Source organism: uncultured Cloacibacillus sp., assembly GCF_963926575.1.
GTDB classification, from domain to species: Bacteria; Synergistota; Synergistia; order Synergistales; family Synergistaceae; genus Caccocola; species Caccocola faecigallinarum.
On record NZ_CAWUXW010000002.1, the window covers coordinates 281,503 to 462,229 of the forward strand.

163 protein-coding genes, 2 tRNA genes and 3 rRNA genes (1 of these 168 cut by a window edge) are annotated in these 180,727 nt (G+C 58.9%); 38 read left to right on the forward strand and 130 right to left on the reverse strand.

Going from position 1 to position 180,727, the window contains the following annotated elements:
• The 11 genes in view from ABGT66_RS04180 to tssF are tightly spaced (at most 57 nt apart) and all read right to left on the reverse strand, a layout consistent with a single transcriptional unit that may run on beyond the window.
• Positions 1-474, reverse strand: the 5' portion of a protein-coding gene (locus ABGT66_RS04180; protein WP_346689064.1) for a hypothetical protein. Its footprint begins 105 nt before the window's first position; 474 of the gene's 579 nt are visible here — the first part of the coding sequence; its start codon is at positions 472-474; the stop codon falls past the left edge of the window.
• A gap of 29 nt (positions 475-503) precedes the next feature.
• Entirely contained in the window at positions 504-3,869 is a 3,366-nt protein-coding gene (locus tag ABGT66_RS04185) for a type VI secretion protein IcmF/TssM N-terminal domain-containing protein (RefSeq protein WP_346689066.1), read from the reverse strand.
• A 26-nt stretch (positions 3,870-3,895) separates the two neighbouring features.
• A complete protein-coding gene (locus ABGT66_RS04190; RefSeq protein ID WP_346689067.1) occupies positions 3,896-4,699 on the reverse strand; it encodes a DotU family type IV/VI secretion system protein in 804 nt (267 codons plus the stop codon).
• Positions 4,700-4,703: 4 nt separating this feature from the next.
• A complete protein-coding gene (gene tssK / locus ABGT66_RS04195) occupies positions 4,704-6,083 on the reverse strand; it encodes a type VI secretion system baseplate subunit TssK (RefSeq protein ID WP_346689068.1) in 1,380 nt (459 codons plus the stop codon).
• Entirely contained in the window at positions 6,073-6,693 is a 621-nt protein-coding gene (gene tssJ / locus ABGT66_RS04200) for a type VI secretion system lipoprotein TssJ (protein WP_346689070.1), read from the reverse strand. The genes tssK and tssJ overlap by 11 nt, the downstream gene beginning before the upstream one ends.
• Positions 6,683-7,084: a PAAR-like domain-containing protein gene (locus ABGT66_RS04205; RefSeq protein WP_346689072.1), complete on the reverse strand. Its 402-nt coding sequence runs from the start codon at positions 7,082-7,084 to the stop codon at positions 6,683-6,685. Before ABGT66_RS04205 ends, tssJ begins: the two co-directional genes overlap by 11 nt.
• A complete protein-coding gene (locus ABGT66_RS04210) occupies positions 7,085-7,687 on the reverse strand; it encodes a DUF3540 domain-containing protein (protein ID WP_294193382.1) in 603 nt (200 codons plus the stop codon).
• A gap of 57 nt (positions 7,688-7,744) precedes the next feature.
• On the reverse strand, positions 7,745-8,740 hold the full coding sequence (locus tag ABGT66_RS04215) for a pentapeptide repeat-containing protein (RefSeq protein ID WP_346689074.1): 996 nt from the start codon (positions 8,738-8,740) through the stop codon (positions 7,745-7,747).
• Positions 8,741-8,743: 3 nt separating this feature from the next.
• Positions 8,744-11,566, reverse strand: a complete 2,823-nt coding sequence (locus tag ABGT66_RS04220; protein WP_346689075.1) for a pentapeptide repeat-containing protein — start codon at positions 11,564-11,566, stop codon at positions 8,744-8,746.
• Positions 11,567-11,598: 32 nt separating this feature from the next.
• On the reverse strand, positions 11,599-12,588 hold the full coding sequence (tssG, locus tag ABGT66_RS04225) for a type VI secretion system baseplate subunit TssG (RefSeq protein WP_346689076.1): 990 nt from the start codon (positions 12,586-12,588) through the stop codon (positions 11,599-11,601).
• Entirely contained in the window at positions 12,546-14,261 is a 1,716-nt protein-coding gene (gene tssF, locus ABGT66_RS04230; protein WP_346689078.1) for a type VI secretion system baseplate subunit TssF, read from the reverse strand. The genes tssG and tssF overlap by 43 nt, the downstream gene beginning before the upstream one ends.
• Positions 14,262-14,555: 294 nt before the next feature.
• On the opposite strand from tssF, the gene tssA reads away from it, so the two are divergent.
• Positions 14,556-16,130, forward strand: a complete 1,575-nt coding sequence (tssA, locus tag ABGT66_RS04235; protein WP_346689079.1) for a type VI secretion system protein TssA — start codon at positions 14,556-14,558, stop codon at positions 16,128-16,130.
• 250 nt (positions 16,131-16,380) lie between these two features.
• Here the strand turns inward: tssA and tssH are convergent, their stop codons facing one another.
• The 6 genes from tssH to ABGT66_RS04265 form a co-directional block, all read right to left on the reverse strand.
• Positions 16,381-19,158 carry a type VI secretion system ATPase TssH gene (gene tssH, locus ABGT66_RS04240; RefSeq protein ID WP_346689081.1) on the reverse strand — a complete coding sequence of 926 codons (2,778 nt, stop codon included), beginning with the start codon at positions 19,156-19,158 and terminating at the stop codon, positions 16,381-16,383.
• A 126-nt stretch (positions 19,159-19,284) separates the two neighbouring features.
• Complete coding sequence (locus tag ABGT66_RS04245; protein ID WP_294193366.1) at positions 19,285-19,764, reverse strand: Hcp family type VI secretion system effector; 480 nt, start codon at positions 19,762-19,764, stop codon at positions 19,285-19,287.
• Positions 19,765-19,819: 55 nt separating this feature from the next.
• Positions 19,820-21,271, reverse strand: a complete 1,452-nt coding sequence (gene tssC / locus ABGT66_RS04250) for a type VI secretion system contractile sheath large subunit (protein ID WP_346689255.1) — start codon at positions 21,269-21,271, stop codon at positions 19,820-19,822.
• A gap of 26 nt (positions 21,272-21,297) precedes the next feature.
• Complete coding sequence (tssB, locus tag ABGT66_RS04255; protein WP_294193361.1) at positions 21,298-21,795, reverse strand: type VI secretion system contractile sheath small subunit; 498 nt, start codon at positions 21,793-21,795, stop codon at positions 21,298-21,300.
• A 463-nt stretch (positions 21,796-22,258) separates the two neighbouring features.
• Positions 22,259-22,335: transfer RNA gene (locus ABGT66_RS04260), tRNA-Arg, on the reverse strand.
• A 13-nt stretch (positions 22,336-22,348) separates the two neighbouring features.
• Positions 22,349-22,444: transfer RNA gene (locus tag ABGT66_RS04265), tRNA-Ser, on the reverse strand.
• Between the two features lie 207 nt (positions 22,445-22,651).
• Between ABGT66_RS04265 and ABGT66_RS04270 the strand changes: the two genes are divergently transcribed.
• Positions 22,652-24,298 (forward strand): Ig-like domain-containing protein, encoded by a 1,647-nt coding sequence (locus ABGT66_RS04270; protein WP_346689084.1) that lies wholly within the window; start codon positions 22,652-22,654, stop codon positions 24,296-24,298.
• A 108-nt stretch (positions 24,299-24,406) separates the two neighbouring features.
• Here ABGT66_RS04270 and ABGT66_RS04275 read toward each other — a convergent pair whose 3' ends face one another.
• The 3 genes from ABGT66_RS04275 to ABGT66_RS04285 form a co-directional block, all read right to left on the reverse strand.
• Positions 24,407-24,886, reverse strand: coding sequence for an Lrp/AsnC family transcriptional regulator (locus ABGT66_RS04275; RefSeq protein ID WP_294193357.1), 480 nt, complete (start codon positions 24,884-24,886; stop codon positions 24,407-24,409).
• A 233-nt stretch (positions 24,887-25,119) separates the two neighbouring features.
• Entirely contained in the window at positions 25,120-28,257 is a 3,138-nt protein-coding gene (gene carB, locus ABGT66_RS04280) for a carbamoyl-phosphate synthase large subunit (protein ID WP_346689086.1), read from the reverse strand.
• Between the two features lies 1 nt (position 28,258).
• Positions 28,259-29,317: a carbamoyl phosphate synthase small subunit gene (locus ABGT66_RS04285; protein ID WP_346689087.1), complete on the reverse strand. Its 1,059-nt coding sequence runs from the start codon at positions 29,315-29,317 to the stop codon at positions 28,259-28,261.
• Between the two features lie 769 nt (positions 29,318-30,086).
• Here ABGT66_RS04285 and ABGT66_RS04290 point away from each other — a divergent pair.
• Positions 30,087-30,560 carry a DNA-deoxyinosine glycosylase gene (locus tag ABGT66_RS04290; protein ID WP_346689088.1) on the forward strand — a complete coding sequence of 158 codons (474 nt, stop codon included), beginning with the start codon at positions 30,087-30,089 and terminating at the stop codon, positions 30,558-30,560.
• Positions 30,561-30,633: 73 nt separating this feature from the next.
• Here ABGT66_RS04290 and ABGT66_RS04295 read toward each other — a convergent pair whose 3' ends face one another.
• The 5 genes from ABGT66_RS04295 to ABGT66_RS04315 form a co-directional block, all read right to left on the reverse strand.
• Positions 30,634-31,920: a hypothetical protein gene (locus ABGT66_RS04295; protein WP_346689090.1), complete on the reverse strand. Its 1,287-nt coding sequence runs from the start codon at positions 31,918-31,920 to the stop codon at positions 30,634-30,636.
• A 98-nt stretch (positions 31,921-32,018) separates the two neighbouring features.
• Entirely contained in the window at positions 32,019-33,383 is a 1,365-nt protein-coding gene (locus tag ABGT66_RS04300) for a sodium/glutamate symporter (RefSeq protein ID WP_346689092.1), read from the reverse strand.
• Positions 33,384-33,554: 171 nt separating this feature from the next.
• On the reverse strand, positions 33,555-35,243 hold the full coding sequence (locus ABGT66_RS04305; protein ID WP_346689094.1) for a hydantoinase B/oxoprolinase family protein: 1,689 nt from the start codon (positions 35,241-35,243) through the stop codon (positions 33,555-33,557).
• A 26-nt stretch (positions 35,244-35,269) separates the two neighbouring features.
• Complete coding sequence (locus tag ABGT66_RS04310; RefSeq protein ID WP_346689095.1) at positions 35,270-37,318, reverse strand: hydantoinase/oxoprolinase family protein; 2,049 nt, start codon at positions 37,316-37,318, stop codon at positions 35,270-35,272.
• Between the two features lie 45 nt (positions 37,319-37,363).
• Positions 37,364-38,485: a tyramine oxidase subunit B gene (locus tag ABGT66_RS04315; RefSeq protein ID WP_346689096.1), complete on the reverse strand. Its 1,122-nt coding sequence runs from the start codon at positions 38,483-38,485 to the stop codon at positions 37,364-37,366.
• Between the two features lie 282 nt (positions 38,486-38,767).
• Here ABGT66_RS04315 and ABGT66_RS04320 point away from each other — a divergent pair, with 282 nt between their 5' ends.
• From ABGT66_RS04320 to ABGT66_RS04330, 3 genes are all read left to right on the forward strand, one after another.
• Positions 38,768-39,712, forward strand: coding sequence for an AraC family transcriptional regulator (locus ABGT66_RS04320; protein WP_346689098.1), 945 nt, complete (start codon positions 38,768-38,770; stop codon positions 39,710-39,712).
• 121 nt (positions 39,713-39,833) lie between these two features.
• A complete protein-coding gene (locus ABGT66_RS04325) occupies positions 39,834-41,237 on the forward strand; it encodes a DUF4147 domain-containing protein (RefSeq protein ID WP_346689100.1) in 1,404 nt (467 codons plus the stop codon).
• Positions 41,238-41,249: 12 nt separating this feature from the next.
• Positions 41,250-42,521: an enolase gene (locus ABGT66_RS04330; protein ID WP_346689102.1), complete on the forward strand. Its 1,272-nt coding sequence runs from the start codon at positions 41,250-41,252 to the stop codon at positions 42,519-42,521.
• A 78-nt stretch (positions 42,522-42,599) separates the two neighbouring features.
• On the opposite strand, the gene ABGT66_RS04335 is transcribed toward ABGT66_RS04330, so the two are convergent.
• The 47 genes from ABGT66_RS04335 to rpoB form a co-directional block, all read right to left on the reverse strand.
• Positions 42,600-43,973 carry a C69 family dipeptidase gene (locus ABGT66_RS04335; RefSeq protein ID WP_346689104.1) on the reverse strand — a complete coding sequence of 458 codons (1,374 nt, stop codon included), beginning with the start codon at positions 43,971-43,973 and terminating at the stop codon, positions 42,600-42,602.
• A 463-nt stretch (positions 43,974-44,436) separates the two neighbouring features.
• Positions 44,437-45,804 (reverse strand): L-lysine 6-transaminase, encoded by a 1,368-nt coding sequence (gene lat, locus ABGT66_RS04340; RefSeq protein WP_346689106.1) that lies wholly within the window; start codon positions 45,802-45,804, stop codon positions 44,437-44,439.
• Positions 45,805-46,062: 258 nt separating this feature from the next.
• On the reverse strand, positions 46,063-46,485 hold the full coding sequence (locus tag ABGT66_RS04345; protein WP_294193891.1) for a YkgJ family cysteine cluster protein: 423 nt from the start codon (positions 46,483-46,485) through the stop codon (positions 46,063-46,065).
• Complete coding sequence (locus ABGT66_RS04350) at positions 46,485-47,528, reverse strand: rod shape-determining protein (RefSeq protein ID WP_294193890.1); 1,044 nt, start codon at positions 47,526-47,528, stop codon at positions 46,485-46,487. The genes ABGT66_RS04345 and ABGT66_RS04350 overlap by 1 nt, the downstream gene beginning before the upstream one ends.
• Before the next feature lie 68 nt (positions 47,529-47,596).
• Positions 47,597-48,352, reverse strand: coding sequence for a tRNA pseudouridine(38-40) synthase TruA (gene truA, locus ABGT66_RS04355; protein ID WP_346689108.1), 756 nt, complete (start codon positions 48,350-48,352; stop codon positions 47,597-47,599).
• Positions 48,349-49,167, reverse strand: a complete 819-nt coding sequence (locus tag ABGT66_RS04360; RefSeq protein ID WP_346689109.1) for an energy-coupling factor transporter transmembrane component T — start codon at positions 49,165-49,167, stop codon at positions 48,349-48,351. The genes truA and ABGT66_RS04360 overlap by 4 nt, the downstream gene beginning before the upstream one ends.
• Positions 49,154-50,002 (reverse strand): ATP-binding cassette domain-containing protein, encoded by an 849-nt coding sequence (locus tag ABGT66_RS04365; protein WP_346689111.1) that lies wholly within the window; start codon positions 50,000-50,002, stop codon positions 49,154-49,156. Before ABGT66_RS04365 ends, ABGT66_RS04360 begins: the two co-directional genes overlap by 14 nt.
• Complete coding sequence (locus tag ABGT66_RS04370) at positions 49,987-50,820, reverse strand: ATP-binding cassette domain-containing protein (RefSeq protein WP_346689113.1); 834 nt, start codon at positions 50,818-50,820, stop codon at positions 49,987-49,989. The genes ABGT66_RS04365 and ABGT66_RS04370 overlap by 16 nt, the downstream gene beginning before the upstream one ends.
• Positions 50,821-50,828: 8 nt before the next feature.
• The gene (gene rplQ, locus ABGT66_RS04375) at positions 50,829-51,182 is read right to left on the reverse strand and encodes a 50S ribosomal protein L17 (protein ID WP_087368527.1); all 354 of its coding nucleotides are present in this window, start codon (positions 51,180-51,182) and stop codon (positions 50,829-50,831) included.
• A gap of 3 nt (positions 51,183-51,185) precedes the next feature.
• The gene (locus ABGT66_RS04380; RefSeq protein ID WP_294193885.1) at positions 51,186-52,250 is read right to left on the reverse strand and encodes a DNA-directed RNA polymerase subunit alpha; all 1,065 of its coding nucleotides are present in this window, start codon (positions 52,248-52,250) and stop codon (positions 51,186-51,188) included.
• A gap of 23 nt (positions 52,251-52,273) precedes the next feature.
• On the reverse strand, positions 52,274-52,900 hold the full coding sequence (gene rpsD / locus ABGT66_RS04385; RefSeq protein ID WP_294193884.1) for a 30S ribosomal protein S4: 627 nt from the start codon (positions 52,898-52,900) through the stop codon (positions 52,274-52,276).
• Between the two features lie 24 nt (positions 52,901-52,924).
• Positions 52,925-53,317 carry a 30S ribosomal protein S11 gene (rpsK, locus tag ABGT66_RS04390; protein WP_087368533.1) on the reverse strand — a complete coding sequence of 131 codons (393 nt, stop codon included), beginning with the start codon at positions 53,315-53,317 and terminating at the stop codon, positions 52,925-52,927.
• A 21-nt stretch (positions 53,318-53,338) separates the two neighbouring features.
• The gene (rpsM, locus tag ABGT66_RS04395) at positions 53,339-53,716 is read right to left on the reverse strand and encodes a 30S ribosomal protein S13 (RefSeq protein WP_294193883.1); all 378 of its coding nucleotides are present in this window, start codon (positions 53,714-53,716) and stop codon (positions 53,339-53,341) included.
• A gap of 6 nt (positions 53,717-53,722) precedes the next feature.
• Positions 53,723-53,848 (reverse strand): 50S ribosomal protein L36, encoded by a 126-nt coding sequence (gene rpmJ, locus ABGT66_RS04400; protein WP_087368536.1) that lies wholly within the window; start codon positions 53,846-53,848, stop codon positions 53,723-53,725.
• Positions 53,849-53,900: 52 nt separating this feature from the next.
• Complete coding sequence (gene infA, locus ABGT66_RS04405) at positions 53,901-54,119, reverse strand: translation initiation factor IF-1 (RefSeq protein ID WP_008711020.1); 219 nt, start codon at positions 54,117-54,119, stop codon at positions 53,901-53,903.
• Positions 54,101-54,445 (reverse strand): KOW domain-containing RNA-binding protein, encoded by a 345-nt coding sequence (locus ABGT66_RS04410; protein WP_294193882.1) that lies wholly within the window; start codon positions 54,443-54,445, stop codon positions 54,101-54,103. The genes infA and ABGT66_RS04410 overlap by 19 nt, the downstream gene beginning before the upstream one ends.
• Positions 54,436-55,206, reverse strand: coding sequence for a type I methionyl aminopeptidase (gene map, locus ABGT66_RS04415; RefSeq protein WP_300263813.1), 771 nt, complete (start codon positions 55,204-55,206; stop codon positions 54,436-54,438). Before map ends, ABGT66_RS04410 begins: the two co-directional genes overlap by 10 nt.
• Complete coding sequence (locus ABGT66_RS04420; RefSeq protein ID WP_294193880.1) at positions 55,206-55,853, reverse strand: adenylate kinase; 648 nt, start codon at positions 55,851-55,853, stop codon at positions 55,206-55,208. Before ABGT66_RS04420 ends, map begins: the two co-directional genes overlap by 1 nt.
• Positions 55,854-55,873: 20 nt before the next feature.
• The gene (gene secY, locus ABGT66_RS04425) at positions 55,874-57,169 is read right to left on the reverse strand and encodes a preprotein translocase subunit SecY (protein ID WP_294193879.1); all 1,296 of its coding nucleotides are present in this window, start codon (positions 57,167-57,169) and stop codon (positions 55,874-55,876) included.
• A gap of 1 nt (position 57,170) precedes the next feature.
• Positions 57,171-57,617, reverse strand: coding sequence for a 50S ribosomal protein L15 (gene rplO / locus ABGT66_RS04430; RefSeq protein WP_294193878.1), 447 nt, complete (start codon positions 57,615-57,617; stop codon positions 57,171-57,173).
• Positions 57,618-57,629: 12 nt separating this feature from the next.
• A complete protein-coding gene (gene rpmD, locus ABGT66_RS04435; RefSeq protein ID WP_294193877.1) occupies positions 57,630-57,812 on the reverse strand; it encodes a 50S ribosomal protein L30 in 183 nt (60 codons plus the stop codon).
• A 13-nt stretch (positions 57,813-57,825) separates the two neighbouring features.
• Positions 57,826-58,347 carry a 30S ribosomal protein S5 gene (gene rpsE / locus ABGT66_RS04440; protein WP_087368551.1) on the reverse strand — a complete coding sequence of 174 codons (522 nt, stop codon included), beginning with the start codon at positions 58,345-58,347 and terminating at the stop codon, positions 57,826-57,828.
• A 15-nt stretch (positions 58,348-58,362) separates the two neighbouring features.
• Positions 58,363-58,701 (reverse strand): 50S ribosomal protein L18, encoded by a 339-nt coding sequence (rplR, locus tag ABGT66_RS04445; RefSeq protein ID WP_294193876.1) that lies wholly within the window; start codon positions 58,699-58,701, stop codon positions 58,363-58,365.
• 43 nt (positions 58,702-58,744) lie between these two features.
• The gene (gene rplF / locus ABGT66_RS04450) at positions 58,745-59,287 is read right to left on the reverse strand and encodes a 50S ribosomal protein L6 (RefSeq protein ID WP_294193875.1); all 543 of its coding nucleotides are present in this window, start codon (positions 59,285-59,287) and stop codon (positions 58,745-58,747) included.
• 13 nt (positions 59,288-59,300) lie between these two features.
• Complete coding sequence (gene rpsH, locus ABGT66_RS04455; protein WP_294193874.1) at positions 59,301-59,705, reverse strand: 30S ribosomal protein S8; 405 nt, start codon at positions 59,703-59,705, stop codon at positions 59,301-59,303.
• Between the two features lie 31 nt (positions 59,706-59,736).
• On the reverse strand, positions 59,737-59,922 hold the full coding sequence (locus ABGT66_RS04460; protein WP_294193873.1) for a type Z 30S ribosomal protein S14: 186 nt from the start codon (positions 59,920-59,922) through the stop codon (positions 59,737-59,739).
• A gap of 13 nt (positions 59,923-59,935) precedes the next feature.
• Positions 59,936-60,478 (reverse strand): 50S ribosomal protein L5, encoded by a 543-nt coding sequence (gene rplE / locus ABGT66_RS04465; RefSeq protein ID WP_294193872.1) that lies wholly within the window; start codon positions 60,476-60,478, stop codon positions 59,936-59,938.
• A 14-nt stretch (positions 60,479-60,492) separates the two neighbouring features.
• Positions 60,493-60,819: a 50S ribosomal protein L24 gene (gene rplX / locus ABGT66_RS04470; RefSeq protein ID WP_087368563.1), complete on the reverse strand. Its 327-nt coding sequence runs from the start codon at positions 60,817-60,819 to the stop codon at positions 60,493-60,495.
• Between the two features lie 13 nt (positions 60,820-60,832).
• Positions 60,833-61,201, reverse strand: coding sequence for a 50S ribosomal protein L14 (gene rplN / locus ABGT66_RS04475; RefSeq protein WP_294193871.1), 369 nt, complete (start codon positions 61,199-61,201; stop codon positions 60,833-60,835).
• 2 nt (positions 61,202-61,203) lie between these two features.
• Complete coding sequence (gene rpsQ / locus ABGT66_RS04480) at positions 61,204-61,497, reverse strand: 30S ribosomal protein S17 (RefSeq protein ID WP_294193870.1); 294 nt, start codon at positions 61,495-61,497, stop codon at positions 61,204-61,206.
• Between the two features lie 6 nt (positions 61,498-61,503).
• Entirely contained in the window at positions 61,504-61,719 is a 216-nt protein-coding gene (gene rpmC / locus ABGT66_RS04485) for a 50S ribosomal protein L29 (protein ID WP_294193869.1), read from the reverse strand.
• 2 nt (positions 61,720-61,721) lie between these two features.
• Positions 61,722-62,141 (reverse strand): 50S ribosomal protein L16, encoded by a 420-nt coding sequence (gene rplP, locus ABGT66_RS04490; RefSeq protein ID WP_294193868.1) that lies wholly within the window; start codon positions 62,139-62,141, stop codon positions 61,722-61,724.
• 6 nt (positions 62,142-62,147) lie between these two features.
• On the reverse strand, positions 62,148-62,822 hold the full coding sequence (gene rpsC / locus ABGT66_RS04495; protein ID WP_346689121.1) for a 30S ribosomal protein S3: 675 nt from the start codon (positions 62,820-62,822) through the stop codon (positions 62,148-62,150).
• 14 nt (positions 62,823-62,836) lie between these two features.
• A complete protein-coding gene (gene rplV / locus ABGT66_RS04500; protein ID WP_294193866.1) occupies positions 62,837-63,169 on the reverse strand; it encodes a 50S ribosomal protein L22 in 333 nt (110 codons plus the stop codon).
• A gap of 13 nt (positions 63,170-63,182) precedes the next feature.
• Complete coding sequence (rpsS, locus tag ABGT66_RS04505) at positions 63,183-63,467, reverse strand: 30S ribosomal protein S19 (protein ID WP_294193865.1); 285 nt, start codon at positions 63,465-63,467, stop codon at positions 63,183-63,185.
• Positions 63,468-63,494: 27 nt separating this feature from the next.
• Positions 63,495-64,319 carry a 50S ribosomal protein L2 gene (rplB, locus tag ABGT66_RS04510; protein ID WP_346689124.1) on the reverse strand — a complete coding sequence of 275 codons (825 nt, stop codon included), beginning with the start codon at positions 64,317-64,319 and terminating at the stop codon, positions 63,495-63,497.
• Between the two features lie 20 nt (positions 64,320-64,339).
• On the reverse strand, positions 64,340-64,636 hold the full coding sequence (gene rplW, locus ABGT66_RS04515) for a 50S ribosomal protein L23 (protein ID WP_294193863.1): 297 nt from the start codon (positions 64,634-64,636) through the stop codon (positions 64,340-64,342).
• Positions 64,636-65,259 (reverse strand): 50S ribosomal protein L4, encoded by a 624-nt coding sequence (gene rplD / locus ABGT66_RS04520; protein WP_303149821.1) that lies wholly within the window; start codon positions 65,257-65,259, stop codon positions 64,636-64,638. The genes rplW and rplD overlap by 1 nt, the downstream gene beginning before the upstream one ends.
• A gap of 17 nt (positions 65,260-65,276) precedes the next feature.
• Positions 65,277-65,903, reverse strand: a complete 627-nt coding sequence (rplC, locus tag ABGT66_RS04525; protein ID WP_294193861.1) for a 50S ribosomal protein L3 — start codon at positions 65,901-65,903, stop codon at positions 65,277-65,279.
• 33 nt (positions 65,904-65,936) lie between these two features.
• Positions 65,937-66,245, reverse strand: coding sequence for a 30S ribosomal protein S10 (rpsJ, locus tag ABGT66_RS04530; RefSeq protein WP_294193903.1), 309 nt, complete (start codon positions 66,243-66,245; stop codon positions 65,937-65,939).
• A gap of 17 nt (positions 66,246-66,262) precedes the next feature.
• Positions 66,263-67,453, reverse strand: coding sequence for an elongation factor Tu (gene tuf / locus ABGT66_RS04535; RefSeq protein WP_346689127.1), 1,191 nt, complete (start codon positions 67,451-67,453; stop codon positions 66,263-66,265).
• A 31-nt stretch (positions 67,454-67,484) separates the two neighbouring features.
• Positions 67,485-69,551 (reverse strand): elongation factor G, encoded by a 2,067-nt coding sequence (gene fusA / locus ABGT66_RS04540; RefSeq protein ID WP_294194963.1) that lies wholly within the window; start codon positions 69,549-69,551, stop codon positions 67,485-67,487.
• A 40-nt stretch (positions 69,552-69,591) separates the two neighbouring features.
• Positions 69,592-70,062, reverse strand: a complete 471-nt coding sequence (gene rpsG, locus ABGT66_RS04545) for a 30S ribosomal protein S7 (protein WP_294194961.1) — start codon at positions 70,060-70,062, stop codon at positions 69,592-69,594.
• A gap of 29 nt (positions 70,063-70,091) precedes the next feature.
• A complete protein-coding gene (gene rpsL / locus ABGT66_RS04550) occupies positions 70,092-70,463 on the reverse strand; it encodes a 30S ribosomal protein S12 (RefSeq protein WP_294194959.1) in 372 nt (123 codons plus the stop codon).
• Positions 70,464-70,492: 29 nt separating this feature from the next.
• The gene (locus ABGT66_RS04555; protein WP_346689128.1) at positions 70,493-70,741 is read right to left on the reverse strand and encodes a ribosomal L7Ae/L30e/S12e/Gadd45 family protein; all 249 of its coding nucleotides are present in this window, start codon (positions 70,739-70,741) and stop codon (positions 70,493-70,495) included.
• A 108-nt stretch (positions 70,742-70,849) separates the two neighbouring features.
• Positions 70,850-75,865, reverse strand: coding sequence for a DNA-directed RNA polymerase subunit beta' (rpoC, locus tag ABGT66_RS04560; RefSeq protein ID WP_346689129.1), 5,016 nt, complete (start codon positions 75,863-75,865; stop codon positions 70,850-70,852).
• On the reverse strand, positions 75,865-79,551 hold the full coding sequence (rpoB, locus tag ABGT66_RS04565) for a DNA-directed RNA polymerase subunit beta (protein ID WP_294194953.1): 3,687 nt from the start codon (positions 79,549-79,551) through the stop codon (positions 75,865-75,867). Before rpoB ends, rpoC begins: the two co-directional genes overlap by 1 nt.
• Positions 79,552-79,892: 341 nt before the next feature.
• Between rpoB and ABGT66_RS04570 the strand changes: the two genes are divergently transcribed.
• The gene (locus ABGT66_RS04570) at positions 79,893-80,438 is read left to right on the forward strand and encodes a DUF6125 family protein (RefSeq protein WP_346689131.1); all 546 of its coding nucleotides are present in this window, start codon (positions 79,893-79,895) and stop codon (positions 80,436-80,438) included.
• Positions 80,439-80,627: 189 nt separating this feature from the next.
• On the opposite strand, the gene ABGT66_RS04575 is transcribed toward ABGT66_RS04570, so the two are convergent.
• From ABGT66_RS04575 to ABGT66_RS04585, 3 genes are read right to left on the reverse strand one after another with little or no spacing between them, the layout of a single operon-like run.
• The gene (locus tag ABGT66_RS04575; RefSeq protein ID WP_346689133.1) at positions 80,628-81,230 is read right to left on the reverse strand and encodes a DUF1847 domain-containing protein; all 603 of its coding nucleotides are present in this window, start codon (positions 81,228-81,230) and stop codon (positions 80,628-80,630) included.
• Entirely contained in the window at positions 81,227-82,129 is a 903-nt protein-coding gene (locus ABGT66_RS04580) for an RluA family pseudouridine synthase (protein WP_346689135.1), read from the reverse strand. The genes ABGT66_RS04575 and ABGT66_RS04580 overlap by 4 nt, the downstream gene beginning before the upstream one ends.
• A 1-nt stretch (position 82,130) precedes the next feature.
• Entirely contained in the window at positions 82,131-83,144 is a 1,014-nt protein-coding gene (locus ABGT66_RS04585; protein ID WP_346689137.1) for an HD domain-containing protein, read from the reverse strand.
• 166 nt (positions 83,145-83,310) lie between these two features.
• Between ABGT66_RS04585 and mnmE the strand changes: the two genes are divergently transcribed.
• Genes mnmE through ABGT66_RS04600 form a run of 3 tightly spaced genes read left to right on the forward strand, consistent with a single transcriptional unit; the run spans position 83,311 to position 86,969 of the window.
• The gene (gene mnmE, locus ABGT66_RS04590) at positions 83,311-84,678 is read left to right on the forward strand and encodes a tRNA uridine-5-carboxymethylaminomethyl(34) synthesis GTPase MnmE (RefSeq protein WP_346689138.1); all 1,368 of its coding nucleotides are present in this window, start codon (positions 83,311-83,313) and stop codon (positions 84,676-84,678) included.
• A gap of 4 nt (positions 84,679-84,682) precedes the next feature.
• Positions 84,683-85,924: an acyltransferase domain-containing protein gene (locus tag ABGT66_RS04595; protein WP_346689140.1), complete on the forward strand. Its 1,242-nt coding sequence runs from the start codon at positions 84,683-84,685 to the stop codon at positions 85,922-85,924.
• Positions 85,925-85,937: 13 nt separating this feature from the next.
• Positions 85,938-86,969 (forward strand): SMI1/KNR4 family protein, encoded by a 1,032-nt coding sequence (locus tag ABGT66_RS04600; RefSeq protein WP_346689141.1) that lies wholly within the window; start codon positions 85,938-85,940, stop codon positions 86,967-86,969.
• A gap of 89 nt (positions 86,970-87,058) precedes the next feature.
• Here the strand turns inward: ABGT66_RS04600 and proS are convergent, their stop codons facing one another.
• Positions 87,059-88,501, reverse strand: coding sequence for a proline--tRNA ligase (gene proS, locus ABGT66_RS04605; RefSeq protein ID WP_346689143.1), 1,443 nt, complete (start codon positions 88,499-88,501; stop codon positions 87,059-87,061).
• A gap of 241 nt (positions 88,502-88,742) precedes the next feature.
• On the opposite strand from proS, the gene ABGT66_RS04610 reads away from it, so the two are divergent.
• The gene (locus tag ABGT66_RS04610; protein WP_294194427.1) at positions 88,743-89,075 is read left to right on the forward strand and encodes a YerC/YecD family TrpR-related protein; all 333 of its coding nucleotides are present in this window, start codon (positions 88,743-88,745) and stop codon (positions 89,073-89,075) included.
• The gene (locus ABGT66_RS04615) at positions 89,075-89,599 is read left to right on the forward strand and encodes a hypothetical protein (RefSeq protein ID WP_346689144.1); all 525 of its coding nucleotides are present in this window, start codon (positions 89,075-89,077) and stop codon (positions 89,597-89,599) included. The genes ABGT66_RS04610 and ABGT66_RS04615 overlap by 1 nt, the downstream gene beginning before the upstream one ends.
• Here ABGT66_RS04615 and ABGT66_RS04620 read toward each other — a convergent pair.
• The 14 genes from ABGT66_RS04620 to ABGT66_RS04685 form a co-directional block, all read right to left on the reverse strand.
• Entirely contained in the window at positions 89,596-90,045 is a 450-nt protein-coding gene (locus ABGT66_RS04620) for an endonuclease (protein ID WP_346689146.1), read from the reverse strand. The genes ABGT66_RS04615 and ABGT66_RS04620 overlap by 4 nt on opposite strands.
• Entirely contained in the window at positions 90,029-90,934 is a 906-nt protein-coding gene (locus tag ABGT66_RS04625) for a lysophospholipid acyltransferase family protein (RefSeq protein ID WP_303149467.1), read from the reverse strand. Before ABGT66_RS04625 ends, ABGT66_RS04620 begins: the two co-directional genes overlap by 17 nt.
• A gap of 136 nt (positions 90,935-91,070) precedes the next feature.
• Positions 91,071-93,044 (reverse strand): TRAP transporter permease, encoded by a 1,974-nt coding sequence (locus ABGT66_RS04630; RefSeq protein WP_346689147.1) that lies wholly within the window; start codon positions 93,042-93,044, stop codon positions 91,071-91,073.
• 68 nt (positions 93,045-93,112) lie between these two features.
• Positions 93,113-94,060 (reverse strand): TAXI family TRAP transporter solute-binding subunit, encoded by a 948-nt coding sequence (locus ABGT66_RS04635; RefSeq protein ID WP_346689257.1) that lies wholly within the window; start codon positions 94,058-94,060, stop codon positions 93,113-93,115.
• A 256-nt stretch (positions 94,061-94,316) separates the two neighbouring features.
• On the reverse strand, positions 94,317-95,195 hold the full coding sequence (locus tag ABGT66_RS04640) for an HNH endonuclease signature motif containing protein (protein WP_346689148.1): 879 nt from the start codon (positions 95,193-95,195) through the stop codon (positions 94,317-94,319).
• Positions 95,196-95,321: 126 nt separating this feature from the next.
• On the reverse strand, positions 95,322-95,882 hold the full coding sequence (locus ABGT66_RS04645; RefSeq protein WP_346689149.1) for a Fe-S-containing hydro-lyase: 561 nt from the start codon (positions 95,880-95,882) through the stop codon (positions 95,322-95,324).
• Positions 95,883-95,886: 4 nt separating this feature from the next.
• Positions 95,887-96,753 carry a fumarate hydratase gene (locus ABGT66_RS04650; protein WP_346689150.1) on the reverse strand — a complete coding sequence of 289 codons (867 nt, stop codon included), beginning with the start codon at positions 96,751-96,753 and terminating at the stop codon, positions 95,887-95,889.
• 130 nt (positions 96,754-96,883) lie between these two features.
• Positions 96,884-97,531 carry a histidine phosphatase family protein gene (locus ABGT66_RS04655; RefSeq protein ID WP_300264626.1) on the reverse strand — a complete coding sequence of 216 codons (648 nt, stop codon included), beginning with the start codon at positions 97,529-97,531 and terminating at the stop codon, positions 96,884-96,886.
• 72 nt (positions 97,532-97,603) lie between these two features.
• On the reverse strand, positions 97,604-98,083 hold the full coding sequence (locus ABGT66_RS04660) for a DUF6672 family protein (RefSeq protein ID WP_346689152.1): 480 nt from the start codon (positions 98,081-98,083) through the stop codon (positions 97,604-97,606).
• A gap of 2 nt (positions 98,084-98,085) precedes the next feature.
• Positions 98,086-99,177: an ABC transporter permease gene (locus tag ABGT66_RS04665; RefSeq protein ID WP_346689153.1), complete on the reverse strand. Its 1,092-nt coding sequence runs from the start codon at positions 99,175-99,177 to the stop codon at positions 98,086-98,088.
• Positions 99,177-100,223, reverse strand: coding sequence for an ABC transporter permease (locus tag ABGT66_RS04670; RefSeq protein WP_346689155.1), 1,047 nt, complete (start codon positions 100,221-100,223; stop codon positions 99,177-99,179). Before ABGT66_RS04670 ends, ABGT66_RS04665 begins: the two co-directional genes overlap by 1 nt.
• A gap of 19 nt (positions 100,224-100,242) precedes the next feature.
• A complete protein-coding gene (locus ABGT66_RS04675) occupies positions 100,243-101,865 on the reverse strand; it encodes a sugar ABC transporter ATP-binding protein (protein WP_346689156.1) in 1,623 nt (540 codons plus the stop codon).
• A gap of 203 nt (positions 101,866-102,068) precedes the next feature.
• Positions 102,069-103,259 carry a DUF3798 domain-containing protein gene (locus ABGT66_RS04680; RefSeq protein WP_346689158.1) on the reverse strand — a complete coding sequence of 397 codons (1,191 nt, stop codon included), beginning with the start codon at positions 103,257-103,259 and terminating at the stop codon, positions 102,069-102,071.
• A gap of 73 nt (positions 103,260-103,332) precedes the next feature.
• Positions 103,333-104,439 carry a Xaa-Pro peptidase family protein gene (locus tag ABGT66_RS04685; RefSeq protein WP_346689159.1) on the reverse strand — a complete coding sequence of 369 codons (1,107 nt, stop codon included), beginning with the start codon at positions 104,437-104,439 and terminating at the stop codon, positions 103,333-103,335.
• A 344-nt stretch (positions 104,440-104,783) separates the two neighbouring features.
• Between ABGT66_RS04685 and ABGT66_RS04690 the strand changes: the two genes are divergently transcribed.
• The 7 genes from ABGT66_RS04690 to ABGT66_RS04720 all read left to right on the forward strand — a co-directional run bounded on the left by ABGT66_RS04690 (position 104,784) and on the right by ABGT66_RS04720 (position 112,301).
• Entirely contained in the window at positions 104,784-105,986 is a 1,203-nt protein-coding gene (locus ABGT66_RS04690; RefSeq protein WP_346689161.1) for a DUF3798 domain-containing protein, read from the forward strand.
• Between the two features lie 367 nt (positions 105,987-106,353).
• Positions 106,354-107,172 carry an adenosylmethionine decarboxylase gene (gene speD / locus ABGT66_RS04695; protein WP_346689258.1) on the forward strand — a complete coding sequence of 273 codons (819 nt, stop codon included), beginning with the start codon at positions 106,354-106,356 and terminating at the stop codon, positions 107,170-107,172.
• Positions 107,173-107,187: 15 nt separating this feature from the next.
• Positions 107,188-108,651 carry an aminotransferase class I/II-fold pyridoxal phosphate-dependent enzyme gene (locus ABGT66_RS04700; RefSeq protein ID WP_346689162.1) on the forward strand — a complete coding sequence of 488 codons (1,464 nt, stop codon included), beginning with the start codon at positions 107,188-107,190 and terminating at the stop codon, positions 108,649-108,651.
• 13 nt (positions 108,652-108,664) lie between these two features.
• Positions 108,665-109,516: a polyamine aminopropyltransferase gene (gene speE, locus ABGT66_RS04705; RefSeq protein WP_346689164.1), complete on the forward strand. Its 852-nt coding sequence runs from the start codon at positions 108,665-108,667 to the stop codon at positions 109,514-109,516.
• Positions 109,517-109,522: 6 nt separating this feature from the next.
• On the forward strand, positions 109,523-110,371 hold the full coding sequence (gene speB / locus ABGT66_RS04710) for an agmatinase (protein WP_346689165.1): 849 nt from the start codon (positions 109,523-109,525) through the stop codon (positions 110,369-110,371).
• Positions 110,372-110,609: 238 nt separating this feature from the next.
• Positions 110,610-111,116 (forward strand): GNAT family protein, encoded by a 507-nt coding sequence (locus ABGT66_RS04715; protein WP_346689166.1) that lies wholly within the window; start codon positions 110,610-110,612, stop codon positions 111,114-111,116.
• 6 nt (positions 111,117-111,122) lie between these two features.
• The gene (locus ABGT66_RS04720; RefSeq protein ID WP_346689168.1) at positions 111,123-112,301 is read left to right on the forward strand and encodes an MFS transporter; all 1,179 of its coding nucleotides are present in this window, start codon (positions 111,123-111,125) and stop codon (positions 112,299-112,301) included.
• 151 nt (positions 112,302-112,452) lie between these two features.
• Here the strand turns inward: ABGT66_RS04720 and ABGT66_RS04725 are convergent, their stop codons facing one another.
• The 8 genes from ABGT66_RS04725 to ABGT66_RS04760 form a co-directional block, all read right to left on the reverse strand.
• Positions 112,453-112,827, reverse strand: a complete 375-nt coding sequence (locus ABGT66_RS04725; RefSeq protein ID WP_303149517.1) for a hypothetical protein — start codon at positions 112,825-112,827, stop codon at positions 112,453-112,455.
• Between the two features lie 166 nt (positions 112,828-112,993).
• A complete protein-coding gene (locus ABGT66_RS04730; RefSeq protein WP_346689170.1) occupies positions 112,994-114,118 on the reverse strand; it encodes a sodium ion-translocating decarboxylase subunit beta in 1,125 nt (374 codons plus the stop codon).
• 71 nt (positions 114,119-114,189) lie between these two features.
• Positions 114,190-114,606: a biotin/lipoyl-containing protein gene (locus ABGT66_RS04735; protein WP_346689172.1), complete on the reverse strand. Its 417-nt coding sequence runs from the start codon at positions 114,604-114,606 to the stop codon at positions 114,190-114,192.
• Positions 114,607-114,649: 43 nt separating this feature from the next.
• Positions 114,650-115,060 (reverse strand): OadG family protein, encoded by a 411-nt coding sequence (locus ABGT66_RS04740; protein ID WP_294194802.1) that lies wholly within the window; start codon positions 115,058-115,060, stop codon positions 114,650-114,652.
• 19 nt (positions 115,061-115,079) lie between these two features.
• Complete coding sequence (locus tag ABGT66_RS04745) at positions 115,080-116,639, reverse strand: acyl-CoA carboxylase subunit beta (RefSeq protein WP_294194799.1); 1,560 nt, start codon at positions 116,637-116,639, stop codon at positions 115,080-115,082.
• 150 nt (positions 116,640-116,789) lie between these two features.
• Positions 116,790-117,194: a methylmalonyl-CoA epimerase gene (mce, locus tag ABGT66_RS04750; RefSeq protein WP_294194797.1), complete on the reverse strand. Its 405-nt coding sequence runs from the start codon at positions 117,192-117,194 to the stop codon at positions 116,790-116,792.
• 4 nt (positions 117,195-117,198) lie between these two features.
• Entirely contained in the window at positions 117,199-117,612 is a 414-nt protein-coding gene (locus tag ABGT66_RS04755) for a cobalamin B12-binding domain-containing protein (protein WP_294194795.1), read from the reverse strand.
• A 30-nt stretch (positions 117,613-117,642) separates the two neighbouring features.
• Positions 117,643-119,322, reverse strand: a complete 1,680-nt coding sequence (locus ABGT66_RS04760) for a methylmalonyl-CoA mutase family protein (RefSeq protein ID WP_294194793.1) — start codon at positions 119,320-119,322, stop codon at positions 117,643-117,645.
• Positions 119,323-119,605: 283 nt separating this feature from the next.
• Here ABGT66_RS04760 and ABGT66_RS04765 point away from each other — a divergent pair, with 283 nt between their 5' ends.
• On the forward strand, positions 119,606-120,805 hold the full coding sequence (locus ABGT66_RS04765) for an FprA family A-type flavoprotein (RefSeq protein ID WP_346689259.1): 1,200 nt from the start codon (positions 119,606-119,608) through the stop codon (positions 120,803-120,805).
• Position 120,806: 1 nt separating this feature from the next.
• Positions 120,807-121,544 (forward strand): RsiV family protein, encoded by a 738-nt coding sequence (locus tag ABGT66_RS04770; RefSeq protein WP_346689174.1) that lies wholly within the window; start codon positions 120,807-120,809, stop codon positions 121,542-121,544.
• 59 nt (positions 121,545-121,603) lie between these two features.
• On the opposite strand, the gene ABGT66_RS04775 is transcribed toward ABGT66_RS04770, so the two are convergent.
• Both ABGT66_RS04775 and nhaC read right to left on the reverse strand, forming a co-directional pair.
• A complete protein-coding gene (locus tag ABGT66_RS04775) occupies positions 121,604-122,068 on the reverse strand; it encodes a hypothetical protein (protein ID WP_294194790.1) in 465 nt (154 codons plus the stop codon).
• A 53-nt stretch (positions 122,069-122,121) separates the two neighbouring features.
• Positions 122,122-123,663: a Na+/H+ antiporter NhaC gene (gene nhaC, locus ABGT66_RS04780; RefSeq protein ID WP_294194788.1), complete on the reverse strand. Its 1,542-nt coding sequence runs from the start codon at positions 123,661-123,663 to the stop codon at positions 122,122-122,124.
• Positions 123,664-124,002: 339 nt separating this feature from the next.
• Here nhaC and ABGT66_RS04785 point away from each other — a divergent pair, with 339 nt between their 5' ends.
• Complete coding sequence (locus ABGT66_RS04785; RefSeq protein ID WP_294194787.1) at positions 124,003-124,176, forward strand: 4Fe-4S binding protein; 174 nt, start codon at positions 124,003-124,005, stop codon at positions 124,174-124,176.
• Between the two features lie 129 nt (positions 124,177-124,305).
• Here ABGT66_RS04785 and ABGT66_RS04790 read toward each other — a convergent pair whose 3' ends face one another.
• Positions 124,306-125,610 (reverse strand): ATP-binding protein, encoded by a 1,305-nt coding sequence (locus ABGT66_RS04790; RefSeq protein WP_346689176.1) that lies wholly within the window; start codon positions 125,608-125,610, stop codon positions 124,306-124,308.
• Positions 125,611-125,851: 241 nt separating this feature from the next.
• Between ABGT66_RS04790 and ABGT66_RS04795 the strand changes: the two genes are divergently transcribed.
• Complete coding sequence (locus tag ABGT66_RS04795; RefSeq protein ID WP_300263669.1) at positions 125,852-126,226, forward strand: hypothetical protein; 375 nt, start codon at positions 125,852-125,854, stop codon at positions 126,224-126,226.
• A gap of 229 nt (positions 126,227-126,455) precedes the next feature.
• Here the strand turns inward: ABGT66_RS04795 and ABGT66_RS04800 are convergent, their stop codons facing one another.
• The 3 genes from ABGT66_RS04800 to ABGT66_RS04810 form a co-directional block, all read right to left on the reverse strand.
• The gene (locus tag ABGT66_RS04800) at positions 126,456-128,024 is read right to left on the reverse strand and encodes a DEAD/DEAH box helicase (RefSeq protein WP_346689179.1); all 1,569 of its coding nucleotides are present in this window, start codon (positions 128,022-128,024) and stop codon (positions 126,456-126,458) included.
• Between the two features lies 1 nt (position 128,025).
• Positions 128,026-128,496, reverse strand: coding sequence for a GNAT family N-acetyltransferase (locus ABGT66_RS04805; protein WP_303149956.1), 471 nt, complete (start codon positions 128,494-128,496; stop codon positions 128,026-128,028).
• Between the two features lie 142 nt (positions 128,497-128,638).
• The gene (locus ABGT66_RS04810; protein ID WP_346689181.1) at positions 128,639-130,243 is read right to left on the reverse strand and encodes a M20/M25/M40 family metallo-hydrolase; all 1,605 of its coding nucleotides are present in this window, start codon (positions 130,241-130,243) and stop codon (positions 128,639-128,641) included.
• A 119-nt stretch (positions 130,244-130,362) separates the two neighbouring features.
• Here ABGT66_RS04810 and ABGT66_RS04815 point away from each other — a divergent pair, with 119 nt between their 5' ends.
• Positions 130,363-131,070, forward strand: coding sequence for a 3-oxoacid CoA-transferase subunit A (locus tag ABGT66_RS04815; protein WP_346689183.1), 708 nt, complete (start codon positions 130,363-130,365; stop codon positions 131,068-131,070).
• Positions 131,054-131,722: a 3-oxoacid CoA-transferase subunit B gene (locus ABGT66_RS04820; protein WP_346689185.1), complete on the forward strand. Its 669-nt coding sequence runs from the start codon at positions 131,054-131,056 to the stop codon at positions 131,720-131,722. The genes ABGT66_RS04815 and ABGT66_RS04820 overlap by 17 nt, the downstream gene beginning before the upstream one ends.
• Positions 131,723-132,541: 819 nt before the next feature.
• On the opposite strand, the gene ABGT66_RS04825 is transcribed toward ABGT66_RS04820, so the two are convergent.
• Both ABGT66_RS04825 and ABGT66_RS04830 read right to left on the reverse strand, forming a co-directional pair.
• Positions 132,542-133,477: a 2-dehydropantoate 2-reductase gene (locus ABGT66_RS04825; RefSeq protein ID WP_346689186.1), complete on the reverse strand. Its 936-nt coding sequence runs from the start codon at positions 133,475-133,477 to the stop codon at positions 132,542-132,544.
• Between the two features lie 105 nt (positions 133,478-133,582).
• Positions 133,583-134,530, reverse strand: coding sequence for a ketopantoate reductase family protein (locus ABGT66_RS04830; RefSeq protein WP_346689188.1), 948 nt, complete (start codon positions 134,528-134,530; stop codon positions 133,583-133,585).
• Positions 134,531-134,685: 155 nt separating this feature from the next.
• Here ABGT66_RS04830 and amrA point away from each other — a divergent pair, with 155 nt between their 5' ends.
• Both amrA and amrS read left to right on the forward strand, forming a co-directional pair.
• The gene (gene amrA / locus ABGT66_RS04835; RefSeq protein WP_346689189.1) at positions 134,686-136,074 is read left to right on the forward strand and encodes an AmmeMemoRadiSam system protein A; all 1,389 of its coding nucleotides are present in this window, start codon (positions 134,686-134,688) and stop codon (positions 136,072-136,074) included.
• Positions 136,067-136,894, forward strand: a complete 828-nt coding sequence (amrS, locus tag ABGT66_RS04840) for an AmmeMemoRadiSam system radical SAM enzyme (RefSeq protein WP_346689261.1) — start codon at positions 136,067-136,069, stop codon at positions 136,892-136,894. Before amrA ends, amrS begins: the two co-directional genes overlap by 8 nt.
• A 157-nt stretch (positions 136,895-137,051) precedes the next feature.
• On the opposite strand, the gene ABGT66_RS04845 is transcribed toward amrS, so the two are convergent.
• The 3 genes from ABGT66_RS04845 to ABGT66_RS04855 form a co-directional block, all read right to left on the reverse strand.
• Positions 137,052-137,180, reverse strand: coding sequence for a hypothetical protein (locus tag ABGT66_RS04845; protein ID WP_294194258.1), 129 nt, complete (start codon positions 137,178-137,180; stop codon positions 137,052-137,054).
• 198 nt (positions 137,181-137,378) lie between these two features.
• Positions 137,379-137,528, reverse strand: coding sequence for a hypothetical protein (locus ABGT66_RS04850; protein ID WP_346689191.1), 150 nt, complete (start codon positions 137,526-137,528; stop codon positions 137,379-137,381).
• A gap of 358 nt (positions 137,529-137,886) precedes the next feature.
• Positions 137,887-140,067, reverse strand: a complete 2,181-nt coding sequence (locus ABGT66_RS04855) for a mechanosensitive ion channel domain-containing protein (RefSeq protein ID WP_346689192.1) — start codon at positions 140,065-140,067, stop codon at positions 137,887-137,889.
• 98 nt (positions 140,068-140,165) lie between these two features.
• Between ABGT66_RS04855 and ABGT66_RS04860 the strand changes: the two genes are divergently transcribed.
• A complete protein-coding gene (locus ABGT66_RS04860) occupies positions 140,166-141,074 on the forward strand; it encodes a LysR family transcriptional regulator (protein ID WP_346689193.1) in 909 nt (302 codons plus the stop codon).
• Positions 141,075-141,211: 137 nt separating this feature from the next.
• Here ABGT66_RS04860 and ABGT66_RS04865 read toward each other — a convergent pair whose 3' ends face one another.
• The 7 genes from ABGT66_RS04865 to ABGT66_RS04895 all read right to left on the reverse strand — a co-directional run bounded on the left by ABGT66_RS04865 (position 141,212) and on the right by ABGT66_RS04895 (position 150,468).
• Positions 141,212-142,702 carry an ATP-grasp domain-containing protein gene (locus ABGT66_RS04865; protein WP_346689195.1) on the reverse strand — a complete coding sequence of 497 codons (1,491 nt, stop codon included), beginning with the start codon at positions 142,700-142,702 and terminating at the stop codon, positions 141,212-141,214.
• A 99-nt stretch (positions 142,703-142,801) separates the two neighbouring features.
• Complete coding sequence (locus ABGT66_RS04870) at positions 142,802-144,094, reverse strand: ATP-binding protein (RefSeq protein ID WP_346689196.1); 1,293 nt, start codon at positions 144,092-144,094, stop codon at positions 142,802-142,804.
• Positions 144,095-144,097: 3 nt separating this feature from the next.
• Positions 144,098-145,990, reverse strand: a complete 1,893-nt coding sequence (typA, locus tag ABGT66_RS04875) for a translational GTPase TypA (protein WP_346689198.1) — start codon at positions 145,988-145,990, stop codon at positions 144,098-144,100.
• 285 nt (positions 145,991-146,275) lie between these two features.
• Positions 146,276-147,241, reverse strand: a complete 966-nt coding sequence (locus tag ABGT66_RS04880) for a D-2-hydroxyacid dehydrogenase (RefSeq protein WP_346689199.1) — start codon at positions 147,239-147,241, stop codon at positions 146,276-146,278.
• 114 nt (positions 147,242-147,355) lie between these two features.
• The gene (locus ABGT66_RS04885) at positions 147,356-148,033 is read right to left on the reverse strand and encodes an RraA family protein (RefSeq protein WP_294194275.1); all 678 of its coding nucleotides are present in this window, start codon (positions 148,031-148,033) and stop codon (positions 147,356-147,358) included.
• A gap of 19 nt (positions 148,034-148,052) precedes the next feature.
• On the reverse strand, positions 148,053-149,225 hold the full coding sequence (locus ABGT66_RS04890) for a pyridoxal phosphate-dependent aminotransferase (protein WP_346689201.1): 1,173 nt from the start codon (positions 149,223-149,225) through the stop codon (positions 148,053-148,055).
• A 22-nt stretch (positions 149,226-149,247) separates the two neighbouring features.
• On the reverse strand, positions 149,248-150,468 hold the full coding sequence (locus tag ABGT66_RS04895; RefSeq protein WP_346689202.1) for a dicarboxylate/amino acid:cation symporter: 1,221 nt from the start codon (positions 150,466-150,468) through the stop codon (positions 149,248-149,250).
• Between the two features lie 317 nt (positions 150,469-150,785).
• Between ABGT66_RS04895 and ABGT66_RS04900 the strand changes: the two genes are divergently transcribed.
• Complete coding sequence (locus ABGT66_RS04900) at positions 150,786-151,658, forward strand: MurR/RpiR family transcriptional regulator (RefSeq protein WP_346689204.1); 873 nt, start codon at positions 150,786-150,788, stop codon at positions 151,656-151,658.
• 247 nt (positions 151,659-151,905) lie between these two features.
• A complete protein-coding gene (locus tag ABGT66_RS04905; RefSeq protein ID WP_346689205.1) occupies positions 151,906-152,958 on the forward strand; it encodes a hypothetical protein in 1,053 nt (350 codons plus the stop codon).
• A 65-nt stretch (positions 152,959-153,023) separates the two neighbouring features.
• Here ABGT66_RS04905 and ABGT66_RS04910 read toward each other — a convergent pair whose 3' ends face one another.
• Positions 153,024-154,448, reverse strand: coding sequence for an SLC13 family permease (locus tag ABGT66_RS04910; protein ID WP_294195056.1), 1,425 nt, complete (start codon positions 154,446-154,448; stop codon positions 153,024-153,026).
• A 43-nt stretch (positions 154,449-154,491) separates the two neighbouring features.
• A complete protein-coding gene (iadA, locus tag ABGT66_RS04915) occupies positions 154,492-155,658 on the reverse strand; it encodes a beta-aspartyl-peptidase (protein WP_346689207.1) in 1,167 nt (388 codons plus the stop codon).
• Between the two features lie 362 nt (positions 155,659-156,020).
• Here iadA and ABGT66_RS04920 point away from each other — a divergent pair, with 362 nt between their 5' ends.
• Positions 156,021-156,467 carry a TetR/AcrR family transcriptional regulator gene (locus ABGT66_RS04920; RefSeq protein ID WP_346689209.1) on the forward strand — a complete coding sequence of 149 codons (447 nt, stop codon included), beginning with the start codon at positions 156,021-156,023 and terminating at the stop codon, positions 156,465-156,467.
• A gap of 321 nt (positions 156,468-156,788) precedes the next feature.
• On the opposite strand, the gene ABGT66_RS04925 is transcribed toward ABGT66_RS04920, so the two are convergent.
• Positions 156,789-159,437 carry a cation-translocating P-type ATPase gene (locus ABGT66_RS04925; RefSeq protein ID WP_346689210.1) on the reverse strand — a complete coding sequence of 883 codons (2,649 nt, stop codon included), beginning with the start codon at positions 159,435-159,437 and terminating at the stop codon, positions 156,789-156,791.
• Positions 159,438-159,978: 541 nt separating this feature from the next.
• Between ABGT66_RS04925 and ABGT66_RS04930 the strand changes: the two genes are divergently transcribed.
• The 3 genes from ABGT66_RS04930 to ABGT66_RS04940 are packed head-to-tail and all read left to right on the forward strand — an operon-like array spanning position 159,979 to position 161,979.
• Entirely contained in the window at positions 159,979-160,758 is a 780-nt protein-coding gene (locus ABGT66_RS04930; protein ID WP_346689211.1) for a threonine/serine exporter family protein, read from the forward strand.
• A 10-nt stretch (positions 160,759-160,768) separates the two neighbouring features.
• Entirely contained in the window at positions 160,769-161,239 is a 471-nt protein-coding gene (locus tag ABGT66_RS04935) for a threonine/serine exporter family protein (RefSeq protein ID WP_346689212.1), read from the forward strand.
• Positions 161,233-161,979, forward strand: a complete 747-nt coding sequence (locus ABGT66_RS04940; protein ID WP_346689214.1) for a DKNYY domain-containing protein — start codon at positions 161,233-161,235, stop codon at positions 161,977-161,979. Before ABGT66_RS04935 ends, ABGT66_RS04940 begins: the two co-directional genes overlap by 7 nt.
• Before the next feature lie 251 nt (positions 161,980-162,230).
• Here ABGT66_RS04940 and rrf read toward each other — a convergent pair.
• The 9 genes from rrf to ABGT66_RS04985 all read right to left on the reverse strand — a co-directional run bounded on the left by rrf (position 162,231) and on the right by ABGT66_RS04985 (position 172,669).
• A 5S ribosomal RNA gene (rrf, locus tag ABGT66_RS04945) occupies positions 162,231-162,346 on the reverse strand.
• Positions 162,347-162,438: 92 nt separating this feature from the next.
• Positions 162,439-165,408 (reverse strand): 23S ribosomal RNA (locus ABGT66_RS04950).
• A 209-nt stretch (positions 165,409-165,617) separates the two neighbouring features.
• Positions 165,618-167,134, reverse strand: a 16S ribosomal RNA gene (locus ABGT66_RS04955).
• The 16S, 23S and 5S rRNA genes sit together here, the layout of an rRNA operon.
• 458 nt (positions 167,135-167,592) lie before the next feature.
• Positions 167,593-168,729, reverse strand: coding sequence for a recombinase RecA (gene recA / locus ABGT66_RS04960; RefSeq protein ID WP_294195289.1), 1,137 nt, complete (start codon positions 168,727-168,729; stop codon positions 167,593-167,595).
• Positions 168,730-168,800: 71 nt separating this feature from the next.
• Positions 168,801-169,382 (reverse strand): RNA 2',3'-cyclic phosphodiesterase, encoded by a 582-nt coding sequence (gene thpR / locus ABGT66_RS04965; protein WP_346689262.1) that lies wholly within the window; start codon positions 169,380-169,382, stop codon positions 168,801-168,803.
• Between the two features lie 11 nt (positions 169,383-169,393).
• The gene (locus tag ABGT66_RS04970; RefSeq protein ID WP_346689216.1) at positions 169,394-169,879 is read right to left on the reverse strand and encodes a CinA family protein; all 486 of its coding nucleotides are present in this window, start codon (positions 169,877-169,879) and stop codon (positions 169,394-169,396) included.
• A 2-nt stretch (positions 169,880-169,881) separates the two neighbouring features.
• Entirely contained in the window at positions 169,882-170,370 is a 489-nt protein-coding gene (locus tag ABGT66_RS04975) for a phosphatidylglycerophosphatase A (RefSeq protein WP_346689217.1), read from the reverse strand.
• Entirely contained in the window at positions 170,367-171,659 is a 1,293-nt protein-coding gene (rimO, locus tag ABGT66_RS04980) for a 30S ribosomal protein S12 methylthiotransferase RimO (RefSeq protein WP_346689219.1), read from the reverse strand. The genes ABGT66_RS04975 and rimO overlap by 4 nt, the downstream gene beginning before the upstream one ends.
• Positions 171,656-172,669: an asparaginase domain-containing protein gene (locus ABGT66_RS04985; protein WP_346689220.1), complete on the reverse strand. Its 1,014-nt coding sequence runs from the start codon at positions 172,667-172,669 to the stop codon at positions 171,656-171,658. Before ABGT66_RS04985 ends, rimO begins: the two co-directional genes overlap by 4 nt.
• Before the next feature lie 138 nt (positions 172,670-172,807).
• Between ABGT66_RS04985 and ABGT66_RS04990 the strand changes: the two genes are divergently transcribed.
• The 4 genes from ABGT66_RS04990 to ABGT66_RS05005 all read left to right on the forward strand — a co-directional run bounded on the left by ABGT66_RS04990 (position 172,808) and on the right by ABGT66_RS05005 (position 177,518).
• A complete protein-coding gene (locus tag ABGT66_RS04990; protein ID WP_346689222.1) occupies positions 172,808-173,470 on the forward strand; it encodes a DedA family protein in 663 nt (220 codons plus the stop codon).
• Positions 173,471-173,679: 209 nt separating this feature from the next.
• Positions 173,680-174,687 (forward strand): ABC transporter substrate-binding protein, encoded by a 1,008-nt coding sequence (locus tag ABGT66_RS04995; RefSeq protein WP_346689223.1) that lies wholly within the window; start codon positions 173,680-173,682, stop codon positions 174,685-174,687.
• A gap of 69 nt (positions 174,688-174,756) precedes the next feature.
• Entirely contained in the window at positions 174,757-176,427 is a 1,671-nt protein-coding gene (locus ABGT66_RS05000) for an iron ABC transporter permease (protein ID WP_300263294.1), read from the forward strand.
• Positions 176,427-177,518, forward strand: a complete 1,092-nt coding sequence (locus ABGT66_RS05005) for an ABC transporter ATP-binding protein (RefSeq protein WP_346689224.1) — start codon at positions 176,427-176,429, stop codon at positions 177,516-177,518. Before ABGT66_RS05000 ends, ABGT66_RS05005 begins: the two co-directional genes overlap by 1 nt.
• Positions 177,519-177,618: 100 nt before the next feature.
• Here the strand turns inward: ABGT66_RS05005 and ABGT66_RS05010 are convergent, their stop codons facing one another.
• Together ABGT66_RS05010 and ABGT66_RS05015 are read right to left on the reverse strand one after the other, a co-directional pair.
• Positions 177,619-179,067 carry an MATE family efflux transporter gene (locus ABGT66_RS05010; RefSeq protein WP_346689225.1) on the reverse strand — a complete coding sequence of 483 codons (1,449 nt, stop codon included), beginning with the start codon at positions 179,065-179,067 and terminating at the stop codon, positions 177,619-177,621.
• 209 nt (positions 179,068-179,276) lie between these two features.
• Entirely contained in the window at positions 179,277-180,461 is a 1,185-nt protein-coding gene (locus ABGT66_RS05015; RefSeq protein WP_346689226.1) for a pyridoxal phosphate-dependent aminotransferase, read from the reverse strand.
• Positions 180,462-180,727: the final 266 nt, after the last annotated feature.

Genomic DNA, 180,727 nt, shown 5'->3' on the forward strand with positions numbered 1-180,727 from the left:
GACGCCTGATATGCGCAGGTAGCCTTTGTGCCCCGCGGCCTGCACCAGAGAGAGGCAGCCGTCGCTCAGTGATTTTTTCATATATGGCGGCTTGCTCCACTCGCCTATGAAGTCTACCGTTGCGCCAGTGACGTTCTTCGGGCTGTAGAACGAAACGTCGCCTATCGTCCCGGTCAGGGACATTACGACGGCGACGGAGTCTCCGTCCAGCGTCTGTATCTCCGGCGCGTCCAGCGTGCCGCTTCCGGCCGTCTTGCCTTTTGCGAGCAGCGTCCATTCCGGCGCGGGAGGCTCTGCGGGCGGCTCTTCCGCGACTGGCGGAGCGGCGCGCCGCACGGCTGGCGGGAGCTCGACTTTTTCGCGCCCCGCGGAGGAGAAAAGGAAAGCCATCGTGTTTCCGGCGTAGGTAGTGTGCGTGCTGCGCGACACGGCGAAGCCAAGCGCCGCGACAAGCACGAGCCATACTAGCAGCATCCAGCGGAATATTGTTTGCAGCGAGTTCATCAGCGCGTCACCAGCCTTGTTATTTTTGACGGAAGCTCGGGGAATTTGCGCTCCGCCTCCGCCTTCGGGTCAGTGAAGATGCCCGCCGTGTTCGAGACGGCGAGAGGCACCTTTATTGTCTTTAAGCCGGCGGCCTCCATTTTTTCAAACGCCCCCGGGAAGTCCATCTGGAAGAAGGTCTTTTCTCCGGTGCGGAATTCCGTGACGAACTCCTTGAAGCCGGCGTATTCGCGGCGCAGGTCGAAGCCGGGGAAGCTTATCACGAGAGTCACGCGGCCGGACTTGCCTGGGCTGTAGGTGAACACGGCCTCCTGCGGGAAGTTCTGGTTCACGAGCTGCTGCGGGCCGTCTTCGCCTTCGAGCGTCAAAGTCATGACGCTCGGGCGCAGCTGCGCGCCCTGGTTGACGATCAGCGGGCGCGACATGACGCTCACGCTGTATGACTCTTTGCGCTCCGGCGGTAGAGGCTGCGAAGCGGCCTCAGCGCCCTGCATGAGGGCCGCGAGGAATTCATCGTCGAACGGGAACGGCGTTCCATCCCAGAGCGACGGCACAGGGACGCCGCCGCGGTGCGACAGAAGCGTGCCAAGATTCTTCTGTACGAATACCGGAACGACGCCTGTTTCGCCGTATATCGCCTCTCCGCCGCCGCGCCCGAAGAGCACAGTCGGGCTGTTGAGAACCTCGTCCTCCCAGCGGCGCTGGAGCACCTGCGCCGTCTCTATCGTCGCCTCGGCGGCTATGAAGTCGAGTATGCCGCCGAGCACTTCCTGCGCGGGCGACCATTCGCCGCCTATGATCGAAAAGGCTTCGTCGAAAGCCTGCTGGGCTGAGTCGTAGGGCTGCCCTTCGGGCTGTTCCGCGCCCTTTTCCTCTCCGTATTTGGCGGAGCAGAGCGAGAAGGCGGACGACGGGTTCGAGACGGCGCCGAGCAGCGTCACGCAGTTTTCGAAGAAGACTCGCATGGCCGTCTCGGCCTTCACTAGATCGCTGACCTTCGCCTCGCCCTTGACGCCTGTGCGAAGACGTCCCATAAGATCTGGATTCTTCTCGACTGCGGTGAAGGCGTTCCAAAGCTTGTCGCGCTTTTTGTCCTCGCTGTTAGCGAGCGCGAGCGACACAACCGCGTCTACCACGTCCATCCTGTCGACCCACGCGGGGCGCAGCTTGCTTTCGCGCAGAGGCGCGGTCTCGGCCATTATGCAGCGGTAAGCTTTGATATGCGGGAGGTTGGTCACCTTCGTTATTTCGTCGTAGGCGGGATAGTTCTCGAAGTTCTCGTGAAGCAGAGACGGCCCCGCGGCGGTGAAGCTTTCCGCGAAGTTTTCCCACGCGCGCGCGTATTCGAGCAGATAGTCGTTTCTGAATTTATCGATGTAGACTCCGAGAATTTCTGAGCCTCCGGCGATCTCCTCAATGTCCTCCACCGTGTCGCGGACGGCCTTGCGTCCCGCCGCCGTGTAGCAGAAATCGACGCTGACGTCGGCTTCGCTCTGGATCGGGATATGCGTCCAGAATTGCGAGAGGCGTACGCTCTCGGATGCGCGCGAACTGTTGAGCTGCGCCGTAATGTCGTTCATCAGATTGCTGCCGCGCCGCGTGAAGCTCTGGACGAGCAGCGAGCGTATCTCCATCGAGAGCGCTTCAAGCTGTTCGTCGTCGTCTATCCAGCGCAGCGCGTTGACGATGAGCTGTCCAGTAACCGGAGTCCACTCGGCCTCGTTGAGGCCGGTCAACGGGTACGTCCCGGCCGCCCCGTCCATTGAAGGAGCAGGATCTCCGAGACGGTCTGAGAGCGCCGCCGTAAGCCACGTCAGCTCGGTCGCGAGCTCCATGTCGCGCTCGCGCGTCTTGCCCGTCGCCGGCATGGAGAGGATGTCGCGGAACCGGTCTATCATCGGGCGCAGAATTATCCTGTTTACGTCGCGCACATACTCGCGCTTTGCGCCGTTCAGCGCGCGGCCGAGCATGTCTTCGCCCATATTCGGCAGATACCATGCTCCGTGTGATTTTTCGAGATTCAGTATATAGTTCATTTCGGAATAGAGGCGTGAGTAGGACTCAGCCAGCGGCCCCTGCGCGGGGTCGAGCACCATGAGGCCTTCGCCGCCGGACTTCCCGGCCGCGACGTGCGGGTCTTCCGCGAGAATCCTGTACTGGTATATGGTGTTAGCCGCGAGCAGACCGCAGACGGATAGCGTAAGAAGCAGCCACCCGGCCATCAGCGCTATCCTGCCGCCGGCGCTCACCGGTATCCCGCTGAAAGGCCTTGGAAGCGGCGCGGCTGGCAGAACGCGCGAGACGAGCGCGCCTGCGAAGGCGGGGACGCGCCGCCCGCTGCGCCCGATCGGGCGCGAGGCGCAGAAGTAGACGCCCGCAATCTCGGGATTGACCTGGTGCGCGAGCTCGCGCGATAGGTTTTCCGTTATTATGTCGAGCTTCGGCGCGAGCGCTTTCAGCCGGTTCAGCGCAGATAGCACGTCGCCGTGCGGCGGCGTCCCTTCCGCGGCTCCGTCGAGCACGAGCTCCTCGAGTTTTTCGGCGGCGTTCGCCGCGGCCCACGCGCCTATCGCGGGGCCGCCGTCCCAGCCTCCGAGCGCTCCCTCGGAGCCGTCGGGCAGGTACTGCGTCAGAAGCGCGCCTATGCCCGGCATATTTTCTATTTCCTCAACGAGTATATAGACCGGGTAGAGCGCGTTCGCTGTCAGCATTATCTGCTGCACCCGCGTGCGGAGCCTCTGCCCGAGCATGTCGAGTTCGGCGTCGTTCCTGTCGAGCAGGTCTGCAAGGCGCAGCGAAAGCACGACGCCGCGCAGCGGGGCGTGGCGCCGGCGCGCCGCGAGGAGCTCTTCCAGCTCCGTCTTCCATACGCTGCCGCCGTCGCCGGAGCAGCTGAGCCGCAGCACGACGCATGACTCTGTGAAGTGCCAGTATAGCGGCGACGCGCCGTCGGGGACCTTGCGCCCGAACGAGTCGAAGGGCGAACTTTCGCTCGCCTCGTCTTCGATTACTACAAACCACGGCTGACTTGCGTTCAGCGTGCGGCTGAAGCGCGACGGAGAGCGCAGCACGCATGACATGCCATGACGCCACGCGACAGATACCGCGGAGTCGCCGGCCTCTTCGGGAGCCGCGGCCTGCTGTTCGCTCATCATTTTAGAGACGAAGGCACGCTTGCTGCGCCAGCGCCAGAGCAGCATCACGCCGCGAGCGGCGAGGAAAAGCGCCGCTATGCCGAGCAGCGCAGCCGCGCCGGTGAAAAGCGGCCATCCCTCGTACCAGGAGAGCGCCGTCAGAATTGCGAGCAGGACGAGGAGAAGTATCAGTATCAATATAAATTTCAAAGCCTTAGATAAAAACTTCATCCGTATATCACCTCTTCACGCCGTCCTCAGAATTTGCCGTGGAACGGCGCGTTTGCGAGCACGCCGCCGCAGTAGAGCGCGAACAGGATGCAGACCAGCAGCGGCAGCGCGACGTATGCGGCGCGCTCGCCCCAGATAAGCAGTTCCGACGCACGGCGGCGCGAATGCGGCATCCTGAGCTCCGGCGCACGGTCGAAGAGGCCGCGGCAGGCCCTGCGTATGCGGGCAAGCTGCGCGGCGTCGCCGTAGAGGGCTCCGCGGAATCCGAAGAGCAGGCAGAGCGCGAAGACGCCGAGCGCGCCCTCGTCGTCGCCCTCCCTGTGGCGCGACGCGGCGGCCTCGAAGCGCTCGGCGAGGTCGAGCGCGCGCCATTCCTCGCGCTCCGGCTCCGCGCACGCGCAGAGGTCAATCCCATCGTCCTCCGCGAGCGGCCCGTCAGCCGCCTCGTGCTTTTTCAGTCTGGCGCGGCGCGGCACCCCGCACGAGTCGAGGCATTTTTCAAGCTCCTGATAAAAAAGCCGCCCCGCCTCCACAGTTTCGAAATAGCGGTACTGCAGGCTCGACGCCGCCCACGCCGCGGCGTCGGCGCGCGGCGAGCCGAGCATCTGCTCGTCGGCCCACGCGGCTACCGCGAAGCGCGCCTGCTCGAGGTCGCGGCGCGGCGTCGACGATTCTCCGGAGGCGCACGACGGCAGCGCGCGCTCGCGCTCCGCAAGCTCGACCAGACGTTCGGCGGCCTCGGAGAGCGGCCTTTCAAGTCCTTCGGGCGCGCCCGCGTAGTGCAGCGTCTCCGCCATCAGCGGCGCGAATCGTTCGCAGAGGCTGTTCATGGCCTCACCGCTCCACGACGGTCACCTGAACGCGCAGATCGTCCGGCGCGCCCGGCAGCGTGTACGAAATTTCGCCGTCCCGTTCAAGCCTGCGCCAGAGCGGGTCGTTCGAGTCTATCCTGAAATACAGCGTGTCGCCGCGCCGCGGCAGCCCCATCGGCGGCTGCTCGCTGCGGCGCAGCCTGACGCCCGGAAGCGCCTGCGCGACTACGTCGGACATCTCCGCGGCGGGCGCGAGCTTTCCGAGCGCGGCGGCGGAGGCGAGCTCCTTCCCGCGCTGCGAGCGCAGCAGCAGCCAGTAGTCGTAACTGCCCGCGGAGAGCGCGCCGCGCGGCATGACGGCTGAGAATACGCCGGGTGTTCCCGCGGGCTCAAGGTCGAATATGAACTGCGGCCCCATCACGAGCGTGTCTACTAGGCGCATGATGACGCGCGCGACGGCGCTGAAGCAGCCGTATAAATCGGTGTGGTCGTAGGGCGGGATGACGCGCGCGCCCTGCCGCGTCTCTCCGAGCGGCGACATGTCGGGCGCGAATACGGAGAGCTCGCCAGCGATGCGGCAGAGGCTGCTGTAGACGTTCCACGGGTGCGCGCTCGGGGCCTGGAGCCAGCGGTTCAGCTCCGGTATGCTGCGCCCGAGCAGCCCGAGTATCGCAAGCAGCACCGCGCCGTTGCTCTGGACGCCCTGCCAGCTTCCTTCGTTCGTATCTATCTTGTATTCGTCGAGGTGGCGGTTGCGCGACAGCAGCGTGTCCGAAACGTCGTGGACGAGCCTGTGCAGCGCGGGGACGGCGGCGATGTCCACGCAGGGCGGAGCCATGCGCTCGTCGAGGCGCACGCGCTCGCCGTCGCGTATCAGCCGCGCGACAGGCATCTTCCACAGAGCGCCGCCCTCGCCTCCGAAGCAGAGGCGCATATTGTAGCGCAGCGTCGAGACGTCCATGTCCGGCCCGCCGGCGTAGTAGTCCGGCACCGCGTCGGGCTCGAGCGGCGCGGCGTAGCGGAAGTTCTCCGGCGCTTCGGCGGGAGACGCGGCCTTGACGGCGTTGCCTCCGCTCTCGCGGAACTCCGCTATTCCGGCGTAAACGGTCAGCGGCTCCTCCGGGTTCGTCCACGCCTGAGCGAAGGAGCGCGGCGGGAGCCACGCGTTGCCGGGGCATGAGACCCATTCGCCCGAGGGCAGAAGCAGTTCCATCGAGACGACCTCGAAGACTCCGTTCGCTATCGAGTTTTCGTTGACCTCAAGGCGGCGCACGCCCCACAGGTAGGGATTGAGCAGGGCCATCGCCGCCGCGGCCCTCCTGACGTTCTGGATGTATTCGAGCTGAAAATGCTGCGGCTGCAGGAACACGCCGTGTTCCCAAAAAACTGGATTATCGTTCATATCCACCTTCACCTCCAGTGACGGTTACAGCCTCGGAATTTAGGAGAACCCCGGCTGCGAGGGTTCCGGCAGTGTAATAGGTGACTTTCTTGCGTCGTTTAACCTTTATCACCGTTTCGTCTATCGGAAACGGCGCATATGCGGAGCAGCGCGTCGGGTCGCAGTGGGCGTAGCCCGCGACGACGGCGAAATATTTCGCCCCTTCCATGCGGTCGAAGCTCCGCGTTATTTTCTCTCCGGGCTGCACGTACTCGACGCGGCTCATAAGCGCCGAGCCTCCGAGCACTTCTATATCGCCGGCCAGCAGCTTGCGGACGCCGTCGAAGGTCGAGGCCAGCGCCGTGAATTTCGCCATATCAGACAGCTGATAAAGGCAAATAGTAATTCCGAGCGGCGAGCCGTAGGCGAAGTTGAGGTCGTCCGACGCAGTGACCGTCACGGAGAGCCCCTCCTTCTGCTGGCTCCACACCACCTCCGACGGTTTCAGCGCGCCGTCGGGCGGAGGAGGGACTTTCTTCGCCGCTTCGCATCCGGCGGGCGCGGACAGCAGGCCGACGGACGATATGAAAATCAGCAGGGCCGCGAAAAGCCCCGCGCTTCTACGCGACATCCACCTTAGCCTGCGCCGCGACTGAGCAGAGGCCGACGGTGTTGCCGTCGTTGTGCTTAGTCGTCGCGCCCTGCGAGACCGCCGCCTTGCCTTCGAGCGTCACCTTCGCCGACCCCTTGATGAATTCGCCCTTGCCGATGAATTTGTTCGATACGACGCCGCCTCCGGCGTTGCCGGCCTCGTCGCCGTTCGATATGGCGGTCTGCGATTTGACGTTGAGCGCCGGCGAACCGGAGATGAATACCTTCGTGCAGGCCGTGTTCGGCAGCACCATATTGCACATGAAGATGTTCGGGTACGGGACCGGAACCGGCCCTCCCGGCGACGGCGTCTTGCAGACGTCGGGCGCGTTGCTCATGCAGGTTCCGCCCTGAAGCGTGAGCGCGAACATCTAACCCACCTTGATGCGCTCGGCGTCGAGGTCGAGCATCGCTTCGGCGCGCACATCGGCGTTTTCGGCGCGCAGGCGGTAGCTCGTCTCGCTCTTCACGCGCATACGCCCGGCGCTGCGCTCGTCGAGCCCCTCAGTGCGCTCGGAGAGCTCGCCGTAGCGTCCCTCCTTGCGCGCGATCCGCTCGCCGACGCGACGCGCCGCGGTCTGCACCGCCGCGAAGCCCTGAAGCAGCAGGCCGCCGCCGAGCGACAGAATCGTGCTTTCCGTCGAAATCGTGCGCGAGACGAAACTTGTCTTTTCGCTCTCCACCGAGAGCTCGCGCGCGCGCAGCGCCGTCCTGTCTGGAAGCGCGAGCTCCGCCTCGCCGTCGGCTTCGGCGCGCGCCAGCACGCACGTGACCCACGCCTCGCCGTCCGGCAGGAAAGCCGTGAGCACCGTGTCGCCGCAGCGCGGCTTCAGCAGGCAGCCGGCGGCGCGCTCTGCGCGCACCATTCCGCGCGGAGTCCGCACGAGCATCGCGCCGTCGTCCGTCCCGACTCCCGCGACGGTTCCTTTAACGAGCGAACCCTCGGGCTCTTCTATCGGAAGCGCGTATCCCATTTTTTTCGTCCCCCTTAGCTACAATCCTCAGTCTGTTCAAAATCTATGATAAAGCCGTTAATCTTTCTTCATAAAATTTTCCGCTTTCAGCAGCCTTTCGTCAGTCGGGCGCAGCCCTTCCGTCACGGCGCCTGACATGGACGCCTCGCGGAAATTCACGGCGTGTCCGTTCGCGAGCGTCAAATCCGCGCCGTCGAAGCGCGCTCGCATTACCCTCGCGTGCGACAGGTCGGCCATCTTCAGATTTGCGCGCGACAGGTTCGCGTAGGAAAGGTCCGCTCCGGCAAAATTCGCTTTTTCGAGCGGCGCGCCTGACAAATCCGCAAGCGCGAGAACCGCGCGCGCGAAGTGCGCCGCCGTAAGGTCGGAGCCGGCGAAGGAGCATTTCGTCATATTGCTTCCTATGAAGCCGCCGAGGCAGAGCCTGCAGCGGGCGAAGCCCGACTCCGTGAAATCAGTCTCCGTTGCGACTATCTGCGTCAGGTCGCAATCCTCCGCCGTGATTTTACGGCAGGAGCATTTCTGCATCACGAGCATCGGCGCGCGCACCTTAGTCAGTTTCGCGCCGTCGAGCGCGCAGTTGACGAAGAGCGTCTTTTCCATGTTGTTTTCCGTAAAATCCGGCAGCTTCGAGGCCGTTTCCATGAAGGTCGCTTCGCTGAGATTCGCGCCGTTCCACGTACTCTCGGAAAATTCGATTTTGTGGAAGAAGGCGCGCGGCATATCCGCGCCGTCGAGCTTTACGCGCGCGAGCTTCGCGCGCACGAACTGCGCGTTTGCGAGGTTCGCGCCGGCAAGGTCGCAGTCCGTCAGCGCCGCCTCCTCGAACGCCGCGTCTGACAGGTTTGCGCCGCGGAACGAGCAGCGCTCCATGCGGCAGCCGGTGAAATCCGCGCCGGAAGCGTCAGCGCCGTCGAAGAGGCAGCCAGCGAGCGCGCGTCCCGAGAACGGCAGGCCGCCAAGCCCGCCGCACTGCGAGAAGTCGGCGTTTTCTATCTTTTCCGAGGCGAACAGCTCTTCTATGCTCACGCCGCGATTTGTCTCTTCTCCCATAGTTCAGCGCCCCTTTCTCGCCTCTATGACGGTCTGCCCGACGTCTGCTCCGCGCAGGTCAGTCGCCTCGTTAGTAAACATGCGGCAAAGGTCCGCGCCGAACAGATTGCTCTTCGAAAGGTCTGCTCCTGAGGCGCGCGCCTCGCGCATAGAGCCGCCGAAGATGTTCGCGCCCCGCATGGAAGCGCCTTCGAGGCGGCTGCGCGAGAAGTCCCCGCCAGCCGCGTCCGCGCCGTTCCAGCGCGACGACGAGAGTTCGCAGTCGGTGAACGAAGCGCCGCGCGCCGATACGCCGGTGAAGTCGGCGCCGCCCGCGTCCGCGTTCGTCCAGTTGGCGCCGTCGAGCCGCGCGCCGGTGAAATCGGCTTTGCGCGCGGAGCTGCCCCAGCAGAAGGTCGAGCCGCCGAGCACGGCCTTCGCGAATTTCGCGCCGTCGGCGCAGGACTCGTGGAAATCCATCCTCCGCAGCCGCGCGCCGGAGAAATCCGCTCCGCTCATGTCGCTGAAGCTGACGCGCGCCTCGCTCAGGTCCGCGCCCGCGGCTTTCAGCCCGTCGGCCTTGACCTTAGACAACGTCGCGCCCGCGAGCGACGCGCCGGAAATGTCAGCGCCGGTCATAACGGCCTCGGAGAAATCGGCGTCCGCGGCGGCGGCCGACGCCAGGTCCGCCCCGCTCAAATCCGCGCCCACGAACGACGCTCCGGACAAACTGGCAGCGGCGAAGGCCGCGCCCGCAAGCGACGTTCCGTCGAAGCGCGCGCCGTCTAGCTTCGCCTTTACGAACGAAGCGCCTTTCATGTCGAACCCTGAGAAATTGAAGCCCGTAAGGTCGAAGCCGTCGAGCTTCGCGCCTGCGACGCTTCCGCCCGCCGCGAGTATCTCCGGCAGGTTTTCCGGCGTCAGCGGCAAATCTTCGGGCTTCTTCGCAATTTTTTCCGCTGCTTCTTTTATTATCGTTTCGTCCGCTCTTGCAGCTGGCGGCTCCTGCGCCGCGGCTTTCGCCCGCGCCGCGCCGCCCGGCCAAATTTCGTTCGTCACGCCGAGCTCGTCCGTCTTTTTCTGTATGTTTTCGATCCGTCCGCGCACCGAGCCCTCGGGGAAGCCCGCCGCCTTTTCGATGCGGGTCGCGTAGTTCAGCAGTTCCTTCGGGTCGTCCGGCACGTCTTCGTCAAGCACCGCTACGAGGCGCGCCGCAGCGGCTGGCTCCATGCCGGCCTTTACGAGCTGCGCGGCGCAGTCCGCGGAGGAGCGCGGCGCGCTCTTTTCCGCCGTTCCGCCAGCCGGCAGTGATGTGAGGATGTTTTTCATGCTCGCGACGGTTTTATCGTCAGCGCCTATGGCGGCTCCGAACTCTGAAGCGTAGGCCTCCGCGGCCTTGTTCCACGCCGCCTGGTCGGAAAAATCCGCAAGGCTCGGCACCGGAATGTCGAGCGCCTTTTTGACGGAAGCTATCTGCGTATCGGAGGCTCCGGCGCGTTTCAGCGATTCTTCAAGAGTCGGCGGCTTCGCCGCCGCGGCCTGCGCCTGCATCTCCGCCATCTTGCCGGATAATCTGTCTATATGCGCCTTCGTCTCGGCGACCTGTTCGGACGTCATCGGCGGCAGGCCGGCCTCGGCAAGAACGGCGTTTATCTCCGGCAGAGACTCGTCAAGCTCTTTATAGGCGTTCGCGCGCACCTCCGCGGCCGACGGCGCGGAATCCTCCGCAATTTCGGCCTGGGGCGCGGACGTCTGCGGCCGAGGCGCGGCGTTTCCCTCCGCGTTTTCGGCTTGCGGCGCGCCTTTCGCCTCCGCTCCTGATTTATCCGCAGAGGCCTCCGCCGCGCCGGCGACGCCGATTCCAGCGGCTGCGGCTGCGGCCTCGGCAGCCCCGACTGTTTCGCGCGCCGCGCGCGGCGCAGACTCTGCCGCCGGAATTTCCGGAGGGGCCGCGAACGCAGCTGCGGCTTCTTCCGTCACGGTTTCGCCGTCGAGTTCGAGGCAGAGCGAAGCTTTGTCTATTCCCGCTCCGGCCTCGTCTTCACATTCTGTGACGGCGTGCCAGAGCAGAAGCCCGACGAGTTCGCCCGGGAAAAGCCAGAGCGTGTCCGGCTTCGGCCTTTTCTCGAAACTTCTGCCTCCAGCCTCAAATTTGAATACGGCTGCGGCCTTTGGAAGCTTCGTCTCTATTTTCGGAAGTTTATCGTTAAGGTTTATCAGCGTTATTTTCTCGCCGCCGTTCAGCCCTTTCGGAAGCCTTTGCTGCGGCTGCGAGAGATTGTAATATCCCCAGTCGAAGTCGTCGGGGACGCCGGGCCAGTTCTCGCGCAGCCACTTCGAATCGTATGTGGCGGCGCGCCCCATACGGCAGGGCCACGTACCGCGCGGTCCCATGCATGCCGGCGCGCCGTGCGGCATGGATTCGTCGCTTACTGGCGCTTTTTCCCCTTTTCCGGCCCGCGGGCCGTCTGGGTTCTCCGCGTCGCTTCCCCACGTGTTCTTCCACGACAGCGGCATGGAGGCGAAGGGCTCTCGCGATTCGACCAGCAGCCGCCTGCCGCTCTCGCCGACCTGCGCGCTCACGACGGCGCCTTTCGCGGGCGCGCCTTCCGAAACGAAGGCGGAGCCTGCGAGCAGCCACTCGGCCTCTTTCTTCGGCACGCCGAGGTCGAGGCAGTCGCCTGGCGCTAGCGCCCCCATCGCCGCGGCGTAGGCCGCGCCAGGTTCAAGCGGGCGGCCCGAAGCAAGATCGAAGGCGAAGCCCGCCGTAAAGCTCATGAAAAGCTTACGCTCCATGTGGAGCGGCTGGAAGGTAAGGCTCAGCAGTTCGGAGTTTTCTGTTTTCATAACCGGCACCAACTCCCGAAACGTCTAAAAGTTCATATTTGATTCCATGAGACGCGGACGGGCTGTTCGGCCTTCGCGCCCAGATAGCAACCCAGCTTCGCGCCCTCGCCGAGCGCCGCAGGCTGCGGCGCAGAGCCGTTGGGATGCAGCACAAGGTCAAACTCGTGCGGCGAATCGAGGTAACGCTCCACTCTGTCGCGGAACGAACCGTAGCCCTCTCGCCCGGGCAGAAATTCCGCCGCATCGGACGGTTTTACGCTGCACAGGTGGATGCGGAACTTTCCCGTGCTGTCCGCGACGCTCTCTCCGACGACTGCGTCATCTCCGACGCGGCAGCTTCCTACGCCGACGGAGCAGCGCTGCGCGGTCGGTACAGACGCGCGCCGTTCAACGCACTGCTCGACCTCTACGCCGTCTCGCCCGAGTACGAAAGCAAGGTAACGTTCGAGCCGTATCGCGGAGCGTGAGCGCTGAGCCAGCAGGTCGGCCGCCGCCAAAGCATGGAGCGACGGGTCTCGGAGCTCCTCTTCCGCCTGTCCGATCAGGCAGTATTGTATAAATTCCGCAGATCTGTTCGCACTCTCGACGGTGCGCCGCGCGATATCGCCGTGGCGGTTCGCGGCGTAAAGCATATGATATAGATGGTTGTTCAGTATATCGAGGAAATCGCGCGAAATGCTCTCGTCCTCGCGCGCCTCGTCGAGCAATTCCTCAGTATAGAAGGTCGGCAGAGCGCCCATCGTGCTGTACAGGCCGTAATATGGCACTGTAACGCGGTAGAAGACCCGCCCGTTCTCCTCTCGTTTCTGTACCGAGACGACCTCTGCGGGGGGAAACGCGAGCGAGAGCCACGGCACGACGCGGATGTTGCGGCGGAAGAATCTGTCTATATCCTCCGCGCTCACGGCGTTCATTATGCCGAGCAGCCGCAGCGTCTGCATCATCGTGAAACGCTGCGGTTCCGTAAGCAGCCTCCGCTCTAAATCAGCTGCCTGTTCCCTAGCCTCGGAGCCCATTCCCATTTTTCGTCAGTTCCCGAGACCGTAAGAACGAGCCTCGTGTATGTATTTATCGGCGCGAATTCTGCGAGGAACTGGTCCAGCGAGTCCGCGAACAGCCAGAGGTCGCCGTGCGAGACGAAGCCTGAGGGTTCAAGTTCGAGCGAGAGCCGCCGTCCGCGGAAGACGCGCCCGTGAAAAAGCCTCTCCTCGTCGCAGGACGAGAAGGCGCGCACCGACTGGCATTTTTTCGCGCAGGCCACGGAGAGCTCAGGCGCGTCGCCGCCGCGCGGCACGTAAAGCGAAAGCGTCTGCTGAAGAGCCTTAGCCGAGGCGAGCGGCAGCAGGTTCGCGTTCATATGGGCGAGGAAACGCCACTGAAGCCCTTCGTCCGCCGGCGGCGCGAGCATCGGCGACGGCGCGGTGATGTTTTCAAAGGTCACCTTCGACGGCGTCGCGTCCGTAGGCATACAGATGTCGCCCTGGAGCAGCCTGTTCGGCAGTCCGCGGTTGCAGCATATTAAATCCATCGATATGACGCAGCCGTCGAAGCCTCCCTCGGAATCGGGACGGCGCGGCATCGAGATATAATGCTCCGGCAGCTCGCCCTCTTCGGGCATCGTGTAGCGAATGTTGTAGATAAGCCCATCGCGCGACTCGTTATAGAGGCCGTATGGACGGCAGCGCTCGGCGCGTCCGCCGCGCCGTATCGCGGTGACGCCCGTCACGCCGAGAATGTCGACGTATTGTTTTTCCTTGACGTGGGGATAAATCCGGTACTCTTCATGGGTGAAGTCGGCCTGTATCGGCTCGGAATGAAGCTGAAAGACGTTGCAGGCTGCGACGGTATTGACGGCGAAGGCCCCGTCCGTGAAAGGCGGCGGCGTCATGCCTTTGCCGAAGCGGAACGTCAGCTTCAGCTCGCGCGCCGACTCGGTGAGCGCGAGGCGCTTCAGCCCCGACACTCCGAAAGCCGTAAGCTGCTCGGGACAGCAGAAATAGCGGACGAGCGCCGCGTAGGCGCGGTTTTTCGCCTGCCCTGACGGAAGCCTGTGATCCTCGAGCGGAGAGCGCAGTATCGACAGCGCCGCGGATGGGAGTTCGACGGACGACGCGCCCGCCGAGACGTTTATCGACTCGAGCCGCGTCAGAAGCGCAAGAAGCCGCTGCGACGCAAGCGAGTAACCTCCCGTGAGATGGAAGTCGAGCCTGTCTGGAAGGAATTTTTCAAGCGGGGCGGCGGCGCGCAGAGTCAGCGTCACGCTGCCGGACATATCGCTGCGCTTCTCGCTCTCCACCGACGAGACGGAAAGCGGCAGCACCGTGACGTCACGCATCGTGCTGTAAATACAGGAAACGCCGCCGATCGGCTTCGAGGCGAGCTGCGCGCCGCGCGCGACGAGCAGCGGCTCCGTAAAGCCCGGACTCAGCGCGAAGCGCACGACGGCCATCGACGGCACGGGCATCACCGACTCCGGGAAGACCTCGCGCAGCAGCGTCTGTATAAGCTCAGGCGCAGTCTGGTCGAGCCGCTCGTGTATCTTGGCGCACAGATAGGCCGTCCCTTCGAGTATCCGCTCGGCGTCCGGGTCGCCGCCCTGTTCGAGCAGCATAGGAGCCGCCGCGGGATATTTGCGCGCAAACTCCCGCGCCCCTTCGTGGAGCATTCTCAACTGTTCCTGAAAGTATTTGTTCACGTCCGCCTCTCTTCCCGATATATCGCTGAACTATCATGTCATAACTATCGTAAGGCCACGCAGGGACTATCTTTTTCAGTTTAAAATTATACACAAGATTTATTCCGTTGCAAATTGAAAACGGCGGCGCGCAGAGGCAAATTACGCTGCCGGCCGTGCCGTTTCCGCCGTTGCGCAAAATCCGCTGGCGGCGGCGCGCTTGCAAAAAAATTATGTTTTACGTAATATAAATCTGATTTTATCCCTCCGTCCGCGCAATGCGGCGGAGACGCCTATTCAAGAGGAAAACGTAAAATGGACATAACAGCACTGGCAGCGTCTCCGGTCAGCGAAAGCCGGCCGGCGGGCGCGGACGCAAAGTACGAACCAGAATACGAAGCTCTGACGGCGGAGATAGCGAAGCTTTCGTCTGTGAGCCAGAGCGCGCCGATTTCATGGCAGGACGTCGCCGACAACGGGGCCGCCATACTCGCGCAAAAGTCGAAGGACATCTCCGTCGCGGCCTACACGGCGGTCGCGCTCGCGCACATCGACGGCGCGCGGGGATTTCTCGACGGCGTGAACCTGCTGCGCGGAATATGCGAAAATTTCTGGGAAGACGCATTCCCGCCGAAGGCGAAAATGCGCCGCCGCCTCAACGCATACGAATGGTGGCATGAACGCGCGCTTGAACAGCTTAGGAAAGAGAACCAACAGCCCATCCCAGCGGAGCTTTCCGCTGAAATGACCGAGGCGGTGAACGGACTTGACAGCCTCGTAGGGACGCTGATGGAAGACGCCCAGCCGCTGCGCGACATAAAAGAGGCGATACGCGCGCTCCCGCTGCTGCCGGAGGAGAAGCCGAAGGAACCGGAGCCGCCCGCGGCCCCGACGCCCGAACCGCAGCCGCAACCGCAGCCCCAGACGCAGGAGCCGCCGCGCGCGCAGCCCCAGAGACCGGCACCGGAGCCGCCGCGCCAAACGGCGGCAGCGCCCGCTCCGGCCCCGCAGGCTGGAGACACGGCGGCGGCGCTCTCGGCCTTCGTCGACGCGGCGCGCAATTACGCCTTCGCGCTGCGCGCAGAGAACCCGGCGAACTACCTCGCGTGGCAGCTTCCGCGCGTCGCGCTCTGGGGGAAGATAACGGCGCTCCCTCCCGACGACGGCACGGGACAGACCATGGTGCCGCCGCCAGACATGGACAGGGTTGAAGCGGCGGAGCGGCTGCTCGCGGGGAAAAATTGGCTCAAGGCGGCGACTGCGGCCGACGACCTTTTCCAGTCCTACCCGCTCTGCATAGACCTCCAGCGCATAGCGGACGAGGCGCTCGCGAACCTCGGCCCGGCCTTCGCGGCGGCGCGCGCGCGGCTGCGCGCGGAGACGGCGGCATTCGCCGGACGGCTGCCCGGGCTGACGTCGCTCAGCTACGACGGCGGCATCCCCTTCGTATCGCCGGCGACGCGCGCGTGGCTGGACGAGCTCGCGCACGACGGTCAAAGCGGCGGCTCCGACTGCGGTCCGGGCGGCGGCAAAATCGACGCGGCCATCGCCGAGGCGCGCGAAATACTCGCGGGCGGCGACGCGGCGGGCGCGCTCAAAAAATTGGAAGATTCGCACGGGACTTCCGCCGCGGGCAACGTCCGCCTGCGCGCAGAGGAACTCCATATGCTCTGCTCGCAGCGCGAGACGAAGACAGCCGCCGCGCTCGCGCGCGCAATCGCGCGCGAGATAGAGCAAAGCGGCCTTGCGAAGCTCGAACCCGACCTCGCCGCCGAAGCTATGACTGCGGCGTGCCAAGCGCTCGACCTAGCTGGCGACGCGGAGGGCGCGGAAGCCCTGCGCGAGAAGACGGCGGGGATAAAGCCCTCCGCCGTGCTCGGCTGGAGCTGAGAGCGCCTCGCGGAACCAAACTTATAAAAAATTCACGCCGCCCGCGGACGTTTCTGCGGACGGCGTCAGTTTTTGTTCATATTTCACGATAGCGTGAGAAAAGAGCCAAGCGGTAGCGTGAGGACGTATGCCGGAAGGTTTTGGCGCGGGAAATACGATTATGAATATCGAACGCCTGCAAAACGGCCCCGCGATTTTCACGCGGGGCCGCTTTCTGCTTTTTCACTGCGCCGCTGAGTCAGCGCAACGGTTATTCTTTTTCTTCAGTTTCCGTGTCCTGCGGCGCTTCCCGCTCCTCCGGCGCTTCCGCCGCTTCTTCGGCGGGTTCGTCGGAGAAGCGCAGCGCGAAGGATTTGTCCTCGTCCACGTAAAGCTCTGCGCGCGGCGGCATTTCTCCGCCGGACATGCGTTCGAGCATCCGGTGCGCGAGCTTCGGCAGGACGGAGCCGGCCAGTATCGTCTCTATGTTGCGCGCGCCGGTCTCCGTTTCGGTGCAGCGCTCGACTATCAGCTCCGCCACCTCGGGCGCTATTTCGAGCTCGACGTTGTTGTTCGCCCTCAGCCGCTTAACGACGGAGCCGAGCTTCGCGCCCGCTATCAGCTTCATCGCCTCTTCGTTGAGGCTGCGGTAGGGCACTATCGTCATGCGCGCGAGCAGCGCGGGGCGGAAGTGGTTCGAAAGCTCGGGGCGTATCGCCTGCACGAGCTCGTCCTCGTCGATTTCAGCCGCTCCGGACGTATAGCGCTGTATCGTCTCGGAGGCGAGGTTCGAGGTGAGCATTATTATAGTGTTCTTGAAGCTGACCTCCTTGCCCTCGCCGTCGGTGAGCGTTCCCTTGTCGAAGACCTGATAGAAAAGGTTCATCACGTCGATGTGAGCCTTCTCGCATTCGTCGAGCAGGACGACGGAGTAGGGCCTGCGGCGGACGGCCTCGGTGAGCATTCCGCCCTCGCCGTAGCCGACGTAGCCCGGCGGCGAGCCGATGAGGCGCGAGACTGTGTGCTTTTCCTGGAATTCGCTCATGTTTATCGTTATTACGCTGCGGCTGTCGCCGAAGAGCAGCTCCGCGAGCGCGAGGCCGGTCTCCGTCTTTCCGACGCCGGAGGGGCCTGCGAGCAGGAAGACGCCGAGCGGGCGGTCGGGCGACATGAGCCCCGCCGTCGAGGCCTGCACGGTGCGCGCGATTGTGCGCAGCGCCGCGTCCTGCCCCTTGATGCGTTCGCCGAGAAGCTTGTCGAGCTCCTGCGCGACGGCGGCCTGGCGGCTCGCCATGCGCCCCGTCGGGATTCCGGTCCAGTCGGATACAACCTGAGCAACGACCTCGGAGGTTACTTCGACGGCGACGAGGCGGCCTTCCTCGTGCAGCGCTTCGTACCTCGCCTTCGCCTCTTCGAATTCGCGGAGCAGCGTCTCTTCGTCCTTCGCGGCCTCCGCCTCGGGCGCGGCTTCGCTCTTCTCCGCATTTGCCGGAGCTTCCGCGGCTTTATCCTCTTTCATAAGCTTCGCAGCGTCGAGCATCGCGCGGCGGCGCGCGATAAGCTCTTCGGCGGCGCTTTTTTCTTCCTGCCACTGGATTTTCAGGCGCGCCTCCTCGGCGGCGTGCTCCGCTATCTCGGCTTCGAGCTCGGCGAGCCGTTTTTCGTCTATCTCTGTTCCGTTTAGCCGGTCGCGGCGCAGCCCGTCGAGCTCGCGCTCCGCGGCCTGGCGCGCGCGTTCGGCGTCCTCGAGCGGCGCGGGCTTCGACGATAGGCTGACCTTGACGCGCGCGCAGGCGGTGTCGAGCAGGTCTATCGCCTTGTCCGGCAGGAAGCGCCCGCCGATGTAGCGCGCGGAGAGGTTCGCGGCGGCCTCTATCGCGTCGTCGCGTATCAGCACGCCGTGCGCCTTTTCGTAGCTCGCGCGTATTCCGCGCAGTATGAGCGCAGCGGTGCGCGTCGAGGGCTCGTCGAGCTTGACGAGCTGGAAGCGGCGCGCGAGGGCCGCGTCTTTTTCAAAGTATTTTTTGTATTCCTTCCACGTCGTCGCAGCGCAGGTCTTTATCTCGCCGCGCGCGAGCGCGGGCTTCATGAGGTTCGCGGCGTCGGAGCCTCCGGCCTGTCCGCCCGCGCCTACGAGCATGTGCGCCTCGTCGATGAAGAGGATGACCGGCTTTTCGCTCTCCTTTATCTCGTCGAGCACGCCCTTGAGGCGGCGTTCAAACTCGCCCTTGACGCTCGCGCCCGCTTCGAGCAGCCCCATGTCGAGCGAGAGCAGCGTGGAGCCCTTTATCGTGTCGGGCACGTCGCCCTGCACGATGCGCAGCGCGAGTCCCTCGAGGACGGCGGTCTTTCCGACGCCCGGCTCGCCGACGAGTATTGGATTGTTTTTGCGGCGGCGCGCCAGTATGTCCACCATCTGGCGGATTTCCGCGTCGCGTCCGAAAACTGGGTCTATCTTCCCCGCCTTGGCCTTCGCCGTGAAGTCCTCGCAGAATTTCGCTATGAAGCTCTCGCCGCCCTCCGCAGCGGCCCCAGCCTTCGAGGCGGGCGCGTCCGGCAGGACTATCGAGGTCTCCTTGGATTCGCGCGCTATCTTCGCGAAGTCCTTGAGCAGATTTTCGCGGTTTATCGCAGAGAACGACTGCGCGTAATCGCCCTGAGCGTAGACGGCGGGCTTGCGCAGGAACGCAAGCAGCATCGCGCCGGAGCGTATCTGGCTCAGCCCGAGGTCGACGGAGGCGACGAGCCACGACGCCTCCATCAGCTCGATGAGCAGCGGCGAGAATACCGGGCGTCCGCCGTTGCCGTTCCTGAAGCCGTCCACCGCGGAGTTGAGCGCGCGCTCGACCTTCGCGGCGTCAGCGCCGAAGGTCTCGAGCGCTATCGGGATGTCGCTCTGCGGCTCCGTCATGCAGGCAAGCATCAGGTGCTCTATCGTCACCTCGTAGTGTCCGCGCCGCACCGCGCTGCCCGCGGCGTTGTTCAGCGCCACCGTGAGAAAGTCGTTGCATTTTTCAAAAAGAGAGGCTATATCTACTCCTGTGGACATTTTTTCCTCCTTTCGCCGCGCCGGGCGGCTCTTTATCCGTTATAAAAACAAAAGGACAGAGCGAGACAGCCGTCCCGCTGCCCCTCTCTGTCCCGCGAAATTACATTTTGCCTGACGGCCGGACGCTTACGCTTTCCAGTCGTCGGTGTACTCGATGTTGCCGTCGTTGTAGGTCCACGTGATCTTAGAATAGGTGAACTGCACGTCCTCCATATCGTGATATGGCTTGCTCTCCGGCAGGAAGGTCAGCGGCGTTAGCTGGTCCATCTCGACGACGATGGCGTTCTCCATCTTGACGGTGAAGTATTTTTCTTCCGTTCCGTCGGGCTTGATGCGGTAGTAGTCGAGCGTTACCTCGAGCTGCTCGCCCGTGCAGCAGGCCTTGTAGAGCTTCGGCGAAGCCTGGCTCTTCGCCATCGTTATCTTATAGGGGTGGTGGATCCTCTGCCCCGTCGGCAGTCCGGTGTGCGTATCCTTCGGGATCTCTACCTTGTGCTCCGTCGCGTAGACGAGGATCGAATCTTTCTTGTCGCCGCCCTGCTCGCAGTCGCCTTTGATGTCGCCCTGGCTTTTTCCCTTAAGCTTCATGTACGCGGTAAGTGCCATATTTTACGTCTCCTTTGCTTTCAGATTGGAAATCTATTTTTTCATATTGCAGTTTTTACTGCTTGTCCAGCTTGCCAACGAGCGAGAGCGTGAAGTTCGCGCCCATGTATTTGAAGTGCGGACGGACTAGCAGATTGACGGAATACCAGCCTGGATCTCCAGGCACGTCGCTGACCTGGACCTTCGCCATGCGGAGCGGGCGTTTGCTGCGCGTGATTGCATCTGGGTTGTCCATCTCCGTGACGTACTGGCTTATCCATACGTTCAGCTCACGCTCGATGTCGGCGCGTTCCTTCCAGCCGCCGATGTTCTCGCGCTGTATGACCTTGATGTAGTGCGCGAGGCGGTTCATTATCATCATATATGGAAGCTGCGTCGATAGTTTGTAGTTCATCTCGGCCTCTTTGCCCTCAGGCGTATTCGGGAATACCTTCGGGCGCAGTACGGAGTTCGCAGAGAAGAACGCCGCATTGTCGGAGCCTTTGCGCATCGTCAGCGCTATGAATCCCTCTTCCGCAAGCTCGTATTCGCGACGCTCCGAGATGAGCACTTCGGTCGGTATCTTCGTCTGTATCTCGCCGCTCTGCTCGAACTGATAAAGCGGAAGGTTCTCCACCGCGCCGCCGCTCTGCGGGCCGATTATGTTGCTGCACCAGCGGTATTTGGCGAAGCTGTCCGCCATGCGCGAGGCGAGCGCGAACGACGTGTTGCCCCAGCAGAAATCTTCGTTGTCCTCTACTGTCTCAGTGAAATTGAAATTCTTCGCGGGCGTCGTATTCTCTCCGTAGGGCAGGCGCAGCAGGAAGCGCGGAAGCGTCAGCCCCAGATAGCGGCTGTCCTCGTTCTCTCGCAGCGAACGCCATTTAGCGTATTGCGGCATCTCAAATATGGAATGCAGGTCCTTGAGGTTCGGCAGCTGGTCCCACGAGTCGATGCCGAAGAACTCCTTTCCGGCGGCTCCGAGGAAAGGTACGTGCGACATAGCCGAGACGCTCGCAACATTGCGCAGCAGCTCCATATCCTGCGGGCCGGGGCCGAATGTGTAATTCGACACCACCGCGCCGACAGGCTGCCCGCCGAACTGTCCGAACTCCGCGGTGTAAATATGCTTGTAAAGGCCGGATTTAACGACTTCGGGAGAATCTTCGAAGTCGTCGATGAGATCCTGCTTCGAAACGTTGAGGATCTCAACCTTCGTATTCTGGCGGAAATCGACGTTATCGACGAGGAATTTCAGCGAACGCCACGATGACTCAAGCTCGCGGAACTGGCTGTTGTGCATAATCTCGTTGACCTGGTCGGAAAGCTTTTTGTCAAGCTCAACGATCATCGCGTCGACGAGCGCGCCGCTGACCTTCGGCGCGGTGCCGCTCGCAGCTATCTCGCGTATAAACTCCTGAAGCCCTGCGCGCGTAACGTCGTAGCCTTCGTCGGTCGGCTTGATTTTCGACGCTTCTATAATCTCGTCAAGCAGGCTCGAAACGGGAGCAGCCGCCTGCTGTTCCATAGCCTCTCTCTGTTCCTCGGCCATCCTTACTTATCCTCCTCTGCGTCTATGCCCAGCTCCTGAAGCAGGGCGTCGCGGGTTTTCTCGTCGTTGACGAGGTCCTGGAGTTTTTTGCGAAAATTCGGGACGTTGGAAAGCGGGCCCTTGAGCGCCTTGAGCGCCTCGCGCAGCTGCATCAGCTTCGCAAGCTCCGGCACCATCTGGACGAGGGCGTCGGGGCCGAAATCCTTCAGTGTCTCGAACTTCAGGTCGGCGCTGAGCGTAGCGTCCGGATCGTCGGAAAGCTTGTTCGGCACCTGGAGCTGGAGCGAAAGCCCCTGGCTCTGCATGACCTTGTCGAAATTATCCTTGTCTACGCTGATGGGCTTGCGGTCTTCCAGCATCGTATCGTCCTTGCGGAGCGTGAAATCCCCGAGGACCATCAGCTTAAGAGGCAGCTCTACATCTTCCTGCACGTCTCCGGTCGCGGGTCTGTAAACTATATTGACGCGCTCTTTCGGGGAAGTGCTTCCTTCGTTGGGCATATTCTTGTACCTCCCGTTCGTAAAATAGGAATCACAGATTGAATTCAGACGGCGGCGCGTCTCATGGGACGCAAAAATACGCCCTCGCGCCATATACTACTATATATTCTACTTTTTACCCTGTCAAACAATTTATTTGTGCCGTCTTAACCGCAAATATGCAATTCCACTTCTATAACAAACGGCATATGTACCGGCATTGCGCAACGCAAATGAGCCGAATATAAATGAGCGAAAACTCGAAGGATTACTGATACGAAACACGGCGGAGCATGCAAAAACTCACATCGTCCTTCTTCCCGTGAAACAAGAGCGCGGACAAAGCTCCGCGAAGCGCGCCGCCGAAGAGCCGCGCGCAAGCCGTCTGCGGTTTACCGTCCGCCGTTATGAAAGCAAGATAAATAGGAAAGCAAAATAAAAAGGACTTAAAGCGGAAGCTCCAAGTCCTTATTACTGTTAAAAATGGCGCGCCGGACAGGATTTGAACCCGTAACCTTTGGATCCGTAGTCCAATGCTCTATCCAGTTGAGCTACCGGCGCGTATTCGTTTTTATGGCGGTGAGGCAGGGATTTGAACCCTGGAGGGAGCTTTATGGCCCCCTACCCGCTTAGCAGGCGAGCGCCTTCAGCCTAGCTCGGCCACCTCACCAACGCGGAATATTCTATTATGGGAGCGCGGATTTGTCAACGATTTATTTTCATCGATTTTAAGATTTTTTTACGGAACGGCGGCGCGCGCCTCACGCCGCCGCGAAGGTGGACAAGGCGCGGTTTTTTCTTTATTCTTGTAGCGTTTCCGTTTTGTTTATTCCGCCCGCCGCGCTTATGCCCGGGCGTGACGTTCGGAGGGATTTGTATGTTTTCCGTTTTCGGCATGAAGTGCAGAACCTGCGCGGCGGTTTTCCGCCCGCTCGTGAATTGCCTCGCCGCGGCCTTTTTTATCGCTGCGGCCTCGGCTTTGCCCGCCTCGGCGCTGACGATGGACGGAGACGGTTTTTATCTGATTGCGTCGGGCGCTGAGCTCGCCGAGTTCCGCGACGCGGTGAACGCCGGAAGCGCGGATATCTGCGCGAGGCTGACCGCGGATATAGATTTGTCCGTCGACGGTAAGCCGTTGGACTGGGAGCCGATAGGCAGTCCGATTTACAGCGGCACGTTCGACGGCGGCGGGCATACGGTGAGCGGGTATGTGGTGACGAAGACCGCTCAAGAGGAATCCGACTACGGCACGATATATTATTCCGGTTTTTTCGCGAAGGTCGGTGACGATGGATGCACAGCACAAATAAAGAATCTTATATTGCGCGGAGACGTATCGGTCTCTGCCGACAACTACCTTCGTGTCGGCGGCCTTGCCGGATTGGTCTCTGAGAATACCGATACTGCGACGGCCTCCATATCAAACTGTGTGCATATTGGAAATGTATATGGCGAGACGGCAAACAACACTGCCAGCGTCGGCGGCATCGTCGGATATAACGACGGAGTTGTATCCGACAGTTTTCATTCCGGCGACGTATTTACATCGGTGGAGAAGATACGTTCCGCAAAGTTGGGCGGTCTTGCCGGACAAAACAGCAAAGCCCTCAATATCGTAAATTGCTGCTGGCAAAAAGGCGATGGATTCGGAGAAAATTACGCTTCGGCAGGCGTGTCCGACGGAGGGGCCGTTATTACTGAATTAAGCTCAGACATAGTCAAGCTGTCAGTTGTTACAACGATATCCGCAAGCGCCGACATTACAGACTTAAGCACAACAGGCCGCGCGATTGTTTCATTATCGCCTGTACCCGGCTCGCCGCAGCACGTCGGCGATTACATCTTAAATCCTCAGGTCGTCGAGGATTCATACAACCATGACATAATAGAAGTGACGAACAACAACGACAGGACATTTTCTGTAACTCCGCTCGAGGCCGGCGAGACGCCGGTCACTTTTACCGCGGAGCTGCGCCCGACTGATTTTTCGTCAGAGCCGCCGTATTTCGCTCCCGTTTCGAAAGCCGATGCCAAGCAGATGTCTATGACGATAGAGATAAGTGTGTCGGAGGCCACGCCTCTGCCCGATATCCGCGTCGAGCCGCCGGCGGCGGATATGACCGTAGGAGAGAGGCTGGCGCTTGCGGTCGTTGCCGCGAACGGAGAGGCATTCGATGATTTCGTGACATGGGCAAGCGGCGACGAGGCCGTCGTTACTGTGGACACGGACGGCATGGCGGCTGCCGTTTCCAAGGGCTCCGCCGCCGTAACGGCTTCGACGGAGGACGGGCGTTCCGCAGTCTGCACCATTAAAGTGTCGGAGGTTCCCGAAGTTCCCGATGCGCCGGTGGTTTCTCCGGTTTCGCCGGACGTTGAGCCGGAGCCGGATACGCCCGGGACTGAAGGGCCGGATGTGCCGCCGTCGCCCGCGCCTGCGCCCTCTTCTGGCGGCGGCTGTTCCGCCGGTTTCGGCTTTCCCGCCGCCGCTGCGCTTGCGTTTTTCTTTTTTATGAAAAGGAAATAGCGAGCGGGCCGCGGTTAAAATCAAAGCCGCGGAGGTTTTTCGTTTACCTCCGCGGCTTTTTTATCCCCCACACACAAAGCTTTGCGGCGCAGCGCCGCTTTTTGTTTTTTACTGCTGTTGGCCTCCCGCCGGCTGTTTTACCGGGTCTATAGGGCGCGAGACTACCGGGGACGACAGGACTATCGCCGTGGTCGTCATGCCGCAGCTTCCCATTTTGCTGATGACTTCCTCGAGGTGGCCAACCGAGGAGACGATGACCTTGAGGATGACGCCGTCGCTTCCCGTGAGGTGGTGGCATTCGAGGACTTCGGGTATGGATTTCGCGAGTTCGTCGGCCTGCGCCAGGAACGACACGGGTATCGAAAGGCGGACGAAGGCCATTATCGGATAGCCGACCCGCGACTGGTCGACTATCGCGCGGTAGCCGAGGATTATCCCGGCCTCCTCCATGCGGCGCACGCGCTCGGCTACGGCCGGCGACGATAGGCCGACTTTGCGTCCGAGTTCGTTGAAGGATATTCTTCCGTCCTCCTGGAGGATTCTGAGTATCTGTCTGCCAATGTCGTCAAGAAGTTTATTGCTGAGCATCTGCTGAAACCCCGCCCTTCTCATAAAAAAATAACTTTTTGAATCATCCCGCTGTTAATATTAAAGCATTTCCGCAGAAAAAGGAATAGCGGATAAAGAATTTTTATGAGAAAAAGATGTTTTTCCGCTTTTTCATGGCGTTTTGCGGCGCATGAACGGCACGCGGAGTTTCTATAAAAGAAAGGAGGGCGCGCGGCGCGTCCTCCTTTGCGTGAATTTTGCCTGTTTTCCGTTTATCTTTTGCCGAGGCCCGCGGCTACGGCCCACGCCGCGGATATCGAGTGCAGGCACGGGATGCCGGCCGAGCAGGCGTGGCGGCGTATCAGCGTGCCGTCTGCGATGTGGCGCTCGTTTCCGCCGGGGATGTTGAGCACGAGGTCCCAGCCGCCGGAGCGCAGCCGTTTGACGAGGTCTTCGCGTTCGACGCAGCCGGCCTCTATGCCCCACTTTTTGAGGTAGGCCGCCGTTCCCGCGGTCGCCTCCACCGTCCAGCCGAGCTGCTTGAAGAGCGCCGCGACCGGCATGGCTTCGGACTTTTCGCTGTCGGCTATGCTCATGAGGATGCGTCCGGCCTGCGGCGGCGTCCAGCCTGTGCCGCGCAGCCCTTCCATGATCGCGTCGGAGAGGTTGTTCGCCATTCCGAGGCTTTCGCCGGTGGACATCATTCTCGGCCCGAGCTTCGGGTCGAGGCCGGGGAGCTTGTCGTTGGAGAAGACGGGAACCTTGACGCCCCAGAGGCCGCTTTCGGGATGGAGGCCTACGCCGTAGGGCATGTCGCGCAGTTTTTCGCCGAGCGCGAGGCCGACGGCTATGTCTATGAGCGGCAGGCCGGAGATTTTGCTCGCTATCGGGACGGTGCGGCTGGCGCGCGGGTTGGCCTCGATTATCCAGAAGGCCCCGCCGCGCAGGACGAACTGTATGTTGAGCAGGCCGTGGACGTTGAGCTCGCGCGATATCGTAGAGACGAAGTTCAGCACTTCGTCCTGCTGTTCCTTCGTGAGCGAGAAGCTCGGGAATACCGCTATCGAGTCGCCGGAGTGGATTCCGGCGGGGTCTATGTGTTCGAATATGCCGGGGATGAGCACGTCGCCGCCGTCGCAGAGCGCGTCGCATTCAAACTCGCGGCCCGCGAGGAACTGGTCGACCATGACTTTCTGGCCGGGCACCGCGTCGAAGGCCTCTTTGAGCACCGCGACGAGCGCCTTTTCGTCGTAGACTGCGCGCATCGCGACGCCTCCGATGACGAAGCTCGGGCGCACCATGAGCGGGTAGCCGAGTCTGTCCGCGGCTTCGAGCGCCTCTTCGACCGATGCGACGTCGACGCCCTTCGGCTCGGGCACGCCTATGCGCGCGAGCAGGCGCGAGAACTGTCCGCGGTCCTCCGCCGCCTCTATGACCTCCGCGCCTGGGCCGAAGAGCTTTACGCCGCGCGCGGCGAGGTCGAGGCCTAGGCGCAGCGAGGTCTGCCCGCCGAAGCAGGCGAATACGCCCGCCGCCTTTTCGCGTTCGAGTATCGGCATCGCGTCGTCCACCGTCAGCGGCTCGAGGTAGAGCGCATCGGATATGTCGTGGTCGGTGCTGACCGTCTCGGGGTTGACGTTCATCATTATCGCGCGGACGCCGCGGCGGCGCAGCGCCTCTACGGCCTTGACGCAGCAGTAGTCGAATTCGACGCCCTGCGCGATGCGTATCGGGCCGGAGCCGAGGACCACGACGCCGCCCTCGTGCGAGCCGTGCGGGTCGTCGCCAGCGCCGGGCGCGCCGTAGTAGTAGCCGGAGCCGGAGGGGAACTCGCCCGCGCAGCCGTCGACCTCGCGGTAGCCCGCGGCGCAGCCCTCTTCCTTTACTATATTGCGGGCCTCTTCCTCCGTCAGCCCGGCGGCCTCAGCTATCTGCGAGGCGGTGAAGCCCTTCATCGCGGCGCTCGCTATGTTGCCGTTGACGGCGCCGTCCTCTTCGAGATATTTTTCCGCGAGCTGTATCGCGTTGAGCTGTTCTATGAAGTAGCGGCGGATGTGCGTCCTGCGCGCTATCTCGTCGACCGTCGTAGAGCTGCGGCGCAGAAGCTCCGTTATCGCGTCGAGGCGCAGGTGCGTCGGGCGGTTGACCTGCTCCCAGAGCTTGCGCGTCTCCCAGGAGCGCAGCTTTCTGTCGGGCAGGGTTTTGCCGCGAGCGACGGAGTGCCATGCCTTGGTGAGCGCCTGAGCGAAGTTCGTGCCTATGGCGAGCACTTCGCCAGTCGCCTTCATGCGCGGGCCGAGCGTGAAGTCCGCCTGCGGGAAGCTGTCGAAGGGCCACGAGGGAACCTTGACCGCCACGTAGTCGAGCGCGGGCTCGGAGAGAGCGCTGCCCGCGCCGGTGACGGGGTTCGCCATCTCGGTAAGCTCGAGGCCGAGCGCTATCTTCGCCGCCATGCGCGCGATCGGATAGCCGGTCGCCTTGCTCGCGAGGGCGCTGGAGCGGCTCGCGCGCGGGTTTACTTCTATTACATAATACTCGCTGCCGTCGGGCGCGAGCGCGAACTGCACGTTGCAGGCCCCGCGGATGTCGAGCGCGTCTACTATCTTGAGCGCCGCGGTGCGCAGCATCTGCCATTCTTTGTCAGTGAGGGTCAGCGGCGGCGAGACGACTACAGAGTCGCCCGTGTGGACGCCCATCGGGTCGATGTTCTCCATTCCGCAGACGGCGAGCGCGTTTCCGGCGCAGTCGCGGACGACCTCTATCTCCATCTCGTGCCAGCCTTCGAGGTAGCGCTCTATCAGCGCGTGGCCGACAGGCGAGGCGGCGAGGGCGTCCTCCGTCTGGACGACGAAGTTCTCTACGTCGCGCACGACGGAGTTTCCCGAGCCGCCGAGCGTGAAGTCAGGGCGCAGAATCAGCGGCAGCGGCGTATGCAGCGCGAACTCCTGTGCCTCGGCGACGGACGAAATTCCGCGGCTTGCGATGATGGGCTGCCCCGCCTCGAGCATCGTGCGGCGGAAGGGCTCGCGCGCCTCGGCGCGCTCCACGGCATCCGGCTGCGTGCCGAGTACGCGGCACTTGTGGCGCTTCCATATCCCGAGCTTTTCGCACTCCATGCAAAGGTTCAGCCCCGTCTGTCCGCCGAGCGTCGCGACGACGCCGTCGGGGTTGTGCTCCTTGAGTATTTCCTCGACCACGTCCGGCAGCAGCGGGCGGATATATACGACGTCCGCGACCGAGCTGTCCGTCTGTATCGTCGCGGGGTTGCTGTTCAGCAGGATGACGCTGCATCCTTCTTCTTTAAGCGCGCGGCAGGCCTGCGTGCCCGCGTAGTCGAACTCCGCGGCCTGGCCTATCTTTATCGGGCCGGAGCCCAGCACAAGAACTTTTCTTATAGTTGCGTCTCTCATCCTAATTTCTCCCCTGGCGCGCGGCCTTCATACGGTCGATGAAATTGTCGAAAATATAGGAGGCATCCTCCGGCCCCGGCGAAGCCTCGGGATGGAACTGCACCGACAGCGCGTCGTACCGCCTGTGGCGAAGCCCCTCGACCGTGCCGTCGCCGAGGTGCTTGTATGCGACCTCGAGCTCCGTGCCCCCGAGGCTCGCCGCGTCTACCGCGTACTGGTGGTTCTGGCTCGTCAGCAGGCCGCGCCCCGTCGCGAGGTCGAGCACCGGCTGGTTCGCGCCGCGGTGCCCGAAGGAAAGCTTCTTCGTCTTTCCGCCGCAGGCCATAGCGAGAAGCTGATTTCCGAGGCAGACGCCGAGCAGCGGTAGTTTGCCGAGAAGCTTCGCCGCCTCCGCCGCCTCGCGCTCAAGCACAGACGGGTCGCCCGGGCCGTTGCTCAGCAGCACGCCGTCCGCGCCGCTGCCCAGCACCGTATCCGCGGGCGTGTCGTGCGGGAAGCGGATGACGCGGCAGCCGCGCCGCTCCATACTGCGGATGATGTTCTCCTTCACGCCGTAGTCCATCACAGCGACGGTCAGGTCGCCCCCTCCGCTTATCACCGGCATATCGCACGAAACCTCGTGAACCAGCGTCGGCGGCAGCTCCGCAAGCTCGGGCTTCACAGGTGTCGTGTCGAGGCGGCCCATCATCGAGCCGACCTCGCGGATTTTCAGAATCAACCCGCGCGTGTCTATGTCGTGGACTATCGGGCGGCCGTTCTCCGCCATCCAGTCGTGTAAACTTTCGAAGCGCCCGCATTCCGTTTCGTCGAGGCGCGTCATCAGAGCGCCGCGCGCCCAGACGCGGCGGCTCTCGAGATTATCCTTGTCTATACCGTAAATTCCGATAGGCGGGAAAGCGAAAACAATGATCTGCCCGTTATACGACGGGTCCGTCAAAGTCTGCGGATAGCCGCACGAGGCCGTAGTGAAGACCACTTCGCCCTCCACCGGGCCATCGAGCCTGCCGCGTCCGCGCCATACGGAACCGTCGCTCAAAGTCAGATAAACGAAATCCTCCATACACTCCGTGCTCCTTCGCGCCAAGGTGAAAAAATAAACCGGAACTATGTTTTTGTTAAATTTCATATTTCACCCAGCGTTCAATTTCCAGAGTATTATACCCGCAAAGAGAAAAACGTCAAGCCCCGAAAAGATAAATTCCTTCGCCATAATGCAGATTCAACCGATTGCACAAAATTGCGTGAAACAGAAACGTGCAGCCGTGTGCCATAGGATACGCGAGACGCGCGGCGCGGTAAAACAGCGACAAAACGACGGAGACGCGCGCGAAAAATCGTCAGCAGAAAAGCGTAAAGAAGAAACCGCAGCCCCAACCCGCCGCTGACGCGCGGAACGCGGCGGGGTGACGGTAGTTTCATCTGCACATCGGTCTATGCTTGATTAAATTTATACGCGAGACGGCACAGTTCGCAGCCCCGCGCTCGACGGCGGATTTCAAAACACCGACGGCAGCAGCAATGCGCAAAGACATCACGTAAATATTCGCTAGCGCAAGATGCGCATTGCGTTGAAACGCGGAATGACGACACCTGATGTTATTTATAATTTGAAATTTAACGAACACAGCTATACGCAAGAGACGGCGCAGATACCATTGCAATGCGCTCCGACGAAACGGAGCCGGCATACCGACGGCGTTTTCAACGGCGGCCGCCGGCCCGGCGATACCGGATTCCCACGCGTGCGGACGAAGGCCGCAGACGCTTGCGCCGCACGCCGGATTAACGTCTATAATATCGCAGAACGGCACAACGACGGAGGACGCGCGATGGAATACAGCTTCGGCCCGCTGATAGACGAAAACTCAAAAATACTGATACTCGGCTCGCTGCCCGGCGTCCGCTCGCTCGCCGAAGCGCGCTACTACGCGCACCCGCAAAATAAATTCTGGAAAATAATCTACGGCGCGTGGGGCGAAACACCCGACGAAGACTTCGACGCGCGCTATCGCTTCATCCTCGCCCACGGCCTCGCGCTCTGGGACGTCGTCAAATGCGCAGAGCGCGAAGGCAGCGCCGACGGCAGCATCCGCAACGAAACCCCGAACGACATCCCCGCGCTCCTCGCCGCCCACCCCAACGTCCGCCGCATAATCTTCAACGGCGGCTTCGCCTTCGCAAAATACAAAAAATACTTCGGCGCCCCCACAATAGACTACAGAAAAGTCCTCTCCACCAGCCCCGCCTGCGCGGGAAGGGACAGGGAACGTGAGGAGATGTGGATGGAAGCGCTGGGGAGGTAACAAATATCCCATAGGCATGAAAGCAGGCTCCTTAACTACTTTATAAACTTTCGCCTTTGCATCCACAAATCAATTATAAATTAGAAATTAATTTGTTATTATTATCAAACTTCATATTCGCACTATCAAGCAGAGTAATTTTCAAATTACCACTCAACTTATGGATGTAATTAGAAGATACTTCAATTTCTCCAAGATGCAATGTATCAAGTATATGAACAACCTTTACATCAGATATAGAGTTACAAGGAACACTGCGAATGGCCATCCTAATTGCATCCTCGTCATTAGCCAAGATAATTGGAAGCTTGACAGCACTGAGCGCCCCAGATGTAAAGGCATTAACATAAGTTGACTGTGCATCTATAGACTTAATAACAGTTTGTGTAGTAATGTCTACGCCACCTATTCCAGTTGCATTGCCATGAGAAGCATCTGTCAGATTCAATGCAACAATAGTCCTAATAGGAACCTGAGGAGTTATTGGGAGCGGCGTGATGCTTCGCCCTGTAATGTTAGGATCTAGACCTGCTCCAGAAATGTCTTTTCCGAATCTATCCACAATCAACACGTCTATCTCATCGAGAAAAAAACGCGACATTTTATTCTTTGCTAATAGCAACAGTTCTTTTTCTCTAGAAACCAGCTGTGACGGAGGAATTGCCTCAACCATAAATAGACGATCATAAGCATTCTCAATCAACGCTAACCCAAACAATGTATTCACCTTGTTAAAAATAACATTGCCGACATTAGGCAATAATTCAGCGAGCTTATGATATCCTTGCTTATGGAAGTTTATAGCACCTAAATGTTTCCCCAATCCGACAACAGCCATCTTGCACAATCCGCTCTCTACTTCACCTTTAATTGAAGTGTGAGCCTTCACCCTAGACAGAACAATTATATAATCTGCTTCTACAGCTGTCTTAGCACAAAATATAGGCAAACCATTGGGATACACTCCAACTTGGACAACACTCATATCCGATATTACTGGCATGCCCGTTGTACCTTCATCGATTCCCAGTCCAGCTAACATAAAACGCTGCCCATCAGCAGTCGCCCCACCATGACTTCCCATGGCGGGTATAATGAATGGGAACGCACCTTTTCCACGCAGAAAACAATTTAATGTTTTTAATACGTCAATCAAGCCATCAATTTTACGGCTACCTACTGTTATACCAATTTTTTTACCATGTAACGGAGGTAAATCCAACAAATTCAATGTCCTTATAACAGCCGCTGAAATATCTTTAATGTACTTATCATCAAAATGCTGTCTTATTCTAGACATAACGGGAAGAGAGAAATCACATGAAACTGGCATCACAAAATCAGCGCCACTAATACGCAAAGCTATCCCTCCTTAGTAACATTACATTAACTATTAAAAAGTGCTTACACAGACATTGAGTCTGCATAAGCACCAACTAAAATTAGACGACGATAGGCTTATTCGCTATAATGGCGCTCTTGCGTTTCCCAAGACGGCCTTTTCTGCCAGCATAATACCCGTCCTAAGACAATAAAGAATACTAAAAGTGCAAAGCTGAATACGAAAAGCTTTGTAAATCCCCATGAGAATGAAATGATCGGGCCAATTGTAAAATATGGAATCATCCACAAATATCCAACCGTACTGGCGGACACAATGGCTTCACCGGCCGTGGACTCATTGTTAGGATCAACAATGCGTATAAGCATAAGCCCAGTTGCAACGACACCGCATCCTTGCCCAAACGCTCCCATATAGCGTTCAAAAGCATCTCTAGCAAATAGTTTACGCCCAAAATAGGGATAAAAAACGATATTCCCAATCAAAACTGCTAATATCGTAACAGATAGCGGAACAGCATAAGTAAATACAGTTCCTAAGTCTAACGTACATATTGCAGAACACACGAGATAATCCATGGTAAAACCTGCAATACGGCTCATGCTCGGGCGGTCAATATATTTATCTTGCCCTGTTCTGCGCAGAATAGAGCCAACTATCATGCTAAGGATTAAGCAGCACGCAAACCACGGGATATTGCTAAGAATGGGGTTAATCTTAATAAGCAAACTCCGTACAATATTTCCAAGTACACAAATTAATCCGCACCAACACAGAGCAAATCCAAATGGATCTATAACATCATTATAAGTAACTCCACTACCTATTGGTTTACGATTTTGTGGTTCAACATAACCGACTTTTATATAATCCGGAATCGCTGAAGGCTCTTCTACATAAATTGTTCTACCTTTACGTGCACCAATATTAATCATAATTATGCCAAATACTACACCGCAAACTAATCCAGCAGTCGCCATAGTATTACAAACATCAAGCCCTGCCTGCCATCCAAGTTTTTGAAAGAGTGTACCAGCGGCTAGAGCAGTACCGTGGCCTCCGTAAAATCCATAAACAGGTGTGAGTCCAAATCCCAGCGGAATATCATAGAATCGCATAAAAATCGCAGCACAAACTAAGCCAATACAAACTTGAAGTTGGTGACCTATACCAGAGTGAATAGATGCAGACAATGCTGTTTCTCCAAAATTACGCGGTTTTACTCCCAAAAATGAAACAGAGAATACTACCGCAGTGAGTACACCTGGCCATGATTTTATGGTAGGCGACAAAGGGATGCAATAATCTGTAAACTTTCCTAATACCTGAGGTCCTAACAAAAGTCCTATAAATCCAGCGACTAGAGCTGCAGGAAGATATAGGTTCTGTAATAATTTTACTCGCTTTCTGACAAAGAAACCGATTAACAGCAAAATACTTAACGTTCCAAAATCGTAGATTACAGTCTGTATTGCACTCATATATTGCCCCTCCTTTTTATTTTACCAGGCTATGCCTTTTAGAGCGCCGAACGTTGTTCTGTATACAGTTCACACAAAGATATATATTGACAGATACGCCGACATATAAATCTAAAAGGCACTTAGCCTATTGGTATTTACCTAATTTAAACTAAAGAGCGAATAATTAAATTACTGAAGCTCTAAATCTGAAATGCCATAATCACGCCTAGCGCTCTCCAATGTTACAAGCCCCTCTTCCACATCAAACTTAATTTTTTCTATAGAGCGCTCTTTAGGATCTCCGTATCCTCCAGCCCCAGGCGTCCTTACGCTTACAAGGCTACCGGGCGGCAGCAGCATACCTGACTTTTTAGGATCAAGCAGTTCTTCTCGTTCAGTATCGGGATCGAGAATAACAGCCCCCATCGTGCCGTTTTTGCCGCCGAAAAGTCCCCACGGAGCAATTCTTTGGCGATCTGCTTTAATTGAGAAAGTACATTCATGATTGAGAATTCTAATATCTCTTCTTACGCCCAGCCCGCCTCGATACTTTCCTGCGCCGCCAGAATCCGGGAGCATTTCAAATTTTTCCACCATCAGCGGGTACTCGCTTTCAAGGCTTTCTATAGGCAAATTGCCCGTATTCGTCATATGCACCTGAACCACATCGAGGCCGTCCTTATTGAAGCGAGCCCCAGAACCACCAGCAATAGTCTCTACGTATATATAATATTTATGCGTTCTAGGATCCTCGCCACCGAAATAAATTCCCGTTATGGCATCATGGCTTCCAGCTGTCACATTATGAGGCAAAAGCTGCGCCAAAGCCCCCATGATACAGCTGACGACACGTTGAGCAGTGTCTGTCCTGCCGGCGACAGCGGCAGGCGCTTTACAGCAAACAAGAGTCCCAGGAACGACTTTATATCGAATCGCCCTGTAATATCCCCCATTCGGCGGCAAGTCCGGATCTATCGCGCTCCTAACGCTATAGTAAATGCAAGCTCGCAGAGCCGTTTCCGTCAGATTAAGAGCGCCGGCGACTGCAGGCGGGTTGTCGGAGAAATCAAGTTCTATCTCATCATCTAAAATATTAATTTTCACGTTGATAGGTACTGGGCCGCTTCCGCATCCATCCGAGTCCAGATAATCTGTGAAAGAACAAGATGCATTTGGAATTTTGCTCAAAGCATGGCGTATTCTTTTTTCTGAATAATCTAGGAGTCCTTCCATTGCAGCAAGCGTCACTTCACAGCCATACCTATCAAAAGACTCTTTTATGCGCTCTACTCCTTTGCGGCAACAAGCAAATTGCGCATTTAAATCCCCCTTCCTGACATCGTTCACACGGCAATTAAGGAGAATTAACCTTAAAATATCGTCATCTACGACTCCGCGATTAAAAATTTTTACAGGGGGGATACGAATACCCTCTTCATAAATAGTCTTCGAATCAGCAGCATTTGAGCCTGGCACCCGTCCTCCTACGTCGCTATGGTGCGCAATATTCATAGCATAAGCGACGATTTTATTATCGTAAAAAACGGGAGCAGCGATACAAATATCTGGAAGGTGCGTTCCGCCGCCATTATACGGGTCATTAATAATGAACATATCACCTTCATATATTTCGTCATCGCTATAAAATCTATGTATTTCATTGACAGTTTCTAATAACGACCCTAAATGCATTGGAATGTGCTCGGCCTGTGCTATGGTACGTCCTTTTGCATCAAATAGACCGCAGCTACAGTCTTTTCTTTCCTTTATGTTTGTCGAATATGCAGATTTTACTAAGACAGCCCCCATTTCTTCTGCTATCGACATAAAGTTATTACCGATCACTTCCAGCATTACCCCGTCTATTTTAGAACTCATCTGATTTGCCTCCAATCTTTCTCACTTTATGAAACAGAAACGATAATATTACCGTATTTGTCTACCTCAAAATACGTGTCAGGAGGTATAACAGCAGTTGAATCCATCTGTTCAATAATGCAAGGCCCATTTATTCTGGATGTAATGCCAAGCTTGGATCTGTCATATACCGGGCAGTTGAGCCAACCCGTTTCTGCAAAATATACATCTCTATGCATAACAAGACACTCAGAAGGATCGACTGTAGAATGCTCAAGTTCGGACAGCTTAGGCTTTGCAACCACGCCTATAGCTTCGCAACGGAAATTAACGATCTGTATAGGTGCCGTCGGATTATAATAACCGTAATTTTTTTCATGTTCCGCGAAGAACTTTTGTCTTAATCCTTCAAAACCTTCATTAGTCAACTGTTCTTGCGGTAAATCTACCTGAAGTTCATAATTTTGGCCGATATACCTCATTTCAATTATGTTATGGAAAAAACGATTTTCATGAGGAACATGCTCTGAGTCAAGCCAAAGATTGCCTTCTGCCATCAGGAGTTCAAAAATATCATTAACCGCCTGTGCGGAAGAATCAGCATACGGCGTGATAAACGTTTTCACGTAGCTCTTGCGTATATCTGCCGTTAACAAGCCTAACGCACACAAGGTTCCCGGGCTTGGCGGAATCAAGACTTTGTGTATTCCCATTTCTTTAGCAAGGGCAACGGCATGCAAAGGGCCAGCCCCTCCGTATGCGACAAGAGTAAAATCAGATGGGTTATAACCACGCTCCACAGTTATGACTCTGATTGCGCGCGCCATATTGGCATTAACAACACTAACAATTCCGTTAGCAGCTTCCTCGCAGGAAATACCCATCGGCTCAGCAATGTTCTTTTCGATTGCCGCCACCGACTTATCTTTATGTAATTTCATGCGTCCGCCAAGTATATATCCGCTGTTAAGCCTTCCAAGAACTAAGTTCGCATCAGTAACGACAGGATTAAGCCCTCCAAGATCATAACAAGCAGGGCCTGGCATTGCGCCTGCACTTTCAGGGCCAACTTTCAGCAGCCCACCGACATCAATATGAGCAATAGAACCACCACCAGCTCCAACTGCATGCACATCTATCATGGGGATGCCAGAGGGTAAGCCGCATACCTTCCTCTTTGTCGTATATTCAGGCACTCCATTAAGGACTAGAGAAACATCCGTACTTGTGCCTCCCATATCATATGTTATTAAATCTCGATACCCTGCGGCATTACAAACATAGATTGCGCCCACAACGCCTGCACTCGGGCCAGACAGGGCGGTCTGAACAGGCGTTTGCACCGTCGAGCTAATAGACATTACGCCGCCGTTAGATTGAGTAATGTATGGTTCAACTGCGATCCCCTCGCATTTTATGCGCTCGCGCAGATTGTCTATATACTGCTTCATCTTAGGACCAAGATAAGAGTTAATAACAGTTGTGCTTAAGCGTTCAAATTCTCTGAACTCCGGCAGGATTGTAGAAGAAACTGAATAATAGACATCAGGCCATATTTCTTTTATGCATTCTTCTACTTCTTTTTCATGACAATTGTTTAGATATGAGAATAGAAAGCATACGGCAATAGATTCAACGCCTTGACGCTTGAGGTCCTTCAAAACTTCTTTTACCTCATCTTTATTAAGCGATATATGCACACTGCCGTCGGAACATATCCGTTCGCTGACTTCTTTCCGTAAAGAACGACGAATCAACGCCTCTGGTTTATCTGCTTGCGTATTATATAAACTTGGGCGTACCTGACGTGCTATTTCTAGAATATCTTTAAATCCTTTTGTGGTTATGAGAGCTGTTTTAGCCCCTTTTCTTTCTATAATCATATTAGTAGCCACAGTCGTCCCATGACCAAAATATGCAATCTCTTCGGGGGCAACGTGACATTCCTGCATTATTGATCTCGCTCCATCTGCAATAGCTACAGATTGATCATGTGGCGTAGACGAAAGTTTATAGTTGTAATATTTCCCTGTGTCTACATCAAGCAACGTCACATCAGTAAATGTTCCGCCAACGTCAATACCTATTCTGTACATATAAATCCCCCTTGTTCTTATATAATGGTATAAACCATTTTTCTATCATTTTATATACGGTTCGTCCCAAAGCAAAAGCTTCTGACCGACGCCCTGCTTCAGCGCGCGCTGGTAGAGCTCGTAGCCGCAGGCGACATCGAAGACCGCCATTCCGCAGGCGACGAAGATAATCGTCTCGTCGTCGCTCGTGCGTCCGGGCTTGTTGCCGAGGATTACATTGCCTATGTCCGTCGAGTCTTCAAGCTTCGGCAGTTTGCCTGCGTCAATGAGCGTATATATCGGGCCGCCTATGACGCCTGCATAGTAGCCGGCCACGTCGCCGGAGGCGTAGGCTTCTTCGACATAGGCTTCGTGAAGCTTAATGTTGTCATAGACGATTTTGCTCTTCGTCCAGAGGTCGTCGTCGCCCTTCGCGGGGCCGGTGAGCATGACGAGCGCGCCTTTTTTAATCCACGAGCTTTCGATGTGGAGCGGCTTGAGACGCGAGGCTGCGACAGAGACGAGGTCAGCGTCTTTGAGCGCTTCGTGGAGCTCGGTCGTAGCGACGCCTTCGAGTCCGTACTCCGCTTTAGCCCAGTCGGCGAAGGCCTGCGCCTTATCGAGGAAGAGGTCGTAGGTTATGACTTTTTTGACGTTCGGAGCCTGAGTGATTATGTGGCGGAAGCAGGACTTGTTGATGGGACCGCATCCGACGACGGCGCAGACCTCGGAATCCCTGCGTCCGAGGTGACGCGTAGCGACGGCGGGGATAGCTCCGGTGCGTACCGCGCTCAGGATGTTGGCAGACATATGGCAGAGAGGCGCTCCGGTGTCTTTATCGTTGATGAGGACTGTCAGTATAGAGCGCGGAAGCCCTTTAGATGTATTGGCCGCGTTCGAACCGTACCACTTGTTTCCGCAGACGTCAAAGCGTCCGCCGAGGTATGCCGGCATAGCGAAGAATCTGCGGTCGGGGCCGGCTACCGGCATGTTGGGGAACGGAGATTCCTTCGGGAATATTATTCCCATGCCGTGGCTGTTGTGGTTCGGGCCGCCCATGAGATAGTCGCCCTTGGCGAGAAGCCCGAAGACTTCCTCGCATACGTCGACCCATGCCGGAGCATCGGTTATGCCAAGCTTGATGGTATCCGGCTCAGAAAGGTAGATAAATTCGATTTTATGGTTCATTGTACATCTCTCCTAAAGGGTCTATTAGAATTCGATGAATACTACTCAACTCAGTAATTTCCCATCGTTAACATAACGCAACGAAAAGCATAAACTACCATTCATAATAGTTAAAGAATGTACTCACAATACTGACTGCGTGTTTAGTATATGTTTATCGTAATATATTTTCTATTAGATTATTAGCCCGTTTTATAAGAATATTAACCTCGTATCTATGGTATCATGGGTGTGATTAGTAATATTATTGCATGAACGATGTTGTGGTAAGGTGATTAGAGCATGATGAAATATCGTCCTATACTAGTTGACAGTACATTACAGGAATTAACTGAGCACGGAAATTTTGCTTTTCCTATGTCAATGGATGAGCAGCATGTGTCAGATAAATATTGCGCTTTTATAGCACATTGGCATTATGAAATACAAATTTCAATTGTCATGAAGGGTTCCGTTATTTTTAAAACTCCAGAACAAGAATTTCTTCTACAACGAGGTGAAGCGATTTTTTTTAATAGTGGTTGTATTCATGAAGCCAAACCGACTGACATAAAAGATAGCATATATACTTGTGTCAATTTTCATCCTAAAATAATTTATGGCTATTCAGAAAGTTTATTAAAACAAGACTATGTCGATCCTATACTTTTTTCAAGTCAACTTCAGGCAATTGCGTTCCAGAATGATCCTTGGCATTTAGAAATTTGTTCTATCATGAGAGAGCTTATAAAAACAAATCAAGAAGAAAAGTTTGGATATGAAATAGAAATGTGCTCTCTTATACTAAAAATTTGGAATCTTATAGTTCAAAACAACGAGCAATTAATATCATCATCGTCACACATCAGTTTCAGCGACAAACAAAGAATCAAAGCGCTTACGACATTCATACACAAAAATTACATGGAAAGCATATCTCTTACCGAAATAGCTGGATCTGACCACATAAGCAAGGGCGAATGCTGCCGTGTCTTTCAGCGCGTGCTTGGGACGACGCCGTTCGCGTACCTTATCAACTACCGCATACATCAGGGCATGAAGATGCTTGCGACAACAGACCATAACATTTCCGAAATAGCGCAGAGCGTCGGATTCGGCTCTGGAAGTTATTTCACAGAATGCTTCAAAAAAAAGATGCACTGCTCCCCCATGCAATACAGGAAACAAATGCGGGCGTCTGGAGACGTACAGCGGCAAAAACCACAAATCACAGAAGACTATTCGTGATATTGCCTGTAAGTATCGACATATTGATACTCCAGTTGACTTTGTTAAATAAAGCTTTTTATACTGGATTTGCACTCAGGAAATAATAAAGCAGTACAAAGCCAACGGGAGGTTTTTATATATGCAGTGGAAGATAAGAAACCGCGAGCAGCTGTTATCCCACGGAGATATGGATTCGAGACGCATAGTTCTCGATATAGCCGACCAAACGCTACATAAACTTGACGCAAAAGAGCGCATAAAAAGCATAATGCGCCTTGACGGGGACATCCTTCATATCGGGACAAAGAGCTGGGATCTTTCGAAAAAAAAGAACGTCTATCTGATAGGCGCTGGGAAAGCATGCAACCACATGGCTATGGCGGTCGACGAAATACTCGGCGACAGGCTGACACGCGGTATAGCAATCGTGAAAATATCCGAGCCTACGGACGTTTTTCATAAAACTGAAGTCTACGTCGGCGGCCATCCGCTTCCGAACGAAGAGGGCTACCGCGCCTGCAAAATAATCCTCGACCTTGTAGACCATGCCGGGCCGGACGACCTTTTCATCTGCGTCATCAGCGGCGGCAGCTCGGCGCTTATGAGCTGCCCGATAGACGGCATATCTCTCGAAGACGAGATAAAGGTCACCGATGTGATGACTAAGTCCGGTGCTAACATATACGAGATAAACGCAATACGCCGCCATATTTCGCAGATGAACGGCGGAATGCTGGCCAAACGCATAGAGGCGCGCGGCGCGGAGCTCATCGGCTTCGGCATAAGCGACGCCGTAGGCAATCCGGCCACCGGCGATATAGGGATTCCGTATGCAAAATACAAGAGCACGCCTATGGGACCGGACGCCACGACGCTCGACGACGCTCGCCGCGTAATCCGCGACTACGACGTCGCGGACAGGCTGCCCCAAAACGTCGTCGACTATCTCATGAACGCGGGACCCGAGTGCGAGACGCCGAAGGCTTTCCCGAACAACACCTATTACCTGCTGAATACTCTGCCTGACTCCTGCATCTACGCAAAACAGATTGCCGAAGAGATGGGAATCCCCGCGGTTATCCTGACATCGTTCCTCGAAGGCGAAAGCCGCGACGTCGGCACTATGTTAGCCTCGATAGCGCGCGAGATACAGGCTTACGGCAATCCAGTGCAGGCGCCGTGCGTTCTGCTCGCCTCGGGCGAAGCGACCACGCAGATCCTCGACAACAGCACAATAACGGGCCACGGCGGCCCGTCGCAGGAAGAGACGCTGAGCTTCGCGCTTTCCGCCGCGAAGGCGAAGGGCGTCTGCCTGCTTTCGATGGATTCCGAGGGCACGGACGGCACGACGAGTGTCGCAGGCGGCATCACGGACTCGACAAGCTACAAGACGGCTCTTGAAAAAGGCGTAGACGTACATGCGGCGCTGCGCGGACACGCGAGCTTCGAGGCGCTGGACGCGATGGGCGACGCGATTTTTACCGGAAACACGGGAACCAATCTCTGCGACTTCAACGTTATGTACGTTCCGAAAATAGATTAGGAGGACGCTAAAATGTCAAAAATCAAAGAAGTCAAGGCAAGACAGCTCATCGACTGCAAATGCCGCCCGATGGTCGAGGTAGACGTGATAACTGAAAAAGGCTCGCTCGGACGCGGAAGCGCGCCGACCGGCAGCTCCGTCGGAATGTATGAGTCCTTCGTCCTCCGCGACAACGACCCAAAGGAATACAACGGAATGAGCGTCCACAAGGCCGTAGAAAACGTCAACAAGATAATCGCACCCGCCCTCGTAGGCAAAGAGGTAAGCGATCAGGACGAAATCGACAAAATAATGATCGAGCTCGACGGAACGCCGGACAAGCACAGCCTCGGCGGCAACGCTATATACAGCGCCTCGATAGCGGCCTTCCGCGCCGCGGCCGAGGACGCCGGAAAAACTCTGTACGACTATATCGCGGGCGAGCCTGTTAAGGACGTTCCCATCCCGTCGTTCAACGTCATCAACGGCGGCAAATATCCGGGGCTGACGCAGGCCTTCAACGAGTTCATCGTCATGCCCTATAAGGCGGACTCAATATACGAAGCGGTCGAGATAGCTGTCAAGGTATTCCAGAAGCTTGGACCGGTCATCAAAAATTACACAAAGAAAGAACCCGGCGTCGGCGGCTCCTACGGCTGGATAGCTCCGTCAGAGGACCCGGACGTGCTGCTCTCGCTCATGAGCGAGGCTATAGACGCCTGCGGCTACACAGGCAAATGCGCCTTCGCGCTCGACTGCGCTTCAAGCGAAATGTACGATGCGGCGACCAAGACGTACTATCTCAACGGGAAGCGTCTGTCGTCCGACGAGCTCATCGGCTATGTCAAGGGTCTGACCGAGAGATGGAACTTTGTTTTCATAGAAGATATGCTTGACGAAAACGACTGGGAAGGCTATGAGAAGGCGCATAAGGAAATTACGCGCACGCTCATAATTGCCGACGACTTTACGGCAACGAGCAAGGAGCGTATCGCGCGCGCCTGCTCGACCAACTCAATAGACGGCTTCATTCTGAAGCCTAACCAGGTAGGGACGATAAGCGAGGCGCTCGACGCCTACCGCTTTGCAAGAGAACGCGGTTTGCTGGCTATTCCGTCTGGCCGTTCCGGCGGCGTCATCGGCGACGTAGTAATGGACCTCGCGGTCGGTCTCGACGTGAGCTTCATCAAAAACGGATGCCCGCGTTCCGGAGAGAGGATAGATAAACTCAATTTCCTGATGCGCGTAGCCGACCTCAACCCCGGCTGCGTGATGTCGGACATAACTTCCCTCATGCGCTTCTAAAACCAAAGCGTACCTTCCACACAGGAAAAGCCGGGGCTTTCGCCCCGGCTTTCTCTGTGTGTGCTATCGGACATCGGCCTACAAAATCTCCATCCCCACCCTCTCGCAGTACTCCTCGATGAACTCCTTCCGCACGCCGCTTATTCCGCCGCGTTTGCGGATTGCGTTGCGGATTTGTTCGAATTGTTTTACTGCGAAGGCGGCGGCTTGTCGGGCGGATTGGTTCATCGCTTCGTTCAGGACGGCTTTGGCTTCTTCCGGTTGTCCGGCGCGGGTTGCGCGCGCGGCGGCGCGTTCGGCTTTTGCGGCCTGCGTTTCTATTTCTTCGTCTAGGTTGGCCGCGCCTATGCGGGCGAAGGGGGCGTATCGTTCGTAGTCGGCGGATACTGCGGTCGCGAGGCGCTCGAAGAGCCACCAGAGGGAATTTTCGTCGAATTTTTCGCCGCTTGCGCTCATGAGCGGCGGCAGCGCGCCGGTGCAGTAGGCGGGGATGTAGACGGAGGTGCATGGGAGCGAGTATGCGTAGCGCATGACTGGGCCGACGTTTTCCGTCCAGCGGCATATCATTGAGGCGGCGGTCTGGCTGCCGTCCCGGGTCATCGCGTGCATGCAGATTGACGGGAAGGTCCCGAACGACGCGCCGAAGCGCGGTTCTATGAGCGTGCCTTCGAAGTGGTCGCGCAGTATCGCCTTCATCGTGACGGCGTCGAGCGGCTCGTCCTCGGCTTCGAGCAGGGCGCGCAGCCGCCTCATTCTCGGCACGGCGCTTGTCTGCCGCGCAGCGGGCGCGGTGTAGGCTTTCGCGAAATTGAATCTTTCGTCCGCGGCGAGCCAGCCTTTGTCTCGCGCGTATTTTTCGAGCGCCTCGCTGCATTCGTCGGGCTTTACTATAGTGTAGCAGTTGCTTATCGCGTACGGCTCTTCTATGCGCTTTGCGGCCCACATGCGCCCCGCGGTCTCGAGCAGCCATATTTCTTCCCTGTCGGCTATGAAGAAGGAGTTTTCGTAACGTTTGTCGTATAGCCGGCTCGCGTTGGCGTTCTGCCCGTATTCTTCGAGCAGCGCCGTTATGACCTCCATCGCCTCGCGCGCGGTCGCGCCGCGTTCTAGGCCGAGGCGCAGCAGGTCCATGCCGAGCAGCTCGTTTTCATCGCCGGTCTCAGCGGCGCGGCTGCCCTGCGCCTCGTTGCCTATCATGACGCCTTTTTCGTTGACGCCCATTTCGTATCCCCACATCCAGTAGGGCTTGGAGCCGAGTACGCCGTATGTCTCCCCCGCCTGCGGGACCGATATGTACGTGCAGCGGACGGTTTCGCCGCGCGCGTGCTTCGCGCCCGCCGTCCACGTCAGAGCCTGCGCTTCGCCGAGCGGGCGGTCGCTGTTCTTTGCCATCACTATGCTGCCGGAGAGGGTGTTTTCCGCCGGAAGCACAAATGTATCGCATGAGAGCATTTTTATCTTTCTCCCTTCGCAAATTCAGGATTTACGCAATTCCGTGATTATTATAGCCGTGCCGATATATAACGAGAACTATATCGTGCCGGCATTTTTGTGGAATGCCGCGTGCGAAAGCGATTTTGGGAACCGGCGTCTGTGCGCGGCGCCTCATGAGCGGCGGATGCGAAAGTTTGGCGAGATACCGTCATAGCTTGTTTTCCGCTCGAATAGGCGTTTATAGTGTCTAACTTCCGAGTAAAACAGCATCATCTTTTCTCACTCCGCGCACCGACGAGGAACCAGCAGTTTCCAATTCCGACGCGCTGCGGTATTCAACGCCGCTGGATGCCGGTCAAGCCCGGCATGACAAAAATGAGCGTCTCCGGTATAAAGTTGAATAACTATACGCCATAAAGCGAAAGCGCCGGAGACGAGCTCCGGCGCTTGTTTTGTGTTTGAGTATTTTGCCGTTTTCAGGCTACTTTCCGAAAACTTCCCTCGCAGCCTTGCGCGATATTTCGATTCCAAGCTTAATGTCCTCGAGAGGAACGTTGAGCGCAGGGCGGAAGCGGACGGTGTTCGCGCCGCAGCCGAGGATGAGCATGTGGTTCGCCTGGCAGGCCTTGAGGAACTTGTTGCGCAGCTCTTCGGAGCAGATGTCGTATGCGCACATGAGCCCCTTGCCGCGGACGTTGCGGATGTATTTCGGGAACTCGGCCTCGAGCTCCTTGAGGCCGTTGTAGAGCGCGGGGCCGGCGACGTTCGACACGTAGTCGAGGATCTTTTCGTCGCGGTAGATCTCAAGGTATCTCTGCGAGCGCACCATGTCGACGACTGTGCCGCCCCAGGTGGAGTTCAGGCGGCTCGAGACCTTGAAGCAGTTGTTCTCGACTTCGTCGATGCGCGGGCCCGCGATGACGCCGCATATCTGAGCTTTTTTACCGAAAGAGAAGAGGTCCGGCTTGACAGGCGCGTGGTGCTCCCATGCCCACATTTTGCCGGTGATGCCCATGCCGCACTGCACTTCGTCGAAGATGAGGAGCATTTCGTTTTCGTCGCAGATCTGGCGAAGCTGCTTGAAGAATTCCGTACGGAAGTGGTTGTCCCCGCCCTCGCCCTGTATCGTCTCGATGATGACGGCGGCTATGCCGTCGGGGTCGTTCATGAGGACGTGCTTTATCTGCTTTATCGCCTGCGCTTCAAGCCACTCTACTTCGCCGAGGTGCTCCTCGAGCGGGAAGGTTATCTTCGGGTTGATGATGCGCGGCCAGTCGGTGAACTTAGCGTAGCGCTGGTGCTTGTTCGGGTCGTTGGTGTTCGTGACGGAGAGAGTGTAGCCGCTGCGTCCGTGGAAGGCCTCGTTGAAGTGCATTATCTTCGTGCCCTTGCGCCCGTCGTAGGCTTCGCCAGGGGTTATCTTGCCCTTTTGCAGGAGCTTCTGCGTCTTCCAGTCCATCGCGACCTTGAAGGTGTTTTCGACTGCGAGCGTACCGTAGTCGATGAGGAACAGATGCTCGTACCCTTCCGGCACCGCGACCTCGCCGAACGTCTTGACGAACTCGGCCATCTCCTGCGTATAGATGTCGGAGTTGGCGACCTTGTTTATCGCGGCGCGGAAAATCTTTTCCTTGAACTCTTCGTTGTCGAGTTTCGGATGGTTCATGCCGAACGGGGCGGAGGCGAAGAAGGTGTAGAAATCGAGCCAGTCGTTTCCGGTAACTGAGTCGATGACGTGGCTTCCCTTCGAGTTTTCCATGTCGATGACGATGTCGAAGCCGTCGCGGAGCAGCAGCTTCTCTATGGTCGAGAATACGTCTTTCGGCGCTACAAGGTGTTCAGATGCCATTAAAATAACCTCCCGATGTCATATTAAGGATATGTATTTTTTGCGGATAACGGTTCATTTCGAACTTCACTGCACTTTATAGTCTACATTCATAATTCGATAAAATCAAGCGTTTATTGTTAGAATTCAATTTTATAATTTATACATATATTTTAATCAATGCACATATTATTAAATATAATTCATATTTTGACCGGCGGGGGCCGAGCATGTTCAGCGCATAAAAAATCCGGCCCGCGCGGGGCCGGATAAACCGCTTTATAAATCTTTTGCAGCCGGGAGCTCGAAGAATTTCCGGACAAGCTCGGGCGGATATAATTTTCCCTTCCCCATACCAGGGCAGAAGGCCGCGTAGTAGTCCCATACGCGCTTGTCCGAGAGCATCGAGGGCCAGAAGGGGAACATGCGGCACTGGAGCGGGCGGACCTTGTAAATTTTGCAGCGTTTCGTCCCGCCGTCGAGGAAGTAGCAGTCGTAGTTCTCCTTCTCCCTGATGCCGAGCCGTCCGTCGACGCGGCGCAGGCATTCTTTCCTGAGCGTAATCTCGTCCATGCCGAGCTCCGCAGCTATCTTCGCGCGCTCCGCGGGCGTCACCCATATTTCCCCGGGCTCGCCACCGCAGCAGCGCCCGCAGCCCCGGCACTCGAAGCGGACGCCCTCGTCCTCCCACCAGAGACGCATTATTTGTTGACTATGCCTTTTCTCGTCGCGAGGTAGACGGCGCCGGTTTCTTTCAGCTTGTCGAGCGATTCGAGCGCGATGCCGGTGCCGAGCGCGACGCATTCGCCAGCCGACTCCGCGACCATCGCGTTTATCTCGGTCTCCTCCATGATGAGCTCGGCAATGCCGCGCAGGTACGCGCCGCCGCCGGTGAGGATTATGCCGCGGTCCATGACGTCGGCGGAGAGCTCGGGCGGCGTCTTTTCAAGCACGCGCTTGATGCCCGCGACTATCGCGTTGACCGGCTCTTCTATCGCGCGCGCGATGTCTACGCTCGAGACGGTCACCTGGCGAGGAAGCCCCTGCACGAGGTCGCGCCCGCGGATGTCCATCGTCTTTTCGGGCGAGGCCGTCTTCGGGTCGCATGCGCCGATCTGCTTTTTGATGTCCTCGGCCGTCTGCTCGCCTATCGCGAGGTTGTACTGCTTGCGCATGTAGCGCACTATCGACTCGTCGAATTTGTCTCCGCCGACGCGCAGCGACTCGTAGACGACGAGGCCGCCGAGCGAGACTATCGCTATGTCCGTCGTGCCGCCGCCTATATCGACGACCATGTTGCCTACAGGCTCGCCGACGGGCATGTTGGCCCCTATCGCTGCCGCCATCGGCTCTTCTATCAGGTAGGCTTCCTTCGCGCCGACTTCGAGCGCAGCTTCGAGCACGGCGCGCCGCTCCACGTCGGTCGCCCCGGCGGGGACGCCTATCATGAGGCGGTGGCGAACAAGGCGCTCAAGCCCCTTCGTAACCTTTTTCATGAACTCGCGGAGCATGACCTCCGTCATCGTGTAGTCCGCTATGACGCCGTCGCGCAGCGGGCGTATCGCCACGACGTTGCCCGGCGTCTTGCCTATCATGACCTTCGCGTCCTCGCCGACGGAGAGTATCTTTCCCGTCGACTGGTCCATCGCGACGACGGAGGGCTCGCGCAGGACGATGCCCTTGCCCTTTACGAATACCAGGACGGTCGCCGTCCCGAGGTCTATGCCGATGTCTTTATTCCACAAAATTCTTCAGCCTCCCGTTTTTATACAGAGGTCTTATCTGCATAATCTATTCCGTTCAAATAATAATTTTACCATATCGGAGCGCCGTAGGTGACTTTCCAGAACCAGAGGCCGCAGGCCGGGAACGTCCGTCCGCCGTCTGAGCGCGTGCGGTTCTCCGTGTCGAGCAGCTTTTTTATCTCCTCCGGCCTGATTTTGCCGAGCGCGGCGAGCTCTAGGTTGCCGAGTATGATGCGCACCATGTTATGGAGGAATCCGTCGCCGCGTATCTGGAATACGACGAGTCGGCCTCTTCTGACGAGCCGCGCGCGTTCTATATGGCGCACGGTCGTGTGCTCGTAGCCTTCGAGGCGGCAGAAGTTGCGGAAGTCGTGCTCGCCTTCGAGAAATTTCGCGGCCGCCGCCGCGGCGGCCCAGTCGTAGCCGCCGTGCTTGAGCCACGCGGCGTAGGGCTTTGCGTGCGGGTATATCGAGCTAGCGTTCCATATAAAGTAGCGGTATTCGCGTTTGAGAGCGCTGAACCGCGCGTGGAAATCGTCCGCGACGCGCGCCGTGCGCATTACGCTCACGCCGGGCGGCAGGTGCGCGTTCATCGCGAGCATGAGGCTGCGCGGCTCCCATTCGCGCTTCATGTCGAAGGTGCATATCTGCGCGCGCGCGTGTACGCCGGTGTCTGTGCGCCCCGCGCCCGCGACGTTCGTGTGGCCGCCGTTCAGCGCCGAGGCGGCATCCTCAAGCGCCTGCTGCACGGTAGGCAGCTCCGGCTGTATCTGCCAGCCGAAGAAGCGCCCGCCGTCGTAGCCGACCTCCGCCGCGTATCTCACGGCAGCATCCCCGCCGCCCTGTCGAACGCGACGAGCAGCGCCGATATAAATATGAATCCAGCGAGCGCAGCGCCGTCCGCGCGCCTCCATACGAGCGGACGCATCCGCGTGCGCCCATCGCCGCCCGCGTAGCCGCGCGCCTCCATCGCTGTCGCGAGGTTCTCCGCACGCTTGAAGACGATGACGAAGAGCGGAATCAGCACGGGGACGTAGGCGCGCGCGCGGCGCATGAGGCCGCCGCTTTCAAAGTCCGCGCCGCGCGATTTCTGCGCCTTGATGATGCGCGAGGTTTCTTCAAAAAGCGTCGGAATGAAGCGCAGCGCTATGGTTATCATCATCGCTATGTCGTGCGCGGGAAGGCCGAGCCGTTTCAGCGGCGAGAGCAGCCCTTCGAGGCCGTCGGATATCTTCGCGGGCGTGGTCGTGAAGGTCAGAAGCGAGGCGAACATGACGAGGTAGATAAGCCGCAGCGCCATCGCGAGGCCCAGCAGAGCGCCCTCGGCGGTCGCCTCTATGCCGAAGAATGAAAAAAGGACCTTTCCCGGCGTGAGGAAAAGATGAAATAAAGCGGTAAATATAACGAGAATAAGGACGGGGCGCGACGAGCCGGCAACGAGGCTGAAAGGCAGCCGCGCAAGCTTCGCGAGCAGAAAGATGCCGAAGCCGCAGAGCGCGAAGGACGGCATCGTGTGCAGCATAAATATTGCGACCATAGCGGCGATAGTGACGATTATCTTCGCGCGCGGGTCTAGCGAATGTACGAAGGAGTCCGCCGGGATGTACTGCCCGAGCGGGATTTTATCAAGCGAGGCCATTTTTCCTCTTTCTTATCTGCGCCATGAGGCCCTCGGGGTTCCAGGCGAGCTTTTCGATTTTTCCGGCGTCGCGCAGCGCTGCGGAGATGCCGAGGATTTCAGGCACGGCGAGCCCCTTCACCTCGCGCGAGACGACGAGTTCCGCAGTCTCCTCCGGCGTGCCGAACGACACTGTGCGCCCCTCTTCGAGCAGCAGTATCATGTCGCTGACGGAGAGCGCGAGCTCGATGTCGTGAGTAATCAGGACGACGCCCGCGCCGGACGAGGCGAAATTTTTTATCATGGAAAGGAGCGCCTCCGCAGCGTCGCAGTCGAGCCCCGCCGCAGGCTCGTCGAGCACGAGGTACGACGGACGCGCCGCTATCACCGACGCTATCGCGACGCTGCGCTTCTGACCGCCGGAAAGGCCGTAGGGCGAAGCGTCGAGCAGCGCTTCGTCAAGTCCCGCCTCTCTCGCGGCCTCTCTGACGCGCGCCGGGATTTCCGGCTCCGACACGCCCCAGTTGCGCGGCGCGAAGGCTATCTCGTCAAAGACCTTGTCCGAAAATATCTGCTCTTCTGGATACTGGAACACGAGGCCGACCTTGCGGCGCACGCGCCGCGTCTCCGCTGCGCTTCTGCCGGTTTCGTCGCCGTCGGCGCCGACGCGCCCGCTCTGCGGCGCGATGAGGCCGTTCAGATGCTGCGCGAGCGTGGACTTTCCGCTCCCCGTGTGGCCGAGGACGGAAACTATCTGCCCTTCGCCGCATTCGAACGAAACGCCCGAAAGCGCGGCTCGCTCAGACGGCAGCCCTGCGTTGTATGTATAGCTGAGATTTTCTACAGTAAGCGGCATAGTTCTTTCGTCAGCGACGCGGCGTCCGCCGGGCAGCCGTCCGGTATAAAGCCCTCGGCGCGCAGTTTTTCGGCGAGCCGCTCGACCGGCGGCTTCATGAGGTGCATCGAGGCGAGCTCCGCGGCGCTCTTCTCAAGGAAATCGCGCGCCGACATGTCGCATAAAATTCGCCCGTTTTCGAGGACGATCACGCGGCCGGCGCAGCGTATCTCTTCAAGCCTGTGCGTCACCTCGACGATGGTGACTCCTTTCGCGTGCTCGCGTTTGATTATCTCGGTAAATTCAAGGCGAGAGCGCGGGTCGAGCATCGAGAGTGCCTCGTCGAGCAGAATAGCCTGCGGATGCATCGCGAGCGCGCCCGCGAGCGCGAGCCGCTGCTTCTGCCCTCCGGAGAGCGACGAGACTAGGTCGCCGCGCCTCTCCCAGAGCCCCGTCGCTTTCAGCGACTCCTCGACGCGGCGGCGAATCTCCGCCGTCGGGCAGCCGAGGTTCTCCGGGCCGAAGGCCGCCTCCTCTTCGACGACGGCGGCGACTATCTGGTCCTCGGGGTTCTGGAAGACGATGCTCGAAATTCCGCGAAGCTGCTCCGGCTTCGCCTCGCGCGTATCAAGTCCGCGGACAAAACAAAAGCCCTGCGTGGGTGTCAGCAGGGCGCTTAAAATCTTTAAAAGTGTGGACTTTCCTGAACCGTTAGAACCAAGAAGCGCAACCCACTCGCCGGCGCGGATTTCCAAATCGATACCGCGGAGTATCTTTTCGGCCGTATTCGCATAGGCGAACTCCGCGCCTTGGAGAATGAATTGTGTTTCTTGCTGCATCTAAGGTTTTAGTCTACGAGCTGAATTACCGCCATCGGCGAGGAGTCGCCTACGCGAGTCCCGATCTTGACTATTCTGGTATAGCCGCCGTTGCGCTCGGCATACTTCGGCCCCAGCTCGTTGAACAGCTTGTTGACCGCCTCTTTGTGAGGGATTCTGGCAATAACGAGACGACGGTCGTTGAGCGTTCCGGACTTCGCCTTCGTAATGAGCTTCTCGGCCACGCGGCGAAGCTCTTTGGCTCTCGTCTCCGTTGTAACGATGCTTCCCTCTACGAAGAGACTGGCCGCCATGTTGCCAAGCATGGCCCACCTGTGGGCGCTGCAGCGGCCCAACCGCCTTGTACTCATGCGGTGTCTCATTGCTTACTCCTCCTTCGGATTCTGTTCGTTGTTCTCCAAATCCTCGTCGTCATCGTCGATCGGCGTGCTTATGTCGCCGCTGAGATGCAGGTCGAATTTGGCAAGTTTCTCCTCGATCTCCTTCAGGGAGATTTTGCCGAGGTTGCGGATTTTTAGGAGGTCGTCCCTCGTCCGCGATACGAGCTCGCCAATCATATGCACTCCGCCGCGAAGGAGACAATTCTCGCTGCGCACAGAAAGCTCAAGATCTCTGACGGGCCGCGTATAGATGGAGTTTTCGCCCATCGGGAAGCCGGCCATTCCCGGGCCGAATCCCTTGGAGCCGCCGAGCGCCGCACGCGCGGCGTCGTCGTTTTTGATTATCTCGTCAAGTGCGCTGGTTCCGGGTCCTGCGAGCGCGTCGACTATCGACGCGTAGTATCCCTTGAGGATGCGGCTCGCCTGGATGACCGCCGACTCGGGCGAAACGACTTCGTTCGTCCATATTTCGAGCGTGAGGCTGTCGTAGTCGGTCCTCTGCCCCATGCGCTTGTCCTGTATGTCATATTTCACGCGCTGCACAGGAGAGAAGAGCGCGTCGGTCTGGAGCGCGTCGACCGGAAGGTACGAGGCCCTCGGGCGGTCGATCGGCGCGTATCCGGTGCCGGTGGCCACGTATATGTCCATCGAAATGGAGTGGCCCTCTTCGATGGTGCATATATAGGCCTCGGGATCCGGGAATTCTATCTCGCTGTCAGGGTCGATGTCGGAGACCGTAACCACCTTCGGCCCTTTGGCCTCGAGGTGGAGCGTGCGGACCGTCGCCGAGTGGCAGCGGACGGGGACGTGCTTCATGTTTACAAGAAGCTCGATGACGTCCTCCTTGACTCCCGGAATAGTGCTGAATTCATGCATTACGCCTTCGATGCGCACCGCTACCACGGCCGCGCCGCTTATAGAAGAGAGCAGGACGCGGCGCAGGGAGTTGCCAAGCGTTACGCCATAGCCTCTTTCAAGGGGCTCGATGGTGATTTTACCATACGACGGGGTGGATTCTTGTACTATGATCTCATGGCGATCATGCTCCATGTTCTCCCCCACCTTTCGTTACGTTAACGTGCATAGAATTCAACAACAAGCTGTTCGTTAACAGGTACGTCTATCTGTTCGCGAACCGGTACTGTAAGTAACGTGCCTGACATTGTTTCCTGATTAAATTCGAGCCATGCCGGGATGCTGCGCGCTGCGGAAGCCTCGGCGTTGTCCTTGAGCGTCTGGATGTCGCGGCTGCCTTCCGCGACGGCGACGACGTCGCCGGGCTTGAGCACCGCGCTGGGGATGTTGAGCTTGCGGCCGTTGACCGTGAAGTGGCCGTGGCTGACGAGCTGGCGCGCCTGGGCGCGGCTCACGCCGAAGCCGAGACGGTAGACGACGTTGTCGAGACGGCGCTCGAGGAGCTGAAGGAAGTTATGGCCCGTCTGCCCCGCCATGCCGGTCGCCTTCTCATATATCGTGCTGAACTGCGTCTCGTTGATGCCGTAGAAGCGGCGGAGCTTCTGCTTCTCGCGGAGACGGATTCCGTATTCGCTCTGCTTGCCGCGGCGCGTGCCGTGCTGGCCGGGCTTCGAGTTGCGTTTGGTGAGGCCGCACTTCTCGGTGTAGCAGCGGTCACCCTTTAAAAAGAGCTTGGCTCCCTCTGCGCGGCAAAGCCTGCATACGGGTCCTGTATATCTGCTCATGTGTACAAGTACCTCCTTCTGGGACTACACGCGGCGCCGTTTGGGAGGACGGCATCCGTTGTGCGGGATCGGCGTTGCGTCGCGGATCACATTGACCTGGAGTCCGGCCGCCTGAAGCGAGCGGATAGCCGACTCGCGTCCCGGTCCGGGGCCCTTTACGACGACGTCTATCTCGACGACGCCGTGGTCCTGCGCCACCTTGGCGGCCTGAGCGGCCGACATCTGAGCGGCGTACGGGGTCGACTTACGGGTTCCCTTGAAGCCGACGTTGCCGCCAGAGGCCCAGGAGAGCGCGTTGCCCTGCTTGTCGGTAAGCGTCACTATCGTGTTGTTGAATGTCGAATATATATGTGCTACGCCGTAGCTTACGTTCTTTCTTTCCTTGCGCTTGCGGCTGCGCTGTACGCGTTTGGCCAACTGTTATTCCCTCCCTAAACCTTACTTCGTAGCTTTCTTCTTGCCGGCGACTGTCCTCTTCGGACCTTTGCGCGTGCGGGCGTTCGTCTTTGTTCTCTGCCCTCTCACGGGGAGGCCGAGGCGGTGACGGAGACCGCGGTAGCATCCGATATCCATCAGACGCTTGATGTTCATCGCGATGTCGCGGCGGAGATCGCCTTCGACGTGACGGTTGTTTTCAATTTCCGCGCGGAGCTTCTGCTCTTCTTCCTCGGTGAGGTCCTTTACGCGGGTATTCGGGTTGATCCCAGTGACTTTTATAATGTCGTTCGCTACTGCCGGCCCGATACCGAAAATATAGGTAAGGGCTATTTCGATTCTTTTCTCACGCGGCAGGTCGACACCGGCTAGACGAGCCATTCCCTGCTACCTCCTTGCACCCTGGCGCTGCTTGTGGCGCGGGTTTCTGCTGCATATTACGCGCACGACGCCGTGGCGCTTGATAACTCTGCAGTATTCACATATCGGCTTGACCGACGGTCTTACTTTCATTAAATGCAGACCTCCTTGAGTAAACTTGTTCCCCGACGACGATTTTTATCGTCTACTTATATCTGTATGTTATCCGTCCGCGGGTCAGATCGTAGGGCGAAAGCTGCAAGAGCACCCTGTCGCCCGGAAGTATTCTGATGAAATGCATACGCATTTTACCCGAAACATGAGCCAAAATTTTATGACCGTTTTCCAGCTCCACGCGGAACATAGCGTTGGGAAGCGGCTCAACAACTTTGCCCTTTACTTCGATTACCTCTTCTTTGGCCATCCGGCTGATCCATCCTCCTGTTTGCAAGATGTGCAGTCTTTGTTCATCACAACCGAAATCTCCTGCATCAACCAGCCGTTGTCCAGAGGTTTCCCGCTAGCGACACGCCCGGCCACATCTTCGAGATTGTAGTGCGTCTGCTGCAGATGAATAACATTTTTTCTCTTGGGTTTGGAGGCTGTGTACTCCGACCCGTTGGCGATCAAAATCCTCCCGTCGTGCGCGCCTACCACAGCGAAGGGCCTGCCTGCGAATTTTCCGCGGCGGACAATCACGATGTCGCCCGTGCGGAAAGCTCCGGCGTCTTTGGAGGATTTTACTCCCATGGCGTAAGGATCTCCACGCCGTCCTCCGTGACGAGAAGGCTGAACTCGAAATGTGCAGCGTCGCTCCCGTCCTTCGTGACGACGGTCCACCCGTCCGCCAGAGATTCCACGTCCTCTCCTCCGGTCATCACCATAGGCTCTACACAAAACGTCATACGCGGTTTGACGGTAAGACCGCTGCCGGGTACTCCGAAATTAGGGACCTGGGGCGCTTCGTGCATCTTATGGCCGATGCCGTGACCGGCGTAGTCTCTCACGAGTCCGTAGCCGGCAGGAATTACGACGCTTTCTACCGCATGACCGATGTCTCCGAGCGTAGCTCCCGGCTTTACCGCGGCGACACCGTGATGGAGGGATTCAAGCGTAAGATCGAGCAGCCGCTGTCGCTCTTCGCTTATTTTCCCTACAGCATAGGTGCATGCCGCGTCGCCGAAAAAGCCCTCGATTGAGGCGCCGGTATCGATACTGATTATATCTCCCTCTTCGAGCACACGGCTCTTGGAAGGAATACCATGCACGACTTCGTTGTTGATCGATGCGCAGATCGTGCCTGGGAACGGGACCGGCACCCACGGAACTTTGTATCCTTTGAAGGCAGGCTTGCCGCCCGCCTTCAGGATAAGCTCCTCAGCCGCCGCGTCGAGCGCCAGAGTGTCGATCCCCGGTTTGACAAGATCCCTCATAAGCTTGAGGATGTCCGCTACGACCTGACCAGCCCTGCGCATCTTGGCTATGTCGCGGTCGGTTTTAAAAGTAATCATTAGGCGTTAGCCTTCTTCTGCTCCAGAATCTTCAGGACTGCGTCCTTGCCGCCGGTAGCGTCTACCGCGACGAGAAGCCCCTGGTTACTGTAGTAATCGATAAGGGGCGCCGTCTGCTCGTGGAAGACGGAAAGACGTTTGCGAATTACCTCTTCCTTGTCGTCGTCGCGCTGCACTACCTCGCCGCCGCACTTGTCGCATACGCCCTCTTTGGATGACGGCTTCAGGACGGTGTTGTATATCTCGCCGCACTGGCGGCACACCCTTCTCGAAGTCAGGCGTCCTACGACTGTGTCGTCGTCGATCACGAGATTGACGACGGCGTCAAGCTTGAGCTGGAGCTTAGCCAGCATTGCGTCAAGCGCCTCGGCCTGTGCGATCGTGCGCGGGAAGCCGTCAAGCATGAACCCCTCTTTTGCGTCGTCCTCCTGCAGACGATGCTCCATCATAGCGATTATAACATCATCCGGCACGAGTTTGCCCGCGTCCATATAGGCTTTGGCATTCTTTCCGAGCTCAGTTTCCTGTTTCACGTGGAAACGAAGCATGTCTCCGGTCGAAATATGGGCGACCGGATATTTAGCTTTTATACTGTCCGCCTGCGTACCTTTTCCGGCGCCCGGCGCACCCAGAAGAATGATCCTCATTTTGATTCGCCTCTTTTGGATTACAGTTTCAAAAGCCCGCCGCCTCTGCCGCCGCGGCGTTTCAGAATCCCTTCGTAATGGCGCATAAGCAGCTGCCCTTCGATCTGGTGTACCGTGTCAAGGGCAACGCCGACAACGATTATAACCGCTGTGCCGCCAAAATAGAAGGTGTTTATGTTCATTATCCCGGTCATCATCGTCGGAACGACGGCTATAATCGCGAGCGCGACCGCGCCGCCGAGCGTGATGCGTCCCATTACCTTCTCGATGTAATCGGTGGTCGGCTTGCCGGGACGGATACCGAGAATGAACCCGCCGTTCTTCTTCATATTATTCGATATATCCTCGGGCTTGAAAACGACCGCGGTATAGAAATATGAGAAGAACACTATCATTATCACGTAGAGCACCATGTAGATCGGGCTGTTCGGGCTCATGGCCTGCTGCACCGCCCTCGCCGCGCTGTTCTGGAAGAGTCCGGCCACAGTGTAGGGGAAGAGAAGGACGGAGGAGGCGAAGATTATGGGGATGACTCCCGCAGTGTTCACCCTAAGCGGGATGAAGCTGCTCTGCCCTCCGTACATTTTGTTTCCGACCATGCGCTTGGCGTACTGCACCGGCAGGCGGCGCTGGCCTTCCTGCAGCATGACGCAGCCCGCCACGACGGCGAGCATTACAGCTATCGCAAGAAGCAGAACCAGAGCATTCATCTCTCCGAGACGTACGAGAGAGAAGGTGCGGACGACGGCCTCGGGAATTCTGACGACGATACCGGCGAAGATCAGCAGCGAAATCCCGTTGCCTATTCCGTGGTCCGACATAATTTCACCGAGCCACATAACGGCGACCGCGCCGGTCGTCAGGGTGAGCGATACCAGAATGATGTCCATGAAGCTTCCGGTATAGATTCCCAGTCCGCGCAGCCAGCCGGTCATGCCGACGGCCTGAATGAAGGCAAAAATGATCGTCCCGTAGCGAGTCCACTGAACGATCTTCTTTCTGCCTTCCTCTCCCTCTTTCTGCAGCTTCTCAATGCTCGGCACAACGACGGCGAGCAGCTGCATTACGATGCTGGAGTTGATGTAGGGCGTAACACCCAGCGCGAATATACTGAAACGGCTGAGTGCTCCGCCAGCAAAAAGATCAAGGAATCCAAGAATGGATCCCTGATCAAACAGCCTTCCGAGGGCTGCTGCATCCACTCCGGGAGTGGGCACGTGGGCGCCAAGACGGTACACGAACAGCGCTGCAAGCGTAAAAAGGATGCGGCGCTTCAGATCAGGCAGCCGAAAAGTGTCCCGGAATGAATCCAGCATGTTATATCACCTCAGCCTTGCCGCCGGCGGCCTCAATTTTCTTCGCGGCGGAAGCGCTGTAAGCGTTCGCCTTGACGTTGAGGCTTTTGCTGAGTTCGCCGACTCCGAGCACCTTGACCGGACGGTCGGGGGCGGAGATGAGGCGGAGCTCGCTCAGTTCCTTCGCGGTAACTTCGCTGCCGGCTTCAAAACGTTCCTCTAAATCTGCGATGTTGACTATCTCGTACTTGACCGTGAAGCGGAAGTTGCTGAAGCCGCGCTTAGGGATGCGGCGCGCGAGCGGCATCTGTCCGCCTTCGAAGTTGGCCTTGATGTCGGGGCTCTTTCTGGCCTTCTGTCCCTTGTGGCCTTTGCCGGCGGTCTTACCGTTGCCGCTGCCGAGGCCCTGTCCAAGGCGTTTCGGTTTTTTGTGCGATCCCGGCACGGGACTCAGTTCATGAAGTTTCATGCCAGTACCTCCTTATTCCTCGACCGAGTACTCAAGCAGATGGCTGATCTTGTTGATCATGCCGCGGATCTGCGGAGTATCCTCATGATACACAGTCTCATAGAGTCTGTGAAAGCCAAGAGCCTTGATGACACGCTCCTGGTGCGGAGGACGGCCTATCGTGCTTCTTTTCCAGGTTATGCGAAGTTTAGCCATGGTAAGTTACCTCCTAGGCTTCCTTGCGCTCTTTGCCGCGCAGACGGTAGATTTCTTCCGGCGTGCGCAGGCGCTTTACAGCGTCGAGCGTCGCGTAGGCGATGTTGATCGGGTTCGACGTTCTGCCCGTAACCTTCGCGATAACGTCTTTGACGCCGCCGAGCTCCATTATCGGACGAACAGAGGAACCGGCGAGAACTCCGGTACCGGGAGCCGCGGGACGGAGAAGGACTTCCGCCGCGCCGAACTTTCCGATAATCGGATGCGGAAGGGTATGACCGGTCTTCTTGAGGTCGATCATGTTCTTCTTCGCGTGCTCAATGCCCTTCTTCATAGCGACGGAAATTTCCTTCGCTTTGCCGGTGCCGAGGCCGACCTGGCTGACGCCGTCGCCGACTACGACGAGAACGCTGAAACGGAAGCGCTTACCGCCTTTGACGACCTTGCTGACGCGGTTGATGGAAACTATGCGCTCAGAAAGCTCAAGGCCCCTGCTGCTGTAGGATTTTGTATTCTGCTGTGTCTCTTTCGCCACTATATTGCGCCTCCCTTAGAACTTCAGACCGGCTTCGCGGGCAGCTTCCGCAAGGGCTTTAATTCTGCCGTGGTAGACATGGCCGCCCCTGTCGAAAACGACCTCCGTGATTCCCTGAGCGAGAGCGCGTTCTGCGATGAGCTTGCCGACGGCCTTTGCAGCTTCCTGGTTGCCGGTGCCCTTTACTTCGTCAAACTTATCCTGAACCGTCGAAGCGGATACGAGCGTGTGTCCCTTTACGTCGTCGATGACCTGCACGCTGATATGCTTCAAGCTTGCGAAGACCGCAAGACGCGGACGCTCAGCGGTGCCGGAGAGATGTCTCCTGAGGCGACGGTGGCGGAGCTCCCGCATTTCGTTACGACTGCGACTACTAATCAACGTCCTTCACCTCGCCTTATTTCTTGGCGCCGGCCTTACCGGCTTTGCGGATTACATATTCGCCGGCGTATCTGATGCCTTTGCCCTTATAGGGTTCGGGCGGGCGATAGCCGCGAACGTTCGACGCGACCTGTCCGACGAGCTGCTTGTCTATGCCGCGTACGACGATTTTGATCGGGCTCTCGCAGGCGAACTCGATTCCCGCCGGGGGAACGACTTCAACCGGATGCGAGAAGCCGAGGCTGAGCACGAGGTTCTTGCCCTGCATCTGAGCTCTGTAGCCGACGCCTACGATTTCGAGGACTTTCTGGAAGCCTTCGGTGACGCCGACGACCATGTTGTTGATGAGGGCTCTCGTCATGCCGTGGGCGGCGCGGACGGCCTTGTCGTCGTTTGCGCGCGTGACGGAAACTGTGCCGTCCGCAACGGCGACGGAGATGTTGTGCATGACATCCATCTCGAGGGTGCCCTTAGCGCCTTTGACGGTCACATGCTGGCCGTTGACCGTTACGTCTACGCCCTTGGGAAGCGTTATGGCTTTGCGTCCTATTCTAGACATTTCGCAGGCCTCCCTACCAGACGTAGCAGATGACTTCGCCGCCGAGGCCTAGTTTGCGGGCCGACGCGTCGGTCATAAGGCCGGCAGAGGTCGAAATCAGAGCTATGCCGAGTCCGCCCATAACCTTGGGCAGCTCGTCCTTCCCGACGTAGATGCGGCGGCCGGGTTTGCTGATTCTGCGAAGTCCCTGGATGACTCTTTCCTTCTGGGGACCGTAGTTCATCGTGAGGCGCAGTATCGGCATCGGCTGCTTCGCGTCGGTGATCGTCTTGTAATTGCGGATATATCCTTCTTCTTTTAATATGCGAGCCATTTCCAGACGCATCTTTGAAAGAGGCATATCTACCATTTCATGGTAAACAACATTCGCATTTCTGATGCGAGTGAGCATATCCGCGACAGGATCGGTAATATGCATATTAAAGGATCCTCCCTTCTATGCCCTATTGTTACCAGCTGGCCTTTACAACGCCGGGGATTTTCCCCTCGCGCGCGAGCCTGCGGAAACAGCAGCGGCACATATCAAACTTGCGCATATATCCGTGGGGACGCCCACAGATAGGGCAGCGGTTGTATTTTCTAACTTTGAACTTCGGCTCAAGAGCGGCCTTGTTCTCCATGCATTTACGAGCCATTTCCTTCTCCTTCCTAGCGGGCGAAAGGCATGCCGAGCTCTTTCAAGAGAGCCATGGCTTCCTCATCCGTCTTGGCCGTCGTAACGAAGGTAATGTTCATTCCGCGCTGGCGGATGACCTTGTCGTAGTCGATCTCAGGGAAGAGAAGCTGCTCTTTGAGGCCGAGGTTGAAGTTTCCTCTGCCGTCGAAGCCCTTCTTCGAAATTCCCTGGAAGTCTTTGATACGCGGAAGAGCGATGCTGAAGAGTCTGTCCACGAACTCCCACATTCTCGCGCTCCTTAAGGTGACGGCGCATGCGACCGGCATTCCCTCGCGGACCTTGAATCCGGCGATGGATTTCTTGGCGCGCTTCAAAACAGGCTTCTGTCCGGAAATAATGGTCAGTTCGTTGATGGAAGCGTCCATGTATTTCTGGTCGAGCTTGGCTTCGTTGACGCCTATGTTGATTACGACCTTGGCCAGGCGAGGAATTTCCATTACGTTTTTGTACTGGAACTGCTCGTTAAGGTGAGGACGGACTTCTTCCGTATATTTTGTCAAAAGACGCGGTGTCATGATGTCCCCTCCTTCTAAGCCTTGTCGATGATCTCGCTGCACTTCTTGCAGACGCGGACTTTTCTGCCATCGTCGAGGAAGGCGCGTCCGACGCGGGTCGCTTTGCCGCACTTCGGGCAGACGAGCATTACCTTGGACGCCGCGAGCGGCGCTTCTTTCTTTACGAGTCCGCCGCGGGGATCCTTCTGGGTCGGGCGCACGCTCTTCGTAACGAAGTTGATGTTCTCAACGATCACGGTATCCTTCTGGATGTTGCGGCTGAGAATTTTACCTTCCTTACCAGCGTCCTTGCCGGAAATAACGCGGACACGGTCTCCCTTTTTAATTCTCATCTTAGACATGAGCGGTATCCCCCTAAACTACTTCGGGAGCCAGAGAGACAATGCGCATGTACTTCTTTTCTCTCAGTTCCCTTGCTACAGGTCCAAAAATACGTGTTCCCTTGGGGTCGCCGTTGTTGTCGATGACGACTGCTGCATTATCGTCAAAGCGGACGTAGGAACCGTCTCTGCGGCGGATTTCCTTCTTCGTTCTGACGATTACGGCCTTGACAACGTCGCCCTTCTTTATGTTGCCGTTGGGCGCGGCTTCGCGAACCGCTCCGACTATAACGTCGCCGACTGTACCGACTTTGCGGAAGCTGCCGCCCTTTACCTGAACGCAGAGAATCTTGCGCGCGCCGGAATTATCCGCAACGTTGAGTACTGTACGCAGCTGAATCATAATTATTCAGCCTCCTCTTCTGCGGCGTTGCCGAGTATAGGCGCTCTCTCGACTATCTCAAGGACCTCCCAGCGCTTCTTCGCGCTGAGGGGGCGGGTCTCGCCGATCATTACGGTGTCGCCTACGCGGCAGTCGTTTGTCTCGTCGTGCGCCATGAACTTCTTGGAACTAAGAACGGGCTTACCGTAGAGTGAATGTTTTGCCATGCGGTCGACACGAACGACTATGGTCTTGTCCATCTTATCGCTAACCACAGTACCGGTGCGGACCTTGCGATGAGCAGTGCGTTCTTCCATCTCCGGTTACCTCCTTGCGCCAGAATGATCTATGCCTGTCTCTTTCTCGGTTATGACCGTAAGGATACGGGCGATAGTCTTCTTTACTTCTTTGATGCGGCCTGAATTGTTCAGCTGTCCAATCGCGTTCTGAAAGCGGAGGTTGAACAATTCTTCCTTGTACTGCTTGTGTTTATCTTTGAGCTCAGCAATACTGAGATCTCTGAGTTCCTTAGGATCCATAATTATTCACCTGCTCCCTCTCGGGTTAACATTTTGACCTTGATGGGCAGCTTGAATGACGCCGTACGGAATGCCTGCTCCGCAAGCTCGCGAGGAACACCCGCTATCTCGAACATTACGCGTCCACGTTTTACCGCTGCAGTCCAGTATTCCACGTTGCCTTTACCTTTACCCATACGGGTTTCAAGCGGCTTCTCCGTAACGGGGCGGTCCGGGAATATCCTTATCCAGATTTTTCCGCCTTTTTTCATCTTACGGCTGATAGCGACGCGGACCGCTTCAATCTGACGCGCTGTGATCCATCCGTTCTCACAGGCCTGAAGCCCGTACTCGCCGAAATCTACTTTCGTAGCACCCTTGCTGTACCCGCGAAGCGCAGTCAGGTGAGGTTTGCGATATTTTACTCTTTTCGGAGAAAGCATCGTGCGTTACCCCCTATCCTTCGTCGTGGGCTCAGCCTCGGGAATCGGCTTGCGATCCATAACTTCGCCTTTGTAGATCCAGACCTTGATGCCGATGACGCCGTAAATGGTGTGAGCCTCGGCGAAGCCGTAATCTATATCGGCGCGGAGCGTCGAAAGCGGAAGCTGGCCTTCCAGATACCATTCCGTGCGGGCGATTTCAGCGCCGCCGAGACGTCCGCCGCACTGGATCTTAATTCCTTTGGCTCCGGACTTCATCGCGCGGAAGATCGACTGCTTCATGGCGCGGCGGAAGCTGATTCTGCGCTCCAGCGAGGAGGCGACGCCTTCCGCGACTACCTGCGCCTCAACATCAGGATTCTTCATTTCCTGAATGTTTATCATTACCCGGTTGCCGGTCATAGCCTGAAGTTCTTCACGAACTGCCTGTATTTCAGCACCTTGCTTGCCAATTACAACACCAGGCCGGGCGGTCCAAACTGTGAAACGCATAACGTCTCCGATACGCTCGATCTCCACACGGCTGATGCCGGCCTGAGCCCAGCGCTTCTTAATCCACTCTCTGAGCTCGAGATCTTTGTGAAGGAATTTGGCATACTTTTTGCCGTCAGCGTACCAACGGGACTCCCAATCGTAGATGACGCCGAGTCTATATCCTACCGGGTGAACCTTCTGACCCACTGCTTCACCCCTCCTTACTTCTCGCACACGACCACGGTAATGTGGCACGTGTGATGTCTGAACGCATGAGCGCGGCCCATCGAAACGGGGCGGAAGCGCTTCATATAAGTTCCCTGGTCGGCCGTGGCGGACTTCACTATGAGCTTGTCCATGTCCAGGCCGTGATTATGCTCCGCATTCGCGACTGCGCTCTTCAGGACCTTCTCCGCATAGCGGGCGGGCTTATTGGGCGTGTACTTGAGGATCATAAGAGCCTCAGAGGCGTTCTTGCCGCGAATCAGCGCTAATACTCTGCGCACCTTGTTAGCAGAAACACGAAGCTGCTTTGCTGACGCTTTTACTTCCATTTTCGCAGCCCTCCTACTTCTTTACCTTCGTAGTGCGTTCCTGACCGGCATGACCGCCGAACTTGCGGGTCGGCGCGAACTCGCCGAGCTTATGTCCGATCATATTATCGCTGATGTATACGGGGACATGGATGCGGCCGTTGTGCACGGCGATCGTGTGTCCAACCATTTCAGGCGTAATGGAACAGGCGCGCGCCCAGCTCTTGATTACTGTCTTTTTGCCGGATTCGTTCATATCCTCTACTCTGCGGAGCAGCTTAGCGTCAACATACGGACCTTTTTTAAGTGAACGAGCCATCTAAATTTCCCTCCTACAACCTACGGGCTACTTCTTACGGCGGCGGACGATGAACTTGTCCGACGGCTTCCGCTTACGAGTACGGTAACCCTTCGCCGGAGTACCCCACGGAGAGACAGGATGTTTGTGAGATTTGCTCTTTCCTTCTCCACCGCCCATAGGATGGTCGACAGGGTTCTGGATCATACCGCGGATATGAGGACGAATGCCGAGCCAGCGAGTTCTTCCCGCCTTGCCGGATATTACGTTCTCATGCTCTTCGTTTCCGACCTGACCGACAGTCGCCATGCACTCGAGAAGGACCAGTCTCAGTTCGCCGGAGGGCATACGCACAAAGGCGTACTTGCCTTCCTTGGCCATGAGCTGCGCCGAAGAACCGGCGGAGCGCACAAGGACGCCGCCGCGTCCGGGCTCGAGCTCCACATTGTGGATGACCGTACCGACGGGGATGTCCTTAAGCTTAAGAGCGTTGCCGGGGCGTATGTCGGAACCTTCGCCAGCGAAGATGACGTCGCCGACGTTGAGGCCGATCGGCGCAAGGATGTATCTCTTCTCTCCGTCTTTGTAGGAGATGAGAGCGATGCGTGCGGAACGGTTGGGATCGTACTCGATAGCCGTGACTTTGCCAGGCACGCCGAACTTATCGCGCTTGAAATCGATTATACGATACTTGATTCTGCCGCGTCCGCCGCGGTGGCGCATAGTGACGCGCCCGTTGTTGTTGCGTCCCGCCGACTGCGAAAGCGAAACGACCAGACTGCGTTCCGGCTTCGACTTCGTTATTTCGGCGAAGTCGGGCGTTGCCATCTGACGGCGGCTAGGCGTAGTGGGACGATATTTTTTTATACCCATTAAATATTTCCCCCTTCTCCTTAGGCGTTTGCGCCCTCAAAGAAAGCGATCTTCTCACCCTTGGCGAGAGTTACTACGGCTTTCTTCCAGGAACGGGAACGACCCAAGAAAGCACCCATCCGCTTCGGTTTGGAACGGACCTGGATCGTATTGACCTTAACAACCTTCACCTTAAATACTTCCTCCACTGCCTTGCGAATTTCGATTTTATTCGCTTTCGGAAGTACCTCAAACGTGTACTGTCCGAGCTCCATCTGACGGCTTGTCTTCTCCGTTATGACGGGCCGAACTATTATATCATAAGATGTGGCGTTCATTAACCAAATACCTCCTCGAGCTTTTTAATTGCTTCGGGAGTTGCGATCAGCTGATCGTGATTGAGCAGATCGTAGACGTTTACGCTGTCCACGTGCTGGACGTAAGCGCCCGGGATGTTCGCGGCGGACTTGACCACCGCCATGTTCGTCTCATGAAGGACGAGAAGGGGCTTCTTTCCGTTCTGTACGGCGGAGAGGAAAGCCATCATGCTCTTCGTCTTCGGCGCGTCCATGTCGAACTTGTCGACGACGATCATGTTCTCGGCCTGGGCCTTAAGCGTCAGCGCGCTGCGTATCGCAAGACGGCGGACCTTCTTGTTGACCTTCTGGTGATAATCGCGCGGATGCGGACCGTGCGCGACGCCGCCGCCGACCCACAGCGGGGAGCGTGAGCTTCCGGAGCGGGCGCGTCCGGTGTGCTTCTGGCGCCACGGCTTCTTGCCGCCGCCGCGGACATCGCCGCGGTCTTTAGTGTTGTGCGTGCCGAGGCGGCAGTTCGCCAGATGGGCGACTACAACCTGGTGCATCGCGGGCACATGGATCGGGGCACCGAAGACGGCATCAGAAAGCGTTACTTCCCCGATAACCTCGCCCTTGAAATTAACTTCTTTTACTACAGGCATCGTCTTCAGCCTCCTACCTAAGCAGTCTTACGAATCATAACGAGGCCGTCGCGAGCGCCCGGTACAGGTCCAGCTATCAAGATAAGGTTATTCTCTTCGTCTACGGCGAAGACCTTAAGATTCTTGGTCGTTACCCGCTCGTTTCCCATACGCCCAGCCATCCTGCGGCCCTTCATAACGCGACCGGGGAAGCTGCTGCAACCGATAGAACCTGGGTGACGGTGCGTTACGGAATGTCCGTGGCTCGCCGGCGTACCGCCGAAGCCGTGGCGCTTCATAACGCCCGCTGTGCCCTTACCTTTGCTGACGCCGATAACATCAACAACCTCGCCATTCTGGAACAGAGAAACGGTGATCTCCTGTCCCACCTGGTAGCCCGTCGTGTCGTCCACGCGGAACTCCCTCAGCCAGCGCTTGGGCGCAACATTCTGCTTCTCGAAGTAACCCTTCATCGGCTTTGTCACCTTGACGGGCTTTACCTCTCCGAGACCAAGCTGCACTGCGCTGTAGCTGTTCTTTTCAGGTGTCCGGATTTCAACGATCGTGCAAGGGCCTGCTTCGATAACCGTAACAGGAACCGCTTTGCCGTTTTCGTCGAAGACCTGGGTCATCCCAACCTTGCGGCCCAGTATCCCCATACTCATAAACGTTTCACTCCTTTTCAGACTAAGGCAGACTTATAGCTTAATCTGTATATCCACACCAGAGGGCAGGTTCAGCTCCATAAGAGCTTCCATCGTCTTCTGGGTCGGGTCTATTATATCAATCAGGCGCTTGTGCGTCCTGATTTCATACTGGTCGCGTGCATCTTTATCAACATGCGGGGAAGTGAGTACGCAGAAGCGCTCCACAGCGGTCGGAAGAGGCACGGGGCCGGAAACTTTCGCGCCGGTGCGCTGCGCCGTGTCAGCTATCTGACTGGCGGAAGCGTCGAGGACGCGATGGTCGAAAGCTTTGAGTTTAATACGAATTTTCTTCGCCAAAATATTCCCCTCCCGGGGCGTTATTCGATTATCTCGGTGACGACGCCGGCGCCGACCGTACGGCCGCCTTCGCGGACTGCGAAGCGGAGTCCTTCCTGCATCGCTATAGGAGCGATGAGTTTGACTTCGAAGGTGCTGTTGTCGCCAGGCATTACCATTTCGACGCCCTCAGCAAGCTTGATCTCGCCGGTGATGTCGGTGGTACGGAAGTAGAACTGCGGCTTATATCCGCTGAAGAACGGAGTGTGGCGTCCGCCTTCTTCTTTCTTCAGGACGTAGACCTCGCCCTTGAAGTGCGTATGCGGCTTGATGCTTCCCGGCTTCGCGAGAACCTGGCCACGCTCGACGTCTTCTTTGCCTACGCCGCGGAGGAGCACTCCGACATTGTCTCCGGCTTCCGCGTCGTCGAGGATCTTACGGAACATTTCAAGGCTGGTCGCGACGGTCTTCTGGGTGTCCTTGAGGCCGACGATTTCGACTTCGTCGCCGGGCTTGATGATACCCTTCTCAACGCGTCCGGTAACGACGGTGCCGCGTCCGGTGATGGTGAAGACGTCTTCGATCGGCATAAGGAAGGGCTGGTCGAGAGCTCTTTCAGGCGCCGGGATGTAGTCGTCGCAGGCCTGCATGAGGTCCATGATTCCCTGGGTCCACTCGTTGTCCTCGTCGGATTCGAGGGCCTTGAGGGCGCTGCCGCGGATGATGGGGATGTCGTCTCCGGGGAACTCATACTTGTTGAGCAGGTCGCGGATTTCCATTTCGACAAGGTCGAGGAGCTCGGGGTCGTCGACCATGTCGCACTTGTTCATGAAGACTACAAGTGCCGGAACGTTGACCTGGCGGGCGAGAAGGACGTGCTCGCGGGTCTGGGGCATCGGGCCGTCGGCGGCGGAGACTACGAGGATGGCTCCGTCCATCTGGGCGGCGCCGGTGATCATGTTCTTGATGTAGTCGGCGTGGCCAGGGCAGTCGATGTGAGCGTAGTGGCGTGTCGCCGTCTCGTATTCGACGTGCGCGATGTTGATGGTGATGCCGCGCTCTCTCTCTTCAGGCGCCTTGTCGATCATGTCGAACGGCGTGAAGTCGGCCTGGCCGTGGCGGGCGAGCGTCTTTGTGATGGCGGCCGTCAGCGTCGTCTTGCCGTGGTCGATATGTCCGATCGTACCGATATTGAGGTGCGGCTTGTTACGTACAAAATGTTCCTTTGCCATATTGACTTACCTCCTCTGATAATACTTAAACCTACGCTTTCAGCAGCTCTTCGGCTACGTTGCGCGGTACTTCTTCGTAATGGTCGAAGCTCATGGTGTACGAGGCGCGTCCGGAGGTTTTGCTTCTCAGGTCGGTCGCGTAACCGAACATCTCCGCAAGCGGGACGAAAGCCTTGACGATGCGCGCGTTGGCGCGTACACCCATCTCCGCCACTCTGCCGCGGCGCGAAGAAAGGTCGCCGATAACGTCTCCCATGTATTCCTCCGGAACGACGACTTCGACGTTCATTACGGGTTCCATGAGGACGGGGTCGGCTTTCTTCAGAGCCTCTTTTATTGCCATAGAGCCGGCGATACGGAAGGCCATTTCCGAACTGTCGACCTCGTGGTAGCTTCCGTCGACGAGCGCGACTCTGATTCCGATGACGGGATAGCCGCCGAGTACGCCGTTGTTGAGCGCATCCTCGACGCCCTTCTGAGCGGCTGGGATGTATTCCTTCGGAACAACGCCGCCGACGATCTTGTCTTCCCATTCGAAGCCCTTACCGTCTTCGAGCGGTTCGATCTCAAGGACGACGTCTCCGTACTGACCTTTACCGCCGGACTGTCTTACGAACTTGCCCTGGGCTCTCGCGGGCTTGCGTATAGCCTCGCGGTAAGCAACCTGCGGACGTCCGACCTTGACTTCGACGTTGAACTCTCTGCGGAGACGGTCGACGATGATTTCAAGGTGAAGCTCGCCCATACCGCTGATGAGCGTCTGACCGGTATCTTCGTTGACCGAAACGCGGAAGGTCGGGTCTTCTTCCGAAAGGGCTTCGAGTCCCTTTGCAAGCTTGATCTGGTCCGCCTTGCTCATAGGCTCGACGGAGAGCGAGATGACAGGCTCGGGGAATATAAGGTTTTCGAGAAGCACGGGACGCTTTTCATCGCAGAGCGTATCGCCGGTGCGGACCTGCTTGAGGCCCGGGATGGCGACGATGAGGCCGGCCTGCGCGTTCTCCATTTCCTCACGCTTGTTGGCGTGCATGCGGAGTATGCGTCCGACTCTTTCACGGCGTCTCGTATTGGTATTGTAGATGGACATGCCGTTCTCTATCGTACCGGAGTAGATACGGCAGAAGGCGAGACGACCGACGAACGGGTCGACCATGATCTTAAAGGCGAGAGCCGCGAACGGTTCGCTCGCGTCGGCCTTGATTTCGATTTCTTTCGACGTGTCGTCAGGATCAACCCCGATAACGTGCGGCATATCGAGCGGGCTCGGAAGATATTCGACTACCGCGTCAAGCAGCGGCTGAACGCCCTTGTTCTTAAATGCGGAACCGCACATGACGGGAACTATCTCAAGGCTGATCGTGGCCTTTCTGATGACTTTTTTTACGAGCTCGACGGGGATTTCCTGACCTTCGAGGTACATCTCCATCATCTCGTCGTCATGGTCTGCCAGCATCTCAAGCATTTCCATTCTCGCAAGGGCAGCCTCTTCCTCAAGCTGCGGAGGAATGTCCGCGTTGTGGAACGCGGTGCCGAGAGTGTCGTCGTATATGACCGCCTTGTAGTTCACAAGGTCTACCATGCCAGTGAAGCCGTCTTCAACTCCGATGGGAAGCTGAATGGGAACGGCCTTGGCTCCGAGGCGCTTGCGCATCTGATCAACGACTGCGGAGAAATCTGCGCCGACTCTGTCCATTTTGTTGACGAACGCTATCCTGGGCACTCCGTACTTATCAGCCTGACGCCATACGGTCTCGGACTGCGGCTCAACTCCGCCGACGGCGCAGAATACCGAAACAGCGCCGTCGAGAACGCGCATGGAACGCTCGACTTCTACAGTAAAGTCCACGTGCCCGGGCGTATCAATGATATTGATCAGGCAATCGTGCCAGAAACAGGTAGTAGCGGCCGAAGTAATGGTAATGCCACGTTCGCGCTCCTGCTCCATCCAGTCCATCGTTGCGGCGCCTTCATGCGTCTCGCCGAGCTTGTGTTTGCGGCCGGTATAGAACAAGATACGCTCTGTAGTCGTCGTCTTACCCGCATCTATATGCGCAGCTATTCCTATATTGCGCACTTTGCTTAAATCGATGCCCTGCATCGTCAACACCACCAAACCAGATTAGAATTTATTATCTTCACTACCAACGGTAATGAGCAAAGGCGCGGTTGGCTTCCGCCATACGGTGAGTATCTTCGCGCTTCTTTACGGAACCGCCCTCACCCTTGCAGGCGTCGCCGAACTCTCTCGCCAGGCGTTCCACCATCGGTATGCCCTTGCGCGAACGCGAGTAGCTGATGATCCATCTGATCGCCAGCGCCTGCGCTCTGTCGGGCTTTACTTCGACGGGAACCTGATACGTGGCGCCGCCGACTCGTCTCGGACGAACCTCGACAAGCGGACGGACGTTCGTCATAGCTTTTTCAAAAACCTCGCCGGGCTCCATATTGAGCCGGCTTCCGGCCAATTCCAGCGCACCATAGAAAATACGCTCAGCGGTGCTCTTCTTTCCGCCCATCATGAGACAGTTGATGAACTTCGTCACAGATGCGCTTCCATAGATGGAATCGGGCGGCGTTATACGTTTCTTTACATGACCCTTACGCGGCATAAATAACTACCTCCACTAAAATTCCAAAACTACTTCGGTCTGCGTGCACCATAGAGCGAACGGCTCTGACGGCGGTTTTCGACTCCGCCGCAGTCAAGCGTACCTCTGATTATGTGATAACGAACGCCAGGCAGGTCCTTTACACGGCCGCCGCGGACGAGCACGACGGAGTGCTCCTGGAGATTGTGTCCTACGCCGGGGATATAGGCGGTGACCTCTATACCGTTCGTAAGACGGACACGCGCGACTTTACGAAGAGCCGAGTTAGGCTTCTTCGGGGTAACCGTGTAAACGCGGGTGCAGACGCCGCGGCGCTGCGGGTTCTCCTGAAGCGCAGGCGCGCTCGAACGACGTCTTTTTTCCTCTCTGCCCGTACGAATGAGCTGACTAATTGTTGGCAAATAGCTCCCTCCTTCTCATAGTAGTTGTTCTACTTTTTAAGAATCGCCGCGACCGCCGTCTTATGCGACACAACGCAGGCTCTTCCTAACTTCACCGAATCTTCCGCAATCTCTACGGGCGTCTGCGCCTCAAGCGACGCTCTCCTGACTTCTCCCGCAAGTTTTTCATCGGCGTCGTCCGCCAGAAATATCTTCAGCACCTCTCCGCGCTTCAGGCTTCTCATGACGCTGTTGAAGCCCGCCGTTCTCGGCGAGGAGGATAATTCATTTAAAGGCACACGAACACCTCCTGTGCGCAGCCGCACCAATATATATTAACAGCGCAGTGCGCGCGTGTCAATAAACACGGCGCTCTGCGCTGCGAAAATTATTTTATCGCAGATTTTTTACTCTGCGAAGTACGGCTCTGCCGCTTCGGCTTCCGGAGCGTCGCCGCCGATTTCCGTTATCTCGACCTTGCGGTGGCGCTCAACGCCTGTGCCCGCAGGGATGAGCAGTCCGATGATGACGTTCTCCTTCAGTCCGGCAAGCGTGTCCACGTCTCCGCGTACTGCGGCGGCGGCGAGGACCTGCGCCGTCTGCTGGAACGACGCCGCGGAGAGGAAGCTGTCGGTCGCGAGCGCCGCCTTCGTCACGCCGTGGACGACCGGACGCCACTGCGGCTCTTCGCTGAGCCGGCGGACAAACGAAACGCGCTGCATGAGCTTCTTGTACTCGGAGGCCGACGACTTGGAGCGGACGGTGATCGTTCCCGTCGCGACGGCCGCTATCTTCTCGAGCAGCGAGCTTGTGATCTCCTGAGCTCCGGCCGCGACGACCTCGCCCTTCTCGTTGGCGACGGGCTCGAGCAGTATCTTGCCGAGCACTCTTTCGGTAAGCAGCTGCTTCAGCACGCGCTCGCGCGTCAGTATCATGTCGTCGCACTCCACTCCGCTTATCGAGCCGTCGATGATGCCGCTGATGACGGAGCCGTCTATCACATGCGGGATGTTCTCGATGATTTCTCCGTCGGCGTTGAAGGCCTGCTTCACGGACTTGCCGAAGTAGTGGTCGATGAGCGAGTGGTGCATCGCGTCGGTCAGGTTGATGACCTCGGGCGACTTCCAGAGCTTTATCTGCTTTACGTTGTGCTTCTTGAGAAGCTCGATTACCTCGTCGCTGAGTACGGCGTCGGATTTCACGACGACGCTTCCGGCCTCGTCGGCGACGTCGCCGGCTATCCACGACTTGTCCTTGTTCTCTTCGAGCAGGTTCATGTCGCGGATGTAGACGGGCTGCGGCGCGAAGCCGGTTACCGCCGTGAGGTCGGAGGATGCGAGGCGCGTGCCTCCGGCTATGAGGACCTCGCCGGTCTCGGGCGACTTGAAGTCGCCGATGAGCTCAAGCCCTTCCATCGCGCGTCTGAAGTTGGTGTCTCCGATTATGACGCGGACCTCGCCGGCCTGGTCTTCGGCGATTATCTCAGTCGCGGTGCCGCCGGGCTGGAGTATCGCCTCGAGCGTTCCCTTGCCGAAGGACGAGTAATCCTGTCCGCCGTTCTCGGGGGCGGCAGCGCCTATGACGTCGACGATTCTGTAGTCCTTTATGAAGTTGTAGGACTCTTCGAGCGACGCGGCGTTCTGCGCGCGGATTTCTTCTACGGCCTTCTCGAGGTCGTCCTTCCAGACAAGCTCGCCCGATACGAACGCGCTGTCGCCTTCCTTCATAACACGGACGCGGTTGACCGGCGCGACCTTGCGCAGGATGGTCTCGATGTGCTTGTCGTTGATGGAGACGCCCTGCGAGCGGTAGACTTCCTGAATGCCGTCGAGCAGATAATGCTGGACAGCCTCAAGCCCTTCGACCTCGAGCAGCTGCTGCGGGTCGATGTAGCCTTCGGTGAGGATCTGCCCCTTCTTGATGTGGCTTCCTTCTTCTATGCCGGAGAGCAGGTTCTGCGAGGCGGGGATGTTGTATGAGACGCGCTCCTCAGTCCCGTCCTCGTGCTCCTTGGCTATTATGAGCTTGCGCTTGCCGTCCATCTCGCGAAGTTCGACGAGCGTGCCTTCCTCTTCGGCGAGGATGGCGACCTTCTTCGGGCGGCGGACTTCAAAGAGCTGCTCGATGCGCGGAAGACCCTGCGTGATGTCTTCTCCCGTGAACTGACGGACGCCTCCGGTGTGGAAGGTGCGCATCGTAAGCTGCGTGCCGGGTTCGCCTATCGACTGGGCGGCTACGACTCCGACCGACTCGCCTATCGCGACTTTCTTTCTCGTCGCAAGGTCGCGTCCGTAGCACATGCGGCAGATGCCGTGGCGCAGGCCGCAGGTCAGCGGGCTGCGAACCCAGACGGATGTGATGCCGAGCGACTCGATGTATTTCGCCTTCTCGGCGCTTATTTCTTCGTTTCTTTCAAGTATCAGTTCGCCGGTCTCGGAGTTCCTGACGTCCTCGAGGCTTACGCGGCCCGTGAGGCGCTCGGCCATTCCGATTGTGACCTTGCCGTCCTGCTGAAGCAGCGGACGGATCTCGACGCCGTGATGCGTATCGCAGTCTTCTTCGGTTACGATGAGGTCCTGCGCGACGTCGACGAGTCGGCGGGTCAGGTAGCCGGACTTAGCGGTACGGAGAGCCGTGTCGGCGAGTCCCTTTCGGGCTCCGTGCGTGGATATGAAGTATTCCAGCGTGTTGAGGCCTTCCTTGAAGTTCGCCGTGATCGGGTAACGGATGATGCGGCCCGACGGGTCGGCCATAAGTCCGCGGATACCCGCCATCTGCGCGACCTGTCCGCGAGAGCCTCGGGCTCCGGAGTCGACCATTATCCAGAGGGCGTTGGTGAGGTCCATGCTCTCCATGATCTTGTCGGCGATACGGCGTCCAGCGTCGGCCCAGAGGATATCCTTCTGGCGCATGTATTCGTCCTCGGTCATGATACCCATTTCGTACTGCGAGGTGAGGTCTTCTTCCTGCACTTCTGTGACGTCGAGTATCTCGCGTTTCTCCTTCGGGACTATAATGTCGCCGACGCCGAGGCTGATGCCGCTGACGGTCGACCAATGGTAGCCGAGCGACTTTATCGCGTCGAGCATCTCTACCATGCCGGTCTGGCCCACTTTGTCGTAGGCTTCGTCAAGCAGCTTGCCCATTTCTTTCTTATTGATAATGTCGTTTTTGTAGCGGAAGCCGGGATGCAGCGCGCAGTTGAAGAGCACGCGGCCCGGAGTTGTCTCTATCCACTTGCCGTCGACGGTGTCGCACTCCCACTCGGGGGCCTTCTTGAGCATTATCTTCGAGTTGACGTGGACGAGCTCGTGGTCGAGCGCCGAGAGGACGTCGTCCATGTCGCGGAAGTGCATGCCTTCGCCCTTCATGCCCTCGCGCATCGTCGTCAGGTAGTAGACGCCGAGGATGATGTCCTGCGTCGGCGTGACGACAGGCTTGCCGCTCGCCGGGGAGAGCAGGTTGTTCGAGGAGAGCATGAGGACGCGCGCCTCGGTCTGCGCTTCGAGCGAGAGCGGGACGTGGACGGCCATCTGGTCTCCGTCGAAGTCCGCGTTGAAGGCCGTGCAGACGAGCGGATGGAGGCGTATCGCCTTTCCTTCTATAAGCACCGGCTCAAAGGCCTGGATGCCGAGGCGGTGAAGCGTCGGCGCGCGGTTGAGCATGACGGGATGGTCCTTGATGATGTCCTCGAGGATTCCCCACACTTCGTCGCGTCCGCGCTCGATGAAGCGGCGCGCGCTCTTGACGTTCGGCGCGAGCCCGCTCTCGACGAGCTTGTGCATGACGAAGGGCTTGAAGAGCTCGAGCGCCATCTGTTTCGGAAGTCCGCACTGATATATCTTGAGGTGCGGGCCGATGACGATGACGGAGCGTCCGGAGTAGTCGACGCGCTTTCCGAGCAGGTTCTGGCGGAAGCGTCCCTTCTTTCCACGCAGCAGGTCGGTGAGGCTCTTAAGCGGACGGTTGCCCGCGCCAAGCACCGCCTTGCCGCGGCGGCCGTTGTCTATCAGCGCGTCCACGGACTCCTGGAGCATACGCTTTTCGTTGCGCACGATAATCTCGGGCGCGCGGAGCTCCTGGAGCTTGCGGAGACGGTTGTTGCGGTTGATAACGCGGCGGTAGAGGTCGTTGAGGTCCGACGTGGCGAAGCGTCCGCCGTCGAGCTGGACCATCGGGCGAAGGTCCGGCGGGATGACGGGAAGGACGGAGAGCACCATCCATTCGGGGCGCGAGTCGCTCTTGCGGAAATCCTCGGCGACCTGGAGGCGCTTTATGAGCTTGCGCTTCTTCTGTCCCGAACACTCGGCGATCTCTTCGCGGAGCTGGTCGACGAGCGTGTCGATGTCTATCTCGTGGAGCAGCGTGTAGACGCCCTCGGCTCCGATGCCGGCCTTGAAGTTCGGGTCATAGGCGGCGCAGAGAGCCTGCTCGCGCTCGAGTATGATGTCGCCGCGCTCAAAAGGCGAATCGCCGCCGTTGATGACTATGTAGCACGGATCTTCTATTGTCTCGCTCTCCTCGGCGGCCTGGAAGCGCTTGGGATATTTCTGCGTGTAGAGGCGCGACTCGCTCTCGGAGATGACGTCGTTCTTCGCGAACGGAAGGTGGACGACGGCCGTGACGATGTAGGCTTCCTGGTTGTTAAGGACGGCGCGGTCTGCCTTGAGCTCCGGATCGCGCTCAAGCATGACTTTTTTCTTCGTCTCGGAGACCATCTTCGCTCCGTCGACGGATTCGCCTTCCTTATATATTCTGTACGCGGGCTCGACCTTGAAGAGGTCGTCGCCGAAGTCGCTGCGGAAGCGTCCTACCTGCGCCGCCGTTATGATGTCGCCTTCGTCGACGGGAACGTCCTCGACCCTCGTGATGCGGAAGGCCTCTTCGGCCTTGAACTTCGGGTCGTAGAAGCGGTGGATGCGCTCCTCCGAGGCGGACATGAGCGAACCGCGGCGCGCGAGGTCTATCCTGCGCCCTTCGTTGACTACCTTATATACCTTTTCGCGGCGGCGCGTCGGCGCGAAGTAGACGACCTTCTCGAGGTCCTTGGTCGAAGCGCCGAGCAGCAGGCTGAGGCGGCTCGGGATGCCGCGCAGATACCAGATATGCACGACGGGAGCAGCAAGCTCGATGTGCCCCATTCTTTCGCGGCGCACGCGGTTGTCGGTGACTTCGACGCCGCAGCGCTCACAGACGACGCCGCGGAATTTCGGGCCGCTGCGCTTATATTTTCCGCAGGCGCATTCGTAGCTCCTGATGGGTCCGAATATGCGCTCGCAGAAAAGGCCGTCCTTCTCCGGCCGGAGCGACCTGTAGTTGATCGTCTCCGGCTTTTTGACTTCCCCGCTGGAGAGTTCCCTGACCCTCTCCGGGGAAGAAAGTCTCATTCTTACTCCGGCGATTTCATGGCCTATGTTAGTCATTAATCTTCATCCCCCTGGTCACCGGTCTCCGTGCCGCTTTCAAACAGATCGTCGCTCAGCGCCGCGGCCTCTTTTTCTTCGTCCGTCTCGTGCAGCTCAAGGCCGCTGTACTCCGCCGCTCCTTCGTGGAACAGGTCGTCTATGCCGCCTGCTCCGCGGCCTTTGGAGACCGCGTCGGCGTCGCTGAGGAATGCGGCGTCGATGTCGTCGACTGTCGCGTCGGGCTTGAACGATACGCGGCGCTGGCCTTTCTCCTCTTCCTCGCTGAGCACGAGCTCGCCGAACGTGCCGTCGGCGTACATAATTTCAACGTCGAGCGCAAGTCCCTGGAGTTCCTTGATGAGGACGCGGAAGGACTCGGGAACGCCGGGCTTCGTGAGGTTCTCGCCTTTGACGATGCGCTCGTAGGTCTTGAGGCGTCCGCGGATGTCGTCGGACTTGACGGTGAGCATTTCCTGAAGCATGTGGGCCGCGCCGTATCCTTCGAGCGCCCAGACTTCCATTTCTCCGAAGCGCTGTCCGCCGAACTGCGTCTTACCGCCGAGCGGCTGCTGCGTGATAAGGCTGTACGGTCCTATCGAGCGCGCGTGGATCTTGTCGTCTACGAGGTGTATGAGTTTCAGCATGTACATGACGCCGACCATGACCTTGTTGGCCATCGGCTCGCCTGTACGTCCGTCGTATATCGTTATCTTGCAGTCGTCGCGCATCTCGGGGTACTTCGTCTCCTGGATTTTCTTGATGTCGGAGGCGATGTCTTCCGAGGTTACGGATTCGAATACCGGCGTGACGACCTTGTAGCCGTTCTCTCTCGCGACGAAGCCGAGCATCGTTTCGAGAACCTGGCCGAGGTTCATACGGCTCGGAACGCCGAGCGGGTTGAGGACGACGTCGACCGGCGTGCCGTCGGAGAGGTAGGGCATATCTTCTTCGGCCATGATGCGCGAGACGACGCCCTTGTTCCCGTGGCGGCCCGCCATCTTGTCGCCTTCCGTGATTTTGCGGAACTGCGCGACGTAGACCTTTACGACTTCGTTTACGCCGGCGCTGAGGTCTTCGCTGTTCTTTTCGCGCGAGAGGCGTTTAATCTCGACGACCTTGCCGCCTTCGCCGTGCGGGACGCGCAGCGACGTGTCGCGGACTTCGCGGGCCTTTTCGCCGAATATCGCGCGCAGAAGCTTTTCTTCCGGCGACTGGTCGGATTCGCCCTTCGGCGTGACCTTTCCTACGAGTATGTCGCCGGCCTTGACCTCGGCTCCGATGCGCACGATTCCGTCCTCGTCGAGATTTTTCAGCGCGTCTTCGCCGACGTTCGGGATGTCGCGAGAAATCTCTTCGGGGCCGAGCTTCGTGTCGCGCGATTCGACCTCGTATTCCTCGATATGTATTGAGGTGTAGAAGTCCTCTTTTACGAGCCGCTGAGAGAGCAGGATGGCGTCTTCGAAGTTGTAGCCCTCCCATGAGACGAAGGCGACGAGGACGTTGCGTCCGAGCGCGAGCTCGCCCTGGTCGCAGGCCTGGCCGTCGCCGATTATCTCGCTCGCGTCGACGTGCTGTCCGTGCGAGACTATCGGGCGCTGGTGTATCGCCGTGCCCTGGTTCGAGCGGCGGAACTTCTGCATGCGGTATTCGTCATAGCCGCCGTCGTCGGTCTTAATCTCTATCCTGTCGGCGTCGACGTAGGTGACGGTTCCAGCGCGGCGAGAAACGACGCAGGAGCCGGAGTCCTTCGCTATGCGGTGCTCGATGCCCGTGCCGACGACCGGCGAGTCGGGGAATACGAGCGGGACGGCCTGGCGCTGCATGTTGGAGCCCATGAGCGCACGGTTGGCGTCGTCGTGCTCGAGGAACGGGATGAGCGCCGTCGAAACGGAGACTATCTGCTTCGGCGATATGTCGAGATAGTCGAGCTCCTTCGGGTCGACCTCTATGGTGTTGTCCTGGTGACGGACGTAGACGCCGCCGGTCGAGGACGGGATGATGTAGCCGTTCTCGTCCATCGGGAGGTCGGCGCGTCCGACATAGTATTCGTCCTCTTCGTCCGCGGAGAGATAGGTGATCTCTTCCGTGACCTGTCCGTCGACTACCTTGCGGCGCGGGCAGACGAGGAAGCCGTATTCGTTGATGCGCGCGAAGGTCGCGAGCGAGGTGACGAGTCCGATGTTCGGTCCTTCAGGCGTTTCTATCGGGCAGACGCGGCCGTAGTGCGTATGGTGGACGTCGCGGGCTTCGAATCCGGCGCGTTCGCGCGAAAGGCCTCCGGGGCCGAGCGCGGAGAGGCGGCGGCGGTGCGTAAGCTCCGCGAGCGGGTTCGTCTGGTCCATGAACTGCGAGAGCTGGCCCGAGCCGAAGAATTCGCGGAGCGCCGCGGATATCGGGCGCACGTTGATGAGGTCCTTCGCCATCGCGGTCGCGAGGTCCGGCGTCGTCGTCATGCGTTCGCGCGCGATGCGCTCCATGCGGAGCAGCCCTATGCGGACCTGGTTCTGGAGCAGCTCACCGACGGCGCGCACGCGGCGGTTGCCGAGGTGGTCGATGTCGTCCATGTGCTCGTTGCCGTCGCGGAGGCGGATGAGCCCCTTGACTATCGCGACGACGTCGGTGACGGTCAGCAGGCGCTCGCTGTTCGCGATGTCGAGCTGGAGCCTGCGGTTGATCTTATAGCGTCCGACGCGGCCGAGGTTGTAGCGTCTCGGGTCGAAGAATATGCTCGATATATATTCGCGTGCGTTTTCCATGCGCGCCGGTTCGTTCGGGCGCAGCTTGCGGAAGAGCTCGAGCATCGCTTCGTCGGGTGTGTTGGTGTTGTCGCGCTCGATGGTCACGGCGAGCGACGGGTCTATGTCCCAGACCCAGACCTTCGTGCGTCCGTGGTTCCAGAGCACCTCCATGTGCTCCTTCGTGAGGCGCGTGTTTTTGCGTATCTCTACCGTGCCGGTGCCGTCGGGGGAGATTATATCCTCCGCGAGCAGCATTCCGCGCACGTCGTCGTCGACGAGGTCCTTCTCCACCTCTTTGCCGTCGAAGAGGTGGATGAGCTCGTCGGTGCTCTGCACGCCGAGGGCGCGGAGCATCTGCGTGACGGGGATTTTTTTGCGGTTGTCTATCTTGACGGAGAGCACGTCGCCCGCCGCAAGGTCGAATTCAATCCACGCGCCGCGGTCGGGGATGAGCTTCGCGATGAAGGTCTCCTGTCCCGGGATGCCGAACTCGGCGCTGTAGTAGACTCCGGCGGAACGCGCGAGCTGGTTGACGACTACGCGCTCCGTTCCGTTGATTATGAAGGTTCCCCTTTCGGTCATGGCGGGGAAGTCGCCCAGGTAGATGTCTTCTTCTTTGATTTCGCCGCTCTTCTTGTTCACCAGACGAATCGTCGCGCGCAGAGGTCTCGACCATGTAAGGTCCCGGCTGCGCGCCTCATCCAGACTGATGGGCACGGGATCGACGTAGTATCTTACGAATTCAAGCGCGAAAGAGCCGTCGTAGCTTTCGATGGGGAATATTTCATCGAAGAGCTCCTGAAGCCCCTGCGAGGAGCGCCTGTCAGGCTCGGTGTCAGCCTGAAAAAACCACTGGTATGAGTTGCGCTGTACCTCTACGAGATCCGGCAGCGGTATGAGATCCTTTCCCTTGCCGAATGTCTTGCGGCGTTCGTATGCTTTGCCCGAGGTCTGTTTTACCTGCATGGGAGCATCCTCCCCATTCGAGAATTATAAGAGTGTACAATCGTACAAATGGAGATTATAACAAAAAAGCGACAGCTGTCAATAGACAGGTGTCGCCTGTTTTTATGTTCCGGCAGATATCGCTTATGCGTGCGGTTTCCCGACTTGCGCCATTATGCTACAAGGCGGCGCGGTTTGTCAAGCTTTACGCGGACGTTCGGCGCTTTTCCGCGCGAGCGGCGGCGCTCCGTGATTCGCGGGGCGTTGCGGAGCGCGGCGCCGGTGCGCTAAAATTCCGCCATTACGGAGGCGCACGGCGCGTTCCGCCGCGTGCGCGCGCTTTCGCGCCGGAGGTGCTGGTGTTGGAGAATTACGAAAATCTTGCGAAATTCAGCAAGGAGCAGCTCATCGAGCTCGTCGGGATATACGCGAAGAACTGGCTCGCGATGGACGGCGTCTGGTTCCAGTCGGTCGAGCGGCGCGACGGCATGGAGGCGGCGATGTATCACGACGTCGAGGCGTGGCGGCGCTTCACGGTCATCGAGGCGAAGCGCATCAAGGAGTTTCTGCGCCTGCCGGAGCGCGCCGGGCTCGAGGGGCTCGCCGCGGCGCTGCGGCTGCGCTTCTACGCGAACCTCAACGAGGACGAGCTCGTCATAGAGGGCGACACTCTCGTCTACACGATGGTGAAGTGCCGCGTGCAGACGGCGCGCGAGCGCAAGGGGATGCCCTTCCATCCGTGCAGGCCGGTCGGCAGCATCGAGTACGCCGGCTTCGCGCGGACGATCGACGACAGGATTTCGTGCCGCTGCCTGAGCTGCTATCCAGAGGCGACGGACGAGAGTTGCTGCTGCAAGTGGGAGTTCACGCTGGAGCGCGGGAAAGAGGACGGAAGCGCAGCCGGTTAACCTGCGCCCGCCGGGCTTTTGATAAAATTTCCGCCGCTCCGTAAGATTGACGGAGCGGCGGCGAATTCTGGGAAGCGCCGTAAGCCTGCGGCGCTTTCGTAAGCTTATGGATTTTTCCGCGGCTTCGCGGAGTTTTCCTAAGTTTTAGGGACTTCCGGCGACGCGGCGGACTTTTGCCGAATTTACAGGCTAAGCCTCGCGCTCATGCTCCTCGGCGTATTTATAGGCGGCTTTCATCATGCGCTTGTAGATGGCCGAGCAGTAGAGCGCGCCCATCGGGTTGTGCGCGAGGACGCGGTCCTTCGCCGCGACGGGGACGACGGGGGCTTTTGAATATTTTATGAAGAGCGCGTCGTGGCCGACGCAGAGCCCCATCAGTATGTTCAGGTCGGTCTTAGCCTCGTTGAGCACGGCGGCCTGCTCTATCGGGTTGCAGGATATGTTTCCTATGCGGTCGCTCTCCATCGCGCCCATCTCGGACTTCGGCACGCCGCAGACCTTGCAGTTGACCGTCGCTATCTCGAAATATTTATCGAGTATCGCGCCGAGCTTCGCCGCCTCCTCGGAGAATGCGGCGCAGAAGGCTATGCCGAGCTTTTTGTAGCCCATCTTCTGCGAGAAAATTATTATCTCCTGTATGCGGTTCGCCTCGCCGTAGTATTCGGCTTCGACCTCTGAGGCCGCGCGCATCATGCGGCGGTCGGTCTCGTCGGCGTAGAGCGCCGCGGCGTCGCAGGCGGTGCAGGCCATGCCGCCGCCGCATGGTTTTTCCGTACATTTATCGCATCTCATTGCAATTCGCCTCTTTCATATTTTTTCATGTCGTCGGGGAGCGGCGCTTCTATCCTCGCGCCGCGCAGCGCGGCGGGCAGGGCCGCGTCGTCGGGGAATATAACGAGCCGCGCGTGAAGCAACGGGCGCTTGCCCATCTTGCCGCCGTATTTCGCGTCGCCCGCTATCGGGTGTCCAATCGCGGCGAGGTGCGCGCGCGCCTGGTGCGGGCGGCCCGTGACGAGCTCCGCTTCGACGACGCTTCTGCTTCCGCAGACGGCGATCCGTCTGTAAAGCGTCAGCGCCCTCTGCCCGTTTTCGTCCGGGCGCACCGTGTTCGTGCGCGCGTCCTTCAGCAGCGGCAGGTCGATTTTGCCTTTTTCCGGCGCTACGCCCTCGACGACGGCTCTGTATATCTTTTTGATCCTGCGCTCCCGCACCAGCTCCGCGAGTATCCGCTGCGCCTGGCCCGTGAGCGCGATTATCACCGCGCCGGAGGTGTTTCTGTCGAGGCGCTGGACGGTCGCGGGACGGTAGTCGCTTCGCTCCCACCGCAGCTCATCAAGCGCGCGCGTGATAAGCGAGTCGCCGCCGCGTTCGTCCGGCTGGGTCAGAAGGCCCGCGGGCTTGTCGACTATCCAGGCGAAATCGTCTTTGTAGAGAGTTTCGAGCGGCTTCGCTCGCGGCAGCTCGCGCGCGGGCGCGGCGGCCGCCTTCGCGCCGTCTTCCCACGGCACGGTGAGCCGCTGCCCATCGGCGAGGCGGGCCTCGCCCTTCGTGCGTCTGCCGTCGAGGCGCACCTCGCCGGTGCGTATCGCCTTCATTATCGCGCCGAGCGGCACGCCGGGCCAGAGCGTCCGCAGCACGCGGTCGACGCGCCGCCCGTCGTTGTCGGCGGAGATTATGAGCTCGCGCGCCATTTTATTTTTTCCAGAAGCGGCGCTGCGTCGAGTTGTTCCACGCCGAGATGGGCTGGTCGTCGGTGAGGTTCTTGACGGAGTCCTTCCAGCAGAACATCCTGAAGTCGAGCTCGTCCGCCGAGGAGACGATGAGCGCCTCGGGCGTCGCGGGGACGACCGGCGAGCCGAACTCGCGCTGGCCGTGGTGGCTCAGCAGTATGTGCGAGAGGTGCGTCCGCAGCTTTTCCGAGAGGCTGAACTGCGCGGCGAGCTCCGAGAAGCGCAGGTATCCCTGCGCGACGTGGTCGAGCAGCGCGCCCTCGACGGTGATTTCCGGCACCGGGGCCATGCGGTATGACTCGAGCTTGCCGATGTCGTGCAGCAGAGCGCCCGCTATGACGACCTCCTTGTCCACGTCATAGCCGGAGGCCGCCATCGACTCGGCCATAGCCTTCGCGCAGGCCGCGACGGAGACGGTGTGCTCCAGCAGTCCGTTGGCGTAGGCGTGGTGGTGGCTCACGGCGGCGGGCCAGTCGCGGAAGCGCGTCCAGCGGTCGCCGTCGAAGACGAAACGCAGGAACCTCCCCGCCTCGCCCCGGCACTCGCCGACGAGCGCCTCGAAGCGCGCGGCAAGCTCGCCGACCGGTATAGGCGAGTGCGGCAGGTAGCCTGCCGGCGGATATTTTTCCTGGTTGAGCAGCGTTATCTTGTTGAAGTTGAACTGAAGCAGGCCGCGGTACTCGGCGACCTTGCCGTTGACTCCGACGGTGCGGCCCGTGAGCTGGACGATGCGCTCGGGCGGCAGCTTGTCGTCGTCGCTCTGCGGGGAGGCCTCGGACTTGTCGAGCCACTGCGCGTCCGACCAGACCTTCGCCTCGACGGTGCCGAGGCCGTCCGTCGCGGTCACGTCGTAGTATGGTTTGCCGTTTTTATCGCTTTTCTGTGAAATGTAGCTTATGACGAATATCGCCTTGAAGAGCGCGCCCGCGGGGAGCTTGCGCACCTCCTGGCTGTTGAGAAGCGTGTTCGCCGTCATACTTCATCTTCCTTCCGTAAAGGCAGTTTCACGTTTTTTAATGATAGCATTTTTTCGCCGATTGCACAGCGCGGCGCGCCCCCGGCTTTTTCTTTTCTTTACAGCGGCGGCGGCGGATGCTAGACTTTGCCGGAAAACTTGAATTTACGGGGAGAATCTGTAAAAAATGGCGGAAGATATAATTGCTGCGCAGGCGACGGCGTGGGGCGAAGGCGGCATAGCGATAGTGCGTCTCTCGGGCGAGGGCTGCGCGCGGCTCGCCGGGGAGATTTTCCGCGGGCGGCGCCCGTTCGAGGAGCAACCGCCGCGGTACATGGCGCTCGGCTCGCTGCGCACGCGCGGCGGAGAGACCTTCGACGAGGCGCTCGCCGTGCGCTTTCCGCGCGGCGCGAGCTACACGGGCGAGGAGAGCGCGGAGATACACTGCCACGGCGGCACGCTCGCGGCGCAGAAATGCGTCGAGGAACTCTGCGCGCTAGGCGCGCGGCTTGCCGAGCCCGGCGAGTTCACGCGGCGCGCCTTCGTCAACGGGCGCATCGACCTTGCGCAGGCGGAGGCCGTGCTCGGCATTATAAAGGCGCGCAGCGACGAGGCGCTCAAGGCCTCCGCGCGCTCGCTCCAGGGAGGGCTGACCGCCGAGATAAAAATTTTCATGGATGAGCTGACGAACCTCGCCGCGGCGCTCGAGGTGGACCTCGATTTTCCCGAGGAGGGCGAGGGCTTCATATCGCGCGGCGAAAGCGAAACACGGATAAAAGACCTCGCCGCACGCTGCGCTTCGCTCGTATCGAAATGCCGCGCGGGCATGCTGCTGCGCGAGGGGGCGCGCGTCGCGATAATAGGCCGCCCCAACGTAGGCAAGTCCTCGCTGCTCAACGCCCTGCTCGGCGAAAACCGCGCGATAGTCACTGCGATACCCGGCACGACGCGCGACAGCATCGAAGAGACCTTCATATACAACGGCCTGCCCGTGCGCATAATAGACACAGCAGGCATACGCGAGGCGGGCGACGAAGCCGAGGCGATAGGCGTCAGCCGCTCGCTGAAGGCGATGGACGAAGCGGACGTGGTGCTCTGGGTCATAGACGGCTCGGAGCCTGACCTCTCCTGCGGCATAGGCGGCGAAGAGTTCCGCCCGCCGGCGGGCACAGTGATAGCGCTCAACAAAAGCGACCTGCCGCAGAAAATCACCGAGGCCGGGCTGCGCGCCGGATTCCCCGGCTCTGAGGTCGTATCAGTATCGGCGGCGAAAGGCGCGGGCCTCGAAAATCTCAAAAAAACGATATTCCGCCGCGTCTCCGGCGGCGGGACGCTCTCCGGCGGCTATGCCGTAACCGCGCGGCAGATGGAATGTCTCACCGCGGCGGGAAAAGCCATAGACGACGCCGCTGCCTCCATAGAAGCGGGCGCGGGCTGCGACGCGACGATAACCTGCGTCGCCGAGGCGCGCGCGGCCCTCTCGTCGCTGCTCGGCACGGACGCGGCCGAAGACCTGCTGGACAAAGTATTCGGAAATTTCTGCGTCGGGAAATAGCGCCTTGACCGAGACCACGTCCGGCGAAGCCCAGCCGCGCGCACTGCTCATAAGCGCGCAGAGCGCGGACAAACTTGCGGAACTCTGCCGCGAAGCCGCGCGCTCGCCATTTCGATACGGCCTCCGCAGGCAAACGGACGCGCGCGAAACATTGGGGAAATACCGCCGCGCCGCCGTCGCCTCCGGCGAAGCGGAGGCCGCGGAAATCCTGCTCGCGCCGCCAGAAACTCACGGCGCGCCGAAAAAGCTCGCCTTCGCCTTCCCGGGGCAGGGCGCGGCGGGAGCCGTCCCCGTCGCGGAGCTTCGCCGCATCCTCCCAACCTTTTCAAAATATCTCGGAATTGCGGAAAAAGCCGCGGAGCGTGCGGCGGGCGTTTCGCTCTCGCGGATTCTCGAAAAGGGGCGCGGCGTCTCGGCGCTCGAGGAACACATCTCCGTCTTCGCCTACGGCGCGGCGCTCGCATTCCAATACATCGGCTGGGGCTTCCGCCCCGACTTCATACTGCCCCACTCGCTCGGAGAATACGCCGCGCTCGCCGTCTCCGGCATGGCGGAGCTCGCCGAAACCGCGCAGTTCGTCTGCCGCCGCGCGCTCGTGATAGATTCGATAAAAGAGCGCGGCGTCATGCTCCACGCGGAAGCGGCGCTCGATTTCGCGGAAGAGCTCGCGTCACGGCACGCCGCGGAGCTCTCCGTCGCCGCGGTCAACGGCGCGCGCTCCGTCGTGCTCTCGGGGACTGCGGAAGCCGCGAGACGCGCCGAACGCGCGCTCGACGCCGCGAAAATTCCGCACCGCCGCCTGCGCGTGCCCTACGCCGCGCACTCGCCGCTCGCGTCGCAAATCGCGGAGAAAATCGCCGCGCTCCCCTTCCCCGCGCTCAACGAGCCGTCCTGCCCCGTATTCTCGTCAATCGACGGAAACCCGCTGACCGCCGCGGAAGTCTCGCGCCCGCCGCGCCGCGCGGAGCAATGCCTGCGCCCCGCGCGCTTCGACAAAGCTCTCGCCTCGGCGCGGAACCTCGCGCAAGGCGCGCAAATCACCGCAGTCGAGTTCGGCGTACACCGCACGCTCGCGGGCGCGGGACTCGCCGCGCTTCCGCAAAGCCGCTGGCTCGGCGCGTCGTCGATGAAAAACTACGTCGCGGGCAAATCGCGCGAATACTGCTTCAAACGCGGCATTATGGAGACCGCCGCCGCACTCTGGGAAGAGGGCTTCGCCAACGGCGCGGAGTGGACGAAAATATAAGGATGTTTTGACTGTGGCTAAGATTGAGAGATTAATAAAAACGCTTGAAGAGACGGACGCCCCTTCAAAAGCCTGCAACGCAATCAACGCTCTCGGCAGAAAGAGCGGAGAGGACGAACGAGCTCCGGCTATGGAGGCGCTCGCCCGCTGCGCAGAGCATGGACGCGTCAATCAGGTTCTGCGCACGCACGCGCTTGCGACGCTCTCCTGCATGCTCTCTGTGAATGACAAAGATTTTACGGAGCTCTTCGAGCGATGCGCGAAATCGCAAGACTCAAGCACAGCTTGGTGGGGCGCGGAGGGCTTGACCAAAATCCTAGGAGCTAAGGCCGCCCCCATACTGCTGCCGCTGGTTTTCGAGCCGGGGCGCACGACCGAGTCAAAAGCGCACATCGTAGCGCTTCTCTCGCATGCTACAGGCAATCCGTTCGATTATGGGAAACCCGAAGAATTCCGGCAGTGGAGCGACGGCGACATAGACCGCGAAGCTCTGGCGAAATGGGCGGAAGCCGGATACCCGGCGGGGAACGGATACGCGCAGCCTGAGCGCCATCCGTCTCTCGACTCACCGGCTACGCCGTTAGAAAAAATCTGCGCGCGCCTTGACGCAAAACTTTCAAAAAAACGCGCCGCACATCAAAACCCGGCGCATCCATCCAACTGGCTCATACCTGCGGACGCGGAGGATTTGGCGACAATCACAGCCCGCTGGCGTCTGCCCGCGGATTACTTGGAATTTTTAGAAAAAGGTTCGCCGCTCGCCGCACAGCTGAAACTAAAAGGATACGGGGCGATAGAGCTCTACGGCGCACACAATTTGATAAAAGGGCAGGACGGTTATTCTTATAACCCTGTCGAAAGGCAGAGGATAGAAGATTGGCCCGACAGTCTGGTCGTCATAGCGCAGAGGTGGGGCGACCCGTTCTGCCTCGATTTATCAAAAGACGAGCCGCCCGTGCTTTTCGCGTTCCACGGAGAGGGGCTCTGGCAATTCACCGAAGAATTTCCAAACTTCCTCGCGTTTCTGAAATCGGTAACGGCCTAGCGCATCAACGTCTCCGCATAAAACAAGCGGGGCGGCCCGTCGTGAGCCGTCCCGCATTTTTTGGCCTTTGCGCGCAGAGCACCGCGCGATTAGTAGGCTTTCGCGAAGATCGCCTTTCTTGCGTTTTCCTTGCCGGTGTAGAAGCACTTGCCGCGCTCTTCTGAGTGGGCGAAGGGGAAGCAGCGCGGCGTCGCGCCGGTCGCTTCCTTGATGGCTTTTTCGTCCTCTTTGCTGCCCGCGAAGAATACTTCGATGAAGCCGCCCTTCTCTTCGAGCAGCTTCTTGAACTCTTCGAGGTTCTCGGCCTTGTGTGTGTTCGCGAGGCGGAACTGGAGCGCGCGGTTGTAGAGGTTCTGCTGTATCTCGTCGAGCAGCGCAGGGATCGCCGCCGCGGCTTCGCTCCACGCTATGTCGAGCTTCTCGCCGGTGTCGCGGCGCACTACGCGCAGCTTCTCCGCCGCGTATTCCTTTTCGCCGAGCTCGAGGCGGAGCGGCACGCCCTTTTGGAGGTGCGAGAAGAAGCGGTCGCCGGGGCGCATGTGGAACTGTTTGTCGATGTTGACATAACGTCCGCCGAGCGCCGCGTTGAGCTGTTTCTGTAGCTCTTCGGCCTTCGGCAGCAGCGCGCTTTCGATTTTCGCGTCGTCGGTCGAGATGGGAACGATGACGGCCTTGACGGGCGCGATGCGCGGCGGCAGCACGAGGCCGTCGTTGTCGGAGTGGGTCATGATTATCGCGCCGATGAGGCGGGTCGAGACGCCCCAGCTCGTCGTGTATGCGTACTGCATCGTGCCGTCCTTGTCCTGGAACTGGATGTCGAAGGCCTTCGCGAAGTTCTGTCCGAGGAAGTGGCTCGTCCCGGCCTGGAGCGCCTTCTTGTCGCTCATCATCGCCTCGCAGGTGTATGTGTTGTCAGCGCCGGGGAAGCGCTCGCCCTCGGTCTTCTCGCCTTCGAGGACGGGGAGCGCGAGGTACTCGGTCATGACGCGGCGGTAGACCTCGAGCATTTTCAGCGTCTCTTCGATGGCCTCTTCTTTCGTCGCGTGGGCGGTGTGGCCCTCCTGCCAGAGGAATTCGGAGGTGCGCAGGAAGAGGCGCGGGCGCTTCTCCCAGCGCATGACGTTGGCCCACTGGTTGATGAGGATGGGCAGGTCGCGCCACGACTGCACCCATTTGCTGTACATGTGGCCTATTACAGTCTCGGAGGTCGGGCGCACGATGAGCGGCTCTTCAAGCTCTTCGCCGCCGGCGTGCGTGACGACGGCGCACTCGGGCGCGAAGCCCTCGACGTGCTCCGCCTCCTTCGCGAGGAAGGACTGCGGTATCAGCAGCGGGAAGGCGGCGTTGACGTGGCCCGTCTCCTTAAAGGCGTCGTCGAAGTAGCGCTGTATCATTTCCCATATCGCGTAGCCCGTCGGGCGCACGACCATGCAGCCGCGCACGGGCGCGTAGTCCGCCATCTCGGCGACGCGTATGACGTCAAGGTACCACTGCGAATAATCTTTCTCTCTCGGCGTTATGTTTTTTGCCATTCCTTCATCCTCCGGTAAAAATCTATGTCGGTTCTCCGGCGCGGGAAATCCGTTCTATTGAAACAGGGGCGCGTCCGTCGCGAGGCCGCGCCGGTTTCTTATTCTATCACTTTACGCGCGCCTTTTGAACTTCCGCGGCGCGCGCGCGGAGCGCCGCGCTCTTGACTTTTCCGCCGTTGCGGCTATTATTTTAGTATAGTCGCGAACTAAAGCACTGAATAAACATACCGGAGGCACAGCCATGTCAAACCAGTGGAAAGACGATTTTACCGACCAGCTATGCGACGCCATCGTCGCGATCACCGACAGGGACGAAGCGTACCGTTTCCTCGAGGATTTAGCAACTTTCTCTGAAATCAAGGCCTTCTCGCAGCGGCTTCAGGTTGCGGGGCTTCTCATAAAGGGCTTCTCGTATCCGCAGATCGTGCAGGCGACGGGCGCGAGCACGGCGACGATTAGCCGCGTCAAGAAGTTCGTCGAGTACGGCACGGACGGCTACCGCGACGTGCTGCGCAAGCTCGAGAGCAAGGCCGCCGAGGAAGAAGCGCCGAAGAAGAAAAGTGTGAAAAAGTAATGCGCGGCGTTTTTTTCCCGCTCGCGCACGGCGCGCCGCTCCCCTCCGGGATGGCGGCGCTGCTCGAGGGCTCGTCGGTCTGGCTGACGGCTCGCTCCGAGGATGAAATTTCGCGCCTTTCAGAAGCTCTGCCGCAGGGCGCGGATTTCGCGGGCGGCTCCGTGACGGGCGGAGCCGCGCTCGCCGACCTCGCGCCCGCCGTCATCGAGTGCGCGGAGGCGCTCGGCGGCGTCGACGCCGTGGTATTCGCGCCGGCGCTGTCGTCGAAGGAGCGTCTCTTCCTCGACATATCGCCCGACGACTTTGCGGCGCACGCCTCGGCGCTGAACGCTTTCTTTGAAATCTGCAAATGCGCGCTGCCCTACATGATGGGGCGCGAGGCTCCCGTCGTCGCAGTGCGTCTGCCCGCCGCGCCCGCGAACCTCACGGAGCGCATGTACCGCGCGGCGATGGAGTCAATGCTCGGCGACATGGCCGAGGAGTTCGGCGCGTTCGGCGTATCTGTCCAGAAATTTTACGATTAAGAGGATTTTTCGGATTCGGCGGCCTCGGCCCCACGCAGCAGTATCGCGTAGGCGGCGAGGTCGTCGACGTTTCTCGGCGGCGTGCGCAGCGAGGTCGGCACGAGCTTCATGAGGCCGCGCGGCGCGTGCAGCCGCCAGTATATTTCTCGCGCCTCGAGCGTCGTGCCGTATTCTTCCGCGACTTTATGGGGAAAGGGCAGAGCGGCGCGGAATTCCGCGAACGATGTGCCGCTCCCTACGTAGACGGCTTCGGGCGCGGTTTTCGGCAGCTCCGCGGCGTTTCCCTCCTGCCGCCACGCGGCGAGAAGCTCCCAGCGTCCGCTCTTTACCGCTTCAATCAGCACGTCTTTCTTATCCGACGGGATTATCGCCGAAAAGAGAAGCCGCCCGCCCTCGGCGAGCGCGAAGCCCGTCTTCCAGCGTCCGGGGTCAATTCCCGCGATCATTGAAGATTCCGCGCTCCACCGACTCCCAGCGCGGGTACATCCACATCCACTGCTCCGGGTGCGCCTTTATGCCCTCGGATATGACTGCGTTGAGATCGTCGGTGCTCGTCTGGATGTTCTTGCCGAACGGTTCTCCGTCGCGGCCTTTCATCGGCGGGTAGAATTTCATCGAGAAGGTGACGCCGTCGGGGTTGCGCGTGCATATACCGGGAATCACGTCGCAGCCGAGCTTCGCAGCGAGCTTCGCGGGGCCGAGCGGCGTGCTCGCGGGAGAGCCGAGGAAGGGCGAGACGACGCCCGCCTCCTTCGCGTCCTGGTCGATGGGGACGGCGATGACCTCGCCGCGCTGGAGCGCCTTTATCATCGCCTTCAGGTCGTTCGCCTTGCCGAGCGCCTTCGCGCCCCCCGCGCGGCGCAGATCCTTTATAAGCTCCGTTATGCGTTCGTCGCGCTGGTCCGCGCCGAGGGAATTTATCGGCAGCCCGTGGTGCGCGAGCCAGCAGGCGGAATATTCCCAGTTTCCTATGTGCGCCGTCGCGAGCATCGCGCCGCGGCCGGACTTCACCGCGTCGAAGAGGTACTCGTGGCCTTCGCTGCTGACGAGCTCGTCTATCCGCTCCGCCATTACAGGCATACGCGCGAACTCCGCGGCTGCGCGTCCGAAATGCTCGTAAGCGCCGCGCACTATCTCCTCGGCGCGCGCGCGCGGCACGCCAAGTATTTTCATGCAGCGCTCTACGGCCTCGGCTACTTTCTTATGCGACAGGCGCGCGACGAGCGAGCCGAGCTTCCCGCCGAGCGCCACGGCGCGCTCGTGCTCCATGCGGCAGCAGAGCGCGCGGAATATATTCAGAGAATGCCATATAAGCGGCTGACTTTTTTCCGGCATGAGAACTCCCCTCAGGCGGAGCGGCGGTTCCGCGTCCGCGTCATATATCAAAGATTATACTATACGCGCGCCGAAGGCACAGAAAAAGCGCGGAGCCCGCAAGGAGCCCCGCGCCGTCGGGAATTTTACGAAAGAGCTATACGCGCGCGCAGACCTCCGCGGCGGGAGCGCAGTCCGTCTTTTTGAAGTAGAGGACGGCGGCTACTATCCCGACAATCGCGGCGCAGCTTATCGCCATGTTCGGATGAATCGCGGCGAGCGCGCAGAGTCCGAATAATACGCGTTCGTAGCTGCGAAGGTCGCGGCAGAACCATCCTTCGAGCGCCCCCGCGAGAGCCACGACGCCGAGCACGGCAGAGAGGACGAGCACCGCGAGCTCGACGGGCTGCACGTTCTGGAGCAGCAGCATCGGATTGTAGACGAAGCAGTATGGCAGCAGGTACGAGGCGAGCGCTATCTTCGTCGCGGTCACGCCGGTCTTCGCCGGGCTCGCGCCCGCTATTCCCGCGCCGGTGAAGGCCGCGAGGCAGACGGGCGGCGTAAGGTCTGCCATGATGCCGAAGTAGAATACGAAGAGGTGCGCCGCGAGCGGCATGACGCCCATTCCCGCGAGCGCCGGCGCGATTATCGTGCTGCACACGATGTAGTTCGCCGTCGTCGGCAGCCCCATGCCGAGGACGAGACAGGCGAACATCGCCATTACGAGCGTGAGGAAGAGGCTGCCGCCCGATATTTCGATGATGTTGTTCGATATCGTGAGGCCGAGCGAGGTCAGCGACGAGGTGCCGACGATGAAGCCGACGAGCGCGCAGGCGAGCGCGACTCCGAGCGCGCCGCGCGCGCCCTCGGCGAGGGCCTCGACGTTGTCGCGCAGCGACATGCGCGTGTGCTTCCTGAAGGAGCTGACGACCATGACGGAGACGACGCCGATGAATCCGGCTTTGAGCGGCGTGTATTTCATCAGCAGAGCGACGACGATGACGAGCACGGGGATGAGCAGATGTCCGTCGCGTTTCATAACCTCGCGCACGACGGGAAGCTCTTCCTTACGTATTCCTTCGAGATGGTCGCGGCGCGCGCGGATGTGGACGTTGCTGAATATCGCGGTGTAATAGATGAGCGCGGGGATGACAGCCGCAGCGGCTATCGAAAGATAGGGGATGTTGAGGAACTCGCTCATGATGAAGGCCCCGGCCCCCATGATGGGCGGCATCAGCTGGCCTCCGGTCGAGGCGCAGGCTTCGACCGCGCCCGCGTAGTGCGGCGCGTAGCCGACCTTTTTCATTAGCGGTATCGTGAAGGTCCCGGTCGTTGCGACGTTGGCGACCGACGAGCCGTTTATCGTGCCGAGCAGCCCCGAGGCGACGACGGCGACCTTTGCCGGGCCGCCGGGACTTCCGCCCGCAAGCGCGAGCGCAAGCTCGTTGAAAAATTTCGCGCCGCCGCTCTTCGCGAGGTACGCGCCGAAGATTATGAATACGATGACGAATGTGGAGGAAACGCCGAGCGCGAGGCCGAAGATGCCCTCGGAGGTCAGGTACATGTGCTGTATTATCCTGCTCAGAGAATATCCGCGAATCTGGAACATTCCCGGCGCGTAATAGCCGAAGTAGCAGTAGAGCAGAAACAGCACGCTGAGGCACGGGAGCACGAGGCCGACGACGCGCCGCCCCGCCTCGATGACGAGCAGAATCGCCGCGACGCCGAGGACGATTTCATAGCCGAGCGGCTCCGCTCCGCGGCGCGCAATCTCGTTGAAGAAGACCGCGATGTAGCCAACGACCCCGCCCGCGGCGGCCGCGAGCAGCCAGTCGTACCACGGAGCGCGCAGCTTGTCGCCCCTGCGCGTCGCCGGATAAAGCACGTAGACGGCGACGATGGCGAAGGTGAGGTGTATCGCGCGCTGAATGGTTATCGGCATCGCCGTTATCCCAGCCGTATAGAGGTGGAACAGCGACATAGCCGCGAGCCAGAAGGTGACGAACTTCCCCTGCCAGCCCGACAGCCGCCTGTAGCGGCTCTCCTGGTCGTATTTTTCGACGAGGCTGCTGACCTCGGCCTCGTTCATGCTTATGTTCTCTATCAACGATTCGTTTCTCTGTCCGTTCATTTTGCTTCCGCGTCCTCCGTCCTGCTTTTCAGCCGCGCGAGGGGAAAACCCCCGCGCGCTCCGCGGCCTTACTCGACCGCGCCGATCTCCCTGTAGTAGCGCTCCGCTCCCGGATGAAGAGGTATCGTTATAAACTTGAGGTTCTCCGGGGCCATCGAAGAAAGTCTCGACGAAACGTTAAGGATGTCCTCCTTCTTCTCGTAGAGGGCCTTCGTCATCCGGTAGGCCGTCTCTTCGTCAAGCTTGTCGTTCGTGATGAGGACGTTCCAGCTCGCCATCGCCTTCACCGGCTTTTCCTGCCCCTTGTAGGTGTTCGCCGGTATCTCGAACGGCAGATAATAGGGCAGCTCCTTGCAGAGGGATTCTATTACCGCAGGCTCGAAATCTATCAGCTCCGCCGTCCCGACGGTCATTATCTCGACGATGCCCGCGATGCCGAGCGCTCCGACGGTGAGCCCCGCGTCGATGTGCTTGTCGGCGAAGGCCGAAGCGGTGTCCGAAAGGCCGAGATTCTCCGCGCGGATGTCCTTGTCGGGGTCGATGCCGTTCGCCCGCAGAAGCGCGCGCACCGTAATCTCAGTCCCGCTTCCGACCGCGCCTACCGAGACGCGCTTGCCCTTCAGGTCCTTTATGCTCTTTATGCCGCTTCCCTTAGCAACGAGGAAATGCACCGGCTCCGCGTAAAGCGGCGCGATCGCGCGCAGCCCCTTCATCGGCTTGCCGTCGAACATGCCCATGCCCTCGTAGGCGAAATAGTAAAGGCCGTCGGCGAAGACGATCTCGGCCTCGCCCTTCGAGAGAAGCGAAAGATTCTGCGCCGTTCCGCCCGTCGACTGCGCGTTCGCGCGCATGTCGGGAATCGTGTCGTTCCACACCTTAGCCATCGCCGCGCCTACGGGATAGTAGGTCCCGCCCGTCGAACCCGTGCCGACGTTGATAAAGGTCGCGGCCTCCGACGCCGCGACCAGCGCAAGGATAAGAACAAATGACAACGCCGTTCTGCAAAAATTTCTCATCAACCTGTCCCCTTCTCGTAAATAAAATTCGCGTACTCCGCCCCTGCACCATTTAATTGGTGAATTTTTCACAATAGGTACGAATCACACAGCGTGGTGTAAGAATACAATAATCGCGCCCATGCGTATATAGTTCCACAGTCCTATATTTTATAAATTCACATAGTGTTTCGACACGTTTGTGAATAATAGCTCATATAACAAACAAGCCGCCCTTTCATGGGCGGCTTGTCGCTGCATCAAATGACGTTCAGCGTTACGGACGGTACTTCACGTCGATATGTTCCAAATCTCTGCTGCCTGTGAGCTTGCCTTCTGTCATTCGGTGGTGTCTCTCGCAGAGCCAGAGACCGTTAGTAAGTTTATCGCTGCCGCCTTTGTGGTGCGGCTTGATGTGCGCAGCCTGCACGATGCCGTCACATTCAGCGTCGAGTATTTCTTGCGGAAGTCCCTGAATGGCACGGAATTCGCATTTGCGTTCTATTTTCTGCATACTGCGGTTAAGAGAGGCGTCACGCTTGAACAGCGGCTTGCTGGGATAAAGCCACATGAATAAATCCCATGTTTTATCAACTATATTAGGGATGTCTTTAACAAAAAAATTCTGTGCAAGATTTACATAAAAAGTATTTCCAAGGTAATGTTTGCTTGAATTTTTGTTAGCAAATATTCTCTTAGCAAAGCCATATTTTTCTTCAACGGCATCAATCTCTTTTAGAAAATCAGCTATATCGCTCCGTATAATCTCAAATTTTTCTTTTTGTGTTCTTTCTTTATTAAATACAACATAATGCAGATAATGGTAGTTGCACCTGAACTCTGCTGTGTCTTCCATTATCTTTCGAAATCTTTCGTAGTCAAAGTTCTGGCGAAAGAAAGAAAACATAACAGGAGAATGTACCATGTCAAATGTTAATAAATTCTTTACACCTTGTGTTTCCCAATGATGGAAATGATAACCTGCTCGATACCCAACTTGTTTGTTATTATCAGCTTTTTGAAAATAAGAAAACGCTTTATCTAATACAAAATATGAGTTTTCATTTTTCACTGGCCTAACACATGCTTCTCGTCCAAGTTTTTGTGAAACAGCATCTAATAAGCAAGAGACTCCCCATGGAAGCTTTTTCTCCATAGTGTTCTCACCGTTCCTTTTTATTGAAAGAGAGTGATTTTAGAAATAGATACATTGTGATTGAGGAATTGCCCCATTGCACAAGGAACAATTCCTCATAGGATAATAAAATACCATCTAATATTTTTACATCAGCTTCCGCGCCTCTTCCGGGCCGGTTTCGTAGAGGTTGCCGCCGTGGCAGTCGGCTATGACGGTCAGCGGCATGTCCTTGACTTCGAGGCGAAGCACCGCCTCCGGGCCGAGGTCCTCGTAGGCTATCGCTTCCGCGCTTTTGACGCAGTCGGCGAGCAGCACAGCCGTTCCGCCGGTCGCGCCGAAGTAGACGGCTTTGTGCTCCTTCATCGCGTCGAGGACGGCCTGCGTGCGCTTGCCCTTGCCTATCATGCCGCGCAGCCCTTTTTCGATGAGCAGCGGCGCGTAGGGGTCCATGCGTCCGCTCGTCGTCGGGCCTATCGGGCCGATGACGGCTCCGGGAGGCGTCGGCGCGGGGCCCGCGTAGTAGATTACTTCGTCCTTTATCGGGACGGGCGATTCCGCGCCGGACTTTATCGCCTCGACTATGCGCTTGTGCGCGGCGTCGCGGCCGACGAGGATTTTGCCCGAGAGGCGCACTATGTCGCCTGCGCGCAGAGCTTCCGCCGTTTCGTCGTCGAGCGGCAGCGTTACGTATTTTATCTCGCTCATGTCCTTAGCCTCTCCCTTCGATGCGTCCGTGCGCGTGGCGCAGCGCGTGGCAGCAGATGTTGACGGCGACGGGCATTCCCGCGATGTGCGTCGGCTTCGTCACGATGTGCGCGTCGAGGGCCGTGACCGTGCCGCCGCAGCCCGACGGGCCTATGCCTAATTTATTGACTTCGCGCAGGATTTCTTCTTCGAGCTTCGCGTAGTATTCTATCGGGTTGCGGACGCCGCAGGGGACGAGCAGCGCCTCTTTCGCGGCGAGCGGCGCGGTCTCGAAGTTGCCGCCGATTCCGACTCCTATGACTATCGGCGGGCAGGGGTTGGAGCCTGCCTCGCGCACCGTCTCGACGACGGAGCGCACGACGCCCTCCGCGCCGTCCGCGGGCTTGAGCATGAATATGCGGCTCATGTTCTCGCTGCCCATGCCCTTCGGCGTTATCGTGATGTCTATCGCGTTTCCGGGGACTATCTTCCAGTGGATCACCGCCGGCGCGTTGTCGCCGGTGTTGCGGCGGTCGGAGAGCGGGTCGCGGACGACGGACTTGCGCAGGTAGCCCTCGCGGTAGGCGCGGCGCACGCCTTCGTTGACCGCCTCTTCCAAATCGCCGCCCTCGACGTGGAGGTCCTGTCCGAGCTCGATGAAGAGCACCGCCATGCCGCAGTCCTGGCATATAGGCATGTATTTGTCGGCGGCGAGCTTCGCGTTCTCGATTATCTCGTCGTAGAGCGACTGAGCGCGCCCGAGCTTCTCCGCGGCGCGCGCCTTCCTCAGCGACTCCGCCACGTCCTCGGGCAGGTACATGTTCGCGGTCAGCGCGAGCTCGCAGACTTTATCGGAAATCTCCGCCGCCGTGAGAGTATATATCTTCGACATATCAACACCCCTCGCATGAATTTGTGGAGCTTTTCTCCAGATAATAATAGCAGAGCGCGGGCGTTGTGAAACGCCAGCGCCGCATTGCCGAAGGAATTTTTTTCGGGAAAATGGAAAATCCGCCGCGCGGCTACATGCTGTCGAAGTCGTCGGCTATTTTAAGGTTTTTCAGGTGCTCGGTGATGTTGAGCGCGCGCAGCGTAAAGCCGCGCGCGGGCGTGTGGCTCAGCACGCCGTAGGCGGCGTTGTCGAGGTGGAGCCGCCAGAAGAACGGCGGCGCGACGCCCAAGGCTCCCGCGAGCATCGGCTTTATCAGCGCGCGGTGCGAGACTAGCGCTATCGTCCGCCCTTCGTACTCCGCGACGGTGTTTTCAAGCTCGCGCAGCGAACGTTCGCGCACGTCGAAAAGGCTCTCCGCGCCCGCGACGCGCAGCTCCTCGGGGCGCGTCGTCCACGTGCGCCACGCTTCGGGGAATTCGCGCATGATGTCGCTTTGCAGACGGTTTTCCCATTCGCCGAAGCAGATGTTGCGGAAGCCTTCTTTTACAACCGGCTCCGCGCCGACGGCCTCGCCGAGTATGCGCGCGGTCTCGAGGGCTCGCGCGAGCGGGCTGGTCACGACCGCGGAAATCCCCGCGCCTTTGAGCCGCGCCGCCAAAGCCCGCGCCTGCTTCACGCCGTTTTCGTTGAGCGGGAAGTCAACGCAGCCGCGTATTCTTTTATCCCTGTTGCCGTCGCATTCGCCGTGGCGGATGATGTAGACCGTCGTTTCGCCCATTCCGCGTCCCTCCCGTAAAAGTAAGGCCGCGCGCATACGCTGCGCGCGGCCCCGATATTTTCTTCTGCGCCGTTATTCCGAGAACGACGGCCCGGCGTCCATGCCTCCGGCCGCAGGTTCGTCGTCCTGCGCCGGGGCCGCCTGCTGGAGATGCGGAAGCGGAAGCTCTATGTTCTCCGCCTCCTCCGCTATCGCGGGCATCGAGACCATGATCGCGGGGATCGTGCCGAGGCTGAGCTTGCGCTCGACTGTCTTGATGACCTCCTCGGTGTCCTCGTCCATTACGATTATCTTGAGCGTGTGGTTCGGCCCCTGGAGCTTCAGCACGTCGCGGTCTCCGGCGAAGTATTCGACGGAGTCCTTCTCGTCGCCGTTGACTACGAGCGCGAGGTACTCAATCTCCCGGTATTCCCTGCCGTCTATCGTGACCGTCTTGTTGTCCACGTAGACGTCGTGCTCCTTGCCTATGTAGTAGAGGCCGAAGCAGAGCAGGACGAGCAGGACGACGAGCGCGACGCGTATGACGAGCCTTCTTTTGTTGACGTTTTCCATCGTTATTCTCCTCTCAGGCTTCTGCGCGCGGCAAGGCGGTCGCGGTGGCGTTTCCATGCGTGGAGCACGAGCGCGAGCGCGATGATGCCGTACGAGACGAAGACGCGGAAGTATTCTCCTAGCTGTGCCTGTCCGATGAGCTCCTTACCGGCCATCGGCGAGACGACGAACATCAGGTGGAAGAGTATGACGCCGACGAAGACGTTCGTTATCGTCGCGCGGCTGACGGAGGCTCCGCCTATCAGTATCGCCGCGATTGCGAACATACCGGCCTGGTCGTGGCTGTTGTAGGTGTTCATCGTTCCGATGTTCTGGAGGAATATTATCTGTCCGAAGCAGGCGAGGACCGTCGATATGATTATCGCTATTATCCTCGTGCGCTCGACCGGGATGCCCGCGGCCTCGGCGACGGCCATGTCCTGGCCTATCGCGCGCATGTCCTGACCGAGCTTCGTGCGGCGGAACCAGATGATGAAGAGGCAGAAGACGCCGATGACGAGGAAGGTCGCTATCGGTATGTCTATCGTGCCTATCTTAAACGGGATGAGCGTGTCGAGCGTGCGGCGTATGCCCGTGAGGTTTATCGCGTTGCGTATGCCGTAGCCGCGCGAAAGGACGAGCTGCGGGTTGCTGATCGGTATCAGGCGGCCCATTCCATAGAGGACGACGAGCTGATAGACGCCGTTGATGAAGAATCCGAGGATGTACGACGTAACCATTTCGCGTCCCTTGGCCCTGTTGAGGACCGCTCCGCAGATGTAGCCGAGGACTATCGCTATCGGCATTCCGACTATCGATGCGAGCAGCATTCCGGGCCAGCCCGCGACGGCCCAGTCGGTGACGAAGATGAGCCCTATCTGCCCCGCCATCGCGCCGAGGACCATACCGAAGTTGAGCCCCATGCCCGCGAGTATCGGGATGAGCAGCGAGAGGACGAGGAAGGAGTTGCGCGCGAGGCGCGTGAACATTTCCTGTATCAGATATGTCGCCGAGAATCCCGAAAGAGGAATGGCTATCGCCGAAAGCCCGATGAAGACGATCGGGACGGCGTAGTCCGCAAGTAAGTTCTTTAAGTCGCGTTTCTGCTCCGCCATTATCGTTTCACCGTCACTTTCCTGGTAAGGGCGTAGAGTATCATGCCGTTACTGACTATTATGCGTATGACCTCGGACATGTCCGTCTGCATTACGCTGTTTATAACCGACGGCGTCATCGTGAGTATCCCCTGGAAGAGGAACGTTCCGACGACGACGTTGACCATCGTGGCCTTATTGACCGAAGCGCCGCCGAGCAGTATCGCCGCGACCGCGGGGAAGGCCATGTAGAAGGGGCCCATGTAGAGCTGGATGAATCCGAAGCTCTGTTCGTAGACCAGTATGCCTATCGCGCCGAGCACGGTCGACATGACGACCGATATCGTGCGCATCTTGTCCACGTCGATGCCGGAGGCGCGCGCGAATTCCGGGTTGGAGCCGACCGCCGTTATCGCGGTTCCCGTCTTGGTGCGGAAGAAGGCCCAGACGAGGAAGGAGACGAAGGCGAAGAAGAGGAACATTCCGACGGGGATGTAGAAGAACTCGCCTATCCTGATGTTGACGTACTGGCTGAGCGCGTTGAGCCAGAAGCCCTCGACGCTTATCGTAGTGCGGAGGCCGGAGCCGCCGTAGCCCCAGATCATCGTCGGGCTCGTGTAGGGGAGCAGCAGCCAGGCGATGCACATGAGCGCGACGGAGGAGAAGCCGACGTATGTCGCTATCATCATTTCGTCGCCCTTGACGCGGTTGAGGAGCTGTCCGTAGAGCCAGCCGAGGACGACGGCTATCGGCACGGCTATCGCCATCGCGATGATGAAGCCGATGCTGCCCGTCACGCCTATCTGTATCGAGGTGACGGCGCCGAGGAGGCCGGCGATTATCCCGAGCGGGAGGCCGAAGTTCAGCCCGCAGCCCGACTGTATCATCGGCACCATCGCAAGCACGAGGATGCCGTTCATTCCGACGCGGACGAGCGTGTCGGAGATGGAGGCGTCTATGCGGACGCCGACGAAGGGCGCTGCGATGAAGAGCGCGAGTAGGAAGAGCGCTATTATTATTCGCGGCCAGCCGGCGTTTTCAATAAACTGCTTTAATTTGCCCTGCATTGTAATTCACCTGCGTTCTCTATTGATTTGCCGCGGCCGTCTCTTCTTCGACGTGGCCGAGCATCAGCAGTCCGAACTCTTCCGCTTCGGCGGAGGCCGGAAGTATGCCTGAGACGCGCCCCTCGTTGATTATCGCGATGCGGTCGCATATCGAGCGGAGCTCCTCGAGCTCGGACGAGGTCATGATGATCGTCGTGCCGTTCTCGCGGTTAACGCGGCGCAGAGTGTCGAGGACGAGTTTTTTGGCGCCGACGTCGATTCCGCGCGTCGGCTCGGAGACGAAGAGGATTTCTGGGTTCACGGCGAAAGCCTTCGCGAGGCAGACCTTCTGCTGGTTTCCGCCAGAGAGCTCTATCGCGCGCTGCTTCGGCCCCGTGCAGCGGATTTCGAGGGATTTGATGTAATCCTCGGCGCACTGCTCGATAGCCTTGTCGTCGCGCCATTTCACTAGGCCGCCGAAGAGATTCTTTATAAACTTCTCCTGCACCTGCATCGCGGTGAAGGTGATGTTCCAGTCGATGCCTTCTTCGAGAAGCAGGCCGACGCCGCGGCGGTCCTCAGAGACGAAGGCCATGCCCTCGCGCAGTGACGCGTCGGGGTCGTTGAGCTTTATCTCCTTGCCGCGCAGCCAGACCTTGCCGCCCGCGGCGTAGAGGCCCATGATGCCGTTCGAGATGCCGACCTTGCCCTGTCCCGCCAGTCCGCCGAAGCCGAGTATCTCGCCGCGGCGCACCTCTATCGAAACGTCGCGGACCGTCTCTCCGGGCATGTCGACCCAAAGGTGCTCGGTCTTGAGGACGACCTCGCCGATTTCCTTCTGGTGCTCTTCCTTGCGCTCTTCCGTCTGGACTCCGCCGTCGCCTTTGCGGTCGACCATCCACGCAGCTATCTGGCGCACGTTCGTTTCGGAGGTTTTTGCCTCCTGGATGACGCGCCCGTCGCGCAGCACTATCAGTTTGTCGCAAAGGTCGATTATTTCCTGGAGGCGGTGGGAGATGAAGATTATCGCGATGCCCTGTTCGGAGAGCTTGCGCAGCGCCGCGATGAGGACGGTCGCCTCGCTCTCGGCGAGGACCGCGGTCGGCTCGTCGAGGACGAGCAGCCTCGTCTTGCTCCTGTCTATCTCGCGCGCTATTTCCGTAAACTGCTTGTGTCCGACGGGCATCTCGCTTATCAGCGTGTCGGCCTTGAGGTCGACGCCGAGCGTCTTGATGGCCTTCTCCGCCCTCGCGCGCATGTCCGCCCTGTCGAGAGTCTTGAGCCTGTCGCCGAAGACCTCGACGGTGAAATTGTACTTAGTCGATTCTCTGTTGAGCAGGATGTTCTCGGTCGCGCTGAAACCAGGTATGAGCGAGAACTCCTGGTGCACCATTCCTATTCCGGCCTTGAGGGCGTCGAGCGGGTCTTTGAAATGGATCTCTTCGCCGTCGATCTTTATCTTCCCTTCGTAGCCGCCCGTTTCGGCGATGACGGGCATCCCGAAAAGTATATTCATCAGCGTCGACTTGCCGGCCCCGTTTTCTCCGACCAGCCCCATTATTTCCCCCGGCTGCAGCGAAAAGCTAACGTCCTGGAGAACGCGGTTGCCGAAGTACTCTTTACCGATGTTCTCCATTTTCAATAGAGGGACTCCTGTGCCCATACATTTCACCTCGTTGCTCTATGCATATAATTTTATGGCTTTTCTTCGTTAAACTCTTTGCGCATAAAACTAAACTTATAATAGTTGATTTGTTGATAAACGACAAGATAACAAGGAGGATACGCCGCGGCGCTTTAATCATAAAAAATCTTTCCGGCGCGCGCGCCGGAAAGATTTAAATTACGCGGCTCTGTTTACAGCGCTTATTTTATCGTCATAAATTTCTCGGGAACCTGGACTTTCGTGATGTCCATGTAGCCCTTGCCGAAGATATAGGTATCCTGGTAGACGAGCAGGAAGTTGCGCATCTTGACCTGCGTCGCCATGTCGAGGTACTCGGAGCCCATCCACTGCGCGCCGGGCGTGTACTTGTCGTAGCAGGCCCAGAGGTCCTTCAGACGGTAAAGCTTCGCTTCGCCTTCGGTGATGCGCTTGCCGTACTCGGCGAGGGCGCAGACCGTGCTCCATCCGAAGGAGTAGCTCCACGTTCCCATTCTGCCCTTTCCGCCGGCGTCGATGACGGCCTGTTCGACCTTCTTCATTATCGCCGGGAAGTCTCCGGCTTCAGCCGAAAGGTCGATGCCGAGCGCTCCTGGATAGCCCATGAGCGGCGACGGAAGGTCGGGTTCGACGAAGATTCCGCCGTACTTCGCTATCTGCTTGAGGAGCGGTTCGGTCTGGGCGTCGTTGGTGCAGAAGAAAGCGGTTTCCTTTCCGTACTTGTCGAGCCAAGCCGGGGTCTTTTCAAGGACGAACTGCTGCGCGCCAGCTACGCCGACGTCGCTGGTCGGGTCGGGGGCCGTCTCGAAGATGAATTCGAGGCCGAGGTCTTTGCAGGCCGCTTCCATTATTGCGCGGCGGCGTCCGAGCGTCTCATAGCTCATGTGGCGCGGGAAGGAGATGTGGACGAATTTCTTCGCGCCGAGCTTCTTCGCGGTGTCGACCATGAGGTAGCCGCGCGACACGAAGTCGACGCTGACGGAGAGGTCGGCGACGCTCGATATGACGCCCGGGTCTTCCTGCGGCTGTCCGGCGAAGCAGAGGATGTCGGGCCTCTTCTCCTTTACGCGGCGGAAGGCTTCCGTCGTTCCGGGGATTGCGTCGTCAACGACTATGACCTTCATCTTCGGGTCGTCGGCGAGGCCGACTATCTGAGATATGGTCGTCTCCATTTCAGACATGAAGTTGTCCGGCATCGTAACGTGCTGGACCATTCCGCCGTCGGCGACGTCGCCGTATTCCTGAATCATGCGCTCGGCGCCGCGGTAGGTGTCCTCGGCCTGAGAGACCGTAAGCGTGGCGATACCGATGTGGAACGGGGCTTCCGCAAACGCCGCCGCCGTCATTACGAGCGTCGCGGCCAAAGCAAGGATCAATGCGCTGGTCTTTCTCATCTTCCCATTTCCTCCTCAGATAAATAAAGTTTTATGCGTTAGCCAGCGCGGGAGCGCCGCGCGGGCGTAATGCCTATTCTCCGCAGACGGTGATGTCGCGCGAGAAGTGGTTGAGCGCCTCGCCCGTTCCGTTCTTTCTGACGGCGACGAGGTTCTCTATGCGGACGCCGAACTTGCCGGGGATGTAGATGCCGGGCTCGACGCTGAATACGTTGCCGGGCTCAAGCGGCACGGTGTTGCCCTCTATCATGTAGGGGCCTTCGTGTACCGCGACGCCGATGCCGTGGCCGACGCGGTTAAAGAAGTATTTGCCGTAGCCGGCGTCGATGATGACCTGGCGCGCCGCGCGGTCGACGTCCTGTCCGGTCGCTCCGGGCTGCACCGCCGCTTCGCCGGTCGCCTGCGCCCTGCGAACTATCTCGTAGATGTCGCGCATTTCCTGCGTCGGCGTGCCGGTGAAGAATGTGCGCGTCGTGTCCGAGCAGTAGCCCTTCCAGCGTCCGCCGAGGTCGAGGATGATTATGTCGTTGTCTTCAATGACGCGGTCTCCGCCAGAGTAGTGCGGCATGGAGCCGTTCGGACCGCTCGCGACGATGGGGCTGAAGGACATCTGCGTCACGCCGTCCTCCTCGAAGAACTCCGCTATCTTCTTCGCTATGTCGCGCTCCTTCATGCCGGGCCGGATGAACTTCTGAAGCTTCGCGACGACGTTGTCGACTATCTTCGACGATTCGCGCATTATCTCAAGCTCCTCGTCGTCCTTGCGCGAGCGCTGGCCCGTGAGGATGTCGAAGCCGTTGACCATTTCGAGCGGCATCGTGTCGCGCACGGCGAGCATGTCGACTGCGCGCACGCCGTCGTTGAAGGCTATCTTTCCGCCGACTATGCCCAGATGCTCGCAGCCGCGGCGGAAGGCGCCCGTGAAGCCCTCGTGGTCGTCCCATTCGGCGTAGAAGGGAACGTCGCCGAAGGCCTTCACCATCTCTTCGCGGTAGAGCAGCGGCGTCATGGCGAAGCAGCGCTCGTCCTTCGCGACCATGAGGCCGCGGACGCGCTCGTCGGGATGGGTGTCGAGGCCGCTGATGTACTCAAGGTCGGTCGACGGGCCGAGATAAACGGCGTCGAGCCCCCTTCTGCGAAGCTCTTCCGCGAGACGCGCGACCCTTTCTTTTCTTATCATTGAGAGGACCTCCAATATATTGAGATATTTTTCCGATAACGCCGGCGAACGCCGGATAAACAAACGAAAGCGGCGGCTTTTGTCGATTTTTAGTAAAACTTTGAGCTATATGACAAACGTGCCTTACAGCAACAATGATATTACAGCCGTTCGCGGCAAGTCAAGCGCAATACGCGCGCGCGGACGATTTATATATTTCGCCGCGCTTTCGGGCGCGCGCCTCATGTTGACACGCGGCGCGGCGCGCCACTATAATGCGGCTAACTCACGGAACTCGGACAATAAACTGGTTCAGACGGCTATGTCGTCCGCGTTCCGCAAAATTTTAGAGGGAGGAATTTTTTATGAAAAAGGCAGCGTTACTGCTGGCGGTCGTATTGGCGGCGTTCTGCTTCTGCGCCCCGGCTATGGCCGAAGCCCCGTTCCACATCGGGATAATGACCGGTACGGTCTCTCAGAGCGAGGACGACCTTCGCGGCGCTGAGTTCATGATCCAGAAGTACGGCGACGTCGCAAACGGCGGAATGATCCAGCACGTTACCTACCCCGACAACTTCATGTCCGAGATGGAGACGACCATCTCTCAGCTTTCTGGACTCGCCGACGACCCGAAGATGAAGGTCATCGTCGTCAACCAGGGGATTCCTGGAACAGCAGAAGCGATACGCCGTGTAAAAGAAAAACGTCCTGACATCATCTGCTTAGTCGGCGAAGCACACGAGGACCCGAACGTCATCACTGCCGCCGCAGATTTGGCAATAAACGCCGACTTCGTGTCACGTGGCTACCTCATCGTTGACACGGCGAAGAAGCTCGGATGCAAAACCTTTGTGCACATCTCCTTCCCGCGCCACATGAGCTATGAGACGCTCGGACGCCGCCGCGCGATAATGGAGCAGGCCTGCAAAGACCTCGGCATCCAGTTCGTATTTGAGACGGCCCCTGATCCGACGAGCGACGTAGGCACCGCGGGCGCGCAGCAGTTCATCCTCGAAAAGACCCCGGCCTGGGTTAAGAAGTACGGCAAGAACACCGCCTTCTTCTGCACCAATGACGCGCACACCGAACCTCTTCTCAGACAACTTGCGAAATACGGCGGATACTTCATCGAAGCCGACCTTCCGTCGCCGCTCATGGGCTATCCCGGAGCCTTCGGCATAGACCTCACGCAAGAAGCAGGGAACTTCCCCGCAATACTTAAAAAAGTGGAGAAGGCCGTCATCGACGCCGGAGCAGGCGGACGCATGGGAACATGGGCCTATTCCTATGGTTACACCAACAGTGCAGCACTTATTGAGTTTGGTAAACGCATAGTTGAGGGCAAGGCGAAGCTCAACAGCAAGAAGGATCTATTCGCCTGCTACGAAGAGTACACGCCGGGAACCAAATGGAACGGAAACTACTACACCGACCTCGGCACGGGCGTGACGAAGAGAAACCTCATGCTCGTCTACGAAGACACCTACATTCTCGGTAAAGGCTACATGGGTACGACCAGCATCGAAGTCCCCGAGAAGTACATGAAGATCAAATTCAGCGGAAACTAAACAAAACGCCGGAAACGGCATAAGGACGCACGAAACGCCGCGGGCTCAGCCTGCGGCGTTTTTCGTATGCGCGCGCGGCGAAGCAAAACCGGCGGCGCGCCCGCGCGTTCGCCGCCGCGGCGCGAAACGGCGGCGCTTTCTACGAGCGCGCGAAGCTTTCCGCAAATCATCGCGAGCGCCGCGCCTCCATGCCGCGCGCCTCAAATCCGCGCCGCGAAGCGCGCGAAAAATACCACGCCGAAGCGCGCGCTAACTTTTTACAAATCCTTTGACAACGCCCCCCTTTCTCTGTATAGTCTTGCATTGACTGCGGATGTATATCCGCGGTGAAAATATAAAGCCTTGCGGCTTGAGAAGGGACGTGGGGATAGGGTTGAACGAGAAGATCCAGCTTTATGGCTTCAACAACCTGACTAAGACTCTTAGTTTCAACATCTACGACATCTGCTACGCAAAGACGGAGCGCGAGAAGAAGGATTACATCGCCTACATCGACGAGCAGTATAATTCCGAACGATTGACCAACATATTGTGCGGCGTCACGGACATCATCGGCGCGTGCGTGCTCAACATATCGAAGCAGGACTACGACCCGCAGGGCGCGAGCGTGACGATCCTCATCTCCGAGGAGACCGTCCCGCCCGAGCAGATCGACGACACCTGCAACGGCGGCTACTGGGCCAAGAGGATAAACGACGAACGCGAGACCGTCGTCGCGCACCTCGACAAGAGCCACGTGACCGTCCACACCTACCCGGAATTCCATCCGAACAACGACATCAGCTCTTTCCGCGTCGACATCGACGTATCGACCTGCGGCAAGATATCCCCGCTCAACGCGCTCAACTTCCTTATCGGACAATTCGACTCGGACGTGCTCGCGCTCGACTACCGCATCCGCGGCTTCACGCGCGACGTGAACGGGAAGAAATATTATAAAGACCACGACATCAACTCTATACAGAACTATATAGACGAGAAGACCCTCGCGCGCTACGACGCGATAGACGTGAACGTCTACCAGTCGAACATCTTCCACACGAAGATGATGCTGAAGGAGATCCGGCTCGCCGACTACCTCTTCAACATCGACCCGCGCGAGCTTCCGCCCGAGGAGCGCCTCGCCATCAAGGACAGCATCACGAAAGAGATGCTCGAAATCTACTACGGCATGAATATGTACTAGGCGCGGTGCGCTGAGATGGCTGACAAGGCATACCGTCTCGACCAGCGGCGCGCGCCGCTGCATGAAGCGCTCGCGGAGTACAGGAGCAGCCGCGTAGTCCCATTCGACGTGCCCGGCCACAAGCAGGGACGCGGCACGCCGGAGCTGACGAAGTTCCTCGGCAAGGAGTGCCTCTCCGTCGACGTGAACTCGATGAAGCCGCTCGACAACCTGAGCCACCCGACCTCGGTCATCAAGGAGGCCGAGGAGCTCGCCGCCGACGCCTTCGGCGCGGACGCGGCCTTCCTCATCGTCGGCGGCACGACCGCGGCGGTGCAGGCTATGGTCATGTCCGTCTGCAAGGCGGGCGACTCGATGATAATCCCGCGCAACGTCCACAAATCCGCGATAAACGCGATGATTCTGTGCGGCATCACGCCGGTCTACGTAGACCCGGGGATACACCCCGAGCTTGGAATCTCCCTCGGGATGCGCGCCGCGGACGTCGAGGCCGCGATAAAGGCGCACCCCGAGGCGAAGGCGGTGTTCGTCAACAACCCGACCTACTACGGGATATGCACCGACCTCCGGCGCATAACGGAGGCGGCGCACGCGGCGGGCATGGCGGTGCTCGCGGACGAGGCGCACGGCACGCATTTCTATTTCGGCGAAGGGATGCCGCTGCCCGCTATGGCGGCGGGCGCGGACATGAGCGCCGTCAGTATGCACAAGACGGGCGGCTCTCTGACGCAGAGCTCGCTGCTGCTGATGCGACGCGGGCGCGTCAGCCCCGACTACGTGCGCACCGTCATCGGCCTGACGCAGACGACGAGCGCCTCGTATCTGCTGATGAGCTCGCTCGACATAGCGCGCAAGGCGCTCGCCACGGAGGGGACGGAGATCTTCCGCCGCGTCGTCTCGCTCGCCGAGTACGCGCGCGGGGAAATCAACCGCATCGGCGGATATTACGCCTTCTCGCGCGAAATCACGGACGGCGGCGCGGTGTACGACTTCGACGTGACGAAGCTCTCCGTCAACACGCTCAAGACGGGGCTCGCGGGCGTCGAGGTCTACGACCTGCTGCGCGACGACTACGGAATACAGATAGAGTTCGGCGACATGGGCAACATGCTCGCGATAGTCTCCGTCGGGGACAACCACTACGCGATCGAGCGCCTCGTCGCCGCGCTGTCGGAAATCAAGCGGCTGCACGGCAGGGAAGGGCTGAAACTGCTCGACCACGAGTACATCACGCCCGTCGTGCGCATGACGCCGCGCGAGGCCTTCTACGCGCCGAGCGAGCCCGTGCCGGTGCGCGAGAGCCTCGGCAGGATTACGGCGGAGTCCGTCATGTGCTACCCGCCCGGCATACCGATACTCTCCCCCGGCGAAGAGGTGACGCCCGAGGCGCTCGAGTACATCCTCTACGCGAAGGACAAGGGCTGCCTCGTCATGGGGCCGCAGGACATGAATCTCGAAAATCTATACGTTGTGAAATAGGAGGAAAAATTCAATGGAGCTTTGGTACACGGAGGAACACACTCCCTCTACGCGCTTTTCGATAAAGGTCAAGAAGCAGCTCTTCAGCGAGAAGAGCCCCTTCCAGCAGATAGACATCTTCGACTCGGAGGAGTTCGGGCGCTTCTTCACGCTCGACGGCCTCATGATGCTGACCGAGAAGGACGAATTCATCTACCACGACATGATAGTCCACGTCCCGATGGCGACGAACCCGAAGATCAAGCGCGTCCTCGTAATCGGCGGCGGCGACGGCGGCACGGTGCGCGAGCTTACGCGTTACAAGACGATTGAAAAAATCGACATGGTCGACATCGACGAGCTCGTCGTCAAAACCTGCATGAAGCTGCTGCCCTTCACCGCCTGCGAGCTCGACGACCCGCGCGTCTCGCTGCACTTCGAGGACGGCCTCAAATTCGTCCGCACCGTCGAAGAGAAGTACGACCTCATAATCGTCGACTCGACCGACCCCTTCGGCCCCGGCGAAGGGCTCTTCACGAAAGAGTTCTACGGCAACTGCTTCAAGGCGCTCGGCGACGACGGCATACTCGTCAACCAGCACGAGAACCCCTACTACGAGTCCTACTCCGCGGCGATGAAGCGCGCGCACCAGCGCATCGAGGACTTCTTCCCCATCTGCCGCGTCTACCAGGCGCACATCCCGACGTATCCCTCGGGCCACTGGCTCTTCGGCTTCGCCTCGAAGAAGTACGACCCGGTCAGGGACCTCGACGCCGATGCGTGGAACGCGCTCGGCCTCGAAACGAAGTACTACAACACCGGCATACACGTCGGCGCCTTCATGCTGCCCAACTACGTCAAAAAGGCGCTGAACCTGAAAGACTAGGGACGGATGAAAAGCTCGATACAGGGCTTCATAGGCTGCGAAAGCTCGTGGGACGAGGCGCGCGCCGTAATTTTCGGCGCGCCCTTCGACTCGACGACCTCGTTCCGCCCCGGCGCGCGCTTCGGCCCCGCCGCGATGCGCTCCGAATCCTTCGGCATAGAGACCTACAGCCCCTACCAGGATAAAGACCTCGAAGAATTGAAAATCTTCGACGCGGGCGACATAGAGCTGCCCTTCGGCAACGCGGCGGCGGCGCTCGGCGCGATAGAGGAAGCCGCGGACGAGATACTGGACGCGGGAAAAATCCCCGTCCTCTTGGGCGGCGAACACCTCGTCACGCTCGGGGCCGTCCGCGCCGCGGCGAAGAAATATCCGGACCTGCACATAGTCCACTTCGACGCACACGCAGACCTGCGCGAGGACTACCTCGGCGAAAAGCTCTCGCACGCCTCGGTAATCCGCCGCTGCTGGGACATATTGGGCGACGGCAGGATTTTCCAGTTCGCGATACGCTCCGGCAGCCGCGAGGAAATGTACTGGAGCCGCGGGCACACGGAGATGGAAAAATTCCGCGCCGACACGATAGAAAAGACTGTCCGCGAGATAGCCGGCGCGCCCGTCTACGTGACGCTCGACCTAGACGCGGTAGACCCGTCTGAATTCCCCGGCACCGGCACGCCCGAGGCCGGCGGCCTGCGCTTCACGGAGCTGCTCTCCGCGCTGCTCGCGCTGCGCCCGCTCCACGTCGCCGCCTTCGACATCTGCGAGCTCTCGCCGCACTACGACCACTCCGGCGCATCCACCGCGCTCACCTGCAAAACCCTGCGCGAGATGCTTCTCGCATACTGCTGGTAACGCACGCGCAAATTCACAAAAGACGAAGGGAGAACGGCAGCCCGCCGCTCTCCCTTTTTATAATGATTTTCTATTCCGAGAAAATGCAAATTTTTGCAATTTCTCGGAATAGCGGCGGCTTTGCGCCGCCTCCGCAGATTTTGCCGGCGCGCGGAGATTTTCGGCCTCTTTTGAGCAACTATAAAGGCCGCCGCTGTTATATACTTGTCTCAGTCATCTGATAAGCGAGGCGATGAATATGGAGTTCTTCATAAGGCCGTTCGAGGAGCGCGACATTCGCGGGCTTAACGAGATACGCAGGATGCGCGGCGTGCGCGAGACGATTCCCGCGCTCGCGTCTGAGAGCATGGAGTTTACGGAGGCCGTCGCGAAGGCCGTACCCGCCGCGACGCCGAACTTGAGCGCCGTAGTCTGCGAAAACGGCGAAGAAATCCTCATCGGCAACGCGCTGCTGCGCCTCTGCGAAAAGCCTAAGATGCGCCACACGGCGTCGCTCGCGATAGTCGTGCGCACGGAGTTTCAAGATATGGGCGTCGGCCGCGCGCTTCTGACGGAGCTTCTGCGCATAGCCGACTGTGACCTCATGCTCGTGCGCGTCGCGCTCGAGGTCGCGGAGGAGAACGCGCGCGCGATACATCTCTACGAGTCGCTCGGCTTCGCGCGCGAGGGGCTTCTGCGCTGCGCCTACACGGAGGGCGGCAGGTACAAAAACATCGTTGCGATGGCGCGCGTGCGCGAAGCGTAGGCCGTCATGGGCTCCGTCTACACGAAGCAGATTATCCGCTACATTCTGATATTTTTCGCCGTCACCTTCACGAGCGCCTCGATGGAGAGCGGCTACTACTTCCTCATACCGTTCCTCGAAGGAATCGGCTCGGAGGTCGGGACGCTCGGCGGCCTCGTGATGGGCGTATGCTACGGCGTTTCCTTCCTTCTGCGCCCGCTCGTGCCCTTCGCGGCGCGCTTCATAGGCAACGAAAAGGTCATACGCGCCGGCTTCTTCTGCTTTTTCATAAGCGCCTGCGGCATCGCGCTCTTCGCGCGCACGCCCGAGGGCGTCATCATCTGCCGCGCGATCGCCGGCATCGGCATGGGCGTCGTGACGATAATCCTGCAAAGCTACGAATATCAGCTGCTTCCGGCGGACGTGCGCGGACGCTGCGTGTCGCTGATAACGGTCGCTTACAGCCTGCCCGCGCTGATTGTCGTGCCGCCGATGGAATATCTCGTGAGGAACGGGCACTACAACCTCTACGCCGCGACCTTCCCGTTCATCGCGGCCGCGGGGCTCTTCGCCGTGATGAAGCTGCCGAAGACGAAAGGCGGCGCGCCGCAGAAGAGCGAGCCGAAGGAAAAGGTTTCATACCTCTGGCTGGTTCGTTCGCCGCAGGTGCTCTTCTTCGCCGCCTCTGCGGCGCTCTTCGCCTTCTCCGACGCGGCGCAGCTCCGCTTCGTCCAGCTCGCGGGCGAACGCGGCCTCGCCGCCTCGTACTTTTTCAGCGTCTCGGCCTGCACGGCGATGATATTCCGCCTCTCGTGCGGCAAGCTCGTCGACAAGCTGCCGCGCAAGGTCTGCGCGCCAGCCACGACGCTGCTGACGGCTGGCATGATGTTCGCGATGACCTTCGCGACGGGACCGCGCGCCTTCATGTTCTGCGGCTTCGTATTCGGCCTCGGCATGGGCTTCGGCTACCCCGCCTTCATGTGCCTGACGCTCGACATCGGTGGCCGCCGCTCCGCCGTCACGACGCTCGCCGTCGTCTTCGGCTTCATCTACTCGCTCCAGTCGTTCTTCTGCCCGATAATCATTCAGCAGGCGATAAACTTGACCGGCAGCGTCACATGGTCCTACCGCCTGATATACGGCGCGGTCGTAGCGCTCGCCGCCGTCATAGTCTACTACAGCCCGAAGGTGTATAAGGATTTATAACGCGACGGATTCACGCCGCGCGTCTATCAGAGCGCACGCTTCGGCGCAGTTTGCGGCGCGCGCGTGATGCAAAGTCATACCGCAGCTCGCCGCCGCAAAGAAGAACTGCGCACCATGAGTTACGTTATGGTGCTCGCGCTGCCGCCGCCTGTTATGTCCACCGCTTATCCTCACAGTAGGATGCGCACAGCGATGGGATATCCTTGAGCTCCGCATCCAATTTCAGCGCGAAGCGGTAATCTTCGGCGGCAGCTCTGCCGCTGTCGTAAAACAGCGCGACTATCCTGTCAAGCTCGGGCCTGCCGACGGTGCAGCGCGTGCCGCCGCACCTCCATAAACGGGGAAGCAGCTGTCCCTCGAGATATTTGTTCAAGTTCTCTGCGCTTTGGTAGAGTATGAGCTGCTCGAATAAGGCGTATGATTCGAGCGCGGCGTCCCGCTTGACGATGCGGAACGTCGCCGCCGTCAAATCCGCCTCCGCGTATATTGCTATTCCGTTCTCGTTCATAAATTCGTCCACGGACATCGGGGCACCTCCTTTCACGCAGCTTCCTGACTTTTTGTAATTCTAACCCGCCGCGGCGGATATGCGGAAGAAGGCGCTTTTCAGCGGCATATTATACATACATACGAAAAGAGCCCGGAGGCTTTCGCCTTCGGGCTCTTCGTTTCCTGTCGGTTTGCGGTTCGCGCTATTTGCTGAGAAGCGTGAGCATGGCTCCGGCCGCGACGGCTGTGCCGATGACTCCTGCGACGTTCGGCCCCATCGCGTGCATGAGGATGTAGGAGCCGGGGAATTCCTTCTGGATTACCTTCTGGCAGACGCGCGCCGCCATCGGGACGGCGGAGACGCCCGCAGCGCCTATGACGGGGTTGATCTTTCCGCCGGACATGACTTTCATGACCTGTCCGAAGATTACTCCGCCCGCGGTGCTGAATATGAAGGCTATGAGCCCGAGGCAGATTATCTTGATGGTCGCGACGGTCAGGAAGGTCTCGGCCTGCATGGTCGCGCCGACGGAGATGCCGAGGAATATCGTTGTCGCGTTGAGCACTTCGTTCTGCGCGGCGAGCGAGAGGCGGTCGGTGCATCCGCACTCGCGGAGCAGGTTCCCGAACATGAGCATTCCGATGAGCGGTACGGAGGCCGGAAGGACGAGGCCGCACGCTATCGTGGATACGATCGGGAAGAGTATTTTCTCAGTGCGCGTTACGGGGCGAAGCTGCTCCATCTTTATGCTGCGGTCTTTCTTCGTCGTGAGGAGCTTGATGACCGGCGGCTGGATGAGCGGGACGAGCGACATGTAGCTGTACGCCGCGACGGCGACTGCCGGGAGTATGTCGCGCGCGAGCTTCGCGCAGAGGTAGATGGCGGTCGGGCCGTCGGCTCCGCCGATGATGCCTATGCCCGCGGCCTGCTGGATGGTGAAGCCCATGCACATGGCCCCGATGACGGCGACGAATACGCCGAGCTGCGCGGAGGCTCCGAGCAGGAAGGTTATCGGGTTGGCTAGCAGCGGGCCGAAGTCGGTGAGCGCCCCTATACCCATGAATATGATGACGGGATAGATCTCATGGTCTATTCCGAACTTCACGAAGTAGAGGAATCCGCCCGGGTCGACTATGCCGGAGAGCGGCAGGTTGACGAGCAGGCAACCGAAGGCTATCGGCATAAGGAGCAGAGGCTCGAATCCTTTAGCGATGGCGAGATAGAGCAGTATGAAGGCCACGAGGAGCATGACGAGCGTGGGCCCGTTGAGCGCGACGAAGCCGGACTGCTCGATAACGCCTTTCAGCGCTGTCAAGTAGATTTCCATAAAAAGTTTTCCTCCCCAGGAAAAAACTTTAGAACGTTATTCTGTTGTCAGTCGTTAAGCTTTGCAGCTTATTAAGCGACTACGATCAGCGCGTCGCCGGTGCTGACGGTGTCGCCTTCTTTGCAGCAGAGCTGCTGTACGGTTCCGGCGACGGTGGTGTAGATTTCGTTCTCCATCTTCATGGCTTCGAGGATGAGAACGAGCTGTCCCGCCGTTACCGCGGTGCCGGGCTGGACGAGTATCTTAAGGACTTTGCCGGGCATCGGGGCGCTGATGGTGCCTTCGCCGGCGGGTACGGGAGCCGCGGGCGCGGGGGCCGGGGCGGGTGCAGGAGCCGGAGCGGGCGCAGGCGCGGGGGCCGCTACGGGAGCGGGCGCGGGTACGGGAGCCGGGGCCGCGACAGGCGCGGGGGCCGCTCCGGCGCCGAGCTCTTCAACATCTACGTCGTATGCTTTTCCGTTTACCGTTACTCTGTATTTGCGTGACATGAAAGAATACCTCCTGAATTTTTTGTTGTTGATCGGCGAAGGCTTAGTAGAGGCCTTCGGTGTTCTGGAGCCGCCCGACGTTCTTCCACGCGGAAGAGGCGGGGACTTTGACCGGACTGTAGGAAATCACGCGGGCCGTGGGGCCGCAGGCGGCGGCTATGGCCGCTGTGATGACGGCGAGCAGTTCGTCGTCGGCGGCTGCGGCGGGCGCGGGCTGCGCCGCGGGAGCGGCGGCCTGGGCCTGTACCGGCGCGGCGGGAGCCGCGGGCGCAGGAGCCGCGGGAGCGCTCTGCTGCGGCTTGTGCATGCCGTCGATCGCTCCGCAGACGTGCTTCATTCCCATCATGACGAGCATGAGCCCGATGATGACGATGAAGACGATGCTGAAGGCGATGAACGACATGATGAGGCCGCCGGGCACTCCGACGAAGAATGAGCTGATGGAACCGTTCATAGCTTCTCAGCCTCCCGCCTTAGTTGGGCATGATGCCGTGTTTGCGCTTCGGGCGAAGTTCGCTCTTGCTCTCCGTCATTACAAGGGCCTGGTAGAGGGCCGGGCGCGTCTCTTCGGGAAGGATGACGCGGTCGACGAATCCGCGCTGCGCCGCGCGATACGGATTGGCGAAGGATTCTTTGTATTCCTCTATCTTTTCGGCGCGCTTCGCGGCCTTGTCCTCAGCGGCTTCGATTTCCTTGCGGAAGATGATGTTCGCCGCGCCTTCGGCTCCCATGACGGCTATCTGGGCCTGCGGCCACGCAAGCACGACGTCGGCGCCGAGGTCTTTGCTGCACATGCCGAGGTAGGATCCGCCGTAGGCTTTGCGCATGACGATGGTGATCTTCGGAGCGGTCGCTTCGCTGTAGGCGTAGAGGAGCTTCGCGCCGTGTCGGATGATTCCGCCCATTTCCTGATTGAGTCCGGGGAGGTATCCGGGGACGTCTTCAAAGGTGACGATAGGAATGTTGAAGGAGTCGCAGATGCGGATGTGGCGGCTCGCTTTGTCCGAGGCGTCGATGTCGAGGCATCCGGCCATGAACTTCGCCTGGTTGGCGATGATTCCGATGACGCGGCCGCCGACTCTCGCGAAGCCGGTGACTATGTTCTTGGCGTAGAGCTCCTGGACTTCGCAGAAGTCGCCGTTGTCTACTACCTTTTTGATGACGTCGCGGACGTCGTAGCCGCGGTTCGGGTTGGTCGGGACTATCTCGCGCAGGCCCATGTCCATGCGGTTGACGTCGTCGCCGGTCTCCTCGAACGGAGGCTCTTCCATGTTGTTGCTGGGCAGGTAGCTCATGACCTTGCGGACCTGGGCGTAGCACTCGGCTTCGGTTTTCGCGAAGAAGTGCGCGCAGCCGGAGTGCGAGTTGTGGGCCATGGCTCCGCCTATCTGCTCAGAGGTTACGTCTTCGCCGGTGACGGACTTGATGACCGCCGGGCCGGTGATGTGCATGATTCCGATCTTATCGACCATAAAGATAAAGTCTGTGAGCGCCGGGCTGTAGACCGCACCGCCCGCGCAGGGGCCCGCGATTATCGAGAACTGCGGGATTACGCCGCTCGCCTTGACGTTGCGGAAGAATATTTTTCCGTAGCCGGAGAGCGCGTCGACGGCTTCCTGGATACGGGCTCCGCCGGAATCGTTGATTCCGATGCAGGGAGCGCCGTTCGTGAGCGCGAGGTCGAGAACCTTGCATATCTTCTGGGCGTGCATCTCGCCGAGCGAGCCGCCCATGACGGTGAAGTCCTGGCTGAATACGTAGACGATGCGTCCGTCTATCGTACCGTAGCCCGTCACGACGCCGTCACCGAGGAACGTCGTCTTGTCAAGTCCGAAGTTGGTGCAGCGGTGTTCGACGAATTCGTCTATTTCCACGAAGCTGCCGGGGTCAAGAACTGCGTTGATGCGCTCGCGCGCGGTCATCTTGCCTTTGTCGTGCTGCTTGGCGATGGCCTTCTCGCCTCCGCCGACAGCGGCTTTCTCTCGCTTCGCGATGAGAGAGGCGCACAGTTCGTCAATCGTTTTTTCCGCCATTACCTCTTACCTCCTCATTGTCTGTTAAGCGGAGCGCCGCCCGTCCTTCCGTGACGTTCGCCGTTGCCGGGACCGCCGGGCGGCCCTCCGCGTACAGTTCCGTTGTGGTGCATGGCCCCGCGCCGGAGGACGCGGAGCCTTTCCGCTTGATTAGTCGCGCTGGCAGAGCTCGAGGAGCACGCCGCCGGTCGCCTTCGGGTGGAGGAAGGCGATCTTCGCGCCGCCCGCGCCGATGCGCGGCTTTTCGTCGATGAGGCGCACGCCCTTCTCTTTGAGCTCGGCGAGCGCGGCTTCGATGTCGGCGACTCTGATGGCGATGTGCTGGATGCCCTGTCCGTTCTTCGCGATGAATTTGCTGACGGGGCTGTCCTCGCTCGTGCCTTCAAGAAGCTCTATCTCGGAGTCATCGATGGGCAGGAAGGCCGTCTTGACCTTCTGCTCGGCGACTTCTTCGACGCCGTGGCATTTCACGCCGAGGGCGCCTTCCCAGAACTTCATGGCTTCGTCGATGCTGTTTACGGCTATTCCGATGTGGTCGATGATTTTGGTTTCCATAATTTTACGCCTCTTTCGCTCTCTTCTCGGCTACCGCCTTTTCGAGCCACTCGATGGTCTCGGAGGTCGGGGTTCCGGGTCCGAAGATCGCGCCCGCGCCGTATCCGAGCAGCGTCGGATAGTCGGTCTCGGGGATGACTCCGCCGCCGAATACGATGATGTCGCTGGCGTTCTTCTCTTTGAGAAGGTTGATTATCGTCTTGAAGCAGTAGTCGTGGGCGCCGGAGAGGATGCTGATGCCGATGGCGTCGGCGTCTTCCTGGATGGCGGTGGCGACTATCTGTTCCGGCGTCTGGCGGAGGCCGGTGTATATGACTTCCATGCCGGCGTCTCTGAAGGCTCTCGCGATGACCTTCGCGCCGCGGTCGTGTCCGTCAAGGCCTGGTTTCGCAACAACTACGCGAATTTTACGATCCATTTTTCTTCCTCCTTAAAAGCTTTCGCGATTCTAAAGAACCACGTTCTCTTTGTACTCGCCGAAGACTTCGCGGAGAACGCCGCAGATTTCGCCTTCCGTGGCGTAGGCGTGGACTGCGTCGAGGATGAGCGGCATGAGGTTCGCGTCGCCCTTCGCGCCTTCGCGCACCGCGTCGAGGGTGGTCTTGACTCTGACGTTGTCGCGTTTTTCTTTCATTTCGCGAAGTTTCTTGATCTGGTTCTCACCGACGCTCGCGTCGACCTTGAGGAGCTTGCGCTCGGTCATGTCTTCGTCGATGTGGAACTTGTTGACGCCGACGATGATGCGGTCGCCGGACTCTATCGACTTCTGGTAGTCGTAGGCGGCGTCCTGGATGTGCTTCTGCGGATAGCCCTTTTCGATTGCGGTCATCATTCCACCGAGGTCGTCGATTTCCTTGATGTAGGCGAGGGCGCCTTCCTCGATTTCCTTCGTGAGGGCTTCGATCGCGTAGCTTCCCGCGAGCGGGTCGACGACGTTGGTGATGCCGGATTCGTAGGCAACTATCTGCTGCGTGCGGAGCGCGATGCGGACGCTCTTGTCCGTCGGAAGCGCGAGGGCTTCGTCAAGGCTGTTGGTGTGGAGCGACTGCGTGCCGCCGCAGACCGCGGCCATCGTCTGGATGGCAACGCGGACGATGTTGTTCTCCGCCTGCTGCGCGGTGAGCGTGCAGCCCGCCGTCTGGGTGTGGAAGCGGAGCATCTGCGCGCTCGGGTTGGTGACGCCGAAGCGCTCCTTCATTATGCGCGCCCAGATCTTGCGCGCGGCGCGGAACTTCGCGACCTCTTCGAGGAAGTCGTTGTGCGCGTTGAAGAAGAACGAGAGGCGTTTGCCGAATACGTTCGGATCCTGTCCGGCCTTGATGGCGGCTTCGATGTAGGCGATGCCGTCGGCGAGGGTGAAGGCGACTTCCTGGATGGCGGTCGAGCCGGCCTCGCGGATGTGGTAGCCGGAGATGGAGATGGTGTTCCATTTCGGGATGTTGCGCGAGCAGAAATCAAAGATGTCCGTGATGAGACGCATCGACGGCTTGGGCGGGAAGATGTAGGTTCCGCGCGCGATGTATTCCTTGAGGATGTCGTTCTGGATGGTTCCCGCGAGGGCGTTCATCGGGACGCCCTGCTTCTCCGCGACGGCGATGTACATCGAAAGAAGTATCGACGCCGGGGCGTTGATGGTCATCGAGGTCGAGACCTTGTCGAGGGGGATGCCGTCGAAGAGTATCTCCGCGTCGGCAAGGCTGTCTATCGCGACGCCGACCTTGCCGCACTCGCCGACCGCCATCGGGTCGTCAGAGTCGTAGCCTATCTGGGTCGGAAGGTCGAACGCGACAGAAAGTCCCGTCGTACCCTGGCTCAGCAGGTAGCGGTAACGCTTGTTGGAATCCTCGGCGGTCGCGAAGCCCGCGTACTGGCGCATCGTCCAGAAGCGCCCTCTGTACATCGTGGGCTGCACGCCGCGCGTGTAGGGGAATACGCCGGGGAATCCGAGATCCTTGGCGTAGTCCACGCCGTTCACGTCTTCGGGAGTGTACGTCCTCTTGAGGGGGATGCCTCCGCCGGTCGTAAAGTTAGCCTTTCTTTCGGGGCCTTTGGTCAGCGCCTTTTCGACCGCCGCTTCGTAGGCTTTCTTTCCTTCTGCTACTTCCTGGAGCTGTGTTGGTTCGAACAATTACTCCGCCTCCTTGCGAAACATATCGGGCCATTGTTGGGAATGACCGTCAGCACACGTGAATATGCAAAATTACCACACGCCGCTATTATTGCCCAACTTTCTACAAATTGCAACATTTGAGCGATAATTTCAGACAAGTCAGTTCATTCTTTTTTAAAGAAAAAGCGAAGCGCGCCCCGCGGCGCGGAAATGCGGCGAATCGCGCGGAGACGGCGCGCAAATTTAAGCCGTTGCTATATAATAGCGTCAAATACTTAAACCACTGGAGGCTGCCGGAATGATGCAGAACGCCATAAAAATCACCGATTCGATATACTGGATAGGAGGCAACGACCGCGAGACCGACCTTTTCGAAGGACTTTGGACACTTCCGCGCGGCGTCGCCTACAACGCCTATTTCATCAACGACGATAAGACCGCCGTCATCGACACGATAAAGGCGGACAAGCTCTCGGACTACATCGAGCGCCTCGTCTCAATCCTCCCCGCGGGCAAGGGCATCGACTACCTTATCGTCAACCACATGGAGCCAGACCACTCCGGCTCGATAAGCATCATGCGCAAGCTCTACCCCGAGATGAAGATAATAGGAAACAAGAAGACGCTCGAAATGATAGAGGCCTTCTACGGCATCCATGACGGCGTCGTCGAGGTCAAGGAGGGCGAGATTCTCGACCTCGGGCGTCACAAGCTCGCCTTCGCGACCATCCCGATGGTCCACTGGCCCGAGAGCATGGTCACCTACGACACGACTGACAAGGTGCTCTTCTCGACGGACGCCTTCGGCGGCTTCTGCGCGCTCGAGGGCGGCATCTTCGACGACGAGCTCGACATGAAGCTCTACGAGGACGAGACGCTGCGCTACTTCGCGAACATCGTCGGCCGCTACTCCATGCCGACGCAGAAGGCCATCGCTAAGGTCCGCGCGCTCGACCTCAAAATCATCTGCCCCGCCCACGGCCCGATACTCCGCTCCGACCCGATGCACATCGTCGACCTCTACGACAAGTGGAGCAAGCAGGAGACCGACGAGGGCATAGTCGTCGTCTACGGCTCGATGTACGGCAACACGAAGCTCATGACAGACGCGATAGCGCGCGCCGCCTGCGAGGCGGGCGTCAAGGACGTCATCGTACACGACGCCTCGCGCTCGAACCTTTCCTGCATAGTCCGCGACGTATGGAAGTACCGCGGCCTCGTGCTCGGCAGCTGCACCTACAACACTGAGCTCTACCCACCCGTCGCGACGCTCTGCCGCACGCTCAAGAACAAAATGATGAAGAACCGCTTCCTCGGCATCTGCGGCTCCTACAGCTGGAGCAAGGGCGCGCTCGCTGAGCTCCAGGTGTTCGCGGAGCAGGGCGGAGACTGGAAGCTCGTCGAGCCGACGATAGAGGTCAAGTCCTGCCCGAAGGAGCCGGACCTCGAGCTCTGCCGCGAGCTCGGCAGGAACATGGCGCTGGCCGTGAAAGGCGAATAAGATGAAGCTCTACGGAACGCTGCTCGCCTGCGCCGCGGCCCTCGCCGTCGCGGCGGCCTCCGCGGCCCCCTGCGCGGCGCGCGACATCGACGTCCGCGTCTCTACGCTCGGCGTCTTTGAATCGAAGTACGAGGGCTGCGAGGCTCGCATAGTGACGCCGGTCGTCACGGGGCTCGCGATGGACTCCGTCGAAAAGGAGATAAACGCGCAGCTCGCGGAAAAGGCGCTCGAGATGCAGGAGCGCTACTCTCTCGAGGTGCTCGAGCTGATGCACGACCCGTTCGCGAAGGGCGCGCACATCGGCTGGATGATGGACTACAAGGTCATCGACGGCGATGAGAGATTCTTCACGCTCGACGTGGTCGAGATGAACATGGTCGGCTCCTCCTCGACGAAGCGCACGATTATGAACTTCGACAAGGAGACGGGAATGCCCGTGACGCTCGCCTACTTCTTCAACGACAAGGCGAACTACGTGAAGGTCGTCAGCGACGCGGTGCGCGGCGAGATGCGGCGCGCGAACAAGAAGCAGAAGGGAAGCTACTGGGTCGAGCCGAAGGACGACGGCGGCTTCTCCTCCATCAAGGCCGACCAGAACTTCTACATGAACAAGGAGGGGAACATCGTCGTATGCTTCGACAAGTACGAGGTGGCCCCCGGCTCGTCGGGATGCCCCGAGATAGAGCTCGACATGAAGGAGCTCGCCCCGTGGCTCAAGCTTGAAGAGCTGAAAAAGTAACAAAAAAGACGAAGGGCCGCGGAATCGATGCCGCGGCCCTTCTTTTTACGCTTCTTTCGTTACCTCTGCCCCATTTCCTTGATGACGACCTTGACCTTCGGGGCGTACTTCTTGAACAGCCCGTCGAGAGCCGCCATGTCGTTGCGCTCGAAGAGCAGCTTCCAGCCGACGACGTCCTTTTCGAGGAACGCCGTCAGCCCCATGCCCTTCGTCACGAGAGTCACGTGGCGTATCTCGTCCCAGCGCAGCACCTCGCGGTGATGCGAGAACCACGTGTGCGTGTCCTTCACGAAACCGAGCGGCGAGGCGTATATCTTCTTCTCGAACTTCAGCACGAGCAGGCCGCAGACGCAGAGGAAGGCGTTAATCGCAATCTTCTGGCTGAAGCCCTCGTTCATAAACTCCATCACGCCAGTGACGGCGAGGTAAGCCGCGAGCGCGCCGAAGGTAAAGCGGCGCCAGCCGTTGATGGTGCGGCTCGACTTCGATACGAGAAGACATTCGAGTTGTTCAAGTTCGGCCAATGGACTATCCCCTTTTCAGAAAACAGACTTCGACCGATATTATACCATTACCGCTAAGCAAGCTCCGCGGGGCGCGTCTTGCCTCCGCGCACAGGCTCGCCGTCCTTTCCGCGCCAGAAGATGCCTATGCCGAGATAGGTCATGATTACCGCGACCACGGGGTTCATCCAGTTGAGGAAGGCGTAGGGGCCGAACTCCGCGACGGACATATTGAACAGCTCCGCGTGGTATGCGCCGCAGGTGTTCCACGGCACCAGGACGGAGGTCAGCGTGCCGGAGTCCTCGAGCGAGCGCGAGAGCATCCTCGGATGCAGGCCGAGCTTGTCGAAGGTCTCCTTGTACATCGTGCCCGGCATCGCGATGCCGAGATACTGGTCGCCGAGGAAGAAGTTGCAGACGAGGCAGGAGACGACGACGGAGAGGATGAGCCCGCCGACCGTCCTGACGCGCGAGGCGACGGCCTCGAGGATCGTCTTTATGAATCCGCATACGTTCATCGCGGAGCCGAAGACAAAAGCACAGATTATCAGCGATACGGTCCAGTTCATCGACTGCATACCGCCCGCGGAGACGAGCTCGACGATGTCCTTGCCTATCTCCTTGGCTATCGAGACGTCGATATCAAGCGCGTGCTTCGCAACCACCGCGGCGAGCGCAGCTTCGTCGGCGGCCTCCGCAAGCTCGGCCGACACCGTCGGCGTGTAGCCGTTCTGCATGACGTTGAGCACCGCGCCGTAGTCGTAGCCTTCGATGAACATGAAGGCCGCGGCGATAAAGACGCCCGCCCAGAGCGACGGCAGCGCCGGCTTGCGCAGCGCGGAGAGCACGATGACCGCGATAGGCGCGAGCAGCGCTATCGGACTGACCCAGAATTCCTTTGCGATAACAGCCTGGATGCCGCCGATCTTCGTATAGTCGAGCGTGCCTCCCGCGTACTGGAAGCCGAGGACTATCGTGATGACCGCGACAATCACGTACGTCGGCCCCGTCGTCCAGCACATCGCGCGGATATGCTGGAAGAGGTCCGTACCCGAGACGGCGGGCGCGAGGTTCGTCGTGTCGGAAAGCGGCGACATCTTATCGCCCGCGTAGGCTCCGGAGACTATGACGCCGACGGTCAGCGGCGCGGGGATGCCGAGCCCCATCGCTATGCCCAGCAGCGCAATGCCGACCGTGCCCGACGTTCCCCACGAGGTACCCGTCGCGAGCGAGACTATCGAGCAGATGACGAGCGTCGCGAAAAGGAATATCGACGGCGAAAGTATCGACAGGCCGTAGTAGATCATCGAAGGCACGACGCCCGAGTGTATCCACGTCCCGATAAGCACGCCGACCGTATAGAGGATGAGGCAGGCCTGCATCGTAGTCATGATTCCCTCGATAATTCCCTTTTCAAGCTCTTCGTAAGAATAGTGCAGATAAAGTATGCCCACCGCGCCGACTATGATGGCGCTGAAAATGAGCATGATATGGACGTCCTGGCCGTAGATGACGACGCCGGAGAGTATGAGGGCGGCGGCTATGGCCAGCATCAGGATGGACAGGCCGAGCGACGGCTTTCTTTTCTCAACCTTTCTCTCTTCGTTGTTTCCCATTGCTTGTTTCTCTCCTTTCGTTTCTATAAGTACGCTTAGGTACACTCCTGGCCGCCCGCTCTCCAACGCTCCCCTCCTTTCAGCGGGCGTCCGCTGTCGTATTCTGTTCGCGCTATACGTATAAATGCCGACTCTTCTTATTTTTTATTATTATCGATACTAAAGCGCTTGTCTATAGCGTCCGCTCTGATATATCTATACTATTTGTAACTTAAGCGCCGCGCGGCGACACAATCCAAAGCACTTGAAAGCGCGGCTCGTTAGCGTTAGAATACAGTCGTGTGTGGGGGAAACGTCCCCCGTAGTTGAATCGCATCTTGCAAGGAGGAAATTTACACCATGGCTAAAGCTACAGTTGATCAGTCCGTTTGCGTAGGCTGCGAGGCCTGCGTCGGAGTTTGCCCCGTTTCCGCTATCGCCGTCGAGGACGGCAAGGCTCACGTTGACGCCGACACCTGCGTCGAGTGCGGAGCCTGCGTGGCCACCTGCCCCGTCAGCGCCATCGCTCAGTAATATCGAGAAACACAAAAATAAAAACCGGGCCGATGCATACAGCAGCGGCCCGATTTTTTTGCGCTTTTCCATAAAAAGCCGCCTTTTCACAAATTCCACGACGCGGTGATGTATCAGAGAAGAGGCGCGTCAGGCGTTCCTCGTATCCTCGACGGCCCTCTTCAGCGTTCCAATCGCCCACAGCGGAAGATTCAGCAGCCATTCCTCACGCTTGTAGCCAGCCATCGAAGTCCGGACGGAGAGCCGCGGGGCGTACTTATCGTGAAAAGCCTTCAGGCTTTTCGCGCGCAGATTGACTTCGGCCTTGACTTCGACCGGCACAACCTCACGCCCGTCGCTCACTAAGAAATCAACCTCGGCGGATGAACGCTCGGCGCTCCAATAATATATGTCGAGGCCGCGCAGCGTCTTCAGCTGCTGAAGGACGTACTGCTCCGTCAGAGCGCCCTTGAACTCAGTGAAAAGCCTGTCGCCGTCGAGCAGAATGCTTTGGTGTATGTTCGTCATGCACGAGAGCAGGCCGACGTCGTTCAGGAACAATTTGAAGGCTTTCAGGTCTTCATAGGCTTTCAGAGGAATTTCCGGCGACGCAACGCGATGCACCTTGCTCACAAGGCCGCAGTCGGCAAGCCACAGAAGGGCAAGCTCGTATTCCTTAGCTCTCGCTCCTTCTTTTACCAACCCGTATATAAATTTTTTATTTTCTTTCGCAAGCTGCGACGGTATGCTGTTCCACAGCATTCTGATGCGCGGTACGGCGGCGCCCGGCGCGTGCTTGGAAAAGTCCTGCTCATAGGCGTCGAGAATGCGGCGCTGGACTTCGCGCGCTTCGTCGAAGCTTTTGCCTTCGCAGAAGACGCGTACCGCCTCCGGCATTCCGCCTACGAAATAGTAGGTTTTCAGCAGGTCGGCGTAATCCTGCGCAAACGCCGACGCGATATCGAATCCGCCGTCGTTCAGCAGCTCTGCATATTGTTCTTTTCCGGCCGCGGCCAAAAACTCTATAAAGGACATCGGATGAAGGTCAAGAAACTCGACCTTGCCTACAGGGAACGACGTGCCGTGATGGAGCGCGACGCCGAGCAGGCTGCCCGCGCATATTATCTGGTACTGCGGCGCGTTCTCGTTGAAATATTTCAGGCTCGTCAGAGCCTTCGGCGTCTCCTGTATCTCGTCGAATACGAGCAGCGTCGTCTCCGGGACTATTTTGCGGCCTGCGTAAAGCTCAAGCCCCGCGATAAGCCGCTCGGCGTTCATGCTTCCCTCGAAAAGGTTTGCCATCCGCTCGTTGTTATCGAAGCTGACGTAAATCATATCTTCGTATTCGCGCGTTCCGAACTCCTTCATCAGCCAGCTTTTGCCAACCTGGCGCGCTCCGCGGATTATGAGCGGCTTTCTGTTTTTCTTAGCTTTCCACGCCTTAAGCTCTTCCATTGCGGCCCGGTACATCTGCATCACCTCGCATATATGACCTCACCACTATAACACAACCATACAAAAATACGAACGATTTTATGCGAGATATTACATTTTTTCAAACGAACTTCTGTAATATTCCACACTTTTTCAAACGAACTTTTGTAAGACTCTCGTCCCTTCGCTTGCTTCGGCGTGGGCGCGATTGCGGAGGTGCGCGGGGATTTTATATAATCGTGCCGCACGGAGGTGAGGGGCGGTGCTTTTCAGGAGGAAGAGCAAAGCGCGGCTGAAGGCCGACGCTAAGATAAAGGCGCTGAAGCGCGAGAACAGGGATTTCGTGCGCGGCATGATGAAATTCACGGCGCTCACCGTGCTTACGCTGGCGCTTATGCTCGGCGTGCCGTGCGTGATATGCCTCAATCTCGTCTACGTTTTCGGGCGTCCCGTCATGGAGGCCGTGCTCGCCTCGTTCGCCGTCGGGATGTTCGTGATTCCGTTCGTTTTCACGGAGCCGCTGCGCAGGCTCGTCTCATACGGCGAAAGCCTCATCGCGGAGAAGGAGATGCGCGACTGGCGAAAGCGCCGAAAGTCTAAGGCCGGTGAGAAAAAGCCGGACGCGCCGGATAATTGACTGCGCGCGCCGCCCCGGGCGAAGACGCTGCGGCGCGACAGAAGCGGCTCGCGCTTCGCGGATTTTTCCTTACTTACGGAGAGAGGCATAAGCTTCGCGCGAAGAGGCGAAGTCGGCGCGAGGTCCCATAAATATGCGAAACGCCCGGAACGCGGCGGATTTTTCGTAAATCCGCGCCGCGTTTCGGGCGTTTATCTTTTTTCGTGAAATTCACGCGCCGGGGGGCGCGTTACATCTCCGTCTCTTCGGTGAGCTTTATCTGGTGTATTTTGTCCTCGAAGCCGAATACGGAGCCGTCTATTTCGTTTACGGCCTCGTCTATGCGTTCCATGTGCGAGAAGCGGTACTGCTCGGGCAGGCGGTTTGCGAAGCGCTTGATTTTTAGCAGAGCCTGCAAATAGTTGCGTTCGGTTTTTTTAAGGAGCTGCGCGCATTTGAGCGCGTCCGGCTCTCCCTCTTCGGCGAAAAGGCGAGCGAGAGCGACGTTGGGCTCGAGTTCCATTTCGTCGCTCCATATGTCGCCGAGGATGCGGCGCACGCGGGCGCGTTCCTGCTGGTCCTTTATCACGGAGAGCGCCTGCGTTATCTCGCGCAGGGAGTTTTCCACCTCGCGCGTGACGGAGCGCAGGCTGCGCCGCGGCATCGAGCATTCGGAGAGGGTCCTGGCCTCCGTCTCGACGGTCACTTCTTTTTTGAGCAGGCGGCCTATAGCGGGGAGCAGCTTTATCTTCGCCTCCTCGCACGGCTTGTCGAGGGTCTCCAGATAGAGGATTCCCGTGTCGTAGTCGAAGTTTTCGCAGCGGCTGCGCGGGATGTATGAGACGTAGCCGGTGTTGAAAAATCCTTTGCGTCCCGCGCGTCCCGCCATCTGGAGGAATTCGTTGCGCGTCAGCGGGCCGTCGATGAATTTCGCCATCTGCGCGAATATTACGCTTTCGGCGGGTAGGTTGACGCCGAGCGAGAGCGCGTCGGTGCCAGCGACGACGTCGATTATGCGCTCGCGGAAGGCCATTTCGACGAGGAGCTTTTCTTTCGGGAGCATCGAGCCGAAGTACATGCCGACGCCGCGCAGCATCGTGTCGGGGATTTTCGTGACTTCGAGTATCTCCGCTATCTCGCGCAGCCGCGCGCGCTTGCCGCGGCTTATTTTGTGGCGGGTCTTCGCCGTCTGCGCCGCGGCCCATTCGACGCCTTTCTTTGAGAAGGCGAAGATGAGCGCGTCGCGTATCTGCGCGAAGCGCGTGCCGCGCTGTTTGTAGACGAGCTTCGTGACGCGGGCGTTGGTTTCGAAGAGCGCGAAGTCGCGCCGCGCCATCTCCTGTAGGTAGTCGCGCACTCTTTCGGGATTGCCGAAGGTCGCGGACATGACGAGTATGCGGCTGTCGTCGGAGGTGCGGCGCAGGCCGTCGATGTAGGCGCGCGCGCGCTCCGGGTCGTTGAAGATGAAGTGGAATTCGTCTATGACGACGCTCTGCCCCGGAAGGTGCGCGTATTTGAGCGTGTATATCTCCTGCGTGCAGCAGAGGACGGCGGCCCCGGCGTTTTTCTTGAAGTCGCCCGTTTCGAGGCCGACGTCGAAGCCCATGCCCTTGAGGTCGAGGTAGCGTTCGTTCGACAGCGCCTTTATCGGCGCGGTGAATATGACGCGTCCTTCCGGCATCCGAGGAGCGCCGTCGCGCTCCATGAGGCCGGCCCATATGTATGCGACCCACGTCTTGCCGCTGCCGGTCGGCGCGGAGAGTATGGCGCTCTTTCCGTCTATCGCGGCGAGCGCCTTTTCCTGCCATTTGTAAAGCATGTTAAAGCTTTATGCGGAGCACGGGCTGCGTCCAGCCGGGAATCTCTTTGCACTCGGTCTCGCCCGCGCGCTCGGCTCCCATGTGTATGTAGAACTCTTCGGAGTTCGGGTCGGAGAGTATGTTGAGCTCCTCGGCCCCCATCGTCTCGGCTATCTCGCAGGCGTGGAGGAAGAGCTTGCCGCCGAGCCCCGTGCCTATCTCCTCCGGCAGCACCCACATGTGGCGCAGCCACCAGCCGCCGTTCTTTTTTTCGAGCGCGTAGAAGCCGAGCTTTTCGCCGGTGTCGTCGTGCTCGATGAGGTATGTCGGGTTCGCCTCCACGAAGTCCTGTTTTATGGTGAGAAGCCCGCGGAAGCGGCTCATCACCTCTGACGGGTAGTCCCAGTAGCCTTTCGAACGCCACGCTATGTCGGTCAGCTCTTCGGCCTCCGCCGGTTTCGCGAGACGTATTCGAACATCGTCGTCGTACATCGTTTTTGTATCTTCTCCCCCGTATGTTTCTCAATTTCCTGGTAATTGTATCACAGAGCGCGCGCTTCTTGTTAAACGCGGCGCGAATTGCCGCCTCCGCAAAGAGACGGAAAAAGGGAGCCGCGCGGCCCCCCTTTCGCAGTTATCTTTTCGCGATCTCGCGTATAGCGGCGTACAGCAGATCGGGCAGCACGTCGAGCGAGTAACGCAGGTGCAGCCGCTCGTCTTTTTTGTGCGGGGCCTCGCCGCTCGGGCCGAGGTTCATTATCGGGACGCCGAGCGCGCGCATTTCGGGAAGCGGCAGGCCGTAGAGCTCGCCCCAGCCCGGCGTGTTTTCGGAGAGCACCTTCACGTCGCCGTCGGAGACTTTCGCGCCCGCGTAGCTGAGATCGCAGAGGCCCGCGAAGAGCTCGACCTCCGTCATTTCGAGGCCGTATTTCTCGCGGCAGAGCTTTTCCACGGCGCGCGCCGCCTCGACTATCTTCGCGTCGCGCGGGTCGCTCGTGAAGTCCGTGCGCGGCGGCATCCACGGCGGCAGGAAGAAGCAGACGGCGTATGGCCCTTCCGCGCCTGACATGTCCGCGATGAAGTCCACGACGCGGATGCCGCGCATGCGCATGTCGCCGGGCGGCAGGTTCTTTATGAATTCGTCGAGCTCGGCGTCGAATTTCTCGCCGCGCCGTCCGCGCGCGAGCGCCTCAAGCTCGCCGAGCGTGTAGACGACGGGTTCGGCGGGGACGAAGCGCGAGCCGTCGTAGCCCATTTCCGTGAGCGCCTCGCAGGATTCGGCGAGCTGCGCCGACGTTTCGGCAAGCGCGCGTGAGGCGAGACCCTTCATCTGGTTCATGACCTTTTCGGGCGTGTTGCCGGTCGTGAAGCAGTTGAAATATGCGTATGCCCTGTCCGGGACGGTGACGCTGTAGTTTTCGCGCAGCACCTTCATGTCGAGGCATATCCACGAGGGCTCGCAGACGCCGTGCAGCGGGTCCGCGAGATAGCGGTTTCCCTCCGCGGCGCATACGAGGCGCGAGACGGCGAGCGCCGCGGAAAATCCGTCGTAGCAGTTGCCGACGTGCGCGCCGCGCCCGCGCATGTAGAAGCTCGGCATGAGCTTGCCGAGCGTCCCGAGATAGACCATCGGCCCCACGAGGCCGGACTTGCCGGCCTCGCCCGGCTCCGTATTCAAAGCCGCAAGAAATTCGAGCCCTTCGTCCTCTATCATACGCGCTATGACGGGCAGAGCGCCGCGCATCCCTGCCGAGGAATTTTCCTCGTCGCCGACGAACGCCGCGACGACGTTGACGTCGAAGAGCGTCCTGTCCGCCGCGAACTCTTCTATAAGCGCCGCCTCGAGCGCGACGCCGCACTTCATATCCATGACGCCGCGTCCGTAGAGCGTATCTTCGTCCGCGCCGAAAATTTCGCCGAGCTTGTCAGTGTCGAAGGCGTGTTTTGCGATGTCGCCGTAGACGGTCACGTCCACGACGTCGTAGTGGCTCACCATGAGCACCGTGCGCTTCGTCGGTTTCGCCGCGTCGACGCGCGCGACGAGGGACTTCAGCGCGTGCGGCGAGCCCTCGAGCGGCGTCTCCGCCGTTATCAGATGCGCGGGGTTCTCCGCGAAGTAGGGCAGCTTTTCGAGCCTCGCGCGCAGCCACGCGCCGGGCGCGCTCTCCTCGGCGCTCTCCGTGACGCTCGGTATCGCGACGAGCTCTTTTATCATTGACAGAAGGTAGTCCCGTTTCATATTTTTATCGCCTCCGTTTAGGGCAATGATATCATAAGCGCGGCGCGCGCGCAGATTTTTCTTGACAGAGCGCGGCTCCGCCGTGAAACTTATGTAGGAATCCCGAGAGGAGGCATAACGTGGCGAAACCTTTTATAAAACCGGTAATCTCGCCCGAGGAGGCGGCGGCCCTCGTAAAGCCCGGCGCGTCGCTGATGGTCGGCGGCTTCAACTACGGCGGCGCGCCATACACGCTCGTCGGCGCGCTATGCGCCGCGGGCACGCGGGAGATAAATTTAATCTGCGTCGACACGAGCTGGTACAACGACAAAGAGCCGGAGCCGGTCGGCGTCGCGCGCCTCGTCATCAACGGGCAGCTCGGCTCGCTCGTCGCCTCGCACATCGGCCTCAACAGGCGGACGCAGGAGCTTTACACGAAGGGCGAGCTCAAGGTCGAGCTGATACCGATGGGGACCTTCGTCGAGCGCATACGCGCGGGCGGCGCGGGGCTCGGCGGCGTCCTCACGCCCACAGGCGTCGGCACCGTCTACGAAGAGGGACGGCAGACGCTTGAGCTCGGCGGGCGGCGCTACATCGTCGAGCCCGCGCTGACGGCGGACGTCGCCTTCATAAAGGCGCACATCGCGGACGAGGCGGGAAACCTCACCTACTTCGGCACAAACAGGAACTTCAACCCGACGATGGCGACGGCGGCGAAAATCGTCGTCGCGGAGGTCGACGAGATAAAGCCGCTCGGCGCGACAGCCCCGGATGAGGTCGTGACGCCGGGCATATTCGTCGACGCGCTCGTGATGAAAAAGGAGGGCGGCTATGCTTCCAGAACTTAGCGAAAGCGAGGCCCGCGCGCGCATAGCGCGCGTCATCGCCTCGGAGCTCGAGGACGGCGCGCTCGTCAACCTCGGCATCGGAATCCCGCAGCTCGTGCCGCACTACCTGCCCAAGGACGTGCGCGTCATACTGCAGACGGAAAACGGCGTGATAAACGCGGGGCCGTCCGCCGACAAAAACGACCTGCGCGTAATAGACGCGGGCGGCGCGCCCGTGCGCGTGCTGCCTGGCGGAGCGCTCGTCTCCGCCGAGCTGAGCTTCGCGATAATGCGCGGCGGCCACGTCGACGTCACGGTGCTCGGCGCGCTCGAGGTGGACGGCGATGGCAGCATCGCGAACTGGATGATCCCGCAGCTGCGCGTCCCCGGAATGGGCGGCGCGATGGACATCGTCGCGGGCGCGAAGAAGGTCTACGCCGCGACGCGCCACTTCGACAAAAACGGCAAATGCAAGCTCGTGAAGAAATGCTCGCTCCCGCTCACAGGCCGCGGAGCAGTAGACGTAATCGTGACGGAATACTGCGTCGTGCGCAACACCTACGGACGCATGGCGCTCACCGACATCGCGGAGGACGTGAGCATAAAGGAGCTTCTCGATAAAACCGAGATGCGCCTCGATGTAAGCGCCGGACTCGTGCGGCGGAGGTTTTGAGATGGATAGAACGGCTACAATAGACACATCCATAGGAGAAAGCCGAGAGCAGCCTAAAAAAGCTCCAAGCGGACGCCTGAGGCGGACGATTGCAGAACTGTTTCAAAATTACGCCGGAGAGTACAGGCCGTCAGAAATCGAGTGGGGAGAGCCGCGCGGGCACGAAATATGGTAGCGGGACAAAAATACCGCTTCATCTATAAGCACAACGTTATAAGCAAAACTGCACTCTTCGTCACTCCGCGCCTCGACGCAATGCACTGTTCGCGCAAGCGAACATTTCAAATTTCTTTAGTGCATTGCTAGCACCGGCGGCGTTTTGCCGGTGGACACGGAGCCCAGCGTTTTTGAGTTCTCATGCGTTACGTGTTGAAAGCCGCTAGATGCCGCGTCGGAGCGCGGCATGACGAGAATGACGTATTGCTTGCTAAGTTTAGTCACTATATAGTCACTTAACTACACAACAAAAACTATGTCATGCCAGCAATGCTTCTGCGCCCGAAGGTGCGGGGCGGGCCCGCTGGCATCTCCGTCGCTTATCGTTAGAGGCAGAAACGAAGCGTATAAGGCACTATCTCGTCTCTAGCGTTCTAGGATGGAGGCTCCCGTGCAGGAACATCACGGGACAGGTTCTGACCAGAAAATTGTCAGAGCGACATAATGTTTTGTTGTTTAGTTAATTGACTATAAACAAACAAATTACAGCGTACTCATAAAAATACCGCTTCATCGAGCGCGCGCCGAAAGAGATCCTCGACGCGGCGCTTGAAGCGGTGTTCTCTGAAATCGAAATTTTCAGCGCCGACTGAAATTCCGGCCCTACAGCCTGAACGACTCCTCGCGCGCGCGAATCAGCCTCAGATATAATTCGTTGACAGGCGCAGCGAAGCCGTGTTCGCGCGCTATAGCGGCGACGGTTTCCGCAAACGCGTCGACCTCCGTCACGCGGCGCGCGTCTACGTCCTGAAGCATCGAAGTCTTGCCGTCGGGCGACAGCATGTCCATCGTGCGGAAAATCTCGTCTATTTCCGCCTCGCCGAGCTCCACTCCCGCAGCCGCGCGCGCCGCCGCCGCGGCCTCCTCCATCGCAGAACGCATCAGCGAACGAGCCTCCTTCGAGCGCTGCATCAGCCCGTAATTGAAGCCGAGTACCGCGGAGGTCTGGTTCAGCCCGCAGTTCATCATAAATTTCTTCCACAGGCTTTTTATCATATCCTCGGGGATTTCGTACTCGATGCGCGAACGTTTGAAAAACTCCTCGACTGCGAGCACGTTATCCGACAGCCGTCCGGGCTCGTTGCGCGCGTCGCCGAAGACGATCCAGCCCTCGTTGCCGCAGACAGTCTCCGAGCCGCGGCGCGTGGCGTCGAGCTTTATAGCGTAGGAATATACGACATTATCCGCGCCGAAGCGCTCCGCCAGCCGCTTCTCGCTCGTCACGCCGTTGAGCGGCGAGATTATCACCGTATCAGGCCCGACGAAGGCCGCCGCCTGCCCGGCAGCCTCCGAAAGCTGCCCGTTCTTCACAGAGACGAAGAGCAGCCCCGCAGGCGTGCCGTCCTGCGGCTCAACCACGTCGAACATGTAGCGCCTGCCGTTGTAAACAATCCCGCCGGCCCGCAGCCGCGCCGCGCGTTCCCCCGCGGCAATCACGCGTATACGGCACTCCGGGAAATTATCCGCGACGCTCGTAAGATAAGCCGCGCCGACGGCCCCGAGGCCGATCAGCGCGACGTCCGTAATCGCCTTTGCCACCTCAAATATCGCCCTTTCTCTGCTTTTCCTACAAATTCCGCGCGTCTCTTAAACGTGCGGAGCGAATTTCCCGCGCGCCGAACCGTTCCCGTCCGGGACGCGGGACTATCCCCTTTCAACAGCGCGGTTTATCGCGAATATCTCTTCTTTCGCGCGTATCATCTGGAGGAACATGGAATTCACTGGCACGGCGATGTCGTGCTTTTTCGCAAGGGCTACGACGGTGCCGGCGAAGGCGTCCACCTCAGTCATGCGCCCGGCCTCTATGTCCTGGAACATCGACGTTTTCCCGTTGGGCGCTACGGTGTTCAGCAGCGCGCGGTAACATTCGTATATTTCGGCGTCGCCGAGAGGAACGCCTTCCGCGCGCGCGACGGCCGCGGCCTCTTCCATGCTCGCCTTGACGAGGCCGCCCGCCGTGCGCGAACGGTTCATCATGCCGTAGGTAAAGCCGAGCGCAGCCGAGACCTGGTTCACGCCGCAGTTCATCATAAATTTGCGCCAGAGGCTTTTTTTCATGTCGGCTGGAATTTCGTAGTTTATCCCGGCGCGGCGGAAGAAATCTTCAACCGCCTCGACGTTCTCCGAGTAACGCCCCGGGGCGTTGGCCGCGTCGCCGAATGTTATGCGTTCCGCCCCCTTTGAGACGAATCCGTCGCCGGAGCGTTCCGCGTCTATCATTGCGTAGGAGTAAAGCACTTTTTCCTCGCCGAACCGCTCCCCAAGTATCTTCTCGCTCGATACTCCGTTGAGCGGGGCTATTATCACGGTATCCGGCCCGACGAACTTAGCCGCGTCGCTTATCGCCTCACCGAGCTGAGTGTTCTTGACGGCTATAAAAAGCAGCTCCGCCGGCGCGTCGTCCGCCCCAGCAAGCGCGACCGCGTATTTTTTGCCGTTGTGAGTCAGCCCCTTCTCTTCATATCTGCGGGCCCTTTCGCCGTAAGCGACCGCGCGCGCGGCCTCCGGCGAAATATTGTCGCACACCTTGGCGAAAAACGCCGAGCCTACCGCCCCGAGCCCCGCGAATACAACTTTGTCGATCCTTTTCATCTGCACCATCCTCGTCTGTTTTCTGCGGCGCTTCCGCCGCCTTAGTCCTTTTCAATTATATAACATACATGCCGGCAAGACGCCCGGGCATAACTGCTGGTGTATAATCCAGACGGGCATAGACTTTGTATGGGCATGATAGGAGGTATGACGCAATGGGAATACCGGCGGGGATAATGGTTCCGCACCCTCCGCTCATCGTTCCGGCGGTGGGGCGCGGCGAAGAGCGCGTGATCGCGGCGACGGTTGGTGCTTACGAGCGGGCGGCGGCTTTCGTCATGAGTTTCGCACCGGAGACTCTGATCGTCGTCTCGCCGCACACGGCGATGTACGCGGATTATTTCCACGTTTCGCCGGGTGCTGGAGCGTCTGGTAATTTCGCGCAGTTCGGCGCGCCGCAGGAAGCTTTCGACGCAGCCTACGACGCAGAGTTCGTGCGCGAGCTTGAGGCCGCGGCGAAAGAGTCCGGCTTTCCGGCGGGGACTCTGGGCGAACGCGACAAACGGCTCGACCACGGCGTGACGGTGCCGCTTTATTTCATTTCGCGCGCTGCGGGCGAACTGCCGAAGATCGTGCGCGTAGGGCTCTCGGGGCTGCCTCTTACGGAGCATTATAAATTCGGGCGGCTCATCGCGGAGACTGCAGAGAAGCTCGGGCGGCGCGCCGCCGTCGTAGCGAGCGGGGACCTGTCGCACAAGCTGAAGGCGGACGGCCCTTACGGTTTCTCGCCGGACGGCCCCGCGTACGACGGGCGCGTCATGGACGTAATGGCGCGCGCGGCCTTCGGCGAGCTTTTCGATTTCTCAGAGGATTTCTGCGACAGCGCCGCGGAGTGCGGACACCGTTCTTTCGTCATAATGGCTGGAGCTTTCGACGGACGCTCCGTGCGCGCGACGAGACTGTCCTACGAAGGGCCTTTCGGCGTCGGCTACGGCGTCTGCGCCTTCGAGGGCGGCGTGCGCGAAGATTCGCGCCGTTTTCTTGAGAGTTACGAGGAGAAGGAAAAGGCTCGCCTCGCGCGGATAAGGGCCGCCGAGGACGAATACGTGCGCCTCGCGCGCGCCTCCGTCGAGCACTACGTGCGCACAGGCCGCCGCCTTGAAATGCCGGACGGCCTGCCCGGCGATATGACGCGCCGCCGCGCCGGGGTCTTCGTCTCGCTTCACGAGGACGGGCGGCTGCGCGGCTGCATCGGCACGATAGCGCCCGTCACGCCGTGCATTGCGCGGGAAATCATCGACAACGGCGTCAGCGCCTCGTCGCGCGACCCGCGATTCAATCCGGTCGAGCCGGAGGAGCTGGACAAACTCGTCTACAGCGTGGACGTGCTCGAGCCTCCGGAGACGATAAGCTCGCCCTCGCAGCTCGACGTGAAAAAATACGGCGTCATCGTCACGAAGGGCGGACGCCGCGGCCTGCTGCTGCCGAACCTCGACGGCGTGAACAGCGTGGACGAGCAGATAGCGATAGCGAAGCAGAAGGCCGGCATCGCGCAGGGCGAGGAAGTCGAGCTCGAACGTTTCGAGGTGACGCGCCATTTCTAGCGTAGTCTGCCCAGTCTGCTTCCATCATTGCCGCCTCGAGGAAGGCCAGACCGGCCTCTGCCGCGCGCGGAAGAACGCCGGAGGCCGCGTCGTGTGCCTCAACTACGGGCGCGTGACCTCCGCGGCGCTCGACCCGATAGAGAAGAAGCCGCTCGCACGCTTTTACCCCGGCTCGATGATTCTCTCGGTGGGCAGCTTCGGCTGCAACCTGAACTGCCCTTTCTGCCAGAATTACGAAATCGCGGGAGCGGGCGAGGATTTTCCGTCGGAGAGCGTCACGCCGCGCCGCCTCGCGGAGCTTGCCGAAGGGCTCAAAACGCGCGGAAACATCGGCCTCGCCTACACCTACAACGAGCCTCTAGTCGGCTGGGAGTTCGTGCGCGACTGCGCCGCAGAAATTCGAGCGCGCGGCATGAAGAACGTGTTCGTCACGAACGGCACAGCCGAGCCGGAGATTCAGCGCGAGCTGCTGCCGCTCATCGACGCATACAACATCGACCTCAAAGGCTTCACGGAGGAATGGTACAAAAAGCTCGGCGGAGACCTCGAAACGGTGAAGAGCTTCATCGCCGCGGCCGCCGGCGCGGCGCACGTGGAGCTGACGACGCTGATAGTCCCCGGCGAAAACGACGGCGAGGACGAGATGCGCGCGCTTTCGTCGTGGATCGCCTCGCTCGACAGGAGGATTCCGCTGCACGTCACGCGCTTCTTCCCGCGGCGGCTCATGACCGGCAGGCCGCCGACGCCGAAGGAGACGCTCTTCCGCCTCGCGGAAATTGCGCGCGAGAAGCTCGAAACTGTAATAGTCGGAAACGTGTAGAAAATATAAAAACGCGGCGCAAGTCAGTACGCCGCGTTTTTTGAGGAATGCAGGCCCTTCGCCTTGAGCTCTGCTTTTATGGCGCGGCGGGGTCGTGAGCCGCCGCGCGGGACGAAGCGCGCGCTTGGAACGCGCTTTCGTGGATCGTCTTCGTTTATTAGAAGCGCTTCGCCGCGGCGCCGGCGTGCTTCGCACCGGCCATCTCCGCGCAGATGTCGCGCATCTCCATCACGAACGCGAAAACAAGGCTTCCAGCCGCTATGAACATCTCTGCAAATACCGTCATTGAAATGACCCCCTTGGCGTTGCCGCCGAAATTTCTTTTATATGAGGAACGGCCGTCCCTGACAGTCGTTATATTACCAGCGCGCCAAGGATTAGTAAAACGACAAAAATTAATTTTTTACATGAAATTTATTCATGTCATAAGGGCATAAAAAATACGGCCTTTCGGCCGCATTTTTCTTCCTAGGGAGGAAATTTATCAGCAAGACGCCTTTCCGGCTTCCAGCTCGGAAACCGCAGAAGCATCCGTTGACTGCCAAACTTCTTTCTTCGTCATAACAAGCGCGAACGCGGTCGAAACCGCCGCGGTAACAGCCATCGTAGCAAGAAGAATCATATCGCCGCCCATTTTCGTCCAGCCCCTTCCTATCCTTGTTGTCGCAATGAATTATAGTAGTGGGCTTCGGCGCGCGTAAAACAAAAAAAATTTCTATTTTAGGATGTTTACGCAGAATTACGGACGTTCGCAAAGCCGCGCGGATTCAAGGTCCGCGGCATGAACTTATGGCGCACGCGCTCAATTTATGTAAGTTTTAGATATTATGGGCGCGCAGCACGAATTGCGGAATTTTTATATACTTATACTTAGCTTCGATAATTTAACAGCTTCTTCATGTAATTATAAAACGCGGCGCGCGTTCGGCCCGAGGGCGCAAAAAACGCGCGGCGGCCCAAAGCTTGAGCCGCCGCGCACGTTTTACGCAAATTTACCTATCGCCGCCGTCGCTTCGCATGTGTACGTCGACCTGCGGGTAGGGCATCTCTATGCCGTTTTCGCGGAAGGCTTCGAGGATGCGCAGCCGCAGCTCGCTCTTGACGCTCGACTCGATCGTGCGGCTCAGGTCGATGAAGAAGTATGCCGTTATCTGTATGCCGCTGTCCTCGAACTCCGAGACGACGGTGCGGAAGGGCGGCGTCTTGAGTATGCTCTTGTTCTCGCTCAGTATCGTGCGTATCAGCGCCATCGCCTTCTCGACGTCGGACTCGTAGTCGATCGAGACCTCGAGGTCGTAGCGCGAGATGGAGTTGTTGAGCGTGAGGTTCAGCACGGAGCTGTCGAGCATTTTGCTGTTCGGGATTATCAGGTGGCGCGTCTGCTGGCATATCAGCACGGTGTTCTGCAGCGTTATCTCGGAGACTATGCCGTAGGTGCCGCCGATTATGACCTCGTCGCCGATGCGTATCTTCTTCTGGAAGAAGAGCAGGATGCCCGCTATCATGTCGCCCATCAGCTTCTGCATGCCGAGGCCTATAGCGATGGCGGCCGCGCCGCCCATGAAGGCGAAGGCCGTCAGCGGTATGCGCAGCGTCCAGAGCGTGAGCAGGAAGGAGAATATCACGCCGGCGTAGAATACGAGGTTCTGCACGAGTATCAGACTGTGCTTGCTGAGCGTGCCGGCCTTTTCAAAATGCTTCTTCGCGCGCGCCGATGCGAAGCGCGTTGCGAAAAATCCCGCGAAGAACAGCAATACGGCGAGCAGCAGCTTTTTCAGCGTGATCGGGTAGTCGCCTATGCTCCACATCTCCATGTTGAGCAGGCCGCCGAAGTTCTGCGCCCAGAGGTCTTGGAGCTTCTCGTCCGCGCCGCTCTCGCCGAGCGCGCGCTCCGTCTCCCCCTGGAGGGTCTCGAACTGGTCGAGCATCGCGCCGAGCGCGACGATGTATGACAGATAGCGCTGCTTCTGCGCCGCGAGCTCGCGCATGAAGCGGTTCTTCGTATCCTCGTCCTGCTGCGAAGGCTCGGGCGCTATGGTCGCGCAGCGGCGCTGCACCTCCTGCTCCGCGGCGCGTATCATTTGGAGGTTGTTGTTCGCGTCGTTGATGCGCGTCTCGGCATAGGTTATGAGGCTCTTCGTCAGCTCCAGCGTCTCGCGGTTCTCCTGGAAGCTCGTGCGCTCGAGCAGCAGGTCGTAGGTCGAGCGCCACGCAAGGCGCGTCGCCGACCAGAGCTTTATCATGTCGAGGACGTAGACGGCCTCGTCCGAGGCGAGGCGGCGGCCCGTGGCGTTGCAGTAGCGTTCGAGCGGCGTCAGCTCCATGTCGTCGCGGCGCGCGTCGTCCATCTCCTTGAATCTCTCGTTGAGCCTTTCGAGAGTGTCGCGCAGCGCGCGCTCGTGGCGGAATACGAAGGAGTTAAGGTAGTCGAAGCCGCCGCTCTCCTTCGATATGTTCGCGCGCACGCGCTTTATCAGCGGGTCGAGAAGGTCGAGCTTCGCCTCCACCTCCGCCGTCTGGCTCCGCGAGATGTTGAAGGAGTGCTCGTAATAGGTGAGCTGCGTCAGGCAGAGCTCGAGGCGCGCCTTCTGCACGTTGAGCTCGAAGTTGTGCTTCAGCCGTTCCTCAGCGGAGACGGAGCTGTGCGCGGAAAGCAGACGGTAGCTCTTCTCCGCCGCCGTCTTTTTCTCGCGCAGCTCGATCATCTTCGCGCGCGCCGTGTCTATGTCGCGGCGCAGGTCCTCCAGCTCGCGGCGGCAGTTCGATACGTCCTCGCAGATGTCGAGATAGAAGATAAACGGATAGGGCGGGTTCTGCCGCGAAAGCGCCGTTATGCGTCCGTCGTCGAGCAGGAAGGTGTTCCGCACCTCGCCCTCGTTCTGTATGAAGTAGAGGCTGTTGTAGGCGTCCACGAGGTCGACGAGCGCGAACTCGTATTCGAGCACGTCGGATATCTTCAGGCCGTACTGCCGCGCGAAGCCCTCCTCCGTCTCCTGGATGCGGCGGATCTCCTTGCGCAGCTCCTCGGCGCGCGAGAGCGGGTCCGTCTGATATTTCGCGAAGTCGTCGAGAATCGAGGCGAGCGTCGCGCCGCGCGCCGGGGCGCAGAGCGCGAGCGCGCAGAGGAAAATTACAAAAAACGCCGCGGACTTCCGAAAAATTCTACACTTCATGCTCTCTCCCCCAGACTGAGACGGGAATATATGCGGTGGCTTCTCCGCTCATATTATATAATCAGTGCGAAAAATCTGAAAAGAAGGCGGCGCGTGCGATGGACGCAAGAAAATACGAAGTCATCATAAAGGCCGCGGAATGCGGCAACCTCACGAGGGCCGGCGAAGATTTCGGCTACACGCAGTCCGGCGTGAGCCACATGATAAAGGCCGTCGAGACGGAGTTCGGCTTCCGCATATTCCTGCGCGGGCGCGGCGGCGTGACGCTAACGGAGGAGGGCTCGCGCGTGCTGCCCTACCTGCGCGAGATAGTCAAGTGGAACGAGCGGCTGACGCAGACCGTGAGCTCGCTGAGCGGCCTCATCACAGGAACGCTGCGCATAGGCTCCTTCTCAAGCATCGCGGCGCACTGGCTGCCGCAGATAATCAAACGCTTCCAGAGCGACTACCCGAACATAAAAATAGAGATTACCGAGGGCGGCACCGACGCGCTCGAAGCGGCGCTCGAGGAGGGCGCGGCGGACCTCGCGCTCATGACCTGCCAGCCGGGGCGCGGCTTCGAGCACTACGCGCTCTACTCCGACCCGTTCCTCGCGATACTGCCGCCGGAGCACCCGCTCGCCACGCGCGGCGAATTCCCGCTCGAAGCCTTCAACGGCGAGGACTTCGTCATCGTCACGCACAGCTACGACTACGCGACGAGCCGCATACTCGAAGAACATTCGCTGACGCCGAACATAAAATTCACCTCGCGCGACGAGAGGACGATTTTCTCGATGGTCGAAAACGGCCTCGGCGTCAGCATACTGCCCGAGCTCGTGCTGCGCGGCTGGTCCGGCCGCGCCGTCACGCTCCCGCTGAAGCCCGGCGTGACGCGCGAGCTCGCGATATGCCTGCCCTCGTTCGCCGAAGCGTCCCCCGCCTGCAAACGATTCGTCGCCTACGTCAAGAAAATGGTCGCGCGCGACGGCAGCGTGCGCGAGCTGCCCGAGGGCGAAAAGCCGTAAGGAGACGGAAACGGGCCGGAGCGCGAAGCCCCGGCCCGCCTCCGCGCGAAAATATAAAAAATCCGCCGCCTCGCGGGGTTTTCCGTGCGAGGCGGCGGCGTTTTTAATTTTGCGGGAGTTTGTCGTGTCCGCGCTCGTTACGCGCGTATCCACTTTTCCGTATCGCCGGAGCTTTCGGCGGCGGTCAGGCCGAAGGCGGGCAGGAGCATCGAGAGCGCGCGGCGTGTCTCCGGCGCCGCGCCGTTTATGATGAGCGCGCCGTCCGCGCCGGTTTCCCTTGACGCTTCGCCGAGAGCCTCTATCATCGAGGTCCACGCCGTTTTTCCGCCGCCGCGCAGGATCTGCCTCTCTTCGCAGCCGCGGCGAAGCGCCGCGCGCGGCTCGTCGAGCATGAGCTCTTCGCGCCCGAAGAGATATTCGAAGCCCTCTTCTTCAAGCTTCAGCAGCGCCTCGTAGTCGCGGCGCAGGCTTTTTTCGTCTCCGCAGAGGTAAAGCTCGCCCGGGAGCGAGGCGAGGTCTATCGTCTCGCGCAGCTCGCGTTTGCTCTCGAAGGGCGAGAGGTCGGCTACGCGCACCGTCCCGACGTATTTCAGTATGTTTTTCAGCGGCGCGCTCGCTACGTCCGTCATGCTTACCTTGCTGCGCAGGCACATAATCATCAGCGATTTGAGCGTGCCGTAGGGCTTTTCCATGCGCGCGCGCAGCTTCTCGGGCTCGAGCGCGGAGTCGAGCGCGAGGTCCACGATTCTGTGGCCCGTCGCCTCATGGAACACGTCGATGTCGAGTATCGAGCCCATCGGGCGCGCGCCGGCCTCGATGAGGCGCGGCCCCTTCGGCGTAATCATCGCCTCGGTGTGCGACGGGCCGTACTCGAAGCCGAGCGCGTCGAGGCATGACTTCACGTATTCGAAGAGCTCGCGCTCCTCCGCCGTCGGCTCGGAGACGAGCAGCGCGTGGTCGTAGGCGTTGCCGCGGTCGGCTATCTTTATCTTGCGGTAGCGCCACATGTCCGTGAGGTAGTGCCGCCCGCCGCATGAGACGGTGTTGACTATGTATTCCGTTCCCGCGGCGTATTCCTGCACGAGCGCCTCGCGGCATGGCTGGCCGAAGAGGTCCTCGGAGCGGAGCAGCCGCGCGCAGCGTTCGCGCAGCTCGTCCATCGAGCCGCAGATGCTGACGCCGAGGCTGCCCGCGCCTTCGAGCGGCTTTATGACGACGGGCCACGAATCTATCTCGCGCGCCGCGGCGAGCGCCTCGTCCGGATTTTTTACTCTGCGCGAAATGAGCGACGGGACGCCAGCGCGTTCGACCGCCGCGGCCATCGCGTATTTGTCGCGGCACACGGCGCTCGTCGCGGGGTCGTTGCCGGGCAGCCCGGCTTTGCTCGCGAGCAAGTCGCAGAGCGCGACGCCTACCTCCGAGCCAGCGACTATCGCTTCGGGACGGAATTTCTCAAGCAGCGCCGTCCCGTCTTTTTCGTCGTCGTCCAGATAATATACGTGCTCGGTGTACTGTCTCAGATATTTTTCGACCGAGGCGCGGAAAGAGCACGACGGGCGTGCAGCCGCGCTCCGCCGCCTCGCGGACGTAGTAACGGCCCGACGATATGGCCTCAACCACAAAGACATATTTCATCCAAATCTCTCCAAACCTTGCAAAGCTTCCCAAACTTGTCAATTATAAATAAAAAACGCCCCCGTGAGGAGGCGTCCGCAAATTTTTTCGTATTACTTGCCCGCGAGCCCCGCGAGGTGCTCTACGTACTGCCGCGCGCTGCGGCCCGAGAAGCCGCCGTGCTTCAGCTCCCAGCGTATCGCGCCCTTCTCGAACTCCTCGCTCTGTGCGTCTATGCCGTACTGGGCGGCGAGGCGGCGCGCGATGTCGAGGTACTGCTCCTGCTCGGGCGAGAAGTAGCGTATCATGAGGCCGAAGCGGTCGACGAGCGACATCTTTTCCTGCATCGTCTCGGATTCGTGCATGTCGTCGGACTTGTCGTCGCGGTCGCTCCACGTCTCCTTCATGAGGTGGCGGCGGTTCGATGTCGCGTAGATGAGCACGTTGTCGGGACGTTTCTCGAGGCCGCCTTCGATGAAGGCCTTGAGGAATTTGTATTCGACCTCGAACTGCTCGAACGAGAGGTCGTCCATGAATATAACGAACTTGTAGTTGCGCCACTTGACGGCGTCGAGCACGGCCTCGAAGTCGGCCATCTGGTGCTTGTAGAGCTCGATCATGCGCAGGCCGCGCGGCGCGTATTCGTTGAGCAGCGCCTTTATCGACGAGGATTTTCCCGTGCCACCCTCGCCGTAGAGCAGGACGTTGTTCGCGGGCCGTCCCTCGAGGAAGGCGACAGTGTTGTCGATGAGCGCGCGCTTCTGCTCCTCGTAGCCGAAGAGCTTGTCGAAGGTGATGTCCTCGAGCGGCGCGGCGGGGACTATCTCGCGCGCCTTGTCGTCCCAGCGGAAGCCGTTGTAGAGCGCGAACCTGCCCGCGCCGTGCGCGTGGTAGAAGTCCGTGACGGCCTTGTAAAGCTCCGCGGGCGAAGCGGCCTTCTCCATCGACGCGGCGAGCTCCGCGATGACCGCGCCCGCGGTCCTCTCAAGCGAGGGCGCGCCGCAGGCGGAGGGCTTGAAATCTTTGCCGAAGCGCCGCAGCATGTTGACATTCATCCGCTTTTCGAGCTTCGCGTAATCGTATTTCAAATAAAAGTAAAGCTGCTCCATGTCCTGCATCGCGAGGCCGTCCATCGTGCCGCCGGAGGCATCGCGGCGCTCGTGCGCGAGCGAGAAGGGGTTCTCCGCCTCGGCGAAGAGCTTCGCGAGCCACGCCGTCCAGACGTTTCCGCCAATTCCGGCGCGCTCCGCGTAGCAGGCGAGCTGCGCAGCGCTGTTGCTGAACCACTCGGCGCTGTCGGCGCGGTCCGCGTCGTCGAAGCTTCCGAAGCTCTCAAGAATGCTCGTAAAGCAGCTGTAAACCTCGTCCTGCTCGAAGCTGCGGAAAGGCACAAGCTCGTACAGCATCGCCTAATCCTCGTCGTCGTCGCGGATGCCGGCCTGGATGCGCGCCTTCTTGCGCTGGTCGGCGTCGAGAATCATCTTGCGTATGCGGACGGAGAGCGGCGTCACCTCGACGAGTTCGTCGTCGCTTATCCATTCGAGCGCGGAGTCCACCGTGACCGTGCGCGGAACGTCGAGCACCGTCATCATGTCCTTAGTCGCGGAGCGGTGGTTGGTCTGCTGCTTGCGCTTGCATGGGTTGCAGGGGATGTCCTTGCCGCGCGAGGCCTCGCCGACGACCTGCCCGTTGTATATCGGGTCGCCCGGCTTGATGAAGAGCGTGCCGCGCTCCTGTAAATTTTCAAGAGCGTAGCTCGTCGCGGTGCCGGTGTCCATGCTGACGAGCGAGCCGCGCGAGCGCGCGTTTATCTCGCCGACCCATTCGCCGTAGCCGACGAAGCGCGAGGCGAGGATGCCGAGGCCGCGCGTGTCGGTGAGGAACTCGCCGCGGTAGCCGATGAGGCCGCGCGTCGGGATCTTGAACTCGAGGCGCAGGACGCCCGTGCCGCTGTTTTCCATATTTTTAAGCTCGCCCTTGCGCTGCGCGAGCTTCTGAATGACGACGCCCTGATATTCCTCGGGCACGTCGATAATAAGCTCCTCCATAGGCTCAAGCGTCTTCCCGTTCTCGTCGTGCTGCACGATGACCTCGGGACGCGAGACGCATATCTCCGAGCCCTCGCGGCGGATTTCTTCTATAAGTATACCGAGATGCAGCTCGCCGCGGCCCGAGACCTTTATGCCGTCGGGGCGGCCGAGGTCCTCCATGCGCAGCGCGGGGTCGGTCTTGGTCTCGCGCTCGATGCGCGCCTTGAGCTGGCGCAGAGTAATCGCGTTGCCGTCCTGGCTCGCGAAGGGGCTCGTGTTGACGATGAAGAACATCGACACGGTCGGCTCCTCGATGTCGAGCGGCGGCATCACGGCGTCGGGCGTCTCGGGCGAGCTCATAGTATCGCCCAAATCTATATTCGCGGGGCCGGTGAACCAGACGATGTCGCCGGCTCCGGCCTCTTCGACCTCGGCGCGGTCGAGCCCCTTCGTAACGTAAAGGTGCGTGCAGGTCGAGGTGTCGGTCGACACTACCTCCCAGTCCGTCTGCTCGTAATCCTTCCAGCGCGTGTGCGTGCGCAGGATTTTGTCGCCCTTTTTCAGCGTTCCCTGGAGAATTCTGCCGCAGCCGATGCGTCCGAGATACTCGCTCCACGAGAGCGTGCAGACCTGCATCAGGAACGGCTTGTCCATCTCGGCCTTCGGCGCGGGCACGCGCTCGATTATCGCCTTGAACAGGTCGTCCATGCCGGGCTGCGAATTTTCCTCGCGCTTTGAAAGGTCGTCGACGAACCAGCCCTGGAGCCCCGAGCCGTAAAGCACCGCGAAGTCGCACTGCTCCTCCGTCGCGCCGAGCTCGATGAAGAGGTCGAAGGTCTTGTCGAGCGCCGCAGCGGGGTCGGCGTTCGGGCGGTCTACCTTATTTATAATGACTATCGGACGCAGTCCGAGCTTCAGCGCGCGCATAAGCACGTAGCGCGTCTGCGGCATCGGCCCCTCGTTCGCGTCGACAAGCAGCAGCACAGAATCAACCATCGAAAGCACGCGCTCGACCTCGCCGGAGAAATCCGCGTGGCCCGGCGTGTCGACGATGTTGATTTTGTAACCGCCCCACTCGACCGTGCAGTGCTTCGCCTTAATCGTGATTCCGCGCTCGCGCTCGATGTTGCCAGCGTCCATGACGCGCTCCTCCATCACCTGATTGTCGCGGAAAAGGTGCGCCGCCTTGAAAATGCCGTCGATGAGCGTCGTCTTGCCGTGGTCTATGTGCGCTATAATCGCTATATTGCGTATCTTAGAAGAGTCCTGCATCCTACAAATTCCTCACATTCAATATGCCCGCAGGCATTGATTTTAAGCCGACGATTCTGCTAGCCAATATAGAATATTAGCACCGAATGGCGGAAATTGTCCAGAATTTGCGCGCAAGACGAAGCGCCGGCTGAAGCGTATATTTCACGCGCCCGTTGAAAACCGCCGTTTCTCCCAATACATGAAACACCGCCATGCTTATGAACTCTCCGAGGATACGGCTAACTCCGCGCTGACGCGCGGAGCTTCGTCTTACGAGCTTATGAGACAGCCTGAAACCATCTTTTATAAATTCACAATATTGACGGGACGGCCTTCAAGGTATGCGCGGATGTTGGCGGCGGTGCAGTCCATAATCCGCTGGCGGCTCTCCTTCGCGGCCCACGATATATGCGGCGTGATGATGCAGTTTTTCGCCGTCAGCAGGGGATTGTCTCCTTTAATCGGCTCGGAAGAGACGACGTCGAGCCCTGCCGCATAGACCTTTCCGCTGTTCAGAGCCTCCGCAAGATCATGCTCGTTGACCAACTGCCCGCGGCTGTTGTTGATCAGGATTACCCCATCTTTCATCTTAGCGATGTTGGCGCGGTTGATTATTTCACGAGTGTCTGGCAGAAGCGGGCAGTGAAGCGCGATAACGTCGGAACGTCCGAGCAGTTCGTCAAGACAGGTATATTCGGCGATTTCACGGCCTTCCTCTGTCGGATGGCTGTCAAATGCAAGAACCTCCATGCCGATGGCCTTCGCGATTTTGCCGGTCTGCCGTCCTATCCTGCCGAAGCCGATTATGCCTATCGTCTTACCGGCAAGCTCAACCAGCGGATAATCCCAGTAACACCAGTCTGCGTTTCTCTCCCATACGCCGTCGTGAACAGTTTTGTCATGGTGGCCGACATGGTGGCATATTTCAAGCAGAAGCGCGATGGCGAACTGACCGACAGCGGCGGTCCCATATGTCGGCACGTTCGCGACAAGGACGCCCTTTTCCTTCGCATGCGCACAGTCGATAACGTTGTACCCCGTCGCAAGCACGCCTATAAATTTCATGGAAGGGCACGAATCAATGACTTTTGCTGAAATTGGCGTTTTATTGGTCAGCACTATCTCAGCATCGCAGATACGTTCTATAATTTCGTTTTCATCTGTAAACGACGTGCGGTCATACACCGTCACATCGCCAAACTTCTCGACGGCTTCCCAGCTCAGGTCTCCCGGGTTTTCAGCATACCCGTCCAAAACGACGATTTTCATAAGGCAAACCTCCGTTCCCAAAAGCAAAAGCGGGAAATATAAAATGTTTATATTTTATACTTCCCGGCATGCGGATTTACAACATATTATAGGTGAAATATTTCTGACAGGAGCTTATATCTCTTCGCAGCCTATCTCTTTGAGTTTCTCGTCAACCCACGGACGGACATAGCTCGTCTTTTCGACGATATCCTTCATTATGCCCTCTTCTTTTACCTTTACGGCTTTAACAGCGGCGAGCACCGTCTCGGCGTCTTCAGGATAAATCACTATCACGCCGTCAGCGTCGCCCACAATTATATCGCCGGGGTGCACGACGATGCCGCCGACGGAGACAGGAGTGTTTATCTCGCCGGGGCCGTTCTTGTAGGGGCCGTTAGGAGTGACGCCTATCGCGTAAACTGGGAAGTCGGTGAGCTCTCCGATCGCCTCAGAGTCGCGGATGCTGCCGTCGACCACAATGCCGGCTATGCCGCGTGCGCGGCAGTACGAAACCATCAGCTCGCCGAAGATGGAGCGGTTCGGCGAACCGCCCGCATCGATGACGAACACGTCGCCGGGCTGCGCCATGTCCATAGCCTTATGGAACATCAGGTTGTCGCCCTCCGGAACCTTGATTGTGAAAGCCGTTCCGACAAGATTTCCTTTATTCATCGGATGGATTCTGCAGTGCATAGCGGCGGTACGCCCCATGCAGTCGTCGATGTTCGCCACGGGCATTCCGCGGAACTCTTCAACAAGCTCTTTGGAAGGCCGTACAAAATCCTTGATAATTTTGCAACCTTTGCTCATCGTTTGTTACCTCCAATAATTACCTTTTCACTTTCGCCATGACGGCGCCGATGCGCTCGACAGCCTGCTTAAGATCGTCCTCGCTCGACGCGAAGGAGAAACGCACGCAGCTGTCGTCAGTGCCGTAGGCTATGCCGGGCACGCCTACGACCTTGGCCTCTTTTAATATGTAATCACAGACGCCTTCGGAATCCAGCCCGGGGATGTCAAATTTCACCCAGGCGTAGAACGCCCCTTCCGGATAGCTGCATTCAACGCCGTCTATCGCGTTCAGCCCTCCGACGAAAAGGTCGCGGCGATGTTCATAACTCTGACGCATGGCTTCGATTTCTTCCGCGCAGTCCAGAGCTACGACCGCAGCCTTCTGCACAAAGCCGCTTACGCAGGTGATGGTGTGCTGGAACAACTTGTACATCGCGTTCTTAATTTCCGGCGTGGTCGCCAGATATCCGATTCTCCACCCCGTCATGGCAACGCTCTTCGAGAAACCGTTCACAGTGATGACTCTGTCGGCTATCGAAGGATAGGATGCCATGCTTATGTTCGAGTAACCCTTGAATATGATACGCTCGTATATTTCGTCCGCTATGAGCGCGACGCCGGGATGGCGCAGCATAAACTGCTCCAGCGCGTCCGCCTCTTCCTTGGAAAGCGTCTTGCCGGTCGGGTTGTTCGGATAGTTTATGATCAATATCTTCGTTTTATCCGTGACGAACTTTTCCAGCTGCTCAAGCGTGACTTTGTAGTTCTGTTCGAGCGACAGGCGCACAGGGACCGGCTTCGCCGCCGAGGCTTCGATGATGGACGGATACGAAACCCATGCGGGTTCCAGGTACATCACTTCGTCGCCTGGGTTTACGAGCGTGCGCACCGCCAGATAGATGGCGAACTTGCCTCCGGGCGTTACGATAACGCCGTCCGGCGAATAATTACAGCCGTTCTCTTCTGCGAGCTTCTCGGCTATCCTTTTGCGCAGCTCCGGCAGCCCGGCGCCCACGGTGTAGTGCGTGTACCCCGAGTTAATCTGACGGAACAGCTCGTCGCAAATCTTTTTCGGCGTGTCGAAATCCGGCTCCCCACCAGCGAGATTTATTACGCTGGGATCCGTAGCCTGCATCTGCTTGGCCTTCGCCATGAACGCCATTGAGCGCGACGGCTGAAGCCCCATTATGTCGTTATTGAATGTCAGCATATGCAATATTCCCCTTTCTCCGCTATTTGCTGGCGTCGTTGAATACTTCCTGATCCATCAGGCCGAGCCTGTTGGAGATGATTACGGTTCCGGCAAGGTCGCCAACGTTGTTGAGGACGGTGTGCGCCGGGTCGATAGTCGGCCAGATAGCCGCAAGTATCGGGATGAGGCTGAGCGGCATGCCGAGCGCTTCCATGAGTACGACCGACATGACGACACCGGCGCCCTTTACTCCGGCGGCTCCTATCGAAAGGATTATGCCGAGAAAGACGAACTGGAAGATGCGTCCTATCGTAAGCTCAAACCCGTAAAGGTTGGAGGCAAAGACGCAGCAGAGGCCGACGAAAAGCGCAAAGCCGTTCATTCCGCAGGTGTTGCCCAGCGGCAGAGTAAAGCCGTAGACGTTCTCAGGGATGCCGAGCTTCTCCTCCGCGGTGCGTATCGACACGGGAAGGGTCGCCGCCGATGACGTCGTCGTGATGGCGACGAGCATAGGAGCGGTGATCTTTTTCATAAAGAGGAAACCGTTCAGACCGCCGAGCACCTTGACGAGTACAGGGTACATTACAAACAGTATCACTACCGCGCAGATATTGTCAGTGATCATGAATCCGAGGACTTCGTACATCGTAGCGCTGCTGACCGTGCTGACCATCGTCGCCATAAGGGAAGCGATGCCTATCGGCGAGAACTCCATGACGAACTCGGTTATCTTCAGCATCGTTTCGCTCGCCTGGTCGATGAGCGAGACAAGCAGCTCGACGCGCTTCCCAAGACAAAGCAGTGCGACGCCGAGGAAGAGCGAGAATACTATTATCTGAAGCATGTCGGCGTTGTACATCGATACGATGATGTTTTCAGGGAACCACGAAATAATGTTGTCTATGAAGTTATAGGAAACCGATTTGACTTCTTCGGAATGCTTCAGGAATTCCGTAGTTCCTGAGCCCGGCTGTGTAATGAGCCCGGCGACGACGCCGACGAAGGCCGTGAAGCCCGACGTTACGATAATCCACAGCCAGAAACGCAGACCCACAGTCACAAGCTGCTTGACGTCGCCCATCTTGCATATACCGCTCGTTATACTGAAGAAGACGAGCGGAACGATGAGCATTTTCAGCATGCGCAGGAAAACGTCGCCGAGCGGCGAGAGGAACTCGGCCGCAGCCGGTGAGGCAAAGCCAATAGCCAAGCCTATAACGATACCGATGACAATCTTTGTGCCTAGAGATAACTTCTTCACACAAAACACCTTCTTATAAGATTTTGAATTGCTTGCGCTCTTAATAAATATTTTTGTCTTTTTGTTTCGTGATAAAGATATCTTTATTAATTCGAAATATATCACGGCCTTTAGGCACTGTCAATACTTATATGCCGCAAGCCACGCACGAACATCCTAAGATAATGGATGCCGGCAGGGAGGTGCGCCGCATTTTATAAAATAAACTCAGATGGGCGGCAACAATATAAACGGCTGAGGCGTTAATTTATGATAAACTTATAAAATCGTCTGTCGATACAGCGATGCCGTCTATCGTAGAAGAGAAGGAGTTTTAGATGGAAAGTCGATTCAGCAAATTGAATAAGCTTGTTGCGTCCGCGCAGCTGTCGCCAAAACTTAGGACCGTCGCCGATTATGTCATAAATAATCTGGATACCTGCCGCTTTCTCACGGCGAACGAATTGGCGAAAACGGCCGATGTCAGCTATTCCACCGTCATACGTCTCGCGGCGACGCTGGGTTTCAGCGGATACCCCGATTTCCAAAAGTTTCTGCGTTCTGCCTTCGACGACAACCTTGAAAGCATCAGCTACAACATCGTAGTGCCTTCACAAAGAATAGACGAGATCATCGCACGCGGCACGACGGCCCCGGTCAACGACATCGTGGCCGCACATGTGTTCTCGAATATACAGAGCACGCTTGCCAATAATCCGGAAGCACAATTCAAGAAGGCCTGCAAAATCATTCTCGCGAGCGACCAGAAGTATATCCTGTCGGAGCGCGGCTGCGCTTCGGTCGCCAGCTTCCTGAACCTTATCATGCGTCAAATGGTTCCGCACGTGCATAATTACATCGGCTACGGGCAGAATATTTTTGATTTCGTCAGCGATCTCGGAGAAAACGACTGCGTTATTTCCGTTTCTTTTCCGCGTTACTCTTTGCTGACTGTCGACGCGACGGAGATGGCGAAATCGCAGGGCGCAAAAATTATTCTGATAACAAATTCCGTCACGAGCCCGCTGGCTCATTACGCTGACGTAATTTTCACAGCACAGTGCACCAGCAGCGACTATTACAATTCGTACGTCGCAGCCCTGATGACCGCGGAACTGCTTTGCGCTCATCTCTCGCGCATAACAAACTACTCCAATAAGGATTTGCTGCAGCGGATTAACAAATACGCGGTGAAGTTCGGCAATTACTAGTCGCACATTCAACATATAAAGGCCTAAGTATAAGCCGGCGATTATAATAAAAGCAGCAGAGGCCGCGCAGGTGCGGGCTTTCTTGCTGTGCAATTTCGTTAATTTCCGTTTCCTTGTGAAAATATCATGAATGTATTATATGGTTGAATTACAACGAAGCGCCGCGTTCCTCTTTTTATGCCGGTATGATACGATAAGGCAAAGCCGCGCGGCAAGCGGGGCCTTATGCCGAAAAAGGGGAAAGACAATGGGACTATCCGCTATCGTTCAACTCATGCTGCTTTTCTGGAGCTACTGCTTTCTCGGCTGGGTGTGGGAGTCGCTGCTCGTCTCCTGCGAACAGCGCAAATGGGTCAACCGCGGCTTCCTTTACGGGCCGTGGATACCGATATACGGCTTCGGCGCGCTCATCATATTGTTCTCGACCGAGCCGTTCCGCAGCAGCGCGCTGCTCGTCTTCTTCTCCGGCATGACCAGCTCGACGGCGCTCGAATATCTCACCGGACGGGCGATGGAGAAAATTTTTCAGATGCGCTACTGGGATTACAGCAAATGCCGCTTCAATCTCGACGGTTACATCTGCTTGCACGCTTCGCTGACATGGGGGATTTTTTCCGTCGTCATCGTCGATATGGTGGAACCGCCGCTCGCGCGGATGATAACGGCGGCGTCCCCGGCGCTGTCCTGCACGCTGAACGCGGTGCTGACGCTTCTTTTCGCAGCCGACCTGGTAAAATCGGCGCAGGCCGCGGCGGGGCTTAAAAAGATGCTCATCAAACTCTCCGCGAACAACGCGCGCCTCGCCGCAGCAGAAGCCGGGCTTAACCGCGCTGTCGAGATACTCTCCGCCGACGCGGCCGGACTAAAAGAGAAATTCGCAGAAGCTGAAGCGGCATTCGCTGCGCGCAGTGAATCCGCGCGCGAACGCGGAGCGGCGCGCCGCGAGGCGGGGCTGCGCCTTCTCGTTAAACTTATAGAGAAAGAACGGCGCGCCAGATGTGACCGGATACGCATGATAGACGATAAAGCAGCGGCCGCACTCGAATTGATAGCCCGAGCGTCCGCCGGCGCGGAAGGCAAAGAACGCGAGCGCTTGGAACGCCGCGCGGCGGCGATACGCGAGCTGCGCGAATCGCTGCACCGTTCCAGACGGGAGCTTGCATCGCTCAGAGCGCGCGACTACAGCCGCGCCGTCTCGCTGCTGCGCCGCAACCCGACCGCATCGTCGCGCCGCCATGCGGAAGCCCTCGGAAGTCTGACTGAAATAAACAGGGCGAAGCACCGCGGCATCAGGCAATAAAAGAGGCCGCGCGGACGTGGCCTCTTTTATGCTCAGATATACAGAATTTCAATCGCCGGGCGTCCTCACGCGAGCTGTATCATGTTCGCTATGACGATGAACACGATGCTGAGCCCCCACTCTATGAGCGCGAGCTTTATCGCGAAGCGGAACCACTGGACGAAGTTCACGTTGCCCGCGCCGATGCAGGCGTTGGTCGTCGAGCTGGTCGGTATGATGCAGTCGGAGAAGCCCGCGGCGCACTGGAAGGCTATGACCGCCGTCTGCATCGTGACGCCGGTCATCTGGGCGAGCGGCCCCATCAGCGGCATGACGAGCGCGGCGAGGCCGCTGCCCGACGGCACGAAGAAGTTGATGATCACATTCACGAAGAACATGCCGACGGCGATGAGCGAGGTCGGCAGTATCGAGAGCACTCCGGCCATCGCGTTAAGTATCGTGTGGAAGATGAGCCCCTGCTCCATGACGACGAGGATGCCGCGCCCCATGCCTATGACGAGGCAGGCGAACATCATCGACTTCGCGCCGTCGATCCAGGTGCGGCAGATGTGGTTGCCGCTCATTCCGCCTACTATGCCGGCGATTATGCCCATCGCGAGGAATATCGGCGACATGTTGCTCGCGAACCAGTCGAGTTCGAGCGCGCCGTAAATGATTATCGCAAAGCCCGCAACCATCGTGACGAGCACCAGTATGTTGCGCGTGCCGAGCTCCGTCGTCGTCGTGTAGTCCAGCTTGTCGGCCGCGCCGCTTTCCGCGTGCGCCTTCTCGAGCTCATAGCAATAGCTTTTTTTCGGGTCTTTCCTGACGCGCTCCGAATACCATATCGTGTAGGCGACGACGGCGACGAGGATGACGGCGTGCATTATCATGCGATACCACGCGCCGGAGAATATCGGTAGCCCGACGATGCCCTGCGCGACGGCTGTGGCGTAGGGGTTGAAGGTTCCGACGGAGCTTCCGACGAAGGCTCCGCACATGACCATCGCGATGCCCGTGATGCTGTCGTAGCCCATACGCCGCGCGAGCGTTATGCATATCGGCACGAAGATGACGCACTCCGCGTCGAAGCCGATGAGGCCGCCGAGCAGCGAAAACAGGAACATTATGACGAAGATGATGAGATGCTCTTTTCCTTCAAGAGCTTTGATGAGCTTGTTGATGACGATGTCTATCGTCTTCGTCTCGTTGATGATTGCGAATGAGCCGCCCGCTATCATGACGAAGAAGATGAGCGACGCCATGCTGACAAGCCCCGTCGGGATTGCGTTGAAGAACTGATAGAGCGTGACGGGGTTCTGCTCTACGTAGTGGAACGTCCCAGGGACGAGCACCTGGCGTCCGGTTTCGTTCGCGGCGGTCTCGAACTGCCCCGCCGGAACGACGTAGGTCAGCAGCGCGCATATTATCAATATCGTGAAGATCAGCAGATAGGTGTGCGGCATTTCCATGGAAAGGAAGCCGAACAGTCCCTTGCGTTCGTTTTTCATCTTGTTCTCTCCTTCTCCCATAGTCGAAAATTTCCGCTCGCCGTTACTCGAAAGCGCCCTTCAGCAGCGCCACTCCACCGTCGGCGGCGAGCTTCCCCATCGCGAAGACCTTGAGAATCGACAAATCTTTATCCATGATTATCAGGTCCGCGTCCGAGCCCTCTCTGACGCAGCCCTTCGCCGGATACATGCCTATCGCGGCTGCCGGGCTCGACGTGACTGGGCGCAGCGCCGTCTCAAGCGGCATGTCTTTCGTCCACGCGAGGTCGCGGAACTCCTTGTGCATCGTCTCCACCGTAGTGACGCAGAGGCCGACGAAACGCCCCTCCGCGTCGTAGACGGCCATGCTTCCGTTCGCGTCGGAGCTCATCGTGACGTTCCTGATGTCGACGCCGTTTTCAAGGCAGCGGCGTATCGCGTCGCTCGGCTTGATGGTTCCTTCGAAGCCGTATTCGGGCGCTATGCCGGAGGTGATGTCGATGACCGCGCCCATCTTCGCAAGCTCCATCGCCTGGACGAAAAGCGCTTCGTCGCGGTTGACGTGCGTCGGGATGATAAGATACGGCGGAATTTCCGTCTCGCGGATGATGTCCGCCAGCATGTCGAGCCTCCTGCGCCCGACGCCCATGTGGAAATGCGTGTAGCCGCGCTTGCCGCTGACGAGGCCGCCAGTGTATGCCTGGGCGAGCAGCTTTTCGATGTCCTCGCGCGAAGGCTGCGACGAGCGGCGGTCGGAAACAGCCGTTTTCGCGCCGATGACCTTGTCGATGAATATCATGTCGCGGCGCACGGAGCCCGTAAGCGTGGCCGACGGCATCTCGAACGACCCCGTCAGCATGCGCGCAGTTATTCCCTCCTGCTCGAGCGCGCAGACCTTCGCGTACAGCGCCTCGATATTGCGCGCCGTTCCGTCAGTGCCGTGAAGCCCGACTACCGTGGTGATGCCGTGCCTGACGATGGCGGATACCTGCATCTCGGGCGTGCGGCTGAAGAACCCCGCCTCGCCCCCCGCTCCGATGACGTGGACGTGCTGGTCGACAAAGCCCGGCGTCAGTATACAGCCGTCAGCGTCGAGAACCTCGACCTCAAGCCCGCCGTACTCCTCCGCCAGCCTGTCGCCTATCTTCAAAATTTTACCGAAGCCGATAAGAACATCCTTGCGTCCAAGCGGCTCCGGCGCATATACCTCCGCGCTGCGAATCAAATACATTGCGTCGCACTTCCTTTATGATAGAGATATTTAATACCTTCATAATTGTAATAATATACTGCAATCGCTGCGTTGTCATGGCCGCAGTGCGGCAAGCCCGTCACGGGGAGCTCAGCCATGCCGCTCTTTATATCCAGTTTGACCGAACGCAATTACACCGACACAACACAAAGTTAATTATGCTAATTTATTCGCCGAATGAACTATGTATATAATATCGCAGATTTTTCTATCTTTGTCAACGAAGCGGAATACGTTATAATCCACTCAAGAAACGTACAATGGGTTTTATATTTGCGTCAGCTTATAAACATTTTCCTTGCTGCAACGGCCTTTGATGATTGTTTTTTCTGTGAGGTTCTATGATGTATAAGAAGAGCAATAAAAGGAAGCTGAAAGGCGAAAATACAAAACAGAGTATAGTCGACACAGCGCTGAAACTGTTCTCAGAGAAAAATTTCGATACTGTCACTGTCGAAGATATCGTCGCGGAGCTCGGGTTGTCTGTAGGGGCTTTCTACCACCACTTTAAGAATAAAAACGCGATACTCGAGCATGTCTTTCTCGGCTTCGACAAGGAATATAATGATTTCTACGAATCTGTAATGCTTACTCCGGAAATAGAGAGCAAGCGCGCAGCGGATAAAATCGAGCTTTTTGTGTCGGCTGTGGTGGAAATATGCGCGGACATTGGCGTGGACTTTCTCAGCGCTTGCTATCGCTATGCGATATCCGGCAAGAACCGCGACGACTTGTTGCTTCCGTCTTCAATTTGGAGCGCCCGTTTTACCGAATATTGCGGGGACTAATCACTGAAGGACAGGAATGCGGAGATATAAAAAAAGATATTCCAATCAATCAAATTATATGGGACCTTGCGGTCATTACCAGAGGCGTTGAAATGGAATGGTGCATGATGAACGGAAGCAGCGATATTCGTTCGCTGAGCAGCAGCGTCGTCCGGAATTATCTCAGAGGAATATCAACTTGCGGCGCCGGCGCTTAAACGCGCAGTCACACTAAGACGCGGCGCTCTTCTTTGCGGCTTGCGCGAGACCAAACATAAAAGCCCCCGAAAGGCGTTTCTTTCGGGGGCTTTATGCTTCGTGGTGTCAGGCTGAATTTGCGTCCTACACGCCCATCCTCCGCTGCACGAACTTCACGACTTCCATAATCGGGATAATCATCACGGCGAGGCCGAGCGCTATCGCGTATTCGTGGAGGTCTATCGGCGTGAAGTTGAATGCGTCCGCGACGACGGGGACTTCGATGACGACGGTCGTCAGGACGAGCGAGGCAAGCATCGCGGCGTAGAGGAATTTATTGTGAGTTTTGAGGGTGAATATCGAGCCGCGGCGGCTTCTCATGTTGAGCGAGTGGAATATCTCGACCATCGATAGCGTCAGGAAGGCCATCGTCGTGCCGTCGTGGCTGTTGGTGAATTCCCACGTGCCGCTTTCAACGTAGTGGCCGACTATGTAGGATATCATGACGAGCACCGTCACTATCGCGCCCTGGAAGAACACGTCGAAGCCCATGCCTCCCGCGAATATCCCTTCGCGCGGGTCGCGCGGCGGGCGGCGCATGATGTCGGGCTCGCTCTTTTCCATGCCTAGCGCGAGCGCCGGGAAGCAGTCGGTGATGAGGTTTATCCAGAGCAGGTGTACCGGCTCGAGTATCGTGAAGCCTATGAGCGTCGCGAAGAATATCGCGAGCACTTCGGCGAGGTTCGAGGCGAGCAGGAACTGTATCGCCTTGCGGATATTCGCGTAAATGCGGCGGCCTTCCTCGACGGCGGATACTATCGTCGCGAAGTTGTCGTCGGCGAGCACCATGTCCGCGACGTTTTTCGTCACGTCCGTGCCGGTGATGCCCATGCCGACGCCTATGTCGGCGCTCTTTATCGAGGGCGCGTCGTTGACGCCGTCGCCGGTCATCGCGGTTATTCTGCCCTTCGCCTTCCACGCGGTGACTATGCGCACCTTATGCTCGGGCTGCACGCGCGCGTAGACGGAGTATTTTTCTATGTCGTTCCGGAACTGTTCGTCGCTTATGTCGTTGAGCTGCGCGCCCGTGATGGCCTGCGAAGCGTCGCTGATTATGCCGAGCTCCTTCGCTATGGCGACGGCGGTGTCCTTGTGGTCGCCGGTTATCATTATCGGGCGGATTCCAGCGCCGCGGCATTCGACTATCGCGGCCTTGACCTCGGGGCGCACGGGGTCGATCATGCCGGAGAGGCCGACGTAGGTCAGCTCGCGCTCGAGGTATTCGGGTTCGAAGCTCTCGGGCGCTTCGTCCCACTCGCGCATCGCGCCGCAGAGGACGCGCAGCGCCTTGTCCGCCATCTCCTTGTTGCTCCTGAGTATCGAGGCGCGGATTTCGTCGGTCATAGGCACCGCTTTGCCGCCGACGAGCGCCGAGGCGCAGCGTTTGAGGACTTCGTCCGGCGCGCCCTTCGTAAACTGGATTATGCGTCCGTCCTTCGTTTTATGGACGGTGGACATCATTTTGCGCATCGAGTCGAACGGAGCTTCGCCTATGCGCGGGTACTCCTCCATGAGCTGCGGCTTCGGCATCCCGTTTTTGGCGGCGTCGTTGACGAGCGCGCATTCCGTCGGCTCGCCGACGGCTTCGTTCGTATCTGGGTCGAGCGCCGCGTCCGAGCAGAGCGCCATCGCGGTTTCGAGCGTTTTTTCGTCGTCCGCCGCGTGCTCGACGACGGTCATCTTGTTCTGCGTCAGAGTGCCCGTCTTGTCGGAGCAGATTATCTGCGTGCAGCCGAGCGTCTCGACGGCTGTGAGCTTGCGGATTATCGCGTTTCTGCGCGACATGTTCGTGACGCCTATCGAGAGGACTATCGTGACGACGGCGGCGAGCCCCTCCGGTATCGCTGCGACGGCTAGCGAGACGGCGACCATGAAGGTCGAGAGGAACGTGTCGCCCGTTATGCCCGCTTCGCTGCCGTGCGCGCGGAAGAGGCCGACGGCGAATATCACGGCGCATATCCCTATTACAAGGACGGTGAGGAATTTGCTGAGCTGGTTAAGCTTTATCTGGAGCGGCGTCTCGTCCTCCTTCGCGTTTTCGAGCGCGTCGGCTATCTTTCCCATCTCGGTGTTCATGCCGGTGCCGGTCAGCACCGCCATGCCGCGCCCGTAGACGACGGTCGAGCCCATGTAGACCATGTTCTTGCGGTCGCCGAGCGGCACGTCCTTCTCGCCCTCGAGGTTGAGGATGCTCACTATTTTATTGACGGGGACAGATTCGCCCGTGAGCGCCGCCTCCTCTATCTTCATGCTCGCGCATTCGATGATGCGTCCGTCGGCGGGGACGGAGTCGCCCGCTTCGAGCACGACGACGTCGCCGGGGACGAGCTCTTCGCTTTTGAGCGTCGCTATCTTCCCGTCGCGCAGCACCTTGCTCGTCGCCGCCGCTATCTCCTGAAGCGCCGCGATGGCGGCCTCTGCCTTGCTCTCCTGCACGACGCCGAGCACCGCGTTGATGATTACGACGAACATGATGATTATCACGTCGGCGAACGACTCTCCCTCGTAGAAAGCCGTGATGCCGGAAATAACCGCCGCGACGATGAGGATTATAATCATCGGGTCGGCCAGCTCGTCGAGGAAGCGCTTCCAGAGCGGCGTCTTCTTGCCCTCTTTCAGCTTGTTCCTGCCGTATTTCTCGAGCCGTTCCGCAGCCTCGCGGCTCGACAAGCCCTCCGCGGAGCTGTCGAGCTCGCGCAGGACTTCCTCGTAGGGTGACAAATACTCTCTCATCTTTTTCCTCCTTACAGCACACAAAAAACAAACTTGCCCGACGGTCCACATTCTCGCACCCTCCGCAGAAGGCCGCCTCAGAATTTTTACGGGGCCGCCGCACCCAACAAAAAACGAGACCCACTTGGCGCGCCGCTTCCGCGAAAGCCGTCAAGTAAGTCTCGTCGTTTCAAACAAGGCCAGAAATCACAGATTTCAGGGTGTTGACCTTGCCGCGCGCCCGGGCCTGACGCGCCGCCTACTCCCTTACGTGAGACATAAGGCTACTATGTTTGTATAATTTTGTCAAGATTAAGCGCGTTTTCACAGGCTTTACAGCGCTTCGTTTTCTGCGCCGGCCGCAAATTTCTGCAAATCTCGCAAAATTAGCGGAAAAGCAAAAATTTCAACTGTAAAACGCGCGACGCTCGGAGGAAAAATTTTCGCGGCGACATAGGCCTCTCCATATTAACCGAAAAGGCCGCTTATGATATAACTTTACGAGAAAGCGCGCAGCGCGGAAACGCCCGCCGCAGACCGCGGCGACGGAGGAAAAAGGCCGATGACGGAACAGGTCCGGAATGAACTGGATGAAAAACAGATGAATCGCCGCCTCTCCATGATAATGGAAATGGGCGAGATACTCCTGATATCGGGAGCGGAAGTCAGCCGCGTCGAGGACACGATAACGCGCCTCTGCCGCGCCTACGGCTTCGCGCGCACCGACGTTTTCACGATAACGTCGAGCATCGTCGTCACGGCCTCCGCGCCTGGCGGCGAAGCATACACGCAGACGCGCCGCATACGCGAGCGCGGCACCGACCTAAGCAAGGTCGAGAAGATAAACGCCCTCTCGCGCCGGATATGCGCCGCGCCGCTCGAACTTTCGGAGCTCGAACGCGAAATCGCGGAAATCCGCAGCGCGAAAGGAACGCCGCAGAGCCTGCAGTTCGTGATGTACGTCGTCATCTCCTTCGCGCTCTCCGTATTCTTCGGCGGCTCCTGGGCCGATGGCGCGGCCTCGGCGCTCTCCGGCGCGATACTCTTCGCGGCGCTCTGCGCATGCACGGCGCTCAAACTCAACGACATAATCGTAACGATGCTCTGCAGCGCCGCGACCGCGCTCGCCGTCGTGCTGCTCGTAAAAGCCGGGATAGGCGACCAGCCGGACAAAATCATGATAGGCAACATAATGCTCGTAATCCCCGGGCGGCAGCTGACAAACTCGCTGCGCGACATGATAAACGGCGACACCATAAGCGGCCTGCTCAACATGTCCGAGGCGCTCATGCGAGCGGTATTCGTCGCGATGGGCTTCGCGCTCGTAGTATTCGCGATGTAGGGACGAAAAAATGGAAGCGCAGATAATCCAGACGATAATGGGAATGATAGCCGCCGTCTGCTTCGCCGTGCTCTTCGGCATACGCGACAGGAAGCTGGCGTGGATCGCAGCCGGAAGCGGCGCGGGCTGGGCCGTCTACCTGATATGCTTCGGACTCGGCTACGGCATGTACTGGGGACTCTTTTGGGCGAGCCTCTTCGTCGCCGCGCTCAGCGAAGTGCTCGCGCGAATCATAAAAACCCCCGTCATCCTCCTGCTCGTCCCGATGCTCATCCCCGAATTCCCCGGAAAAGACCTCTACTACACGATGTACTACCTCGTCCGCAACCACTACGACGAATTTGTGGAAACCTCCAACATGGTCCTCCTAGAAGCCGGAGCCATAGCAATGGGCATAATCCTGGCCTCCTGCGCCGCCAAACTGGCATGGAGCATAACCGCGCACGTGGCGCGCAAAAAAGGGAATAAAAAGCATTGCTGAGCGCCATCACGAACACGTCGCCCATCGATAACGAGTTCTTCATCAAAGATAACGGCGTCTATTTTTGCGGCATTTACGAAGATACGCTCCTAAATGGCGTCTCTCCCGCAGATTTTCACTGCTGGCATTACTGGGGCAAGAGTTCAAGCTCCTGCTATATGGGCGGGATACGCCTTCGAGGCGCGGACACCGCATCGTTCCAAGCGCTGAATTACGCCTATGCCATGGACATATCAGCCGTCTACACGACGAGCGGCAGAATCGCCGGCGCCGACACATCGACGTTCCAGATTTTGGATAATGGACAAAACGACTCCGGCGCACCACAGGGATATGCCAAAGATAAAAATAACGTATATTTCCATAACGGCGACGGCAAAGTTAAAGTGTTAAAGACAGCCGATGTATGTAGTTTTCAATCATTGGGAGATACTTATTTTGCCAAAGATTGCAGGCATATCTACGCCTATGGGAAAATCCTGCCTAAAGCCGACCTTAACAGCTGGAAGTTAATTGGTCATTTGTATTCGTGCGATGATACCCACATCTACTACGTTAACAGAAAAATCAGCGCGGCGGACCGCAAAAGTTTCAGGCTGTACACACCGCTGACGGCCCCAAGTTTCTGCGACATTTTAGCGCGCGATGACAATAATTGTTACATCAATGACGAAATCATAGACGAATCATATTGGCTGGATAGATTGAAACACGTACAAGACGGGTGCATGTCCGAGTAACCGTATCTTCCAAGCATATGCCGCTGCTCAGATTACCTAATTCATACGAAAGCATAAAATTACACTGCAATAATAACCGGCGCGAGAGATAATCGTCGCGCGGTGCAATTTATGAAAGACAAGCACCGGTGACGTAAACAGTTCTGGGGCGCATGGTTAAGAGACGCGGAGAAGCGTTATGTGACACAGAAGAACATGTACAAAAAGCAAGAGAGGGAAGTCATAAAGACTTCCCTCTCTCCTTCAACTAAATCCGGCGCCGGCCTACTCTCCCACGAATACCCTCCGCAGTACCATCGGCGATGAGGTGCTTAACTGCCAGGTTCGGCATGGAGCTGGGTGTGTCCACCTCTCTATGAGCACCGGAAATTTTTTCTCAACCTCTTAGACTCTGTTATATATCGTCTATTCGGTCGTGCGGTATAAAGCCTTCGCTTTAGATGTCCGCAAAGGATTTATGAGGTTAAGGCTTCGGCGTATTAGTATTGGTCGGCTCAAAGGGCGTTACCCTCTTACACCCCCAACCTATCTATCCGGTCGTCTGCCGGACGCCTTATCTACTTATGTAATGAGGTATCTCATCTCAAGGCCGGCTTCCCGCTTAGATGCCTTCAGCGGTTATCCGATCCGAACATGGCTACCCAGCGTGTGCTCCTGGCAGAACAACTGGTTCACTAGCGGTTCGTCCATCCCGGTCCTCTCGTACTAGGGACAGTTCCTTTCAAATACCTTGCGCCCACAGTGGATAGGGACCGAACTGTCTCACGACGTTCTGAACCCAGCTCACGTACCGCTTTAATGGGCGAACAGACCAACCCTTGGGACCTGCTTCAGCCCCAGGATGCGATGAGCCGACATCGAGGTGCCAAACGCCGCCGTCGATAGGAACTCTCGGGCGGCATCAGCCTGTTATCCCCGGGGTAGCTTTTATCCGATGAGCGATGGCCTTTCCACTCAGGACCACCGGATCACTAGGACCAACTTTCGTTTCTGCTCGACATGTCTGTCTCACAGTTAAGCCACCTTATACCCTTACGCTCTCTGGGTGTTTTCCATTCACCCTGAGGTGACCTTCGCGCGCCTCCGTTACTCTTTGGGAGGCGACCGCCCCAGTCAAACTGCCCGCCTGACAATGTCCCGCGTCGTGCTTCAACGCTCGCGGTTAGAATCCCAGCAAGGTAAGGGTGGTATTCCAAGGGCGACTCCATATAGTCTGGCGACCATATTTCAATGTCTCCCACCTATCCTATACATACCTTACCGAAATCCAATATCAAGTTACAGTAAAGCTCCACGGGGTCTTTCCGTCCTACTGCGGGTAACTGGCGTCTTTACCAGTACCACAATTTCACCGGGTCTACTGTCGAGACAGCGCTCAGATCGTTACACCTTTCGTGCAGGTCGGAACTTACCCGACAAGGAATTTCGCTACCTTAGGACCGTTATAGTTACGGCCGCCGTTTACTGGGGCTTCAGTTCAAAGCTTCGACCGAAGTCTAACTTCTCCCTTTAACCTTCCAGCACCGGGCAGGTGTCAGACCCTATACTTCGGCTTGCGCCTTGAGCAGAGTCCTGTGTTTTAGTTAAACAGTCGCCTGAGCCTGGTTTCTGCGAACCGACAGCGCTTACAGAGTAAATCCTTAACGCCGCCAGCCACTCCTTCTCCCGAAGTTACGGAGTCAACTTGCAGAGTTCCTTAACAATAGTTATCCCGTTCACCTTAGCTTGCTAAGCCAACCCACCTGCGTCGGTTTGAAGTACGGGTTCGATAAATCTCCATAGAGGTTTTTCTCGGCAGCCGAGCTTTTGCACCTTCTCGAATTAGATTCTTCCACATCAGCTCTCAGGAACCCGAAAGAAGGGATTTGCCTCTTCTTTCTCCCTACGGCTTTGTACCGGGACGTCCATCACCCGGCGTGCATAGCTTTCTGCGTCGCCACATTTGTCAAACGATTTATCGAAGGGCAGGATTGTCTACCTGCTGTCCATCGGCTACGCCTTTCGGCCTCGCCTTAGGGCCCGCCTAACCCTGGGCGGATGAACCTTCCCCAGGAATCCTTGGGTTTACGGTGAGTGTGTTTTACGCACACTTTGCGCTACTCATGCCGTCATTCTCACTTCCATAATGTCCACAGTCCCTTACAAGACTGCTTCGTCCCTTATGGAACGCTCCCCTACCAGTCAACGAAATTCTCCGTTGAATCCGAAGCTTCGGCGCCATGCTTAGCCCCCCACATTTTTGGCGCAGGGACGCTCGACCAGTGAGCTGTTACGCACTCTTTCAAGGGTGGCTGCTTCTGAGCCAACCTCCTGGCTGTCTGGGCATCCCCACATCCTTGTAACACTTAGCATGGGCTTTGGGACCTTAGCTGTCGGGCTGGGCTGTTTCCCTTTCGACTACGGATCTTCGCACTCGCAGTCTCACTCCCAATCATGATGCGCAGGTATTCTTAGTTTGATTAAGCTCGGTAGGCGGGACCGCCCCCTTACCTAGTCAGTGCTTTACCCCCTGCGTTCTTAGATTGAGGCTGCACCTCAATGCATTTCGGGGAGAACCAGCTATCACCATACTCGATTAGCTTTTCACTCCTATCCACACCTCATCCAGGCCTTTTTCAACAGGCTGTGGTTCGATCCTCCAACCGGTGTTACCCGGTCTTCAATCTGGACATGGATAGATCGTATGGCTTCGGGTCTATAGTACGAGACTTGCGCCCTGTTCAGACTCGCTTTCGCTGCAGCTTCAAACCTTGTAGTTTTTAACTTTGCCACGTACTATAACTCGACGGCTCATTTTCCAAGAGGCACGATGTCACTCTAAAAAGAGCTCCATCTGCTTGTTAGCACGAGGTTTCAGGTCTATTTCACTCCCCGCCAGGGGTGCTTTTCACCTTTCCCTCTCGGTACTGTTTCTCTATCGGTCGCTGAATGTGTTTAGCCTTGGACCGTGGTCGGCCCGGATTCGTACGGAATTGCACGTGCTCCGCATTACTTGGGTGGCTTCCCAGAGGTTTTTCATTTTCACTTACAAGGCTTTCACTTTCTTCGGCCAGATTTTCCAACTCTGTTCGGTTAATGAAAAACTTTGTAACTCTGTGTAAGGGCCGCATCCCTTACTGGAAGCTCCCACAACCCCTGTGCCGCAACGCTTGCGGGCTTGGCACGGCTCAGGTTTGGGCTTTTCCCCTTTCGCTCACCACTACTTGGGGTATCTCTTACGATTTCTTTTCCTCGGGGTACTGAGATGTTTCACTTCTCCCGGTTGCCGCCTTTTTAAAAGGCTCACAGGTTGCCCCATGAAGGTTGCCCCATTCAGAGATCCGCGGGTCAATGGATGCTTGCTCCTCTCCGCGGCTTTTCGCAGCTTGCTGCGTCTTTCATCGGCATTCAGCGCCAAGGCATTCCCCTCGTGCTATGTGTACCTTAACCTCATAAATCCTTTATGGACTTTTTTCTCTAAAGCTTTCTTCAATTCAGGTTTTCCTAAATTGTTTTGCTTTATACCAAGTCTTTTGTCATGGTTCTTACGACTAGGGAATGAGGAGCTGAAGGTTTTTGTCACAGCCGTGTTTTAGCTTGCGCTTTTTCTTGAGCCGGTTGCGATAAATTCTTTTACGGCATCTTGTGCCGCTCCTTAGAAAGGAGGTGATCCAGCCGCACCTTCCGGTACGGCTACCTTGTTACGACTTCACCCCCCTTACTCGGCGCACCTTAGACGCATCTCTCCTTTGCAGGTTGAGCCTGCGGCTTTGGGTGCCCCCAACTCGGGTGGTGTGACGGGCGGTGTGTACAAGGCCCGGGAACGTATTCACCGCAGCTTGGCTGATCTGCGATTACTAGCGATTCCGGCTTCATGTAGTCGAGTTGCAGACTACAATCCGAACTGGGACCGGCTTTGGAGGATTCGCCAACGCTCGCGCGTAAGCTGCCTTCTGTGCCGGCCATTGTAGCACGTGTGTCGCCCTGGGCATATAGGCCATGATGACTTGACGTCATCCCCACCTTCCTCCGCCTTGTCGGCGGCAGTCTCGCCAGAGTGCTCAGCTCCACCTGTTAGCAACTGGCAATAGGGGTTGCGCTCGTTGCGGGACTTAACCCAACATCTCACGACACGAGCTGACGACAGCCATGCAGCACCTGTTCACGCTCCCCAGCAAGCTGGGGTCTATCCGCTTTCACTTCAATACCACGTGTATGTCAAACCCAGGTAAGGTTCTTCGGTTTGCATCGAATTAAACCACGTGCTCCACCGCTTGTGCGGGCCCCCGTCAATTCCTTTGAGTTTCAGTCTTGCGACCGTAGTCCCCAGGCGGGATACTTAACGCGTTAACTACGGCACGGAACAACTGCTTGCCCCACACCCAGTATCCATCGTTTACGGCCAGGACTACCGGGGTATCTAATCCCGTTCGCTGCCCTGGCTTTCGCACATGAGCGTCAGTAGTGTGCCAGGAAGCCGCCTTCGCCACTGGTGTTCCTCCCGATATCTACGCATTTCACCGCTACACCGGGAATTCCACTTCCCTCTCACATACTCTAGTCCGCCAGTATCTGTTGTAGAACTGAGGTTGAGCCTCAGCCTTTGACAGCAGACTTAACGAACCGCCTGCGTGCGCTTTACGCCCAGTAATTCCGAACAACGCTCGCCCCCTACGTATTACCGCGGCTGCTGGCACGTAGTTTGCCGGGGCTTCCTCGTGTGGTACCGTCATTGTTCTTCCCACACAACAGGGCTTTACATCCCGAGGGATTTCTTCACCCACGCGGCGTCGCTGGGTCAGGGTTGCCCCCATTGCCCAATATTCCCCACTGCTGCCTCCCGTAGGAGTCTGGACCGTGTCTCAGTTCCAGTGTGGCCGGTCGACCTCTCAGTCCGGCTATCCGTCTTCGCCTAGGTGGGCCTTTACCCCGCCTACTAGCTGATAGAACGCGAGTCCCTCTCCTGCCGGATTGCTCCTTTCACCTCTCGGCTTATGCGGTATTAGCATCCGTTTCCAAATGTTGTCCCCCTGCCGGAGACAGGTCCTCACGCGTTACTCACCCGTCCGCCACTTGGTTATATTCAAAGCAAGCTTCTTATATAACCCCGTTCGACTTGCATGTGTTAGGCACGCCGCCAGCGTTCGTCCTGAGCCAGGATCAAACTCTCCGTTTGATTCCTGTTTCGCTTCAACTCATCCACTCTTTTAGAATGAACCAGTCGCCCGCTCAAGTTGCACGTCTGTTCTTTATACCTTCTCGACTTCCGCTTCCGCTCCGCTCGCTTCGGCGCTCCCGCGCCCCGCTCGCTTTCCGCTTCCGCTTCCGTCTCGCTCCTCTGTATTCCCTTGTCATGGTGCCTGCGCTCTTTTTCGGAACTGACCGTCCCTCGCGGAGCGCATGATTAAGTATATCAGCGTTCGGCTATAAGTCAATAAATACTGCCCGTAACTTCTAGAGTATAAACAACAACTGAAAGTATTTTTATTTTGACTATCTTCCAGTTAAAATTATAAATGTCAGGAACTCTGTAGACGTTCAAAAAATAACGGCGGAGTTCATCAAGGAACTTCGCCGTTATTTTTTTAGATATTTTTCTTTTATTTTTGCGGCGGCTTAATACGCCGCGCGGCGTTACTCTTTTTCTTCCGGCTCGGAGATGTCGAGCTTGAGGACGCCTTCCTCGAGGAGCGCTTCGACGTTGTCTTCAAGCGCGCTTTCTTCGTGCTCTTCCTGCTTCGCCGGTTCGTCGGCGAGGCCGAGGCCCGCGGCTACTTTGTCGAGGACTTCCTTCGTGATCTCGTCCATCAGCTCGGGATGTTCTTCTATATAAGAAGCGACGGCATCCTTGCCCTGCCCGAGCGTCTCGCCTTTGTATGCTATCCACGAGCCTTTGCGCTTGAGTATCTCGCGGTCGAGCGCCATGTCGAGCACGGCCATTCCCTTCGGCACGCCTTTGCCGTAGATGAGCGTCGTGTGGGCGGTGCGGAAGGGCGGCGCCTGTTTGTTTTTGACTACTTTGATGTAGAGCTCGTGGCCGATGACTTCGTCGCCGCGCGTCACCTGCTTGCCGCGGCGCACTTCGATTCGGACGGAGCTGTAGAATTTGAGCGCGCGTCCGCCTGTGGTCGTCTCAGTCGGCCCCTGGCTGTAGCCGGAGCTTATCTGCGCGCGGAGCTGGTTGATGAAGATGACGGTCGTGTTGCTTTTCGCTATGGCGGCGGTGAGGCGGCGCAGCGCGTAGCTCATGAGGCGCGCGTGAAGGCCGACCTGTTTGCCGCCCTCGTCCATCCTGCCGTCTATCTCGGCCTGCGGCGTGAGCGCGGCGACGGAGTCGACGACTACGAGGTCGACCGCGCCGCTGCGGACAAGGGTGTCGAGGATGTAGAAGGCCTGTTCGCCGCTGTCCGGCTGCGAGAGGTAGAGGTTCGCGGTGTCGACGCCGAGCGAGGCGGCGAGGCGCGGATCGAGCGCGTGCTCCGCGTCTATGAAGGCCGCTATGCCGCCGGCTTTCTGCGCTTCGGCGAGAATGTGGAGCGCGATGGTGGTTTTACCGCCGCCCTCAGGGCCGAAGATTTCGACTATGCGTCCGCGCGGGACGCCTCCGATGCCGAGCGCCACGTCGAGCGGCAGTATGCCGCTGTGTATGACCTCGACGGCGCGCTGCACTTCATCGCCGAGGCGCATTATCGCGCCTTCGCCGAATCTGCCCCTTATGTCGCTGAGCGCCTGTTCCAGTATATCTTCGCGAGTTACTGCTTTTTTTGCCATCGTTCAGCCTCCGTTTGTCGTTGTCAGTTTTCGAACAGATTATAACAAACGCGAGGCTGTCTTCACAATGTTTACAGTTCGTAAATTTTGAGAGGAGTGTATATCGGGCCTTTCGGCGTGAGTTCGCTGCGCATGAATATGACTTCGCGCACCGTCCATGAAGGCAGGGCGATTTCGTCGAAGGTGAGCTCGCGCAGCGCGTCAGCGGGGAGCGGCGTCGTTTCGGCGCGGCGTCCGAGCGTTATGTGCGGGGAGAATTTTTTGCGTTCTTTCGCGACGCCGCGGCGCGCGGCTAAGTTGTCCGCCGCTCGCGCGAGCGCGCAGAGTTTTTCCGTGTCGCCTGTGATTCCCGTCCAGACGACGCGCGGCGCGGAGAGCTTGGGGAATCCGCCGACGCCGCGCGCGGCGAGCTCGAACGGGCCGCGCGGCAGCTCTTTGTCGAGGAGCGACGAGACGGCGCGCGCCATCTCTTCGGGTATCTCGCCGCAGAATTTCAGCGTGATGTGTATCGTTTCGGGCTTTACCCAGCGTATGCCGCTGTAGGGCAAGGCGCGTTTTTTCGCGTTAATCCACGCGCCGAGCGCCGCTATGTGGCGCGGCGGAAGTTTTACGCAGACGAAGGTGCGCAGGAGACGTCCCGCGAGCGGAGGGATTCAGCCGCCCATTACAGCCGCGCTCCGGCTTCGGCGAGGCGGCGCAGGACTTCTTCGACGGTCTGGCGGCGCACGGCGGCGCGGTCTCCGTCGAAGCGGCGGCGGAAGGTTTCCGCGCCGTCCTTCGTTGCAAGGCCGAACCATACTGTGCCAACGGGCTTCCCCTCGCTGCCGCCGCCGGGGCCGGCTATGCCCGTGACGCTCATCGCGACGTCCGCGCCGTAGACGCGGCGCGCGCCGCATGCCATTTCCTCCGCGCACTCGGAGCTTACCGCGCCGTGTTTTTCGAGCGTTTCGCGCGTGACGCCGAGGATACGTTCCTTTGCGCTGTTGACGTAGGTGACGGCTGAGCCGTAGAAGATGTCGGACGCGCCGGCGACGTTCGTAATCGTCTCCGCGATCATGCCGCCTGTGCAGGATTCCGCGAGCGCGAGCGAAAGGCCTTTCTCGCGGAAGATTTCTATGACGCGCGACGCGAGTTCGTCGAGTTTTTCCATTTTTACCGCCCCACCATTTCGAGTATCGCGGTCAGCCCTTCGGCGAAGAGCAACCAGTGTACGAAGCGCAGCATAAGGTTGACCATTATGCCGCCTACTATGTCGTCGGCCATTATTCCCTTGCCGCCGGGGATTTTGTCGAACCAGCTGACGGGGAAGGGCTTGACTATGTCGACTATGCGGAAGAGGAAGAGCGCGGGGATAGCGTAGGTCATGTCGAAGCCCCACGACGCTATCCATACGCCTACGACTTCGTCTATGACGACTTCGCCGGGGTCGTCGCGCTCCGCGGCCTTTTCGTACTTATCCGCGGCGGCGACGCCCAGAACGGCGACCGCGGCGATGAGCCAGAGCGGCGCGCCGCCTAGCAGTATCCAGAGGACCGTGCCGGCGACCGAGCCGAGCGTGCCGGGCATTCTCGAAAAGCGCCCTATCGTCCCGGCCGTCGCGACGAGGCCGTACCATGTCTTCATTTCCGGCGTGAGTATCATAGGACTTCCTCCCCGGCCATGTCGTGCGTCATGGCCTCCGTTATCTTGACGTTTATCATGTCGCCTTCTTTTATATCCTTCCTTATATTGCGTATCTCTATGAGGCCGTCGACCTCGGGCGCTTCGCGGAAGGAACGCCCCTCGGCGAAGCCCTCTTCCGGCACGACCCTGTCAACGAGCACGCGCAGCTCGCGGCCGACGAAGCTCCGCTGGCGCTCGAACGAGATTTCCTCCTGCACGCGCATCAGCGTATCGAGACGTTTTTTCTTCGTCGCCTCGGAGACCTGCCCGGCCATGCACTCGGCGGGCGTGCCCTCCTCGGCGTAGAAGGTGAAGGCCCCCATGCGGTCGAAGCGGACCTCTTTGACGAAGTCGATGAGGTTGTCGAAATGCTTTTTCTTCTCGCCCGGGAAGCCGACCATGCAGGTGGTGCGCAGCGTGAAGTCGGGGTTTATCTCGCGCGCGGTGCGGAATATCGAGCGCAGCGCGCCGGGCTTTATGTCGCGGTTCATGTGCACGAGTATCTCGGGGTCGCCGTGCTGCACGGGGATGTCGAGGTATGGGATTATCTGCCGCCCCGCGGCGACGCGCTCGAGCAGCTTGTTCGTGACGCGCGTCGGGTGGAGGTAGAGCAAACGTATCCATATATCGTAGGGCAGCGAGCTTTCGAGCGCGTCGAGCAGCTCGATGAGCCCCTTGCCGGCGCCGTTGTCCGTGCCGTAGACGGTGAGGTCCTGCCCGACGACGCAGAGCTCGCGCGCGCCTTCGCCGACGAGCTGCTGCGCTTCCTTTACTATCACGTCGACAGGCAGGCTGCGCAGCGGGCCGCGTATCGACGGTATCGCGCAGTAGGCGCAGCGGTTGCCGCAGCCTTCGCTGATTTTCAGATAGCGCGTGTATTTCGGCGTCGAGGGCAGCGAGCCGCGGCGGCGCGCTCCGTCGAGCGGCGTCGCGAGGCTTTTGAGCACGCTCTCCCAGTCCTCGGTCTCCGCCCAGAAGTCTACCGACGGTATCTCCGAGGTGAGCCCCTCGCGATAACGGTTGACGAGGCAGCCGACAACGCCGATTTTCTCAAGCTCGCCCTTCTGCCGCAGCTCTTCGAGGTCAAGTATCGCCTCTATGCTCTCTTCGACAGCGGGGCGGATGAAGCCGCAGGTGTTGACGATGGCGGCCTGCGCCTGTTCGACCTCCGGGACGAGCTCGTGGCCCGCGGCCTTGAGCGCGCCCGCAAGACACTCGCTGTCTACTCTGTTTTTGGCGCAGCCGAGGGTCAGCAGGTATATCTTCATAATTTATACAGCTCCGTTATGTTGTCGGAGACGGGCTGATTCAGCATGTAGAGGCTGAGGCCGTTGTGCGTGAGGCCGGCCGATATGCCGAGCGCCATGCGTATGCGCGCTTTGAAGGGATTGAGGCGGCCGGCGGACATGACGCCGAGCTCCTCTAGCTTTTCAAACGAGCCCTCGAAGTCGTTCGTCTTGTGGACGCTGCCCTGGAAGCAGCGCGACACGACGGCGACCTCGACGCGGCTGCGCACGAGGTTGCGTATCATCGGGACCCATGAGGGCGGAACGTTGCCCGCGCCGAAGCCGGCAAGCACGAGCCCCTTGAGCTCGCGCGCGTGGAGCAGCGACGAGAGCATTCCGTCGCCGCCGCCGAGCGAGGCCCACATTATTTCGACGTAGGGAATTTCCTTCGGCCTTACGGCGAGGAAGACGGGGCGCTTCGAATCCTGTAGGAATTTCAGCTCGCCGTTGAGCATCTTGCCGATCGTGCCGCGCAGCGGAGACTGGAAGGCGTTGTCGGGAGACTCGGGGTCGGCGAGGACGGCGTCGCCCGCGTCGAAGAGCTCTCCGCTCGAGCAGATGAGCACGCCCCTGTTCTGCGCGCCCGGCGAGAGCGCGGCGAGCACCGCGCAGTGGAGGTTCATGAGCCCCTCCTTCACGCCCGCGCGGCCCTGCACCATGAGGTTGGCGAATATGACGGGCTCGCTGCGCTTCCAGAGAAGGTTGACGAGGTAGGCTATCTCTTCCATGACGCCGCAGCCCGAGACGACGATGATGCCGGCGTAGCCCTCCGCGGCGACGGACTCGAGCATCTCCTCCATCGCCATCGTCATCGGCATCGAGTAGTGCGTGCTCGGCTGGCAGCTCCATTCCTTTATATCGCAGCGGCACGCGAGCTCGTCCGGCAGGTAGTTCAGCAGCGAGCCCGGGTCTGCGTTCTCGTCGGCGGAGAAGCTCCCCGCTATGACGAGCGCGAGTTTTGACAGCGGATGCAATGCTATTCCTCCATCCATATATCGGTCGCGGAGGGCTTCCCCTCCGCCTGTGCATTGTAGCGCAAAGCGGGCCGGGTTTCAAATTACGCCTTTTCTAATAGACTTTTAACGGTTTTCATATATCATTACATATCAGTTAAACTCGAAAGGAGATTCATGTTGGAGGCAATACTTTCTTTCTTCGGAAACTGCGCCGCGCTCTTCGGCGGACTCATAGGCTGGCTCGTCAACGTTATAGGACATCTCGGCTACGCGGGCATCGTCGGGCTGATGTTCCTCGAATCGTCGTTCTTCCCGTTCCCGAGCGAGGTCGTCATGCCGCCCGCGGGCTATCTTGCGTGGAAGGGCGAGATGAACGTCGCGCTCGTCCTGGGCGCGGGCATACTCGGCAGCATACTCGGCGCGCTCTTCAACTACTGGATAGCGGTGCGCTGGGGGCGGCCGTTCTTTGAGAAGTACGGAAAATATTTCTTCGTGACGCACGAGTCGCTCGACAAGGCCGAAGTCTTCTTCGCGCACCACGGGCACATCAGCACCTTCACGGGCCGCCTGCTGCCCGTCATACGCCAGTACATCTCTCTGCCCGCGGGGCTCGCGCGCATGCCGCTGCCGCAGTTCTGCTTCTACACGGCGCTCGGCTCGGGCGTATGGGTCACGATACTGACGCTGCTCGGCTACTTCCTCGGCAGCAACGAGGCGCTCATCCACGAAGAGCTGCATAAGATAACGATTCTGCTCATCGCTGGCTGCGCGGTGCTCGTCGTGATTTACGCGATCGTCTATAAAAGAAGGAAGCGCGGACAAAAGCAGCGCCCGTAGATAAACCGAAGGCGGCCGTCCCATCGCGAGGGGCGGCCGCTTTTTCATGCGCGCCGCGAAATTTTCATTTTCGCACGCGCATGCGCGCGGCCGCGCGTTTCTCAAACTGTTAAAAAATGCTATCATTTACGTAACGTCAATGTAACGGCGCGCGGAGGCTCCGCGCGCTCCGCCAGCGCGGCGGAAAATTTTTTACGGGAGTGGTACTTATGCACAGCAAGCGCGGTAAGTTCTTGTCAATCGTCATGGCGCTCGCGCTCGTCGCATGCTTCGGCGCGGCGGCCTGCGCGGCGACGCTCAACGCCTACACGGTCATGCCGGAGAAGTACGCGTCGCAGGTATTCGAGCAGTTTACTAAGGATACCGGAATCAAGGTCAACTTCATCCGCTTCTCGTCGGGCGAGGCCCTCGCGCGCCTCACGGCGGAGAAGAAAAATCCGCAGGTCGACATACTTCTCGGCGGCCCCGCCGACGTCTACACCGCGGGCTGCGACGCGGGAGTATTCGCCGAGTACGCGCCGAAGGAGCAGGCTCTGACGCCCGCCGAATACAGAGACCCCGGCAACCGCTGGACCGGCATCGGCCTCATCCCGCTCTGCTTCCTCACGAACACGGACTTCCTCAAGGAGCACAATATGAAGGCCCCCGAGTCGTGGCAGGACCTGCTCGACCCCGCCTATAAGAACGGCCTCCAGATGGCCGACGCCCGCACCTCAGGCACCGCGACCGAGCGCATCTACTCGCTGATCGCCGTTTACGGCGTCGACGGCGCGTTCGACTATCAGAAGAAGCTGCACCAGAACATCCAGCTCTACACGAAGAGCGGCGCGGGCGGCGCGCTGCCGATAGCGCAGGGGCAGGCGGCGAGCGGAATATTCTACCTCGTCGACGCGCTCGACATAGTGCAGCAGGGCTACCCGGTCGTCATCACCTATCCGAAGGAAGGCGTGACCTTCGGCATCGAGGCGACGGGCATTATCGAAGGTGCGAAGAACCTCGACGAGGCTAAGGCCTTCGTCGACTGGGCGACGAGCAAAAAGCTCGGCGAACTCTTCCTCGCGAAGAAAATCAACTACATCCCCGTCGTGACGGGCCTCAAGATCGACAACCCCGCGCTCGACACCTCGCACGTGAAGCTCCTCTCCGTCGGCGCGGAGCACAAGGGCGACAAGCGCAAGGAATACGTCGACCGCTGGGTCAACGAAGTAATCCGCTAATCCTGTAAGCTCATTACCGGGCCGGCTCCCGCACGGAAGCCGGCCTTTTTTCAGAGGGGGTCTCACGCTATGGCTTCTTCGTCGATGAAACGCGACCCCGCGCTCGTCCCTGTCGTGGCGGCGCTGTGGCTCGCGCTCGGCGTTTTTATCATCTATCCGTTCATCAGGCTGCTCGCCGTCACGTTCACGGCGGAGGACGGCGGCCTTTCGCTCGAAAACCTCACGATGGTCTTCTCCAACAGCTACGACAGGCTAGCGCTGATGAACAGCATCTGGCTCGCGATAGCCGTCGCCGTCACGGGCACGGCGCTCGGCTTCTGCTTCGCCTTCGCCGTCGTGCGCATCAAGATGCCCGCGCCCGTGCGCTGGTTCATCGCGGCGGTGACGGTGCTGCCGCTCATCTCGCCGCCATTCACGAGCAGCATCGCGCTGACGCTTTCGCTCGGACCGAACGGCATACTGCTCAACCTGCTCGGCATACCGGACTTCAACATCTACGGCTTCTGGGGCACGTGGATGTCCGAGTCGCTGACATACTTCCCCGTAGCCTTCCTCACCATCTCGTCGGTGCTCGCCTGCATCGACCCGAACTTTGAGGACGCGGGGCTCTCGCTCGGCGGCTCGCCCTTCCGCGTATTCCGCACCGTGACGCTGCCGCTGACGATGCCCGCGATCGCGAACTCGATACTTCTGCTCTTCGCCTGCTCGCTCGCGGACTTCGCTACGCCGCTCGTCCTCGCGGGGCATCAGTTCCCCGTCCTCCCGACGCAGGCCTACCTTCAGATAACGGGGCTCTACGACCTGCGCGGCGGCGCGGCGCTCTCCTTCGCGCTGCTCGTCCCGGCGCTCTTCGTCTTCTTCCTCCAGCGCTGGTGGGTCAGCCGCAAAAGCTACGTCACGGTCAGCGGCAAGTCCGGCGCGCAGACGCGGCCCAAGGGCATCGGCCTCGCGGCCGAGGCTGCGATTCTCGGAGTCTGCGCCGTCGTGATAGCCTTCATCGTATTCCTCTATGCGCTGATAACGATGGGCGCTTTCACAAAAACATGGGGGCTCGACAACAGCTTCACGCTCGACAGCTTCGCATACGTATTCAACCACGGGCGCAAGGCCATCATCGACACGCTGATAATCGCCTGCGTCTCGACGCCGCTCGGCGGCCTCATCGCCGTGCTCGTCGCCTACATCACTCAGCGCAAGTCGTTCCCCTGCAACGCGCTTATGGAGATAGTCTCGCTGCTCAACTTCGCGCTGCCCGGCACGGTCGTCGGCATCGCGTACATCATCGCCTTCAACTCGAGCCCGCTGATACTGACGGGCACGATGTCTATACTCGTCGCGGCCTACGTCTTCCGCTACGACTCGGCGGGCATACGCTCCGTCATAGCGTCGCTGCAGCAGATAGACACGTCGCTCGAGGAGGCTTCGCTGAGCCTCGGCGCGTCGTCCGCGGCGACCTTCCGCAACGTGACGCTGCCGCTCGTCGTCCCGGCTCTGCTCGCGGGCATGAAGTATCTCTTCATCCACTCGATGACGGCGATAAGCGCGACGATATTCCTCGTCTCCGTGAGCTGGTCCCTGCTCACGGCGCGCATCCTCGAATGTATGACGGAGCTGCAGTTCGGCAACGCCTGCGCCTTCTCCGTCGTGCTCATTCTGCTCGTATTCTTGTTCAACGGACTGCTGACGCTTCTTGTCCGGGCCGCGGGCTTCGGCTACAGGGGGCAGGGAGGTAACAGATAATGGCTGTAGAACTTCATCTTCACGACATAAGAAAAACCTTCGTAAAGGACGGCGCGAGCTTCAACGCCGTCGAGCGCGTCGAGCTCGACGTAAAGGGCGGCGAGCTCGTAACGTTCCTCGGCCCCTCGGGCTGCGGCAAGACGACGACGCTGCGCATGGTCGCGGGCTTCGAGACGCCGACCGCGGGACGCATCCTCATCGACGGGCAGGACGTGACGAACGTCATGGTCAACAAGCGCGAGATAGGCTTCGTCTTCCAGAACTACGCGCTCTTCCCGCACATGACGATAGGCGACAACGTCGGCTACGGGCTGAAGATGCGCTCGGAGAGCGGACCCGACGTGACGCGCAAGGTCGCAGAGGCGCTCGAGATGGTCGGCCTCAAGGGCGCGGAAAAGCGTTACCCGAACCAGCTCTCGGGCGGCGAGCAGCAGCGCGTCGCGCTCGCGCGCGTCCTCGTCATGCGCCCGAAGGTCCTGCTCATGGACGAGCCGCTCTCGAACCTCGACGCGAAGCTGCGCCTGCATATGCGCACGGAGATACGCCGCATACAGAAGCAGCTCGACATAACATGCCTCTACGTCACGCACGACCAGAAGGAGGCGCTGACGATGGCGGACCGCATCATGGTCATGAACCGCGGCCGCGTCGAGCAGATAGGCACGCCCTTCGACATCTACACGCACCCGCGCACGCTCTTCGTCGCTGACTTCATCGGGCAGGCCAACGCTCTGCCCGGCACGCTCGAAGCCGCCGAGTCGCCGGAGCGCGGCGTGATGGCGGCGGGCGGCGCGAAATTCCCAGTCAAGCTCTTCGACGACATGGAATACAAAACCGGCGGCACGATACGCCTCATCCTGCGCCCCGAGGCCGTCACGCTCAAATCGCCGGACGAGGGGCTGCTGCGCGGCTGCGTCGAAAGCGCGGTCTTCAGCGGCGACCGCATGGAATACGTCGTAGCTCTCGAAAGCGGAGAAAAGCTCTCCGTCATGGAAAATTACTTCCCCGGAGCGACGCGGCGCGAAGCGGGCGAAAACGTCGGCCTCTGCTTCAACTCGGCGCTCACGATAGCGCTTCCGGAAAAGGGCTAGAAGCGGCGGCGCGAGCTTCGCGCGTCCGCGAAACCGTAAAAAAATCCCCGCGCCTCGAGGCTGCGGGGATTTTTCGTATTCTGCGGAAGCTCCGGAATTTTTACTGCGCGGCGGCGGGCTTCTGCGCGGGCGCCGCGGCGGCGGACTGCTTCGCCTCCGCCTCGCGCTCGGCCTTCTTTATCGCCCAGCGGAAACCCGCGACGTGCGCGCCGAAGGTCACGATCCACGACACGGGATAAGAGAGATAGACGACAGTGACCGTGTGGAAGGCGGGAATCTGGAAGAGCAGGAAAATCCACGCGAGCCTCAGCCCGCACGAGCCGATCAGCGTGACTATAGTCGGCAGCACGGAGTAGCCGAGGCCGCGCAGCGCGCCGACCATGCCGTCCATCAGGCCGCAGAGGAAATATGTCGCCGCGACGATGTGGAAGCGCGAGATGCCCGCCGCGATGACCTCCTCGCTCGGCGAGTAGATGCGCAGCAGCGCGTGGCCGAAGATGACGCACGACATTCCGAGCACCACGCCGACGACGGTGCTGCACGCGAGCCCCGTCTTGAGTATGCGGCGCACGCGCTTCACGTTGCCGACGCCCATGTTCTGGCTCGTGAAGGAGATGATGGCCTGATAGAAGGAGTTCATCGCGAAGTAGACGAACTGCTCTATGTTCTGCGCCGCGGAGTTGCCCGCCATCGTGACGGCGCCGAAGGTGTTTATCGACGACTGGATGACGACGTTCGAGAGTGAGAAGAGCACGCCCTGAATCCCCGCGGGCACGCCTATCTTGAGAATCTTCACGAGCTTGTCGGCGTGGATGCGCGTCTCCGACGGCACGAAGCGTATGCCGCCGCTCTCGCGCATGAGGCAGCGCACGACGAGCGCGGCCGAGACGCACTGCGATATGACCGTCGCGATCGCGACGCCGGCGACGTCGAGGTGCAGATTGATGACGAAGAAAAGGTTCAGCACGACGTTGATGACCCCGGCGACCGCGAGGTAGAAGAGCGGGCGGCGAGTGTCTCCGACCGCGCGCAGCACGGCGCTGCCGAAGTTGTATATCATCATCGGCGTCATGCCGAAGAAATATATGACGAGGTAGAGCGTCGCGAGGCCGAGCACCTCGGCGGGCGTCTGCATGATTATCAGGATTTTGCGCGCGAAGACGACGCCGACGAGCGTCAGGAAAATCCCGCTCGCGACGGCTAGGAACATCGAGGTGTGTACCGTCTCGGAGAGCGCCTTCTCCTCCTTCGCGCCGTAGTAGCGCGCGGCGAGGACGTTCGTCCCTATCGAGACGCCGATGAAGAGGTTCGTCAGCAGCCCTATGAGCGCCGTGTTCGAGCCGACCGCCGCGAGCGAGTTGTCCCCCGCGTAGCGTCCGACGACGATGATGTCCGCGGCGTTGAAGAGCAGCTGCAAAATGCTCGAAAACATCAGCGGCACGGCGAAGAGCAGCATCTTGGGCAAGATGGGGCCGCTGCACATATTTATCTTGAATTGTTTATTGCCGGAGCTGTGCGTGTGTATCGTCCTTATTCTGAAAACGTGCATAAGCCCATACCTGCCTGTAATAAAATATGTGCGCCGCGCGTGCGCGGCGTCTCATTCCCATTTTAGCACCACGCGGCCCTTATGTAACAGCTTTTTAACAAAAATACGGCGGCGGCGCAAAGCTGCGGCGCGCGCCATGAACGAAAAAGGGAGGCGGCGCGCGGCCGGCCTCCCGTCAAAATTCCGAAGCTTCGCGAAACGCGCGCGGCTTACCTGCGCAGCCCCTCGACGGCTTCCTTTATGCGCTTCATGCCCTCTTCGATATAATCGTAGCCGCGGCAGTAGGCGAGCCTGATGTGGCCCGGCATACCAAAAACTTCGCCCGGCACCGTCGAGACGCCGGCCTCCTCGAGAAGCCACGAGCAGAATTTGAAGCCGTCCATGCCGAGCGACGAGATGCGCGGGAAGGCGTAGAAGGCTCCCGCCGGAGTGATGGCCTCGAAGCCCTCGATTTTGTTGAGCCACGAGACGACCATGTCGCGGCGGCGGCGGTACTCCTTAACCATCGCATCGACGTCGGGGCCCGCGTGCGCGAAGGCTTCGACGACGCCCGCCTGCGCGAACGAGTTGGCGCAGGTCGTGAGGTTCTGGTGGCACTTGTTCACGTACTGGCGCATAGCCGCGGGAGCGACTATCCAGCCGATGCGCCATCCGGTCATCGACCACGTCTTCGACGCCGCGGAGACGGTCACGGTGCGCTCCGCCATTCCGGGCAGGCTCGCGATGCTGACGTGCTCGCCGTCGTAGAGGAATTTTTCGTAGCATTCGTCGGATATCACCCAGATGTCGTTCTCTATGGCGAAGGCCGCGATCTCTTCGAGATTCTCGCGCGTGAGCACCGCTCCGCTCGGGTTGTTCGGCGAGTTCAGCAGTATCGCCTTCGTCTTCGCGGTGCGCGCCTTCTTCAAATCTTCTACGTGCAGCTTGAAGCCGTCCTCCATCCTCGTCGCGACGGGGACGAGCGCGCCGTTCGCAATCGCGAGCACGTCTGCGTAGGCCGAGAAGTACGGCGCGGGCACGATGACCTCGTCGCCCGGCTCGAGCAGCGTCAGGAACGACGCCGTCAGCGCCTCCATAGCGCCGTTCGTGATGACGACGTTCTTATCTGCGTCGACGTCCATGCCGTTGTCGCGGCGGTACTTCTCCGCAACGGCGCAGCGCAGGTCGTAAGCGCCCGCCATGTCGGTGTAATGCACGTTGCCCGCGCGCAGCGCCGCGGCCGCGGCCTCCTTCGCGCACTCGGGCGAGTCGAAGTCCGGACGCCCTATCTCCATGTGGATGATGCTGCGCCCCTCGCGCTCCATCTCCTCGGCGCGCGCGAGTATCTCGCGTATGCCGCCCGCCATCTTTATCGAAGCCATACGGCTGTTCGGAAACGTTACCTTGGTCGTCATGAGCATTCCCCCTGCCAATGATTTTACACAACGTATATTATTACAAATCGCGCCGTTTCGGGCAAAAGCCGCTAAAATTTTCCTTCCGCGCGCCGCGGCGCGTTTTTACAGATTTTTGACGGGGGCACGCTATAATAGCCTGAAAAAAAATCCGAGGGGGAAATTTTTATGAGTATCAAGACGCCGGCGGAAATTTCTCAGGCCGCGCTCGCGGCGGGAATCGCGAAGAGCCGGCTCGCGCTCGGGACTATGCTGCTGATGGGCTT

Coding starts and splice junctions, on each gene's coding strand:
- ABGT66_RS04185 (WP_346689066.1), bottom strand. CDS start 3,869: ATGAAGTTTTTATCTAAGGCTTTGAAATTTATATTGATACTGATACTT.
- ABGT66_RS04190 (WP_346689067.1), bottom strand. CDS start 4,699: ATGAACAGCCTCTGCGAACGATTCGCGCCGCTGATGGCGGAGACGCTG.
- tssK (WP_346689068.1), bottom strand. CDS start 6,083: ATGAACGATAATCCAGTTTTTTGGGAACACGGCGTGTTCCTGCAGCCG.
- tssJ (WP_346689070.1), bottom strand. CDS start 6,693: ATGTCGCGTAGAAGCGCGGGGCTTTTCGCGGCCCTGCTGATTTTCATA.
- ABGT66_RS04205 (WP_346689072.1), bottom strand. CDS start 7,084: ATGTTCGCGCTCACGCTTCAGGGCGGAACCTGCATGAGCAACGCGCCC.
- ABGT66_RS04210 (WP_294193382.1), bottom strand. CDS start 7,687: ATGGGATACGCGCTTCCGATAGAAGAGCCCGAGGGTTCGCTCGTTAAA.
- ABGT66_RS04215 (WP_346689074.1), bottom strand. CDS start 8,740: ATGGGAGAAGAGACAAATCGCGGCGTGAGCATAGAAGAGCTGTTCGCC.
- ABGT66_RS04220 (WP_346689075.1), bottom strand. CDS start 11,566: ATGAAAACAGAAAACTCCGAACTGCTGAGCCTTACCTTCCAGCCGCTC.
- tssG (WP_346689076.1), bottom strand. CDS start 12,588: ATGGGAATGGGCTCCGAGGCTAGGGAACAGGCAGCTGATTTAGAGCGG.
- tssA (WP_346689079.1), top strand. CDS start 14,556: ATGGACATAACAGCACTGGCAGCGTCTCCGGTCAGCGAAAGCCGGCCG.
- tssH (WP_346689081.1), bottom strand. CDS start 19,158: ATGTCCACAGGAGTAGATATAGCCTCTCTTTTTGAAAAATGCAACGAC.
- ABGT66_RS04245 (WP_294193366.1), bottom strand. CDS start 19,764: ATGGCACTTACCGCGTACATGAAGCTTAAGGGAAAAAGCCAGGGCGAC.
- tssC (WP_346689255.1), bottom strand. CDS start 21,271: ATGGAACAGCAGGCGGCTGCTCCCGTTTCGAGCCTGCTTGACGAGATT.
- tssB (WP_294193361.1), bottom strand. CDS start 21,795: ATGCCCAACGAAGGAAGCACTTCCCCGAAAGAGCGCGTCAATATAGTT.
- ABGT66_RS04270 (WP_346689084.1), top strand. CDS start 22,652: ATGTTTTCCGTTTTCGGCATGAAGTGCAGAACCTGCGCGGCGGTTTTC.
- ABGT66_RS04275 (WP_294193357.1), bottom strand. CDS start 24,886: ATGCTCAGCAATAAACTTCTTGACGACATTGGCAGACAGATACTCAGA.
- carB (WP_346689086.1), bottom strand. CDS start 28,257: ATGAGAGACGCAACTATAAGAAAAGTTCTTGTGCTGGGCTCCGGCCCG.
- ABGT66_RS04285 (WP_346689087.1), bottom strand. CDS start 29,317: ATGGAGGATTTCGTTTATCTGACTTTGAGCGACGGTTCCGTATGGCGC.
- ABGT66_RS04290 (WP_346689088.1), top strand. CDS start 30,087: ATGGAATACAGCTTCGGCCCGCTGATAGACGAAAACTCAAAAATACTG.
- ABGT66_RS04300 (WP_346689092.1), bottom strand. CDS start 33,383: ATGAGTGCAATACAGACTGTAATCTACGATTTTGGAACGTTAAGTATT.
- ABGT66_RS04305 (WP_346689094.1), bottom strand. CDS start 35,243: ATGAGTTCTAAAATAGACGGGGTAATGCTGGAAGTGATCGGTAATAAC.
- ABGT66_RS04310 (WP_346689095.1), bottom strand. CDS start 37,318: ATGTACAGAATAGGTATTGACGTTGGCGGAACATTTACTGATGTGACG.
- ABGT66_RS04315 (WP_346689096.1), bottom strand. CDS start 38,485: ATGAACCATAAAATCGAATTTATCTACCTTTCTGAGCCGGATACCATC.
- ABGT66_RS04320 (WP_346689098.1), top strand. CDS start 38,768: ATGATGAAATATCGTCCTATACTAGTTGACAGTACATTACAGGAATTA.
- ABGT66_RS04325 (WP_346689100.1), top strand. CDS start 39,834: ATGCAGTGGAAGATAAGAAACCGCGAGCAGCTGTTATCCCACGGAGAT.
- ABGT66_RS04330 (WP_346689102.1), top strand. CDS start 41,250: ATGTCAAAAATCAAAGAAGTCAAGGCAAGACAGCTCATCGACTGCAAA.
- ABGT66_RS04335 (WP_346689104.1), bottom strand. CDS start 43,973: ATGCTCTCATGCGATACATTTGTGCTTCCGGCGGAAAACACCCTCTCC.
- lat (WP_346689106.1), bottom strand. CDS start 45,804: ATGGCATCTGAACACCTTGTAGCGCCGAAAGACGTATTCTCGACCATA.
- ABGT66_RS04345 (WP_294193891.1), bottom strand. CDS start 46,485: ATGCGTCTCTGGTGGGAGGACGAGGGCGTCCGCTTCGAGTGCCGGGGC.
- ABGT66_RS04360 (WP_346689109.1), bottom strand. CDS start 49,167: ATGGCCTCGCTTGATAAAATCCCGCTCGGGCAGTACATCCCGGCGGAC.
- ABGT66_RS04365 (WP_346689111.1), bottom strand. CDS start 50,002: ATGCCGCTTACTGTAGAAAATCTCAGCTATACATACAACGCAGGGCTG.
- ABGT66_RS04370 (WP_346689113.1), bottom strand. CDS start 50,820: ATGCAGCAAGAAACACAATTCATTCTCCAAGGCGCGGAGTTCGCCTAT.
- rplQ (WP_087368527.1), bottom strand. CDS start 51,182: ATGAGACACCGCATGAGTACAAGGCGGTTGGGCCGCTGCAGCGCCCAC.
- ABGT66_RS04380 (WP_294193885.1), bottom strand. CDS start 52,250: ATGGAGCATGATCGCCATGAGATCATAGTACAAGAATCCACCCCGTCG.
- rpsD (WP_294193884.1), bottom strand. CDS start 52,900: ATGAGCAGATATACAGGACCCGTATGCAGGCTTTGCCGCGCAGAGGGA.
- rpsM (WP_294193883.1), bottom strand. CDS start 53,716: ATGGCTCGTCTAGCCGGTGTCGACCTGCCGCGTGAGAAAAGAATCGAA.
- rpmJ (WP_087368536.1), bottom strand. CDS start 53,848: ATGAAAGTAAGACCGTCGGTCAAGCCGATATGTGAATACTGCAGAGTT.
- infA (WP_008711020.1), bottom strand. CDS start 54,119: ATGGCCAAAGAAGAGGTAATCGAAGTAAAGGGCAAAGTTGTTGAGCCG.
- ABGT66_RS04410 (WP_294193882.1), bottom strand. CDS start 54,445: ATGGGAGTAAAATCCTCCAAAGACGCCGGAGCTTTCCGCACGGGCGAC.
- map (WP_300263813.1), bottom strand. CDS start 55,206: ATGATTACTTTTAAAACCGACCGCGACATAGCCAAGATGCGCAGGGCT.
- ABGT66_RS04420 (WP_294193880.1), bottom strand. CDS start 55,853: ATGAGGATCATTCTTCTGGGTGCGCCGGGCGCCGGAAAAGGTACGCAG.
- secY (WP_294193879.1), bottom strand. CDS start 57,169: ATGCTGGATTCATTCCGGGACACTTTTCGGCTGCCTGATCTGAAGCGC.
- rplO (WP_294193878.1), bottom strand. CDS start 57,617: ATGAAACTTCATGAACTGAGTCCCGTGCCGGGATCGCACAAAAAACCG.
- rpmD (WP_294193877.1), bottom strand. CDS start 57,812: ATGGCTAAACTTCGCATAACCTGGAAAAGAAGCACGATAGGCCGTCCT.
- rplR (WP_294193876.1), bottom strand. CDS start 58,701: ATGCGGGAGCTCCGCCACCGTCGCCTCAGGAGACATCTCTCCGGCACC.
- rplF (WP_294193875.1), bottom strand. CDS start 59,287: ATGTCTAGAATAGGACGCAAAGCCATAACGCTTCCCAAGGGCGTAGAC.
- rpsH (WP_294193874.1), bottom strand. CDS start 59,705: ATGCATATTACCGATCCTGTCGCGGATATGCTCACTCGCATCAGAAAT.
- ABGT66_RS04460 (WP_294193873.1), bottom strand. CDS start 59,922: ATGGCTCGTAAATGCATGGAGAACAAGGCCGCTCTTGAGCCGAAGTTC.
- rplE (WP_294193872.1), bottom strand. CDS start 60,478: ATGACACCGCGTCTTTTGACAAAATATACGGAAGAAGTCCGTCCTCAC.
- rplX (WP_087368563.1), bottom strand. CDS start 60,819: ATGTCTAAGATGAGAATTAAAAAGGGAGACCGTGTCCGCGTTATTTCC.
- rplN (WP_294193871.1), bottom strand. CDS start 61,201: ATGATTCAGCTGCGTACAGTACTCAACGTTGCGGATAATTCCGGCGCG.
- rpsQ (WP_294193870.1), bottom strand. CDS start 61,497: ATGGAAGAACGCACTGCTCATCGCAAGGTCCGCACCGGTACTGTGGTT.
- rpmC (WP_294193869.1), bottom strand. CDS start 61,719: ATGGATCCTAAGGAACTCAGAGATCTCAGTATTGCTGAGCTCAAAGAT.
- rplP (WP_294193868.1), bottom strand. CDS start 62,141: ATGCTTTCTCCGAAAAGAGTAAAATATCGCAAACCTCACCTGACTGCG.
- rplV (WP_294193866.1), bottom strand. CDS start 63,169: ATGGAAGTAAAAGCGTCAGCAAAGCAGCTTCGTGTTTCTGCTAACAAG.
- rpsS (WP_294193865.1), bottom strand. CDS start 63,467: ATGGCTCGTTCACTTAAAAAAGGTCCGTATGTTGACGCTAAGCTGCTC.
- rplB (WP_346689124.1), bottom strand. CDS start 64,319: ATGGGTATAAAAAAATATCGTCCCACTACGCCTAGCCGCCGTCAGATG.
- rplW (WP_294193863.1), bottom strand. CDS start 64,636: ATGAACGCCACATCTTATGATATAATAGTTCGGCCCGTCATAACGGAG.
- rplD (WP_303149821.1), bottom strand. CDS start 65,259: ATGCCTGTAGTAAAAGAAGTTAATTTCAAGGGCGAGGTTATCGGGGAA.
- rplC (WP_294193861.1), bottom strand. CDS start 65,903: ATGAGTATGGGGATACTGGGCCGCAAGGTTGGGATGACCCAGGTCTTC.
- tuf (WP_346689127.1), bottom strand. CDS start 67,453: ATGGCAAAGGAACATTTTGTACGTAACAAGCCGCACCTCAATATCGGT.
- fusA (WP_294194963.1), bottom strand. CDS start 69,551: ATGCAGGGCATCGATTTAAGCAAAGTGCGCAATATAGGAATAGCTGCG.
- rpsG (WP_294194961.1), bottom strand. CDS start 70,062: ATGCCGCGTAAGGGTCATGTAAAGAAACGTATAACGCCGCCCGATTCC.
- rpoC (WP_346689129.1), bottom strand. CDS start 75,865: ATGACTAACATAGGCCATGAAATCGCCGGAGTAAGAATGAGACTTTCT.
- rpoB (WP_294194953.1), bottom strand. CDS start 79,551: ATGCAGGTAAAACAGACCTCGGGCAAAGCATACGAACGCCGCAAGACA.
- ABGT66_RS04575 (WP_346689133.1), bottom strand. CDS start 81,230: ATGAGATGCGATAAATGTACGGAAAAACCATGCGGCGGCGGCATGGCC.
- ABGT66_RS04580 (WP_346689135.1), bottom strand. CDS start 82,129: ATGGCGCGCGAGCTCATAATCTCCGCCGACAACGACGGGCGGCGCGTC.
- ABGT66_RS04585 (WP_346689137.1), bottom strand. CDS start 83,144: ATGACGGCGAACACGCTTCTCAACAGCCAGGAGGTGCGCAAGCTCCCC.
- mnmE (WP_346689138.1), top strand. CDS start 83,311: ATGGCGGAAGATATAATTGCTGCGCAGGCGACGGCGTGGGGCGAAGGC.
- proS (WP_346689143.1), bottom strand. CDS start 88,501: ATGGCAAAAAACATAACGCCGAGAGAGAAAGATTATTCGCAGTGGTAC.
- ABGT66_RS04610 (WP_294194427.1), top strand. CDS start 88,743: ATGTCAAACCAGTGGAAAGACGATTTTACCGACCAGCTATGCGACGCC.
- ABGT66_RS04615 (WP_346689144.1), top strand. CDS start 89,075: ATGCGCGGCGTTTTTTTCCCGCTCGCGCACGGCGCGCCGCTCCCCTCC.
- ABGT66_RS04620 (WP_346689146.1), bottom strand. CDS start 90,045: ATGATCGCGGGAATTGACCCCGGACGCTGGAAGACGGGCTTCGCGCTC.
- ABGT66_RS04625 (WP_303149467.1), bottom strand. CDS start 90,934: ATGCCGGAAAAAAGTCAGCCGCTTATATGGCATTCTCTGAATATATTC.
- ABGT66_RS04630 (WP_346689147.1), bottom strand. CDS start 93,044: ATGAACGGACAGAGAAACGAATCGTTGATAGAGAACATAAGCATGAAC.
- ABGT66_RS04635 (WP_346689257.1), bottom strand. CDS start 94,060: ATGAGAAATTTTTGCAGAACGGCGTTGTCATTTGTTCTTATCCTTGCG.
- ABGT66_RS04640 (WP_346689148.1), bottom strand. CDS start 95,195: ATGGAGAAAAAGCTTCCATGGGGAGTCTCTTGCTTATTAGATGCTGTT.
- ABGT66_RS04645 (WP_346689149.1), bottom strand. CDS start 95,882: ATGAGCGAGATAAAATACGTAACGCTGCCGCTCGACGACGAAACGGCG.
- ABGT66_RS04650 (WP_346689150.1), bottom strand. CDS start 96,753: ATGTCGAAGATATATACTCTCACGGCGGCGGAGATTTCCGATAAAGTC.
- ABGT66_RS04655 (WP_300264626.1), bottom strand. CDS start 97,531: ATGGGCGAAACGACGGTCTACATCATCCGCCACGGCGAATGCGACGGC.
- ABGT66_RS04660 (WP_346689152.1), bottom strand. CDS start 98,083: ATGGAAAACGTCAACAAAAGAAGGCTCGTCATACGCGTCGCGCTCGTC.
- ABGT66_RS04665 (WP_346689153.1), bottom strand. CDS start 99,177: ATGGCGGAGCAGAAACGCGACTTAAAGAACTTACTTGCGGACTACGCC.
- ABGT66_RS04670 (WP_346689155.1), bottom strand. CDS start 100,223: ATGCAGGGCAAATTAAAGCAGTTTATTGAAAACGCCGGCTGGCCGCGA.
- ABGT66_RS04675 (WP_346689156.1), bottom strand. CDS start 101,865: ATGGGCACAGGAGTCCCTCTATTGAAAATGGAGAACATCGGTAAAGAG.
- ABGT66_RS04680 (WP_346689158.1), bottom strand. CDS start 103,259: ATGAGAAAGACCAGCGCATTGATCCTTGCTTTGGCCGCGACGCTCGTA.
- ABGT66_RS04685 (WP_346689159.1), bottom strand. CDS start 104,439: ATGATAAGAAAAGAAAGGGTCGCGCGTCTCGCGGAAGAGCTTCGCAGA.
- ABGT66_RS04690 (WP_346689161.1), top strand. CDS start 104,784: ATGAAAAAGGCAGCGTTACTGCTGGCGGTCGTATTGGCGGCGTTCTGC.
- ABGT66_RS04700 (WP_346689162.1), top strand. CDS start 107,188: ATGGCTGACAAGGCATACCGTCTCGACCAGCGGCGCGCGCCGCTGCAT.
- speE (WP_346689164.1), top strand. CDS start 108,665: ATGGAGCTTTGGTACACGGAGGAACACACTCCCTCTACGCGCTTTTCG.
- speB (WP_346689165.1), top strand. CDS start 109,523: ATGAAAAGCTCGATACAGGGCTTCATAGGCTGCGAAAGCTCGTGGGAC.
- ABGT66_RS04715 (WP_346689166.1), top strand. CDS start 110,610: ATGGAGTTCTTCATAAGGCCGTTCGAGGAGCGCGACATTCGCGGGCTT.
- ABGT66_RS04720 (WP_346689168.1), top strand. CDS start 111,123: ATGGGCTCCGTCTACACGAAGCAGATTATCCGCTACATTCTGATATTT.
- ABGT66_RS04725 (WP_303149517.1), bottom strand. CDS start 112,827: ATGTCCGTGGACGAATTTATGAACGAGAACGGAATAGCAATATACGCG.
- ABGT66_RS04730 (WP_346689170.1), bottom strand. CDS start 114,118: ATGGAAATCTACTTGACAGCGCTGAAAGGCGTTATCGAGCAGTCCGGC.
- ABGT66_RS04735 (WP_346689172.1), bottom strand. CDS start 114,606: ATGTCACGCAAATACAGAGTAACGGTAAACGGAAAAGCATACGACGTA.
- ABGT66_RS04740 (WP_294194802.1), bottom strand. CDS start 115,060: ATGAACGGTTCCATCAGCTCATTCTTCGTCGGAGTGCCCGGCGGCCTC.
- ABGT66_RS04745 (WP_294194799.1), bottom strand. CDS start 116,639: ATGGCGGAAAAAACGATTGACGAACTGTGCGCCTCTCTCATCGCGAAG.
- mce (WP_294194797.1), bottom strand. CDS start 117,194: ATGGAAACCAAAATCATCGACCACATCGGAATAGCCGTAAACAGCATC.
- ABGT66_RS04755 (WP_294194795.1), bottom strand. CDS start 117,612: ATGGATCGTAAAATTCGCGTAGTTGTTGCGAAACCAGGCCTTGACGGA.
- ABGT66_RS04765 (WP_346689259.1), top strand. CDS start 119,606: ATGCAGAACGCCATAAAAATCACCGATTCGATATACTGGATAGGAGGC.
- ABGT66_RS04770 (WP_346689174.1), top strand. CDS start 120,807: ATGAAGCTCTACGGAACGCTGCTCGCCTGCGCCGCGGCCCTCGCCGTC.
- nhaC (WP_294194788.1), bottom strand. CDS start 123,663: ATGGGAAACAACGAAGAGAGAAAGGTTGAGAAAAGAAAGCCGTCGCTC.
- ABGT66_RS04785 (WP_294194787.1), top strand. CDS start 124,003: ATGGCTAAAGCTACAGTTGATCAGTCCGTTTGCGTAGGCTGCGAGGCC.
- ABGT66_RS04790 (WP_346689176.1), bottom strand. CDS start 125,610: ATGGAAGAGCTTAAGGCGTGGAAAGCTAAGAAAAACAGAAAGCCGCTC.
- ABGT66_RS04800 (WP_346689179.1), bottom strand. CDS start 128,024: ATGCTTTACAAATGGCAGGAAAAGGCGCTCGCCGCGATAGACGGAAAG.
- ABGT66_RS04805 (WP_303149956.1), bottom strand. CDS start 128,496: ATGTACGACGACGATGTTCGAATACGTCTCGCGAAACCGGCGGAGGCC.
- ABGT66_RS04810 (WP_346689181.1), bottom strand. CDS start 130,243: ATGAAACGGGACTACCTTCTGTCAATGATAAAAGAGCTCGTCGCGATA.
- ABGT66_RS04820 (WP_346689185.1), top strand. CDS start 131,054: ATGCTTCCAGAACTTAGCGAAAGCGAGGCCCGCGCGCGCATAGCGCGC.
- ABGT66_RS04830 (WP_346689188.1), bottom strand. CDS start 134,530: ATGAAAAGGATCGACAAAGTTGTATTCGCGGGGCTCGGGGCGGTAGGC.
- amrA (WP_346689189.1), top strand. CDS start 134,686: ATGGGAATACCGGCGGGGATAATGGTTCCGCACCCTCCGCTCATCGTT.
- ABGT66_RS04845 (WP_294194258.1), bottom strand. CDS start 137,180: ATGACGGTATTTGCAGAGATGTTCATAGCGGCTGGAAGCCTTGTTTTC.
- ABGT66_RS04850 (WP_346689191.1), bottom strand. CDS start 137,528: ATGGGCGGCGATATGATTCTTCTTGCTACGATGGCTGTTACCGCGGCG.
- ABGT66_RS04855 (WP_346689192.1), bottom strand. CDS start 140,067: ATGAAGTGTAGAATTTTTCGGAAGTCCGCGGCGTTTTTTGTAATTTTC.
- ABGT66_RS04860 (WP_346689193.1), top strand. CDS start 140,166: ATGGACGCAAGAAAATACGAAGTCATCATAAAGGCCGCGGAATGCGGC.
- ABGT66_RS04865 (WP_346689195.1), bottom strand. CDS start 142,702: ATGTCTTTGTGGTTGAGGCCATATCGTCGGGCCGTTACTACGTCCGCG.
- ABGT66_RS04870 (WP_346689196.1), bottom strand. CDS start 144,094: ATGCTGTACGAGCTTGTGCCTTTCCGCAGCTTCGAGCAGGACGAGGTT.
- typA (WP_346689198.1), bottom strand. CDS start 145,990: ATGCAGGACTCTTCTAAGATACGCAATATAGCGATTATAGCGCACATA.
- ABGT66_RS04880 (WP_346689199.1), bottom strand. CDS start 147,241: ATGAAAATCGTCGTTTTGGACGGGTATGCTGAAAACCCGGGAGACCTG.
- ABGT66_RS04885 (WP_294194275.1), bottom strand. CDS start 148,033: ATGAGCAAAGGTTGCAAAATTATCAAGGATTTTGTACGGCCTTCCAAA.
- ABGT66_RS04890 (WP_346689201.1), bottom strand. CDS start 149,225: ATGCTGACATTCAATAACGACATAATGGGGCTTCAGCCGTCGCGCTCA.
- ABGT66_RS04900 (WP_346689204.1), top strand. CDS start 150,786: ATGGAAAGTCGATTCAGCAAATTGAATAAGCTTGTTGCGTCCGCGCAG.
- ABGT66_RS04905 (WP_346689205.1), top strand. CDS start 151,906: ATGGGACTATCCGCTATCGTTCAACTCATGCTGCTTTTCTGGAGCTAC.
- ABGT66_RS04910 (WP_294195056.1), bottom strand. CDS start 154,448: ATGAAAAACGAACGCAAGGGACTGTTCGGCTTCCTTTCCATGGAAATG.
- iadA (WP_346689207.1), bottom strand. CDS start 155,658: ATGTATTTGATTCGCAGCGCGGAGGTATATGCGCCGGAGCCGCTTGGA.
- ABGT66_RS04920 (WP_346689209.1), top strand. CDS start 156,021: ATGATGTATAAGAAGAGCAATAAAAGGAAGCTGAAAGGCGAAAATACA.
- ABGT66_RS04925 (WP_346689210.1), bottom strand. CDS start 159,437: ATGAGAGAGTATTTGTCACCCTACGAGGAAGTCCTGCGCGAGCTCGAC.
- ABGT66_RS04930 (WP_346689211.1), top strand. CDS start 159,979: ATGACGGAACAGGTCCGGAATGAACTGGATGAAAAACAGATGAATCGC.
- ABGT66_RS04935 (WP_346689212.1), top strand. CDS start 160,769: ATGGAAGCGCAGATAATCCAGACGATAATGGGAATGATAGCCGCCGTC.
- recA (WP_294195289.1), bottom strand. CDS start 168,729: ATGGCAAAAAAAGCAGTAACTCGCGAAGATATACTGGAACAGGCGCTC.
- ABGT66_RS04970 (WP_346689216.1), bottom strand. CDS start 169,879: ATGGAAAAACTCGACGAACTCGCGTCGCGCGTCATAGAAATCTTCCGC.
- ABGT66_RS04975 (WP_346689217.1), bottom strand. CDS start 170,370: ATGATACTCACGCCGGAAATGAAGACATGGTACGGCCTCGTCGCGACG.
- rimO (WP_346689219.1), bottom strand. CDS start 171,659: ATGAAGATATACCTGCTGACCCTCGGCTGCGCCAAAAACAGAGTAGAC.
- ABGT66_RS04985 (WP_346689220.1), bottom strand. CDS start 172,669: ATGGATGGAGGAATAGCATTGCATCCGCTGTCAAAACTCGCGCTCGTC.
- ABGT66_RS04990 (WP_346689222.1), top strand. CDS start 172,808: ATGTTGGAGGCAATACTTTCTTTCTTCGGAAACTGCGCCGCGCTCTTC.
- ABGT66_RS04995 (WP_346689223.1), top strand. CDS start 173,680: ATGCACAGCAAGCGCGGTAAGTTCTTGTCAATCGTCATGGCGCTCGCG.
- ABGT66_RS05000 (WP_300263294.1), top strand. CDS start 174,757: ATGGCTTCTTCGTCGATGAAACGCGACCCCGCGCTCGTCCCTGTCGTG.
- ABGT66_RS05005 (WP_346689224.1), top strand. CDS start 176,427: ATGGCTGTAGAACTTCATCTTCACGACATAAGAAAAACCTTCGTAAAG.
- ABGT66_RS05010 (WP_346689225.1), bottom strand. CDS start 179,067: ATGCACGTTTTCAGAATAAGGACGATACACACGCACAGCTCCGGCAAT.
- ABGT66_RS05015 (WP_346689226.1), bottom strand. CDS start 180,461: ATGACGACCAAGGTAACGTTTCCGAACAGCCGTATGGCTTCGATAAAG.